The 196,901-nt window shown below is 72.5% G+C and carries 162 protein-coding genes and 1 pseudogene (1 of these 163 running past the window's edge); 68 read left to right on the plus strand and 95 right to left on the minus strand.

Annotation, left to right across the window (positions count from 1 at the left end; all coding sequences use genetic code 11):
• The 3 genes in view from ACIA8L_RS09170 to ACIA8L_RS09180 are tightly spaced (at most 3 nt apart) and all read right to left on the minus strand, a layout consistent with a single transcriptional unit that may run on beyond the window.
• Nucleotides 1-494 carry the 5' portion of an NUDIX hydrolase gene (locus ACIA8L_RS09170; protein ID WP_395902194.1) on the minus strand. The gene continues 16 nt to the left of window position 1, outside the view, so only the first 494 of its 510 coding nucleotides appear in the window; its start codon is at nt 492-494; the stop codon falls past the left edge of the window.
• A 3-nt stretch (nt 495-497) separates the two neighbouring features.
• Nucleotides 498-863 carry a pyridoxamine 5'-phosphate oxidase family protein gene (locus tag ACIA8L_RS09175; protein WP_395902196.1) on the minus strand — a complete coding sequence of 122 codons (366 nt, stop codon included), beginning with the start codon at nt 861-863 and terminating at the stop codon, nt 498-500.
• Nucleotides 860-2,497 carry an ABC-F family ATP-binding cassette domain-containing protein gene (locus ACIA8L_RS09180; RefSeq protein WP_395902198.1) on the minus strand — a complete coding sequence of 546 codons (1,638 nt, stop codon included), beginning with the start codon at nt 2,495-2,497 and terminating at the stop codon, nt 860-862. Before ACIA8L_RS09180 ends, ACIA8L_RS09175 begins: the two co-directional genes overlap by 4 nt.
• Nucleotides 2,498-2,646: 149 nt before the next feature.
• On the opposite strand from ACIA8L_RS09180, the gene ACIA8L_RS09185 reads away from it, so the two are divergent.
• A complete protein-coding gene (locus tag ACIA8L_RS09185) occupies nt 2,647-4,677 on the plus strand; it encodes an MDR family MFS transporter (RefSeq protein WP_395902200.1) in 2,031 nt (676 codons plus the stop codon).
• Between the two features lie 509 nt (nt 4,678-5,186).
• Here the strand turns inward: ACIA8L_RS09185 and ACIA8L_RS09190 are convergent.
• A complete protein-coding gene (locus ACIA8L_RS09190) occupies nt 5,187-5,537 on the minus strand; it encodes a hypothetical protein (protein ID WP_395902202.1) in 351 nt (116 codons plus the stop codon).
• A 190-nt stretch (nt 5,538-5,727) separates the two neighbouring features.
• Here ACIA8L_RS09190 and ACIA8L_RS09195 point away from each other — a divergent pair, with 190 nt between their 5' ends.
• Entirely contained in the window at nt 5,728-7,032 is a 1,305-nt protein-coding gene (locus ACIA8L_RS09195; protein WP_395902204.1) for a hypothetical protein, read from the plus strand.
• Between the two features lie 47 nt (nt 7,033-7,079).
• Here ACIA8L_RS09195 and ACIA8L_RS09200 read toward each other — a convergent pair whose 3' ends face one another.
• The 3 genes from ACIA8L_RS09200 to ACIA8L_RS09210 all read right to left on the minus strand — a co-directional run bounded on the left by ACIA8L_RS09200 (nt 7,080) and on the right by ACIA8L_RS09210 (nt 9,969).
• On the minus strand, nt 7,080-8,213 hold the full coding sequence (locus tag ACIA8L_RS09200) for a 4-hydroxybenzoate 3-monooxygenase (protein ID WP_395902206.1): 1,134 nt from the start codon (nt 8,211-8,213) through the stop codon (nt 7,080-7,082).
• A 75-nt stretch (nt 8,214-8,288) separates the two neighbouring features.
• Nucleotides 8,289-9,074: a helix-turn-helix domain-containing protein gene (locus ACIA8L_RS09205; RefSeq protein ID WP_395902208.1), complete on the minus strand. Its 786-nt coding sequence runs from the start codon at nt 9,072-9,074 to the stop codon at nt 8,289-8,291.
• Between the two features lie 76 nt (nt 9,075-9,150).
• A complete protein-coding gene (locus tag ACIA8L_RS09210; protein ID WP_395902210.1) occupies nt 9,151-9,969 on the minus strand; it encodes an NAD-dependent epimerase/dehydratase family protein in 819 nt (272 codons plus the stop codon).
• Nucleotides 9,970-10,044: 75 nt separating this feature from the next.
• On the opposite strand from ACIA8L_RS09210, the gene ACIA8L_RS09215 reads away from it, so the two are divergent.
• Complete coding sequence (locus ACIA8L_RS09215; RefSeq protein WP_395902212.1) at nt 10,045-10,473, plus strand: MarR family winged helix-turn-helix transcriptional regulator; 429 nt, start codon at nt 10,045-10,047, stop codon at nt 10,471-10,473.
• Nucleotides 10,474-10,476: 3 nt separating this feature from the next.
• On the opposite strand, the gene ACIA8L_RS09220 is transcribed toward ACIA8L_RS09215, so the two are convergent.
• Complete coding sequence (locus ACIA8L_RS09220) at nt 10,477-11,019, minus strand: general stress protein (RefSeq protein WP_395902214.1); 543 nt, start codon at nt 11,017-11,019, stop codon at nt 10,477-10,479.
• 82 nt (nt 11,020-11,101) lie between these two features.
• On the opposite strand from ACIA8L_RS09220, the gene ACIA8L_RS09225 reads away from it, so the two are divergent.
• The 4 genes from ACIA8L_RS09225 (at nt 11,102) to ACIA8L_RS09240 (ending at nt 13,601) form a co-directional block, all read left to right on the plus strand.
• On the plus strand, nt 11,102-11,344 hold the full coding sequence (locus tag ACIA8L_RS09225) for a PspC domain-containing protein (RefSeq protein WP_395902216.1): 243 nt from the start codon (nt 11,102-11,104) through the stop codon (nt 11,342-11,344).
• Nucleotides 11,345-11,959: an enterochelin esterase gene (locus ACIA8L_RS09230; protein ID WP_395902218.1), complete on the plus strand. Its 615-nt coding sequence runs from the start codon at nt 11,345-11,347 to the stop codon at nt 11,957-11,959. It begins immediately after the preceding gene.
• The gene (locus ACIA8L_RS09235) at nt 11,952-13,184 is read left to right on the plus strand and encodes a RimK family alpha-L-glutamate ligase (protein WP_395902220.1); all 1,233 of its coding nucleotides are present in this window, start codon (nt 11,952-11,954) and stop codon (nt 13,182-13,184) included. Before ACIA8L_RS09230 ends, ACIA8L_RS09235 begins: the two co-directional genes overlap by 8 nt.
• A 135-nt stretch (nt 13,185-13,319) precedes the next feature.
• The gene (locus tag ACIA8L_RS09240) at nt 13,320-13,601 is read left to right on the plus strand and encodes a hypothetical protein (RefSeq protein ID WP_395902222.1); all 282 of its coding nucleotides are present in this window, start codon (nt 13,320-13,322) and stop codon (nt 13,599-13,601) included.
• Here the strand turns inward: ACIA8L_RS09240 and ACIA8L_RS09245 are convergent.
• Genes ACIA8L_RS09245 through ACIA8L_RS09255 form a run of 3 tightly spaced genes read right to left on the minus strand, consistent with a single transcriptional unit; the run spans nt 13,555 to nt 15,735 of the window.
• Nucleotides 13,555-14,196 carry a nucleotidyl transferase AbiEii/AbiGii toxin family protein gene (locus ACIA8L_RS09245; protein ID WP_395902224.1) on the minus strand — a complete coding sequence of 214 codons (642 nt, stop codon included), beginning with the start codon at nt 14,194-14,196 and terminating at the stop codon, nt 13,555-13,557. The genes ACIA8L_RS09240 and ACIA8L_RS09245 overlap by 47 nt on opposite strands.
• Complete coding sequence (locus tag ACIA8L_RS09250; protein ID WP_395902226.1) at nt 14,193-14,525, minus strand: hypothetical protein; 333 nt, start codon at nt 14,523-14,525, stop codon at nt 14,193-14,195. Before ACIA8L_RS09250 ends, ACIA8L_RS09245 begins: the two co-directional genes overlap by 4 nt.
• Before the next feature lie 31 nt (nt 14,526-14,556).
• A complete protein-coding gene (locus ACIA8L_RS09255; protein WP_395902228.1) occupies nt 14,557-15,735 on the minus strand; it encodes an AI-2E family transporter in 1,179 nt (392 codons plus the stop codon).
• A gap of 78 nt (nt 15,736-15,813) precedes the next feature.
• Here ACIA8L_RS09255 and ACIA8L_RS09260 point away from each other — a divergent pair, with 78 nt between their 5' ends.
• The 4 genes from ACIA8L_RS09260 (at nt 15,814) to ACIA8L_RS09275 (ending at nt 18,890) form a co-directional block, all read left to right on the plus strand.
• The gene (locus tag ACIA8L_RS09260; protein WP_395902229.1) at nt 15,814-16,539 is read left to right on the plus strand and encodes a lysophospholipid acyltransferase family protein; all 726 of its coding nucleotides are present in this window, start codon (nt 15,814-15,816) and stop codon (nt 16,537-16,539) included.
• Complete coding sequence (locus ACIA8L_RS09265) at nt 16,536-17,483, plus strand: acyl-ACP desaturase (protein ID WP_395902231.1); 948 nt, start codon at nt 16,536-16,538, stop codon at nt 17,481-17,483. The genes ACIA8L_RS09260 and ACIA8L_RS09265 overlap by 4 nt, the downstream gene beginning before the upstream one ends.
• Before the next feature lie 410 nt (nt 17,484-17,893).
• A complete protein-coding gene (locus tag ACIA8L_RS09270; protein WP_395902233.1) occupies nt 17,894-18,253 on the plus strand; it encodes an Lsr2 family protein in 360 nt (119 codons plus the stop codon).
• Between the two features lie 256 nt (nt 18,254-18,509).
• Nucleotides 18,510-18,890, plus strand: a complete 381-nt coding sequence (locus ACIA8L_RS09275) for a hypothetical protein (RefSeq protein WP_395902235.1) — start codon at nt 18,510-18,512, stop codon at nt 18,888-18,890.
• A 37-nt stretch (nt 18,891-18,927) separates the two neighbouring features.
• Here ACIA8L_RS09275 and ACIA8L_RS09280 read toward each other — a convergent pair whose 3' ends face one another.
• Complete coding sequence (locus ACIA8L_RS09280) at nt 18,928-22,227, minus strand: fibronectin type III domain-containing protein (RefSeq protein WP_395902237.1); 3,300 nt, start codon at nt 22,225-22,227, stop codon at nt 18,928-18,930.
• Nucleotides 22,228-22,628: 401 nt separating this feature from the next.
• Between ACIA8L_RS09280 and ACIA8L_RS09285 the strand changes: the two genes are divergently transcribed.
• From ACIA8L_RS09285 to ACIA8L_RS09295, 3 genes are all read left to right on the plus strand, one after another.
• Nucleotides 22,629-25,379 carry a putative bifunctional diguanylate cyclase/phosphodiesterase gene (locus ACIA8L_RS09285; protein ID WP_395902239.1) on the plus strand — a complete coding sequence of 917 codons (2,751 nt, stop codon included), beginning with the start codon at nt 22,629-22,631 and terminating at the stop codon, nt 25,377-25,379.
• Nucleotides 25,380-25,725: 346 nt separating this feature from the next.
• Nucleotides 25,726-27,006 (plus strand): type III PLP-dependent enzyme, encoded by a 1,281-nt coding sequence (locus ACIA8L_RS09290; protein WP_395902241.1) that lies wholly within the window; start codon nt 25,726-25,728, stop codon nt 27,004-27,006.
• Entirely contained in the window at nt 27,003-28,274 is a 1,272-nt protein-coding gene (locus ACIA8L_RS09295; RefSeq protein ID WP_395902243.1) for a hypothetical protein, read from the plus strand. The genes ACIA8L_RS09290 and ACIA8L_RS09295 overlap by 4 nt, the downstream gene beginning before the upstream one ends.
• Nucleotides 28,275-28,403: 129 nt before the next feature.
• Here the strand turns inward: ACIA8L_RS09295 and ACIA8L_RS09300 are convergent, their stop codons facing one another.
• The 8 genes from ACIA8L_RS09300 to ACIA8L_RS09335 form a co-directional block, all read right to left on the minus strand.
• Nucleotides 28,404-28,835, minus strand: a complete 432-nt coding sequence (locus ACIA8L_RS09300; RefSeq protein ID WP_395902245.1) for an SRPBCC domain-containing protein — start codon at nt 28,833-28,835, stop codon at nt 28,404-28,406.
• On the minus strand, nt 28,825-29,157 hold the full coding sequence (locus ACIA8L_RS09305) for an ArsR/SmtB family transcription factor (protein WP_395902248.1): 333 nt from the start codon (nt 29,155-29,157) through the stop codon (nt 28,825-28,827). The genes ACIA8L_RS09300 and ACIA8L_RS09305 overlap by 11 nt, the downstream gene beginning before the upstream one ends.
• 31 nt (nt 29,158-29,188) lie before the next feature.
• Entirely contained in the window at nt 29,189-30,391 is a 1,203-nt protein-coding gene (locus ACIA8L_RS09310; protein WP_395902250.1) for an ROK family protein, read from the minus strand.
• Nucleotides 30,392-30,460: 69 nt separating this feature from the next.
• Nucleotides 30,461-31,720 carry a sugar ABC transporter permease gene (locus ACIA8L_RS09315; RefSeq protein WP_395902253.1) on the minus strand — a complete coding sequence of 420 codons (1,260 nt, stop codon included), beginning with the start codon at nt 31,718-31,720 and terminating at the stop codon, nt 30,461-30,463.
• Entirely contained in the window at nt 31,717-32,481 is a 765-nt protein-coding gene (locus ACIA8L_RS09320; protein WP_395902256.1) for an ATP-binding cassette domain-containing protein, read from the minus strand. The genes ACIA8L_RS09315 and ACIA8L_RS09320 overlap by 4 nt, the downstream gene beginning before the upstream one ends.
• Before the next feature lie 24 nt (nt 32,482-32,505).
• Entirely contained in the window at nt 32,506-33,585 is a 1,080-nt protein-coding gene (locus ACIA8L_RS09325) for a sugar ABC transporter substrate-binding protein (protein WP_395902259.1), read from the minus strand.
• Between the two features lie 116 nt (nt 33,586-33,701).
• A complete protein-coding gene (locus ACIA8L_RS09330) occupies nt 33,702-35,234 on the minus strand; it encodes a PQQ-binding-like beta-propeller repeat protein (RefSeq protein ID WP_395902262.1) in 1,533 nt (510 codons plus the stop codon).
• A gap of 56 nt (nt 35,235-35,290) precedes the next feature.
• Nucleotides 35,291-36,046, minus strand: a complete 756-nt coding sequence (locus ACIA8L_RS09335; protein WP_395902264.1) for a M15 family metallopeptidase — start codon at nt 36,044-36,046, stop codon at nt 35,291-35,293.
• A gap of 76 nt (nt 36,047-36,122) precedes the next feature.
• On the opposite strand from ACIA8L_RS09335, the gene ACIA8L_RS09340 reads away from it, so the two are divergent.
• The 3 genes from ACIA8L_RS09340 (at nt 36,123) to ACIA8L_RS09350 (ending at nt 38,642) form a co-directional block, all read left to right on the plus strand.
• Nucleotides 36,123-36,983, plus strand: a complete 861-nt coding sequence (locus ACIA8L_RS09340) for a L,D-transpeptidase (protein WP_395902266.1) — start codon at nt 36,123-36,125, stop codon at nt 36,981-36,983.
• Between the two features lies 1 nt (nt 36,984).
• A complete protein-coding gene (locus tag ACIA8L_RS09345) occupies nt 36,985-37,548 on the plus strand; it encodes a TetR/AcrR family transcriptional regulator (RefSeq protein WP_395902268.1) in 564 nt (187 codons plus the stop codon).
• Between the two features lie 77 nt (nt 37,549-37,625).
• A complete protein-coding gene (locus ACIA8L_RS09350; RefSeq protein ID WP_395902270.1) occupies nt 37,626-38,642 on the plus strand; it encodes an NAD(P)-dependent alcohol dehydrogenase in 1,017 nt (338 codons plus the stop codon).
• 57 nt (nt 38,643-38,699) lie between these two features.
• Here ACIA8L_RS09350 and ACIA8L_RS09355 read toward each other — a convergent pair whose 3' ends face one another.
• The 3 genes from ACIA8L_RS09355 to ACIA8L_RS09365 form a co-directional block, all read right to left on the minus strand.
• Nucleotides 38,700-39,770: a DUF4037 domain-containing protein gene (locus tag ACIA8L_RS09355; protein WP_395902272.1), complete on the minus strand. Its 1,071-nt coding sequence runs from the start codon at nt 39,768-39,770 to the stop codon at nt 38,700-38,702.
• Entirely contained in the window at nt 39,767-45,259 is a 5,493-nt protein-coding gene (locus tag ACIA8L_RS09360; protein ID WP_395902275.1) for a carboxyl transferase domain-containing protein, read from the minus strand. The genes ACIA8L_RS09355 and ACIA8L_RS09360 overlap by 4 nt, the downstream gene beginning before the upstream one ends.
• Nucleotides 45,260-45,499: 240 nt before the next feature.
• Nucleotides 45,500-45,931 carry an ATP-binding protein gene (locus ACIA8L_RS09365; RefSeq protein ID WP_395902277.1) on the minus strand — a complete coding sequence of 144 codons (432 nt, stop codon included), beginning with the start codon at nt 45,929-45,931 and terminating at the stop codon, nt 45,500-45,502.
• A 52-nt stretch (nt 45,932-45,983) separates the two neighbouring features.
• On the opposite strand from ACIA8L_RS09365, the gene ACIA8L_RS09370 reads away from it, so the two are divergent.
• Together ACIA8L_RS09370 and ACIA8L_RS09375 are read left to right on the plus strand one after the other, a co-directional pair.
• Nucleotides 45,984-46,559: a DUF1275 family protein gene (locus ACIA8L_RS09370; protein ID WP_395902279.1), complete on the plus strand. Its 576-nt coding sequence runs from the start codon at nt 45,984-45,986 to the stop codon at nt 46,557-46,559.
• The gene (locus tag ACIA8L_RS09375; protein ID WP_395902281.1) at nt 46,513-47,382 is read left to right on the plus strand and encodes an NAD(+)/NADH kinase; all 870 of its coding nucleotides are present in this window, start codon (nt 46,513-46,515) and stop codon (nt 47,380-47,382) included. The genes ACIA8L_RS09370 and ACIA8L_RS09375 overlap by 47 nt, the downstream gene beginning before the upstream one ends.
• Here the strand turns inward: ACIA8L_RS09375 and ACIA8L_RS09380 are convergent.
• Entirely contained in the window at nt 47,379-47,669 is a 291-nt protein-coding gene (locus ACIA8L_RS09380) for a ubiquitin carboxyl-terminal hydrolase 14 (protein WP_395902283.1), read from the minus strand. The genes ACIA8L_RS09375 and ACIA8L_RS09380 overlap by 4 nt on opposite strands.
• A 61-nt stretch (nt 47,670-47,730) precedes the next feature.
• Here ACIA8L_RS09380 and ACIA8L_RS09385 point away from each other — a divergent pair, with 61 nt between their 5' ends.
• Both ACIA8L_RS09385 and ACIA8L_RS09390 read left to right on the plus strand, forming a co-directional pair.
• Entirely contained in the window at nt 47,731-49,392 is a 1,662-nt protein-coding gene (locus ACIA8L_RS09385; protein ID WP_395902285.1) for an FAD-dependent oxidoreductase, read from the plus strand.
• Nucleotides 49,389-50,837 carry an ATP-binding protein gene (locus ACIA8L_RS09390; RefSeq protein ID WP_395902289.1) on the plus strand — a complete coding sequence of 483 codons (1,449 nt, stop codon included), beginning with the start codon at nt 49,389-49,391 and terminating at the stop codon, nt 50,835-50,837. The genes ACIA8L_RS09385 and ACIA8L_RS09390 overlap by 4 nt, the downstream gene beginning before the upstream one ends.
• A 39-nt stretch (nt 50,838-50,876) precedes the next feature.
• On the opposite strand, the gene ahcY is transcribed toward ACIA8L_RS09390, so the two are convergent.
• The 4 genes from ahcY to ACIA8L_RS09410 all read right to left on the minus strand — a co-directional run bounded on the left by ahcY (nt 50,877) and on the right by ACIA8L_RS09410 (nt 58,218).
• Complete coding sequence (gene ahcY / locus ACIA8L_RS09395) at nt 50,877-52,394, minus strand: adenosylhomocysteinase (RefSeq protein ID WP_395902291.1); 1,518 nt, start codon at nt 52,392-52,394, stop codon at nt 50,877-50,879.
• A gap of 77 nt (nt 52,395-52,471) precedes the next feature.
• Nucleotides 52,472-53,335, minus strand: a complete 864-nt coding sequence (locus tag ACIA8L_RS09400; RefSeq protein WP_395902294.1) for a hypothetical protein — start codon at nt 53,333-53,335, stop codon at nt 52,472-52,474.
• Complete coding sequence (locus tag ACIA8L_RS09405; protein WP_395902296.1) at nt 53,328-56,969, minus strand: SNF2-related protein; 3,642 nt, start codon at nt 56,967-56,969, stop codon at nt 53,328-53,330. The genes ACIA8L_RS09400 and ACIA8L_RS09405 overlap by 8 nt, the downstream gene beginning before the upstream one ends.
• A gap of 37 nt (nt 56,970-57,006) precedes the next feature.
• Nucleotides 57,007-58,218: a ferric iron reductase gene (locus tag ACIA8L_RS09410; RefSeq protein ID WP_395902298.1), complete on the minus strand. Its 1,212-nt coding sequence runs from the start codon at nt 58,216-58,218 to the stop codon at nt 57,007-57,009.
• Between the two features lie 47 nt (nt 58,219-58,265).
• On the opposite strand from ACIA8L_RS09410, the gene ACIA8L_RS09415 reads away from it, so the two are divergent.
• Nucleotides 58,266-59,378 (plus strand): type III PLP-dependent enzyme, encoded by a 1,113-nt coding sequence (locus tag ACIA8L_RS09415; protein ID WP_395902300.1) that lies wholly within the window; start codon nt 58,266-58,268, stop codon nt 59,376-59,378.
• On the opposite strand, the gene ACIA8L_RS09420 is transcribed toward ACIA8L_RS09415, so the two are convergent.
• Nucleotides 59,350-59,847, minus strand: coding sequence for a peptide deformylase (locus tag ACIA8L_RS09420; RefSeq protein WP_395902301.1), 498 nt, complete (start codon nt 59,845-59,847; stop codon nt 59,350-59,352). The genes ACIA8L_RS09415 and ACIA8L_RS09420 overlap by 29 nt on opposite strands.
• A 113-nt stretch (nt 59,848-59,960) precedes the next feature.
• Here ACIA8L_RS09420 and ACIA8L_RS09425 point away from each other — a divergent pair, with 113 nt between their 5' ends.
• The gene (locus ACIA8L_RS09425; RefSeq protein ID WP_395902304.1) at nt 59,961-61,724 is read left to right on the plus strand and encodes a substrate-binding and VWA domain-containing protein; all 1,764 of its coding nucleotides are present in this window, start codon (nt 59,961-59,963) and stop codon (nt 61,722-61,724) included.
• Here the strand turns inward: ACIA8L_RS09425 and ACIA8L_RS09430 are convergent.
• Nucleotides 61,721-63,145 (minus strand): IucA/IucC family protein, encoded by a 1,425-nt coding sequence (locus ACIA8L_RS09430; protein WP_395902306.1) that lies wholly within the window; start codon nt 63,143-63,145, stop codon nt 61,721-61,723. The genes ACIA8L_RS09425 and ACIA8L_RS09430 overlap by 4 nt on opposite strands.
• A 156-nt stretch (nt 63,146-63,301) precedes the next feature.
• On the opposite strand from ACIA8L_RS09430, the gene ACIA8L_RS09435 reads away from it, so the two are divergent.
• The 7 genes from ACIA8L_RS09435 to ACIA8L_RS09465 all read left to right on the plus strand — a co-directional run bounded on the left by ACIA8L_RS09435 (nt 63,302) and on the right by ACIA8L_RS09465 (nt 70,012).
• Nucleotides 63,302-63,664 carry a hypothetical protein gene (locus ACIA8L_RS09435; RefSeq protein ID WP_395902309.1) on the plus strand — a complete coding sequence of 121 codons (363 nt, stop codon included), beginning with the start codon at nt 63,302-63,304 and terminating at the stop codon, nt 63,662-63,664.
• 168 nt (nt 63,665-63,832) lie between these two features.
• The gene (locus ACIA8L_RS09440) at nt 63,833-64,198 is read left to right on the plus strand and encodes a nuclear transport factor 2 family protein (protein ID WP_395902312.1); all 366 of its coding nucleotides are present in this window, start codon (nt 63,833-63,835) and stop codon (nt 64,196-64,198) included.
• A gap of 453 nt (nt 64,199-64,651) precedes the next feature.
• Entirely contained in the window at nt 64,652-64,915 is a 264-nt protein-coding gene (locus ACIA8L_RS09445; RefSeq protein WP_395902314.1) for a ribbon-helix-helix domain-containing protein, read from the plus strand.
• Nucleotides 64,912-65,313 carry a hypothetical protein gene (locus tag ACIA8L_RS09450; protein WP_395902317.1) on the plus strand — a complete coding sequence of 134 codons (402 nt, stop codon included), beginning with the start codon at nt 64,912-64,914 and terminating at the stop codon, nt 65,311-65,313. Before ACIA8L_RS09445 ends, ACIA8L_RS09450 begins: the two co-directional genes overlap by 4 nt.
• A gap of 203 nt (nt 65,314-65,516) precedes the next feature.
• Entirely contained in the window at nt 65,517-66,359 is an 843-nt protein-coding gene (locus ACIA8L_RS09455; RefSeq protein WP_395902320.1) for a hypothetical protein, read from the plus strand.
• A 920-nt stretch (nt 66,360-67,279) separates the two neighbouring features.
• Nucleotides 67,280-68,020 (plus strand): lysophospholipid acyltransferase family protein, encoded by a 741-nt coding sequence (locus ACIA8L_RS09460; RefSeq protein WP_395904164.1) that lies wholly within the window; start codon nt 67,280-67,282, stop codon nt 68,018-68,020.
• Between the two features lie 162 nt (nt 68,021-68,182).
• Entirely contained in the window at nt 68,183-70,012 is a 1,830-nt protein-coding gene (locus ACIA8L_RS09465) for an ABC transporter ATP-binding protein (RefSeq protein WP_395902321.1), read from the plus strand.
• Nucleotides 70,013-70,097: 85 nt separating this feature from the next.
• On the opposite strand, the gene ACIA8L_RS09470 is transcribed toward ACIA8L_RS09465, so the two are convergent.
• Both ACIA8L_RS09470 and ACIA8L_RS09475 read right to left on the minus strand, forming a co-directional pair.
• Complete coding sequence (locus tag ACIA8L_RS09470; protein WP_395902324.1) at nt 70,098-70,649, minus strand: LuxR family transcriptional regulator; 552 nt, start codon at nt 70,647-70,649, stop codon at nt 70,098-70,100.
• Nucleotides 70,650-70,793: 144 nt separating this feature from the next.
• A complete protein-coding gene (locus tag ACIA8L_RS09475) occupies nt 70,794-73,331 on the minus strand; it encodes a LuxR C-terminal-related transcriptional regulator (RefSeq protein WP_395902327.1) in 2,538 nt (845 codons plus the stop codon).
• A 254-nt stretch (nt 73,332-73,585) separates the two neighbouring features.
• Between ACIA8L_RS09475 and ACIA8L_RS09480 the strand changes: the two genes are divergently transcribed.
• The 4 genes from ACIA8L_RS09480 to ACIA8L_RS09495 all read left to right on the plus strand — a co-directional run bounded on the left by ACIA8L_RS09480 (nt 73,586) and on the right by ACIA8L_RS09495 (nt 78,973).
• The gene (locus tag ACIA8L_RS09480) at nt 73,586-75,073 is read left to right on the plus strand and encodes a dynamin family protein (protein WP_395902329.1); all 1,488 of its coding nucleotides are present in this window, start codon (nt 73,586-73,588) and stop codon (nt 75,071-75,073) included.
• A 170-nt stretch (nt 75,074-75,243) separates the two neighbouring features.
• Nucleotides 75,244-76,149, plus strand: coding sequence for a nucleotide exchange factor GrpE (grpE, locus tag ACIA8L_RS09485; protein WP_395902331.1), 906 nt, complete (start codon nt 75,244-75,246; stop codon nt 76,147-76,149).
• Nucleotides 76,146-78,065, plus strand: coding sequence for a dynamin family protein (locus ACIA8L_RS09490; RefSeq protein ID WP_395902334.1), 1,920 nt, complete (start codon nt 76,146-76,148; stop codon nt 78,063-78,065). The genes grpE and ACIA8L_RS09490 overlap by 4 nt, the downstream gene beginning before the upstream one ends.
• 11 nt (nt 78,066-78,076) lie before the next feature.
• On the plus strand, nt 78,077-78,973 hold the full coding sequence (locus ACIA8L_RS09495) for a hypothetical protein (RefSeq protein ID WP_395902336.1): 897 nt from the start codon (nt 78,077-78,079) through the stop codon (nt 78,971-78,973).
• A 258-nt stretch (nt 78,974-79,231) separates the two neighbouring features.
• On the opposite strand, the gene ACIA8L_RS09500 is transcribed toward ACIA8L_RS09495, so the two are convergent.
• Nucleotides 79,232-80,758, minus strand: coding sequence for an Hsp70 family protein (locus ACIA8L_RS09500; RefSeq protein ID WP_395902339.1), 1,527 nt, complete (start codon nt 80,756-80,758; stop codon nt 79,232-79,234).
• 105 nt (nt 80,759-80,863) lie between these two features.
• Here ACIA8L_RS09500 and ACIA8L_RS09505 point away from each other — a divergent pair, with 105 nt between their 5' ends.
• Genes ACIA8L_RS09505 through ACIA8L_RS09525 form a run of 5 tightly spaced genes read left to right on the plus strand, consistent with a single transcriptional unit; the run spans nt 80,864 to nt 92,242 of the window.
• Complete coding sequence (locus tag ACIA8L_RS09505; protein WP_395902341.1) at nt 80,864-81,625, plus strand: glycerophosphodiester phosphodiesterase family protein; 762 nt, start codon at nt 80,864-80,866, stop codon at nt 81,623-81,625.
• A gap of 12 nt (nt 81,626-81,637) precedes the next feature.
• Complete coding sequence (locus tag ACIA8L_RS09510) at nt 81,638-82,987, plus strand: MFS transporter (RefSeq protein ID WP_395902344.1); 1,350 nt, start codon at nt 81,638-81,640, stop codon at nt 82,985-82,987.
• 56 nt (nt 82,988-83,043) lie between these two features.
• Nucleotides 83,044-85,989 carry a BTAD domain-containing putative transcriptional regulator gene (locus ACIA8L_RS09515; RefSeq protein WP_395902345.1) on the plus strand — a complete coding sequence of 982 codons (2,946 nt, stop codon included), beginning with the start codon at nt 83,044-83,046 and terminating at the stop codon, nt 85,987-85,989.
• A 34-nt stretch (nt 85,990-86,023) separates the two neighbouring features.
• Entirely contained in the window at nt 86,024-91,510 is a 5,487-nt protein-coding gene (locus tag ACIA8L_RS09520; RefSeq protein WP_395902347.1) for a hypothetical protein, read from the plus strand.
• Nucleotides 91,511-91,528: 18 nt separating this feature from the next.
• Nucleotides 91,529-92,242, plus strand: coding sequence for a thymidine kinase (locus ACIA8L_RS09525; protein ID WP_395902348.1), 714 nt, complete (start codon nt 91,529-91,531; stop codon nt 92,240-92,242).
• Nucleotides 92,243-92,284: 42 nt separating this feature from the next.
• On the opposite strand, the gene ACIA8L_RS09530 is transcribed toward ACIA8L_RS09525, so the two are convergent.
• Genes ACIA8L_RS09530 through ACIA8L_RS09540 form a run of 3 tightly spaced genes read right to left on the minus strand, consistent with a single transcriptional unit; the run spans nt 92,285 to nt 94,793 of the window.
• On the minus strand, nt 92,285-93,229 hold the full coding sequence (locus tag ACIA8L_RS09530; RefSeq protein ID WP_395902350.1) for an endonuclease/exonuclease/phosphatase family protein: 945 nt from the start codon (nt 93,227-93,229) through the stop codon (nt 92,285-92,287).
• A complete protein-coding gene (locus ACIA8L_RS09535; protein WP_395902352.1) occupies nt 93,226-93,612 on the minus strand; it encodes a VOC family protein in 387 nt (128 codons plus the stop codon). The genes ACIA8L_RS09530 and ACIA8L_RS09535 overlap by 4 nt, the downstream gene beginning before the upstream one ends.
• Complete coding sequence (locus ACIA8L_RS09540) at nt 93,609-94,793, minus strand: winged helix DNA-binding domain-containing protein (RefSeq protein WP_395902354.1); 1,185 nt, start codon at nt 94,791-94,793, stop codon at nt 93,609-93,611. Before ACIA8L_RS09540 ends, ACIA8L_RS09535 begins: the two co-directional genes overlap by 4 nt.
• Before the next feature lie 23 nt (nt 94,794-94,816).
• Here ACIA8L_RS09540 and ACIA8L_RS09545 point away from each other — a divergent pair, with 23 nt between their 5' ends.
• A complete protein-coding gene (locus ACIA8L_RS09545) occupies nt 94,817-96,526 on the plus strand; it encodes an acyl-CoA dehydrogenase family protein (protein WP_395902356.1) in 1,710 nt (569 codons plus the stop codon).
• 260 nt (nt 96,527-96,786) lie between these two features.
• Here ACIA8L_RS09545 and ACIA8L_RS09550 read toward each other — a convergent pair whose 3' ends face one another.
• Nucleotides 96,787-97,755, minus strand: coding sequence for a tyrosine-type recombinase/integrase (locus tag ACIA8L_RS09550; protein ID WP_395902358.1), 969 nt, complete (start codon nt 97,753-97,755; stop codon nt 96,787-96,789).
• A complete protein-coding gene (locus tag ACIA8L_RS09555; RefSeq protein WP_395902359.1) occupies nt 97,756-98,391 on the minus strand; it encodes a class I SAM-dependent methyltransferase in 636 nt (211 codons plus the stop codon). It abuts the gene before it with no gap.
• 262 nt (nt 98,392-98,653) lie between these two features.
• On the opposite strand from ACIA8L_RS09555, the gene ACIA8L_RS09560 reads away from it, so the two are divergent.
• A complete protein-coding gene (locus tag ACIA8L_RS09560) occupies nt 98,654-98,905 on the plus strand; it encodes a hypothetical protein (RefSeq protein WP_395902361.1) in 252 nt (83 codons plus the stop codon).
• 50 nt (nt 98,906-98,955) lie between these two features.
• On the opposite strand, the gene ACIA8L_RS09565 is transcribed toward ACIA8L_RS09560, so the two are convergent.
• From ACIA8L_RS09565 to ACIA8L_RS09575, 3 genes are all read right to left on the minus strand, one after another.
• A complete protein-coding gene (locus tag ACIA8L_RS09565) occupies nt 98,956-101,295 on the minus strand; it encodes a HelD family protein (protein ID WP_395902362.1) in 2,340 nt (779 codons plus the stop codon).
• Nucleotides 101,296-101,366: 71 nt separating this feature from the next.
• Entirely contained in the window at nt 101,367-102,365 is a 999-nt protein-coding gene (locus tag ACIA8L_RS09570; protein ID WP_395902364.1) for a nucleoside hydrolase, read from the minus strand.
• Between the two features lie 175 nt (nt 102,366-102,540).
• The gene (locus ACIA8L_RS09575; protein WP_395902367.1) at nt 102,541-104,511 is read right to left on the minus strand and encodes an Hsp70 family protein; all 1,971 of its coding nucleotides are present in this window, start codon (nt 104,509-104,511) and stop codon (nt 102,541-102,543) included.
• A 153-nt stretch (nt 104,512-104,664) separates the two neighbouring features.
• On the opposite strand from ACIA8L_RS09575, the gene ACIA8L_RS09580 reads away from it, so the two are divergent.
• Together ACIA8L_RS09580 and ACIA8L_RS09585 are read left to right on the plus strand one after the other, a co-directional pair.
• On the plus strand, nt 104,665-105,129 hold the full coding sequence (locus ACIA8L_RS09580; RefSeq protein ID WP_395902369.1) for a MarR family winged helix-turn-helix transcriptional regulator: 465 nt from the start codon (nt 104,665-104,667) through the stop codon (nt 105,127-105,129).
• Nucleotides 105,130-105,190: 61 nt separating this feature from the next.
• Entirely contained in the window at nt 105,191-106,789 is a 1,599-nt protein-coding gene (locus ACIA8L_RS09585; RefSeq protein ID WP_395902372.1) for an MFS transporter, read from the plus strand.
• A 109-nt stretch (nt 106,790-106,898) separates the two neighbouring features.
• Here ACIA8L_RS09585 and ACIA8L_RS09590 read toward each other — a convergent pair whose 3' ends face one another.
• From ACIA8L_RS09590 to ACIA8L_RS09610, 5 genes are all read right to left on the minus strand, one after another.
• Complete coding sequence (locus tag ACIA8L_RS09590; RefSeq protein ID WP_395902375.1) at nt 106,899-107,222, minus strand: DMT family transporter; 324 nt, start codon at nt 107,220-107,222, stop codon at nt 106,899-106,901.
• Nucleotides 107,223-107,329: 107 nt separating this feature from the next.
• Nucleotides 107,330-109,330 carry a hypothetical protein gene (locus ACIA8L_RS09595; protein ID WP_395902378.1) on the minus strand — a complete coding sequence of 667 codons (2,001 nt, stop codon included), beginning with the start codon at nt 109,328-109,330 and terminating at the stop codon, nt 107,330-107,332.
• A gap of 544 nt (nt 109,331-109,874) precedes the next feature.
• On the minus strand, nt 109,875-111,995 hold the full coding sequence (locus ACIA8L_RS09600; RefSeq protein ID WP_395904166.1) for a 3-hydroxyacyl-CoA dehydrogenase NAD-binding domain-containing protein: 2,121 nt from the start codon (nt 111,993-111,995) through the stop codon (nt 109,875-109,877).
• Between the two features lie 65 nt (nt 111,996-112,060).
• A complete protein-coding gene (locus ACIA8L_RS09605; RefSeq protein ID WP_395902380.1) occupies nt 112,061-113,272 on the minus strand; it encodes an acetyl-CoA C-acetyltransferase in 1,212 nt (403 codons plus the stop codon).
• Nucleotides 113,273-113,709: 437 nt separating this feature from the next.
• Nucleotides 113,710-114,519 (minus strand): class I SAM-dependent methyltransferase, encoded by an 810-nt coding sequence (locus tag ACIA8L_RS09610; RefSeq protein ID WP_395902382.1) that lies wholly within the window; start codon nt 114,517-114,519, stop codon nt 113,710-113,712.
• 87 nt (nt 114,520-114,606) lie between these two features.
• On the opposite strand from ACIA8L_RS09610, the gene ACIA8L_RS09615 reads away from it, so the two are divergent.
• A complete protein-coding gene (locus tag ACIA8L_RS09615; RefSeq protein WP_395902384.1) occupies nt 114,607-115,272 on the plus strand; it encodes a winged helix-turn-helix transcriptional regulator in 666 nt (221 codons plus the stop codon).
• Nucleotides 115,273-115,604: 332 nt separating this feature from the next.
• Here ACIA8L_RS09615 and ACIA8L_RS09620 read toward each other — a convergent pair whose 3' ends face one another.
• A complete protein-coding gene (locus ACIA8L_RS09620; RefSeq protein WP_395902387.1) occupies nt 115,605-117,299 on the minus strand; it encodes an acyltransferase in 1,695 nt (564 codons plus the stop codon).
• 101 nt (nt 117,300-117,400) lie between these two features.
• Between ACIA8L_RS09620 and ACIA8L_RS09625 the strand changes: the two genes are divergently transcribed.
• Genes ACIA8L_RS09625 through ACIA8L_RS09645 form a run of 5 tightly spaced genes read left to right on the plus strand, consistent with a single transcriptional unit; the run spans nt 117,401 to nt 123,019 of the window.
• Complete coding sequence (locus ACIA8L_RS09625) at nt 117,401-118,285, plus strand: SDR family oxidoreductase (RefSeq protein ID WP_395902390.1); 885 nt, start codon at nt 117,401-117,403, stop codon at nt 118,283-118,285.
• Between the two features lie 25 nt (nt 118,286-118,310).
• Entirely contained in the window at nt 118,311-119,951 is a 1,641-nt protein-coding gene (locus ACIA8L_RS09630) for a cation:proton antiporter (protein ID WP_395902392.1), read from the plus strand.
• 48 nt (nt 119,952-119,999) lie between these two features.
• The gene (locus ACIA8L_RS09635; protein ID WP_395902394.1) at nt 120,000-121,106 is read left to right on the plus strand and encodes a methyltransferase domain-containing protein; all 1,107 of its coding nucleotides are present in this window, start codon (nt 120,000-120,002) and stop codon (nt 121,104-121,106) included.
• 30 nt (nt 121,107-121,136) lie between these two features.
• Nucleotides 121,137-122,249 (plus strand): CaiB/BaiF CoA transferase family protein, encoded by a 1,113-nt coding sequence (locus ACIA8L_RS09640; RefSeq protein ID WP_395902397.1) that lies wholly within the window; start codon nt 121,137-121,139, stop codon nt 122,247-122,249.
• The gene (locus ACIA8L_RS09645) at nt 122,246-123,019 is read left to right on the plus strand and encodes a hypothetical protein (protein WP_395902400.1); all 774 of its coding nucleotides are present in this window, start codon (nt 122,246-122,248) and stop codon (nt 123,017-123,019) included. Before ACIA8L_RS09640 ends, ACIA8L_RS09645 begins: the two co-directional genes overlap by 4 nt.
• A 187-nt stretch (nt 123,020-123,206) precedes the next feature.
• Here ACIA8L_RS09645 and ACIA8L_RS09650 read toward each other — a convergent pair whose 3' ends face one another.
• Entirely contained in the window at nt 123,207-123,731 is a 525-nt protein-coding gene (locus tag ACIA8L_RS09650; RefSeq protein ID WP_395902402.1) for a hypothetical protein, read from the minus strand.
• A gap of 175 nt (nt 123,732-123,906) precedes the next feature.
• Between ACIA8L_RS09650 and ACIA8L_RS09655 the strand changes: the two genes are divergently transcribed.
• Complete coding sequence (locus ACIA8L_RS09655) at nt 123,907-125,094, plus strand: hypothetical protein (protein ID WP_395902405.1); 1,188 nt, start codon at nt 123,907-123,909, stop codon at nt 125,092-125,094.
• Nucleotides 125,095-125,300: 206 nt separating this feature from the next.
• Here the strand turns inward: ACIA8L_RS09655 and ACIA8L_RS09660 are convergent, their stop codons facing one another.
• The gene (locus ACIA8L_RS09660; RefSeq protein ID WP_395902407.1) at nt 125,301-126,209 is read right to left on the minus strand and encodes a LysR family transcriptional regulator; all 909 of its coding nucleotides are present in this window, start codon (nt 126,207-126,209) and stop codon (nt 125,301-125,303) included.
• Nucleotides 126,206-126,502 carry a PadR family transcriptional regulator gene (locus tag ACIA8L_RS09665; protein WP_395902410.1) on the minus strand — a complete coding sequence of 99 codons (297 nt, stop codon included), beginning with the start codon at nt 126,500-126,502 and terminating at the stop codon, nt 126,206-126,208. The genes ACIA8L_RS09660 and ACIA8L_RS09665 overlap by 4 nt, the downstream gene beginning before the upstream one ends.
• A gap of 305 nt (nt 126,503-126,807) precedes the next feature.
• Between ACIA8L_RS09665 and ACIA8L_RS09670 the strand changes: the two genes are divergently transcribed.
• Complete coding sequence (locus ACIA8L_RS09670; protein ID WP_395902412.1) at nt 126,808-128,478, plus strand: MFS transporter; 1,671 nt, start codon at nt 126,808-126,810, stop codon at nt 128,476-128,478.
• Between the two features lie 147 nt (nt 128,479-128,625).
• Here the strand turns inward: ACIA8L_RS09670 and ACIA8L_RS09675 are convergent, their stop codons facing one another.
• Complete coding sequence (locus tag ACIA8L_RS09675; protein WP_395902414.1) at nt 128,626-129,075, minus strand: endonuclease domain-containing protein; 450 nt, start codon at nt 129,073-129,075, stop codon at nt 128,626-128,628.
• A gap of 193 nt (nt 129,076-129,268) precedes the next feature.
• Here ACIA8L_RS09675 and ACIA8L_RS09680 point away from each other — a divergent pair, with 193 nt between their 5' ends.
• The 3 genes from ACIA8L_RS09680 (at nt 129,269) to ACIA8L_RS09690 (ending at nt 132,347) form a co-directional block, all read left to right on the plus strand.
• On the plus strand, nt 129,269-130,483 hold the full coding sequence (locus ACIA8L_RS09680; RefSeq protein WP_395902416.1) for a serine/threonine protein kinase: 1,215 nt from the start codon (nt 129,269-129,271) through the stop codon (nt 130,481-130,483).
• 236 nt (nt 130,484-130,719) lie between these two features.
• Nucleotides 130,720-131,064, plus strand: coding sequence for an RNA polymerase-binding protein RbpA (locus ACIA8L_RS09685; RefSeq protein ID WP_223092257.1), 345 nt, complete (start codon nt 130,720-130,722; stop codon nt 131,062-131,064).
• A 296-nt stretch (nt 131,065-131,360) separates the two neighbouring features.
• On the plus strand, nt 131,361-132,347 hold the full coding sequence (locus ACIA8L_RS09690; RefSeq protein WP_395902418.1) for a pentapeptide repeat-containing protein: 987 nt from the start codon (nt 131,361-131,363) through the stop codon (nt 132,345-132,347).
• Nucleotides 132,348-132,387: 40 nt separating this feature from the next.
• Here the strand turns inward: ACIA8L_RS09690 and ACIA8L_RS09695 are convergent, their stop codons facing one another.
• Nucleotides 132,388-132,735: an STAS domain-containing protein gene (locus ACIA8L_RS09695; RefSeq protein WP_395902420.1), complete on the minus strand. Its 348-nt coding sequence runs from the start codon at nt 132,733-132,735 to the stop codon at nt 132,388-132,390.
• A gap of 65 nt (nt 132,736-132,800) precedes the next feature.
• Here ACIA8L_RS09695 and ACIA8L_RS09700 point away from each other — a divergent pair, with 65 nt between their 5' ends.
• A complete protein-coding gene (locus tag ACIA8L_RS09700; RefSeq protein WP_395902422.1) occupies nt 132,801-134,180 on the plus strand; it encodes an MFS transporter in 1,380 nt (459 codons plus the stop codon).
• An 82-nt stretch (nt 134,181-134,262) separates the two neighbouring features.
• On the opposite strand, the gene ACIA8L_RS09705 is transcribed toward ACIA8L_RS09700, so the two are convergent.
• From ACIA8L_RS09705 to ACIA8L_RS09780, 16 genes are all read right to left on the minus strand, one after another.
• Entirely contained in the window at nt 134,263-134,907 is a 645-nt protein-coding gene (locus tag ACIA8L_RS09705; RefSeq protein ID WP_395904168.1) for a response regulator, read from the minus strand.
• Nucleotides 134,898-136,136 (minus strand): sensor domain-containing protein, encoded by a 1,239-nt coding sequence (locus tag ACIA8L_RS09710; protein WP_395902425.1) that lies wholly within the window; start codon nt 136,134-136,136, stop codon nt 134,898-134,900. The genes ACIA8L_RS09705 and ACIA8L_RS09710 overlap by 10 nt, the downstream gene beginning before the upstream one ends.
• A 45-nt stretch (nt 136,137-136,181) precedes the next feature.
• Nucleotides 136,182-136,955 (minus strand): hypothetical protein, encoded by a 774-nt coding sequence (locus tag ACIA8L_RS09715; RefSeq protein ID WP_395904170.1) that lies wholly within the window; start codon nt 136,953-136,955, stop codon nt 136,182-136,184.
• Nucleotides 136,956-137,327: 372 nt separating this feature from the next.
• A complete protein-coding gene (locus ACIA8L_RS09720) occupies nt 137,328-137,705 on the minus strand; it encodes a hypothetical protein (RefSeq protein WP_395902427.1) in 378 nt (125 codons plus the stop codon).
• A gap of 465 nt (nt 137,706-138,170) precedes the next feature.
• Nucleotides 138,171-138,668 (minus strand): GNAT family N-acetyltransferase, encoded by a 498-nt coding sequence (locus tag ACIA8L_RS09725; RefSeq protein ID WP_395902429.1) that lies wholly within the window; start codon nt 138,666-138,668, stop codon nt 138,171-138,173.
• A 502-nt stretch (nt 138,669-139,170) separates the two neighbouring features.
• Nucleotides 139,171-139,728 carry a hypothetical protein gene (locus tag ACIA8L_RS09730; protein WP_395902431.1) on the minus strand — a complete coding sequence of 186 codons (558 nt, stop codon included), beginning with the start codon at nt 139,726-139,728 and terminating at the stop codon, nt 139,171-139,173.
• A 65-nt stretch (nt 139,729-139,793) separates the two neighbouring features.
• Complete coding sequence (locus ACIA8L_RS09735; protein ID WP_395902433.1) at nt 139,794-140,423, minus strand: uridine kinase; 630 nt, start codon at nt 140,421-140,423, stop codon at nt 139,794-139,796.
• The gene (locus ACIA8L_RS09740) at nt 140,420-140,914 is read right to left on the minus strand and encodes an FxsA family protein (protein WP_395902435.1); all 495 of its coding nucleotides are present in this window, start codon (nt 140,912-140,914) and stop codon (nt 140,420-140,422) included. The genes ACIA8L_RS09735 and ACIA8L_RS09740 overlap by 4 nt, the downstream gene beginning before the upstream one ends.
• A 16-nt stretch (nt 140,915-140,930) precedes the next feature.
• On the minus strand, nt 140,931-141,734 hold the full coding sequence (locus ACIA8L_RS09745; protein WP_395902438.1) for a polyprenol monophosphomannose synthase: 804 nt from the start codon (nt 141,732-141,734) through the stop codon (nt 140,931-140,933).
• The gene (gene lnt, locus ACIA8L_RS09750) at nt 141,731-143,443 is read right to left on the minus strand and encodes an apolipoprotein N-acyltransferase (protein WP_395902441.1); all 1,713 of its coding nucleotides are present in this window, start codon (nt 143,441-143,443) and stop codon (nt 141,731-141,733) included. The genes ACIA8L_RS09745 and lnt overlap by 4 nt, the downstream gene beginning before the upstream one ends.
• Nucleotides 143,444-144,407: 964 nt before the next feature.
• On the minus strand, nt 144,408-145,703 hold the full coding sequence (locus ACIA8L_RS09755; RefSeq protein WP_395902444.1) for a glutamate mutase L: 1,296 nt from the start codon (nt 145,701-145,703) through the stop codon (nt 144,408-144,410).
• Nucleotides 145,700-146,077 (minus strand): hotdog domain-containing protein, encoded by a 378-nt coding sequence (locus ACIA8L_RS09760; protein WP_395902446.1) that lies wholly within the window; start codon nt 146,075-146,077, stop codon nt 145,700-145,702. The genes ACIA8L_RS09755 and ACIA8L_RS09760 overlap by 4 nt, the downstream gene beginning before the upstream one ends.
• On the minus strand, nt 146,074-146,820 hold the full coding sequence (locus ACIA8L_RS09765; protein WP_395902448.1) for an OAM dimerization domain-containing protein: 747 nt from the start codon (nt 146,818-146,820) through the stop codon (nt 146,074-146,076). The genes ACIA8L_RS09760 and ACIA8L_RS09765 overlap by 4 nt, the downstream gene beginning before the upstream one ends.
• A complete protein-coding gene (locus ACIA8L_RS09770) occupies nt 146,810-148,354 on the minus strand; it encodes a lysine 5,6-aminomutase subunit alpha TIM-barrel domain-containing protein (protein ID WP_395902451.1) in 1,545 nt (514 codons plus the stop codon). Before ACIA8L_RS09770 ends, ACIA8L_RS09765 begins: the two co-directional genes overlap by 11 nt.
• Before the next feature lie 17 nt (nt 148,355-148,371).
• Nucleotides 148,372-149,883, minus strand: coding sequence for an amidohydrolase (locus ACIA8L_RS09775; RefSeq protein ID WP_395904172.1), 1,512 nt, complete (start codon nt 149,881-149,883; stop codon nt 148,372-148,374).
• On the minus strand, nt 149,871-150,893 hold the full coding sequence (locus tag ACIA8L_RS09780) for an L-erythro-3,5-diaminohexanoate dehydrogenase (protein WP_395902453.1): 1,023 nt from the start codon (nt 150,891-150,893) through the stop codon (nt 149,871-149,873). Before ACIA8L_RS09780 ends, ACIA8L_RS09775 begins: the two co-directional genes overlap by 13 nt.
• A 56-nt stretch (nt 150,894-150,949) precedes the next feature.
• Here ACIA8L_RS09780 and ACIA8L_RS09785 point away from each other — a divergent pair, with 56 nt between their 5' ends.
• Both ACIA8L_RS09785 and ACIA8L_RS09790 read left to right on the plus strand, forming a co-directional pair.
• Nucleotides 150,950-152,338 carry a KamA family radical SAM protein gene (locus ACIA8L_RS09785; protein ID WP_395904174.1) on the plus strand — a complete coding sequence of 463 codons (1,389 nt, stop codon included), beginning with the start codon at nt 150,950-150,952 and terminating at the stop codon, nt 152,336-152,338.
• Nucleotides 152,339-152,758 (plus strand): hypothetical protein, encoded by a 420-nt coding sequence (locus tag ACIA8L_RS09790; RefSeq protein WP_395902455.1) that lies wholly within the window; start codon nt 152,339-152,341, stop codon nt 152,756-152,758. It abuts the gene before it with no gap.
• A gap of 126 nt (nt 152,759-152,884) precedes the next feature.
• Here the strand turns inward: ACIA8L_RS09790 and ACIA8L_RS09795 are convergent, their stop codons facing one another.
• Together ACIA8L_RS09795 and ACIA8L_RS09800 are read right to left on the minus strand one after the other, a co-directional pair.
• Entirely contained in the window at nt 152,885-153,370 is a 486-nt protein-coding gene (locus ACIA8L_RS09795; RefSeq protein WP_395902457.1) for a DUF2269 domain-containing protein, read from the minus strand.
• Nucleotides 153,370-153,495, minus strand: a complete 126-nt coding sequence (locus ACIA8L_RS09800) for a hypothetical protein (protein WP_395902459.1) — start codon at nt 153,493-153,495, stop codon at nt 153,370-153,372. The genes ACIA8L_RS09795 and ACIA8L_RS09800 overlap by 1 nt, the downstream gene beginning before the upstream one ends.
• A gap of 100 nt (nt 153,496-153,595) precedes the next feature.
• On the opposite strand from ACIA8L_RS09800, the gene ACIA8L_RS09805 reads away from it, so the two are divergent.
• The gene (locus ACIA8L_RS09805) at nt 153,596-154,183 is read left to right on the plus strand and encodes a TetR/AcrR family transcriptional regulator (RefSeq protein WP_395902461.1); all 588 of its coding nucleotides are present in this window, start codon (nt 153,596-153,598) and stop codon (nt 154,181-154,183) included.
• A gap of 41 nt (nt 154,184-154,224) precedes the next feature.
• Here the strand turns inward: ACIA8L_RS09805 and dinB are convergent, their stop codons facing one another.
• From dinB to ACIA8L_RS09895, 18 genes are all read right to left on the minus strand, one after another.
• Nucleotides 154,225-155,415 carry a DNA polymerase IV gene (gene dinB, locus ACIA8L_RS09810; RefSeq protein ID WP_395902464.1) on the minus strand — a complete coding sequence of 397 codons (1,191 nt, stop codon included), beginning with the start codon at nt 155,413-155,415 and terminating at the stop codon, nt 154,225-154,227.
• A 39-nt stretch (nt 155,416-155,454) separates the two neighbouring features.
• Nucleotides 155,455-156,849, minus strand: coding sequence for a GH1 family beta-glucosidase (locus ACIA8L_RS09815; RefSeq protein ID WP_395902467.1), 1,395 nt, complete (start codon nt 156,847-156,849; stop codon nt 155,455-155,457).
• A gap of 46 nt (nt 156,850-156,895) precedes the next feature.
• Entirely contained in the window at nt 156,896-157,909 is a 1,014-nt protein-coding gene (locus ACIA8L_RS09820) for an ABC transporter ATP-binding protein (RefSeq protein WP_395902468.1), read from the minus strand.
• Nucleotides 157,906-158,949 (minus strand): ABC transporter permease, encoded by a 1,044-nt coding sequence (locus ACIA8L_RS09825; RefSeq protein ID WP_395902470.1) that lies wholly within the window; start codon nt 158,947-158,949, stop codon nt 157,906-157,908. Before ACIA8L_RS09825 ends, ACIA8L_RS09820 begins: the two co-directional genes overlap by 4 nt.
• Nucleotide 158,950: 1 nt before the next feature.
• Complete coding sequence (locus tag ACIA8L_RS09830; RefSeq protein ID WP_395902472.1) at nt 158,951-159,931, minus strand: ABC transporter permease; 981 nt, start codon at nt 159,929-159,931, stop codon at nt 158,951-158,953.
• The gene (locus tag ACIA8L_RS09835; protein ID WP_395902475.1) at nt 159,928-161,055 is read right to left on the minus strand and encodes an ABC transporter ATP-binding protein; all 1,128 of its coding nucleotides are present in this window, start codon (nt 161,053-161,055) and stop codon (nt 159,928-159,930) included. Before ACIA8L_RS09835 ends, ACIA8L_RS09830 begins: the two co-directional genes overlap by 4 nt.
• Before the next feature lie 109 nt (nt 161,056-161,164).
• Entirely contained in the window at nt 161,165-162,820 is a 1,656-nt protein-coding gene (locus ACIA8L_RS09840; RefSeq protein ID WP_395904176.1) for an ABC transporter substrate-binding protein, read from the minus strand.
• A gap of 99 nt (nt 162,821-162,919) precedes the next feature.
• The gene (locus tag ACIA8L_RS09845; protein ID WP_395902478.1) at nt 162,920-163,939 is read right to left on the minus strand and encodes a LacI family DNA-binding transcriptional regulator; all 1,020 of its coding nucleotides are present in this window, start codon (nt 163,937-163,939) and stop codon (nt 162,920-162,922) included.
• Between the two features lie 472 nt (nt 163,940-164,411).
• Nucleotides 164,412-165,968, minus strand: coding sequence for a protein kinase (locus ACIA8L_RS09850; RefSeq protein WP_395902481.1), 1,557 nt, complete (start codon nt 165,966-165,968; stop codon nt 164,412-164,414).
• A gap of 49 nt (nt 165,969-166,017) precedes the next feature.
• A complete protein-coding gene (ppgK, locus tag ACIA8L_RS09855; RefSeq protein WP_395902483.1) occupies nt 166,018-166,779 on the minus strand; it encodes a polyphosphate--glucose phosphotransferase in 762 nt (253 codons plus the stop codon).
• A 94-nt stretch (nt 166,780-166,873) separates the two neighbouring features.
• Nucleotides 166,874-167,134 carry a Prokaryotic metallothionein gene (locus ACIA8L_RS09860; protein WP_395902485.1) on the minus strand — a complete coding sequence of 87 codons (261 nt, stop codon included), beginning with the start codon at nt 167,132-167,134 and terminating at the stop codon, nt 166,874-166,876.
• A gap of 40 nt (nt 167,135-167,174) precedes the next feature.
• Nucleotides 167,175-168,752, minus strand: a complete 1,578-nt coding sequence (locus ACIA8L_RS09865) for a SpoIIE family protein phosphatase (RefSeq protein ID WP_395902487.1) — start codon at nt 168,750-168,752, stop codon at nt 167,175-167,177.
• 28 nt (nt 168,753-168,780) lie between these two features.
• Nucleotides 168,781-170,451 (minus strand): ATP-binding protein, encoded by a 1,671-nt coding sequence (locus ACIA8L_RS09870; protein ID WP_395902490.1) that lies wholly within the window; start codon nt 170,449-170,451, stop codon nt 168,781-168,783.
• Nucleotides 170,452-170,480: 29 nt separating this feature from the next.
• Nucleotides 170,481-171,509, minus strand: a complete 1,029-nt coding sequence (locus ACIA8L_RS09875) for an ATP-binding protein (protein WP_395902492.1) — start codon at nt 171,507-171,509, stop codon at nt 170,481-170,483.
• Nucleotides 171,506-171,922: an ATP-binding protein gene (locus ACIA8L_RS09880; protein ID WP_395902495.1), complete on the minus strand. Its 417-nt coding sequence runs from the start codon at nt 171,920-171,922 to the stop codon at nt 171,506-171,508. The genes ACIA8L_RS09875 and ACIA8L_RS09880 overlap by 4 nt, the downstream gene beginning before the upstream one ends.
• On the minus strand, nt 171,915-172,316 hold the full coding sequence (locus tag ACIA8L_RS09885; protein ID WP_395902498.1) for an STAS domain-containing protein: 402 nt from the start codon (nt 172,314-172,316) through the stop codon (nt 171,915-171,917). Before ACIA8L_RS09885 ends, ACIA8L_RS09880 begins: the two co-directional genes overlap by 8 nt.
• Nucleotides 172,316-173,185: an STAS domain-containing protein gene (locus ACIA8L_RS09890; protein WP_395902500.1), complete on the minus strand. Its 870-nt coding sequence runs from the start codon at nt 173,183-173,185 to the stop codon at nt 172,316-172,318. The genes ACIA8L_RS09885 and ACIA8L_RS09890 overlap by 1 nt, the downstream gene beginning before the upstream one ends.
• A gap of 337 nt (nt 173,186-173,522) precedes the next feature.
• The gene (locus tag ACIA8L_RS09895) at nt 173,523-173,768 is read right to left on the minus strand and encodes a hypothetical protein (RefSeq protein WP_395902502.1); all 246 of its coding nucleotides are present in this window, start codon (nt 173,766-173,768) and stop codon (nt 173,523-173,525) included.
• Nucleotides 173,769-173,803: 35 nt separating this feature from the next.
• Here ACIA8L_RS09895 and ACIA8L_RS09900 point away from each other — a divergent pair.
• From ACIA8L_RS09900 to nth, 3 genes and pseudogenes are all read left to right on the plus strand, one after another.
• A pseudogene (locus ACIA8L_RS09900) lies at nt 173,804-174,037 on the plus strand (hypothetical protein); the annotation flags it as partial.
• Between the two features lie 904 nt (nt 174,038-174,941).
• Complete coding sequence (locus tag ACIA8L_RS09905; RefSeq protein ID WP_395902504.1) at nt 174,942-175,931, plus strand: malate dehydrogenase; 990 nt, start codon at nt 174,942-174,944, stop codon at nt 175,929-175,931.
• Between the two features lie 217 nt (nt 175,932-176,148).
• The gene (gene nth / locus ACIA8L_RS09910; RefSeq protein ID WP_395902506.1) at nt 176,149-176,868 is read left to right on the plus strand and encodes an endonuclease III; all 720 of its coding nucleotides are present in this window, start codon (nt 176,149-176,151) and stop codon (nt 176,866-176,868) included.
• Here the strand turns inward: nth and ACIA8L_RS09915 are convergent.
• The 3 genes from ACIA8L_RS09915 to ACIA8L_RS09925 all read right to left on the minus strand — a co-directional run bounded on the left by ACIA8L_RS09915 (nt 176,840) and on the right by ACIA8L_RS09925 (nt 181,723).
• Complete coding sequence (locus ACIA8L_RS09915; RefSeq protein ID WP_395902508.1) at nt 176,840-177,880, minus strand: DNA glycosylase AlkZ-like family protein; 1,041 nt, start codon at nt 177,878-177,880, stop codon at nt 176,840-176,842. The genes nth and ACIA8L_RS09915 overlap by 29 nt on opposite strands.
• Before the next feature lie 120 nt (nt 177,881-178,000).
• A complete protein-coding gene (lon, locus tag ACIA8L_RS09920) occupies nt 178,001-180,331 on the minus strand; it encodes an endopeptidase La (RefSeq protein ID WP_395902509.1) in 2,331 nt (776 codons plus the stop codon).
• Nucleotides 180,332-180,538: 207 nt separating this feature from the next.
• Nucleotides 180,539-181,723 carry an FAD-dependent monooxygenase gene (locus ACIA8L_RS09925; RefSeq protein WP_395902511.1) on the minus strand — a complete coding sequence of 395 codons (1,185 nt, stop codon included), beginning with the start codon at nt 181,721-181,723 and terminating at the stop codon, nt 180,539-180,541.
• Nucleotides 181,724-181,813: 90 nt separating this feature from the next.
• Here ACIA8L_RS09925 and ACIA8L_RS09930 point away from each other — a divergent pair, with 90 nt between their 5' ends.
• Nucleotides 181,814-182,401 carry a TetR/AcrR family transcriptional regulator gene (locus tag ACIA8L_RS09930; protein WP_395902513.1) on the plus strand — a complete coding sequence of 196 codons (588 nt, stop codon included), beginning with the start codon at nt 181,814-181,816 and terminating at the stop codon, nt 182,399-182,401.
• A gap of 6 nt (nt 182,402-182,407) precedes the next feature.
• Here ACIA8L_RS09930 and ACIA8L_RS09935 read toward each other — a convergent pair whose 3' ends face one another.
• Both ACIA8L_RS09935 and ACIA8L_RS09940 read right to left on the minus strand, forming a co-directional pair.
• A complete protein-coding gene (locus ACIA8L_RS09935; RefSeq protein ID WP_395902515.1) occupies nt 182,408-183,163 on the minus strand; it encodes a PP2C family protein-serine/threonine phosphatase in 756 nt (251 codons plus the stop codon).
• A gap of 67 nt (nt 183,164-183,230) precedes the next feature.
• On the minus strand, nt 183,231-183,539 hold the full coding sequence (locus ACIA8L_RS09940; protein ID WP_395902518.1) for a hypothetical protein: 309 nt from the start codon (nt 183,537-183,539) through the stop codon (nt 183,231-183,233).
• 69 nt (nt 183,540-183,608) lie between these two features.
• Between ACIA8L_RS09940 and ACIA8L_RS09945 the strand changes: the two genes are divergently transcribed.
• From ACIA8L_RS09945 to ACIA8L_RS09955, 3 genes are all read left to right on the plus strand, one after another.
• Nucleotides 183,609-185,729, plus strand: coding sequence for an ATP-binding protein (locus ACIA8L_RS09945; RefSeq protein WP_395902519.1), 2,121 nt, complete (start codon nt 183,609-183,611; stop codon nt 185,727-185,729).
• A gap of 1,012 nt (nt 185,730-186,741) precedes the next feature.
• Entirely contained in the window at nt 186,742-188,007 is a 1,266-nt protein-coding gene (locus ACIA8L_RS09950; RefSeq protein WP_395902520.1) for a hypothetical protein, read from the plus strand.
• Nucleotides 188,008-188,192: 185 nt separating this feature from the next.
• Complete coding sequence (locus ACIA8L_RS09955) at nt 188,193-188,672, plus strand: CAP domain-containing protein (protein WP_395902521.1); 480 nt, start codon at nt 188,193-188,195, stop codon at nt 188,670-188,672.
• Between the two features lie 260 nt (nt 188,673-188,932).
• Here the strand turns inward: ACIA8L_RS09955 and ACIA8L_RS09960 are convergent, their stop codons facing one another.
• Nucleotides 188,933-189,058 carry a hypothetical protein gene (locus ACIA8L_RS09960; RefSeq protein ID WP_395902522.1) on the minus strand — a complete coding sequence of 42 codons (126 nt, stop codon included), beginning with the start codon at nt 189,056-189,058 and terminating at the stop codon, nt 188,933-188,935.
• A 433-nt stretch (nt 189,059-189,491) separates the two neighbouring features.
• Here ACIA8L_RS09960 and ACIA8L_RS09965 point away from each other — a divergent pair, with 433 nt between their 5' ends.
• The 3 genes from ACIA8L_RS09965 (at nt 189,492) to ACIA8L_RS09975 (ending at nt 195,703) form a co-directional block, all read left to right on the plus strand.
• Entirely contained in the window at nt 189,492-190,784 is a 1,293-nt protein-coding gene (locus ACIA8L_RS09965; RefSeq protein WP_395902523.1) for a glutamate-cysteine ligase family protein, read from the plus strand.
• Between the two features lie 172 nt (nt 190,785-190,956).
• Nucleotides 190,957-191,895 carry a ribose-phosphate diphosphokinase gene (locus ACIA8L_RS09970; RefSeq protein WP_395904178.1) on the plus strand — a complete coding sequence of 313 codons (939 nt, stop codon included), beginning with the start codon at nt 190,957-190,959 and terminating at the stop codon, nt 191,893-191,895.
• A 133-nt stretch (nt 191,896-192,028) separates the two neighbouring features.
• Nucleotides 192,029-195,703 carry a BTAD domain-containing putative transcriptional regulator gene (locus tag ACIA8L_RS09975; protein WP_395902524.1) on the plus strand — a complete coding sequence of 1,225 codons (3,675 nt, stop codon included), beginning with the start codon at nt 192,029-192,031 and terminating at the stop codon, nt 195,701-195,703.
• A 184-nt stretch (nt 195,704-195,887) separates the two neighbouring features.
• Here the strand turns inward: ACIA8L_RS09975 and ACIA8L_RS09980 are convergent, their stop codons facing one another.
• Nucleotides 195,888-196,535: a hemerythrin domain-containing protein gene (locus ACIA8L_RS09980; RefSeq protein ID WP_395902526.1), complete on the minus strand. Its 648-nt coding sequence runs from the start codon at nt 196,533-196,535 to the stop codon at nt 195,888-195,890.
• Nucleotides 196,536-196,901 lie beyond the last annotated feature (366 nt).

The following is a 196,901-nucleotide window of genomic DNA, read 5'->3' on the forward strand; positions in this document are numbered from 1 at the left end:
CCGGTGAGCAGCGGATGCGTTTCGCCCGGAGCGGTGAACCAGGCCTCGGGGGCGTCGCGCAGCGTCGAGTCGATCCGCAGGCGGGCGAAGTCCTCCATCTCCGGCAGCTCGTCAGGGGCGAACCAGCGCATGTCGAGGGACTCCTCGTCGTTGACGACCGCCTCGCCCGACACGTGCCGGCAGCGGAACCACACGCTGAGGTAGTCGCAGCGGTCGCCGTTCGGGTAGGTCACGGGGTGTAGTGCGACGCCCACGAGGCGTTCGACGGCGATCTCGATGCCGGACTCCTCGCGCACCTCACGGACCAGCGCGTCCGCCGGCTGCTCGCCGGGGTCGACCATGCCCGCCAGGAGCGACCAGCCGCCGGTGTCGGACCGGCGGCCCAGGAGCAGCTCGCCGGCGTCGTTGAAGATCACCCCCGAGACCGCGGGCAGCAGCACCAGGTCGTGACCGACGTGCTTGCGCAGATTCTGGAGGTACTCGCTCATCGCCATGCGTTATTTATATGTGCCCAGGATCCTCGTCACGGTGACCAGGATGACGACGCGGTCCGGGTTGGCTCTCGGGACCTTGTACCGGCGGGCGTAACGCTCCTCCGCGTCGCGGACCGTCACCGGGTCGCGCTCGACCCTGGCGATGCCCTCCAGGGTGCTCCAGCGGCGGCCGTCGATCTGGCAGATCGCGATGTTCGGGTTGTGGAGCAGGTTGCGGACCTTCTGCGAGCGGCCGCTGGTGATGATCCGCGCCAGGCCCGTCGCCGGGTCGTACGTCGCGCCGACGGGGACACTGTGCGGAGTGCTGTCGACACGGATGGTGGTGACCGTGCACAGGTGCCGTTCGGTCCAGAACTCCGGCAGCGTCACCGCGTCGTCACCCGGCCGTCCTCGACGCTGATGTGCCGGTTGGTGTGGACCGCCTCGAGCATCTGCCGGTCGTGGGTCACCAGCAGCAACGTCCCCGCATAGCCGTCCAGGGCCTGCTCCAGTTGCTCGATCGCGGCAAGGTCGAGGTGGTTCGACGGCTCGTCGAGGACCAGCAGGTTGACCCCCTTGCCCTGCAGCAGCGCCAGCGCGGCCCGGGTCCGTTCGCCCGGCGACAGACTCGCCGCCGGCCGCAGCACATGCCCCGCCCGCAGCCCGAACTTCGCCAGCAGCGTCCGCACATCGGCCGGATTCTGCTCCGGTACCGCCTGCCGGAACGCTTCGAGCAGCGCGTCCCCGCCCTCGAACATCCGCCGCGCCTGGTCGACCTCGCCGACCACGACCCCGTTGCCGAGATGGGCGCGGCCCTCGTCGAGGGGGATGCGGCCCAGCAGCGCACCGAGCAGCGTGGTCTTGCCGGAGCCGTTCGCGCCGGTGATCGCGACCCGGTCGGCCCAGTCGATCTGCAGGTCGACGGGGCCGAGGGTGAACGAGCCGCGCCGCACCACCGCCTGGGACAGCGTCGCGACGACCGCACCGGCCCGCGGCGCGGCGGCGATCTCCATCCGCAGCTGCCACTCCTTGCGCGGCTCCTCCACGACGTCGAGGCGCTCGATGAGCTTCTCCGTCTGGCGGGCCTTCGCCGCCTGCTTCTCCGTCGACTCGATCCGCTTCGACTTGCCGATCTTGTCGTTGTCGGGCTGTTTGCGGCGGGCGTTCTTGACGCCTTTCTCCATCCACGCGCGCTGCATCCGGGCCCGGGCCTCGAGGTCGGACTTCTTGTCGTCGTACTCCTCGAAGCGCTCCCGGGCGTGGCGGCGCGCGATCTCCCGCTCCTCCAGGTAGGCCGCGTAGCCGCCGCCGTAGTAGCGCACCTGCTGCTGGTGCAGGTCGAGCTCGAGGATCGCGGTGGCGGTCCGGGTCAGGAACTCCCGGTCGTGGCTGACCACGACGACGCTCTTGTTCTTCTGCGACCGCATGAACGCCTCGAGCCGGGCCAGGCCGTCCAGGTCCAGATCGTTGGTCGGCTCGTCGCACAGCAGCACGTCATAGCGGGACAGCAGCAGGCTGGCGAGGTTGGCCCGGGCCGCCTGCCCGCCCGACAGCGCCGTCATCTCGAGGTCCAGATCGACGGCGAGACCCAGGTCGGCCGCCGTCTCCGCGGCCCGTTCGTCCAGGTCGGCCCCGCCGAGGGCGAGCCAGCGTTCCAGCGCGACACTGTACTCGTCCGCCGTGGCCGGATCGTCGCTGAGCGCTTCGGCGGCGGCGTCCATCCGCTCCTGCGCCTCGGCCACACCGGTGCGCCGGGCCAGGAACGCCCGCAGCGTCTCACCGGGGCGGCGGTCCGGCTCCTGCGGGAGGTAGCCGATCGTCGCCTCGGGCGGGCTGAGCTGGACGACACCGTGCTCCCGCGGCAGCAGGCCGGCGACGGTGCGCAGCAGCGTGGACTTGCCGGCCCCGTTGACGCCGACCAGGCCGATCACGTCGCCGGGCGCCACGACCAGGTCCAGGCCGCTGAACAGCGCCTTGTCCCCGTGCCCGGCCGCGAGATCCTTCACCACGAGCGTCGCTGCCACGCGTCCGATCCTCCAATTTCTGTCGTACCCCATCATTAGTGTCCCTGGTGTGTTCACGGTGCTCCCCGCGCCCCGGCAGCGATCGAGGAGTAGCGTGAATTCTGAAACGCGATCGGATCGAAACGGCTTGCTCTAACGGGAGAGACGCCTTGAGCACAACAGCACCGCCGGCCGCAGGGGAGAGCACCGCCCTGACGCACCGCCAGATCCTCACGATCCTGGGCGGGCTCATGATGGCGATGTTCCTGGCCGCGCTGGACCAGACCATCGTGTCGACGGCGATGCGCACGATCGCCGACGACCTCGGCGGCTTCTCGCTGCAGGCGTGGGCGACGACGGCGTTCCTGATCACCTCGACGATCTCCACGCCGCTCTACGGCAAGCTCTCCGACATCTACGGGCGCAAGCCGTTCATCCTGTTCTCGATCGGCATCTTCATCGTCGGCTCGGTGCTGTGCGGGATCGCCACGTCGATCTACGAGCTGGCGTCGTTCCGGGCGGTCCAGGGCATCGGCGCCGGCGGCCTGTTCTCCCTGGCCTTCGCGATCATCGGCGACGTCGTCCCACCCCGGGAACGAGCCAAATATCAGGGGTACTTCCTGGCGGTGTTCGGCACCTCCAGCGTCCTCGGCCCCGTCCTCGGCGGCTTCTTCGCCGGCGCCGACAGCATCCTCGGGATCACCGGCTGGCGCTGGATCTTCTACATCAACGTGCCGATCGCCCTGGCCGCGTTCATCGTCGTCATGCGCGTCCTGCACATCCCGCACCGCCGCCAGGACCACCGCATCGACTGGCCCGGCGCCGTCGCGCTGATCGTCTGCCTGGTGCCGCTGCTGACCGTCGCCGAGCAGGGCCGCGAGTGGGGCTGGGGCGACGCGAAGTCCCTCGCGTGCTACGGCATCGGGTTCGTCGGCCTGGTGCTGTTCCTGGTCGCGGAGGCCGCCTACAAGGACGAGGCGCTGCTGCCGATGCGGCTGTTCCGCGGGCGCACGTTCTCGGTGGCGTCGATCGGCAGCTTCATCCTGGGCATGGCGATGTTCGGCGGGCTGCTGACGCTGCCGCTGTACCTGCAGATCGTGAAGGGCGCCACCCCGACCGAGGCCGGCCTGATGCTGCTGCCGCTGGTCCTGGGCATCATGACCGGCTCGATCGTGTCCGGCCAGACGATCGCCCGCACGGGCCGCTACCGGATCTTCCCGATCATCGGCTCGGTCCTGATGCTGGCCGCGCTCTTCCTGCTCTCCCGCATCGGCGCCGACACCCCGCTCTGGCGCACCATGCTCATCATGGCGCTGATGGGCCTCGGCCTCGGCGGCAACATGCAGCCGGTCATCACCGCCGTGCAGAACGCCGCCAACCCCCGCGAGATCGGCGTCGCCACCTCCACGGTGACGTTCTTCCGCTCGATGGGCGGCACCCTGGGCGCGGCCGTCTTCCTGTCGGTCCTGTTCAGCCTCCTGCCCGACCGGATCAAGTCCGCGTACACGGCCGCCGGCGCCACCCCCGACTTCCAGCAGGCCGCCCGCGCCCACCCCGACCAGCTCCAGGCCATCCAGGCCGCGTCGGCGGGCGGCTCGTCGGGCGGCCTGAGCGACACGTCGTTCCTGGAGAAGCTCGACACCGCCCTCTCACACCCGTTCAAGGTCGGCTTCTCCGACTCGATGAGCCACGTCTTCCTGGTCGCCGCCGGCATCATGGTCGTCGGCCTGATCGTCATCCTGTTCCTGCCGGAGGTGCCGCTCCGCTCGATGTCGGCCGCCGACGCCCGCGCCGCGGAAGACGCCGCCGCGGCCGGCTCCGCCGCCCCGGGGTCCGCTTCGCCCGGCTCCGCCTCGAGCCCTTCGGGCTCCGCTGAGGGCTCCGCCCTGCCAGCCGGCTCCGCCGGAGGCGCGGTCGCCGCTCCTTCGAACGGCAACGGCTCGACGGCGTTCTCGACCGCGGCCGCGGCCGCGGCCACCGGCCCGGACGGCGACGGCCGGCCGTCGCCGAACGGCGGCTCGACGTCGATGGTCGCGACCCCGGACCTCGGCGCGGCGTCCTCGAGCGGCGGTGGGGCTCACGAGGCCGACGGCATCGCCGCCCCGGTCGACCACACCCCGGCCCACGCGGTGGACGAGGGCGCCCACGAGGCCGACGGCGAGGCCACCTCGAGCGACACCCCGCCCCGCCACGCCCGCTGAGCGGCGGTGACCAGCGTCAACCTTGGTCACCCGGCGGCCGCGACACCCATCGCGGCCGCCGGAGCCCCGCCCTGACCCCTCTCGGCGGCTGAGCCGCAGCGACCGGCGGTCGAACGCTTCTCGACGCGCGCGATACCCGTCCCGGCGCCATCGCATCGTGCGTCTGTCTGCGCCAGAATCACGAACGCCGCGCGATGCATCGCCTCCGAATGAGCGCGCCCGCCGTCGTTCCCGACCCAGGTCGTGGCCGGCCGTCCGCGAACAGCAGCTCGCCCCGAGTGGCGCATCGCCGTGTGAGGGCTCGTCGCCGGCGTTCACATCAGGACTCTCCCGACGTCCCCATGACGCCGAAAGACCGAGGTCTCCCCGGATTCCGCGGTTGCTGCTGGTTGCCGCCGCGAGGTCCGCGTCGCCTGGCTCGGCGCGACAGTGACGGAGGTTCGATGCAGTCTGACGGCCGGTGAAACGTGTCGAGCAGCGTCCGGCACGGGCCAACTTCCGGGCTGGCATTAGCTCGATGAGCAAGTCCGGAAGTGCACGTGAACGGTGACCGCGTAGCGACCGTGCTCCAGAGCTATTTCGGCGGCAGGTGTGCCCGTGAACATGCCGATCGCTTCCTTTCCGCCCAAGTGGACGGTGCCCTGCGATTGCGGGAGGTAGGGCGGCTGGGAGGTCGCGGCTCGGTGCCGATGGTCGCGATCGTCGAGCAGGTCGCCCTGGTCGTGGCCGATCTGCGCAACGACTCGAAACGGTCCATCAGCGTTGATGTTGATGGGCGCGAACCTGAAGGCATCCGGCTGCCACGGGTCGAACATGCCGGCGGCCGTTGTCAGCGTGCATGCCATTGCCCGCACGACCATGACTGTCCGGAGCTCCTTCCTGGGTGGTCGTGGCCGTGCTGATCGTCGCGCCGGTGGCGCCGTGGGCGGGTCAGCCGACTGGCAGATGTGGGCCAACGTCGGACAGTCGGTTTCCGGACAGGTCGGTGGGCGGGGCGGTGCGACGCTGGGCGGCACCGTGATCGGGGGGGTGTGGATGAGGTCCACTGTTGTGCGTGAAGTTGCCGGGCTGGTGGTCGGGGTGGCCGGGATCGGGCTGGCGGGGGTGGGGCTGCATGGGGTGCTCGACATCGGCGGTTGTGTGTCTGGCGGGTCGTACGAGGTGGCGCGGGCCTGTCCGGTGGGGGCGGATTCGCTGTTCTGGATGGCCTTCGGTGGGGTGATCCTGTGGGTGGCGGGGATGCTGGTGAGCGCGCGGGCGTTCTTCGTGCCGGGGGTCGGGCAGCTGTTGTGGGTGCTCGGGTTCGCCGGTGGTGGGGTGGCGCTGCTGGTCATGGTGCACCAGGAGGAGGAGATGCCGCCGGACGCGCGGCTCGGGGCGGTGATCGTGGCGTGGACGTTCCTGCCGATGGGGCTGGCGGTCGGGGTCGTAGGGGTCGCGCAGCTCGTGCGGCGGCGGCTCGGTGGTGGTGGGGGCGGCGATCGGTGGTCGCGGGGGCCGGTGGCGAGCGACGGGCGGAGCGTCGCGGCGCGGGCCGGTGGGCCTGCGCGGCCTGCGCGGCCCGGTTCCTCGGCGGGTCCCGCCCGGGCTGGATCGTCGGTCCGTCCTCCGCGGCCCGGTTCGTCGGCCCGTCCGCCGGTGGAGGCAACGTCGGGCGGATCGGCCGTGGAAGGCGCGTCGGACCAACCGGCGGTGGGCGGTACGTCGGCCGGTCCTGCGGTGGAAGCAACGTCGGCCCGTTCGGTGGTGGAAGCGACGCTGGCCCGTCCCGCGGTGGAAGCCGCGCCGGAGTCGGTGGTGGGCCGGGTGGACGTGACCGGCGATGTGGTGCCGGAGCGGGCCGGGCACGAGGGGCGCAGTGGTGCGGGCGGTGGCGACCGGGGGTCTCGGGCTAAGGCGTTGAAGGACCTGCGGAACATCGGGGCGCTGAGCCGGGCGGAGTTCGAGGTGTTGCGCGGCGAGCTGGTCCGGGCCGAGGCGGATGGTGTCGCGGAGGTGGTGGCCGAACGGGTCGCGGCGGTCCGGGAGTTGGCGCGGCGGCGGCAGTCGGGGGCGATGAGCGGGGCGGAGTTCAAGTTTCGCAAGCGGGAGGTGCTGCGGGCCGCGCGGCGCCCGGGGAGTGGCAATCCGTGGTCGCGGTTGAAGGCGTTGCACGAGCTGCGCAGCGTCGGGGCGCTGAGCCGGGCGGAGTTCGAGGTGTTGCGGGCCGACCTGGTCCGCTCGGAGGCGGACGGTACGCCGGAGGCGGTGGCTGAGCGGGTCGCCGCCATCCGGGATCTGGCCCGGCGGCGGGACTCGGGGCGGTTGAGCGGGGCCGAGTTCGAGGACCGCAAGCGTGGCGTCCTCAGTGCCTAGCGGCGAACCGGCCCGCACCGGGAGGCGGTGCGGGCCGGGTCGGGGGCTCAGTTGGTGCCGGCGGTCAGTTCGGCGAAGAGCTTGGCGGCCGTGGGGGAGGCGAACTGGCGTTGGAGTTCGGCCCGGGCCAGGTGTTTGCGGAACTCGCCGGCATACGTGGGGTCGCCCGCGTTGTGCATCGTCTCCGTGATCCACGCGGCGAAGGCCTGGTAGTTCCAGATGTGGGGCAGGCACGTGTCGGAGTACGCGGCCAGGCTCGCGCTGTCGCCGGAGAGGACCGCCCGGGCGAAGACCTCCGTGTCGTACAGGGCCAGGTGGATGCCCTTCGCGCTCATCGGGGGGACGATGTGGGCGGCGTCGCCCAGCAGGTACAGGCGGCCGTACTGCATCGGGGCGTGCACGACGCTGCGGAGCGGGATCAGCCTCGACTCCAGCAGCGGGCCCCGCGCCACCGGGCGGGCGAAGCGGGCCTCCAGTTCGGTCCAGATCCGGGATTCGGGCCAGTCGCGGGTGGTGTCGGCCGGGGCGGTCTGCAGGTAGATGCGGGTGTGCCGCGGGCCTCTCGGGATCAGGCCGGCCAGGCCGCGCTCGTGGATGGCCATGCCGGACGGGGCCGTGGGGGTGGCGGCCAGGGCGCTGAGCCAGGAGTAGCCGTACTCGTGCTCGTAGCGCCGCAGCACGCCGGGCGGGATGGCGGTGCGGGAGACGCCGCGGTCGCCGTCGCAGCCAGCCACGAAGTCGGCGGTGAGGGTGTGGTGGCCGTACGTCACCCGCGGGGCGTCGGTGGTCAGGCCGGACAGCGCCACGTCGCCGCACTCGTAGCGCAGGTCGCCGCCCTCGCGGAGGAACACGTTCGTCAGGTTGCGGACCAGGACCTGCTGCGGGCAGAAGACCGCGGCATCGTCGCCGGGGTCGTCGCCGAAGTCGAGGGCGAGCTCCTGTCCGTCGATCCAGAAGCCGCCCTCCGCGTCCGGGATCGGGTCGCCCTCGATCACCTCACCGAGGCCCCACTCGCGGTACATGCGCACGCCGAGGCTGTCGATCGTGCCGGCCCGTTGGCGCTGCTCGCAGTACCCCCGGCTGCGTTTCTCGAGGATTGTGCAGGCGACGCCGCCGCGCTGCAGGAAGTTGCCGAGCGTCAGGCCGGCCACCCCGGCTCCGATGATCACCACAGAGGTCATGGGAGTCACTGTGATGGGCCGGCGGGGGTATTCCCCACCGGTGAACGCCGCCGCGATGCCGGAAAGCCGCCAACTTCAGGAGTGCAGGCCGGCCCGGTAGCGGCCCGGGGTCTGGCCGACCACCTCCGTGAACGCGTCGATGAAGCTCGACGGGTTGGACCAGCCGCACGCCGCCGCGGTCTCCGTCACCGAGCGGCCGGCGGTGAGGTGGACCAGGGCGTGGTGGATGCGCAGGATCGTGCGCCAGCGGTGGAAGCTCATCCCGAGCTCGGTGTGGAACAGCCGGCTCAGCGTGCGCTCGCTCGCACCGGCGGCCCGGCCGAGCTCGGCCAGGGTCGTGTTCCGGGCCGGGTCGTCGTGCAGGATCGCGGTGACGGCGTGGAGGCGGTCGTCGTCGGGCTCCGGCAGGTGCAGCGACTGCTCGGGGGTGTCGGCGAGCTCGTCGATGACGACGGCGCGGAGCCGTGCCCGGGCGCCGGGGCGGGGTGCGCGGCCGTCTGTCGCGGCGTCGCGGCCGTCGGTCAGGGCGAGGAGGGCCTCGCGGAGCAGCGGGGTGACGGCGAAGACGCTCGGGTGGGCGACGAGCGCGGCGCACTCGGCGGCCGGGACGGTGACGAGGCGGACGTCGGTGCGGCCGTAGAAGCGGTGGCCGTGCGCGAACCCGGGCGGGGTCCAGGTGACGCGGTTGGCGGGCGCGACCCAGGTGCCGCGGGCCGTCGTCGTCGCGAGGGCGCCGGCGGCGGCGTAGACGAGCTGGCCGTGGCGGTGGGCGTGGGAGTCGAGGTGGTAGCCGTGCGGGACCCACCCGCTGCGTGGACTCGTCACCACGAGCGGGACGGCAGGAAGGCGGGTTTTCGGCATCGCCGCCTAGCCTACCGGCGCCCGGACTCATGACCTAGTATCCTAGGACGCGCTACGGGGTGTGGCGTGGGTGGCGCTAGCGAACGTTGCCGGCGGCGAGCCAGGACCGGTAGTCGGCGACGGCCCGGGGGAGGGTCCATCGGGGTTGCCAGCCCTCGGATCGCAGTCTCGTGGTGTCCAGGTAGGGAATGGGGCCCGACGAGCCGGGGATCAGGGGCGGGCGGGGGCCGTCCAGGGCGGCGGCGAACTCGGCGTTCGTGGTCGGCCGGCCGGTGCTGACGTTGTACACGCGGTGCCGCAAGGCCGGGGCGGTCGCCAGGAACGCCAGGGCGGCGCCGCAGTCGGGGGCGTAGAGCAGGTCGGCGCCGTCGCCGGCGTGTACCGGGGCGCTGGTGCCGCGGATCAGCGCGGGGGCGGCGATGAAGGGGCTGGTCTCGCGGGCGCCGGGGCCCCAGATGGCGCCGATGCGGGCCACGACGACGTTCAGGCCGCTCGCGAGGGCCAGGATCTCGGCGATCTTCTTGCTCGCCGGGATCGGGTGCGGTGAGGCCAGGGGGAGCGGGGCGTCCTCGCGCCAGGGGTACTCCTCGACGCCCGCGTACACGCCGATGGTGCTGGCCAGGACGATCCGCTCGGTGTGCCATCCGGCGGCGGCTCGCAGTACCAGCGAAACCGCGGTTGTGTTCTGGGCCAGAGCGGTGAGGGGCTCGGCGGTGGCGAGTGGGGCGGCGGCCAGGTGGACGATCGTGGTGATGGGGTGCTCGCGGCCGATCGCGGCCAGGGACGCCGGGTCGGTGCAGTCGAGGGTGGGGCGGGAGGCGGCCAGGACGTCGGCGCCCTGGTCGCGCAGGGCGTTGGTGGTGTGGGTGCCGATGAAGCCACGGCCGCCGGTCACGAGGATCATGGTGCGGGCCCTCCAGTCGATAGCGTGCTAACGAACAATAGGGCGACACCTCGTTAGCATGCAAGCGTGGCTGATGTGATCCGGCTGCTGACCCGTGCGCAGAAGCTGCTGCGGGCCGCGGCCGACGAGGCGATGAGCGCGCACGGGGTCCGGATCGGGCAGAACCTGGTCCTCGAGGTGCTGTGGGAGCGCGACGGGCTCGCGCCGGGGGAGCTGGCGGCGCGGCTGGGGGTGTCGACGCCGACGGTGGTAAACACGGCGACGCGGATGGCGAACGACGGGCTGATCGAGCGGCGGCCGGACCCGGCCGACCGGCGCCTGGTGCGGCTGTATCTGACCGCGAAGGCGCGGGCCGCGCGGGCGCCGATCGAGGCCGCGCGCCGGGCCCTCGCGGAGCACGCCCTGGCCGATCTGAGCGGGGCGGAGCTGGAGGTGCTGGAGGCGGCGCTGCAGAAGATCATCGATCGGATGCAGGCGCCGCCGCCGGTGGTGTGAGGGTCAGCTGTTCGGGTTCGCGGCGCGCCAGTTCTGCCGGGTGATCAGGACGCGGGCCTCCTCGGCGGCCTCGGCCTGGACCGTGACCGCGTACTGGCCGGCCTGCAGGGAGCTGCGGGACGAGAAGTCGCGGCGGCCGCCGGTGAGGGCGTGGCCGGCGGCGCCGAAGATCGCGCCCCAGACGGCGCCGATGAGGATCGTGCTGAGCAGGATGCCGACCCAGTTCGCGTCGCTGAACAGGGTGAACAGGATGCCGATGAACAGGCCGAACCAGGCGCCGCTGGCGACGCCGGCGAGGGCCGCGCGGCCGATGGTGAGGCGGCCGAGGACGTTCTCGACCAGGCGCAGGTCGGTGCCGATGATGGCGGTCTTCTCGACCGGGAAGCCGTTGTCGGAGAGGTAGTCGACGGCCTGCTGGGCGCCGGCGTAGTCGGCGAAGCGGGCGACGGTGACGGAGGCGCGTTCGAGCTCGACGAGCTCGCCGACGCCGGGGTCGGGCTGCGGGGCGGGCTGTGGGGGCGTCGTCTCGGGTTCGGGGGTCGTCATGCCGGTCAGGGTAGAGGTCTCAGGGGTGATTCGGGGCGTCACCCGAGGTCGTCGGGGGACCGCGGCGGGCAACCTGGCAGGTATGACCGACATCAAGCGGCTGCGCCGCTCCCGCACCGACCGCACGGTCGCCGGTGTGCTGGGTGGCCTCGCCGAATACCTGGGCGCCGACCCGACCATGGTCCGGGCCGTGTGCCTGCTGTCCATCCTGCTCAGCGGCGGGGTCGCCGTGCTCGCCTACCCGATCCTGTGGCTGGTGATGCCGGAGGCGCCGCCGGCGCCGGTGAGCCCTGCGCCGAACGATCATCTGCCCTATGGTGCGTAAGTGGCCCGTGACGCGCGCGTGACGATTGAGGCGCGCAGCGTGCCGCCGTCGGCGGCGCCGTCGAGCGGGGTGGTCCTGCTCGCGCACGACGGGCCCGAGTACGAGCGGGCCTGCGGCCTCACCGGCCTGTTCCCGCACGCGCACGTGGCCCTGCTGGCACCGGGCCGCCGCAACGAGTGGTATTCCGCCAACCCCGCCTACGCCAAGGCCCTCGTCCACGATGTGCTGCCGCAGCTGCCGCCCGGGCCCGTGGTCGGGCTCGGGGCGAGCCTCGGCGCGCTGGCCCTGCTGCACGCCGAGACCCGGTATCCGGGCCGGTTCGCGGGGCTGTTCCTGCAGTCGGGGAGCTACTTCACGGCGGAGCTCGACCCGCAGGAGTCGGGGTTCCCGTATTTCCGCCGCATCCTCGCGTTCGTCCGGCGGGCCCGGCCGGTCAAGGCCCGGGTCGTCTTGACGTGCGGGCGTGACGAGGAGAACCTGCTCAACAACCGGGCGATGGCGGGCCGGCTCGGCGTGCCGCTGCTCGAAGTGCCGGGCGGTCACGCGATGACTTCGTGGCGTGACGCGCTCGACCCCCACCTGCACCGCCTCATGCGGGAGGTCAACGATGCGTGAACACCTCATCGGTTTGCTGCTCGGCACGGAGCAGGACTGGCCGCGGGCCTTCGAGACGCTGGTCGGGAAGGTCGGGACGATCACCGCGGCGGACGGGAGCCGGCACCGGCTCACGACGCAGCGGGTGACGATCGAGCCGTTCGGGCTGCGCGACAAGCCGGACCATCAGCTGGTCATCGACCGGCTCGCCTACTGGTACTACCACCCCCGCGAGTGGCTGAAGAAGATCGCGCTGATGGACGACGTGTACCTGCTCAACAGCCCGTTCACGTTCCAGTCCATGGAGAAGCACGCGGCGTACTGCGCGATGATGCGTCTCGGGCTGCACGTGCCGGAGACGGTGCTGGTGCCGTACAAGAACCCGGTCGACCATGCGAAGTGGGCGTCCACGGCGCAGCGGTACAACGAGCCGTTCGATCTGGACGCGGTGGCCGAGCGGCTCGGGTATCCGCTGTTCATGAAGCCGTACGACGGCGGGGCGTGGGTCGGGGTGTCACGGATCGCTGACAGTGCGCAGCTGCACGCGGCCTACGACCAGTCCGGTGAGCGGCTGATGCATCTGCAGCAGTCGATCGAGGACTATGAGGTGTTCACCCGGTCGCTGTCGGTGGGGCCGGAGACGATGGTGATGAAGTTCCGGCCGTCGCTGCCGATGCACGACCGGTATGAGGTCGCGCACGGCTTCCTCACCGACACCGTCGGTGACGAGGTGGTGACCATCTCCCGCCTGGTCAACGCGTTCTTCCGGTGGGAGTTCAACTCCTGTGAGTGCCTGGTCCGTGACGGCGTGGTGTATCCGATCGACTACGCCAACGCGTGCCCGGACGTGGCCCTGACCAGCCTGCACTACTACTTCCCGTGGGCGATGACGGCGCTGCTGCGGTGGAGCGCGTTCTGCGTGGTGACCGACCGCCCGGCCCGGCTCGACATGGACACGGCCCGCTACTTCGCGATCGGCGACGCCGACACCGACTACGCCGCGAAGCTGGCCGGTTACCGCGCCCTCGCCGACGAGTACTTCGACACCGAGCGTTACCAGGAGTTCTGCGACACCGCGCTGGCCCACGTGCCGGAGCTGGTGGCGGCGTGGGTCGCGTCGGCGGACTTCGACGACCTGATCGTGAGTACCGTCCGCGGCACCTATCCGCCGGCCGAGCACGACCGGTTCATCGCCCACTTCCGTGGCCTCATAGCGCAGTGGCGGCACGAGAGCGGCGTGGGGTGAGCGGGGTCACGAGGATCCTTCACCCGGACCGGTGACGCTGCGGTAGCGCACGTCACAAACCGTAGTTTCGGCTGGTAGCGACGCCTAACGTCGATGGTGTCAGAGCGATTGCTATCAGTTGAAGGACGGTATTGCATGGGCCCGTACAACCACCCCGGCTGGTGCGCCCGCGGTCATCGCTGCAACCTCGGTGAGCACCGCGCCACCCCGGCCGTCATGCAGATCGACGGGGTGGGCAAGGTCCTGGTCACGCGGGTCCTCGGCGCCAACGGCCGGGAGCGCCTCGAGGTGACCGGGTCGGCGTATCTGCACGCCACCGGTCAGGCGGCGAACAAGCAGGTCGACCGGACCCTGCGCGGGCTCGCGCACGTCATGGCGGACGCGGCCAGTCCCGCAGGCGCCGGCGCAGGGCGCTGATCCGCTCGGCGTCCAGGCCGTAGAACGCGAACCGGCCGTCGTCGAGGCGGTCCAGGTAGCGCCCGGCCGCGAGGACGTCGTCGAACTCGAGGGCCGGGTCCTGGCGGCGGCCGAGCTCGAGGAGCTCACCGACGCTGTAGTGCTCCATCGCCGCCGCGACGTCGATGTAGTCGCGGACCTCGCGCCGGTTGACCAGGGCCGCGACCTTCGTGGCGATGAGGTCGTCGAGGTGCATGACCGGGCCGACGTCCATCATGACCGGGCTGTGCCGGCGGTCGAGGCGGGACAGGGTCAGCCGGACCGTCTGGGTGCCGTCGCCGACGGTGAACTCGCGCTGGTCGAAGCCGGCGAAGAGCTCGAGGAGGTCGTCGGCCTCCTCCTCGTGGACGCTGTAGCCGGCCTCGCGCAGGGCGGCGCAGACCGCGTCGGCGGCGGCCCCGGCCGCGCCGTCGGTGTCGGTGAACAGGTCGACGTCCTCGGTCGGGCGTTCGACGAGGCCGTTCATCAGCCAGGCGAAGCCGCCGCCGAGGACGAAGCCGTGCTTGTCGGCGACGGCGAGGGCGACCCGGGCGACGTCGGTGTAGAACCCGATCATCGCAGGGCCGGGTGGCGGGCCTCCCACGCGCGGCGGACCCCGTGCGGCAGGTTGAGCTCCGGCCAGACCCGCACCAGGATCTTCTTGTTGAGGAACCGGCGCAGCTCGTCGGTGCGGATCGCCTCGCGCAGCACGTTCTCGTACATCCACAGGAGCAGGTCGTGGTTGTCGAGGTCGAACGCGCGCTGCGGATTCCACATCAGCCGCTGCGGCAGCTCGACGACACCGCGGACCGGGCCGCGCAGCTCCTCGAGGGTCTTCGCGACGAGCGCGGGGCGGTGCGGGCGGGCCAGATAGGCCACATCCCCGCGGGCCGGCTCGTCGTGCATGGCCCGAAGTGTACCTGTTTCCGGGAAAATATCAGCGCGTGTTCTGCCGCGGCAGGACGACCTCCCGGAAGATGAGCTGAATCGCGGCGATGACGGGAATGGCGATGAGTGCGCCGACGACGCCCATGAGTGCGACGCCGACGAGGACGGAAATGATGGCGGCGAGGTCGGACACCTTCACCGCGCGGCGCATCACCGTCGGGTAGATGAGGTAATTCTCGACCTGCTGATAGATGACGAAGAAGATGACGCAGGCGATCCCGGCCTGGATCGACGTCGCGAAGCCGACAATGGACACGACGACCGCGCCGAGGGTCGCGCCGATCTGCGGGATGAGGTCGGTGATGGCGACGAGCACGGCCAGGGCGTACGGGTAGGCGATGCCGAGGATCAGCAGGAACACGAACGAGGACAGCCCGGCGATGACGGCGATGGCCAGGGCACCGCCGAGGTAGGCGCCGACCTTCGACAGGATCTCGTCGCCGAGCAGCCGCACCCGGTCGCGGCGGGAGGCGGGAACGAGTTTGTATCCGCCGGCTTTGAGGCGGTCGAACGCGGCCATGAAGTACAGCGTGAGAATGATGACGGTCACGATGTTGAAGATGGCCGAGAACGCGACCTGCACACCGCCCCACACACCGCCGAGGGCTTTGGTGACGTTCGCGGCGGTGGCGACGTTCTTGAGCTGATCGAGCAGTTTGTAGTCGTTGTTGAGCTGGTTGAGCTGGTCGTTGCGCTGCAGATTGTCGATGTATCCGGGCAGGTTGGTGATCAGCTCGTTGCTCTGCTGGACCAGCGGCGGGATGAGCGCGACGATGCCGCCGCAGAGCACGAGCATCGCGCCCAGTCCGACGGTAGCGACCGCGAGGCCGCGGGGCAGGCCCCACTTCGTGAGCCGTACCACCGCCGGGTTCAGACCGATGGCGAGGAACATCGCGATGAAGATCAGCAGGAGGATCGAGTAGACGTTCTGCACGGCCTGGTAGGCGGTGTAGGCCAGCAGCAGGCCGAGGCCGGCCAGGAAGCCGATGATCAGCGGGGAACGGCGCATCGGCGGGCCGGGCCGGCCGAACCGCGACTCCTCGACCACCACGACCTCGACCTCGACGTCCGGGGCGTCCCCGGCCTTCGCCTCGGCCTCGGCTTCGGTTGCGGCCTGAGCCTTGGGTCGGGCGGCGGCCGGGGCCGGCTCCAGCACCTCGTCCTGCACTGTGAACTCCCTGGGAAGTCTGACGGTCTGGAGGCAGGGTACCGGGTGGACGCACAGGAACACCGCTAGCGTTGTGGCATGGCAGATCTGGTGTACCCGCCGGTCATCGCGTTCGCGAAGACCATGTTCCGCGCTCTGAACATGAAGATCACGATTTTGGGCGAGGAGCACGTGCCGGCGAGCGGGGGAGCCGTCATCGCCTGCAACCACATCTCGTATCTTGATTTCATCTTCTGCGGTCTCGGTGCCCGGCGATCCCGGCGCCTGGTGCGGTTCATGGCCAAGGAGGAGATCTTCCGCAACCGCGTCGGCGGTCCGCTGATGCGTGGCATGCACCACATCCCCGTCGACCGCGACGCCGGCATGGCCTCCTACAAGGCCGCCCTCGCCGCGCTGAAGGCCGGGGAGGTGGTCGGGGTCTTCCCGGAGGCGACGATCGACCAGTCGTTTACGATCAAGGACTTCAAGAGCGGGGCGGTCCGGCTCGCCGCGGCCACCGGCACACCGCTGGTCCCGATGGTGCTGTGGGGCACCCAGCGGTTCTGGACCAAAGGCCGCCCCCGTGACCTGACACAACGAGGTGTCGCCATCACCATCAGCATGGGTGAGCCGCTGCACCCCACGCGGCGGGACAACGGGGACACCGTGTCCGCGGAGCTGCGGAGCCGGATGAAGACCATGCTGTCGGAGGCGCAGCGGGGGTATCCCCAGCAGCCCGCCGGCCCCGATGATCGCTGGTGGCTGCCGGCGCATCTCGGCGGCACCGCACCCGAACCGGAAGTACTTGAAGCGGAGGCCCAGTGACCACGGTCGAACCGACCGATCTGCACATACTGCTGCGCGAGCTCGAGCCCGTCGTCGAGAGCAACCTCAACCGGCACCTGGCCACGGCCAAGGAGTGGTTCCCGCACGAGTACGTGCCGTGGAGCGAGGGCCGGACCTTCGACGGCGTCCTCGGCGGCGAGGCGTGGGAGCCCGGGCAGTCGAAGCTGTCCGAGGTCGCCCGGATCTCCCTCATCGTCAATCTCCTCACCGAGGACAACCTGCCCAGCTACCACCATGAGATCGCCACGGTCATGGGCCGCGACGGCGCGTGGGGGACCTGGGTGCACCGGTGGACGGCCGAGGAGGGCCGGCACGGCATCGCCATCCGCGACTACCTCCTGGCGACCCGGGCCGTCGACCCGATCGAGCTCGAGCGGGCCCGGATGACGCACATGGAGGGCGGCTTCGCCAACGCCTACGAGGGGCTCATCGAGTCCGTCGCCTACGTCGCGTTCCAGGAGCTGGCGACCCGAGTGTCGCACCGCAACACCGGCGCGATCTCCGGCGACCCCGTCTGCGAGCAGCTGCTCGCCCGGGTCGCGGCCGACGAGAACCTGCACATGATCTTCTACCGCAACCTGCTCGGCGCCATGTTCGACGTCGCGCCCAACCAGTCGATGCGGGCCGTGACCAAGGTCGCGACGTCGTTCCAGATGCCCGGGCACACGATCGAGAACTTCGGCCGCAAGTCGGTGCAGATCGCCAAGGCCGGGATCTACGACCTGCGGCTGCACCACGACGATGTCCTCACACCGGTGCTGCGGCAGGTCAAGGCGTTCGACCGGGACCTGTCCGGCGACGGCGACAAGGCGCGCTCGGAACTGGCGGCGTTCATGACCGACCTCGACACGCAGGCGTCGCGCTTCGTCGAGCGCCGCGACGCCCAGCGCGCCCGGGCCAGGACGCCGTCCCCGACCGTGTAGACAGACCAGACAACACAAGCTTCAGCGGATTCCGGGCCGCTTCGCTCCCGCCCGGTGCGGGGGCTCCGCCCCCCGCGCCCCCGGCACGGTTACCGCGTCCCCGGGTTCGCCCCCGTTTTTGTGGCCGTCGTCACGTTCTGTCGATGGCGGCCACCGGTCTCCGGCGGCCCGGACCTGTGGCCGTACGCTGCGGAAACCGTGTGCTCAGCGTGTGGAAGCCATCGCCGGGCGTGGCTGTCAAGCGCATGTTGACGCCGAGGCCGCCCGTTGCCTTCCGTGAGCGTTGCAGTAGGCTGCGACGACCGTTCCGTGCCTCTCACTGCCCGTCTGACCGATTTCGCCACGTCTGACGGCGGCCCGTGGAGCTGCGGAACGTCACTCCCCGTATTTCATTGGAGGGCAGCATCGTCATGGCCAGACGCGTGATCCATGAGCTGATCGACGACCTCGACGGCGGCCTCGCCGACGAGAGCCTCAGCTTCGGCCTCGACGGCGTGCAGTACACCATCGATCTGTCGGCGAAGAACGCCGGCGAACTGCGCGACGTTCTCGCGCCCTTCGTCGGCGCCGCGTCGAAGCTCGGCCGCACCCCGGCGCTGACCCCGCCGGCCCGCGGCGGCCGGACCCGGCCGGTCCTGTCGGCCCGCGCGGAGCGGGAACAGAACCGGGCGATCCGAGAGTGGGCGCAGGGCAAGGGGCTCGAGGTCTCCGACCGCGGCCGGATCCGAGCCGACATCGTCGAACGATTCCACGCCGAGGCGGGCAACTGAACGGGGGCGCCCTCCGCGGGCGCCCCCAATCCGTCTCCTTGCTGTTCTCGGCGCTCCCGGCCAGCCTCGCCGAGGCCGACGGGGGCCTGCCCGCCCCAGCCCGGGCCCGGCTCGCCGCTCGTCGACGGGCTGCGCACTTCACCGCCCGCTTCGCGCTTCCCGGTTTCCCGGTTTCCCGGCTTGGCGTTTTCCGGCTTGGCGTTTCCCGGTTTCCCGGTTTCCCGGCTTGGCGTTTCCCGGTTTCCCGCTTCCCGGCTTGGCGTTTTCCGGCCTGGCGCTTTCCGGTTTCGCGCTTCCCGGCTTCGCGCTTCCCGGCTTGGCGTTTTCCGGCTTCGCGCTTCCCGGCTTGGCGTTTTCCGGCCTGGCGCTTTCCGGTTTCGCGCTTCCCGGCTTCGCGCTTCCCGGCTTCGCGCTTCCCGGCTTCGCGCTTCCCGGCTTGGCGTTTTCCGGCCTGGCGCTTTCCGGTTTCGCGCTTCCCGGCTTCGCGCTTCCCGGCTTCCCGGCTTCCCGGCTTCGCGCTTCCCGGCTTCGCGCTTCCCGGCTTCCCGGCTTCCCGGCTTCGCGCTTCCCGGCTTCGCGCTTCCGCGCTTCCCGGCTTCCCGGCTTCGCGCTTCCCGGCTTTCTGCGCTCCCGGTAGCTCGCTCGCGGCGGACCGATCGGTTTTCCGCGTGCGACTATGCGGACCGATCGGTTTCCGCGGCCGCGAACCGCAGCCGCGACAGCGTCATGAACGCGAACCCGGCCAGGAGCATGCACAGGCCGAACAGCGCGATGCCGCTGATCGGGTCCCCGGTCACCGCGAGTGAGCCGGACATCTCGCCGCTGCCGCTGACGTCACCGGTCGTGACGTCGCCGCCGCCGCCGCCGCCGCCGCTGCCACCCCCGCCGCCGGCCGGCGGCTCGGCCGCGTGGGCCGTCTCGACGTCGACCCCGAGCGTCAGGAACCGCGGTGTGCCGTTGCTGTCGACACCCGACGCGACGAGCGTGTGCGTCCCCGTGTACCCGGCCGGGACCGTCACCGCGATGCTGAACGCGCCGCTGCCGTCGGTCGTCGTCGTGGCCAGCGTCTGCGGCGCCGAGTAGATCACCACGGTGATCGTCGTGTGCGGCGCGTAGCCGGTGCCGCTGAGCGTGATCTGCTCGCCCGGCGACACATCGGTACCGCTGGAACTGTCGACATGCCCGGCGCTCGGCGGCACCTCCGCCGGCACCGTCATCGCCACCGGCGTCGCGGTGACCGTCGGCGACCAGTCCGAGTCGCGGCCGTACTTGCCAAGCGCCTGGACCGCCACGGTGTACTCCGTGCCGGCCGTCAGCCCGATGATCGCGCAGCCGGTCGCGGCCGCCTCCGCCTCGCACGTCTTCGACGAGTCGTGCGCGTTCGCGGTCGCCCGGAACTTCAGCACCCCCGAACCCGGGTCGCCGGCCGTCCAGCTGACCCAGACCGCCTCGGTCCGCGCCTGCGCCGTCACCCCGTGCGGGGCGTCCGGGGCCTTGCTCGGCGTCGCCGCGGGCGCGCTCACCCACGCCGAGTCACCGGAGTCGCCGGTGCCCAGCGCGCTGACCTGCACCGTGTAGGCGGTGCCGTTGCTCAGCCCGGTGATCGTGCAGTGATCCGCCGTGCCCGGGACGACCCCGCAGGTCAGCGCGTGGTCCCCGGCCGTCCACACGGTGTAGCCGTCGATGCCCGCACCGTGGTTCGCCGGTGCCGTCCAGTGCACGACGAGCGCGCCGTCGTCCGGGGTGACGGTCACCCCGGTCGGCGCGTCCGGCGGACCCGACACCACGGCCGGGCTCGACGCCGCCGACCAGTCCGAGTCGCCGCTGGTGTTCACGCCCTTGGCCTGGACCCGGAACGTGTACCCGGCCCCGCCCGCGACGAGGTGGTCGATCTCGCAGAACGTGCTGCCGCCGTCCGACGTCTCGCACGTCTTGTTCGGGTCCTCGACCGCCTTGACGACGAACTTCGCGACCCCGCCCCGCGGCGCGGCCGGCGCCGTCCAGCTGATCCGCAGCGTGTTCGCCCCGGCCGGGACCGCCATCACCCCGGTCGGCGCGTCCGGCGCACCCGGCGTCACAGGGTCCGACGAGCCGCTCGGGCTCGAGTCACCGACCTGGCCGGCCCCGATCGCCTGGACCGTGAACGTGTACGCGGTGCCGGCGTCGAGCGAGCCCGCCACGCAGTGCAGGGTGTCCGCGTCGCCGGTGGCGCAGCCCTTCGACGCGTCCTGGTCCGCCACCACCACGTAGTGATCGATACCGGAGCGCGGAGTACTCGGCGCCGACCACGACACCAGCAGCGACGTCGCGGTCTGCCCGGCCGCGTGGACACCCGTCGGGGCGGCCGGCGGCCCCGGCACCACCGACCCGGACGTCGCCGCGGCGGACGGCTCGCTGTCGTCGGCGGAGCCGTAGGCGACGACCTTCACCGTGTACGCCGTGCCCATGCTCAGCCCGTTGACGATGTCGCAGGTCATGGCCGAGGCGTCACCGCCGAGGCAGATCCCGGCCGTGTTGCCGCCCGAGTCCTGCGCCATCGCCGCGTAGTGGTCGACGTCGGTGCCGGAGTGCTGCCAGGAGACCCGGATCCCGGACGCGAGGCCCTGCACGGACACGTGCGACGGCGCCGCGGGGATGGCCTCGGCCCGCGCCGACGCCGGCGGCACGGACACCCCGGGCACATACACGCCCGTCCCGGCCGCGTCGCCGGTGCCCGCCGGGCCCGTCGCGTCCTGACCCGCGCCGCCGTCGGCCTGATTGCCGCCGTCGCCGTCACCGTTGGTCCGCGCCGTCATCGCGTCGCCGCCGGCGGTCGTGGCGAGCAGGCCCGCGATGATGCTCGGGATGGCGCGCTGGGCGTCGGTGTCCCGGCCCGCGCCGCGCTTGTCGGTGCCGAGGATGTCGGTGCCCACGTTCGCGTACGGCCGCCCGCTCGCGTTCGCCCGCCCCTGCGCCTGCGCCCACGACCGCATCCGCGCGGCGTTCCCAGCGTTCGCCCCGTTGCCTGTACCTGCGCCGTTGCCTGCGTTCGCCGCGTTACCCGTGCCTGCGCCGTTGCCCGCGTTCGCGCCGTTTCCCGCGTTCGGGCCGTTGCCTGTGCCTGCGCCGTTGCCCGTGTTTCCGGCCTTGCCCGTGTCCGCGGTGTTGCCGGTGCCCGCAACGATGCCGCTGGCCGCGGCTTGGTCATCGGAGTTCGCCGGGGCGGTGTCCGGAACGTAGTCCATGTACGCGCCGTGACCGGCGGTCCCGTTTCCGTTCGCGTTCGCGTTTCCGTTCGCGTTCGAGGTCGCGTTGGCGTCGGCGCTCGGCTGGTGGCCCGTCGGCGGCTGGGCGGCGTGCGACTGGCCGTTCGTCGCCCCGGCCGCCCCGGTGCTCGTGCCAGCGCCGGTGTTTATCGAATTGCCGGTATTACCCGTGGCATTGCCGGTATTGCTGACCGTATTGCCGGTCTGGCTGCTCGAATTACTGGCATTACTGGCATTACCGGAGTTGCTGCTATTGCCGGTGCCGGTGGCCGGTGCGGTCGTCGCTGCGCCCCGGTGGGCGGCGGAACCCGCGGTTGTCGCCGACGGGGTGGGGCTCGAGCTCGCACCCGGCCGCACGTTCGCCGGGTCGCGCTTCGGCTGCGTCTGCGGCTGACCGCCCCAGCCGCCGTTGGAGTCGGACTCGGTGTTCTGCCGGCCCCAGCCGTTGGTCTCGGCGCCCGGCTTCCCGTCGGACCGGGCGCCGGTCTTGGCGTCGGCCCCGGTCTTGGCGTCGGCCCCGGTCTTGGCGTCGGTCCTGGCGCCGGTCTTCGTGCCGGACTTCGCGGCGGACGTCGGCGCCGACTCCGTGGACGGGCTGCCGGCCGGACTGGCCGTACCGGGGCCGGCGGCACCGGGGCCGGCGCCGTTGGCCATCGCCGCGAACGCCGGACCGGCCGCGCTGCCGAAGACCATGACGCTCGCCGACAGCGCGGCCAGACCGGCCTTCACCGACCGGCGCGTGACCCGCGGCCGGCGTCTGGGCCTCGGCTTCAACCTCGATTGGGCTGGCATCCCGTCCCCCGTCTCACTGCACTCGCGCGCTCAAACTCGCACGCGAACATCGAATGCGAACACGTCTCGCAATCTAGTCATCACGTACAGTGAGGATCACCGGAATGCCGATTCCGCGCCCAACCAACCAGGCGGGCGCCGACCCGCCGGGACGTCCCGGACGGGCCGTGAGCCACCGAATGGTGCCTGAAGGCGCCGGGCATCGCGGAACGGGCCGAACCGGGCGAGGGCGGCGAAACACAGCAAACCGCCAACCGGACCAGGTGCGGGACGGTTGCCTGCCGGGTTCGCGGCTCAGTTCGACCGCCGCGCGCCCGATCAGTGCGGCACACGACCGCGTGAGAACGATCGGGGGCACGATGGCGAGCTGGCCGGGCAGCCTGCTGCGGGCTGCCGTGCCCACCCGCGGATTCGCGCTGCAGTGCGCGGGCGCGGCCGCGGTCACCGCCGTGCTCTGCACCGTCTTCGTGACCGGCGCCGGCGGGAGCCTCGTCGGGCAGAACGTGTCCAACATCGTGCTGTTCCTGGCCGCGCTCACCGCCGGCACCGCCTGTGTCGTGCGGGCCTGGCGGGAGCGGGTGAGCCGGCGCGTGCGGTGGGCCTGGGCACTCGTCGGGGCCGGGTCCCTGTCGTGGGGCATCGGCCAGGCGTTCTGCATCTGGTACGAGACGGTCCTGGGCCAGGAGGTGCCGTTCCCGTCCCTCGCCGACGCCGGCTACTTCTGGATGATGCCGTTCACCGCGGCCGGCCTGCTGCTGCTCCCGGTGTCGCGGCAGAACCTCGCCCAGCAGGCCCGCAGCATCCTCGACGGGCTCATGATCGCCGTGTCGCTGCTGCTCATCACCTGGGTGCTGATCCTCGGGCCGCTGGTCCAGCAAGGCGCGGACAGCCGCCTCGGGCTGCTCATCACCCTGTGGTACCCGGGCGGCGACGTCGTCGTGCTCACGATCGTGCTGTTCATGGTGGCCCGGCTGCGCCGCGGCGGGCGGCGGCCGCTGTCCCTGCCCCTCGCGGGGGCCGGGCTGGCCGCCTTCACCGTCTCCGACTCCGGCTACGCGTACCTGACGCTGCTGGACACCTACGGGTCCGGCAACGTCCTGGACCTCGGCTGGTTCACCGGCTTCACCCTCATCTTCCTCGCCGCCCGCCGCCCCGAACGCGCCTACGCCGAGCAGGACCGGCACGACCTCACCCAGCCCCTCGGCGTGATGCTGCCCTACCTGGCCGTCCTCGGCGCCCTCGTCACCAGCACGTTCGAGGTCCTGCGGCACGGCGCCCACGACATGTTCGTGTCCTGGAGCCGCTCCGCGATCATCCTGCTCATCGTCGGCCGGCAGCTGCTGACCCTGCTGGAGAACCGGTCCCTGACCCGCGGCCTCGAGGCCCGTGTCGACGCCCGCACCGCCGAGCTGCGCGCGAGCGAGCAGCGGTTCCAGGCGCTCGTGCAGCACAGCTCCGACGTCGTCACGGTCATCGACGCCGAGGGCCTGGTGACGTACCAGAGCGAGAGCATCAGCCGCGTGTTCGGCTACGACCCCGCGTACTTCGCCGGGCTCAAGCTCACCGAGCGCCTGCTGGCCGAGTCCGTCCCGGTGCTGGCCGCCGCGATCGAGGCCGTGTCCGGCACCGCCTACGCGACCCGGGTCATCGAGCTGCCGATGCTGCACGCCGACGGGCACCGCTGCCTGGCCGAGGTGACGGTCACGAACCTCCTCGAGGACCCCAGCGTCCGCGGTATCGTGCTCAACTCCCGCGACATCAGCGAGCGCAAGGAGCTCGAGGACCAGCTCGTCCACGAGGCCTTCCACGACGGCCTGACCAAGCTCGCGAACCGGGCCCTGTTCAAGGACCGGCTCGAGGTCGCCCTGCGCCGCCGCTCAGACGTGGCGATCCTGTTCCTCGACCTCGACGGGTTCAAGGAGGTCAACGACAGCCTCGGGCACGCCGCCGGCGACCTGCTGCTCATGCAGGTCGCGATGCGCCTGGGCGAGGCCGTGCGCGACGGCGACACCGTGGCCCGCTTCGGCGGCGACGAGTTCGCCGTGCTCATCGACGCCGTCGCCGCCCCCGGCGACGCCGACGACCTCGCCACCCGGATCATCGCGGCCCTCGACGAGCAGTTCGTCATCGAGAACCAGGAGATCCACGTCCAGGGCTCCATCGGCATCGCCCTGACCGGCCCCGACGCCCGCGACGCCGACCAGCTCATGCGCAACGCCGACCTGGCCATGTACCGGGCCAAGTCCGCCGGGTCCGGGCAGTTCGCCCGCTACGACCCGCAGATGCACACCGGCCTCGTCGAACGCCTCCAGCTCGCCGCCGACCTGCGCCGCGCCCTGGAGACCGGCGGCGAACTGGAGATGCACTACCAGCCCACGATCGAGCTGCGCACCGGGCAGATCGTCGGCTTCGAGGCCCTCGTGCGCTGGCGCCACCCGGTCCGCGGCATGATCAGCCCGATCGACTTCATCCCCCTCGCGGAGTCCACCGGCCTGATCCGCCCCCTCGGCCAGTGGGTCCTCGCCGAGTCCTGCCGCCAGGCCGTCGAGTGGGGCATGGCCGAGCCGGACCGGGCCATGACGATGGCCGTCAACGTCTCCGGCCGCCAGTTCGACCAGCCCGACCTGCCCGCCATCGTCGCCACCGTCCTGGCCCAGACCGGCCTGCCCGCGCAACGGCTGTGCCTGGAGATGACCGAGAGCGTCCTGATGACCGACACCGAGGAGAACCTCGCGGTCCTGCTCAGCCTCAAGGACATCGGCGTGCGCCTGGCCATCGACGACTTCGGCACCGGCTACTCGTCCCTGGCCTACCTGCGCCGCTTCCCGGTCGACACCCTGAAGATCGACCGGTCCTTCGTCGAACGCCTCGGCGGCTCCACCCCGGACGCGGCCCTGGCCCGCACGATCGTCCAGCTCGGCCAGAGCCTCGGCATGGCCACGGTCGCCGAGGGCATCGAGCAGTACGCCCAGTTCCTGGCCCTGCGCCGGATGGGCTGCGACCTGGCCCAGGGCTACTACTTCTCCCGCCCGCTGCCCGCCGCCGAGGCCGGCCTCCTGCTGCAGGACCAGGCCGCCCTCGCCGCCTGACCCACCCGCCCCCCGGTGCCGCGGACCCCGCCACCGGCCCCGCCGCCGGACGCCGCGGACGCCGCCGCCGGACGCCGCGGACGCCGCCGCCGGACGACGTGCACGCCGCCATCGGGCGACGTGGACCCCGCCGCCGGACGCCGCCGAGTGACGTGGACCCGCCACCGAGCGACGTGGACCCCGCCACCGAGCGACGTGGACCCCGCCACCGAGCGACGTGGACCCCGTCGCCGGGCGACGTGGACCCTGCCACCGGACGGCAACCGGCGAGGCAACGGCGGTGCTCCCGGCAGTCCGCAGGCTGGTTGTCGACCACGTCCGCAGACCGCGTTAGGAGACCGCTTCGATGACGGCCGCCCTCGCCGACCAGGCCCGCCTCGACCTGCCCGGGCACTGGCCCGCCGCGCTGAGCCCCAGCGCCCTGGCCGGGCTCGACGCGCCGGCGCCGTTCCTGGCGGTGGACCTGTCGACGGTCGCCGACCGGTACGCGGCCTTCACCGCCGCCATCCCCGGCGTCAGCCCGTTCTACGCGATGAAGTGCAACTCCGCCGACGAGGTGCTGGGCACCCTGGCCGCGCTCGGGTCCAGCTTCGAGGTGGCGTCGATCGGCGAGCTGCGGATGCTGCGCGAGCTCGGCATCGACCCGGCCGAGGTGCTGTACAGCAACCCGATCAAGGCGCCGCAGGCGATCGCCGAGGCGCACCGGGCCGGCCTGTGGCGGTTCAGCTTCGACGGCGAGGGGGAGCTGCGCAAGCTCGCCCAGCACGCCCCGGGCGCGGCCGTGTACATCCGGCTGCGGGTCGACGACTCGACCAGCCTGTTCCCGCTGTCGCGGAAGTTCGGCGCCGAGGCCCACGAGGCCCGGGCGCTGATGCTGCTGGCCCGGGAGCTCGGGCTGCGGCCGTACGGCGTGACCTTCCACGTCGGCTCGCAGTGTGGCACCACCAGCGCGTGGCGCCAGGCGATCGCCGCGGCCGGGGCACTCATGGCGTCGTTGCGGGAAGACGGAGTACACCTGGAAATGCTTGATCTTGGTGGTGGGTTCCCGTCGCGCTATGTCGAGCGCGTCCCGCCCCTGGAGCGGATCGCGGAGACGATCAACACGGCGCTCGAGGAGCTGCTGCCGTACCGGCCGGCGCTGCTCGCGGCCGAGCCCGGCCGGCACCTCGTCGCCGAGAGTGCCGTCATGGTGACGACCGTGCTGGGGCGTGAGGTCCGGGCCGGGGAGCAGTGGCTGTACGTCGACATCGGCGCCTACAACGGCATGATGGAGACGCTGCAGACCATGCAGCAGTGGCGGTTCCCGCTGTGGACGTCGCGGACCGACCACGCGGTCGTCCCGCACGTGCCGTTCACGGTGACCGGCCCGTCGTGCGACAGCTCCGACACCATGTTCTACGGCGTCGACCTGCCCGCGACGATCGAGGTCGGCGACCGCCTGTACATCGGCTCCGCCGGCGCGTACACGCTGAGCTACGCCAGCCACTTCAACGGCTTCGCCCCGCCGGAGCCGGTCTTCGTCGGCGGCCCGACCGGCACGAACGCCACCGTCCAGCGCATCCCGCACCAGCCCGAGACGCACGCGGCGGCACCGACCGGTGCCGCGAAGGCCGGGGACCGGCGTTGACGGCCGCGACCGATGCGCCGGCCCCGCACCGGTCGCGGCACCGCACCGACCTGACGGGCGGCCGCCGCCGCGCCGGCCGCCTGCGCGAACTGCTGGTCTCCGGCGTCGTGGACTCGTTCGGCCTGTACCTGGGCTGGACCCTGTTCAACCTCGTCGCCGTCGACCGCGGCGGCCTCGCCATGGCCGCGCTGTTCAACTCGGCGATGCTGCTCGGCGTGGTCCTGTCGGCCCCGGTCGTCGGCCGCCTGGCCCGCCTCCTGCCCGGCCGCACGCTGCTGCTCCTGGCCGGCTGCACGGAGGCCGTCCTGCGTGTCTCCACCCTCGCCGGGCTGCTCGCGGGCGTCGACGCCACCGTCGTGGCCGCGGGGGTCACGCTGATGCACATCGCCGCGTTCACCGGCTTCGCCGCGATGCGGGCCGAGGTCGCCGCCGTCGACGCGCGCCCCCGGTCGATGACCCGCTACGCCCTGTCGATCGCCGCCGTCGAGGCCCTCGGCGCCGGCGTCGCCGCCCTCCTGCCGATGCACACGGCCGCCCTGACCGTGGTCTTCCTCGTGTACGGCCTGAGCCTCATCCCCAGCATGCTCACGGCCCGCCGCGCGCGGACCGCCCGCAACGTCCCCCCGCCGCTCCCGGACACGTTCCCGACTCGGGTCGAACGCCGCCGCGCCGAGACGCGGACCCGGGGCGTGCGCGTCCCGCTGCCCGTCCTCGCCGCCGGCAGCGCCATCATGCTGCTGTCCGCCGGCCCGACCCTGCTGTCCGTGGCCCTCGCCACCGAACTGTACGGCCACCGCGCCGTCGCGGGCGCGGCCGCCGCGTTCAGCGCCGGCTGCCTGCTGTCGTCGTGGGCCGTGGACCGCGTCGGCCGCCTGCGCCTGCCGCCGGCGGTGGTGTGGCCGCTGTGGGGCGTCGGGATGCTCGCCGGCTGGCTCCTCGCCCCGGCGCACGTGGCCGGCCTGTTCCTGGCCCAGTTCCTGTCCGGCCTGTGCATGACCGCGTTCGAGGGCGGCATGGACGCGAAACTGGCCCAGGCCGCCCGCCCGGGCACGGTGACGACGGTCCTGGCCTGGAGCGCGTCGACGCGGGCCCTGGGCAGCGCGGTCGCGGTCCGGACCCTCCCGCTGCTGATCGCCGCCCCGCAGGTGGGCACCGTCGCCGGCACCGCCGCGGTCATCCTGTCCGTGGCGTCGCTGACCGCCCTGGCCCGCCGGCGAGCGGCCGATGCCGCCCGTCGCGAAAGCGCCTTTTCCGGGGGTACCGCCTGAGCCCACCCTGCAACGCTTGGACGCCGACACCGCCCAGGCCACCCTCACCGCACGGTCAGCCACGGGTACCGCCTCACCGGCGGCCTGGTCGCCGAGACGCGGATCCGGGACTGACCGCCCGCCGCCCGCTCACCGCGCGGCGGGCCGCGACCCGAGGTGCCCGCCGAGCCGCCGCCGGGCCATGCGCTGCCAGCCGGAGCGGTGCATCAGGGCGGAGATGACCCCGGTGGGGCCGTCGAACCCGGCGTGGTCGATCCGGAACCGGGTCCCGCCGTCGGTCGCGGTGAGCGTCCAGGTGAGGGTGGTCGGGGTCCGCATCCGGCTGCCCTGCCAGCGGATGACGAGCCGGTGCGGGGCGTCGACGGCGAGCACCTCACAGTTGATGACGCCGTCCCAGCCGGGCATGGGCTTGGCCAGGAACCGGAACCGCTGCCCGGCCACGGCCGCGAACCCCTCGACCGGCATGACCCATTCGGCGAGCTCGGCGGGGTCGGTCAGCGCCTGCCAGACGGCGTCGATCGGGTGGGGCAGGACGGTCTCGACGGCGATGTCACGTCTCATGCTTGCGCTCCAGATGTTGGTGCAGCTTGGTGACGCGTTCATTCCAGAACCCGGTGAACAGCCCGGCCCAGTCGTAGAGCTGCCGCAGCGGCGCGGGGTTGAGCCGGTAGAACCGATGCCGCCCGGCGGGCCGTTCCTCGACGACCCCGGCCGCCCGCAGCACCGCGAGATGCCGCGACACCATGGCGACCGACTGCCCGACCCCCTCGGCCAGGTCGCCCACGGTGACTTCCGCACCGTCCCCGAGCGCCTCGATGAGGGCGCGGCGGGTCGGATCGGCCACTGCCCGGAACACGTCCTCGGTGACAACCGGTCTCGGCACGCTCAAAACTTATGGTTAACGTTGAGCGTTGTCAAGCGGAGTCGAGCGGGTCGGCGAAGAGGGGTTCGAAGGCGAGCTCGGCCGCGCCGATGAGGGCGGCGTCCTGGCCGAGCTGGGGGGTGCGGAGGCGGACGTGTTCGCGGCAGGCGGGCAGGCCGTTGCGGTTCAGGCGGGAGCGGACCTGGGCGGCGGAGGCGAGGTAGACCTCGCGGAGGGTGCCGCCGAAGATGACCATCTCGGGGTTGAAGATGTTGACCAGGTTGGCGACGCCGAAGCCGAGCCAGTCGCCGACCTGGCGCATCGCGGCCTGGGCGGTGTTGTCGCCGCGGGACGCCGCGTCGACGACGGCGAGGATGCCGTCGCGGCCGGCGGTGGCGTTGCGGCCGGCCGCGGCGAGCAGGGCGTGTTCGCCGATCTCGGTCTCCCAGCAGCCGTGGGAGCCGCAGCTGCACGCTTTGCCGTTGGGGTTGACGACCATGTGGCCGACCTCGCCGCCGTAGCCGCCGTGGCCCGTCACCGGGCGGCCGGCGGCGATGATGCCGCCGCCGATGCCGGCGTCGCCGTAGAGGTAGACGAGGTTGTCGCAGCCGGCGGCGGCGCCGCGGGTGTGCTCGGCCAGGGCGGCCAGGTCGGCGTTGTTGCGGACCGCTACCGGGCGGCCGTCGCCGACCAGGACGCCGAGCGCCTCGCCCAGGGGCTGGTCGGCCCAGCCGAGCTGCGGGCCGAGGCGGACGTAGCCGTCGTCGCGGCGGACCATGGCGGACACGGCGGCGCCGCTGCCGATGAGCCGGGCCCCGGCGCCTTTCACCCGGTCCAGGGCGGTGAGCTGCATCTTGTGGACGAACTCGGCGATCGGGGCGACGACCGTGGCGGCGTCGTGCTCGCCGCGGGGGCGGGCCGCCTCGAAGCGGTCGAGCAGGACGCCGCCGAGGCCGACGCGGGCGGCGACGATCCGGTCGACCTCGACGGCGAAGGCGTACACGAAGACCTTCTCCGACTCCGGGCGCACGACGAGGGACGGTCGCCCGGCGCGGCCCCGCTGCTCCCGGGGGACGCCCTCGGAGACCAGGCCGGCGGCGGCGAGGTCGGCGGTCAGCGCGCCGATGGTGCTGCGGTTGAGGCCCAGGCTCGTCGTGAGATCGGCACGCGACATCGCGCCGTGGAGGTGCACGGAGCGCAGGAGCGCTCCGAGGTTGCTCCGCCGGATCTCCTCCTGGCTGGGGCCAACGCGCATGCTCGGCTTTCTTCGAGGTCCCGACAACACCGCGGCGACACGTGCCGCGACGAACAGCGAAACTGCAGACTAGTGCAGCGCGACGCCGCCGCGGGCCGCGCGGCGCCGGGTAAGGGCGTCGATGCCCGCGGCGAGCAGCAGCACGACGCCGGTGACGATGTACTTGGTGCCGGGGCTGTACTCCATGAGGCCCATCCCGTTCTCGATGACGGCCACGACGGCCCCGCCGAGGACCGCGTTGAGGACCCGGCCCTTGCCGCCGAAGAGGCTGGTCCCGCCGATGACGGCGGCGCCGACGGCGTAGAGCAGCACGTTGCTGCCGCCGGTGTTGGGGTTGACGGACGCGTCCCGGGACGCGGCGACGATCCCGCCGACGGCGGCCATGGTCGAGCAGATGACGAACGCGGCGATGCGGATGGCGTCGACGTGGATGCCGGCCCGCCGGGACGCCTCCCGGTTGCCGCCGACGGCGTAGACGTGCCGGCCGAACGCGGTCCGGTTGAGCACGAACGTGCACAGCCACAGCAGCAGCCCGAGGATCGCCACGATCATCGGCACGCCCCGCTGGGAGATGGCGTCGTTCTTGGAGCGCTCCAGGTTGAGCGTCCACACGGCGGTGCCGAGCAGGACGGCGACGGTGACGACCCGCAGCGCCACGACCGAGATCGGGTCGGCGGTCAGGCCGTGGCGGACCCGGCTGGAGCGCTTCCACAGGTGCAGCGCGAGCATCCCGGCGATCGTGACGCCGTAGAGGACCCAGCCCTGCAGCGGCGTGAACCGCCCGTCAAAGTTGATCTTCTTGATCGTCGGGTCGTCGACGGCGACGATCGTGCCGCCCTTCATGAGCAGCAGCACCGCTCCCTGGAACGCCAGGAACGCGGCCAGGGTCACCACGAACGACGGAATCCCCAGTTTGGCGACGAGCAGCCCGATCACGAGCCCGATCGCCGCTCCCGTCGCGATGGCGCCGAGCACAGCGAAGTACCACGGAAATCCGAAGTTTGTCAGTAACACGGCCAGGACCGAGGCGCAGACGCCGCTGGCGAACCCGGCGGACAGGTCGATCTCGCCCAGCAGGAGCACGAAGACCAGCCCCATGGCGATGACCGTGACCGCCGCGCCCTGGTGCAGCAGGTTGGCCAGGTTGCCGGCGGTGACGAACTCCGGGCGGGCGACCGAGAACGCGACCACCAGCGTCAGCAGCCCGAGCACGGCCGGGAGCGCGCCCATGTTGCCGCCGCGGACCCGGGCCAGGTAGTCGCGGGTGTAGGGGCCCAGCCCGGCCGACGGACGGTCCGTCGTGCGGTCTTCCAGCAGGGAGAGGCTCATAGGGTCGCTCCCAGCCCGATCTGGCCGCTGCGGCCGGTGGTGATGAGCTCGACGACCTGCGAGTGGGTGACGTCGGTGGCCCGGACCTCGGCCGCCATCTGGCCGAGGTACAGCGCGGCGATGCGGTCGGCGACGGCGAACACGTCGTTCATGTTGTGCGAGATCAGCACCACGGCGAGGCCCTTGTCGGCCAGCCGCCGGACCAGCTCGAGGACCTGGGCCGTCTGCGCGACGCCGAGTGCGGCGTTGGGCTCGTCGAGGATGACGATGCGATTGTTCCACAGCACGGCCTTGGCGATGGCGACCGTCTGGCGCTGCCCGCCGGAGAGGCTGGAGACCGGCTGGCGGACCGAGGCCACCGTGCGCACGGCCAGGCCGGCGAGGGTGTCGGCGGCCTTCTGCTCCATGGTGATGTCGTCGAGGACGAGGCCGCGGCGGATCTCCCGGCCGAGGAACATGTTCTGGACGATGTCGAGGTTGTCGCAGAGCGCCAGGTCCTGGTAGACGATCTCGACGCCGAGGGCGGCGGCGTCGCGGGGGCCGTGCACGGAGACCGCCCGGCCCTCGAACAAGTATTCCCCGGAGTCGATCGAGTAGATCCCGCCGACGCACTTGACCAGCGTCGACTTGCCGGCCCCGTTGTCGCCGACGAGCGCGGTGACCTGCCCGGCGTAGACCGAGAAGTCGACGTCGCGCAGCACCTGGACCGGTCCGAAGCTCTTGCTGAGCCCCCGAATCTCCAGCAAGGGTCTTTCGGTCACAACTCTCCTTTGAACGCCGGTACCTTACTTGATACCCGCTGCCGCGCACCTCGCGGTGAAGTCGGCGGTGCAGACCTCGGACGCCGCCACGTAGCCGTCGTCGATGACGTCGCGGACGTTGTCCCTGGTGATCGCCTTGGGGTCGAGCAGGATCGCATCGACGTCGCGGTTGCCGACCCGGTCGTGGACCGTGGTCGTGGTGACGCCCGTCTCACCCCTCGCCAGGGCGATCGCGAGTTTCGCGGCCGCGGCGGCCTCCCGGCGCACATCCTTGTAGACGGTCATGCACTGGTCGCCGGCGAGGATGTTCTGCAGGCCCTGTGCGGTGGCGTCCTGGCCGGTGACGGGGATGTGGCCGTTGAGGCCCTGCTTCTTGAGCACGTTGATGGCGGCGTTGGCGAGGCCGTCGTTGGCCGCGATGACCCCGCCGATGTTCGGCTGGGCGGTCATCATCTGCTCGAACGCCGTCCCCGCGCGGGTGTTGTCCCACTCCTCGATCCACTGGTCGGGGCCTTTCTGGTACTCCCCGGAGGCGAACTTCGGCCCGAGGACCCCGTCGTAGCCCTCCTTGAACAGCGTCGAGTTGTTGTCGGTCTGGGAGCCGTTGAGCTCGGCGATGACCGGCCGGGCGGCCTGGGTGTCGGTGAGGCACTTGACCAGGCCCTGGCCCTGCAGCGTGCCGACCTTCGCGTTGTCGAACGACACGTAGTAGCGGGCCGACCCGCCGAGGGTGAGCCGGTCGTAGTCGATGGTGGCGACGCCGGCGTTGCGGGCCTTGTCCAGGACGGCCTTGCCGGTCCCGGAGTCCAGGTTGACGATCATGAGCACGTCGACGCCCTGGGTGATCATCTGCTCGGCCAGGGTCGTGAACGCGCTCTTGTCGTTCTGCGCGTTCTGGATCTCGTAGTCGACGCCGGCCGCCTTGAACGCGGCCGCCAGGTACTTGCGGTCGGCGGTCTCCCACCGGGCCGAGGACTTGCTGTCGGGCAGGATGACGCCGATGCGCGGTTTGGCGCCGGTGCCGGACACGTTCGCGGTGCACGCCGCGGTCCCGCTCACGGCGAGGGTGCCGATGGCCAGGAGGGAGAGGATCCCTCTGCGCATTGCTCGGATCCTTTCGGGTGTCGACCGGGTGTGTCGGGCAACGTATGGTGTGCCGTCGCACCGGGCCAAGGCGCGGCCCGTAACAATTGCGCAATACATTGTCCGCCCCGTGCCCGCTACCCGGCGCTCAGCGCGTGTACCGCTCCCGCCCGCGTCCCGAAATACAGTGATCCTTTCCAGACCGCGGGCGTCGACTCGATACACCCGCCGATCTTGTAGTCCCACAGCGGCTTCGGTTCGGCGTGGGTGTCGGACACGTCGTAGGCGTGCATCACGCCGGTGCAGTCGCCCATGAACAGCGTATCGTCGACGATCACCGGTGACTGCCAGGTCTCGGCCCCGGGCAGGTGGAAGCGCCACCGCACGGCCCCGGTGGCCCGGTCCAGGCCGAGCACGTCGCCGCCGGCCGTGTCGTAGACGGCGAGGTCGCGGTACAGCGCCGGCGTGCCCCAGATCCCGCCCGGCTTCTGCCCGGTGTCCTTGACCGCCCACACGACCGGGTTGTCGGGCCTGGCCGGGTCGAGCTTCAGCATCTGCCCGACCTCCTTGGACCGGGCGTTGCCCTTCTCGTACTCCGAGCCCACGTACAGGAACCCGTCGGCGTCCACGACGATCGAGGCGTCGGTGTCGTCGCCGGTCCAGAACCGCAGTGTGCGCGTCGGTGCCTTCCCGGCCTTGAGCCCGGAGAGGTCCCAGCCCTGCACGAGGCCGCCGGAGTTGGCGAAGTACACGGTGTCCTTGTAGACGGCGACCGAGTTCTCGATCGACACGTTGCTGTCCCCGGCGTCCTTGAGCAGCTGCTCGTCCCAGCCGGGGGTGTTGAACACCAGCTGCGGCGCGACGGTGACCTTGCCGTCGGGCCCGTAGCCGCGGTTGAGCTTCACGATGTGGAACTGGCTGTTCTCGCCGCCTTCCAGGAGGTAGTCGTCGATGATGAGCCCGGAGCCGTCCCAGTCGTCGTTCCACATCGTGGGCTTCACCGCGTCCGCCGAGAGTTTCCACAGCTCGGCCGGTGCGGCCCGGTCGGTGGCGATGACCCGGTAGAAGCCGTCGCGGGAGCCGGAGTAGACGAGCGGGAAGCCGTCCGGGTCGACGGTGACGCTGCCCTTGATGATGTCGCCGGTCCTGAAGTCCGGCAGGATGCGTTCGCCGGTGGCGGCGTCGAGGAAGTGGATGCTGCGGTCGTAGGCGCCGAACACGACCCAGGTGCGGCCCTCGCGCTCGAACACGGCCGGCTGCCCGGTCCAGCCGGTGCCGCACCATTCGCGGGTCTCGCCCTTGTCGGCCGACATCGCGCACATCCCGCCGGAGCGCGGGAACTGCCACCGCGGCACCGGGGTGGTGCGCGGCACGGGGCCCTGGCCGTAGTAGGTGCGGGTCGGGTTGCCGCGGAACGTCAGCAGGCCCTGGACCTTGGCGCCGTAGGGCTGCCCGACCCCGGCCGGGTCGGACCAGCCGGTGAACGGCGGCGGGGCCGGCGAGGTGGACGGTCCGGCGGAGGCGGCGGTGGCGGGAGTGCCGGGCCCGGAGCCGGTGTCGGCGCGCGTCTCGGCCCGGCGCAGCCCCCACGCGGTGGTCGCGACGCCGCCGACGATCAGCACCAGCATCCCGGCGATCAGCAGCCGGAACACACCAACCCGGGATTCCATGTCGGACAGTATGGTGACGGTGATCATGCCGCGCCGCAATGTGACGTGGATCAGATTCACGCCTTTTCGAAATGTTGGTAATCGGTACCGTTTTTCCAGGCCCCGCCCCAGGAGAATCCCTCGGCCCGGAACGCCCGCACCGTCGCGTCACCGGCGATGATCATGCCTTTTCGCACGTTGCCGCGGTCCAGGAACTGGTTCCCGGCCGGGGGCATCACCTGGCCTCGTGGCAGGTACGGGTTCTCGACGGTGTTCACGTCGATCGCGCGGCCGTAGGCGTGGTTGGACCAATGTTCGGTATTGGGCACATTGCGGCAGTTGAACCCCGAGGTGTTGTCGGCCGCCATGGACTCGTCGTCGCTGCCGCCGTACCGCTCGATGAGGTTCATGCTGCGGATCGGGAACCGCGCGTCGCGCAGCCGCTGGAAGACCCGCAGCGTCGCGTCGGCGATCGCCTGGTGGACGACGAGCTGCCCCGGCTGCGGTACCCCGTCGAAGTCCACATAGGACACGTGCACCAGGCGGAGATCGTCGAGGCCGACCGGGCACCCGGGCCGCCAGGAGACCCCGGTCATCGACTCGCGCAGCGCGGCCGGCAGAGGCTCGATCGAGTCCTCCGGGATCCGTTCGACGGCTGCGGGGGTACTGCCGGTGCCGGCACCTGTCGGGGCGGCCGGGCTCGACACGCCCGCCGGGGCCGGCGCCACCCGCGGCGTGGGAGCGCACCCGGCGGCGAGGAGCACCAGGCCGGCCGCCGCGATGCCGAGAGCCGCGCGGCGCGCTGCCGGATTTGTCGGAAACGCTCGGCGCATGTGTCCGATACTATGTGGCGTGCCGGTTGACCAGCGAGGACGCGCGCGATGGCGGTTCGCCACAATTCCGTTGCTCTTGGTCACGGCCCTCGCCGGCTGTGCCGCCGCCTCCGACGGGGAAGCCGCCGTGTCGGCGGCCGCGTCCGGTGTCGCCGCGCCCCCGCCCGGCGGTGCGGCCGGGGTGCGCGCCGGGGAGCCGGGCCCGTCCACGGCCCGCCCGGCGCCGACGACCGGGCCGCCGACCCGCACGCCGGCCCCGTCGGCCACGACCGAGGCGTCCGGCCCGGGCCAGCACGCGCAGATCGTCGCCTCCTCGCCGGTGGTGGCGCCGACCAACGACGCCGCGAAGCTGCGGACCCTCCCGGCGAACACGACCCAGGTCGTCATCGTGCAGTCGGCGTCGCCGTCGGCGACCACGGCGACGCTGCAGGCCTACACCCGGGCCGGCGGGCTGTGGCGGCCGGTCCTCGGCGCGATGACCGCCCGGCTGGGCTCGAAGGGCATCAGCGACGACAAGCACGAGGGCGACAAGACGACCCCGGCCGGCGTGTACGGGATCGACGCCACCATGTACGGCATCAACGCGAACCCGGGTGTCAAGTACCCCTATCACCAGATCGTGACCGATGACTGGTGGAATGAGAACAGCGACTCGCCCGGCTACAACACCTTCGCGCACGGCCCCAACCCGGGCGGCCCGAGCGAGGCGCTGTGGACCTACAACCCGCAGTACCTGTACATGGCGGTGATCCGCTACAACATGCCGGCCACCCCCGGGCGGGGCAGCGGCATCTTCCTGCACCAGGCCGGCGCCGGCAGCACCGCCGGGTGCGTGAGCCTGGCCCAGGCCGACCTGCTCAACGTCCTGCGCTGGCTGGACCCGGCGGCCAACCCGCAGATCGTGATGGCCCCGACCGCCTGGCTCGGCCGGTACTGAGGTGCCCGCCCCGCAGGCGATGCGCCGCCGGATCCTCGAGGCGGCGGTGGCCACGCTCGCCGCGGAGGGGGTGAGCGCGTCGACGGCGGCGATGGCCAAACGGGCCGGGATCGCGCAGGGCTCCATCTTCCACCACTTCGAGTCCAAGGCCGGCCTGCTCAACGCGCTGTACCTGGAGCTGGCCGAGGAGGTCCGGGCCGCGGTCCTGGCGGACATCCCGGCCGCCGGGCTGCGTGAGCAGCTGCTGGTCGTGTGGGGCCGCTGGCTCGACTGGGCGGCCGAGCACCCGGCCCGGCGCCGGTCGCTGATGCTGCTGAGCCTGTCCGACGTCATCACGGCAGAGTCCCGGGCCGGTTCGGCCCGCAACCAGGCGGCCGGGGTCGAGCTGTTCCAGCGGGCCGCGGCCGGGGGACCCTTGGACGGGCAGCCGATCGCGTTCCTCGGCGCCGTCGTGGAAGGGGTCGCCTATGCGGCCATGGACGCGATCCAGCGCGACCCGGAGCGAGCCGGGCAGTACCACGCGGCCGGCTTCGCGGCGCTGTGGAACCTGTTGCGCCCCGCCTGACCTCCTCGCGTTCCCGCAGCGGTGGCGGGCCCGCTCCGTCTCTGATTGAGTAATCAATCAAGGAGAGGGGATCGGGCATGCGAGTCACCGCGTACGCGGCCCACCGCGCGTCGGCGCCGCTGGAGGAGTACACCTACGAGGCCGGGCCACTGGGCGACCGGCAGGTCGACATCCGCGTCACGCACTGCGGGGTCTGCCACACCGACCTCGGCATGATCGACAACGAGTTCGGCAACGCCCGGTTCCCGGTCGTGGCCGGCCACGAGGTGGTCGGGGAGGTGGCGGCGATCGGCGCGGCCGTCGACCCCGACCGGCTGCCGGTCGGGGTCCGGGTCGGCCTGGGCGCCATCGCCGGCTCCTGCTTCCGGTGCGAGTGGTGCGTCGGCGGGCGGCAGCAGCACTGCCCGGACCGCGACGACCTGGTGCTGCGCGGTGACCGGGGCGGCTTCGCCCGGCACGTGCGGGCCGGTGACTGGCGGCACGTCCACCCGATCCCCGAGGCGATCCCGTCGGCGGCGGCGGGGCCGCTGCTGTGCGCGGGCACCACCGTGTTCGCGCCGCTGCTGCGCCACGGCGTCCGGCCCACGGACCGGGTCGGCGTCGTCGGCATCGGCGGCCTGGGGCACCTGGCCGTGCAGTTCTTCGCCGCGTGGGGGTGTGCGGTGACCGCGATCTCCTCGTCGCCCGGCAAGGAGGACGACGCCCGCCGGTTCGGCGCGACCGGCTACCTCGTCGGGCGGGACGAGGCGGCGATGGGCGCGGCCGCGGGCTCGTTCGACTTCCTCCTGTCGACGGTCGCGGCCGACCTGCCGTGGGACGCCTACCTCGCGTTGCTGCGCCCGGCCGGCACGCTGTCGGTCGTCGGTGTGCCGCCGGCCCCGCTCACGGTCGGCCCGATGGCGCTGCTGCCGTCGGCGAAGACGATCAGCGGTGGCATCCCGGGGTCGATCGGCGACACCCGGGCGATGCTGGACTTCGCGGCCCGGCACGGTGTGCGGCCGGAGGTCGAGGTGTTCCCGGTCGCGGACAACGCCGCCGCCCTGGACCGGGTCCGTTCCGGCCGGGCCCGCTATCGCGCTGTTCTGGAGCTGTAACCTAGCGTCCTAGGATGCCCTAGCCAGCGTGGCTGAGGCCACGCCTTTTTCTTGCCGCTACGCGGCAGGGTTCCGTCCGGGTGCGGGTTCGACGGCCTCGAACAGGCCGCGGGTGAGCGCCGGATCGCCGAGGACGTCGGTGCTGTCGAGGAATTGGTCGATGGCGCCGGTGCGGGTGGCGCCGGGGGCGAGGGCGTCGGCGAACCGGGTCGCGTCGATGACCGGGAAGGGGCGGTCGAAGTACGGGCGGCGGGTGGCGTCGACGGGTTCGGTGAGGCCGAGGCGGTTCTGCCAGGCTCCGGCGAGTTCGTAGGCGTCGGCGAGGGCGGCCTGCCGTTCGTCCGCGTCGTCGGCTTGGAGGGCGCGGGTGAGGGCGGTACCGATCGGGGCGGCGTCGGGGAGGGCGGCGAAGGCGGTGCCGAGCCATTTGCTGTACGGCGGGTAGCGGCGGGCCAGGAGCAGGCACAGGCGCATGACGTCGCGGGCGAGGCGGGCGGTGACGATGCGGGAGCCGAGGTCGTCGCCGAGCTCCGCGGCCCGCCCGGGGAACGCCTCCTCCTGGCTGATCCGCGCCCACTGCGCGGCCAGGATCCGCTTCCAGACGGGGTCCGGGTACCAGGTGAGGTTGGTCCGCAGGCGGGTGAGGTCGCCGGTGTCGTCGTGGTAGACGGCGCCGGCGGTGGCCTCGGCGAGCAGTTGTGTGGGGGTGGCGAGCCAGTCGGCGGTGCTGACGCCGGTGGTGGCGTCGAAGCCGAGGTGGTCGCGGGACCAGGTGGTGACGTCGGTGATGTCGACGCGGTGGTGGACGGGTCCGGTGGTGGGGGTCATGGCCTGGACACGTTCGCCGGGTGGGGCGTAGTTGGTCGGCCAGCCGTGGATGTCCTTGGGCAGGTGGTCGCTGAGGGTGCGGCTGAGGGCGCCGGCGTCGACGGTGGCGAGGTCGACGAAGAGTTGCAGGCGGGGGCCCCAGTCGTGGTCGGTGGAGCGGGGCGTGTCGAGGCCGAGGACTTCGGAGCCGGCGCCGATGCGGGCCGCGGCGTGCGCCACCCCGTCCAGGAGTGGCCGCACGCCGAGCTCGTAGAGGTCGCGGCAGAGCCGCAGCCCGGGGATGAAGGCGGGCGTGGTCACCGTTTCAGGCCGTGCTCGATGGCCTCGATGATGCGGGGCCGCAGTTCGCGGGCGCTGATGATGGCGTCGACGGAGCCGACGTCGACGGCGCGCTGGATGGAGTGGACGCGGTCGAACTCGGCGGCGACGGCGGCGAGGTGTTCGGCCCGGACCGACGCCTGGACCTCGGCGAGGCGGGCGTTGCGGGCGGCGCGTTCGGCGCCGCTGGCCGCGGCGACCTGGGCTTGCAGGTCGGTGACGCGGGGGTCGGTGCTGGTGCGGGTGTTGACCTCGCCGGCGAAGACGACGGCGGCGGCGGGGGCGCCGCCGAGGACGGAGGCGAAGGAGCCTTCGAGGGCCAGGACGGTCATGTTGGGGTTGAGGGCTTTGGAGAAGACGACGAACGCGCCGCCGTGGTAGCGGGAGATGACGGTGAAGACGATCGGGCCTTCGAAGTTGACGATGGCCCGGCCGATCTCGGCGCCGTATTCGAGCTGGAGTTTGCGCATCGACTCGGGGGAGCCGTCGAAGCCGGAGAGGTTGGCCAGGACGACGAGGGGCCGGTTGCCGGAGGCGGCGTTGATGGCCCGGGCGACCTTCTTCGACGACTGGGGGAACAGGGTGCCGGCGGTGTAGGTGTCGGGGCCGTCGGTGGGAGGGAAGCCGGTGCGGGGCACGGAGCGGGACTCGATGCCGATGAGGCAGACGGGCCGGCCGCCGAGGTGGGCGTCGGTGACGACGGCGGTGTCGGCGTCGGCCATGCCGGTCCACCGTTCCAGGGCCGGGTGGTCCTGGTCGGTGAGGGCTTTCATGACGGTGCGGATGTCGAAGGGTTTCTTGCGGTCGGGGTTGTGCTGGGCGGAGAAGATCTGCCCGACGGTGGTGAAGTCGCTGCCGTCGATGGTGTGCGGGTATCCGGTGACGTCGCGGTCGGTGGGGTCGCCGGTGGTGGCGCGGCGGGGGCCGGGTTCGCCGGGGACGACGTAGGTGTGCTGGTAGTGGGCCATGAGGACGTCGCGGGCGGCGGCGAGGTTGGGGGCCCAGTACTGGGCCTGGCCGTTGGGGCCCATGACGCGGTCGTAGCCGCCGATGCCGTAGTTGTCCTCGGCGGAGATGCCGCCGGAGAAGTCGAGGGCCTGTTTGCCGGTGAGGACCATGGCCGAGTCGGGGGTCATGACGAGGATGCCCTTGGTGTGCATGAGCATGGTCGCCTCGGCGTTCCAGTAGGGCTGGGCGCCGACGTTGATCCCGGTGACGATGATGTTGATCTCGCCGCCGGCCTGGGTGAAGGTGACGATGCGTTTGAGGGCGGCGGCGACCCAGTCCATGTTCTCGGTGCCGGAGGACATGGAGATGCGGGCGCCGGCGGACAGGGCGAACCATTCGACCGGGACCTGGAGGCGTTCGGCGAGGTCGAGGGCGGCGATGACGCGGCTGCACTCGGGTTCGGAGAGGGCGCCGAGGGCTTTGGTGGGGTCGCCGAGGAGGGCGACGCGGGTGACGCCTTCGGGGTGGCGGGTGGTGGGGGTGGTGACGACGCCGGTGATGATCGCGGCGGTGTTCCTGCCCTTGGGCCGCTGGACTGCGACGAGGGTGCCGGTCTCGTCGAGGTCGTGTTCGGTGAAGGTGCCGCCGGTGCCGGCGAGCAGGCCGGTGAGTTCGTAGGGGTAGACGTTGCCGCGGCGGGCGGCGCGCAGGACCTTCTGGCGATAGTCGTCGATGGGCTGGACGGGTTCGGTGGAGGGTTTGTCGACGGTGAGGCTGGCGCCGTGGCCGGGGTCGAGGGTGATGCGGACGGCGACTTCGGCGAGGTCGCCGGCGGCGTTGCGCTGGCGGGCGAGGAACTGGACCTCTTCGAGGCCGGCGCCGGCGGTGGTGGGCAGGAGCCGCTGGACGAGGGTTTCGATCTCGTCCTGGGTGAGTTCGGTGGCGGGCCAGACGTACATCATGATGCGGTTGGTGTCGAAGCGTTTGTTCTGGGGGCGCTGGGCCTGGATGTTGCGGATGGCGTCGAGGCAGCCGGTGGTGATGTCCTCGAGGGCCGGGAGGGCGACGAGGCGGCCGTCGGCTTCGCGTAGGGCGGTGAGGTCGCGGACCTGGCCCATGGCGATGAGGCGTTCGTCGGCGGGGTTGGTCTTGGCGACGGCTTTGAAGAGGTAGATCTCCTCGTCGGCGGAGGGCAGGCGGGTGAGGTCGAACTCGCGGAGCCGGTAGAGCTGCAGGCGGTTGGCGATCTGGGGGTGCAGGCCGCGGATGAGCCGGTCTTCGGCGAAGCCGTCCTGGTCGGGGCGGAACGTGAAGTGGTGGTGCATGACGGCGTGGCTGGTGCCGGCGACGGTGATGGTGATGCGGCGCACACCGTCGGGTTGGGGGTGTTCGGTGAGCAGCTTGCCGAGGGCGTCGGCGATGGCGGTGGCGTCGGGCTGGTCGTCCCAGGCGACATAGACATCGGCGACGGTACCGCCGGCGGCCGGGTCTTGGGCCAGTTGCGCGATGGTGTCGAGGGCGGCCGCGAGGGCGTCGATGCCGACGGCGGTGGTGACGACTCTGGTCAGGCCCGATCGACCGGTGTGGTGGGCGGTGACGAACCGGCCGGCGGGGGTGTCGGTGGCGGTGACGTCGGTGAGGCCGCGGTTGCCGTAGTAGCGGCGGGTGAGGACCTCGAGGAGCGGGGCGTGGTCGGCGCCGGTGCGGGTGATGCGCTGGCCGATGAGCCGGACGAGGGGTTCGGCGGAGGCGACCATGGACTGGATGCGTTCGGCCCGGTCGGGGGCGTCGGGGTGGTGGTCGAGGTAGGCGAGGTCGGAGCGGACGGCGACGTAGACCTTGGCCCGGTTGCGGCGCAGGAGGGGCTGGGCGAACCAGCGGAAGACGATGCCGCGGGCGAGGTCGGCGACGGCGGGGAAGCGGACCTGGGTGGCTTCGATGAGGTGTTCGAGGGTGAGGCCGGCCCGTTCGGCGAGGGCTTCGACGGGGGGCGGGCCGGCGAGCCAGTGGCGCAGGAGTTCGGTGACGACGGCGACATCGGTGGCGGTGCGCTGCTGGGCGAGGAAGATCCGGAAGACGGCGGCTTCGAGGGCGGGGGTGCGTTCGAGGCTGTCGACGCCGTAGTGGGCGAGGACCTTGGTGAGGCGGGTCTGGAAGCCGGTGGGGACGCCGGCCCGGTCGACGTCGAGGCTGCCGAGGTAGCGGTGGAAGTATTCGCGGGGGGAGTGCACGGCGCTGCCGGGTTCGCCGCCGAGCTCGCCGCCGGCGGTGTTGCGGGTGAGTTCGGCGAGGTCGGCGAAGACGGTGAGGAGTTCGACCTCGCCGGGCAGGGGCCGGTCGCCGGCGGCGGCGCGGGCGGTGAGGTAGCGGGTGAGGACGCGGCTGCGGTCGGCGGGGTCGACGTCGAAGCCGAGCAGGAGGCTGTAGAGGTCCTGGCGGCTGCGGTCGAGGCCGGTTTCTTCTTCAGCGGGCGGCAGGTCGATGTCGACAGCGGTTGCCGTTTCCGGCGTGGCTTCGTCGGTGCTGTCGGCGAGGGGTTCGAGGCGCATGAGCGGGGCGCCGGTCTCGACCTGGCTGCCGACGGAGACGGGGAGTTCTTTGACGCGGGCCCGGAACGGGGCGCGCAGCGCGGTCTCCATCTTCATGGACTCGAGGACGAGGACGGTGGCGCCGGCGTCGACCTCGTCACCGACGGTGACGGGGGTGGCGACGACGAGGGCGGGGGCGGGGGATCGTACGACGCCGCCTTCGTCGCGGCTGATGCGGTGGGTGATGCCGTCGACCTCGACGAGGTGGATGGGGCCGTGGGTGGCGGAGACGAGGCGGAACCGGCGGCCGTTGACGGTGATCTGGCCGCGGTGGGTGTCGAACGCTTCGATCTCGACGTCGGCGGCGACGGGGTCGGGGTTGGTCGCGGAGCGGCCACCCCCGGCGGCGATGAGGGTGCGGTAGCGGGTCTGGCCGATGCGGGCGACGGTGACGCGGTAGGTGCTGCCGCGGAGTTTGAGGTCGAGGGGGCGGCCGGCTTCGTGCTGGACCTGGGGGCGGCCGCCGTGGGCGGTGGTGAGGAGGCGGGCGCGGGCGATCTCCTCGTCGTCGGAGTAGGCCTCGATGGCGGCGGCGGCGAGGGCGATCGCGGAGTGGCGGTGGTTGACGAGTCGGCCCTGGGCGCGGACGCGGTCGATCCAGCCGGTGTCGGCGCTGGCGTCGATGACTTCGGGCTGGTCGAGCAGGTCGATGACGAAGCTTTTGTTCGTGGCGCCGCCGTCGATGATGACGGTGGTTTCGGCCATGGCGCGGCGCAGGCGGGCGAGGGCTTCGTCGCGGTCCCGGCCGTAGGCGATGATCTTGGCGATCATGGAGTCGAAGTCCGAGGGGATGCTGTCGCCTTCGCTGACGCCGGAGTCGACGCGGATGCCGGGCCCGGCGGGCAGGACGAGGCGGGAGATCCGGCCGGGGGCGGGGGCGAAGTCGCGGTCGGGGTCTTCGGCGTTGAGGCGGGCTTCGACGGCGTGGCCGAGCTCGGCGGGGCGTTCGCCGTCGAGTTTGCCGCCGGCGGCGACGTGGATCTGGAGTTTGACGAGGTCGGTGCCGGTGGTGATCTCGGTGATCGGGTGTTCGACCTGCAGGCGGGTGTTGACCTCGAGGAACGCGAAGAGGTTGTCGGCGGGTTTGTAGAGGAACTCGACGGTGCCGGCGCCGCGGTAGCCAACGGCGAGGGCGAGGCGTTCGGCGGCGGCCTTGAGTTCGGTGGTCTGTGCGGGGCCGAGGACGGGTGAGGAGGACTCCTCGATGATCTTCTGGTTGCGGCGCTGGACGGAGCAGTCGCGCACGCCGAGGGCCCAGGCGGTGCCGTGGCCGTCGGCGATGACCTGGACCTCGACGTGGCGGGCGCCGGTGACGAGGCGTTCGAGGAAGACGATCCCGGACCCGAACGCGCGGAGGGCTTCGGCGCTGGTGCGTTCGTAGGCGTCGGTGAGCTCGTCGGCGGAGGCGACCATGCGGATGCCGCGGCCGCCGCCGCCGGCGGTGGCCTTGAGCATGAGGGGGTAGCCGATGCGGTCGCCGGCGGTGAGGGCGTCGGCGAGGGTGGCGACCTCGCCGCGGCTCCAGGGGGCGACGGGGACGCCGACCTCCTCGGCGATGAGTTTCGCGCCGATCTTGTCGCCGAGTTTGCGCATGGCGTCGGCGGACGGGCCGATGAAGGTGATCCCGATGCGGTCGCAGAGTTCGGCGAACGCGGGGTCTTCGGCGACGAAGCCCCAGCCGACCCAGGCGGCGTCGGCGCCGCTGGCGCGCAGGGCCTGCTCGAGGAGGGCGTGGTTGAGGTAGGGGCGGGCGGCGGCGGGGCCGAGGGGGTAGGCGTGGTCGGCCTCGCGGACGAAGGTCGCGGTCCGGTCGACGTCGGTGTAGAGGGCGACGGTCTCGATGCGGGTGCCGGTCTCGGCGGACAGGTCGCGGACGGCGTGGATGAGCCGCATGGCGGCCTCGCCGCGGTTGACGATGGCGATACGACTGAACACCGGTTGCGCCTCCTGAGATTTCCCCGCTTGATGCCGCGACGGTCTACACCCTGCTTGATTACCGCCGAGTACACCAATGCGGTGGTAAACCGAACCTAGGGCCACCCCGTTGTGGGGTTTCTACAACATTTCTTGCCCGTATCCGAGCTTACGTCATAGCATCCTAGGACGCCTTACATGGTGTGCCTCCGGCACACGCCCACAAACCAGTACGATCGGCGCTCCGCGCCGACCTGCGACTCATCGAAAAGCAGGGGCTCCCGCGGTCCAGCGCAGGGTGGTGACGGCCTGCAGGACGAGCCCGCCGGACAGGGCCGGGGTGAGGTACAGCTCGTCGGCGAGGGACCGGATGATCTGCAGGCCCCGGCCGTGCTCGTCGAGGCTCGCGACACCGTCGCCGGTGAGGTCGGCCGGGTCGACGGCGGCGCCGGCGTTGACGACGTGGATGACGCAGCGGGCCCCGGTGACGTCGATGGTGATCTCGTAGTCGTCGGTGTCCAGGGCGTGCTCGATGACGTTGGCGCAGGCCTCGGTGAGGATCAGGCTGATGTCGTCGCGGCAGCCGTCCTCGACGCCGAGGGTGCCGAGGGCCTGGCCGAGGAGCCGGCGGGCCACGGGTACCGTCGCGGCGTCGCGGGGCAGGTGCAGCACCAGCCGGAACGCGATCGACACGTTAGCCAACGTACCCGGGTTATTTCGCCGGTGGCAGGGAAGGGCCTGCGCCGTGCGCCGAACGATTCTTGCTCTGGCCGCCGGGTACCTCGACGGGCTGGCGCTGCTGTATCTCGGTGGGGTGTTCGCGTCGGTGCCGGCGGGGAACCTGGTCCTGGTCGGGGTGGCGGCGGCGACGGAGCCGGAGCATCTGGCCGGTGCCGCGGGCCGGGCGGTCCTGGCGGCGGGGGTGTATGCGGCGACGGTGGTGCTGTCGCGGCGGGTGCCGCCGGCGCGGTGCCTGGTCGCGGCGTTGGCGGCGTTGTGTGCGCTGACGGGTGGGTGGGCGGTGGCGCATCACGATCCGCGGGGGCCGGTGCAGGTGCCGTTGCTGGCGCTGGCGGCGATCGGGTGTGGGCTGCTGGCGTCGCGGCGGGTGGATTGGCGGCCGTTGCTGGCGGTGCCGGTCGGGGCGGCGGGGGCGGTGCTGCTGCTGGATCGGGTGGCGTGGGTGGGTCCGTTGCCGGCGGTGGTGCTGGTCGCGGTGGCGGTGGTCGCGCCTGGAGGCCCGGAGGCGGGTTGGACCCCGTACAGTGACGGCAATGGGGATGGTGCACACCGTCGGAGTCGTCCTGCATCCACGCCGTGACTCGAAGCCGGCGATCGACGCGGTCATCGACTGGGCGCGGAGCCGGGACACGACGGTGCTGGGGTTGCCGGACGAGGTCGACCGGATCGACTGCACGGCGGTGGCGGTGTCCGCCGACGAGCTGGTCGGGCGGGCGTCGCTGGTCGTGTCGCTGGGTGGGGACGGGACGATGCTGCGGTCGATGCGGCTGCTGTCGGGGAAGCCGACGCCGGTGTTGGGGGTGAATCTGGGGCGGTTGGGGTTTTTGGCGGAGGTGTCGGTGGAGGAGTTGCCGGAGGCGTTGTCGGCGATCGACTCGCACCGGTTCACGGTGGAGCCGCGGATGGCGGTGCGCACGACGTTGCCGGACGGGACGGCGGTGACGGCGTTCAACGACATCGCGTTGGTGCGTACGCCGGGGCATGGGTTGGCGGCGGTGGCGATTTCGATGCAGGGGTATCCGTTTGTGCGGTATTCGGCGGATGCGTTGATCGTGGCGACGTCGACGGGGTCGACGGCGTATTCGTTCTCGGCGGGCGGGCCGATCGTGTCGCCGAATGTGGAGGGGATTCTGGTGGTGCCGGCGGCGGCGCATTCGGCGTTCAACCGGGCGCTTGTCCTGTCGCCGGATGAGGATCTGGATCTGGAGTTGCTCCCGTCGAGTGGTCGGCTCGTGGTGGAGGTCGATGGTGAGGTGGTGGGTGCGGTGAGTCCGGGGGATACGTTGACGGTGTCGGCGGCGCCGGCGGCGGCGAAGGTGGTGCGGCTGGGCTACACCACCTTCTACGAGCGGGCGCGCCGGAAGTTGCAGGTGAATGGCAGTCTTGAGGTGGAGTTGCCCTAGCTGTGGGCTCGGGTGGGCAGGCCGGGGATGGGGACGATGGTGTCGTCGGCGTAGCACCAGACCCATTCTTCGCCCGGTTCGTAGGACTGGACGAGGGGGTGGTCGGTGGTGTGGAAGTGGGCGGTGGCGTGTTTGGCGGGTGATGAGTCGCAGCAGCCGACGTGGCCGCAGGTGAGGCAGAGGCGGAGGTGGACCCAGCGGCCGCCGGTTTTGAGGCAGTCTTCGCAGCCGTCGGCTGACGGTGTGACGTCGGTGACCTGGTCGGCGTGTGTGCATCCGGTTGGCATCGGACAACGGTAGCGCTGCCGGTATTCGTCGGTTGGCGGGTTGCGTGGTTGGATTGGGTGCATGGCCAAGCCTGCGATCTTGACCGTCGATGACGATCCTGCGGTGTCTCGTGCGGTGGCCCGTGACCTGCGGCGGCAGTATGGGGAGGAGTACCGGGTCGTCCGGGCGGATTCGGGCCGGGAGGCTCTGGATGCGTTGAAGGAGTTGAAGCTGCGCGGCGAGCAGGTGGCGGTGCTGCTGGCGGATTATCGGATGCCGGAGATGAACGGGTTGCAGTTCCTCGAGGCGGCGATGGATTTGTTTCCGCGGGCGCGGCGGGTGCTGCTGACGGCGTATGCGGATACGGATGCGGCGATCCAGGCGATCAACATCGTGGATCTGGATCATTATTTGTTGAAGCCGTGGCATCCGCCGGAGGAGAAGTTGTATCCGGTGATCGATGCGATGCTGGAGGCGTGGTTGGCGGCGCCGGACCGGCCGGTGGCGGATGTGAAGATCATTGGGCATCGGTGGTCGGCGCCGTCGTTCCGGGTGCGGGATTTTCTGGCCCGCAACATGATCAGTTACCGGTGGTATACGACTGATGACGCTGAGGGGCAGCGGTTGCTGACGGCGGCCGGTGTGTCGCCGGACGATGTCCCTCTGGTGATCACCACCGAGGGGAAGGCGTTGGTGAATCCGAGTGAGGCGGAGCTCGCGGCGCAGGTGGGGTTGACGACGACGCCGGCGACGGACTTCTACGATCTCGTGGTCGTCGGTGGCGGCCCGGCGGGGCTCGGCGCGGCTGTGTACGGGGCGAGTGAGGGTCTGCGGACGGTGCTGCTGGAGGAGCGGGCGACGGGTGGGCAGGCGGGGCAGTCGTCGCGGATCGAGAATTATCTCGGGTTCCCGGATGGGGTGTCGGGGGCGCAGCTGACGGACCGGGCCCGCCGGCAGGCGGTGAAGTTCGGGGCGGAGCTGCTCACGGCGTGCCGGGTGACGCGTCTGGAGACGCACGGGAACACGCGGGTGCTGCATTTCGAGGACGGGACGAGTATCGCGTCGCATGCGGTGATTCTGGCGACGGGGGTGTCGTATCGGCGGTTGACGGCGCCGGGGCTGGCGGATCTGCACGGGCGGGGCGTGTATTACGGCAGTGCGTCGACGGAGGCGCCGTCGTGCGCCGATCAGGATGTGTACATCGTCGGTGGTGCGAACAGTGCCGGGCAGGCGGCGATGTTCTTCTCCCGGTATGCCAGCCGGGTGCATCTGCTGATCCGGGGTGCGAATCTACAGTCGTCGATGTCGCAGTATCTGATCGACCAGATCGACGCGGTGCCGCACATTCAGGTCCATCCGTGCACGGAGGTGGCGGCGGCGCACGGTGATGAGCATCTGGAGCGGCTGGAGTTGCGGGCGGTCGACGGGGGGCCGGGCCGGACGGTCGACGCGTCGTGGTTGTTCATTTTCATCGGGGCGGAGCCGCGCACGGACTGGCTGGGCGGGGCGGTGCAGCGGGACCCGCGGGGGTTTGTCCTGACGGGGCCGGATCTGCTGACCGGTGGGGGGCCGCCGGCGGGGTGGCGGCTGGGCCGTGACCCGTATCACCTGGAGTCGTCGATCCCCGGGGTGTTCGCGGCCGGGGATGTCCGGGCGGACTCCGTCAAACGTGTCGCCTCCGCCGTGGGTGAGGGGGCGATGGCCGTGTCGCTGGTCCACCGGTATCTTCTGGAGTCGCAATGAGCATCACCGCTTCCTCGCCGGCGGGTCGCCGGTTGTCCGCGGCGGAGCTGCGGTCGTTGTTTCTGTTCGAGGCGCTCGACGATGCGAAGATCGGGTGGCTGGCGGAGCGCGGCTGGGCGGTGACCCACCCGGCCGGTGAGGCGATCTACACCGAGGGTGAGCCGGCGACGTGTTTCGTGGTGTTGTTGTCGGGGACGGTGTCGTTGTCGCGCAATGTCCGCGGTGATGATGTGGAGCTGTCGCGGACGGACCAGGCCGGTGTGTATGGGGGTGCGACGCAGGCGTATCTGGGGGACCAGGTGGCGCAGGTGTACAACAACACGATGCACGCGATCACCGGTGTCGAGGTGCTCGAGGTGCCGGCGGTGGAGTTCGGGCCGGTGGTGCGGGAGTGGTTCCCGATGGCGATGCATCTGCTCGAGGGTTTGTTCTTCGGGATGCGTAACAGCAACAATGCGGTCGCGGAGCGGGAGCGGCTCCTGGCGTTGGGGAGTTTGTCGGCGGGGTTGACGCATGAGTTGAACAATCCGGCGGCGGCGGCGGTGCGGGCGACGGCGGTCCTGCGGGACAAGGTCGCGGGGATGCGGCACAAGCTCGCGATGATCGCCGACGGGCGGATCGACGGGGAGCGGCTGCATGGTCTGGTGGAGTTGCAGGAGACGGCGGTGAAGAAGGCGCAGAACGCGCCGAAGCGGACGGCGTTGGAGGCCTCGGACGCGGAGGATGCGATCGGGGACTGGCTCGACGGGCACGATGTCAGCGGCGCCTGGGATCTCGCGCCGACGTTGGTGGCGGGTGGGGTGGAGGTGGCGTGGCTGGAGGATGTCGCGTCGTGGATCGGGGAGCTGGATCTGGAGCCGGCGGTGCGGTGGTTGTCGTACACGATCGAGACTGAGTTGCTGATGGGGGAGATCGACGACGCGGTCGCGCGGATCTCGGGTCTGGTCGGGGCGGCGAAGCAGTATTCGCAGCTGGACCGGGGACCGTTCCAGGTCGTCGACGTCCATGAGCTCCTCGACGCGACGTTGATCATGTTGAACGCGAAGATCCCGGCGGGGGTCCGGGTCGTGACCAGGTATGACCGGACGGTGCCGAAGATCCCGGCGTATGCGGCGGAGCTGAATCAGGTGTGGACGAACCTGATCGACAACGGGGTGTCGGCGATGCACGGCTCCGGGGTTCTGACGATCACGACCGGGCTGGACGCGACCGGCGACTGTCTGTCCGTGGACATCCACGACACCGGGTCCGGGATTCCGGCGGAGGTGCGGCCGCGGATCTTCGAGCCGTTCTTCACGACGAAACCGGTCGGTGAGGGCACCGGCCTCGGCCTGGACATCTCCTACCGGATCGTGGTCAAGAAACACCACGGCGACATCCGGGTCACGTCCGAGCCCGGTGACACGCATTTCACGGTGACGCTGCCGCTGAAGGAGACCAGGTAGTCCGGGGGCGGCAACCGGTGGTGCCGCCCCCGGCCCCAGTCAGTACCGGTAATGCTCAGGCTTGTAGGGTCCGGCGACGTCGACGCCGATGTACTCCGCCTGGTCCTTCGACAGTTCGGTGAGGCGGACGCCGAGGGCGTCGAGGTGCAGGGCGGCGACCTTCTCGTCGAGGTGTTTCGGCAGCCGGTACACCTGCCGCTCGTAGGCGTCGGGCTTGGTGAACAGTTCGATCTGCGCGATCGTCTGGTTGGTGAACGAGTTCGACATGACGAAACTCGGGTGGCCGGTGGCGTTGCCGAGGTTGAGCAGCCGCCCCTCGGACAGGACGATGACGGCCCGCCCGTCGGGGTGGGTCCAGGCGTGGACCTGCGGTTTGATCTCCGTTTTGACGATGCCGGGGAGTTCGGCGAGGCCGGCCATGTCGATCTCGTTGTCGAAGTGCCCGACGTTGCCGACGATCGCGTTGTGTTTGAGGCGGGCCAGCTGCGCGGCGGTGATGATGGCCTTGTTCCCGGTCGCGGTGATGATGACGTCGGCGGTGTCGATGACGTCGTCGAGGCGGACCACCGGCAGGCCGTGCATCGCGGCCTGCAGGGCGCAGATCGGGTCGATCTCGGTGACGACGACCCGGGCGCCCTGCCCGCGCAGTGCTTCGGCGGCGCCTTTGCCGACGTCGCCGTAGCCGCAGACGACGGCGAGTTTCCCGGCGAGCATCACGTCGGTGGCCCGGTTGAGGCCGTCGAGGAGGGAGTGGCGGATGCCGTAGGTGTTGTCGAACTTCGACTTCGTCACCGAGTCGTTGACGTTGATCGCCGGGAACAGCAGGGAGCCGTCGGCGGCGAGTTTGTAGAGGCGTTTGACGCCGTTGGTGGTCTCCTCGGTGACGCCGCGGACGGCGGCGGCGATCCGGGTGAAGCGTTGCGGGTCCCGGGTGAGGCTCGCGGTGAGGGTTTCGAGGATGATCCGGTACTCGGGGTCGTCGCCGGTGGCGGGCTGGGGGACGGCGCCGCGGGTCTCGTACTCGGCGCCCTTGTGGATGAGCAGGGTCGCGTCGCCGCCGTCGTCGACGATCATGTTCGGGCCGGTGGGTTCGCCGTCGGGGCCGGTGAACGCGAACAGCTGGTCGGTGCACCACCAGTACTCGGCGAGGGTCTCGCCTTTCCACGCGTAGACGGGGGTCCCGGCCGGGTGGTCGGCGGTGCCGGTGGGGCCGACGACGACGGCGGCGGCGGCCTCGTCCTGGGTGGAGAAGATGTTGCACGACACCCACCGGACCTGCGCGCCGAGCGCGACGAGGGTTTCGATGAGGACCGCCGTCTGGACGGTCATGTGCAGGGACCCGGCGATCCGGGCGCCGCGCAGCGGCTGGGTGGCGGCGTATTCGGCGCGGGTCGCCATGAGGCCGGGCATCTCGTGCTCGGCGAGGCGGATCTGGGTCCGGCCGGCCGGGGCGAGGGTGAGGTCGGCGACGGCGAAGTCGAGGCCGGCGCGGGTCTGCTGATACGGGTGCCCGTCTGTGACGAGCTGCTGCAGGGTCCGGGTTTCGTGCTGGGACATACCTGAGGTCACCTCCCGGTGACAGGAGGCGCCCTTGGGTCAAGGGAGGTCAGGTGGTCGCCGAGCGTGGCGAACCCTCAGCCGGGGTCCGTCGCAGCGCCTCTCGGCCCTGACGGCGGCGCATCGTCGTGTGCCGCTGACCGTTGACGGTACCGGGGGTCGTGGCGGTCCGGCAACCCCGCCTCGCTGTCGGTGACGGTGTGATAGGCGGCACGGAGCAGGTCGGTGACGTCGAACCGGCCGGCGGTGAGCGGCAGGTTCTCCAGCTGGTCGAGGATGGCGTCGCTGCGGCGCTGCGCGCCCGGGACCGGCGGCTGCGGCCGGGGCAGTCGTGGGCCGGCGTCCCAGAAGCCGGTTGTGGTACGGCCCGCGGGCCGGTCGTGGGCGGTGGCCGGCCGGGCTGCGATGTGGCCGAGGGCGGAGACGCGGTGGGCGCGGAGGCTGTCGAGGATCTCGTCGCGGCCGCGGCCCCGCCACCGCAGGATCGCGAACGGGTCGGCGTCGAACTCCTCGGCGAGGACGTAGCAGGCGGCGGTCAGGTGCCGGCACGGTTTCTGCCAGCCCGGGCACGAGCAGTCCAGGACGATCTCGGACAGCGACTGCGGGAACAGCGACAGCCCGAACCCGGCCAGGACCTGGTCGAGGCCGTCGGGGAGGTGCCCGGCGAGGAGTTTCGCGGCGTAGATGGCGTTGCCGGCGAGGACCCGGTCGATGCGGGCCCAGTCCGCGGCCGTCCACGCCTGGACCCCGATCCGGGCCCGGTACGTCTCCCCGTCCTCGTCGACGACCAGGGCGGTCACGATACTGGTGGAGATGGTGACGGAGCGTACCTGCCCGGCGCGGGCGTAGCGGCGGCCCGCGGAAAATGTCGTACCCATCCGCAACGATTCCAGCATGAGCAGGAACTGGGCGGACCAGGCGCGGGGGTCGGGGTCAGGCATCGGCGACCGCCTCCGGGGCGAGGGTCATCAGGTCGAGGAGGTCGTCGGTCGACAGGCCGGTCAGCCACCCCTCACCGGAGCCGACGGCGACGCCGGCCAGGCCCCGTTTGCTCGCCATGATCTCCTCGACGCGTTCCTCGATCGTGCCGAGGCACACGAACGTGTGGACCTGCACGTCGCGGCGCTGCCCGATCCGGAACGCCCGGTCCGTCGCCTGCGCCTCCGCCGCCGGGTTCCACCACCGGTCGACGTGCACGACATGGTTCGCCGCCGTCAGGTTCAGCCCCGTCCCGCCCGCTTTCAACGACACGAGCAGGACCGCGGGTCCCGTCCCGGACTGGAACCGTTCGACCATCCGGTCCCGGGCGCCGTTCGGGGTGCCCCCGTGCAGAAACTCGACGCCAGCGCCGAGGACGGACGCGAGGTGCGGGACGAGGAGGTGCCCGAACTTCGTGAACTGGGTGAAGACCAGGGCCCGGTCCCCGGCGCCGACGGCCGCGGTCAGGATCTCCTCGAGGCGGGTCAGCTTCCCCGACCGGCCCGGCAGCGGCGTCGCGTCGCCCATCAGGTGCGCCGGATGGTTGCACACCTGCTTCAGCTTCGTCATCGCCGACAACACCAGACCCTTGCGCTGCGAGCCAGCCCGGCCCTCCCGCAGCTTCACGAACAGCTCGTCGACGACCGCCTTGTACAGGGTCGCCTGTTCCAGGGTCAGGTTGCACCACTGGCGGCGTTCGAACTTCTCCGGCAGGTCCGCGATCACCGCCCGGTCCGTCTTCACCCGCCGCAGCAGAAACGGGCGGGTCACCCGCCGCAGCCGCGCCGCCGCGTCCGGGTCCGCCCACCGCTCCACCGGCACCGAATACCGGGCCCGGAAGATCGACGCCTCACCGAGCAGGCCCGGGTTGAGGAAGTCGGCGATCGACCACAGCTCCGTCAGCCGGTTCTCGACCGGGGTCCCGGTCAGCGCCACCCGGTGCCGGGCCGGGAACCGGCGCACCGCCCGGGCCGTCACCCCGGCCGCGTTCTTCACCTGCTGCGCCTCGTCGAGCACGACCCGGTCCCACACGGTCGCGGCGAGGGTGTCGGCGTCGCGGGTCGCGACCTGATACGTCGTCAGGACCAGATCCGCGTCCGCGGCACCGTCCGGGGCGGCCCGGTTCGCGCCGTGGTGGACGCGGACGGTCAGCCCGGGCGTGAACCGGGCGATCTCCCGCCGCCAGTTCCCCAGCACCGACAGCGGGCACACGATCAGCGTCGGCGGCCGCCGGCCCGCCGCCCGCGCATGCGCCTCCAGGGCCAGGACCTGGACGGTCTTGCCCAGACCCATGTCGTCGGCGAGGAGCGCACCGACCCCGACCGCGTCGAGGAACGCCAGCCACGACAGGCCCCGCCGCTGATACGGGCGCAAGACCGCCGTCAGCCCCGGCGGCGCGTCGAGGAGCTCGAGACGCTCCGGGGCCCGGCCGGTGAGCAGATCCGCGAGCCAGCCGTGCCCGTCGACGCCGGTCACCGGCAGCGGCAGGTCCCCGTCCGGGACGAGCCGGGTCAGGCGCATCGCCTCCCCGGCCGTCATCTCCCCGCGCCCGCCCCGGCGCAGGAACGCCAGCCCGGCGCGGAGCCGTTCCCGGTCCAGGTGCACCCACCGGCCCCGCAGCCGCACCAGGGGGACCTTCGCCCGGGCGAGTTCGGCGAGGTCGGCCTCGGACAGGAACTCGTCACCGATCGCCAGACCCCACCGGTAGTCGACGATCGCGGCCCGGTTCGTCGTGGTGTCGCGCAGCACCGGCGCCGCCGGCTGCTTCGCCCGGACCGTCAGCGTCAGCCCGAGATCCTGCCGCCGCTGCCACTGCGCCGGCAGCAGCACCCCGAACCCGGCGTCGTGCAACAACCCGGCGAACGTCAGGAACCGATACGCGCCGACCGTGTCCAGGCGCAGCGACTCCGGATGCCGCTGCCACAACGCCACGTCGAGGTCCGGCCACAGCCGGCTCGCCCGGCCCAGATCAGCCAGGAGGACGTCCTGCGGATAGTCGACCCACAGGAACAACGGCGACGCCGCGTCCCGCCACACGTCACCCGCCGGGACGAGCAGCCCCGGCTCCGCCGCCGGCTGGAGCAGAAACTCGACGAGCCAATACCCGCCGTCCTCGTCGACCGGGCCCACCGGCGGGGACGCGGGCCGGTCCGGGCCGCCCCGGCCGGGGCCCGCCGGGTCGGTGACACCCCCGCCGGTCCCGGGCCGGTCCGGGCCGCCCGGGTCGGTGCCGCCCGGGCCGGGGGCGAGGAGGTCGGCGAGGTCGGCGTCGCCCGGGTCGTCGACGTAGGCGAGGCGGAAACACAGGCGGACAGCCGCGGGCCGCCCGCTGTCCGCCCACCGGTCGAGAAGCTCCCGCAGCCGGGCCACCTCCGGCCCGTCGGCGAGCAGCGCCCCGGGACCGGTCCCCGTCACGGCGTCCTGCTCGCCTGCGGCGCCGGTCCCGGCGGCGGCGGTGCCCGGCTCGACCCACCCGGCCGGCTCGGCGCGCCCGGCCGGCGACGCTGTGCGCCGCGGTTCGCCGATCGGGGGGCGTGCCGGCCGGGCCGCGGCCGTCGGCCCGGGGAACTCGGCGGCGTCGTGGCTGAGCGCGGACGGCGGTGGCGGTGGCGGTGGCAGGTAGCGGGCGGACGCGGCTCGGGCGGCGATGGCACGGGCTTCGGCCCGGGCGCGGGCCGCGGCCGGACGCAGATCGGCCGGCGTGGGCGTGCCATCCGCGTCCCGCTCCGGGTCCGGGTCCGGGTCCGGGTCCGGAGCGGTGCCGGTGACTTCGGCTGTGGTGGCCGGGGCCGGGGCGGGCGCGGTCCGGGCGGGGGCGGCGCGCAGGCGGGGGTCGGGGGTGGTGAGGGCGGTCAGCCAGGCCCGGACCGCGGTGTCGTGGCGGACCTGACCGTCGGTGAGGAGGGGGTGATCGGCCAGCAGGGTCCGGACCCGGTGGTCGACGGCGGCTTCGAGAGCTGTGCGGGTGGCGTCCTCGGGGGACCACGCCGGTCCCGGACGGCTCGGCCCGGGCCGGCCGGGTGGCGTCGTCGACGGGCCCACGGCCGCGGCCGCGGCGGCCGGCATGGCCCGGGTCAGGGCTTCGAACGTGGCGGCGTCGGGGCCCCACAGCGCCGGGCGCCAGCGCGACGCCGGGCCACGACCGGACGCGAACGGTTCCGTGGTGAGGGCCGGGAGGTAGCGGCCCCGGGTCACCAGGTCGGCGGCGAAGGCGTGCAGGTCGGACAGGGCACCGATCGACGGGGCGGCGACGGTGTCCTCGGCGGCGGCGAGGAGCAGTTCCGGGTCGGCGCCTTGCGGGAGGATGACGATCGGGACGGTCCACGTCGCCTCGTGGCGGGCGGCGGGGCGGCGGGGTGCGGGCGGGAGGTGCGGGGACAGGGCCGGGGACGGGGCCGGGGACGGGGCGGGGGCGGTGCGGGTCGACGGGAGCAGGACGTCGGCGGTGGCGACCGTGCCCTCGAGGGGCGGCAGGACAGCGAACGGGTGCGTCGGGGCCGGGGTCGGGGGCGCCGGTGGGGCGGGTGGCGGGGCGGACGTCTCGGCCCAGCAGGACAGGGAGCCGTCCGGCAGGACCAGGCCGTGCACGACGATCACCCTGGGAACCCTAGCCCGTCGGCGGGGGAGTGGCCGGTCAGCGCCACCGCGGGGGGCGGCCGGTGTCGACGAGTTTCCAGTCGCCGTTGTCGTACAGGACGTTGTCGTAGGAGAACGTCGACGCCGGCAGCAGGTCCGGGGCGGTGAACGCGGCCCGGGCCGCGTCGTGCAGGACGGTCTCGTCGACGCCCCACACGTCGGCGGCGACGGCGGCGACGTAGTCGAGGGCGTGGTGGGCCATGAAACTGTCGTACGTGAGGCTGAACACCTCGTCCGCGGCGAGGGGGACGTCGCGGGGGATGACGTTCGCCGGGGGCAGACCGCCGGGGAGGTCCGCGTCGGCGCGCAGGCGGCTGTCGACGTAGACCGCGCAGTCGCGGTACAGCACCTTCGTCTGCCGCGTGGCGACGTCGAACGCGAACAGCGTGTTCTGCCCGTGGGTCTCCAGGGGGCAGCCGGTGGCCAGGGCGGTCTCGCACCACAGGCGGACCATCGGGGCGACGATCCGGGCGGCGACGAACGCCGCCGGCGGCTCCTCGAAGCGTTCGACGAGCTGCTGCAGGAGGGTCGGGTCGGCGGGGGCGTTGCGGTCCCGGCCGTACAGGGCGAACAGCGGGACCGTCCACGCCGGGGCCGGCACGGCGGGGCGGGCGGCGCGGACGAGGAACCCCCACGCCTGCGCGCCGAGGTCCGGGTCGAACCAGCCGCCGGCGACGTCGGGCAGGATCGGGGTCCCGGCCCGGTGCAGCTCGGCGGAGACCCACAGCTGCAGCTCGATGACGGGGCGGCGCAGCCGGCGGGTGAACCGGGACAGCCGCCGCGGATAGTGCAGCTTCACGAAGTGCGGTTCGACGGGCCGGCCGGCGGCTTCGGTGACGAAGACGGTGCGGGCGTTCGCCGACGGCACCGCGGTCAGCGGCGGGCCCGGTTCCAGGCTTTGGAGGGTGTCGTGGCCGGGCAGGCCGGGGCTGTCGAGGGTGTTCGGGTGCACGGGCAGGAGCATGGTGGCGCCGTCGGTGTAGAGGGCGGCGGCGTCGTCGGCCGGTCCGGCGGGGTGGCGGTAGGTGCCGAGGTCCGCGGGGACGCGGAACGTCGGCAGGGTGAACGTGGGGGTGCCGGTCTGCGGGTGGTAGCGCCCGGCGATGTCGAGGTCCCCGGCGTAGGGGCTGTAGGTGCGGGTCCCGGCGCCAAGATACCGTTCCGCGTACTGCCACAACGCGAGCGGGTCGCGGACGTCGATGAGGTGCATCGGCGTGAGCCTACTGGCCGGCCCCACGACCGGCGGAACGGAGTGCGGTGTCACCCAGCCCACGTGTGATCCGGGCCGCCCTGGCCGGTCCGCTGCCCGCCTACGTCTACGACCCGGCCGTCGTCCGGGAACGGATCGGGGCGCTGCGGGCCGCGCTGCCCGCCGGGACGGTGATCGCCTACGCGATGAAGGCCAACGGGCACCCCGCCGTCGTCGCCGCCGCCGCGGCCGCCGCCGACGCCGTCGAGGTCGCCTCCGCCGGGGAGCTCGACGCCGCCGCCGGGCTGGGGGTGCCGCTGATCCTGTCCGGGCCGGCGAAACCCGACCCGCTGCTGCGCCGGGCCGTCGACACCGGCGCGGTCATCAACGTGGAAAGCGTCCACGAGCTGCGCCGCATCCCCGGCCGGGCCCGGATCTGCCTGCGCGTCAACCGCAGCCACCCGGCCCTGCCGGGCACGCACCGCATGTCCGGGGTCGCGACCCAGTTCGGGATCGGCGAGGACGACCTCCGCGAAGCCCTCGCCGTCGCGGCCCGGCATGAGCTGCTCGGGTTTCACCTGCACGCCGTGTCGAACAACCTCGACGCGGCCGCGCACGCCGCGTACCTGCGCGACTGCATCGCCTGGGCCGCGGCCCGCGGCGGCGGCTGGGTCAACTGCGGCGGCGGGTTCGGCGTCGACGTCACCGGCCGGGAAACGTTCGACCTGGACCTGGTCGGGCGGGACGTCGTCGTCCCGGCGGGGATGACCCTGGTCGTGGAGCCGGGGCGGTTCGTCGCGGCACCGGCCGGCTGGTACGCGGCCGCGGTCGTCGACGTCAAACGCTCCCACGGGACGTGGTTCGCGCTCGTCAAGGGCGGCACGCATCACTTCCGGCTGCCGGCGTCGTGGGGGTACAGCCACCCGTTCACGGTCGTGGCCGTCGACGACTGGCAGTACCCCTGGAAACGCCCTGCGGTCACCGGCGCGGCGATCACGGTGGCGGGGGAGCAGTGCAACCCCCGTGACGTCCTCGCCCGCGACGCGGCGGTGACCCGGGTCCGGGCCGGGGATGTGCTGCTGTTCGCGAACACCGGCGCCTACGGGTGGGAGGTCGCCCACCACGACTTCCTGCGCCTCGACCCTCCCCGGTTCACGACACTGGCCGAAACGCCGCCCTGACCGCGCGCAGGGCCTGGCGGCGGGTGTCGCCGGTGAGGGTGTCGACGTAGAGGACACCGTCGCAGTGGCCGGTCTCGTGCTGCAGGACCCGGGCCAGGAACCCGCTCCCGGTCACCGTCAGCGGCTCGCCGTGCTCGTCGGCGCCCCGCACGGTGACGCTCAGCGCGCGGGGGGTGGGGAACGCGAGGCCGGGGATCGACAGGCACGCCTCGTCGCCGGACTGGGTGCCGGCCGCGGCGGTGATCCGCGGGTTCACGACATGCCCGGACCCGGCGGTCGTGCGGTAGACGAAGACCCGCGCGGCGACGCCGAGCTGGGGTGCGGCAAGCCCGGCCCGGCCCGGCCGCGCATCGACGGCCGCGAACAGGTCCGCGACGAGGGCCCGTAACGCGGCATCGAACACCGTCACCGGTGCCGCCGGGGTGCGCAGGACAGGGTCGCCGTATCGGCGGATCACATGCGGGCTCACCTGCGCGATCGTACGTCCACACCGACACGGACCCGACTTGACGAGGGCCTACACTATGCCGACTTCGAACCCCCGGAGGCACCACCATGGCCCACCCGGCCGACCGGGCAGACGTGCGGTCACACCGCGCCGGCCCAGCTCAGGACCGCATCCGACCCTTACCGTGGATCGTCGGCGGGGTCGTCGCCGCGCTCGTCGCCGCCGGCGGCTGGATCACCTACGACCGGCTCACCGGCACCGGCTGCACCGGCTCGGTCACCGCCGTCGTCGTCGCGTCCCCGGCCACCGCGACCCTCCTGGAAGGCCTCGCGACGCGATGGTCGGCGACCGACCCGACCGTCGCCGGGCAGTGCGCCCACGTCGCCGTCTCCGCCCGCGACACCGCCGGCACCGCCCAGGCGTTGGGCACCGAATGGGACGCGAAGGCCGGGACCGCCCCCGACGTGTGGGTCCCCGACTCCTCCGCCTGGGTCCGGCGGGCCTCGACCGCCGCGATCGCCGAACGGATGATGCCGGACCTGCAGCCGAGCCTCGCCCGCAGCCCGTCGGTCCTGGCGATGCCGCAGCCGATGGCCGAAGCGCTCGGCTGGCCCGGGAAGGACCTCACCTGGCAAGACATGATCAACAAGGTGGCCGCGGACCCGCAGGGGTGGGCGAAGTACGGCAAAGCGGACTGGGGGCAGTTCAAGTTCGGGATGTCGGACCCGCTGCAGTCCACCGCCGGGCTCCTCGCCCTCATGGCCATGCTCGACGGCAACGACGACGGCGAGGTCACCCCCGACGAACAGGCGACCCTCGCCAAACTCAAACAGGAACGGGCCGTGTACACCGCCACGACCGGTGAGCTCCTCGACGGGCTGTCGCGGGCCGACCGGCAGGGCAGCGCCGAGGGGCTGCGGTACGTGTCGGCGTTCCCCGCCCTCGAACAGGACGTCCTGACCTACAACAAGGCCAACCCGCACACGCCGCTCGTCGCCGTGTACCCGGCCAACGGCAGCGCCGACGCCGACAACCCGTACCTGATCCTCGAAGCGCCGTGGGCGACGAAGGACAAGCAGGAAGCGGCGAAGGCGTTCCTCGCCTACGCCCGCGGCCCCGAAGGCCGCAAGGTGTTCCTCGACGCCGGGTTCCGCGACCCCAACCGGCAGCCCGGCCCGGTCCTGTCCGGGTCGACGTTCGCGGCCCGCCTCACCACCGTCCCCCGGGCGGTGCTGCTGCCGGAGTCGGTGAAACAGTCGATGGACACGTGGACGGCACTGACCCGGCCCACGAACGTCCTGCTCGTCCTGGACGTGTCCGGGTCGATGAACGAGCCGGTCCCCGGGACCGGCAAGACCCGCATGCAGCTGGCGAAGGACGCCGCGCACGGCGCCGTCACCCTCTTCGACGGCGACGTCGACGCCGGGCTGTGGGTGTTCTCCACCCGGCAGAACGGCACCACCGACTACAAACAGCTCGTCCCGATCGGCCGGGTCGGTGACACCGTCGCCGGGAAACCCCGCCGTGACCTGCTCACCGGCGCCGTCGACAAGCTCGCCGCGACCGGTGACACCGGCCTGTACGACACCGCCGCCGCCGCGCAGCAGGCCGTCGCCGACGCGTTCCAGCCCGGTGCGACGAACCTGGTCGTGCTCATGACCGACGGCAAGAACGACGACTCCACCGGCGGGCTCAGCCTCGAGCAGCTGCGGGAGAAGCTCCAGGCGAACGCGGCCGGCGACCGGAAAGTCCCGATCGTCACCGTCGGCTACGGCAACGACGCCGACTTCGCGTCGCTGCAGGAGATCTCCCGGGTCTCCGGCGGGACTCTGTACACGTCGAAGACCGCGTTCGACATCAACGAGGTCCTCCTCACCGCCATCTTCGGCAAAGTCTAGGGTGTGGTGTCGGCGCGCAGCGGGTTCGCGACGGTGCACCACCGGTCGTCGAGGGGGTCGGCGGCGAGCCGCATCGCCGTCGTCGCCTTCACCGGCCAGTCCTGCCGCAGGATGACGGCCCGGTCGGCGGGGGCGGCGCCGGCCCGGACGGCGTCGGCGACGGTGGCCCACAGGCCGGGGTCGGCGAGGGCCGCGACGAGACTCGACAGGACCGTGCTGAACGCCGCCGCGAGGAGTTTCGTGCGCAGGGCGGTCTCGTCGCCGGTGGGCACGGCCCCGATGAGCGGCGGCATCGGGTGCCCGGCCCGGCCGAGACGGCCCGGGTGGACGTGGATACCGCCCAGGTCGCGGTAGTACACCCGGACGGGGCGGTTGCCGGGGCCGACCTCGACGAGGGTGTTCTGGCCGTGCGCCTCCAGCGCCACACCCTTCGCGAGCAGTTCCAGCAGCGGCGGGACCAGCAGGGCGACGAGGTCCCGGAAGAACCCGGGGGTGAGCACGTCGGGGCGGTGGGGGAGCAGCGCCAGGGGCAGCACGTCCGCGCCCGGCGGTGGGGCCTGCCGCCAGACCGCACCCAGGGCCCGCTGGGGTGTGCCGGTGGCGTCGAGGACCGTCCCCGCTGACATTTCCGACAAAACGCTGATGCCGGGGGTACTGGCGGTCAGTGCCTCGAGGAGCCTCGAGGCGAGGGGGCCGTTGTGGATCGCCGGCGCCGACAAGGTCCGCACAGCGCTCGTCATCTGCACCTCCACCGCCGTCTTCACGTGCCCGCCGGGGACCTCCAGGGTCCGCAGCGACATGAGCGGCTTCGCGGGGATGTCGACGCCGGTGTCGGTGACGAGGCCGCTGGCGAGGGCGCGGGGCAGCTGCCACGGGTGGACCGGGAACCGGGGCGGGACCGGGGTCCCGGCGGTGCGCCAGCGGGCCGGGTCCGTCTCCACCACCCGCAGCCGGACGTCCGGATGGTGCTCCGGGGCGTAGGCGAGGACGTCGAGGGTCGACATGCCGATCCTGGTGCGGCAGCACGGATGCAGCGGGTGACCGTCCACAATCGACTGTTCGGCCCCGGCCAGGCCGCCGAACGGGCTCGGCGGGGCGGTCAGCGCCAGGGCCAGGTTCGCGACACTGTTGTCGAGCTCCGTGCGGAACCCCGCCGGCATCCCGAGGGCCTCGGCGAGCCGGCCCGGGTCGGCGTACGGGCGGCCGTCGACGACGACCCGGGGGAGCGGCGGGCCGAACAGCGGCGGGGGAGCACCGTCCAACCGGCGCGGGTCGAGCAGGTCCTCACGCCACAGCGCACCCCACAGACGCGTGAGGACCGCGGCCCGCGCGTGCGGTACCCCCGCCGAAAAATCGGGCAGCAGCGCCGGACGGTGCTCGGCCAGCGCGGCCGCGGTCCGCGCGACGTCGGGGGCATCCACCCGGCGAGTCTAGAGAAACCGCCGCGACGCCTGGGATCCGCGTCGTCCGTTCGGCCCTAAATGTCCGCGCCGACCGCCCGGCTGCCCGTTCACCTGCGCAAATGCTGTGATGTACGCGAGGATCAGCTTGGAGCACGGACGCTTCGGGAGGCCAATATGGAGATTCGACAGCTGACGGCCGGTGCAACGGCCGCCGCCCCACCGCCGGCACCACCGAAACCGGTGCCCGGCGCGGCGACCAACGCGGCCGTGGAAGCGCCCGCACCCCCGCCGAAAGGTGGCCTGCCCGCATCGCAACAGGTGCTGAGCAAGCTCACCCCCGGCGACCGGGCCGCCATCGCCGGCGCCACCGGCTACCACCTGTCCCCGACGGGCGCCGTCACGAACGTCTCCGGCGCGGTACCGCCCTGGTCGTTCATCATGGCGTTCGCCGCCTCCCGCACCGCCGCCGAGCCCGCCGACGCGGCCCCCAGGACCGGCCCGGCCGACGACGCCGGCCAGATCGACGTCACCGTCTGACCCCGCTGCCGCGGTCCTGACGGACGATGCGCCGGCACGCCGACGGCCGGCGCATCCGCACCCCGATCGGGCCGCACGGCCCGCCCCCGGTTACGGTCCCGTTTCCGGGTGTAAACATCGACCGGCCGGGCGTTGACCACCCGCACCGGCAGGCGGTGTCATGCACATATGACCACCGACGTGCAGCACAGCGGCGTGCAGTACTCCACCCTCCTGACGACCATCGACGCCCGCGACTGGACCAGCCTGGCCGCGCTCGTCACCGACGACGTCGTCTACCACCGCCCCGGCTGCCCCCCGATCGAAGGCGCCGAGCAGTTCATCGCGTTCTACCGCCGCCGCTGCATCGTCGCCGCCGGCCGCCACCAGCTCGACCGGTGCGTGAGCACCGGCGACCAGGGCTTCTGCTGGGGCCGCTTCGACGGCCGGTCCCACGCCGGCGTCCCCCTGAACGAGATCTTCGCCGACTGGTTCGAACTGCGCGACGGCCAGATCGCCCGCCGCCGCACCTTCTATTACCGCCCCGCCATCTGAGGCAGCGGCTCCCGGTCCGGAGCCGGGCTGCGGCCCTCGGCGGGCCCGGCGCAGCAGCTTCGCGACGGTCGGCTGTGTTCGCACGCGGGGGCAAGCTCGTCCTGGTCGATACCGGGGCGGTCGAGGTTTGCAGCGGGTCTCTCCGCACCCCCGGCCCGTACTGGTTGACATAATGTACATTATCGAACATCCGCCGGTCATCGCTTCGAGCCGATATGTCGGGCGCTTCGCGCCGCGCTGCGCTCGACATCCGATTTTTCGCCCGACGGGGTATTCGCGGGCTTTGGCGGGATGTGCCGGGCGGTGGCGGTACGGGTGCGCAGTGGCGCCGGTCACGGACGGTTGCCGAGTTCCGGATGTTCGGGGCCGTTCGGCGCAGGTCGGTACGAACGTCGACCCGTCCGGGTGACGGCACGCTAGGTGATCGGCGTATGCGGGCGATACCCTGTGCGTATGCGTGAAGTGCGCAAGGAGCGGGTCACGGTGACGATGCCCGCCGATGACGCCGCGGCGGTACGGCGGTTCGTGGACTCCGGCGGCGCGGAGTCGGTGTCGGCATACGTCGCGGAGGCGGTGCGTGGCCGGCTCGCCCGGGACCGGGCCCTGCTGACGCTCAACGAGTTGTACGCGCAGCGGGGCGTGCGGCTGGACCCGGAGCACCACGCGTGGGCGCGGGCGGTGCTGGGGGTGGCACCCGCGACCGGGACGGTGTCGTGACCGCGGTCGGTGGGCGGATCCTGGACAGTTCCGCGATCCTGGGGTTCGTGGCGGGCAAGCCGTACAGTTCGGCGATCGTGTGGCACGCCGTTGATCAGGGTGTCGTCCTGGCGGTCCCGGCCGCGGCCCTGGCCGAGGCGTGGGCGCAGACATCGCCGAAGGACTACGACGTGTTGAAGGTACTGCTGAGTCTGCCGGTCGTCGTCGTGGACGACCTGACCGCGGCGGACGCGGTGGACAGCGGGGCGCTGTTCGCCGGTGACGGCGGGCCGGCGACGGTCGCGGCGGCGCACGTGGTGCGGCGCGCGCAGGCGCGTCCCGGGTGGGCGATCGTCACCGACCGGGCCGAGCTACTCCTGGAGCTCGACCCGCAGGCGGAGATCGACGAGCTGCCGTAGCCGTTTTCCGCAATTTCGCGGGGTGGCGGCGGCTGGGCTGCTCCGGGGTCCGGGGCCTGGCCAGGACGTGTGGTGTTCGCGGAGAATTGCCGCTGCGGGGGTCGGGCGGGTCTGTCGTACGGTGTGTCGCGCTCGGAAAATGTCGTAGGTGGCTGGTATGACTGTTCCGACACATGTTCGATAGTTGGGTTGGGGAGGATGCGATGGTTGCCGCGCGGACCGCGGCCAAGGGCTTGTCGACGGTGGATCTGGAGCAGATCCGGGACACCCTCGCGGCCGGCCGGAAACCGAAGGTCGTGTTCACCGAGCAGGCCGGGCAGATCGCCGGGCAGCTGGGCCAGGTCGTCGCGCTGACGGACCCGGAGCTGTCCGACGAGTTCGTCGTGGTCCGCTTCGGCCGCGACGAACTGCCGTTCTCCCCCGCCGATCTGGCGATCGCACCGAAGACCACGGCGGCGAAGCGTGGAGCCGCCGCCGTGCCCGCACCTCGTGAGGAGAGCCCCGTGCCAGCCCCTTCCGTTGCCGACTCCCCCGCCGCCGTGACCGAGACCCCGGCGCCGGACTCCCCCGCCACCCCGGCCGCCGACGCCGGCGCGGACGGTGCCGGCGCCTCGTCGCCGTCGTCGCCCGCCGCGCCGGGCTCGAGTGCCGGGCCGGGCTCCTCCGCCGGCGCCTCGGCGCCGGACACCGCCGGTGGCGATTCGTCGGGTCCGGCGGAGTCGAAGGCTTCGCCGAGCAAGCCCCCGGCGAAGAAGGCCGCGCCGAAGGCGAAGCCGCCGGCCGGGCTGACGGTGACCCTCGCCTACGCCGACGGCGAGTGGACGGTCGCGGCCAACCAGGGTGCGAAAGCCCTCGCGAAGCCCTACGTGATCAAGGCCGGTGAGGCGCTGAAGATGGTCGCGATGCTCGACGTCCCCGGCGTGCACGAGGCCGTGGAGGAGATCGTGTCGGCCGCGCGGGCCGAGGCGGAGAACCAGGCCGAGCGGCTCCGGGCCGAGCTCGCCGAGATCGAGGCCCGCCTGGCCGAGCTCCGCGAAGCCGAGTAGCGGACAGGGGCGAAGCCGGGTAGCGGACGCCCGCGACAGGCGGTGTAGCGCAGGCCCGCGACAGGCGGCGGCCGGTCGATGCCCGGCTGTTCCCGGGCGGCTGACCGGCTGGTACGCATCGCGCTTCGGCGGCGGTTTCGCTTCCGGCACGGGTCCTGTTCGCCGGTCGCTTCGCTCGGCGGGCCCTTCGACTCCGTCGGGCCGGGCCGGGCCGGGCCGGCGCCGGTCGAGCGGACCGGGGCTGGTGCGTGCTCTCGCCTGCCCGGGCCGCTGCCACAGCTGGCGGGCGGGACTGAGCGGCACCTGGCGCTATGTGACCGCCCGCAGGCGGCAGCAGCGGTCGCGGCGTCACGGCCGGGTGCGCCGAGCCGATCGGGCCCCGGCGCGGTGCCGACACGCCGGGAACCGTCGCGCTGCGGCAGCGGATGCCCGTGCAGCGGACGCCGCCGCCGAGCCGGTCCCGGTGCCGGTTACGGGCGGCATCCCAGGGCGTGACGGTCCGGCCATGCCACGGATCCGCGGTCGTGGCCTCGCAGTGCCGACGGGGACAGTTCGCGGGGCGGTGCTGGTGGCGGCCGTGAGCGGTGTCGGGCCGGTGCGGTGAGGATTGGCCGACGGGATGGTTCGCCTGGTCCGGTGTGGCGCTACCGTTCTCGGGATCGGGACCAGTGCGAGAACGGAATGCTGACGTGAACGACGGGGAGCCAGGCCGGGCATCCGAGGACGGGACGATCACCGCTTCCCGGACGGTCACTCCCCCGCCGGTGCGGGCGCCGCTCGACGACACCGGCATCGAAATCGGCGCGGCAACCTCCGGCCCGGTGTCGCCCGGCCCGGTGTCGCCCGGCGCGGTGTCGCCGGAGCCGGTGGCGCGGTCCGGGGCCGGGACGGGCGCTGTCGAGCGGTGGCGGACGCCGTGGATGTGGCGGGTGCTGCTGCGGGTGGCCCGGGTCGTGGTGCTGCCCGTGGCGCGGCTGCGGGTCACCGGAGGGCTGCCGGAGCAGGTGCGGGGCGGGCCCGTCGTGCTCGCCGTCAACCACATCGGGCCGTTCGACCCGGTCGCCGTCACCGCGGCGTGCCACGTGGCCGGGGTCGCGCCGCGGCTCATGGCCACCGGCGGGCTGTTCCGGGCGCCGGTCGTCGGGGCGGTGATGCGCGCTTGCGGGCACATCCGGATCAACCGGCGGCAGGCGAACGTCGCCGACGCCGTCGACGACGTGACCCGGGCGCTCGCGGCCGGGTCGCACGTGCTCGGGTACCCGGAAGGGCGGATCACCCTCGACCCCGGGATGTGGCCGGAGCGTGGCAAGACGGGGCTGGCCCGGGTCGCGCTGGCCACCGGGGCGCCCGTCGTGGCCGTCGCGCAGTGGGGGGCGCACGAGGTCGCCGCGTGGGGCGGGTTCGGGCCGACGGTGCGGACCCTCGCCCGGGCGCTGGTGCGGCGGCCGGTGGTGCGGGTGCACTTCGGGGCGGTCGTCGACCTCGGCGGCATCGACCCGGCGGTGCCGGGGGCGGCGCAGCGGGCCACGGACCGGATCATCGACGCGATCACCGGTGAGCTGCGGGCGCTGCGGGTGGATGAGCCGCGGCTGCCGGCGTACGTGGACCCGGTCCGGCCGTTGACGGTGCAGCGGCGGCACCGGCCGGGGCCGCGGCGATGAGCGGCGATCCGTGACGGGCGGCGATAAATAGGGCGCGCCGGTGGGTGCGGGTCGTCTAGCGTGCCCAGAGCACGGTGGCGGCGCGGCGAAGGAGATGTGGCATGAGGACGTCCGGCGGTATCCCCGGTCCCCTGCCGTACCCCGCCGGAAAGGCCCTTCGCCGTGCTCGGACTGTTCGAGAACGCTGCTGACCCGTTCCCCACGCATGCACCACGGCCGCCGGCGCGTTCGGCCGGGCGGTTCCTGCTCGAGGAGTTCCGGCCGCTGCGGTGGGTGGCCGCCGCGGCCGTGGCCACCACCGTCGCCGCGGCCGGTTTGGAAGTCTGGCTGATCGGCTACGCGGGGCGGCTCGTCGACACCCTCGCCGCCGGTCGGCCCGGGGCGCTGTGGCGGGACCACGGCGCCGAACTGCTCGCCGTGGCCGTCGTCATCCTGCTCGTCCGGCCCGTCGTCGGGATCGTCGGGGAGGCCGTCGACGACATCGCGTTGCGTGGCAACGCCCGGCCGATCGCGCGGTGGCGGGCGCACCGGTACGTGTCGCGGCAGTCCGTCGGCTGGTTCCGTGACGACCTCGCGGGGCGGATCGCGACGTGGGTCCGGGACGGCGGGGACGCCGCGGCGACCGCGGCCTACTGTGTCGTGCACACGCTGGTGTTCGTCGTGGCCTACATCGGCGGGTCCGTGTGGGTGATGTCCGCGATCGATGTGCGGCTGCTGGTACCGCTCGGAGCCTGGATCGCCGCCTACGCGGGGCTGCTGTGGTGGGTGGTGCCGCGGTTCCGGCGGGCGTCGGAGCGGCTGCAGGACGCCGAGTCGGCGCTGACCGGGCTGCTCGTCGACGCGTACGCCAACGCCGACACCCTCGCCATGCTCGGCGGGGACGCCGAGCGCACGGAGCACGACCGGCGGGTGTTCGCGGCGGCCCGGCGGGCGCATCTGGACCTGCAGCGGGTCGAGGTGACGATCAACAGCACGATGCTGACCCTCGGCAGTGCGCTGCTGGTCGGGCTGGTCGGCTACGGGCTCGTCCTATGGCAGCGGGGCGACGCGCCGGTCGGGCTGGTCGCCGCCGCGCTCGCGCTGAGTTTCCGGATCACGGCGATGGGTGAGTGGCTCCTCGATGCCGTCTCGGCGTTGTTCGGGGCGGTGGGCGTACTGCGGCGGGCTCTGGAAACGGTTGCGCAGCCGCTGGCGGTGGCCGATCGGGCCGGGGCCGGACCGTTGCGGGTCAGTGCCGGGGCGGTCCGGTTCGACGGGGTCAGTCACCACTACGGGCGCGGGCGGGGCGGTCTCGACCGGGTCGGGCTGGACGTGGCCGCCGGGGAGCGGGTCGGGATCGTCGGGCGGTCCGGGGCCGGGAAGTCGACCCTCGTGGGGCTGCTGCTGCGCTACCACGACGCCGAGGCCGGGACCATCTCCGTCGACGGCACCGACATCCGGGACGTCACGCAGGACAGTCTGCGGTCCCGGATCGCGGTGGTGACGCAGGAGGCGACGCTGCTGCACCGGTCGGTCCGGGAGAACATCGCCGGGCCCGGTGCCACCGACCCGGCCCGGCTCGAGCGGGCGCTGCGGCGGGCGGCCGCCGGCGGGTTCGTCGCGCGGCTCACCGACCACGCCGGGCGGGCCGGGCTCGACGCGCACGTCGGTGAGCGGGGGGTGCGGCTCTCCGGTGGGCAGCGGCAGCGGATCGCGCTGGCCCGGGCGTTCTACCGCGACGCGCCGATCCTCGTGCTCGACGAGGCCACGTCGGCGCTGGACTCCGAGGCGGAGGCCGCGATCCACGAGACCTTGGAGGAGGTGATGGCCGGGCGGACCGTCCTGGCGATCGCGCACCGGCTCTCCACGATCGCCCGGATGGACCGCATCGTCGTGCTCGACGCCGGCCGGGTCGTGGAGCAGGGCACCCACCGGCAGCTGCTCGCGCACGGCGGGCTCTACGCGGCGCTGTGGCAACGACAATCAGGCGGTTTCCTGGGTACTGCCTCGTAGCGCGCCCGGGCCGGGCCGGCGACGACGCGCGGGCCCGCCCGGCGCACGGCCGGTGCACACGCGGACGCTCGGTGGCGAGCCCGGTCTAGGCGCCTTCGCGGCGCATCCGCAGGTAGGCCAGGACGGCTTCGCGGGTGGTGCGGACGCCGAGGACCTCGCGGGCCTCGGCGATGCGGCGGTTCGCGGTGCGCAGGGACAGGAACTCGGCCGCGGCGGCGGCCGCGATCGTCTCCCCGGCGGCGAGGCGTTCCAGCAGGGCGCGCTGCTCCGGAACGAGGACGGGGCCGCCGTTGTCCTCGGCGGTGTCGGTGCCGAGCTCGGCATCGGGGTCGGTGGTGACGGGACCGATCCGGCCCAGGTCGGCGAGCAGGGCCCGGCCGATGTCGGCGCCCGGGTCACTGATCGCGACGATCCCGGCGCCGCGGGCGGCGGCGTAGAGGGCCAGCTCGGCGGTGTCGCTGTCGGCGACCCGGCCGTAGAGGGCGAGCCGGGCGTCGGTGACGTCCCAGGTCTGGTCGGTCAGGGCGAACCCCTCGCGGGTGGTCCAGCCCGCCCGGGCGAGCCTGCGCAGCACGGCGGTCGCGTCGGCGCCGGACGCGACGACGTACCGGGGTGCGAGTGCCGGATCGCCCGCCATCAGCGGCCCACAGGTGAGAACATGCGCCCACCATGCGATGAAGTGGCCGCCGCGCACAAGACCACACCGCTACTCATCCACGCCCCTCAATGGCCGGTGAATCCGCCACCAATGCCCGGGACGCGGCCGGCTCAAACATCACGATCACTGGCCGAGCTCCTCGAGCGCGAGGGCGGCGGCCTCGGTACGGGTCTTCGCGCCGAGCTTGCGCATCCCGGAGCGGATGTGGGTCTCGACGGTCTCCCGGGAGATGCCGAGCTGCCCGGCGATGCGGCGGGTCGGCTCGCCGTTGGCGACCAGGCGCAGCACGTCACGTTCGCGGTCGGTGAGCTCGTCACCGGCCCGGCGGCCGCGGGTGTCGCGGCGGATCGAGTGCCGGCGCAGGGCCCGGCGGGCCCGGCCGAGCAGCACCACGAGGCCGGCCTCCTCGGCGAGACGTTCCGCTTCGAGCAGTGGGGGTACTGCCGCCTCGGCGCCGTCCTCGAGCAGCCCCTGGGCGAGCAGGCAGCGGACCTCCTCCCGGCGGGCGAGCTCGTGCCAGGCGGCGGCGGCCTCGGCGAAGCGGTCCGGGGCCTTCCACGCCTCCAGGGTCGCCTGGACCGGCGGGAGGGGCACCGCGTCGTCGCCGGCGCTGAACGAGGTGCCGGCGTCGTAGGCGGCCCAGCGGGCGGTGATGCTGCGCAGCCCGTCGACGAGCGGCGTCGACCCGGCCGTCGCGGCCGGGGCGAACGCCTGGTCGGGGCGGCCGTCGAGCCACGCCGCCTCCCGGGTCACCCAGTCCAGGACCGGGGCCGCGGACGCGGGCCGGTTCTGCAGGGCCTCGAGCCGGGCCCGGGCCGGGGCGAGCAGGCCCCCGTCGGCCTCGGCGAGGCTGGCCGCGGCGACGGCGTAGCCGCGGGCCAGCGCGGGCAGGGTCCGGTCGGCGAGGTCACCGGCGCGGCGCACGACCTCGTCGATCTCGGCGCCGCGCAGGGCGTCGCACCACAGCTGCGCGGCCAGGAACCGGGTCTGCCAGCTGTAGGCGAGGTCCCCGGCGCAGGCGGCCGCGGCCGCGGTGGCGGCCTGGGACGCCTCGGCGAGGCGGGCGTCGGCGGTCAGGGTCTCCACCAGCAGCCACGCCGACCAGCGGGCGGCGAGGACGTCACCGGCCTGCCCGGCCGCCGACGCGGCCGAGGCGAGTCCGTACTCCCAGCCGGGCTGGCGGGTCCCGGCCCGCACGGCGGCGATCGCGGCGCGCAGGCCCGGGTGGGCCGGGGCGTCGCCGTGGACCCGCAGGAGCTCCTCGGCGCGGCCCAGGGCGCCGCCCGGGTCGGTGGTCAGCATCGACAGCAGCCGGATGCGGTCGCGGCCGCCGAGGACCTCGGCCGGGGCGTCGTCGGTGACGGCGTCGACCGCGGCCGCCGCCGGGACCGGGCTGCCCTGCTGCAGCAGGGCCTCGCCGCGCAGCACGGCGGCGACCGGGTCGGTGGTGGCCGGGTCGATGACCCGCAGGCACGAGCCGGGCCGGCCGGCGGCCAGGGCGGCCCGGGCGGCGGCGATGCGGACCTGCGGCTCGGCCTCGACGCCGGGCAGGTCACAGGCGAGCAGGAGCAGCTCGGCGCGGTCACCGGACGACTCGGCGGCCGCGGCGGCGGTGACGGCGACCTGGTAGGCCTCCGCGCCGGCGCCGGCCGCGGCGAGGTGCCGCGCCGCCTCCCGGGGCGGGACCAGGGTCGCGAGGCGGCGGTGCAGGGCGGCGCGTTCGGTGCTGTCGAGCAGCCCGGCGGCGACCTCGGCCGTGTATGGGGAGACGGGGGCGGCGACGCCGTCGGTGAGCTCGACCAGGCCGGTCTCGACGAGCTCGGTGAGGCCCTCGCCGAGGACGGTCGCGGTGACGGGCCGGCCGAGCAGGCCCAGCGCGGCCATGGCGGTGCGGGCGGGGCGGGTGAGGTCGGCCAGGGCCCCGGCGACGGTGTAGGCGAGGCCCTTGTCCAGGCCGTCGCCGGTGTCGCGGGGGGTGCCGCCCTGCGCGACGTGCTTGGCCAGGGCGACGACGGCCAGTGGGACCCCACCGGCCCGGCGGACCAGGTCGGCGACGACGGCCGGGGACGCGGACGGGGCGAGCTGGCGCACGAGCGCGGCGGCGGCGTCGGCGGGCATCGGCGGCATCGACAGCCACGCCCCGGACGTGGCGGCGGCGGTGCGCAGGGCCCGTTCGGCGTCGCCGGGGAGGCGGTGCGGCGTGCGCAAGGTGACAACTATCCGACAGTGCTCGGCGATGGCCGGGAGGGCGGCGATCGTCAGCGGATCCGCCCACTGGAGGTCGTCGAGGAGTAGCAGGCCGTGACGGACGCGGGAGCGGACGGCCTCGGCGAGCAGCGGCGCCTCGTGTGACGGGAGTCGCACCCGGACCGCCCGGGACAGCGGCAGAGCCGGGACGCCGCGCAGCATCGCCAGGGCACCGCCGCTGAACACGGGGCCACGGAAGGACTCCCCGAGGCGCTTGAGCACGCCCGAGCGGCCCGTCCCGGGGGCGCCGGCGATGACGACGAGACCCGGGTTGTGCAGGGCTTCCACCGCCGCGGCGATCAGCTCGGCGGGCGGCCACACGGCAGGAACGCTCGCCCGGCCCACGACCGCGGACACCACCGCCGGCCCGGCCGCCGGGTCGGCGACGGGCTCTTCAGTCGGTGCCTCAGGCACGGGAAGCCTCCATTCCTGGCACGAACATGGGATCCTGCGCGCGCAGGATATTCGTAATGTGTGTGCCGTACGTGCGTGACATGACGGTACTGATTGCACCCAGGAGCGAATAATGAGCGAGGTCCACCCCTTGGACACCCGAGGGTACGTCGGCATTGTGGCTGAAACGACCGGCCTCGCGCAGTCGGTGATCAGTCTGTGCCCGGCGTCGAAGCGGAGCTGACCCCGTGGCTCCAGGACCACTCAGCTCCCGCGTGGGCGATCTCTGCGGCGAGGTCGGCAACCGGCTCGGCGGCGCCGCGCAGGCTCAGGTCGTCGACGTGCGCCGCCGCCTCGGCGAGCCGCTGCGGGTCGCGATCGCCGGCCGGCTCAAGTCCGGCAAGTCGACCCTCGTCAACGCGCTGATCGGGCGGCGGGTCGCGCCGACCGAGGTCGGCGAGTGCACCCGGATCGTCACCCAGTTCCGCTACGGCACCTCCGACCGCGTCGACGTCGTCAAACGCAACGGCGCCCGGGTCAGCCTCCCCCTCGACGAGGCCGGGATGATCCCGCAGCGCCTCGGCGTCGCCCGGCACGAGGTCGCCTACGTCGACGTCACCCTCACCAGCGACCACCTGCGCGACCTGACCGTCGTCGACACGCCCGGGCTGTCCAGCGCCAACACGTCCGTGTCCGACCAGGCCCGCCGGTTCCTGTTCTCCGAGGCCCCGATCGACGACGACCTCGACTCCGACTCCGCCGGGGCACTGTCCGGCGCCGAGGCGATCATCTACGTGTTCACGCAGTCGGTCCGCGACGACGACGTGCAGGCCCTGGAGGCGTTCCGGTCGATCTCGGCCCGGCTGTCCAGCAACCCGATCAACTCCCTCGGCCTGTTCAACAAGGTCGACAAACTCGCCAGCGGCGGGCAGGACCCGTGGCCGATCGTCGCGCCGCTGGCGAACGACCAGTCGAAGGTGCTGCGGCGGGTCGTCTCCGACGTCGTGCCCGTCGTCGGGCTGCTCGCCGAGACCACCGAGGCCGGCCGGCTCACCGCCGCCGACTGCGAGGCCCTGCGCCAGCTCGCCGCGCTCCCCCAGGGCGAACGGACCGTGCTGCTGGCCTCCGTCGACCTGTTCACCAGCCGGGAATGCCCCGTCACCCGCGAGTCCCGGGAGCGGCTGCTGCGGCTGCTGGACCTCTACGGCATCAGCTTCGCCATCGCCCAGCTGGTCGCGAAGCCGACCCTGGCCACCGGCGAGCTCGTGCGGATGCTGTTCCAGGCGTCCGGGTTCCCGCGGCTGCGCCAGACCCTCGACCACGCGTTCCGGTGGCGCACCGACGCCATCAAGGCCGGCTGGGCCCTGTCCAGCCTGGAGAAGATCGCCAGCCACGCCGAGCGGCCCCACGACCGGGAACTGCTCCGCGACGCCATCGAACGGGTCCTGCAGCAGCCCGAGTCGCACCGGCTGCGCCTGCTCGAGGTGGCGCAGCTGGTCACCACCGGCGCCGTCGACCTGCCCGACCAGATGGAGGGCGAACTGACCCGCCTGGCGCTGTCCAACGACCCCGGCTGGATCCTCAACCTGCCCAGCGCCGACCGGGACTCGATGGTCCGCGCCGCCCTGGACGCCGCCACCCGCTGGCGCGCCTACGCCGTGGCCGGGGCCAGCCCGTCGCAGTCGCGGGTCGCGCTCGTCGCGCACCGTGGCTTCTACCTGCTGTCGCAGCGCATCCGCGGCGGAGGAGCCAATGTCCGGTAACGGCGAGCAGTCGTCCAGCCACGTTGCGTCGACATTGTCGCAGTGCGTCCGCGGCGGTGGAGCAAATGTCCGATAATCACAGCAGCAACCGGTCGGCACGTCGGCCGGGCACAGCCCGAAACCTGTCCAGCACAGCCAATAACCGAGGCCCCCACCCCCAGGAGCCGAAGATGTCCTCCAACAGCCTGCGCCTGTTCGCGGTCGCCGTCGCGCTCGTCATCGCGGTGCTCACCGGCGTGGCGACCGGCCTGCTCGGCGGTGCCCCGAACTGCCCCGCCCAGACCGTCACCGCGTCCGCGCCGGCCGTCGACGGCCCGGCCGCGGTCGGGTCGGTCAACCCGGGCGAGAACAACAACGGCACCCCGATCCAGCCCGAGAACAACACCGCGACGAAGACGCTGCAGGCCAAGACCCAGGCGTGCACCGCGCAGGAGTCGTTCGGGGTCAAACCGGCCCTGGTCGCGTTCGTCGGCACCCTGTTCGTCGGGGCCGCGCTGCTGCTGTTGCTGCTGCTGTCGACCCGCGGGCGCGGCGGCGCCGCCCCGGTGTCCGCACCGCCCGGCGGTGGCGGGCAGTCCGACGCCGACCGGCGCGCCCTCGTCCAGGCCACGATCTACGTCCGGGACCGGGTCACCAGCAAGGCCCTCGGCGACCGGCTCGGCACCGCCCTGCACGAGGCCGGGGTGAGCACCCTCGAGCCGACCGGGGTCCGGTTCGACCCGGCCCACCACGAGGCCGGCGGCACCACCCCGACCAACGACCCGGGCCTCAACGGGCAGATCTCCGGCGTCGAGGTCCCCGGCTACGTCGACCGCGACGGGCGGGTCCTGCGGGCCCCGATCGTCACCGTGTTCCAGGCCGGGCGCAACGCCGGCGGCGCCACCGGCGCCCACCCGACCGTGCAGCAGCCGGCCACCGGGCGCCGCCCGGCCCAGCCCGGCACCGCGACCGGCCAGCACCCGATCGTGCCGCAGAGCACCCCGCCGCACACTGCGCCGCCGACCCACCCGAACCAGACTGCGCCACAGACCCACCCGAACCAGACCACGCAGCCGCGCAGAGAGCAGCCACGATGACCTCGACCTCCAACGCACCCGCCGGGCCGGCGGCGAAGAAGCCCGCCGACCAGACCGCGGCGCTGGGCAAGCTGCTCAAGGCCGGCGTCGAGGGCAGCCTCGCCTACCTGCGCAAGATCGACCCGGACGCGGCCGCGGACATCGACACCGAGCGGCGCCGCGACGTGCAGCGCCCGAAGATCGTCGTCGTCGGCGAGACGAAACGCGGGAAGAGCTCGCTGACCAACATGCTCATCGGCGTGCCCAACCTCTCCCCCGTCGACGCGGCCGTGGCCACCGCCTCCTACCTGGAGTTCATGCACAGCCAGCAGCACGGCGCCCGCGCCTACATCCCCGGCCGGGAGGACCCGGTCCCGATCGGGCTGGGCGACCTGCGCGACTGGGGTACCGTCCTGGGCCGGATGCCCGACGGGATGCGCCCGCCCCGGCGGATCGAGATCATGCACTCGGCGCCGCTGCTGCAATACCTGTCGCTGATCGACACGCCCGGCACCGGCGGCCTCGACTCGATGCACGCCGAGGTCGCGATGGACGCCGTGGAGAAGGCCACGGCGCTGCTGTTCGTCGTCGACTCCTCCAGCCCGTTCTCCAAGCCGGAGATGAACTTCCTCATCGAGGCCAGCAAGAAGGTCAACTTCGTGCTGTTCGCGCTGACGAAGGTCGACGCCTACCCGGGCTGGCGCAAGATCCTCGACGACAACAAGGGCCAGCTGCAGACCCACGCGCCCCGGTTCGCGTCCGCGCCCTGGTTCCCGGTGTCGGCCCGGCTGGCCGAGCTGGCGATGCAGATGCCGAAGGACGCCGCCGGGGAGCTGATCCGCGAGTCCCGCATCGCCGAGCTGCAGCACGCCCTGATCGACCTGGCGTCCAAGGGCCACCTGCTGCAGCAGGCCAACGTGCTGCGCTCGGTGCGCTCCGAATACATCCGGTTCGACCAGGAGCTCGGCGACCGGATGAAGGCCACCGACCCCGACCCGGCCGACGCCGAACGGGCCAAGGAGGAGCGCACGCAGGTCGCGACCCGCAAGCGCACCGAGTCGCGGCAGTGGTCCCTGGCCCTGTCGACGGAGACCCAGCGGGCCCGGGTCGAGGCCACCTCCCGGCTGCGTAACTACGTCACGCAGCTGCAGGAACAGTTCATGGAGAAGATCGACAAGGGTGGCCGCGGGGACATCTCCGAGCTCCCCGCCGAGCTGGACAAGGCCCTCTACGCCCTGTCCGTGCGGCTGTCGCACGACCTCGAGTTCCGGTTCCGCAAGGTCGGCGAGCGGGTCCTGGCCCAGGTGTTCCACCCCCACGAGCTCCAGCACGTCCTGCGCGGCCTCAACGCCCGGCTGCGCCACGCCCTGGGCACCAAGCCGCGGCGGGAGCAGTCCGGCGACGGCGCGATGGTCGTCATGTCCTCCGCCGGCATGGCGATGATGGCCGCCCGCGTCCCCGGCATGATCGGCGGGGCCAGCGCCCTCGGCGCGATCGGCCTGGCCGGGGCCGGGCTCGTCCTGCCCGTCGTCGGCGTCGGCCTCGGCCTCGCCGCCGGCGCCTACATGATCTTCAAGCGCAAGAGCATGGCCGACAAGCAGCAGGCCCGCCAGTGGCTGCGCGAAGTCCTCGGCGAGGCCCGGGCCGCGCTGTCCGACGAGATCATGCACCGGTTCACCGACCTGCAATACGCGCTGACCCTGGCCCTGGACGAGGCCATCGAACGGCGGGTCAAGCAGCTCGACGCGCACATCGCCAACATCGACAAGTCCCTGGGTGAGGACAAGGCGGAGCGGGCCAAGCGCAAGGCCGCGCTCAACACCGAACGGGAAGGTCTCCGGTCCCGCATCAAGCAGGTCGACGAGGTGCTCGTGCGCATCCGCGCGCTCACCCCGGCCGCACCGGCCGATGCGGGCGCCGAGGCCGCCGAGGCGTAGGGGGTCTGACGATGGACGGGCACTGGGAGTGGACGGAGGGCGGCGACGACGCCGACACCGCCGACCTGGGCGGCGACGCCGGGCATGACCTGCACGGCGGCTTCGACGGCGACGACTTCGGCGCCGGCTTCGACGACGGCCACACCGGGTTCGGCGGGGACGAGCACGACCTCGGCGGCCACCTCGACAACGGCCACCCCGGCGACGACCTCGAAGAACCCCTCGGCACCGAGCACGCCACCGCCGAATACGACGAGTCCCTCCACGGCCACGCCGACCTGGGCGGCCACACCGACCACCCCGGCGCATCCGGCAACGACGGCGGCGGGAACGACGGCGACGGCGACCAGGATGCGCAGAACCACGACGGGACCGGCAGCCACGACGGGACCGGCGGCGACGGCGACAGCGACCGGGGCGCGCAGATCCACGACGATCACCTCGGCGGCGACCAGCAGACCGGGGAACACGCGGACCAGCACGACGCCGGAGACGCCGACCAGCAGCACGGCGGGGACCTGGGGCAGCACAGCGCCGAGGACCTCGGGCAGCACGAGGACTCCGGCGAGCAGCACGAGGCCGGGTTCGGGACCGACCCCGACGTCGACGCGTCCGCCGACGACCCGGGCTGGCACGAGGTGCAGTTCCCCGAGGAGCTGCACCTGCAGGACCCGCCCGCACCCGTCGACGGGTTCCCGTGGACCGACGCCGACGTCCTCGGCGGGCCCGACCACAGCCTGTCCGCGGCGTTCGACCCGGCCGTCGCCGGCACCGGGGCCGCGGAGCCGGCCGGGCTCGCCGACTACGAGCACCTGGAGGTGCCGGCCGGCTCCGACGCGTGGAGCCTCCTGCTCGGCTCCGACGACCCGGCCACGAGCAGCCTCGCGACCTACTGGGCGCCGCAATAGCACGACCGCGACAGCAGCACCGAAGGCACGAACACACGAGCGGCGGCACCGGAGTACCCGCGGAGGGGTACCGATGCCGCCGCTGTGTGCACTGCAGCGGCTTGACCGGCTGCTGGGCGCCGCCGCAGGGAAAGCGGAAGCCTCAAGCGGCGGCCAGCGGTGCTGGTGGGGCGCGGTGGCGGCCAGGGAGCACAGCACTGGCGGCGGCATCGGGGGCTGTGACAGTACCGATGCCGCCGCTTTGGCTTGTCGAGCTGCTCAGGACAGGGCCGTCCACAGGAGGATCACGAACAGGATCGCCACCAGGACCAGGACGACCACGATCACGGCGATCCAGTTGCGCTCCGCGGCCTCGCCCTGCTGGGCCGGGGCCTGGCGGGCGGCCTGGGGCGGGAACGGGCCCGGGCGGGCCGGGACGACCGGTTGCTGCACGACCGGCTGCGGTGCCGGCTGGGGGCGGAACACCGGCTGCGGGGCCACGGGCTGCTGGACGACCGGCGGGCGCTGGACCACCGGCTGCTGGACCGGGGGACGCTGCACGGGCTGCGGCATGACCGGCTGGCGGACGGCCGGGGAGACCGGGACGCCGGACATCGGGGCGGCCGACACCGGCGAGTGCTGCAGCGGGGGGCGCTGGACGACCGGCTGCTGGACCGGGGGGCGCTGCATCGGCGGGGGCTGCGTCACCGTCCGCGGCGTGCCCGACGCCAACGCCGGGGGTGCCGCCGCGCCGATGCACAGGGCGCCCTCGACGACGACCGTCTCCGGCTGTTCGAGGGTCGTCGGGGCCACGCCCAGCTCGGTGTGGATCAGGTGCGCGGCGAGGGGGATCCGGGACGAGCCGCCGACCAGGAAGATCCCGACGAGGTCCTTCGGCTGCAGCCGGGCCGTGTCGATCGCCCGGCGCAGGCACGCCACCGTGCGCTCCAGGTAGGGCCGGACGAGGGTTTCGAGCTCCTCGCGGGTCAGGTGCGCGTCGATCTCCATCGACGGGAGGTGGATGTCCGTCGACGCGGTCCGCGACAGCATCTCCTTCGCGCCGCGGACGTCCTCGTAGAGCATCCGCCGCAGCCGCCGGTCCGAGGCGTCGGTCGGGTTGGCCAGGGCCGCCCACTTCTCGGCGTGGCTGTCCTGGTAGGTCTTGCCGAGGTGCTCGACGATCGCGTGGTCGAAGTCGAGACCGCCGACGTCGGCCAGGCCGTCCTCGGCGAGGACCTCGAAACCGGACTGGGTGCGGCGGACCACGGTCGCGTCGAACGTGCCGCCGCCGAGGTCGTAGATCGCCAGGCTGCGCCCGACCGGGACCGCGGAGCCCAGCACGGCGGTGAAGTAGGACGCCGCGCCGACCGGCTCGGCGATCAGCCGCGGGTTGCCCAGCCCGGAGATCCGGCAGGCCTCCATCAGCAGCGACCGGCGCCGCTCACCCCACCGCGCCGGGTGCGTGAGGCGGACCTCCTCCGGCTGGCCGCCCAGCTGCCGCCGCGCCTCGGTGTTCACCTGCGACAACACGTGCGCGAACAGCCGCGGCACCGGCATCGACGTGTCGGCGATGAACACCTCGCCGTCGTCGATGCGCCGCTTCGGGTTGGGCTCGAACCGGGCCGGGTCCAGCCGCGCGTTGCGCTCGGCGTCCCGCCCGACCAGAACCTTCCCGTCGGTGTTGAAGTACAGGGCAGAGGGCAGCAAAGGAGAACCGTCGAACAGCAGCGGTCGCATCCTCGTGTCCGCCGTGCGGACCATCGCAACCGTGTTCGACGTGCCGAAGTCGATGCCGAGCACGCGCATGTGCGTCACCCTACCTGTGCCGTTCCACGCGCTGCGTCGGCCGTCAAGCCTGCCGTTCACCCGCCGCACGCGTGGAGTTGACCAAAGATCCCGGATACTGGCCGCGTGAAGCAGGTCCCTTACCTCGACGCGCCCGGACCGCTGGGCTTCGCCCACCGTGGCGGGGCGGCCGCCGGTGACGAGAACACGACAGCGGCGTTCGCCCGTGCCGCCGATCTCGGCTACCGCTACATCGAGACCGACACGCACGCCACCGCCGACGGGGTCGCGGTCGTGTTCCACGATGACACGCTCGAGCGGCTCCTGGGGCGCCCGGGTCGGATGATCGACTTACGGTGGGCCGACCTGGCGACGGAGCGGGTCGGCGGGGCCGCCGCCGTGCCCCGCCTCGACGAGGTCCTCGACGCCCACCCGGACATCCGGTTCAACATCGACACGAAAACGGAGCACGCGGTCGCGCCGACCGTCGCCGTCGTCGAACAGCTCAAGGCCCACGACCGGGTCCTGCTCGCGTCGTTCTCCTCGGCCCGGCTGCGCCGCATCCGCCGCCTCGCCGGCCCCGACGTCGCCACGTCGATGGGGATGCGGGAGGTCGCCGCCCTGTTCGGTTCCTACCAGGTCGGTCGCCGGTTCACGCCCCTGGACTCGGTCGTCGCCGTGCAGATCCCGCCACGGTACGGCCGGATCGCCCTGGCCACCGCGAAGTTCGTGGACTACTGCCACCGCATGGGGCTGCGGGTGCACCTGTGGACGATCGACGATCCCGCCGAAATCGCCCACTTCCTCGACATCGGCGTTGATGGCATCATGACCGATCAAATCTCGGTGCTGCGCGAGGTGTACCTCGAGCGCGGAATCTGGCCATAGAAGGGTCGTTGCGTGGAGGAGCTCAGCTCGCGTCGGGAGCGCACCGGCTGGTACTTCTATGACTGGGCCAACTCCGCGTTCCAGACCACGGTCGTCACCGTCTTCCTCGGGCCATACCTGACGTCGATCGCGAAGACGGCCGCCGGTTGCGACGGCGACACCTGCCCCGACGGCGCCGCGATCCACCCGCTCGGCATCGCCATCGCCCCCGGGTCACTGTTTCCCTACACGGTGTCGCTGTCGGTGTTCCTGACCGTGTTCGTCCTGCCCGTCGTCGGCGCGATCGCGGACCGGTCCCCGCGCAAGAAGCAGCTCCTGGCCCTGTTCGCCTACATCGGCGCCGCCGCCACCGCCGCGATGCTGTTCCTGACCGGCGACCGATACCTGCTCGGCGCCGGGCTGTTCCTGCTGGCGAACATCGCGTTCGGGGCGTCCGTCGTCGTGTACAACTCGTTCCTGCCGCAGATCGCCGACGAGCACGACCGGGATCGCGTCTCAAGTTTCGGGTGGGCGTGGGGGTACCTCGGCGGCGGCACGTTGCTGTTGCTCAACGTGGTCGCCGTGCTCATGAAGGACAGCCTCGGCCTGAGCACCGGCGAGGTCGCCCGGTACAGCATCGTGTCGGCCGGGCTGTGGTGGGCCGGGTTCACCACCATCCCGCTCCTGGCGCTGCACAACCGGCCCGTCGCCTCGGCGGAGCAGGCCCGCGGCAACGTGGTCACCGGTGGTTTCATCCAGCTCTGGGCGACCTTGAAGGGGCTCAAGGCGTACCCCCTGACGCTGTTCTTCCTGGTCGCTTATCTCATCTACAACGACGGCATCCAGACCGTCATCTCCCTGGCCAGTGTCTACGGCACCGAGGAGCTCAAGCTCTCCGACGACGTGCTCGTCCCGACGATCCTGATGGTGCAGTTCCTGGCGTTCGCCGGGGCGCTGCTGCTGGGCCGGCTGGCCAAGGCCATCGGCGCGTGGAAGACGGTCCTGCTCAGCCTGGTCCTGTGGACGGTCGTCATCCTCGTCGCGTTCGTCCTGCCGGCCCACCAGGCCGTCCCGTTCGTCGTCCTCGGCGGCGGGATCGGTCTCGTCCTCGGCGGCAGCCAGGCCCTGTCCCGGTCGCTGTTCTCGCAGCTGATCCCCAAGGGTAAGGAAGGCGAGTACTTCGGCATCTACGAGATCTCCGACAAGGGCACCAGCTGGCTCGGGCCGCTCGCGTTCGGCCTCGCCTACGACCTGACGAACAGCTACCGGGTCGCGATCATCGCCCTCATCGTGTTCTTCGTCGCCGGGTTCGTCGTCCTGGCCATGGTCCCGATCCGGCGGGCCATCGAACAGGCCGGCAACACCCCGCCCGCGAAGCTCTGACGGTTCGCTGACTGGTGGGTGTCTTGTACGTGACACCCTGGGTTACTGTTCGGGTCGTGCGTTACCGGCTGCTCGGTCCGCTGGAGGTCGACGTCGCCGGCCGGCGGCTGGAGATCTCGGCGACCCGCGACCGGGTCCTGCTGGTGATGCTGCTGTTACAGCCCAACCGGGTCGTCACCCTGCCCCGGCTCGTCGACGCCGTCTGGGGCGACAACGCCCCCGCGACCGCCCGCGCCCAGCTGCACACCTGCGTGTCGCGGCTGCGCCGGCACCTGCCCGGCGCGATCCAGACCGACACCGCCGGCTACCGCGCCGCCGTCGCCCCCGACGAGCTCGACACGCTCGTCTTCGCCCAGCTCGTCGCCGACGGGCGGGCCGCGATGGCGGCCGGGGAGCTGCACACCGCCCGCAAGCACCTCCGCGACGCCCTCGACCTGTGGCGCGGGTCGGCGCTGGCCGGGGTCGACAGCCCCAGCGTCCAGGCCGCCGCCGTCGCCCTCGAGGAGCGGCACAACAGCGCCCTGGAGGACTGCCTCGACGTCGAGCTGCAGCTCGGCCTGCAGTCGGAGCTGATCAGCCAGCTCACCGGCCTGGCCGAGCAGCACCCGCTCCGCGAACGCCTCCACGGCCAGCTCATGACCGCCCTGGCCCGGGTCGGGCGGACCGCCGACGCGATCGCCGTCTACCTGCGCCTCACCGAGGCCCTCGACGAGCAGCTCGGCCTCGCCCCGAGCGCCGCGCTGCAGGAGCTGTACCGCTCGCTGCTGCAGCCGCCGCTGGTGCTGGGGTCCAGTGCTCCCGCGCCGGCGCCGCGCACGGTGCCCATCCCGACCCCGTGGACGCTGCCCCGGGACATCGCCGACTTCGCCGGCCGCGACGAGGTCGTCACGAAACTCGTGGGGGCCGCGCAGCCCGGCCACGACGGCGTCCCCGTCGTGTTGACCGTCGACGGGATGGCCGGGGTCGGCAAGACCAGCCTCGCCGTGCACGTCGCGCACCTCGTCGCCGACCGGTACCCCGACGGCCGGCTCTTCGTCGACCTGCGCGCCCACGGCGAACGCCCGCCCCTGCCACCCCACGACGCCGTCGGGCTGCTGCTGCGGCATCTGGGCGTCGACCCGGAACGCGTCCCCGCCGACCCCGACGAGCGCGTCGCCCGCTGGCGCAGCGAACTCGCCGCCCGCCGCCTCCTCGTCGTCCTCGACAACGCCGCCGACCCCGACCAGGTCACCCCGCTGCTGCCGGGCGCGTCGGCCAGCCTCGTGCTCATCACCAGCCGCCGCCGCCTCGGCGGGCTCGACGGGGCCCGCAGCGTCTCCCTCGACGTCCTCGACGACGGCGACGCGGTCCGGTTCGTCACCACCGTCGTCGGGGCCCGGGCCGAGGCCGACCCGCGGGCCGTCGCCGACGTCGTGCGCCTCTGCGGCGGCCTGCCCCTGGCGCTGCGGCTGTCCGCGGCCCGCCTCGCGCACCGCCCGTCGTGGTCCGTCGCCGACCTCGCCGACCGGCTCCGCCAGGCCAACCCGGCCCCCGTCGACCTGACCGTCGACGGGCGCTCCCCGCACGCCGCGTTCGAACTGTCCTACCGGGCCCTGGACGAACCGGCCCGGCGGCTGTTCCGGCTCACCGGCCTGCACCCGTCCGGGGAGTTCTCCGTCCACGCCGCCGCCGCCCTCGCCGACCTGCCGCTGCGCGACACCGACGACGTCCTCGGCCGGCTCGTCGACGCCCACCTGCTCATCGAACCCGCCGCCGGCCGGTTCCGGCTGCACGACCTGCTGCGCGAGTACGCCGCGCAGCTCGCCGAGCCCGACCCCGAACGGCCCGCCGCGACCGAGCGGATGCTGGAGCTCTACCTGCAGGCCGCGGCGGCCGCGACCCGCCCCTGGGAGAACGGCCGGCGCCGCGGCGCCATCGACACCGGCGAGGACTCCCCCTGGGTGCCGCGGTTCACCGACCTCGCCGGGACGCGCCGCTGGCTCGACGTGGAGATCGGCAACCTCATCGCCGTGGCCGGGCTCGCCGACCGGATCGGCAGCCACCGCCACACGTGCCTGTTGCCGCGGGCGATGTGGGGCTACCTCTTCCGCAACTCCATGAACGACGTCTCCACCGACCTGCACCGCCGTGCCCTGAGCGCCGCCGAGGCCCTCGCCGACGACGACCTCATCGCGATGACCCACAACTACCTGGCCTCCGCCTACGCCCGCGCCGGCAACCAGGACGAGGCGGCCCGGCACCTGCACGTCATCGCCGCCGACCCGGTGTGGGGCGCGCGGGCCCGCAGCAACCTGGCCGCCGTCTACCAGTACGCCGGCCGGCTCACCGAAGCCCTCAACCTCCTCGAACACTCCCTGCAGGCCATCTACCCGGCCGAGGCGATCGTCTACGGCGGGCAGTGGACGTGCCTCACCACGATCCTGCGGCTGCTCGGGCGCACCGACGAGGCCCTCGCCTCGGCCCGGCACGCTTTGGCGGTCGGGCGAAGCGGCGGTACCCAACTGGCCATCAACGGCGCGATCGAGCTCGCCGTCATCCGCCAGCGCCTCGGCCAGCACCGCCTCGCCGAACTGCTGCTGCGCTGGACGGTCAGCCACGTCGCCCCCGAGGCCGGCATGGCCGTCATCTGCGAGGCCCGCTCCTACCTGGGCATCACCCTGGTCGCGCGCGGCCGCACCGGCGAAGGCCTGGCCCTGCTCGCCCTCGCCGCCCGCGACTCCGAACACCTCGACCCGCACATCGCCTGCCTCGCCGGCAACAACTACGGCGCCGGGCTGCACGCGGTCGGCCGCCGCGACGAGGCCAAAACCGAATACGCCCGCGCCCTGGAACGCGCAATGCGGGCCGGGTACCGCTACGAACAGGCCCGCGCCTACCACGGCCTCGGCCTGTGCACCGTCGACCCGCGCCTGTCCCGCCTCCGCCTGCAGACCGCCGCCGACCTGTACCAGGCGATGGGCGTCACGGAGCACGTCCCCGGAACCGATCACACGACCGGTTGATGCGGCCGTTGCGCGCAGCCACGAAGATGGATACGTGGCCGGCCCGACACGTCGACGCATCGCCCTGGCTGCCATCGTCCTGGGCACCTCGGCCGCCCTGGCCACCGTCGCCGTCTTCCTGATCACCGGCGGCCTCGGCGCCGCCGATCAGGTCTCCAGCATCATCGCCGGCACCGTCGCCCTGCTCGGCCTGTCCGTCTCGGCCGCCGGCGTCCTGTCCCGCCTCGCACCCCGCACCGCCCAGGTTCCCGCCCGTACCGTCTGGGGCGTCCTGCGCACCCCACCCGAACTGCCGCGGTTCGTCGCGGACCAGGTCCGGGCGGCGCGTTCGGTGCCGTACCACGTCGCCGGCTTCGGCCCGGTCCGGATGGCCGAGCTCTACGTCCAGCAGGACCTCGAGGCCCGGACCCCGGCGGCCGCCACGACCCGCGCGACCGCCTTCGCCCTGGCCGACCCCGGTTCGACGGAACGCCTGGAGGCCCGCGCCACCGGCCAGGTCCAGGTCCGGATGCTACCCCTGGCCGAACGCGTCGAGCACGTCCTGGACCGCCACCGCCACCTGCTCGTCGAAGGCGGCCCGGGCCTGGGCAAGTCCAGTCTGGCCCGCTCGCTGACCGACCGGATCGGCCGCCAATGGCAGCCGGTGGACGCCGACCGGGTCACCGCCACGCCGGTGATCCCGGTCCTGGTCACGGCCCGGGCGCTGGCCCGCCGCCGCGACGAGCCGTGGACGACGGCCCTGGCCGGTGCCAGCGCCGAACACATCGGCCAGCACGCCGATGCCCGGCCCACGGCCGAGCTGTTCACGGCCCATCCGGCCGGCGCCGAGTGGCTGATCCTGGTGGACGCCCTCGACGAGGTGACCGAACCGCACCGGCTGGAGTTGCTGGAGGTCCTCGCCGAGCGGATGGCCGACGCGTCCTCGCCGTACCGGATCGTCCTGCTGACCCGCCCGCTGGACGGCCCGGCCCGCGACCGCCTGCGCCGCCTCGGCGCCGGCCTCTACTCGCTGCTGCCGTTCAGCCAAACCGCCCTGGAGGACTTCGTCGCCGGCGTCTTCGGCGGCGACACCCGGGCCGATCGCTTCCTGGATCAGCTCCGGACGGCCGACCTGGACGAGGTTGCCGCGACTCCGCTACTGGCGACGATCGCGGTGACCGTCTTCGCCTCCCACCCGGGCCGAGGCCTGCCCGGCAGCCGCTACGAGCTCTATACGCAGTACCTCGCCCACCTCCGCGAGGTCAACACCGACCGCCGTCGGGCGCTGCGCGCGAAACGTCGCCAGCGCTCCCCGGACGCCGCCCGGGACCTGGAGGTGGTGTTCGACCGCACGCAAGACCTGGTGGAACACCTGGCGGTCACGCAGGTCGAGACGAACGAGCCGCTCCTGCGCGCGGCCGGAAGCTGGTGCGAGCGGCACCTCCCGTCGGGCCTGCGGATGGTCCCGGACCGCGAATCGCTGATCGCCGATCTCCTGACGACGACCGGCCTGCTGGTCCGACGCGACGCGGATCTGTCGTTCATCCACCACACTTTCGCCGAGCACTTCACCGCCGACGGCCACGCCGCCGCGCTGCCACCGGCCTTCGACCCGGCCGGCGAGACGTGGCGGCACTGGATCGCCCGCGCCACGTTCGGCGACACGGCCGCGCTGTCGGTGCTGGTCCGCTGGTCCCACCGGGGCGACGGCGACCGGCTGCTCGACTGGCTGCTGAACGGCTCACGCAACGACCAGTACACGGCCTGCCGGCTGATCGGCGACGGCGCCGCGGCCGCCGACCGGCACGTCGCGGCGTGCCTGCGGCACCTCGAACTGGTTTGCACATACTGGCCCGACGAGCAGGTCGTCCGCGCGGTCGGGCGCCTGCCCGCCGGTCCGGTCCGGTCCCAGTGGGCCCGGGCCCGGCTGTGCGACGATGCCGCCGACCTGAGCATCGTCGCGTCCGCCGCCCGAGCTCTGGGCGCCGATCCGGGCGCTGCCGCCAGCATCCGTTCGCGCCTCGCCGGTGCGCTCCTGCCGGACCAGCGCACCACCCTGGCCGGGGCGCTGGCCGCGGCGGCGGCGGACGGACCCGGTGCGGCGCTCGACGAGCTGGGCCGGGCGCTGCGCGACGACCTTGCCACGGTCGGTGAGGTCAGCCGGGCTGCCCGTGGGATGGCGGCGCTCGGCCCGCCGCTGCGGCCGCGGGTCCGCGCGGCGCTCATCGCTGCCGTCCACGACCGTGCACTGGTCGATGGCGGGGCACAGGCGGCGCGGGTCCTCGCGGAGCTCGACAACGGCCGGCGGGAGGAAGCGACAGCGACGATCCACGCCGCGCTGGACGACCCGTACACCCACCCTGGTGACCGCGCCCACTTCGGCCGGCTCCTCGCAGAGCTCGGCACTGACCCGGCCGGGGCGGGCCGGTTGCTGCTGGATCTGGCCCGGGACGTCTACGTCGAGCCGTTCGAGCGGATCTTCGCCGCCCGGGTCGCCGCCGACCTCGGCCCCGAGCATCGCCGATCCGCGGCCGCGGTCCTGGCCGCGCTCGCCGTCGACCGGCAGGTCAACGGCTGGCACCAGCGCGACGTCGCCGGGACGCTGGCGGACCTCGGCGTCGAGTACCACCCGGTTGCGGCGACCGCGATCGACAGCATCTTCACCGGACGCCGCACCGCGAATGCCTGGCAGTTCCGGATGGCGGCCCAGATCGCTGTGCGGATGTCACCCGAGCGACGGGCCGGGTGGATCGAGCTGCTCGGCCGGATGCCGCCGGACCCGCCGGACGAGCAGGCGGTCAGATTCGCGACGGCCCGGGCGATCCTCGATCCGAGCAGCCCGATCGGCGCCGCCGCGCTCCAGGCGCTGGCCGGCGATCGGTTCGTCCGCCCCTCGACGCGCAACACGGCGGCGACGATGCTGGCCCTGCTCGGACCCGAGACGGCATCGGCCGGCATCCAGATCCTCGAGGACGCCTCGGCAACGGATCGTTCGGCCCAGCGGCGGGCCTATGGCGCGTATGTGCTGGCGTCCGAGTTTCCGGGGCATCAGGGCCGGTGCGAGGCCGAGCTGCGCCGGTCGCTGGCCGATCCCCGCCCCGGCCCCGAGGACTCGATGTGGATCGCCTTCTACATGTTCGAGACGATGCCCGCGGCCCGCGCGGCCGCAGCGGCGCGGCTGCGGCGGGCCGTGAGCATTGACGCTCCTGACGATGTAGACCGGCCTTACGTCCTACGGCAGCTCACGCGGTACAGCCGGGACGAACGGACCCGCCAGCTCGAACGCTGGCACGAGACCGGCGCCGACGCCACGGCCCCGGTCCCCGTCCGCAGCGGCGCCGGCGAGGACCTGCTGAACTGGCGCCCCGCGGACCGGCATACCGCCATTGAACTCCTCGCCGCCATGTGCCGTGACCCGCACGTACTACCGGCCGACCGGGCCGTGGCCGCCGAGCGGCTCGGCCTGCTGTCGGCCGGGCGGGACCGGGCCGTCGCCGTGCTCACGCTGCTGTGCGACGACCCGCACACGCCAGGTGAGACGTGGGTGGCGGCGAACGCCGCGCTCGACCGTTTCCGGCCCGGGGCGCGAGCCGACCGGGTCCGCCAGGCGCGCGCCGTCCCCGCCGAACCACTCGCCCGGACAGGCGCCGTGGCCTGGCTGGCCAAGGTGGCCGCCGACGGGCCGCTGGACGCCGCCCGGCTGCGGGCCGTCGCGGTGGCCTCGCCCGGGCCGGCCGTCCTCGAAGCCGTGGCCGAGGTCGCGGTCCGACTGCCGGACCTGGAGATCCCGAGGTTCGCCGACACGTTCCGGTCGCTGTTCGACGACGACGCGCCGACGCTGGCCGCCGCCGCCTGCGCACTCGCCGAACTCGGGCCCGAGTTCGAGTCCGACGCCCATGCGGCGCTCGTCGCGCGTCTCGCCGACGGCCCGGGCCCGGCCGACGTCGTCGTCCTCACCGGCGCGCTGACCCGGCTGTCGGCGCGGAGCCGCCGCGCCGCGGCCGATGCGGCCGAGGGGCTGCTCGACCGGGCCGATGCCGACCTCCGGCACCTGGTTGCGGCGGTCGAGCAGCTCGGATCGATCGCCGCCACGGTGCCCGGCGCCCTCCGCCACGCCCGGCGCCTGCTCGGCGATCCGCGGCTACGGCCGGATCAGGCCGTCCGGCTGGCCGAACTCGTCGCCGACCTGGAACCCGGCGACGTGGCCGCCCGCGACACATTGCGCCGGCTCGCCGCGGACCCGGACCACGGGCGGGCCGCGGCCTTCGCCCTCGCGGCGGCCGAGCCCGAGACATTCACCGGGCTCGGCGTCCCCGCCGCGGTGGCCATGCTCGGCAACGCTGTCGTGGCGGCCGCGCTCATGGCCCGGCTCGACGAACGCCACGCGCCGGCGGCGATCGCCGTCCTGGAGGGCGCCGGGAACGGATGGGCCGAGCGGTGGCCGGCGGTCAACGAGCTGATCGACGTGTATCGCGGACGGCCCGTCGCGCTTCGGCTACTCGCTGGCATAGTCGACGACGCGCAGCTCACCGTGCGGGATCGGTGCCGGGTCGCGGCACTGCTCGGCACGCTCGGGGCGACGGGGCGCGATCTGGCCGCGGCGCGGCTTGTCGGCCTGCTCGAGCAGCCCCGGCTGTCCGGGCGGACGCGGCGGCACATCGCGATCGCCCTCGCCGGGCTCGGGCCCGTCTGCCGGGACATCGCCGCCACGTATCTCGCGCACTCCGACGATCCGATCGAGGCCGCGGCCGCGCTGGCGCCGCTGAGCCCGCAGTACCGGCGGCAGGCCGCGGCCATGCTCCGGGAGCAGCTCGACGGACCCCGGCGGCTCGCCGCGGCGGCAAGGCTCGCACTGGTTTCGCCGGCGGATCGGCAAGACGCCGCTCTGGTACTGCTCGAAGCCGCCCGCGGCCGGGACGCCCCCGGCATCAGGGCAGCCGCCGCGCTTGTCCGGCACCGGCATCCGGGCTGGCCCGAAGCCGCAGAGCTGCTCCTGGCGCGCCGCGGCGACCCCGGCTACCTGCGGCGGGCCGCGGCGGAAGCGCTGCTGCACGGCGGGCCCGCGCTGGAAGGTCAGGCCCTGCGGCTCCTCGGCGGCATGTGCGCGGATCAGGCCGTACACCCGCATGATCGGCTTGAAGGGGCTTTGCTGCTGCTCGCCCGGTCGGCCGACCCGGCCGCGGCCGTCGCCGCCCTCGCCGACCTGGCCGCGGATGGGCCGCCGACCGTGCGGCGCCGGGCCGCGGCCGCCCTGCCGGCCCGGGCTCCGGAGCGGCTCGACGAGGCGGCGACGGTCCTACGGGCCCTGCGTGACGACGCGGGCGTGCCACGGGAGGTGCGCGCCAACGCCGCCGCCGACCTGGCGCGGCTCGGGCCGGCCTATCGCGGGGAGGGGATCGCGGGCCTCGATCCGACGACCCGGGCCGGCGGGCGCCACCTGGGCACGCTCGGTGCGCGGCTGCGGGACCGGGTCGGCCCGGCGGCGCGGGTCGATCGGATCCACACCGGACTGGAGGCCGTGCCCGGATCGGCCTTCGCATAGCCAGTAGGCTGCGACGTCGTGACACCAACCGAGGACGACGACCCCACCGCCTGCGTGGCCGCCGGTGACAGCCGCTTACGGCGCGGCGGGCGGCTGAAGTTCTTCTACGGCCCGATGGACTGCGGCAAGTCCACCCTCGCGCTGCAGATGGACTACAACCACGCTCGGCAGGGCCGGCACGGGCTGGTGCTGACCACCATCGACCGGGCCGGGCCCGGGCGGCTGTCGACCCGGATCGGGCTGGGCAAGGACGCCGTCGACGTGGCCGGGCTGGACCTGCGGGCCCTTGTGCGGGAACGGTGGGCCAGAGGCATCCGGGTCGACTACCTCATCTGCGACGAGGCCAGCTTCTACACCGTCGAGCAGATCGAGCAGCTGGCCGACCTCGTCGACACCTCCGACGTCGACGTCTACGCGTTCGGCCTGGCCACGGACTTCCGCACGGCCCTGTTCCCGGCCGCGCGGCGGCTGTTCGAGCTCGCCGACGAGGTGACGAAGGTGCAGGTCGAGGTGCTGTGCTGGTGCGGGCGGTCGGGCCTGCTCAACGCCCGCGTCGTCGACGGCGTCATCGCCCGCGAGGGCGACCAGGTCGTGATCGGCGACACGGCCGCCGACGGGGCCGCGGCCCCGCAGCCGCCGGACGTGCACTACCAGGTGCTGTGCCGGCGTCATCACCGTACCGGCAACCTGGGCCCGGCCGCCCGCGCGGAAGGCCAGCTCCGGCTGGTCTGATGTCACCCGCGCGAAGGCCTGCCGCTCGGGCCCGACCGCGGCTCACGCCGGGGGGAGGACGAGCTCGGCGACGACGATGGTGTGGTCGCTCTCGCCCGGGTGGCGGGTGCCGAACTCGCGGACGCCGATCCGGGCGTCGGCCAGGACGTGGTCGAGGGTGATCGGCGGGGTCCAGAACGGCAGGGTCTCGGTGCGGCACGGCCAGGTCGGGAGCAGGCCGCGGCCGCGTTCGGCGGCGGCGTCGCGGTAGCCGGCCCGTAGGAGGCTGCGCAGGACGGCGTGGTCGAGGGTGGCGTTGAAGTCGCCGAGGAGGATGCGCGGCGGGCCGTCGGGGGCCGGGAGCGGCTGGGTGCGGATGTTCTGTGACCAGACGCCGACGTGGCCCTTGCGGGGCGGGTATGGGTGGGCGGACTCGACCAGGACCGGGCCCGCGCCCGGCACGAGCACCGTGGCGCCGGTCTGGTTGAGCGGGATCGGGGTGTGGGTGCGGCTCGTCGGTTCGGCGATCGGGTGGCGGCTGAACAGGCCCGACCCGCCGCCGCCGGGCGCCGGGGCGACCACCCGATATGGGAGCAGGGCGTCGATCCCGGCCTCGTCGAGGGCGGCCAGGCCCTCGCCGGTCAGCTCCTGCACGGCCAGGACGTCCACGTCATCGATCTTCAGCTGCTCGACGAACCGCGGTGTCGCGCCGCGGCCGTAGAGCAGGTTGGCGCACATCACCCGCAGCCGCACCCCCTCGCCCGGCCGCGGCCCCGGGATCAGGCGGGGCCCGACCAGGCCGGCCAGGACGAGACCGCAGGCGGTGAGCAGCAGGCCGGGGCCGGGCGCGACCAGGAGCGCGGGGGCACCGGCCAGCAGCGCCAGGGCCGCGGCGTAGGGCGTGTAGGTGACCAGCTGCACCAGCGGTGTCCCCCGTTCCAGGCCCAGCGCCCGGATCACGGTGAAGACCGCGGCCAGCCCGGCGATGGTCCAGCCGACCGCCGTCACCGGGCCGGCTCCGGGTCGGCGGCGAGGCAGAACGGGTGGCCGGCCGGGTCCAGGAACACCGTCCAGCGGCCGGCGCCCGGCTGGGCCGCGGGGCGGGTCGCGCCCAGCTCCTCGAGCCGGGCCGCGGCCCGCGCCGGGTCGGTGGCGTAGAGGTCGAGGTGGAACTGCTGGGGCGCGGCCGGGTCGGGCCAGCGCGGCGGGCGGTAGTCGGCGACGCGCTGGAAGCACAGGTTGATGCCGCCCGGGGTGACCGGCTCCAGGGCGACCTGGTCGGCGTCGTCGTAGGCGCGGGCGGCGCCGGTCACCGCCTGGTAGAAGTCGGCCAGGGCCCCGGGGTCGGCGCAGTCCAGGGTGACTGAGCCGACACGTGCAACCACGGTCATGCGCTGACCGTACCGGCCGGGTCTGACAATTTTCGCTCCAACGGGGCCCGGAACCTGGGAGTCACCCGCACGCCGGCCAGCCACCCGGTGAGCTCGTCCGCGGCCCGCGCGACGGCCCGGGTCTCGGCCGCCGAGACCGGTTCGAGCAGCTCGGTGACGACCCGGCCGGAGGGCTGCTGGGCCCAGCCGCCGACGATGCGGCCGGACGACCAGATCGTCGGGCCGGCGTTGCCGGTGCGGTCGAAGAGGGACTCCGCGTGCTGCCCGAGGTACCAATGCCGGCTCTGAAACCCCATGACCGTCGGGTCCAGACTCGGGAGCAGCGCCACCCACGGGCCGGGGTCGTCGACCGGTCCGGTGTCGTCGGGAAGCACGTAGCCGGTTTCGCCGCCGTCGAGGGCGACCTCCACGGCCTCGAGGGCGCGCAGGGCGGCCCTGGTGTGGGTCATGCTCCAGCCGGACCACCACTTCAGGTCGGCGGCGGTGCCCGGGCCGAACCGGGCCAGCCACGCCCGCGCGAGTTCGGTGCGGGCGGCCGCCGGGTCGAGGTCCTCGAGGGGTTCGGGGAGCCAGTCGGTCACGCACGACCAGGCGTACTGGCTGCTGATCCACGACCCGGCCGGGCGGCCGCGCACGATCCGGCCGTCGGCGGCGAGCAGGAACAGCACGCGGCTGGTCACGTACTGCTCGCCCTGCGGGAACACCATGCGTGAGCGCAGCCGTGGTTCGTCGGCGGCGAGCTGGGCGGCGGTCGCGGAGCGGCGCCGGCGCAGGGCCTCGTAGGTGGACTCGGAGACGTCCTCGAGCCACGCCGCGTCGCCGACACCGGTCTCGGTCAGGTGTTTCACGAGGAGGCGGCGCTGCTCGGCGGCGACCGCCCGAGTGGCGCCGGCCTGCACGACGGCGGCGAAACCGGACGGGACGACGAACATCGTGCGGCGCATCCCGAGCATCCGCAGCAGGGTCCGCCGCTCGTACAGCGCCTCCTCGACGGTCGCGACCAGGGGCCGGTGCAGGCGGGCGGCGACCGACAGGTGGACGGTGGCCGGGTCGGTGGCGTGGAGCGCGACGAGCTCGGCGGTGACTGCTTCAGCGGTTTTCTGCGGGGGTACCGCCTGGCCGAGCCCGTGCCGCAACCCCAGCCGGGCCCGCCGCTGCGCGGTGTCGATGTGCGCCGTCACCGCATCAAAGTAGCCTTGCCGGCATGACGCGACCTCCAGCCGGGGCTTCGGGCTCGGCCGTACGATTCGTGCAGACCGGGCCGGGGCTGCGAGACCCGTACACCGCCGACCCGCAGCTGCGCGGCTGGCTCGACCGGCTCCTCGGCGAGGACGGGCACGCGGCCGCCGAGCAGCGCCTGTCCGACCTGGCCGCCGAGGTCCTGGGGCCGCTGCGCGACGCACACCACGACGCCGAGAACCACCCGCCGACCCTGACCCGGTTCGACGGCTGGGGGCAGCGCATCGAGCGCGTCGACACCTCCGCGGGCTGGCAGGCGCAGCGGGCCGCGGCCGCCCGGCACGCGGTCGTCGCCTTGCCCTACCTCCCCGCCGCCCGCGACGCGTGGGGCCCGGGCGCCCGCGTCGTCCAGCACGCGCTGCTGCACCTGTGGGGCCCGGAGTCGGCGACGTTCTCCTGCCCGGTCGCGATGGCCGACGGCGCCGCCGCCCTGCTCAGCCAGACCGGTGAGCAGGGCGAGTGGCTGGCCCGGCTGATCGACACCGACCCGGCCACCGCGGTCACGTCGGGGCAGTGGATGACCGAGTCGCAGGGCGGCTCCGACATCGCCCGCTCCACCACCACCGCGAGCCCCGACGGCCAGGGCGGCTGGACGCTGACCGGCGACAAGTGGTTCTGCTCGGCGATCGACTCGGCGATGGCGGTGGCCCTGGCCCGGCCCGAGGGCGCGGGCCCCGGCAGCCGGAATCTGGTGCCGTTTCTGGTACCGCGCTATGCCGGCGACGGCCGCAGCCCCGCACCCGGCCTGCAGGTGCTGCGGCTCAAGGACAAGCTGGGGACGAGGGCGGTACCCACCGGCGAGGTCCGCCTCGACGCCGTCCCCGCGTTCCCGCTGACCGACCCGGCCCAGCCCGGCCTGGCCGCGATGATGACGCTCGTCGTCGTCACCCGCCTGCACAACGCGGCCGCGGCCGCCGGGGGGATGCGTCGCGGCCTCGAGTACGCCCTCGCCTACGCCGCCGAACGCACCGTCGCCGGCGGCGTCCTGGCCGACAACCCGCTGCACCGCGCCACCCTGGGCGGGCTCGCCGTCGACGCGGCCGGCGCGTTCGCCCTCGCCGCGCACGGGTTCGCGCTGCTGGGCCGGGCCGAGCACGGCGACACCGACGCGGCCGCCGAGCTGCGCCTGGCCGCGCCGCTGGCGAAGCTGACGACGGGCCGGCTCGCGGTCGCGTCGGCCAGCGAATACCTCGAGTGTTTCGGCGGCGCCGGGTATGTCGAGGACACCGGCATCCCGCGGCTGCTCCGCGACGCGCAGGTCCTGCCGATCTGGGAGGGCACCACGAACGTCCTGTCCATCGACGTGCTCCGCGCCCTCGCCACCGGCGACGGGGCGAAGCCGCTGCTCAACCGGCTCACCATGGCCGCCGACGCGGCGACGCACCGGCTGCCCGGGGTCGCCGAGGCCCTCGCCGCCGCGACCGGGCGGCTCGCCGCGGACATCGCGACGGCGGCCTCCGACCCGCGGGACCCGCGGGTGCAGGCCGGGGCGCGGGAGCTGGCGCTGCGGCTCGGGCACGCGCTGACGGCGGCGCTGCTGCTGGAGCACGCGGCGTGGGCGGCGGAGCGGGGCGAGGAGCGGCCGGCGCTGCTGGCGTCGCTGTGGATCCTGCGCCGGCTCGGCCACGCGGACATTTCGGCGGACCTGCACGCGGGCTTCGACCAGCTCGTGTGATTCGCGCGGGGCTCGATATGTCGGGCGCTGCGCGCCTCGACATATCGGACTTATCAGCATATTTCCGGGCGGGCGGCGACGGCGGTTGATCTTCGCGCGGCGCAAGGCGTTGTCCCGCCGTCGCCGTCGCCGTCGCCGTCGCCGTCGCCGTCGCCGTCGCAAGGCGCGCTTCGCGCGAAGGCTCGGAACCGGCCGCGCCACGCCGGGCGGCAAGCCACGCCGGGCGGCTCAAGCGCGCCGGGCGGCTCAGGCGCGCCGGCTCAGGTTCGGCTTCGTCGGGCCCGGGCGGCGGCGAGGGTGTAGGCGGGGTCGCGGTCGAGGTTGTGGCGGTCCCGGTCGTAGCGGCGGGTCGTCCTCGGGTCCGCGTGACCCATGGCGTCCTGCACGTCCTCGAGGGGTACCCCCTCATCCCGGGCGGCGGTCGCGAACGCATGCCGCAGCGAGTGCGGGCTCAGCCGCTCCCACTCGGGGACTCCGGCGTCCCGGGCCAACCGGCGGACCAGGCGAAACACGGCGTGCCGGTCGACGCGGCCACCGGTCGCGGTCGCGAACAGCGGCCCGGGCGCGTCCCCGCGCAGCGGCAGGTAGTCGCCGAGGGCCCGCAGCACACCCGGGGTCAGGGCGCGGCGGCGGGGCTTGCCGCCCTTGCCGGTGAACCGGACCGTCTGGTGGCCGCGCTCCGTGCCGAGGTCCTCGACGTCGAGGGCGACGACCTCACCGACCCGCAGCCCGAGGTCGGCCAGGAGGGCCAGGATCGCGCGGTCGCGGGGCGCGGTCGGGCCGCCGAGCCGGTCGGCGGCGGCGAGCATCGCGTCGACCTCGGCCGCGGCCAGGCCGACGGTCGCGGACACGTCCCGGTCGACGCGGGGCCGGTCCGCGCCGCCGACCGGGTTGGCCGGGAGGGCCTCGAGCCGGACCAGGAACGCGTACCAGCTCGACAGCGCCGACAGTTTCCGGGCCACGCTGGCCGGGGCGAGGACCTTGCCGGTGCGGCCGTCGACGGTCGCCTCCAGGTCCCGGGCGTAGGCGTTGACGTGCAGGAACGACGCGTGCAGCGGGTCCAGGTCGCGGCCGGTGCACCACTGCAGGTACTGGTGGACGTCCCGGCGGTACGCGGCCCGGCTGTTCGCGGACAGCCGCCGGTTGGCCAGCCAGGCCTCGGTGAAGTCCGCGGAACCGGCGGCGACCGCGGGCAGGGCGGGCGGCGGGAGGCGCTCGGGGGAAGCCATCTACGGGTTGACCGACCACACGGTCGTGCGCTTGACCGGGGCGTCTTCCAGCGTCTGCGGTACTGGCACGTCGTACTCGGCGAGCAGCGTCAGATGCTCCCGGGGCAGGTAGGCCCGTCCGGGGTCGCCGACGAGGACGGTCGCGCCGGCGCGGGCGGCCCGGCGCAGGTAGTCCAGCATCCGGCGGGTCATCTCCCGGCTGTAGAACACGTCCCCGGCCAGGACGACCTCGGCGTCCGGCTCCCGCTCCAGGACATCGGCCAGCAGCGGTGTGACGGTCACGCCGTTGGCCTCGGCGTTGATCGCGATCGCGGCCACCGCCAGCTCGTCGATCTCCACGGCCGTGACCCGGGCCGCGCCGGCCTTCATGGCGGCGATCGCGACCAGCCCGGACCCGGCGGCCAGATCGAGGACGGATCGGCCGTCGATCAAAGCTTTTCGGTCCAGGGTGTACCGCGCCAAGGCCTGACCGCCCGCCCACGCGAACGCCCAGAACGGCGGCGGCATCGTGGCGCCCTGATCAGTTTCGGTCCGTTCCCACAGCTCGATGGCCTCGTCGGCGAGGTGCAGCCGCACCTCGGGGACGAGCGGTACCGGGGTCAGGTGGGTGTTGGAGAGTACGAATTGCGCCGTCATCGCAGCGGACCGTACCAAGGCCGCTTGTCACTCCTGCGTGCGACGCCCCGTCACGGGTCGCTTGGGTACCGTCGCTGCATGGCCGCAAGTGCCGTATTCGTCTGGATCATCCTCGGCCTCGCGGTGGCCGTGCTGATCGTCATCGCGCTGTACGTCGACTCGTGGCGGCGCAAGGACGACGCCTGAACCACGCCCGCTCGAGTTATCCACAGGCCGGATCAGGTACTTCCGGGGCGCCGGACGGGCATGGTGTCGTTGACGCATGGCTCCTTCGCCCGCACCGCAGACCATCGTCGCCGCGCTCGACGCCTGCGAGGAGTTCCTCGCCCTCACGCCGGCCCCGGCGCAGCGCCCTGGACCGGCTCACCGACCGGCCGTCCAGCAGGGCGGGCACCGGCCGCCGACCGCCGCCGAGAGCGTCACCGGCGCGAGCCTCAGTGACGGTGACCCTCTCGGCTGGTCCCTGCGATGGCGACCGCCACGGCGGTTGCTACAGTCACCCTCGGTCCGGTGAGCGTGCTGGAGTCCGACCCATCACGCTCCCGGCTAATCCCTGGTCAGCCCTCAGATCCCGACGACCGCGAGCAGCGCGTCGGGGAGGGTTCCCGGGTGCAGGATGCCGAGGCGCTGCGTCGCCCGAGTCAGCGCCACATATAGATCGTTGGCGCCGCGCGGCGACTCCTCGACGATCCGGTCCGGGTCGACGACGACCACCCCGTCGAACTCCAGACCCTTGGCCTGCTTGACGGTCAGCACCACGACCCGGGCCGTCAGGTCCGGCTCCTCACCGATCGCCGCGTCCGGGGCCGCCTTCAGCACGTGCGGCACCAGCTCCTCGAAGATACCGCCGGGCAGGATCACACCGAGCCGGCCCGCGCCGGCCGCCTCCGCCTCCTGCTCCACCGCCTCCGCGAGCGCGTCGCCGAGCTTCGCCGGCGCCACCCCGCGCACCCACGGGTCCACCCCGGCCTGCCGCACCGACCGCGGCGGCTGGAGGTCCGGGTCGATCCCGGCCAGCACACCGGCGGCGACCGCCATGATCTCGGCGGGCGTGCGGTAGTTGACGGTCAGCTCCCGCAGCCGCCAGCGGTCCCCGACATACGGTGTCAGGGCGTCACCCCACGCCGACGCGCCGCCGAGGTCGCCGGTCTGGGCCACATCGCCGACGACGGTCATCGAGCGGCTCGGGCAGCGGCGCATCAGCAGCCGCCACGCCATCGCCGACAGCTCCTGGGCCTCGTCGACGATCACGTGCCCGAACGCCCACTTCCGGTCGGCGGCGGCCCGCTCGGCCGGGGTCAGGGCCTCACCCTCGTCCTGCCGCTCGGCCAGCCGGTCCGCCTCGAGCAGGTCGGTGACCGACAGCAGCTCCGGGTCGTCCTCGTCCTCGACGTCGATCGACCGGGACCCGAACGCGATCTCCAGGGCCCCCTCGGCGTAGGCGACCTGCTGACGGCGGCGCCGCTCGGCCAGGATCTCCAGGACCGTCTCGTCCTCGCCGAGCAGCTCCGCGGCCTCGTCCAGCAGCGGCACGTCGGCCGGCGACCAGCCCTCCCGCGGGGCCCGCTTCAGCCGCGGGTCAGCGCCGGCCGCGGCGAGGCGCTTGTCGGAGGCGAAGAGCGCGGCGAGGAGCTGCTGCGGGGTGAGGATCGGCCACAGCCAGTCCAGCGCGCCGAGGACCTCGGCCTCGCCGCGCAGCTCGCGGCGGATCTCGGCGAGGTCGGCCTCCTCCAGCAGCTGCGCGTCGCCGGGGGCGTCGTCGCCGCCGAGCGGGTCGTCGGCGTAGGGGTCCAGGCCGATCGTGTCGGCGATCAGCAGCGACAACGCGTGGATGATCTCCGTGTCGAACGTCGGGCGGGCCAGGTTGTGCAGCTTCCCGGTCCGGCGGGCCCGGTCGCGGGCGTCCTCGATCACCGACGGTTCGAGCACGACCTCACCGCCGTCGAGCAGGTCCAGGCGCAGCCGCACCGGCTCGGCCGGCACCCGCTGCCGGTCGCGGACCGCGGCCGCGAGCACGTCGGCCATCTCGGCGCGGCCCTTGATCTCGGCGACCTCGGCCGGCTCCTCCCGGTGCGCGACGACCCCTGGGAACAGGTCCCCCATCGTGCCCAGCAGCACCCCGGTCTCGGCCAGGGACGGCAGCACCTGGGAGATGTAGCGCAGGAACGTCAGGTTGGGCCCGACGATCAGCACCACCCGCGACGACAGCATCTGCCGGTGCGTGTAGAGCAGATACGCGGCCCGGTGCAGCGCCACCGCCGTCTTGCCGGTGCCCGGCCCGCCCTGCACGACCAGCACCCCGCCGAGGTCGGCCCGGATGACATGGTCCTGCTCGGCCTGGATCGTCTCGACGATGTCGCGCATCCGCCCGGTCCGCGACGCGTTCAGCGCCGACAGCAGCGCCGCCTCACCCGTCACGCCGTCATGCGCGCCCCGGCCCGTCTCGTGGGCCTCGTTCAGGTCGAGGATCTCGTCGTCGAGGCCGGTCACCTGCCGCCGCTCGGTGCGGATGTGCCGGCGTCGGCGCACCCCGTCCGGCTTCGCCGCCGTCGCCAGGTAGAACGGGCGGCTCGCCGGGGCCCGCCAGTCGATCAGCAGCGGCTCGTAGTCGTTCTCCTCGTCGAAGATCCCGATCCGGCCGATGTAGCGCACCTCGTCCGCGGCAAAGTCGAGCCGGCCGAAGCACAGGCCGTTCTCGACCGCGCTGTACTGGGCGATCCTGTCCGTATACAGCGCCGCCTGCGAATCCCGGTGCGACCGGTCCGCGGGCGTGCCACCGCCTTCGAGCAGGGTCTTCGTCAGCTGCCCCGACGCCTCCTCCCGCAGGGCGTCCAGGTGCTCGTAGAGCGTGTCGAGGTGCCCCTGCTCCTCGACCAGGTCGGCTGTGTCGGATGGGTTTGACAATCCGCTCTCCAGTCGGCTAACATTGCAACCGCCGGACGCCTTTTTGGCGTCTTTTTTGTTGCCCGAACGCTCTACGATACTACTTCCCGCCCGGACCCCGGGGCCCCGTCCGGCTCGGCATCGGGCGCTTCTTCCCGCTCGACATCGGCCGTTCCCTGCCGCTCGACGTCGGCCGTTCCTTGCCGCTCGGCCGGCGGCCGGGTCGCTTGCCGCTCGGCCAGCAGCGTCGTGAGGAAGCGTTCGTGGTCGTAGCCCACGATGATCCGCGTTCCCGACCCGGGCCGCGGCCGCGCACCCCACTCGCCGCGCTCCCGATACAGCTCGACCTCCGCCCACTCGGCGATCCCCGGGTCGAGGGCGCAGCACGCCGCGAGCGGGTCGTGGAACAGCTTCCCGCCGGGGCGGTCCCGCAGATTGTCGCCCATCAGCCGCCGGATCAGACGCAGACCGGGCGCGGTCGCCGGCGCGAACCGGGCGTGCATCGCCTCGTCGTACGCCACCCCGTGGCACACGTTCTTCGACACGAACCAGCGCTCCCCGATGCCGGGGCTGGCCAGGGCCGCGAACACGGCCTTCGGGGCGCCGTTGAGGTTGAAGCTCGGGCAGGTGGTGCGGCCCTTGAACTTGTCCAGCTGCCGCTCCTCGGGGACCACGCCGGTGCCGGCGAAACCGCCCTGGACAACCAGCCTCCCCAGCGTGAACCCGTCGACCTGCAGCGCCCGGCCGAGGTTCTTCAGCGGGGCGCCGCAGATCAGGGTCGTGTCGCCGTCGCAGACCGCGGCCAGCAGCGGCGCGGCCGCCTCGGCGGCGCGGCTCGGCTCGATCGGGCCGAGGGCCTGGTAATGCCAGGGGGAGACGGCGTCCTTCGGATGGTCGAGCTGGCCGGCACCGACCCGGACGTCGTCACGGCCCAGGAGTTCCAGGCCGTGGCGGACGATCCCGACCTGGGCCGCGGTCCCGGGCGTGACCGTGACCGCCCGCAGGTCGACGCCGGGGTGGCCGGCGAGCAGGAGCAGGGTGATGAAGTCGTCGGGGTCACCGGTTTCCATGTCCCAGACCACACGTCGCATGGCCTTTGCTTTACGTGATCCCGACCGCCGACCGCAACGCGGTTCCCGCGGTTCCGCTTTATGCGCTCCCGTTTATGCGCTCCCGCTTTTGGTATCCCGGCTGCCAACCGCGACGCCGTTCCCGCGGTTCTTGCTTTACGCGATCGCGGCCGCCAACCGCGACGCGGTTCTTGCTTTACGTCATGCCGGCTGCCAGCCGCAACGCCGTTCCGGCCGCGCCGAGGATCAGCAGCAGGGCCGCGGTCCTGGGCAGCCACCGCCGCGCCCCCGGCTCCCGGGCCACCACGTACCGGCCCAGGGCCGCGCCGGCTCCGACGAACGCGATCACGGCCGCGCCGCCGGCCAGGACGATCCCGGTCGTGATCCTCGCGGTGTAGTCGGGGACGTGCCCGGCCCCGAACCCGGCCAGGGCGAGGGCGAGCCCGGCCGCGTCCGGCCGGCCGAACACCGGATGGTCACGCCGGTCGCGCCAGAGCACGCCGCCGACCGCGCCGGCGGTGACGACCGCGCCGAGCAGCCACAGCAGCGGCGTCGGGCCCCACCGGTGCGCGATCGCCGCCGCCCCCGCATACGCGCCGACGCCGCCGGCCACAAGGGATACAACGTAGATCGCGAGGCGCCACTGGGTCCGGCTCCCGTTCGCCGCGAACGTATACGCCAGCCACAGTGCGTAGCCGGGGTAGAGCAGCGCGTCACCGAGCCAGAAGTGCCACTCGGGCCGGCGGGTGCGGGCCAGGCCGGTCATCGCGATCAGGCCGAGCAGCAGGAGTACCCCCAGGAAAAGGGCCCATCCCCCACGGCCGCCCGGCTGCTGCGGTGTGGTCAGCACCGCCGTTGTCCCGTCGGGCTCCCGCGGGCCGGGCGGGCCGAGCACGTCGGTGGTCCCTTCGGGCTCCGCCGGTGGGGGCGGGGGCTCCTGCCGCTGTGCCGGCACCCGCGGCGAGAGCGGCTTGATCTGATGGGCGATGATCGCGACCGTGTCCTCCGACACCGAGTCGGCGCCCGGCACGGGGACCCGTTCGCGCACCTCGGACCGGGGCCGCACCGTCCGGGCGGGGGTGTCGAAGGCCATGACGCTGCCCTGCGCCACCGCCAGCTCCGGCTGCTCCATCACCGTCGGCGCCACCCCGGTCACGCGGTGCAGGCAGGTGGCAACGAGCGGGATGCGGCTGGACCCGCCGACCAGGAACAACCCGGCGAGGCGGCCGGTGGGCACGGCGGCCGCGATCACGGACCTGGTCAGCGCCACCGTGCGGTCGACGACGGGGGCGGCGAGCCGCTCGAGCTGCTCCCGGCCGAGGGGTGCGTCCTGGTCGAGGATCGGCACGTGGACGTAGGTGGAGGCGGAGCGGGACAGGATCTCCTTCGCGGTGCGGACGTCCTCCCAGAGGTTGCGGCGGGCCCGGCGGTCGCCGGTGGACTCCGGGTGTTCGAGCCGTCGCATCTCGTCGCGGTGCGTGGCGGAGTACACCGCGCCCAGGTATGCCACCAGCGCCGCGTCGACGTCGAGGCCTCCGGTGTCGGGCAGCCCGTCACTGGCGGCCACCTCCCAGCCACGTTCGGTGCGACGGACGACTGACGCGTCGAACGTCCCGGCGCCGAAGTCGTAGACGACGACGCAGGACCCGGCGGGCACCTCGGCTCCGGTGCTCTGCGCGAAGTACGACGCGGCCGCGACCGGCTCCGGGACCAGCTGCGCCGGGGCCGACGGGCCCGCGAGTTCGGCGAGGCGGGCGGCCTCGACGAGCACCGCCCGGCGCCGCGCCGCCCACGCCGCCGGGTAGGTCAGCGCCACCCCCGCCGGCGGGCCGCCCATCGTGCGGACCGCCTCGGCCCGGACGTGGGCCAGGACCGCGGCGATGAGCTGCGGCACCGGGTACTCCCCCGCGCCGAGCAGCACCGTGCCGTCGTCGATGCGGCGCTTCGGGTGCGGCTCGAACCGCTCCGGGCGGACCCGGGCCGCGTGGATCGCCTCGCGGCCGACGAGGAGCTCGGCGCCGCCGTCCGCGCCGGCGCACACGGCGGACGGCAGCTGCGGGAAGCCGTCGAAGAGCAGCGGCCGGGTCCGCCCGCCGGGCTCGTGGATCACCGCGGCGGTGTTCGACGTGCCGTAGTCGACGCCGAGGCAGTACCCGACCGTGATCATGCGCGCACCCTACGATGCCGGCGCGGCAACGGTCATCGACCGGAAGAGGTAACCGGCCGCGCACAACTACACCGAGTGACCCCGGCCGCGAAATGTATTGCCCGGGAAACGCACGCCGGACCGTCGCGGCGGCGGGTATCTATTCTGGGTGGTATGGCCGCACCGCTGACGCCGGATCTGTCGTTCCTGCTGGACCACACCAGTCACGTGCTGCGCACGCAGATGACGGCGGCGCTGGCGGAGGTCGGCCTGACCCCGCGGATGCACTGCGTGCTCACGCACGCGCTGGGTGAGGAGCGCACCCAGGTCCAGCTGGCGGAGATCGGCGGCATGGACAAGACCACGATGGTGGTCACGGTCGATGCGCTCGAGAAGGCCGGATACGCGCACCGCCGCCTGTCCAGCACCGATCGCCGGGCCCGGATCATCGCGGTCACGCCCGAAGGCGCGACCATGGCGGCCCGTAGCCAGGAGATCGCCGACAGTGTGCACGCTGCGGTTCTCGACGCGCTGCCCGAGGACGAGCGGGAAGTCCTGATCCGCGCCCTGACCCGCCTGGCGCAGGGCCACCTGGGCACCCCGGCCGAGGCGGCGGGGGTGCGCCGCGCCCGGCAGTGAGTGACCGCGATCGCTTTTTGGTAGATAGTTCCGTAGAAGACGATCTGCTACGGTCGTTTCTATGAGGCAGAACCGATGGCTCGCCCTGACCGTCCTCGCGACCGGCATGCTCATGGTCATCCTCGACGGCAGCATCGTCACCGTCGCCATGCCCGTCATGCAGCGTGACCTCGGGTTCACGCCGGAGGGGCTCACGTGGGTGGTCAACGCGTACCTGATCGCGTTCGGCAGTTTCCTGCTGCTCGCCGGCCGCCTCGGTGACCTGCTCGGCCGCAAACGGGTCCTGCTCGCCGGGACGGCCGTGTTCGTGGCCGCGTCGGTGCTCGCCGGCCTGGCCACCGGCCCCGCGATGCTGCTCGTGGCCCGGTTCCTGCAGGGCGTCGGCGGTGCCATGTTCAGCGCCGTCAGCCTCGGCATCCTCGTCACGCTGTTCCCCGAGCAGCGCGAACGGGCCCGCGCGATCGGCGTGTTCTCCTTCACCGGCGCGGCCGGCGCCTCCCTCGGCCAGGTCCTCGGCGGCGTCCTCACCGACACCCTGAGCTGGCACTGGATCTTCCTGATCAACGTGCCGATCGGGGTGCTGGCCCTGGCCCTCGCCGTCCCGTACCTGCCGGCCGACCGCGGCCTGGGCCTGCGCGCCGGAGCCGACATCCTGGGTGCGCTCTTCGTGACGGCCGGCCTCATGACCGGCATCTACGCCGTCGTGCAGACGAGCGGTGACCGTCTCATCACAAGCACTGCTGCGGTGGTACTGCTAGTCGCGTTCGTCCTGCGCCAGGCGTACGCCCGGACCCCGCTGATGCCGCTGCGCGTCCTGCGTTCACGGCAGGTCGCCGCGGCCAACGCCCTGCAGATCCTCCTGATCGGCGCGATGTTCTCGTTCCAGATCCTCGTCGCCCTGTACATGCAGCGAGTCCTGCACTACACCGCGTTGCAGACCGGCCTGGCGATGCTTCCGGCCGCTCTGGCGATCGCGGTGGTGTCACTGGGCGTGTCGGCGCGGCTCATCCACCGCTTCGGCGAGCGCACGATCCTGATCGCCGGCCTGGTGCTGCTGACCGGTGCCCTGGCGTGGCTGACGCGGCTGCCGGCCGACGCGCGATACACGACGGACCTCCTGCCGGTGATGCTGCTCATCGCCGGCGGCGGCCTGGTCCTGCCGGCGATCACGGGCCTGGGCATGTCCGGCGCCCGCCCCGACGACGCGGGCCTGGCCTCGGGCTTGTTCAACACGACACAGCAGCTCGGCATGGCCCTCGGCGTGGCCGCGCTGTCCACCGTGGCCGCCGCCCGCACCGACGCCCGCCTACGCTCGGGCGTAGCCGACGCGGTGGCGCTCACCGACGGGTACCGCCTGGCCTTCACCATCGGCGCGGCCCTCCTGGCGCTGTCCATCGTGGGCGCGGCGCTGCTGCTACGTCCGGTCTCCGCACTCGTGTCACCCACCCCGTCCCCCGCCACCGCCGACACCCCTGACACCCCCGCTCGCGATGCCACCGTCGCCGCGAGTTCCGCCGCTCCTGGTTCCGCCGCCGGTGCTCCTGCCGCCGTGGGTAATGCCTCCGCCCGCAATTCAGCCGCCACCAATGCCACTGACGCCGCCCGTGATGCCGCCGACGGCGCTCACGCCGCCGCGGGTGATGCCGCCACCCGTGACTGAGCCGCTACCGATGCCACTGACGTCGCCGATGCCACCGCGGGTGATGCCGCCACCCGTGGCTCCGCCGCCAGTGGTTCCGACGCCAGTTATTCCGACGCCGGCGCTTAGGTCAGTGCGCGGCCCCACCGAGGTTCAGCACGACGACACCGGCGATGACCAGCCCGACGCCGATCACCTTGACCAAACTCAGCGGCTCACCAAGGAACACCGCCCCGATCGCGACAATGGCGGCGGTCCCCAGCCCCGACCACATGGCATACGCGACCCCGACCGGCACCACCTTCACCGCCTGGGCCATGAACAGGAACGCCAGCGCGTACGCGACGAGCACTCCCACCGTCGGCCAAAGCTTCGTGAAGCCCTCGGTCGCCTTCAGCAAACTCGTGCCGACGACCTCGACCGCGATGGCCAAGCCGAGCAGGACGTACGCCACGGAACCCTCCCCAGAGCACCAATTACCGATTACCGGATTGCGGAAACGGTAATCGCTAATTATTTCCGCAGGCCAAGCGGCACGGAGGCGCCATTACCGCCCGATTATCACGACGAGCCGGAATCCTCCGAGGTGCCAGTCGAACGGGGGCGCTTCGGAGCCCGGGACGACCTCGCAGCCTTCGTAGCTTTGGCCGGGCGGGAGACATTCGTGGCGTTCGTCGCGTTCGCCTCTTGGGCCGCACCGGCGGTTGGCGCGGCGGACCGCTCCTTGGTCGCGGAGTCACCGGCGGGGCCCGAAGCGTCGGTGCCCTTGCCGTTGCCCGCGCCCTGCGCCGGCACCGCAGCGGCCGGCACCGCAGCGGCCGGAGCGGAGCAGCCGGCGTCGGTCACGGCCGCGGCCGCCGGGACGGACGCGTCGGCGTCGGCGTCGGTGTCGGCGTCGGTGTCGGTGTCGGTGTCGGTGTCGGTCGAGCTTGCCGGAGCGGGGGAGTTGGCGTCGCTCACGGCTGCCGGAGCAGACATTCTTCCGGTCGCGGCAGCACTCGCCGTCGCGCTACGCGTCGCCGCGGCACTCGCACCGGTGGTCTCGCCTGCATTACTGGATTGCGGAATTGCCGGCGGCGCATCCGCTCCCAGCCCCGAGCCCGGCTTCGACTCCGCCGCAGCGCCCAAACCTGACTCCCGCGCGGCGTCCGCAATCAAGTCCGGCTCCCCGCCCCGGCCTGCGGCCGCCGCCGAGGCCGGCGCAGCGCCCGAACCCAAGCGCGTCGTTCCGTCCGAACCCAAGCCCGGCTCGCCGTCCACGTCCACGTCCACGTCCACGTCCGTGCCCGACGCCAAGGCAGGCTCGCGCGAAGTGCCAGGGCCAGCGCCAGAGCCGGTGCCGGTGCCGGTGTCGGCGGCACCGGAAGCGGAGGTGGAGGTGGAGGCGGAAGACGCCGCCAGCAGCGCACGGCGACGACGGCGGGAACGGACCACCGCGAACACCCCCACCGCGATCATCAACAGCCCGAACACGCCAATTCCCATGACGATCCGCGTCAAGTCCCGCAGCGACAAACTGTCCAGAAACGAGCGGTCCGCAGCCTTCGGCGCCTGCGCCTGAACCACGGGCGCCGCGGACGCCGGGGCCGGGGGCGCGAACGGCGTGTACTTCTGGATCGGCGTCGCCTTCGGCTGGTCCGACGTGGTGAGGAACTCGGTCCCGTCACGGCTGTAGGCGATGCTCTCGCCCTGCGGCTCGCTCGGCAGCGGCGTGATCCGCGGCTTCGACCCGCCGGTGATCGCCGCGGCGACATCACCGTCGGTGACGTCGAACTCGTACGCGTCCGACATCGTGCGCACCACCGCCCGCTTGCCGTCCGGGCTCAGCGCGGCGCCGGTGACGACTGCGGTGCCGACGATGCCGTACGGGTTCGCGGTGCCCGTCGCCTGCGGCCGGAACGTCCCCGCCCTCGTCAGCGGGGCCGGGTTGGCGTTGTTGGCCGGCAGGGGCTGCGCCGTCGTGTACACCTCGCCGACCGGGTCCTTCGTGATCAGGACCGGCCGCCCGTCGGCGTCGATGATGAGCGCCTCCGCGTCGCGGGCCTTGCCGTCCGGGTACGCCAGCCGGTGGATCACCGGCGTGTTCGCGCCCGGCGCGAGGCTCCACAGCGCGATCGACGACCGGCGGTTGCCGGAACCCCCGGTCAGCGTGGTGTTGTCACCGACGTCGGCGACCCACAGCGTCCCGTCCTTCCCGACGGCGAGATCTTCAGGATCAAAGGCGCTGCTGGGGTACTGCACGCTACGCGTCACGCCGCATTCGCCATTGAGGAAGAAGATCTTCTCCCGGCTCCGCTCGATGTTGCTGTCGTTGATGACCGCGTATCCGTCCGCGGTCACCACCAGACCGGAGATCTCCGTCAGCTGCGGATCGTTCATCGTGCACATGGTCGTACCGCTGATCGCCGGTCCGAGGTTCGGATTCGCCGGCGCGGACGAACCCGCCGACGGGCTGGGCGCCTCCCGCGGGATCGGCGCGGCGAAGCCCGGTCCCCCGAGCGCGGCCACCGCCACCAAAGACAACACGGACGCCCCGAACACGCCCCCGACCCGCTGCAGCATGCGCGACAGTGTTGCAGACACCCCTGAGAAACCGGCCACAGCCCGCCCCGAATCCGATCATGCCCACCCCGGCCCGTCACCCCCGCGCCGAACACGTTCGCCGACATCTCCCGGAAGCCAAGGCCCCATTCCCCACAGAGACGGCCCGGCGCGACCAAACGTTGCAGCGCCCCCAAAACCAACCGTCGCAACCGCGGAAGTTTCCGGATTACCAGTAGCCGATTGCCAGTAATCCGTAATCCATTACCAGCAACCAGCGTCGCGACGCTCACCACCCAGCTCCAGCAACGCGACCACCGGCGACCCCCACCCCAAGAGGGTCCGCACCCCAAGAGGATCCGCACCCCAAGAGGGTCCGCACCCCAAGAGTGTCCGCACCCCAAGACGATCCTCAGCCCGAAACGGTCCGCACCCCAAAACGGTCCTCAGCCCGAAACGGTCCGCACCCCAAAACGGTCCTCAGCCCGAAACGGTCCGCGGCCGCCTGATCACAGCGTGCCGCGGACCGTCTCGGACTGGGCCTGTCCAGCGCCCGGAGCTGCGGTTACTCGAAGGTCGACCCCTCGGCGGCCTTGGCCCGCAGCAGTGCCGGCGGGGTGAAACGGTCGCCGTAGCGGGCGGCGAGCTCCTCGGCACGGGCGATGAACCCGGGCAGGCCCCCCTGGTACTGGTTGATGTATTGCAGGACCCCACCGGTCCAGGCCGGGAACCCGATGCCGAGGATCGAGCCGACGTTGGCGTCCGCGACCGAGGTCAGGACGCCCTCGTCCAGGCACTTCACGCTTTCCAGGGCCTCGGCGAACAGCATGCGTTCCTGCATGTCGGCGAACGGTACGTCCGCGGACGGGTCGGCGAAGTGCTCGCGCAGACCCGTCCACAGTCGGGTGCGTTTGCCGTCCTGATATTCGTAGAAGCCCGCGCCGCCCGAACGGCCGGGCCGGTCGAAGTCGTCAACCATGCGGTCGAGGAGTTCGTCGGCGGCGCTCGGGGTCCAGGTGCCGCCGCCGGCGACGATCGCGGCCGCCGTGGCGTTGCGGATCTTCTGCGGCAGGGTGAGGGTGAGCTCGTCGAGCAGCTGCAGTACCGGTGCGGGGTAGCCGGCCTGGAGACTCGCCTGCTCGATCGACGGGGCCGGCACGCCCTCGGCCAGCATGCGCAGGCCTTCCATCGTGAACGTGCCGATGACGCGGCTGGTGAAGAATCCGCGGCTGTCGTTGACGACGATGGGTGTCTTCTTCAGCCGCCGTACCACCGCCAGCGCTTGATCGAGTGCGGCGTCGGACGTCTCGGCGCCTTTGATCACCTCGACGAGCGGCATCTTGTCGACCGGGGAGAAGAAGTGCAGGCCGATGAAGTCGGCGCGGCGGCGGACGCCCTCGGCGAGCATCGAGATCGGCAGGGTGGAGGTGTTGGAGCACAGCAGCGCGCCGGGCGCGACGGCGTCCTCGATCTCCGCGAACACCTTGTGCTTCAGGCCCGGGTCCTCGAACACCGCCTCGATGACGAGGTCGGCCCCGGCGAGGTCGGCGACGTCCGCGGTCGGGGTGATCCGGTCGAGGAGCGCCTGGTCGTGGCGGCGGGTCTCGGCGTACGCCTTGCCCTTCTGCGCCGCCTCGAGCGTCACGTCCTTGAGCACGACGTCGAGGCCGGCCTTCGCGCACACGTATGCGATGGCGGCGCCCATCATGCCCGCGCCGAGGACCGCGACCTTGGTGAACGTGGCGTTCGCGGCGCCGCGGGAGTTGGCGGCCTGCAGGTCGAAGAAGAACGCCTTGATCATGTTCTTGGCGGTCTGGCTCGTGGCGAGCTCGACGAAGTAGCGGCCTTCGATGACGAACGCGGTGTCGAGGTCGACCTGGGCGCCTTCGACGGCGGCGCAGAGGATGTTGCGCGGCGCCGGGTACGGGGCGCCCTTGAGCTCCTTGCGCAGTGTCGCCGGGAACGCGGGCAGATTGGCGGCGAATGCCGGGTGGCTCGGGGTACCGCCGGGAATTTTGTAGCCTTTGCCGTCCCACGGCTGGATTGCGTCCGGATTATCGGCAATCCAGTCACGCGCCCGGCTGATCAGGTCACCCGCTGCGACGATCTCGTGGACGAGGCCGACCTGCAGCGCCTTCTCGGGACGGTGCCGCTGGCCTTTGAGCAGGACCTGCATGAGGGCTTCGGCGATCCCGAGCATCCGGACCGTGCGGACCACGCCACCGGCGCCGGGCAGCAGGCCGAGGGTGACCTCGGGGAAGCCGATCTCGATGCGGCTGTCGTCGGCGACGATGCGGTGGTGGCAGGCGAGGGCCAGCTCGAGGCCGCCGCCGAGCGCGGAACCGTTGATCGCGGCGACGACCGGCCGGCCGAGCGTTTCGAGGCGCCGGAGCAGGCCTTTGAGGAACGTCGTCGAGGCCATGGCGTCGGCCGCCTGGTCGGGGCCGATGTTGGCGAGCAGGTCCAGGTCGCCGCCGGCGAACCAGGTCTTCTTCGCCGAGGCCAGGATGACGCCGGTGATGTCGTCCCGCTCGGCGTACAGCCGGTCGATCACGGCGGCCAGCGCCTGGGTGAACGCGGCGTTCATGGTGTTGGCGGAGCGGGCCGGGTCGTCCATGGTGAGCAGGACGACGCCGTCCGCGCCGCGCTCATAGCGGATGATCTCGCCGCCGGCCGGGCTCTGCATGTTGCTGTCCACGCTCTCCACGCCGGTTCCGTTACCCTCGGTGTCTGCCACGTCGCTCCCCCGGTTCACAGTCGCTCGACGATCGTCGCGATGCCCATGCCGCCACCGACACACATCGTGGCCAGTCCGTAACGATCGCCGCGGCGCTCGAGCTCGTCGACGAGCGTGCCGAGGAGCATGCCGCCGGTCGCGCCGAGCGGGTGGCCCATGGCGATGGCACCGCCGTTGACGTTGACCTGGTCGAGCGCGAAGCCCATGTCCTTGGCGAAGTGCAGCACGACGGCGGCGAACGCCTCGTTCATCTCGACCAGGGCGATATCGTCGACCGTGAGTCCGGCCTTGGCGAGGGCTTTGCGGCTGGCCGGGGCCGGGCCGGTGAGCATGATGAGCGGGTCGGCGCCGCTGACCGCGGCCGCGACGATCCGGGCCCGCGGGGTGAGCCCGAACTCCCGCCCCGCCGCCTCGCTGCCGACCAGCACCAGTGACGCTCCGTCCACGATCCCGGACGAGTTACCGGCCGTGTGCACGTGGTCGATGCGCTCCACCCAGTGGTACTTCTGCAGCGCCACGGCGTCGAACCCGCCGAGCTCGCCGATGGGCGCGAACGACGCGGGCAGCGCCCCGAGACCCTCCATCGTCGACGCCCGAACATGTTCGTCACGATCGAGTACGACCAGCCCGTTGCGGTCGCGTACCGGGATCACGGACCGTGCGAAGTGCCCGCCGGCCCAGGCCTTCGCGGCGCGGGTCTGCGATTCGAGGGCGTAGGCGTCGACGTCCTCGCGGCTGTATCCGTCCATGGTCGCGATGAGATCCGCGCCAATGCCCTGCGGCACGAACCCGGTCGCGAGATTGGTTTCCGGGTCCATGGCCCAGGCGCCGCCGTCGGAGCCCATGGCCACGCGGGACATCGATTCGACACCGCCGGCGAGCACCATGTCCTCCCACCCGGCCCGGACTTTCTGCGCCGCGATATTGACGGCTTCCAGGCCGGAGGCGCAGAACCGGTTCAGCTGGACCCCGGCCGCGGTCTCCCCCAGCCCAGCCGCGATGGCGGCGATGCGGGCAATGTCGGAGCCTTGGTCACCGATGGGCGAGACCACGCCGAGGACGACGTCGTCGATGCGTTCGGGGTCGAGCCCGGGATTGCGGGCGCGCATTTCGTCGATCAGCCCGACGACGAGGGAGATGGGTTTGACACCGTGCAGCGAGCCGTTCTTCTTACCGCGGCCGCGAGGTGTGCGAATGGCATCGAAAACGAAAGCCTCAGTGCTCACCTACTCAAGAGTAACCACGGCCCGCCCCGCACACCAGACCACCCCGGAACCACCGGTCATCGCACTTTGTCACAGCCGGATCTGGTTTCCGAGGCCGCTTCGCTCCCGCCCCGGGCAGGGGGCTCCGCGCCCCCACACCCCCAGCCACCGCTGACCGCAAGCAGCGGCGCGAGCGACTCTCCGCCACCTCCAAGTTCCGGGCTCCGCGCCTACCCCACCGCCGCTCCACGGGCGGTGGACGGTTCACGATCGCGTCACCCGGAGTTACAGCCGCCCTACTCGCGGGCAGCCCACGGCTTCGGAGCTCCCCGCATCCAGCGCACGACCTCGAGGTTCAGCATTCGAGGCCCAGTCACCGTTCTCCCGGCCCGCCGGCAGCTTCGGACCCGACTCCCGCCTCCCGGCACTGCCGGCCACCGCTCCCACGGGCGCGAACCTCACCCGGCGGCGCGCGTCGCCGTCAGCAGCAGGTACTCCCACTCCATCGACCCGTCCGCGGCCCGGAACCGGCCGGCGAGCTCATCGAGGGCCGCGTCCAGCTCGGCGGTGCGTGTGGGGTCGTCGCGCAACGCCTCGTACACGGCGAGCGTCGGTCCGTAGTTGCGCTTGAAGTACTCCCGGAATCCATCCGCCGCCCCGAACACCTCGACACGCACGCTCTGCGTCCGCGCCGTCACGCCGGTGACGCGGTCGCCGAGGAGCTGCCGGACGTGGGTCTCGTCGCCCCACAGCGGCGGCGGCTGCGCCCCGGGTGGCGGCGGGGGCGCGAACGGCTTCATCACGCCGAACAACTGCCCGACGAACCCGTTCGGTGTCCAGCTGATCAGCCCGACCGCCCCGCCCGGCCGGCAGACCCGGACGAGTTCATCAGCGGCGGCCTGGTGGAACGGCGCGAACATGACCCCCACGCACGACATCACGCAGTCGTACTCCCCGTCACCGAACGGCAACGCCTCCGCGTCGGCTTCGGCCCAGGCCAGCTTGGCGCCCTGCTCCTCCGCGAGCCGCTCGCCGGCCTCGAGCAGCGCCGGCGTGAGGTCACTGGCGGTGACATCGGCGCCGGTGAGCGCGGCCGGAATGGCGGCGTTGCCGGTGCCGGCGGCGACGTCGAGCACCCGCTGCCCGGGTCTGACGCCGCAGGCCTCGACGAGTAACGGCCCGAGGCTCGCAATGATGTCGGCGGCGACGGCCGCGTAGTTGCCGGAGGTCCAGATCGCGCGGTGCTTGTCCTTCAACGGTGTGGTCATGGCAGCACGCTAGGTGGCCGTGAGTGTCGGGAACTAGTACACGATCTGTACTGGAGCGCACCGTGGCGGCGGCCCTACGCTGCGGGCATGGGCGCCAGTTACCACCAGTTCTGCCCGGTCGCGAAGGCCATGGAGTTGCTCGACGAACGCTGGACGATGCTGGTCCTGCGGGAGCTGATGGCGGGCAGCGGCCGGTTCAACGACCTGCGCCGCGGCCTGCCGCGGATGTCCCCGGCGCTGCTGTCGAAGCGGCTGCAGCACCTCACGGCCGTGGGTTTGATCCGCAACGACGACGGCCGTTACGTCCTGACCGAGGCCGGATTCGAGCTGGCCCCGATCGTCGAGGCGATCGCGGTGTGGGGGGTGCGCTGGATCGGCGAGATCGGCGACGCCGACCTGGACCCGAAGCTGCTGCTGTGGGACATGCACCGCCGCGTCGACCACGGCGCCGTCCCGCCGGGTCGTTCGGTGGTCCATTTCGACTTCACCGACGTCAGCGGCGCCGCCCGCTACTGGTGGCTGATCATCACCGCCGGCGAGGCCGACGTGTGCGACGCCGACCCGGGTTTCGACGTCACGGTGACGGTCAACGGCACCCTCCGCCGCCTGACCGAAGTCTGGCGCGGCGACGTGAGCTGGCAACACGCCCAACGCGACGGAGCCCTACGCGTCTACGGCCCCGAACATGTCCGGCGCACCCTGCCCAGCTGGTTCACCCTGGCCCCGTGGGCATCAACCACTCGCCCTGCGTAACCGGCACCCAACTCAACGCCGCCGCGCCGCCCGGCCACGGCGGCGAACGCGTTCGCCACACCCTGCATACGCCGGGAAGGTGATCGCCGACCCGCTCGTGCGCAACTTGGTTCCCCGGCCCCGTGGGCAGTAACCGCTCGCCCTGCGTGACCCGCGCCCGAAGCAGCGACGGCGTGCTGCGCGTGTAAAGCCCGAACACGTTCGTCGCCCTCGGCCGCCGGGTTCACCCTGACCCGCCGGGCGACAATCGCTCGCCCTGCGCAACGGCGTCATCACCAAGAACTACCGCACCAGCATCGAAGACGACGCCACCCAGCAACTCCAGCACGACATCATGGGCTACCTCCCGGAACGTCAACAACCTCGAGCTGTCCAACTTCCTTCGCTCGCCCAGCTCCGCGCGATCGCTCGAACCGCCGGAACACCGCCCACAATCCGGCCAGGACGACGGCGAACACCGGCACCCACAACATCCGAGCCAAAAGCCAAGACCCATCCGTGGGTACGGTCTGCAACCCCACCATCACCCCCGGCACGACGAGGGACACAGTCAGCAACGCCGTCTGATGCCACAAGAAGATCGTCATAGCCGACCGGTTCACCAGGCCCACCGCCCGCCAGGCCCGCGCCCACTCCATCACCCTGCGCAACCCGGGCAGCACCAACAGCGCCAGCCCACACTGCCCGACACCGAACGTGACAGCCGCGAGCGTAGGCGGATTCAGGTTCGAAATTCCCTGCCCGGGCACGCCGACCATCGACACCGGGTACCCGAGCCATCGCGTCAGCACCACCGTCGCCACGACCCCGCCGACGAACATGCCCCAAGCCGCACCGACCGACCGGAACCACCCCCGGGCCCAGGCCGCACCCAGGCAGAACGGCACCAGCCACCCGGCGCCGAGGTTGATCCACCCGATCCAGCCGGGCGCCCCGAACGCGAACCGCCCGAGGTCGACAACCACCACCACAGCGAGTGGCCAGGCCGGATGGAGTCGCCCGACGAGCGGTTTCATGACGGTCAACGCGGCGTACACAAGCAGAAACCACAGCGGCGAAGCGACCAGCTTAAGCACCGTGCGTGACCGCACCGCCGCCATGAACTCGTCGACCCCCGTCGACCAACCCGACGTGTACTGCCAGAGCGTCGCCACGATCAGCAACCCGCTCCAGACGGCGACCAACACCAACACCGGCCGGAACAACCGCTCAAGCCGCCCCGCCAACCAGGTGCGGTGACCACTCAGTGACTTCCCGCGACCCGCCGCCCCGGTCGAGACAAGCCCACGATCGTTCCGAGCCGCGCCGACACGGCTACCGTAGCCATCCCCACCACGGACCGCGACGTGCCCGCAACTGCGACGGACCGCGTCGACACGACCACTACGAGCTGTGACGAGCCCGCCGACGAAGAAGAACAGCGCCAGCGTCTGGAACAGCCACGACGCGGGCGCTAGCCCAGGAATCGCCCGCAGCGGACTGGCGACGTGCACCGGCCCGCCATCCACAACGAGCGCGGTGACCAACCAGTGACCGAGCACCACCCCGAGGATCGCGACCACCCGCAGCGCGTCAATCCCGCGGTCACGATGAGCGCCAGCCGGCTCACTGAGGTGTTCACGCGTGCCGCGGCCACCGGCTCCACGGTCACGCAGAGCACCGTCCCGCTCACCACGATGCTGACGCTCGCAGTGCTCGCACGTTCCGCGCTCCCCTGCGCCGCGCTCCCCTGCGCCGCGGCCACGCACAGCACCGGCCCACTCACTGGCGGTCTGCCACGTGCCGTGCTGGCACTCGGCGTGCTCATGCCCAGTGCGCTCAGGTTGCCCATGCCCACGCCCACGCCCACGCCCACGGGCGCTGTGGCCACGCTCAGCGCACTCGCGCCCGACGTGCCCACGTTCGACCCGCTCGCCGCCGTGTTCAATTCCGGCGTCCGCGCTCGCGGCCCGTGCACCCACTGCGGGCTGACGATCGATGTGCCCAAGCGCGGCGCCTCGATCGGCTCGGACACGTTCGGTTGTCATGGGCGGACGTTACGAACACGGCGCCGTCCGGAGCGTCACCCCGCAGAGCGATCCGTGGGTAGCTCTCCAGTACTACGCCCCGTCCGGTACTACTAATGCCCATGGCGCGAATCCTCATCACCGGCGCGACCGGCTCGCTCGGCCGCCGGGTGGCGACCCTTGCCGTCGCCGCCGGGCACACCGTCCTCGGCACGCACGTGCGGCCCTGGATCGAGGCGGTCCGCGGCCCGGCTGACGGGCGGCCGGGGCGTGGCCGTGGCGTGACCGAGGGTAAGGCCGACGCGGTCATCAGCCCGGTCCGGCTCGACATCCGGGACCGGGACGCGGTGCGCGACGTCGTCGACGCCGTCCGGCCCGACCTGGTGATCCACACCGCGGCCGGCCGGGACCGCAACGACTGGGTCGCGAACGCCGACGGGGCTGCGAACGTGGCCCTTGCGTGCGGCGAACGCGTTCGTCTCGTACATGTTTCGACGGACGCGATCTTCTCCGGCCGGGCCGGCCGTGAGTACACGGAGCGGGATTTGCCGGACCCGATCTACCAGTACGGTGCGGCGAAAGCGGCGGCCGAGACCGCGGTGCGGGCCATCGCCCCGGCGGCCGCGATCGTGCGGACATCGCTGATCATGGCCGACGGCGGCGGCGGGCACGAGCAGCTCACCTACGACCTCCTCGAAGGGCGGGCCGACGGCGCCCTGTTCACCGACGAGATCCGCAAGCCCGTCCACGTCGACGACCTCGCCGACGCGCTGCTCGAGATCGGCGGCGGCGACTACCGCGGTGTCCTGAACGTCGCCGGGCCGGACGCGGTGAGCCGGTACGACCTCGGCGTCCTCGTCGCCGAACGCGACGGCCTCGACCCGGGGAAGCTACGCTCCGCGACCGGATCGGGACGCCCCGGCGACGTCCGGCTCGACACCGGGCTCGCGGCGGGGCTGCTACGGACCCGGCTGCGTGGCGCCTACGAGTTCATGCGCGCTGGGTGATGCCACCCGATTAGGGTGATCTTCCGTGAACGGTGTGCAGCTGCTACTGATCATCTTCGGTGGCATCGCGGTGTCGGTGGTCGCGCACCGGCGGGGTGTGCAGCCGGGACTCATCGTCGTCGTGCTGGCCGCGGCAGCGTCGTTTCTGCCGGCTGTACCACGGCTGGAACTGGATCCTGAACTCATCCTCGCCGTTGTCGTGCCGCCCCTGCTGTATTCGGCGACGCGAGCCGCGTCGTTCTCCGGGTTCTCGCAGAACCTGCGGCCGATCCTGACCCTCGGCGTGACCTTGGTGGTGCTGACCACAGGCGCCGCCGGCCTGGTCAGCAGCTGGCTGATGCCGGCGATCGGGCTCCCGGCGGCGCTGCTGCTCGGTGCGGTCCTCGCCCCGCCGGACACCATCACCACCGTCTCGCACGGCGACGAGCTTGGTATACCGCGTAGAGTAACTGCGATCCTGACCGGCGAGAGTCTCGTCAACGACGCCACCGCGCTGACCCTGTTCGGGATCGCCGCGGCCGCGGCCGGGTCCGAGGAGACGCTGTTCGACAACCCGTTCGCGCTGTTCGCCTACACCGCCGTCGTCGGTGTCCTGATCGGGATGGTGTTCGCGACGGCCGCGCTGCTGCTGCGTCCGCGGCTGCGCACGCCGGTACTGGAGACGTCTCTGGCGCTGCTGCTGCCGTTCACCGCGTTCCTCACCGCCGAGCAGGTCCACGCCTCGGGCATCCTCGCGGTCGTCGCCTGCGCGTATCTCTTCAGCATCAACACGACGCTGGACCCGAAGTTCCAGTACCCGAGCGCCTACCGCACGCGACTGCAGGAGGACGCAGTGTGGCCGGTCCTCGACTTCCTGCTCGAGACGTTCGTCTTCGCCTACATCGGCCTGCAGCTGCGCTTCGTCATCGCGGATCTGCGGCACGCGTCCGCGGAGCCGGGCCTGGCAATCACTTTGATTGCAGCGGGGGTACTGCTCGTCACGGTGATCCTTTTCCGCCTGTTCGCGGTCTGGATGATCTTCGCGTGGTGGGACATGCGCCGCCGCGCGCTCGAACGCCGCCTCCGCGACGACCCGGCGTTCCGCGCGCGGATGCACCGGCGGGCCGGTGACCGCGTCGAACGCCGCCGGCGCCGCCGGGCCCGCGGCACCGGGGAGTGGCAGGCGTCGGGTGACTGGCAGGCGGCCGGCGAGTGGCAGGGCCCGCTCGGCGCGCCGACCCGCCGCGAGTCGCTGATCGTCGGCTGGACCGGTATGCGCGGCATCCTGACCCTGGCCGCTGCGGCCGCGATCCCACCGACGCTGCACAACGGCGCGGAGTTCCCGGGCCGGGACGCGATCCAGGCGATCGCCCTCTTCGTCACGCTCGGTACGCTGCTCATCCAGGGCACGACCATCAGTCCCCTGGTCCGCCGCCTGAAGATCGACACGCACGGTGAACGCGAGCGGGCCCGGCAGCTCCTCGACCGCGGCCAGGCCATCGCCGCGGATGCGATCAGCCACGACGGCCCGCCGAACCCGGCCGGGTTCGACGCCCAGCGCACCGCCGTGGTCACTGCCGTCATGCGCGGCGAGCTCGACGACGACACCGCCCGCATCCTCGTCCACGACATCGACCTGCGTCAGGCCGCCGAAACCCACCTGACCCGCGAGGAACACGCCGAATAGCCGCGAATGGTCTGGACATCGGTGCCGGGCGCTGCCACGGTCACCGGCATGGATGTCCTGAGCATGCACGAGATCGCCGAGTCCGGGCACCGGCTCCTCAACCCGCTCACCGACGAGAAGCTGATGCTCCTCGGTGACCTCTGCCGCCTGCGCCCCGGGCAGCGGATGCTGGACCTGGCCAGCGGCAAGGGCGAGATGCTGTGCCGGTGGGCGGACGCGTACGGGATCGAGGGCCTCGGCGTCGACATCAGCACCGTGTTCGTCCCGGCGGCCCGGGCGCGGGCGGTGGAGCTGGGCGTCGCCGACCGGGTCGCGTTCGAGCTCGGCGACGCCGCGCAGGCCGTCCCGCCGGCCGATGGCGAAGGCGATGCCGCGAAGGCGGGCCGGGCATCGATCGGCGGCGAAGGCGACGCCGCGCAGGCCGTCCCGTCGGCCAGCCGCGAAGGTAACGCAGCGGAAGTAGTCCCACCGCCGGTCACCAGCGACGGCAACGCAGCGGATGCCGTTCCAGCTGTTGGTGGCGGAGGCGACACCGCGAAGGCGGCCCCGGCGGCCGGCGGCGAAGGTAACGCGGCGAAGTCGAGTTCGGCATCCGGTGACGCAGGCGATGCCGCGAAGGCCGGCCGGGCACCGATCGGCGAAGGGGAGCCACCGCCCCGCGACGCCGACCGGCCGAGCGGAGAGGGCTCCGGTGACGCGGACGGGCGGCGGTGGGAGTACGACGTCGTCGCGTGCATCGGCGCGACCTGGATCGGCGGCGGCCTGGCCGGGACCGCGGCACTGCTGCGCCGGGCGGTCCGCGCCGACGGCCTGGTCCTCATCGGCGAGCCGTACTGGGCCGACGACACACCGGACGCCGCGTACGAAGCCTTGCACACGACCCGTGACGTGTTCACCACGCTCGGCGGCACCCTGGAGCGGCTCGAGTCGGCGGGGTTGGAGTTGCTGGAGATGGTCCTCGCTGACGGTGACAGCTGGGACCGGTATGTAGCGCCGCAGTGGTGGACCGTGTCGGACTGGCTCCGCGCGCATCCGGACTCGCCCGACGCGCCGGCGATGCGCGAGTACCTCCGGGATGCCAGACGCACGCACATGCAGTACCAGCGAAGGTATTTGGGTTGGGGCGTTTTCGTCTGTCGCGTGCCGCGAGAGTGAGGGCCGGGAGGGGCCCGGTACCTTGCTGGCATGAGCGAAGGACCGCTGCGGGATCTGCGTGTCGTGGAGCTGGCCGGGATCGGGCCGGGGCCGTTCGCGGCGATGTTGCTGGCTGACCTGGGCGCGGATGTGGTGCGGGTCGACCGGCCGGGTCCGGGTTCGCCGATCGCGCCGCCGGCCGCCGGGGACCTGACGAACCGGGGCAAGCGGTCCGTGGCCGCGGATCTGAAGACTCCGGAGGGTGTCGACCTGGTGCTGGCTTTGGCGGAGCGTGCTCAGGTGCTGATCGAAGGCTTCCGGCCCGGTGTGGCGGAGCGGCTCGGGGTCGGCCCGGAGGCGGTCCTGGCCCGCAATCCGGCACTGGTATACGGCCGTATGACCGGCTGGGGCCAGGACGGCCCCCTCGCCAGCTCCGCCGGGCATGACATCACGTATCTGGCCCGTACCGGTGCGTTACACGCGATCGGCCGCGCGGACGGGCCGCCGCAGATCCCGGTGAACCTCCTCGGCGATTACGGCGGCGGCGCGCTGTACCTGGTCGTCGGGGTGCTCGCAGCGGTGCACGCGGCGAAGGCCACCGGCCGGGGGCAGGTCGTCGACGCGGCGATCGTCGACGGCGCCGCCCACCTGAGCATGATCGTGCACAGCCTGCTCGCGGCCGGTCTGTGGCGTGACGCGCGGGGCGTGAACCTCCTCGACTCCGGTGCGCCGTTCTACGACGTATACAAAACCGCCGACGACCGGTACGTGGCAGTCGGGGCGCTGGAGCCGCAGTTCTTCGCGGACCTGGTGGCCCGGCTGGGGTTGACGGATCTGCCGGAGCAGTTCGACGTGGCCCGCTGGCCGGAGCTGCGGGCCCGGCTGGCCGCGGCGTTCCTGTCGAAGCGTCGCGACGAGTGGGCGGCGGTGTTCGACGGGACGGACGCCTGCGTCGCGCCCGTGTTGTCGTTGGCGGAAGCGCCGTCCGATCCGCATTTGGCGGCCCGGAACACGTTCGTCACGAACGGCGGCATCACCCAGCCGGCCCCGGCGCCGCGCTTCATCGCCGCGTCGGCTCCCCCGTCCGCGCCGGCTCCGCCCGGTGCGCCGCCGCTGCCGGGTCAGGACACCGCCGCGGTGCTCGCCGACTGGGGCATCGGGTGACGGCGCCCGGCCCGGCGCTCACGGAGATCGCGTACCGGCTGCCGCATGCCGACGCGTCGGTACTCATGGATCTGCGGACGTTGCTGGCCCGGGTGCCGCAGCTGTCGGTGGCGCCGGGGCGGCTCACACTGATCCCGGCCGCTCCGGTGGGCGCGTTGCCACTGACGGTGTTCGAGACGGCGGCGGTCGATGTCCCGCAGGTGCGGTTCACGACGTCGGACGGCGGCTCCCATGTGCTCGAGTCGGCGTCTGCTTCGTCCGGCGGTGTCTTGCCCGGCGAGCTCGCGGGCCGTCTCGGACCGCATGTTTACGCCGTAGATCACACCGGGGTGAATCTGCCGGCCTCGACATCGGCGGACCTGTGGTCGCGAACGGTGGAGCGGATCGCCGGGTCGTCGGCGATGTACCGCTACCCGACGGGTGAGCCGTGGCCGTTCGTGCTCCCGTCGACTACTGCGGAGCGTGACGCCGAGATCACCGCGTTCGTCGCCGGGCGGGAGCCGCGGTTCGAGCTGGTCCTCGATGAGTGGCTGAGCGTGCCGCTGTGGCAGTTCGCGCTGCGTACCGACCTGACCCGGGCCGCGCTGGAGGCGATGTTCCCGGAGCCGGACGGTGTCGCGTTTCCTGGGCTGGGTGAAGTGTTCCGGGCGGTCACGGTCCGTGGGCGGCCGCTGATCCGGTTCGACCTGTACTACCGCGGTGACGATGCGCTGAACGACTGGGAGACCGGTAAGTGGTTGGTCACGGCGGGTGGGCGGATGCGCGGATGAGGCGGCTTCGGTGGGCGTTGCGGGCGGCTGTGGGGGTCGCGGCGGTCGTCGGACTGTTCTTGGCGTATCTGCGGATGGCGCGGGCAGTGACGGTCAACAGTGATGGGGCCAGTAATGCTTTGCAGGCGTGGGATCTGTTCCACGGCAATGTGCTGCTGCGCGGGTGGACGCTCTCCGATGTGTCGTTCTACCCGACGGAGCTGGTGCAGTACGGGCTGATCCAGCTCGTCACCGGCGTCACCACCGACCAGATCCACATCGCGGCGGCGCTGTCATGGACGCTCGTCGTCTGTTTCGCCGCGTGGCTCGCGTATTCGATCGCCCCCTCGTCGCGTTCGGTGACCGGCTCGTTGCGTTCGGGCTCGTCAGTTACTGGTTCGCCAGCCTCGGACTTGCCAATTTCGGACTCGTCGGGCTCGCGCTTGTCGACGTCCGGCCCGTCGGCTTCGCATCCGCCGGCTTCGGACTTGTCAGTTTCGGACCCGTCGGCTTTGCGCTTGTCGACGTGCGGCTCGCCGACCTCGGACCCGTCGTCCTCGGACCCGTCGTCCTCGGACCCGTCGGCCTGGGACCCGTCGGCCTGGGACTTGTCAGCTTCCGATCCGTCGGCTTTGCGCTTGTCGGGTTCCGGCCCGTCGGCCTCGGACCCGTCGGCTTCCGACTTGTCAGCTTCGGACCTGTCGGCTTCGGTCGGGGGCGCGGAGTCGGCCACCGGGGCGGAGTCGGCCACCGGCGGAAAGGCGGCCGGCGGGGCGGAGTCGGCGGTCGGCGGGCGGATCGGAATCGGGTGGGTCGCGGCTGGGATCGCTGTCGCGGTGTTGCTGGTGCCGGCGCCCGGGGTCGGGTACCAAACCCTGTTGTCGTCTCCGAATCACACCGGTTCGGCGGTGCCGTTGCTGATCGAGTGGCTGCTCATCGACCGGGCCCGGGACCGCCGGTGGCTGCCCTTTGCCGTCGCGGCGGTCCTGGCGTGGGGGGCGATGGGTGATCCGCTGATCACGTTCGTCGGGGCGGCGCCGCTGATCGCTGTCGGCGCGTACCGGGCGGCGCGGGCTCGGGAGCGGCGGGGCCTCGACGCCCGGCTCGCCCTGGCCGGGGTGGTGTCGGTGATCGTGTCGCACGCCGCGCTGTGGCTGATCGAGCGGGCCGGTGGGTTCCGGGCGCCGCGGCCGCCGATCGAACTGTCGCCGGTGGACGTGTGGCCGGACCGGGCGGTGACGGTGTCGCGGATGATCGGCATCCTGTTCGGCACGGTCCGCCCGCACATCCAGCCGTCCTTTGTGGAGACGACGCTGCAGCTGGCGCGGGTCCCGGGCCTCGTGCTGGCCGTCGTCGCGGTCCTGGTCACGGTGGTCGCTGTGGTCCGCGGCCGCGCCGACCGGGTCGACGCGATCCTGGCCGCGGCGATCGTCTGCGACCTGGGCGCCGAGATCGTCTCAACGCTCCCGATCGATCTTCTCGCCACGCGGGAAGTCGCGCCGGTACTGCCGATGGCCGCCGTCCTCGCCGCCCGCCTGACCGCCCGCAGCCTCCACCACGTCCACCACCGTCCGTTCTGGCGGCACCACGTTCCGTTCCTGATCCGCCGCCTTCCGGTCTCGCCCCTTCGCCCAAGCGTGACCGCTCGACTACGCGGCGCCGTGTTCGTATCACTGCCGGCGATCCTGGCCGCCCAGTTCATTGCGCTCGTCGCCTACGCGCCGCCTCGGGCCGCGCCGGTCGAGGGCCAGGAAGCCGCGGCGTGGCTGCAGGGTCACGGACTGCGATACGGCCTCGGCTCTTACTGGGTGTCGAACAACATCACCGTCGGAACGTCACGGCAGGTCACGGTTGTGCCGACGCTCAGCGACTACGGCCGGCTCGTCGGCATGTGCTGGCAGACGCACACCGACATGTACGACCCGGCCAAGCACGACGCCCGGTTCGTCCTGCTGGAGAAGCACCGCCCGATGTACGGAACGGAGTCGGACGTGGCCACGCAGTACGGCCCGCCGGTGACCCGCCAGGACTTCCCCGACTACGTGATCTTCGTCTACGACCGGAACCTGCTCAAGGGCTTCGCCACCACCTGCTGACACCCCGAGCCGCGGCCGACGTGGCGTCCATGACAAGCGGCAGCGGACCGAACGCCAGGGCCGAACTCGGCCTGTTGACGCCCCGAGTTGCGGCCGAGGTGGCGTCCATGGCGAGCGGCAGCGGACCGTTGCCGCCAAGGCTGAAGTCGGCCGGCGTCAGGTCGTAGGCGAGGCGGCCGTGTCGGACATCGGCCGGTTGTCGCCGGTCAGGGCCGGGCGGCCGCGTACAGGATGTCCCGCATCCCGGCCCGCGCCTCCCGATCCTCCCGCCACACCAGCCGCAACGCCAGGTCGGGCACGTCCATCGGCAGCCGCACCAGCCGCCCACCGGCCAGGCTCTCCGCGACCGCGAATTCCGGCAACAGCGTGACCCCGAGACCTTGTTCAGCCCAAGCCCGCATCACTGGTACTCCCCCAGCTTTGACCCGCCGCGGGCCGTCCCCGAGCAGCCGCTGCCCAGCGAGCCAGAATGAGCACTCCGGTACGTTGACGAGCAGCCGCTCACCCCGCAGCTCGTCGGCCACGACCCGGTCACGCTGCGCGAACGGGCTGCCGGGCGCGGCGACGAGCACCAGCGGGACCGGCTCCAGGTCCAGGTGCGTCAGTCCTCCGGCCGGCGCGACGAACCCGAGCCCGCCGATCCCGTCGCCCGCGTCGAACAGCAGCGCCGCGTCGAGCCGCCCGTCGGCGACGCCGCGCAGGAGGCCGTCGCGGGCCTGGTCGGCGTGCACGTCAACGTCGACGTCGGGTCGGCGCTGCGCGAAGCGGGTGAGGATTTGCGGCACGTACACGCCGGCGATCGTCTCCAGGGCCCCGAGCCGCAGCACGGGCCGCTCGTCCCGGACGTCGCGGACAGCGGCGTCGGCCTGCTCGAGCAGCGTCCGCGCCCACCCCGCAAGCCGCCGCCCGGCCGCGGTCAGCTCCATCCCTTTGCCGCCACGCACGAACAACGCCACCCCGAGGCCCGCCTCCAGGGTCCGGATCTGCTGCGACACCGACGAGGGTGCCAGCTCAAGGGCGACGGCCGCGTCGGTAACCGTCCGGTGCCGCACGACCGCCTCGAACGTCCGCAACTGCCGCAGCTCCACCCCGCCCGGCCGCCCGCCGCCGCTCACGGGTGGCAGCGCGCGTTGCGGGCGGCCGCGGCGACCGGTAGCGCCACGAGGTGCGCGCGCCCGTCCCCGGTGCGCCGGTACAGATGTTGGCGCGGCCGCCTTTCGGGCCCGGGTCCCCATGCCGCTTCGAGAAGGCTCCGGTCGGCGAGGCGGACGAGGTTCGGATACAGCGATGCGGACCTCAGCCGTACCTCGGTCGCCAGGGCATAGCCGTGACGCCACCGCGACGGATCAGCCGCGAGCGCCCGCTGGACGCTGGTCGCCTGCGCGGACAGGGCCCGGTTACGCTGCACGCCCGCTGACTCTACTCAAGTAGCGCTGACGGCAGGCCCTCAACCGTCCCGCTGGACATGGCGTGACGCCGACATGGAGTGGCACCGACCGCGACCAGCCCAACCGAGGCCTGCTCGGCCGCGAGCACATGGCCCGTGCCCATGCTGGTCGGCGGCTCACGCAGCGGCGAGTCGGTGGCCGAGCGCGGCCCGCAACGAGCACGGCTCCGGTGTACCCGCCACTGCGCGCATTCGGTTTTTCCGAACGCCGGCTGCGGCTGTGCCGGTGGAGGCGAAGGTCCCGAAGCCCGCACCGTGGTCGCATCATGACCATTTCGCAGACCCAGCCGCTCACCGCCCCACCCGCCCCGCCGGCCCGCCGTTCCCTGACCGGTATCTCCCTCGGCTATTTCATGGTCCTGCTCGACATGACCGTCCTCGCCGTCGCCGAACCGGACCTGGCCACGTCCCTGCACGCGTCGACGGCGGGTCTGCAGTGGACCACCACCGCGTACACCGTCACCTTCGCCGCCCTCCTCCTAGCCGCCGGCGCCGCCACGGACCGATACGGCGCCCCCCGCCTGTTCCGCGCCGGCATCGTCACGTTCACGGCAGCGTCACTGCTCAGCACCATCGCCCCAGCGCTCTCGGCACTGATCACACTCCGCACCGTGATGGGCGCGGCGGCCGCCGTCTGTGTCCCAGCGTCGATGGCGATGATCGCCCGCCTCTACCCATCCCCGCCCGCCCGCGCGAAAGCCATCGCCACCTGGGCCGCAACGAGCGGCGCCGCCGTAGCCGCGGGCCCGATCGCCGGCGGTGCGCTGGTCGGCGCCGCGGGCTGGCGGGCAGTGTTCCTCATCAACGTCCCGATCGGCCTGGCCGTCCTGGCCCTGACCCGAACCGCCACCACCCGAACCGCCATCGCCCGGATCGCCACCGAAGTTCCCATCGCACTTCGCACAGCACCAGCCGCACCACCTGCGGCCGCACCATCCGTTGTCTCTCCCGCACGACCTGCTGCCGCAGCGGCCGCACTACCTTCCGCACCGCCTCCCACCGGACCGGCCGAACCGCCTTCCGCAGTACCGGCCGAACCGCCTTCCGCAGCATCTCTGGCAGCACCTCCCGCCGGACCGGTCGCAGCACCTTCCGCAGCGGCGAGCCAGCGAGTCCGGATCGATTGGCCGGCGCACCTGGCCGCCGCCGCAGTACTCGCCGCCGCCACCGACACCCTGATCGCCGCCGGCGCCCACCAATGGCCGCACACGGTCGTCGCAGCACTGCTCACCGTCACGACCGCAGTGGTGTACGCGACCTTCGAGCGCCGAAGCCCCGCCCCGGTCCTCAACCGCCGGCTTCTACGCGAACCGGCAATCCGTCCCGCACTCCTGGCCGCCGCCACCGTGAACTTCACGCTGTCCGGCATCCTGTTCGTCCTGCCGCTGCTCCTGCAGCGCGACCACCACCTGTCCGCGCTGCAGACGGGCCTGGCGTTCCTGCCCCTGACCGTCCCGTTCGCCGCGAACCCGCCACTGACGGGCCGCATCGTCGCCCGGACCGGCCCGTACCGCCCGATCGTCGCCGGCCTGACCCTGCTGACCGTCGGCGCCGCAGGGTCGGCCGTCGCGCTGTATTGCGGGGCCGGTTATCCATGGCTGGCCGGCGCGCTCCTCGTCACCGGCTTCGGTGTCTCGTCAGCCCTCCCGGCCCTCGCCACGGCGGTGGTCACCGCGGCGTCGCCCAGCACGACCGGCGCCGCATCAGGCCTGCTGAACGCGGTCCGGCAAACCGGCGCCACAGCCGGCGTCGCAGTCATGGGCGCCGCGCTGTCCGCCGGCCCGGCCTGGTCCTTGCTGCTGGCAGCCGCCGCACCCTGCACAGCCCTGGCCGTCTACGCACTGCCGGCCCGCAAGCGCACCCGATCCCATCCGACCGCCCCGGATGCCCGGTCGAGCGCAGCCGAGCCCGTCCAGTGCGCGGCTCCTTCCGCATGACGGACCAGGCCGCGCACGGCCGCTCGTCCGGCCACACCTTATGCATGACCGGGTGCAGGTCCGTGACCCGGTCCTCGCCTTTTTTCACGGCGGCCGGGACACCTGATGCTCACAACGTCGCCGCCGGTCGCGGTGGACGAGCCGCGTTTACCCGTCGCCGAGCCGTCGGTGCCGCTCGAGATATTTGCGGACCTCGTCAAGCAGGCCCGGGCTTTCCTCCACGGCCCAGGTGACGGAGTTGCAGCGACCGCAGAGCAGTTGCCGGACCGCGCCGGTGCGGTGGTCGTGGTCGACCGACAGCCGGCGCGGTTCGCCGCCGCTGCCGACCCGGGTCTCAGGCTGGCCGCAGATGGCGCAGAGCCCGTGCTGGTCCTGCAGCATCCGGTCGTACTGCTCCGGCGTGAGCCCGTACTTGTCGCGGAGCACTTGCGCGTGGGACACCCGGCTGCCGCCGGAGGCGATGTACTCCGCCCGACGCGCGACGGACCGGCACTGCTTGCACGGCTGCCGCGGCAGCGACGAATGGCCCTGATTGTTGAACGCGGATCGTGCTTTCGTCTCGCCGCAGCGCCTGCACAGTATGAGCTCCCCGGTCACGTCTCAAGCTTAAAGCACATACAACTTGTATAGGGATACAACTTAACTGTCATTATGGTGTATGCCCTAACCGGCCCTTCCAAGCCTGTTCCAGGCCTCTGCGGCGATGATTATCGGATTACTGGTATTAGCAATTCGATAATGCGGCGTGTCGGGCGCCGGGGAACGTTCCGCTGGTCCTACGCTGTCCCCCGTGACTGAGTCTCGGATCGACGTGCGCCTCGACGGCGACGGTACTGCGGCCCGCGAGTGGGTGGTCGACGACCGCGGCGGCGAGGAGCGGCCCTGCGCGCACTGCGGCCGGCCCGTCCCGCAGCGCAGCGCCGCCGGGCGGCCGTTCCGGTACTGCCGCGACAACGACGGCGAATGCCAGCGCAACGCCCGCAACGCCCGGATGCGGCAGCGGACGTCGCCGGGGCTGTCCGGGCAGGTCGCCCGCGCGTTCGAGATCGCCGAACGGCTCGACCAGTCCCTCACCGACCTTGTCGACGCCCTGCACGCCGAGGTGTCCACGAGCGGCATCGAACGGCAGGTCGCCGAGGCCCGCGCGGAGGCGGCGGCCGGGCTCGTGGCCGCGCACGCCGAACGCGACGACGCCCGCGACGAGACCCGCCGGGCCCGGGCCGCGCTCGAGCAGCTGCGCGCCGACGCGGCCCGGGAACGCGCCGAAGCGACCGCGGCCGCCGAGGCGCGGATCGCCGCCGAGCGGGAGCAGAGCCGGCGGCAGCTTGACGAGGTCCGCGCGGCCGCCGGCACCGCGATCGCCGAGATGCAGGCGGCCGCCGACGACGCCGTCCGCGAGGCGCGGGAGGAGGCGGCGGTGACCGTCGCCGAGGCGAAGGCGGCCGCGGAGCAGCGCATCGCCGACATCCGCGCCACCGCCGAACGCTCCGTCGCCGAAGCCGTCGCGGACGGTGACCGACGGGTCCGGCAGGTCCAGGAGGCGGCCGGGCAGGCGGTCGCTGCGGCGCGGGAATCGGCGGAGGAGTCGATCGCGCAGTACCGTGAGGCCGCCGACGACATCGCCGTCCAGCGGGACAAGGCCCGGCGGGAGGCGGCGACGGAGGCAGCACTGCGCGCGGAGGCGTACCGGGAACGGGACGCGGCCCGCGACCTGGCCGGCAATGCACTGCGTGAGCGTGACGTCGCGCACACGGCGGTGGAGCGAGCGTTGCGTGAGGGGGCGGAGACGGAGAGCCGACTGCAGCGGCGCCTCGACGCGGAGGGTGCCCGGGCCGCCGGGGCCGAAGCGGCCCTGATCACGGCGCGGGAGGAGCTGGTCCGTCTGCGGTCCGAGGCCGACCGCGCGCACGCCTGGGCGGACGATCTCCGCGATCAGGTGACACAGCTCACGGCGGCACTCACCCGGCTCACAGTGTCGGGAAGTATGCCACCCGCGGGTGGGTGAGAACCGTCAACCACCCGGGTGACCTGCCGAAACTACCTTGGGTGAGCCGCGCCACGAAACGTGCGGTGTGGTCGATCATTGAAACCCAACGTAAAATAACGGTACCTACCTGGCGACGAACCTACCGCAGCGCCTGGTCGGTCGTGTAATCTGCCCGCCCGCAGTGGGAATCGTCAGACCACGTGGCGTCGTTGGTTACAGCGAAGCGCAACACGATTCGAAGGGGAAGACCAACCATGGGCGAGCGCATGCTGCGCGGCAGCCGTCTCGGAGCCGTCAGCTACGAGTCCGACCGCAACACCGAACTGGCTCCGCGTCAGACCCGTGAGTACCTGTGCGCGAAGGGGCACCAGTTCGAGGTACCGTTCGCCGTCGATGCCGAGGTCCCCATGACCTGGGAGTGCAAGTTCGACGGCAGCGTGGCGCGGCTGGTCGACGGCAGCGAGCCCGAGCAGAAGAAGGCGAAGCCGCCGCGCACCCACTGGGACATGCTCCTGGAGCGCCGCACGATCGCCGAGCTCGAGGACATCCTCAACGAGCGCCTCGAAGAGGTCCGCCTGCGCCGCGGGCGCAGCGCGTAACAACCCGCACGACGCACGAAAAGCCCCGGTCAACCCGCCGGGGCTTTTCGCCGTCCCCGCCCACCCTCGGCCCGACGCCGGCGCGTCGCGGCGAGCGGCATCAAGGTCGGCGGCACCATCCCGCGGTCGCCGCGACCGGAACCGGCCGACGCTGACGCTGACGCTGGTGCACTCATCCGCCGCCCCGTCCTGGGCTGTCGATGCTCACGCCGACGCGGCCTGGCCGAGGTGGTGGGCAGCTGAATCCAGCCGGCTCGACTAACCGGGGTACCGTCAGGGCCGACCGGAGAGGAACCATGAGCGCAGAGTTACGAGCCGACTGCGGCCGCTGCTCCGGCCTGTGCTGCGTCGCCCCGGCGTTCGCCCGCTCGTCGGACTTCGCGATCGACAAACCCGCCGGCCACGCCTGCCCGAACCTCGCCGCCGACTTCCGCTGCGGCATCCACACCCAGCTGCGTGACCGTGGCTTCACCGGCTGTACCGTCTACGACTGTTTCGGCGCCGGCCAGCACGTCACCCAGATCGTGGCGCGGGGCCGGGACTGGCGCAGCGACCCGGCGTCCGCTCCCCGGACGTTCGAGGTCTTCACCGCCGTCCGCATTTTGCATGAGCTCCTGTGGTACCTCTCTGAGGCCCGTTCCCTCCCCCGCACAACCCCCGTCCACGCGGCCCTGGACGACGCGCTCGAGGCGACAAGAGCCCTCCGGGACACCCCCGAAGACCTGACCCCCGACATCGCCGAGCGTCACCGCGCCCGGGTAGCCCCGCTCCTGCGCGACGCGAGCCGCCTGGCCCGAACCACCCCCGCCGCCCCAACCCGGAAGGCGGGCAACCGACGCGGCGTCACCGACGAACGCGCGGCCGTCGAGTCGGGCGGAGGACGCGAGCGCACGGCTAGCGGACGCGAGCGCACGGCTGGCGGACGCGGCGGGCGGACGGTGCCGCCGGGCGGCGGGCGGGTGCCGGTGATGCTGGGGCGGCAGCTGATCGGTGCGAAGCTCCGGGGTGCGGATCTGCGCGACGCCGACCTGCGCGGGGCGCTGCTCATCGGCGCGGACCTGCGCGGGGCGGACCTCGGGAACGCTGATGTCATCGGTGCGGATCTGCGGGGTGCGAACCTGGCCGGTGCCGATTTGAGCGGCACGCTGTTCCTGATCCAGTCCCAGCTCGACGCGGCCGTCGGCGATGCGTCGACCCGGCTGCCGGGGCGCCTCAGCCGCCCGGCGCACTGGTCGGCCGGCGGCGGTGAGGCCCCGGTCGGTCGGCGTGAGTCTCGGCAGTGATCGCGTTCGTGGCTCGGGGCTGTACACGCGGGTGTGGGCGTCAGGCGGCGGAGGTGTCGGGGTGGAGGGCCTCGGTGACGGTGGCGTGGACGGGGATCGGGCCGGCGAGGCCGACCGTGCGTAATAAGCGGGCCATGAACGGGGTGGGGGCGGCCAAGCGTACGAATCCGCCGGCGGCTTGGCAGTGGTTGCGGGTGTACGCGAACGTGCCCAGGCCGATCGAGTCGCAGAACGTGACGCCGGCGAGGTCGATGACGATGCGGGTGCGGCCTTCGTCGAGGAGCTGGTGCATCGTGTCGCGGAGGGCGGGGGCGGTGTTGATGTCGATGGTCCCGGCGAGACCGACGAGGGTGATCCCGTCATCACGGTTCGTCACTGCAATGTGCATGAACAAATCCTGCCCGTGATGCTCACGTTCCGCATCGTCGCCGCCACCCGTTCGGGTGACGCGGTGTGAGCGGGGTGCGGCTGCTGCTGGCCGCGGTCCTGGCCCGGACCGCGGACTCGAGCGCCGGTGTGGTGCTGATCCTGGCGTCGCTGCACCGGTTCGGCGGGCCGGCGCAGGGTTCGCTGGTACTGGCGGTCGTCCTCGTCCCGCATCTGCTCGCCGGTCCGCTCGTCGGTCTGGTCACGGACCGTGCCCGCAGTCCGCGCCTGGTCCATGCGGCGTTCGTCGCCGGGTTCGGCCTGGCGCTGGGCGGCATCCTGGCCCTGCTCGGCCACGCCGCGCCGCCGCTCGTCTGGGGTCTCGCGCTGGTCGCGGGCGGCTGCGGATCGATGATCTTCGGCGGGTTGTCGGGCCGGCTCGACGACGTGGTCGCCGCGGAGCACCGGACGCGGTTCCGGGGGCTGGACGCGGCCACCTACAACGTCGCGGACATCTTCGGCCCGGCGGCGGGTGCGGCGCTCGTGGTGACGGTCGGCGTACCGGTCGCGGCGGCGGTGATCACGGCGACGTGCCTGTGCGCCGCGGTCCTGCTGCTGACCGTGCATCCGCTGCCCGCCCCGGCGGAACCCGGAACGCCGCCCGAGCGCGTGGCGGCCGGGGCGGAGCAGCGCGAATCGCGGTCCGTGGAGGTGGTGGCCGGGGCGGAGCCCGAGGAGCGCCCCGTCGACATCGCGGCCGGGGCGGGAGTGAAGACGCGCCCCGTGGACGTGGAGCTGGAAGAGCGATCCGTGGACGCGGCGGCCGAGGTGGAGCCCGAAGTGCGGTCTGTGAGCGTGGCGACCGGGGCGGCCGGGGAGCCGCGGGGGTCGTTCGGGCAGGATCTGCGGGCCGGGTTCCGGGCGATCGTGGTGTCGCGGCCGCTGCTGGCGGTGACGGTGGCGACGTGTCTGGCGACGTTCGGCAATGGGATGCTGCCGTCGATCGCGGTGCTGCTCGGTGAAGCGCACGGGCATCCGGCCGGTGGTGGCCTGCTCGTCACGGCGATCGGCGTCGGGGCGCTCGCGGGTTCTCTGGCGATGGCTCGCTGGCCGCTGCCGGTGCGCCCGCACAAGGTGGTGTTCGGCTGTCTCGTCGTGATCGGGGTCGGCTTGTCGGCAGTACCACTGCTGCAGCATTGGGCCCTTGTCGTCGCGCTGTTCGCGGTCGTGGGCGTCTTCGACGGTCCGTTGTTCACGTCGGTGCTGCAGGTCCGGGCGGAGGAGGCTCCGGCGCGGGTGCGTACGCAGGTGTTCACGCTCGGTGCCGGGGTGAAGTTGACGGCGGCCGCGGCCGGTGCGGCGGTGGCCGCTGGTGTAGTCGGGTGGCCGCTGGGGGTGATTGTTCTGGGGTTGGCCGGGACGCAGCTGGTGGCGGCCGCGGCCGGGGTGCTGCTGGCCCGCGACTGAAAAGGTCCACGGGAACGGCGCGGGATGCACGCACAGTCAGCGCTCGCGTGCGCTGTGTGCGCGGCCGCCGGCTCGGGTGCGGTCAGCTTCGCAGGTAGGTCAGGACGGCGAGTACGCGGCGGTGACCGTCGGTCTCGGGGAGGTCGAGTTTGGTGAAGATGTTGCCGATGTGTTTGGCGACCGCGGCGTCGCTGATGCCGAGCGTCCGGGCGATGGACGGGTTGTTGTGGCCTTCGGCCATCTGCCCGAGCACCTGCCGTTCCCGTGTGGTCAGCCGGTCGAGCGGGTTGGTCGCGCGTGGGCGGTTCAGCAACTGCCGGACCACGTCGGGATCGATGACGGTCTCGCCGGCCGCGACCCGCGACACCGCGTCGGAGAAGTCGGCGACCTCGCCGACGCGGTCCTTGAGCAGGTAGCCGACTCCGGCCCGTCCGGACGGGCCGAGCAGTTCAGCGGCGTAGGCGGTGGCCGCGTACTGCGACAGCACGAGGACCGCCGCGCTCGGGTCGCCGGCGCGCAGTGCCACCGCGGCGCGCAGCCCTTCGTCGGTGAAACTGGGCGGCATGCGGACATCGGTGATGACCAGGTCGGGTCGGTGCTGCCGGGCCGCGGCCAGCATCGAGTCACCGTCGCCGACCGCGGCCACCACGGTGTGCTCCAGTCCTTCGAGGAGGCTGACGAGTCCGGCCCGCATGAGCGCGGCGTCTTCGGCGAGCACTATTCGCAGCGGCACGGCAGGTCGATCCGCACGGTGGTGGGTCCTCCTTGTGGGCTGCTGATCTCCAGGGTGCCGGCCACGACGGCCACCCGGTCGGCCAGGCCCCGCAGGCCCGTGCCCCGTGACGGGTCGGCGCCGCCGCTGCCGTCGTCGGCGATGCTCAGCGCCAGCCGTTGCCCGGCGAGTCGGCCACGGATCCGGATGCGGGTGGCGGCGGCGTGTCGCACGGCGTTGGTCAGGGCCTCCGAGATCACGAAGTAGGCGGTGGATTCGATCTCGGGTGGCAGCCGGCCGGGCAGGTCGACGTCGGCCTCGACCGGGATCGGGCACCGTTCGGCGAGTTCGCGTACCGCCTCGGCCAGCCCGAAGTCGGTGAGGATCTGCGGGTGGATGCCGCGGATCTGGTCCCGGAGGGTCGTGAGTGCCAGCCGGGCCTGTTCGTGGGCCTCGCCGACGAGTGCGCCGGCGCGTCCGTCGGCGTCGGCGAGATGCCGCTCGGCCAGGCCCAGCTTCATCGTCAGGAGCACCAGGTGTTGCTGCGCGCCGTCGTGCAGGTCCCGTTCGATCCGGCGGCGTTCGGCCTCGAACGAGTTGACCAGCCGGCTGCGTGACCGGGCCAGCTCCTCGACCTGCCGGTTCGTTTCGGTGCCGGTGGGCGCGAGCAGCCACTTGGCGAACGCGGCCTGGGCTCCGCCGAGCACGCTGATGCCGTAGAGGGTGACGACGGTCGCGGGTACCCCGGCCAGGCCGGCGACGGCGCACGCCCGCCCGATGGTCTCGAACGTCCAGGTGCCCGCCGCGAAGTGGACGTCCGCGCCCGACCCGACCAGCAGCGGCAGGGTCAGCAGCAGCAGGCACATGCACAGGACGAGCATCGCGGCGAGGTCGAGGAGGGCCAGTACCGACAGCAGGCATGCGCAGTAGCCCAGTTCGCGCCAGGTGGCGGCCTCGGTCAACCGCCGCCGCACCCACGCCCAGCCGCCCGGGGGCGCGGGTGCGTGCGGGTCGCGGACCGCCTCCGGCTCCATGAAGCCGAGCCGGAGGCGTTCCAATGCCCCGATCGGTATGCCGACGAACAGCAGCAGCGGCGGGAACAGCAGCAGCGGCAGCACGGCCAGCCAGACGATCGCGGTGACCGCCACGCTGCTGAACACATAGGCCAGGCTGCGCCACGGCCATCGCGACCGGAGGAATCGGACGGGGTTGCCGGCCATCGCCCGCCACACGCTCGTCGGCACGGTCACGACCTTACGACGCCGCAGCGCCGCAGCGCCGCAGCGGTGTCAGCCCGCACCGAGGACGCCGAGCAGCGAGGCGGCGGGTTCCCGCGCCGAGAGTGCACTGGCCACGGCGATGAGCAGCAGCAGACATGCGGTCAGGGCCGTGATGACGCCGAGTGTGCTGTGCATGAATCTGACGCGGGTGGCACCGCGGTCGCCGGCGAAACGCCGCTTCCAGCAGTAGGCGCTCGCCAGGCCGGCCGCCACCGTCAGCGCGGCGGAGATCGCCGCCGTGACCCAGTAGTATCGCTCGACCTCGCCGAGCAGCACCGTCAGCGCGGGAGAACCGGCGTGCGGGCCGGCCGAATTCGTCAGCCCTTCGCGCATCTCACGCACGACCTGTGCAAGGTTTCCGTCGGCGGTTCCACCGGGCAGCACCCCCAACAACGGGATCTGCGGCCGGGCCGTCACCTGGACGTTCACCGACAGCACCCACATGACGAACACCGTCGACATCGTGGCGGCCGTGGCGACCGCCGCGTACCAGCGCCGGCCTCGCAGGTATCGCTGCCACAGCGCGGTGCTGAGCAGGGCCAGGACAAGGGCCAACAAGGCGCTGATCACGACCTTGACCGCATGCCACTGGTACCAGTAGTCGACCAGTGCCGTCAGGCCGGCGGGGAACGCCTGGGTTCCGCTTCGCCAGTACTCGACGAGAGCACGCCCGAGGGCGTCGTGCAGTTTCGCGTCGCTGTACGCCCCGAAGGGTGGCCTCAGCAGGACCCTGGGGGCGAGCTCGAACGCTGCCCCCAACGCTGCGCCGGCCACCAGCAGCATCCCGATCACGGACCTCGAATGCAGGTGCACGGTTCCGCGGCCGGCACCTGGTGTCGATTCGGCGGCACCGGTTGTCGTGATCGGTCGAAATCGCATGGGGACGACGGTAGGGAAGGGCCGCTCGGAGCGCGATGGCGTATGCGCTAGGACCGCCGGGTGGGGCTGCGCTACCCGTGCGGTAGAGCTGTCGCTACCTCGGGCCGGGTTCGCCGGTGGTGGAACGGCCGCGCGGGCGGCCTCCCTGGCTGGGAGACCGCCCGCGTGGTGCGAAGCTGATCCTTGAGTACGGTCGGCAGCAGGCTGTTGGGCCTTGAGCTTGCACCGCCGTGGCGGCGCCGCGGAGGCCGGATCGTGGCCTACCGCCGGTCGTGCTCAGCGACGGCCGTGGTGGCGGCCGTAGTCGTAGCCGATGAGCAGCCACCCGCCGCGGCGGCCGTTGAACGCCGGGACGCACTTGCCCTCGTCGAAGCGGCCCTGGTGCTCGCCGACCCACGCGAAGAAGTTGCAGGTCTTGCGGCTGTTGTAGCGGCCGGCGATCCAGGTCCGGACGCGGTGGTCGTCGCGGCCGTTGAAGTTGCCGTGCCGGTCGCCGTTGCCGTCGTGGTCGTGGTCGTGCGGCCCGGGCTGCACGGCGGCCGGCTGGCTGCCCTGCTCGGTGGCGGCGGACGCGGCCGTGGCGCTCATGCCGAGGACCGCACCGGCGGTCAGCGTCATGGCACCCAGGGCCAGGATTCGCTGTGCGTTTCGCATCTTGACTCCCCCTTGTGTCGTGATGACGCGATTACACTATGTAGCGAAAGGCCATAAATCTCGCAAAACGCCTCATCCTTTCAGCCAAAGGCTGACGGACATGTGGCCACCCCGAACCGCCAACCGGCGCGGCTCGTTATAGGCGAATGTCCAAGTCAGCGGCTGTCGGCGTTCGCGACGAACGCGTTCGCGCCGCTCCGCACACCGCCTGCGCGACGAACAAACAGGTTCGTGCGCCCGGCCGGACAACGTTCGTGACGAACGTGTTCGCGCCGCTTGCTGAACGACATCCGGGAGGAACGGGTTTGGGCTCGGGCGGGGCTGCGGTTCGCGGCCTTGGTCTTCGCCGGACACGTTCGTGACGAACCGGTTCGCGCTGGAGCGGTGGAAGGGGTTCGTCGCGAAGGCGTTCGTGACGAGCGCGTTCGGCGCACGCGGTCAGCGGTCGGTGGAGAGCGGGAACGGTCAGTGTTCGACGGGGCGTATGAGGACGGTGCCGCCGGTGGTGAACGGTGCGCGGGTGGTGGGGGTGAAGCCGCAGCGGAGGTAGGCGTTGAGGGCGGCCGTGTTGCCGCAGGCCAGTTCGAGTTCGACGGTGCGGTGGCCGCGGGTGCGGGCCCAGGCGGTGACGGCGTCGGCGAGTGCGGCGGCGATGCCGTTGCCGCGGGCGGCGGGGATGACCCACATGCTGATCAGGTGGGTGGTGCCGGGTTCGGCGGCGGCTGTCCAGGCGCCGGCGATTCCCAGTGGCAGGTCGCACCGCGGGCGGGTTCGCAGGCCGGGGAGCGGGCCGAACGCGGTGAAGAACGCGCCGCCGGCGGGCCAGGTGCGCCAGTCGGTTTCGGTGCGTCTCGCCTCGCGGGCGTAGGTGCTGGCGAACGCGGCGGGGCTGTCTTTGAGCGCGGCGAGGCGCAGGTCGCGTTTGAGTTGCCAGTCGTTGGCGGCGAGTGGGCGTACCTCCACGGGACGACCCTCCCAATTCGCCCGGCGGAGGGCAAGAGGGATCCGGTCACGTCCTGGCCCGGCCCGCCCGTGCTCCTCCGGACGTGCCACGGACGAGGCCGTTGCGACCCGCGGGCCGTCCGGCGCGGTGCCCGGTTTCGAGCGGCCGGGCAGATCGTGGCGCAATCCGGCCTGAATTGCCGCTGGACGGTCACGGACTGCGCGGCGGACGCGCGACGGCGGTGCGGCAGCACGCGGCGAGATACGGCGCGGCGCTACGAGATGGGCGCGTGACGAGATGCGGCGTGACGTGGCGCGGCGTGACGTGGCCAAATGCGGCGAGATGCCGTCAGACGCCGGTCCGGCCCGTGCTGAGAGCTGCTGCGGGACGGTCCGACCAAACGGGGCAGATCACAGACGAGCGCGGTCACGCACGAGCGGGGTCACGGATGAGGGCACCCGGGCGGGGGCGCGCGGACGGGACGGTCAAAGACGCAGCGGCGGGCGCGTGGCGGGGACGTGGTCAGGTGCTCGCGCGGTCGGTGTCGAGCTGTTGCAGGACGGGACCGACCAGGTCGGACAGGTCGCGGACGAGGACGGTGACGGCCCGGGCGGCGGCTGCGGCGACGTCGGCGGGCGGGGTGTCCGGTTCGGGGGCTTCGGGCAGGCCGTCCAGGGGTAGGGGCGCCTCGATGAGCAGGGTGGTCCGCAGGTGCGGGTATCTGCTCAGGTCACGGTCGGTGGGCTGGACGAACTGGCCGAACAGTTCGGGCCAGCCGCGCCAGCCGCGGTCGCGCCACCAGGCCCGGGTGGTGGTCAGTTCGGCGGGCAGTGGTGAGACGAGTTCGACCTTGGCGATGAGGCTGCCGTCGAACGGGTTGCGGGTGCAGCGGGCGGACAGGACCCGGCGGTGCCAGCGGACCCAGCCGGGGTCGAGGATCGGGGGTGTCGCGAACGTCCAGGCGGTGCACGCGAACGCGACGGGGGCGATGTCGCCGAGGGTGTAGGCGAAGCCGTTCGGGTGGGACTCGACGAGCGTCTCGTACCGGTCGTGGTCGCGGTCGACCCAGAACGTCTTCACACCCCCGACGGTAGCCGGTGATCACCGTGTTGCCCGCCCCGTCCGCGCAGAGCCGAACCCGCAGCTCAGAGCGCTGTGACGACCGCGGGGTGGCGGGGGTCGTCGGCGCGCACGACGATGTCGGCCTGCCATTGCGGCATGACCTCGTCGCGGTAGCGCCCATACGCGGGCACGGTCCAGGCGAGCCCTTCGGGGAGGCGGCGGGTGAGCGCGGCGTCACTCTGCGCGAGGTGTACGGTGACGTCGAAGTCGAGGCCGGCGCCGAGGAGGAACACTCCGGAGACGACGACGACGCCGTGCGGTGGCAGGTGCACGTATCCGGCGCGGGTCGCCCGGTCGGTGCCCGGGTCGCGCAAGGTCGGCAGGACGCGTCCGGTCCCGCCCGGGCCGGCCGGGCCGAGGACCTCCCGGGTCAGCGCGTTCAGGTCGAGCCAGTCCTCGTAGTAGGCGTCGGGGTTCGTGCGGCCCCGTTCGAGGCGCAGCGACGCGGCCCGCAGGAACATGCCGGCCTCGATGGACAGGACGGGGATGCCGGCATCACGCAGTACCCCCGAAATCGCATGGGCGAGGTCGGCTGTGCCGGCGGTGGGTGCCCCGTCCACCGCGACCCGGGCCGGGTGCGCGCCGGCGGCGTCCCGGGCGAGGGCGGCGACCTGCGCGGCGAGCGCGGCGGTGGTGACGGGTGACGCCTTCACCGGTCGACGATCTCCCCTTCGACGATCTCGGCGGGGCTGTCCCCGGCGGCCGGCGGTGGGGTGGCCGGGCCGCGTTCGGCGCGCACGACGCGGGGGCCGAAGAGGTCACCGGCGGCGGCCGGGGAGATGCGGCGTTCGGCGACGCGGCGGACCTGCCGGTCGGCGAGGTGCCGCACGGGCGGGGCGAGCAGCAGCAGCCCGGCGGCGTCGGTGAGGTATCCGGGGATGATCAGCAGCAGCGCGCCGAGGAGGCCGGTGACGCCGTCGGAGACCTCACCGCCGGCGGGGCGGCCCTCGCCGAGCGCGGCCCGGAACCGCCGCCACGCCCGGACCCCTTCGCGTTTGACGAGCATGAACCCGACGATCGTCGTGGCGAGCCCGATGAGGATCGCCCACAGCCAGCCGATGGCCTGCGCGACCAGTACGAACACGGTGATCTCGGCGATCACGAGCAGGAACGCGCCGACCGCCGCCCAGCCGAGCCCTCGCATGCTCTCCGCCTCTCCCTCAGCGCCCCTGGCCGGCCCTGGCCGGGCCGTTTCCGGCGACGGCCCGTTTCAGGGCGGTCCAGCGGGCGGCGGTGCCCCACACTGTCACCTTCCACAGTGCCTCACGAACGATCGAAGAGCTCATCTTCGACTGGCCCCGTTCGCGTTCGGTGAACGTGATCGGCACCTCAGCGACCCGGAACCCGTCCTTGTGGGAGCGCCACGCGAGGTCGACCTGGAAGCAGTACCCGTGCGACGCGATCGAGTCGAGTTCGATCTTGCCGAGGACGGGGGTGCGGTAGGCGCGGTACCCGCCGGTCGCGTCCCGCAGCGGCATCCCGAGAGCGAGCCGCACGTACACGTTGCCGATGCGGGAGATCGCCTGGCGGTGCGCGGGCCAGTTGACGGTCTTGCCGCCCTTCACGTACCGCGACCCGAGGACCACGTCGGCGTCGGCGAGCGCGTCGAGGAGCTTCGGCAGCTCCTCCGGGGCGTGGGACCCGTCGGCGTCCATCTCGACGCAGGCGTCGTACCCGCGCTCGGTGCCCCACCCGAACCCGGCGATGTAGGCGGCGCCGAGGCCCTGCTTCCCGGCCCGGTGCATGACCCGCACCGCCGGGTCGTCGGCGGCGAGCTCGTCGGCGATCGCCCCGGTGCCGTCGGGGCTGTTGTCGTCGGCGATGAGGATGTCGACCTCCGGCGTCGCCGCGCGGACCCGCCCGACGATGATCCGGATGTTGTCGGCCTCGTTGTACGTGGGGATGATGACGAGGACCCTGCCGACCCCGGGGTATTCGTTCACGCCTCGGTCGGGTGTGCTCACAGGTCCTCCTGAACGGGTGCGGCGCGGTCGGTGTCGGTGTCGGTGTCGTGCACGGGTTCGGGTTCGCGGCGGCGCCGGGTCCGGGCCGCGATCAGACCGGCCAGAGCAACGACGACGAGGGTGTACTCCGGGATCGCGCCGAGCCGTGTCGCGAGTGTGCGGTGCGCACCGAGACGCAGCTCGGCGACGATCACGGCGGGCTGGTCGAACGCGGTCTCGTCGCTGGTGGCGCCGGTCGCGTCGGCGAACGCGGAGATCCCGACGGTCGAGGCCATGAGCGCGTCCCGGCCGTGTTCGACGGCCCGGAGCCGTACCATCGCCAGCTGTTGTCTCGCTTCGGCCTCGTTGAACGTGGCGTTGTTCGTCTGCACGGCGATGAGCTGCCCGCCGCCGACGACGGTGTCCCGGACGAGCCCGTCGTAGGCGACCTCGAAGCAGATCACGTCCCCGACGGTCGCCGGCCCGACCCGCAGCACCCCCGGGTCGTGCCCGGCGGTCATGTCGGTGACCCGGTCGACCTCGCCGGACACCAGCCGCGCGATCGACCGCAGCGGCATCGTCTCGGCGAACGGCACCGGATGCCGTTTCACGTACTCGGCGACCGGGTCGCCGGGGTTGCGGCCGGGGTTGAACACCAGCCCGGCGTTCTCGACCCCGGTCTCGGGGCTGTAGAGGACGGCACCGACGAGGATCGGCGCGCCGACGGCGTTCGCGGCCTGGTCGATGAGCAGCCCCGCGTCGGCGTTGCGCAGCGGGTCGATGTCGCTGGAGTTCTCCGGCCACACGACCAGGTCGGGCCGCCGCGCCCCGGCCTTGACCCGCTCGCCGAGCGCGATCGTGGCCTTGACGTGGTTGTCGAGGACCGCGCGCCGCTGCGCGTTGAAGTCCAGCCCGAGCCGGGGCACATTGCCCTGCACCACGGCGACGTAGACGGCTTCACCACCGGGTTTCGTCAGCGGCACCGCCTGGGCCGCCCCGACGATCGCGCACCCGGCCGCGACCGCCGCGAGGGGTGCCACCGCCCGCCGCGCGTCCGTGCCCGCCCCGATGCCGCGCAGGACGGCGAACGCGGCGAGCCCGCCGACGAGCGCGACCGCGAGCGTCACGAGGGGCGCCCCACCGGCGGCGGCGAGGCGCAGCAGCGGCGACGTGTCCTGCGAGAACGCGAGCCGCCCCCACGGGAACCCGCCGAACGGGGTGCGGTCGCGCAGCGCCTCCTGCGCCACCCACAGCGTCCCGACGGCGGCGGGCCACGCCCAGCCGCCCCGGTTCCAGGCCGGCCGCCCGCCGAGCAGGGGACTGATCCACGCCCCGGCGAGCCCGACGAGCCCGAAGTACAGCGCCTCGAGGACGGACAGCAGCAGCCAGGGAACCATCCCGGTGTGCAGGTTCGTCCAGGCCAGCAGCGGCGTGAAGAACAGCGCCCCGGCGACGCAGCCGAGCCAGAACCCGGCCCGCAGCCGCCGCCCGTGCACCGCGATCGCGAGGAGCGCGACGGCGGCGGGCGCCGCCCACCACTGCCCGTACGGCGGGAACGCGACCAGCATCGCCCCGCCGGCGACGGCGCTGGCCAGCAGCGCGGCCCACAGCGGCAGGACCGGCTCGGTGGCCGGCTCCGACGCCGCGGGCGCGGCGGGCTGTTGCACGACCAACGTCACCTGCGCCATCCCCGTGGTTGTCCGAGCGTGGTTACGCCTTGCGGCGCCCATTATGCGGGGTCGTCCGCCCGATCGTGGAATCGTGCCCGCCACCGCCCCCGGATCCGCACCGCACCGCCACGTTCGTTGAGCACAGCGTGACGCGCCGACTCTCCTACGCCGTCCCCACAGCCCCACCGCATACCCGCGGCGAGGCCCCCACCAGCCCCCGAACCCACCCGATGCGCACGCCGCCCCCGCCGCATTCCCCCAACCACGCCAACCGCCGAGCCCCGTTCGTCACGAACACGGTCGACCGAAGTGCCCGGGAAACGCGTCCGTGACGAACGTGTTCGCCGAGCGTCACAAGTCTCCTGCTCGGTGACCTTGCGGATCAGCGGGGCGGGGTACGTGGGAGCTGCCCGTGTGAACGTCGCGCTGGTACGGGACGTGCTCGTGACGAACGTGGTTGCCCGTGGGTAGCTGATTGGTCGTGCGGCGCGTCCCTGAATCCCTGCCGACGGGGCGCCGTGGTCCTCCGCTGGAGTTCGCGCGGTGGGGTGTGGCCGGTGTCGGGCTGGCCGGGGCTGGGGCTGAAATGGGGGCGCGACCGTAGTCGCGCCCCGCGCTCCCAGGCCCTGTGTCCGGCCGGTGCGGCAGTGACGTTCGTGCGCGGCCTTCGTTCCGGCTCGGCGCGGACTGGGTGCCCGGGCTCGTGCCGTTGTCTACTGGTCGCGTGATCCCCCCTGCCCTGACACCGGTGGATGCCCGTTCGTTGCCCCCGCCGACCCCCGCCCGCGTTGCCCGGGGTCGTCTCGTCGGTTGACGTGGACGTCCGGTCAGCCGGGCGTTGGGGAGTAGCGAACCGCGGTCATCCTTCCCGAAGTAGGACGCAAAGACGGTACGCGGCCCGTCGGGGGCAATGTCAACCGCCTCACGGGATGTAATTCGCCGCCACGGCGTGTCGGGCGGGCGTGTCGGGCGTGGTTCACCCTGTCGCTGACTGCCTGTGCCTGCGCGACGACCGGCTGTGCCGTCACTGTGCGTGGGCGAGCGCCCGGCAGAGGGCGGCGGCAGCGTCCGGATGGTCGGCGGCGAGGAGACCGGCGGCGGCGAGGATGTAGTCCCGGTCGACGGTGATCGCCGGGTCGCGGGGCAGGGCCCAGCCGCCGGCGTGGTCGTCCAGCGCGGCCCGCACGGCGGCGCGGGCGGCGGCCGGTTCAGCGTGCCGGAAGACGCCGCCGGACGCGATCACCGACACGACGTCGCGCAGGTCGCGGCCGGTCCTCGCGTGCCGCCGCAGCGCCACCGTGACCGCCGCCGTCGCCAGGTCCAGACCGCCGCCTCCGCCAGCACCGTCCGACGACACGAGACCGCCGGATGCGAAACCTGGCGACGCGAGGCCCGGCGACTCGAGACCCGCGAAGCCGGCACCGACCGGGACGCGTTCCCGGGCGGCGGCTTCGACGATCCCGGCCCGGTTCCACCGCACGCCCAGATCCCCCTCCACGGTCCTCGCCTGCCACAGCACCCCCGCCACCGCGTCAGCGGCCGTCTCACCGGGCCGCAACGCCGAGTACACGTCCGTGGTCGCCCCGCCCACGTCGACGACCAGGAGGTCCCCGCCGGCGACCCGCGCCAGCACCCCGACCCCCGTGAGGACCGCGTCGGGGGTGGCCGCGGACACGAGCCGCCCGAACCTCGGGCCCCGTGACAGCCGCTTCCCGCCGATGACGTGACGCAGGAACAGCTCCCGGATCGCCGCCCGCGCCGGCCCGGGCTCGATCACCCCGATCCGGGGCAGCACGTTCCCGGCCGCCGCGACCGGCAGCCCCCGCCCGCCCAGCAGCGCCACGATCTCGTCGCGGGCGTCGCGGTTGCCGGCCACGACGACGGGGACCTTCCACCGGGCCGTGGCCAGCCGCGCGGCGTTGTGCCGGATCGTGTCGCCGTCCCCGCCGTCCGTGCCGCCGGCGAGCAGTACCACATCCGGTTTCGTATCACGAAGAGCCCGGACGGCGGGCCCGTCGAGGCGTCCGGCGAAGCGTCCCACCACCCGCGCCCCGGCGGTCAACGCGACCCGCGCGGCCGCGTCGGCGGAGACGAGGGCCTCGAACCCGACGACGGCGAGGCGCAGCCCACCCCCGGCCGACGAGCAGCAGTACACGCCGCCGACCGGGCCGGCCGCGGCGAGGAGCGCGTCGACGCCGGCCAGGACGTCGGTGCCGAGGGTCGTCGGCCCGGACAGGGTCGCGACCAGGGCACCGGTGGCGGTGTCGACGACCGCGCATTTCGTGTCCGTCGACCCCACGTCCACGCACGCGACCCTCATGGCACGACGACGGTCCCCGTCGCCGACACCGCCAGGAGCGGCGGGTCGAGGACGGCGGCCGCGGACGGGCCCCGGCCGGGGTCGGCGCGGCACGTCACATGGCAGGTGAACTCGACCGTCCGGGACCGGTTGCCATGCCGTGACACGACCGCGGTCACCTCGACGACGTCACCGGCGTGGACCGGCGCGTGGAACGTGACCGCCGCGTAGCCGGCGAACAGGCCCTCGTCGCCGTCGGTGCGGATGCACAGCTCCGTCGCCGCGTCACCGAACAGCGCCAGACTGTAGGCGCCGTCGACGAGGTTCCCGCCGTAGTGGGCGTGCGCGTACGGCACATACCGGCGGTGCACGACCGTCGTCCCGACCGCGCTCATCCCCGCACCCTCCCGATCGTCGACGCCAGATACGAGGCGACCTCCCGCGGTGTCGTGCCCCGCCCGAAGATCCGGTCGACGCCGAGCTCGGCCGCCATCAGCTCGTCGAACCGCGGCCCGCCCGCCACCAGCAGCGGCCGGCGCGCCGCCGGGAACGCCTCCCGGAACGCCGCCGACATCGCCCGCACATTGTGCAGATGCGCGTCGCGCTGGGTGACGACCTGCGACACGAGGACCGCGTCGGCCCGCTCCACCGCCGCCGCCTCGACCAGCTCCGGGACCGTCACCTGCGCACCCAGGTTCACGACCCGCAGCTCCCGGTAGTACTCCAGGCCCTTCTCCCCCGCGATCCCCTTCACGTTCAGGATCGCGTCGATCCCGACCGTGTGCGCGTCGGTGCCGATACACGCCCCGACGACGACGAGTTTGCGGCGCAGCCGGCCCCGCACGGCGGCGTTGACGTCCTTCGCCGACAGCAGCGGAAAGTCCCGCTCGGCGACGACGACCTTCCCCGGTTCGACGAGGTGCCCGACGCGGCCGTAGACGACGAAGAACGTGTGCCCGGCCCCGATCGGCCGGGCGTGCACGACCATCGCCGGGTCGATACCCATCTTCCCGGCCAGCTGCACCGCCGCACCCTCGGCCCGTTTCGACGCGGGCAGCGGCAGCGTGAACGACACCTGCACCATCCCGTCGCCGGTCGTGTCCCCGTAGGGCCGCACCACCGCAGGTTCAGTGTCCACCGGTCAGCAGCTCCTCGGCCGGGTTCCAGTAGTCCTCCGCCCGCCGGGCCACCCCGTCCAGACCCTTCCCGCGGTCGGCGGGGCGGCGCATGATCCCGAACGTGCCCGCGCCGATCGCCGTCAACAACCCCTGGCCCCGGATCGTCTGCAACAACTCGACGGCTTCACGCAGTACCCCCGAAGCCCGCTGTTGAATGAAAGGCCCGGGAACGAAATCCTCGTGCAGGTTGCCCGCGGCCCGCAGCACGTAGTGCACGTTCTGCAACGCGATGTCCCGGTCGGACAGCCACGGCGTCACGACCGCCTCCGTCATCATCCCCACCAGCAGAATCCCCTGGCCGGTCAGCGCACCGGCGAGGTTGAAGAACCCGTCGAGGAGGTTCCCCCGGAACACGTCACCGCTCATGTGCCGCGTCGGCGGCATCCACTTCAGCGGCGCCCCCGGGAACAGCTCCCGCGCCAGCAACGCGTGCGCGAGCTCGAGCCGGAACGACTCCGGCACCTCCGGGTTGATCTCGAACGCGTGCCCGAGCCCCAGCTGCCACGTCGCCAGCCCCGCCTCTTTCGCGAAGTACTCGTTGAGCAGCTGCGACACCGTCACCGTGTGCGCCGCCTCGACCGCGTCCGCGGTCGTCAGATAATTGTCCTCACCGGTGTTGATGATGATCCCGGCCCGGGCGTGGATCTGCCGCGAAAACCGTTGGTCGACGAACGTGCGGATCGGGTTGATGTCCCGGAACAGAATCCCGTACATCGAGTCGTTGAGCATCATGTCGAGCCGTTCCAGCCCCGCGAGGGCCGCGATCTCCGGCATGCACAGCCCCGACGCGTAGTTCGTCAGCCGCACATACCGCCCGACCTCCTTCGACGTCACATCCAACGCGGCCCGCATCAACCGGAAGTTCTCCTGCGTCGCGTACGTCCCGGCGAACCCCTCCCGCGTCGCCCCCTCCGGCACATAGTCCAGCAGCGACTGCCCCGTCGACCGGATCACGGCGATGACATCCGCACCGGCCCGCGCCGCCGCCTGCGCCTGCGGAATGTCCTCAAAAATGTCACCGGTCGCGACGATCAGGTAGATCCACGGCCGCCGGGGCGGGTCACCGTGCCGGGCGACGAGCCGCTCACGTTCCCGCCGCCGCCGGTCGATCTCGGCAACCCCCCGGGCGACCGCCGCCGAAGCCCGCCTTCGCACATTGTGCTTCGTGGGTACAGCGAATCGGACGCTCCCCGCGGCCGCCTTCTGCGCCAGCAACGTCAGATCGGCGTGCCCGTCCCGGATCAGCGCGTCGAACACCGGCCCCAGCACCCCATGTTCGAGGCCGACATCGGCGACGACGGCATCCACCAGGCGGTTCACCCACGGAATCCCGTCCGGGTCGGCACCGCGGACCCCGGCCAGGCGCAGCGTCGCCCGCTCCACCGACACCGTCGTATGGGTCCGCGCCAGCTCGACGACGGGCCGCCCGGCCTGCGCCGCGAGCCGCCGCGCCCGCGCCACCACCTTCGGGTCCAGCCCGAGTTTCCCGGTCACCGCCGCCTCCTCACCGCTCAGCCCGCCCACACGTCCACGCCACCGACGACCGTCGCCCGCGCCGCCGGGCTCACCGCACCCGACAACACCCCGGTCAGCGTCTGCGTCGTGTCCCACACCACGAACGTCGCCGGCCCGCCCGGGTCGAGGACCCCCTCGTCGTCGACGCCGGCGGCCCGCCACCCGCCCCGGGTGTGCGCGGCGAACGCGGCCTTCGCCCCGATCCGCTGCACCGGATTGTGATGGCGCATCGCCGCCCGGCACGACCCCCACGGATCCAGGGGCGTCACCGGACTGTCGGACCCGAACGCCACATGCACCCCCACCCCCAGCAGCGACCCGATCGGGTTCGCGGCCAAGGCCCGGTCCGGGCCGAGACGCTGCGCGTACATGCCGGTCTCGCCACCCCACAGCCGGTCGAACGCCGGCTGGACCGACGCGACGATCCCGTACTCGACGAACTTCGCAATCGCCGCCTTGTCCAGCAGCTCCGCGTGCTCGATGCGGTGCCGGCCCGCCCGGAGCCGATCCACACCCACCGTCGCCGCCGCGCGACCGAAACCCTCCAGGACAGTACCGATGGCAGCATCACCGATGGCATGGAAACCACCCTGCACACCGTGGCGCGCACACCCGGCCAGATGCTCACCGACCTGCTCCGCGCTCAGATACCCGTGCCCGCACGACCCGCTGTCGTCGCTGTAGTCGTGCCGCAGGTGCGCCGTCCGCGCGCCGAGCGCCCCGTCCGCGTACAGGTCACCGCCGGCGCCGACCGCACCCAGCTCCCGGGCCTTCGCCGCCGCCCCGGCCTCGCCCCAGAACCCGAACACCCGCGGCAGCCCCGGCCCGTGACCCAGCGCCGCCGTGAAGTCCGCCTCCCCGGACGTGCCCGGCCCGCCGCACTCGTGCACCGCCCCGATCCCCAGCGACGCCGCGTGCCGCAACGCCGCCACCTGCGCCGCCCGGGCCTGCTCGACACTGATCGACGCGTACGCGGCCGCCCGCACCACGTGGTGCGCGTCGCGGCGCAGCCACCCACCGTCGTCATACCCGGCCGCGGCCCTCGCCTCCGCCGTCAGCAGCGCCGAGGACACCAGCGCCGCGTGGATGCACGCCCGCGACAGGTACACGGCCCGCCCGCCCGCCGCCCGGTCCAGCTCCGCCGCGCTCGGCGTGCTCTGGTCCACCCACCCGGACTCGTCCCAGCCGTGCCCGATGACGACCGCGTCCGCCGGCAGCCCCGCCGCGTGCCCCGCCACCGCGTCGAGCACATCCCGGGCCGACGCCGCACCGGACACGTCCAGACCCCGCAACGCCAGGCCCGTCGCCGTCGTGTGGACGTGCGCGTCGACGAACGCCGGCGTCACCAGCGCCCCGGCCAGGTCCACGACACGGTCGGCGCCGCCCGGGGCATCACCGTCGGCGCCGAGCCACACGAGACGGTCACCGTCGACGAACAACGCGGTCGCGGAGGGGACGGCCGGGGTGTGGACGCGGCCACCGCGGTACAGGGTCTTCATGCCGCCCAGTCTGCCAACCGCAGCCCCAGCCGCGCTTCGAACAAACCCCGCAGCGCGGTGTCGGATCGCAGCAGGCCGATGGCGTACTCGGCGTGGCCGGGCACGTAACCGTTGCCGATGAGCATCGTCACATCCGCGGCGAGCCCCTCCGCCCCCAGCGCCGCCGCCGCGAACGACGTCGCCATCGAGAAGAAGATGACGGTACCGCCGGGCCTCGTCGCCAGGATCGCCGCGTGCTCACACCCCGGCACGTCGACACACACGACGGTCACGTCCGCGGGCTCCCCGACGGCCGCGGCCAGCCCGACCGCGTCCCGGGCGTCCGCCACGAGCACCTCCGTCGCCAACCTCGTCCCCTCCAGCAGCCGCTGCTCCGCCGTGTCCCGCACGACCCCGACGGTGTAGTGCCCGCGGGCGGCGGCCAGGCACAGGCTCCCCGACTTCCCGGCCGCGCCGAGGACGAGGACCTTCCCGGTCTTGTGCCGCCGCACCAGGGCCGGCGCCCCGCACACGTCCAGGACCGCCAGGGCCAGCTCCGGCTCCAGGTCGGCGGGGAGTTTCGCGGCGATCGACCGGGCGAACAGGATCGCGTGCCCGTCGCACGGCACCTGCTCGCTCAGCCCGTCCCAGTCCCGCAGCCCGTCGTGGACGGCGAGGGGGGTCAGGGTCAGCGAGACGAGGGTCGCGACCCGGTCCCCGCGCTCGAGGCCGAGGGGCGAGCCGGGGCCGGCCTCCTCGACGGTGCCGATCAGCATCCCGCCGGAGCCCGTCACCGGGTTCTGCATCTTCCCCCGGGCCGTGACGATGGCCAGGACCGCGGCCCGGATGCGGTCACCGTCACCGCCGCACGCCTCGGACAGCTGCCGGTAGGACGCCGCGTCGAGGTTGAGCCGCTCCACCCGCACCCGCACCTCGTCGGCGCCGATCGCCGGGGACGCGTCGAGGCGCTCCGCCGCCTGCGGCAACACCCCCGCCGGAGCCAGGACCCGATGCAACCCGATCGGCGAACCCACGTCCATGCACCACCTTTTCCCGCCATCGCCAACATTGACCGAAAATCTTCCGGCAGATTAACCTGAACGCAGGATATCTTTCAAGCTTCCGCATCCGTCGACGAAGGGGTAGCACCGTGCAGCCGTACGCCTACCAGCGCCACGCCCTCACCGAACCCGACTGGCGCCGCTACCCCGGCTGGGCCGACGTCACCCGCGACCAATGGCACGACGCCCAATGGCAACGCGCCCACTGCGTCAAAACCATCCCCCAGCTCCGCGCCGTCCTCGGCGACACCGTCACCGACACCTTCTACGACGACCTCGCCGCCGACCAGGCCACCCAGGCCACCATGTCCATGCTCATCCCACCCCAAATGATCAACACCATGGCCCCCGCCGACGTCCCCACCGACGACCTCCTGCGCGCCGACCCCATCCGCCGCTACATGCTCCCCATCGCCACCGACCGCCACCCCGACTTCCCCTCACACCCCTACGCCACCCGCGACTCCCTCCACGAACACGACATGTGGGTCGCCGAAGGCCTCACCCACCGCTACCCCACCAAAGTCCTCGCCGAACTCCTCGCCACCTGCCCCCAGTACTGCGGCCACTGCACCCGCATGGACCTCGTCGGCAACAACACCCCCGCCGTCACCAAACTCAAACTCGCCACCAGACCCGCCGACCGCCACACCGCCATCCTCGACTACCTGCGCACCCACCCCGGCGTCCGCGACATCGTCGTCTCCGGCGGCGACGTCGCCAACACACCCTGGCACCAGCTCGAAACCTTCCTCATGGCCCTGCTCGCCATCGACACCATCCGCGACATCCGCCTCGCCACCAAAGCCCTCGCCGGACTCCCCCAGCACTGGCTGCAACCCACCGTCGTCGAAGGCCTCGAACGCGTCGCCCGCACCGCCGCCCGCCGCGGCGTCAACCTCGCCATCCACACCCACGTCAACCACGCACAGACCCTCACACCACTCGTCGCCGAAGCCGCACACACCGCCCTCGAAGTCGGCGTCCGCGACGTGCGCAACCAAGGCGTCCTCCTCCGCGGCGTCAACGCCACCGCCGAAGACCTCCTCGACCTCTGCTTCGCCCTGCAAGGCGAAGCCGGCATCCTCCCCTACTACTTCTACATGTGCGACATGATCCCCAACGCCGAACACTGGCGCGTCGCCGTCTGGCAGGCCCAGCAACTCCAGCACGACATCATGGGCTACCTCCCCGGCTACGCCACCCCCCGCATCGTCTGCGACGTCCCCTACGTCGGCAAACGCTGGGTCCACATGGTCACCGAATACGACCGCGAACGCGGCATCAGCTACTGGACCAAGAACTACCGCACCAGCATCGAGGACGACGCCACCCAGCTCGACCGCACCTACCCCTACTACGACCCGATCGACACGCTGCCCGAAACCGGCGCCGACTGGTGGCGAAAAGAGCACGCTGAGTAGGTGCGCCGCACCATCCTCCGCCTCCTCGGCCTCGCCATCGCCGCCACGGCGCTCATCACCTACATCAACTGGGCCGGCAACCGCGACGAAGCCCGCTTCAACCCCGCCGGGCAGCTCCAGTGCACCCAAGGCGCTCAGATCGCCGGCGCCCAGGCCACCACCGCTCCCACCGCCCGCGAATCCCGCAGCCCCGACCAGCTCGCCGACGCCTGGGCCAAAGCCCGCAACCCCGAACTCGTCGCCGGCAAGCACCGCCTCTTCGCCAGCGACGACCGCGTCGACATCGGCTTCGACCGCAAGGCCCACACCGTCGCCGTGCTCACCTTCCGCACCGACGGCCGCCTGGGCTGGCACCTCGACGCCGTCGTCGCCTGCCAGACCCAGGCCGTGAACCGCAGCCCCGCCCCCGACGCTTCCTGACTACCGGGCCGGGCACCCCTATCGGGCCGCTTCCTGCCGTCGGGCCGGAAGCAAAAACGTAAGTCAGCCGCGCAGCGGCCAGGAATGGTTCTGCAGACGTGGCGTAGCCACGTCATGTACGGCGTCCTAGGATGCTAGGATTAGGATTCGGCCACGGGGCTTGTACACCGACAGGGCGAGGGCCACCACGAGCAGGACCAGCGCACCGGCGGCGTGCACGACCGGTGACGGCGTCCGCAGGTCGTCCAGGCTCGTCGCCGGGTCGCCCGCCATGGCCGCGACGGCGCTCAGGGTCCGCATGTACAGCAGCAGGACCCCGGTCGCGACCAGGTTGATCAGCAGCTTGAACAGCACCCAGTAGTGCCGCAGCAGCCCCCACCGGGTGCCCAGGGACAGCACGAGGCCGGTCGCCAGGCCGGCCACGCTGAGCGGCACGAGCAGCGCCCACCCGACCGGTTCGAGGAGCAGATACGCCCCGCGGACCACCCCCGGCCCGGTCGCGACCAGGCCGGTGACACCGAGCGCCAGGGACGCCGCGACCGCGCCCAGCCAGCCCACCGACACGCCGACGTGCAGTACCAGGACCAGCCGCCGCAGCGCCGGCCGCAGCATCAGTGCCCCCCGTGGTGCATCCCGGGGCCGTGCCCGGCCAGCAGCATCACCACGACCAGCGCCACGAACGCCACCGCGGCGGCGGCGAACACCTTCACCCACCGCGGCGTCGACATCTGCGTCATCGCAACCTCCTCGAATCCAGCACCTCCCCACACTTTGCAAGACACTCTGTATTTTTGCAAGACACCGTGTCTAATAGATGGCACCGTGTATGGTGGTGGGGTGCCGAGGCTGTGGAACGCGACGATCGACGAGCACCGCCGCACCGTGCACGCCGCGATCCTGGACACCGCGGCCGCCCTCATCGCCGAGCACGGCCTGGCCGGGGTGACGATGTCGCAGATCGCCGCGCAGGCCGGGATCGGCCGGGCCACCCTCTACAAGTACTTCCCCGACGTGGAGGCGATCGTCGTCGCCTGGCACGAGCGGCAGGTCACCGAGCACCTCGCCCAGCTCACCGCGGCCGCCGCCGCACCCGCCGAGCCCGCGGCCCGGCTCCGCACCGTCCTGCACACCCTGGCCGAGCTGACCGGCGGCCGCCACGAGCCCGCCGCCCACGGACCCGGCCCGGCGGTCTCCCTCCACCGGGCGGAGCACCTCCACCACGCCCGCCGGCAGCTGCACGCGATGCTGACCGACGTCATCGCGGCCGCCGCCGCGGCCGGGGACGTGCGCACCGACATGCCCGCCGCCGACCTCGCCACGTTCGCCCTGCACGCCCTCGGCGCCGCCGCCGCCGCCGGCGGCCCGGCCGCGGGGCCGGTGGAGCTGACCCTGGCCGCCCTGCGCGTCAGCCCGCCGTCCGGCTGAGACGGTCGTCGACGCAGCGGGCCGCGGTGGCCGTCGCCGGGTCACTCCGGTAGCAGCGGCACCGTCGGGCCCTGCCGCCGCCCGAGCAGCGACGCCCGGGTCAGGGCGGCCGAGCCGAACCGGTCGCGGACCTTGTCCAGGGCGGTGTCGAGGTCGTCGCCGGACGTCACGTCGAACGGCAGCTCGAGCTGCGCGGCCCCGTCGCCGTCGAGGTTCGTCACGGCCAGGCCGACGAGGGTCAGGCCGCGGTTGGCGATGTCGGACTCGGCGGCGGCGTGCAGGCGCAGGACGGCGTCGAGGACCGTCTGCGTGTGCGACGTCGGGCGGGGCAGGGTCCGGGACCGGGTGACGCGGGTGAAGTCGGCGAAGCGCAGCCGCAGCACGACGGTCCGACCGGCCCGGTTCGCGGCCCGCAGGCGGCGGGTGACCCGGTCGGTGAGTTCGGCCAGGACGGCCTCCTGGAACGGGCGCGGGTGCGGACCGCGGCCGAGGGCCCGCTGGGCGCCGACGGAGCGGCGCCGCCCGCCGGTGACGACCGGGCGGGGGTCGTGGTTGTGGGCGAGGGCGTGCAGGTGGCGGCCCTGGCCTTCGCCGAGCATCGACACGAGGGTGGCCTCGCCGAGGCGGGCGACCTGCCCGACGGTCGTGACGTGATGGGCGTGGAGTTTCGCGGCGGTGACGGTCCCGACGCCCCACAGCCGCTCCACCGGGAGCCGGTGCAGGAACGTCAGCTCCCCGTCGGGCGGCACGACGAGGAGCCCGTCGGGTTTGGCGACGCCGCTGGCGACCTTGGCCAGGAACTTGGTGCGGGCCACGCCGACGGTGATGGCCAGGCCGGCCTCGGCCCGGACCCGCTCGCGCAGCCGCTGCGCGATGCCCAGCGGCGCGCCCCGCAGCCGGTAGAGGCCGGTGACGTCGAGGAACGCCTCGTCGATGGAGAGGCCCTCGACCATCGGTGTGGTGTCCCGGAAGATCGCGAAGACGGCCTTCGACGCCGCCGAGTAGGCGTGCATCCGTGGCGGGACGACGACCGCGTCGGGGCACAGGACCTTCGCCTGCCGGCCGCCCATCGCGGTCCGCACGCCGCGGCGTTTCGCCTCGTAGGAGCAGGCCAGCACGACGCCGCCGCCGACGATGACCGGCCGGCCGCGCAGGCGGGGGTCGTCACGCTGCTCGACGGAGGCGTAGAACGCGTCGAGGTCGGCGTGGAGGATGGAGGCCCCGTCCGGCACGAACACATGTTCGCATGGGACGGGGCCACCAGGGAATACTTACGCGCGGAGGGCCTTGATCGTGTCGCGGTACCAGTGCGCGGACCGCTTCGGGGTGCGCTCCTGCGTGTCGTAGTCGACGCGGACGATCCCGAACCGCTTGTCGTAGCCGTAGGCCCACTCGAAGTTGTCCATCAGCGACCACGCGAAGTACCCGCGGATGTCGGCGCCCTGCTGCCGGGCCAGGGCCACCGCGCCGATGTGCGAGTCGAAGTAGGCGACCCGGTCCTCGTCCTGGACGTAGCCGGTGTCGTCGGGCACGTCGTCGAACGCGGCCCCGTTCTCCGTCACGTAGATCGGCAGCCGGTAGTCGGTGTACAACCGGACCAGCAGTTGCGTGAAGCCCTCCGGGACGATCTCCCAGCCCATCGCCGTGATCGGCCGGCCGGTCGGGATGACCCGGGACACGGGCAGCCCGGCGGCGTCGGTGTCGTTGCCGTCCTCGTCGACCCCGGACAGGGTCTCGGAGAAGTAGTAGTTGACGCCGAGGACGTCGAGCGGGGTCTTGATCGCCTCCAGGTCGCCGTCCTGCACGGGCAGGGTGATGCCGCGCTTGGCGAGGTCGTCGACGAGGTCGGCCGGGTAGCGGCCGTGCACGAGCGGGTCGAGGTAGATCCGGGTCGACAGGGCGTCGGAGCGCCGGGCCGCCTCCCGGTCCGCCTCGGAGTCGGTCTGCGGGGTCGGGACACCCATGTTAAGGGTGATCCCGAACGTGTGCCGACCGTCGGACGCCTCCCGCATCCGCTGGGTGGCCAGGCCGTGGCCCAGCAGCAGGTGGTGCACGGCGTGCATGCTGGCGGCGAAGTCGCGCCGGCCGGGGGCGTGGGCGCCGTAGGCGTAGCCGAGCATCGCCGAGCACCACGGCTCGTTCAGCGTCGTCCAGGTCGTGATCCGGTCCCGCAGCGCGTCGAAGACGAGCATCGAGTAGTCGGCGAAGCGGTAGGCGGTGTCGCGGTGCGGCCAGCCGCCGGCGTCCTCGAGCTCCTGCGGCAGGTCCCAGTGGTAGAGGGTGATCCACGGTTCGACGCCGTTGGCGAGCAGTTCGTCGGTGAGCCGGTCGTAGAAGCCGAGGCCCTCGGGGTTGACCGGGCCGCGGCCGCGCGGCTGCACGCGCGGCCAGGCCACGGAGAAGCGGTACAGGTCGACGCCGAGGTCGCGGATCAGGGCGACGTCCTGCGGCATGCGGTGGTAGTGGTCGCAGGCGACCTCACCGGTGTCGCCCTTGGCGATCGCGTCGGGCACCTCGCAGAACGTGTCCCAGATGGACCGGGTGCGCCCGCCCTCGTCGACCGCGCCCTCGATCTGGTAGGCCGAGGTCGCCACGCCCCAGCGGAACGAGGGCGGCAGCGTGGCGATCGGGTTGCTCAGATCGAGGGGCGTTGCGGTCGTGTCCATGGTTCTCCCGGGTTGTTCAGCGACGATGATGTGTGGCGGCGGCCCGCTACCCGGCGGTGACCGGGTGCAGGTGGCAGGCCACCGTGCGGGCGCGGCCGACGTGGTCGTCGGGCTTGCCCAGGACGGGGATGATCTGGTCGCACGGCTCGAACCGTTTCGGGCAGCGCGGGTGGAACGAGCACCCGGACGGCATGCCCCGCAGGTCGGGCGGGGAGCCGGGGATGCCGGCCAGTTCGCGCCGCTCACCGCGCAGGGCGGGGAACGAGCGCAGCAGGCCGCCCGAGTACGGGTGCAGCGGTTCGCGGTAGATGTCGGCGGACGGCGCCTCCTCGACGATCCGGCCGCCGTACATGATCGCGATCCGGTCGCTGAACTCGACGAGCAGCGACAGGTCGTGGGTGATGAACAGGACCGAGAAGCCGAGCCGTTCCCGCAGCTCGACGAGCTGGCCGAGGATCTGCCGCTGCATGACGACGTCGAGGGCGGTGGTCGGCTCGTCCATGATGACCAGCTGCGGCTGCAGGGCCAGGGCCATGCCGATCATGACCCGCTGGCGCATGCCGCCGGAGAGCTGGTGCGGGTAGGCGTCGAGGCGGTCCTCGGCGATGCCGACGAGGCGCAGCATCTCCTTGGCCCGGCTGAGGCGGGCCGCCTTCGACAGGCCCGGCTCGTGGGCCTTGATCGCGTCCATCATCTGCACGTCGATCTTGTGGACGGGGTTGAGCGAGTTCATCGCGCCCTGGAACACGATCGACGTCTCGGCCCACCGGAACTTGCGCAGCTCGGCGTGGCTGAGGGAGAGGATGTCGTACGGTTCGCCGTCGGCCGGGTGGTAGGTGACGGACCCGCCGGCGACGACCCCGGGCGGCGGCAGGAGCCGGGTCACGCCGTAGGCGAGGGTCGACTTGCCGCTGCCGGACTCCCCGGCGAGGCCGACGACCTCACCGCGGTGGATGGTCAGGTTGACGTCGCGGACGGCGCGGACCGCGCCGTCGCCGAGGCCGTAGTCGACGTCGAGGTTCTTGATCTCCAGCAGCGGCCGGGTGAGGACCTGGGTCATCGCTTGGCACCGTCCATCTTGATGTTCGCCGGCGGGTCGACGGCCCGCACGACCGGGGTGAACCCGACCTGCATGCGGACCTTCTTGCCGTCCGGGCCCTTGTCGGAGCCGGCGCCGGACGTGCGCAGCCGCGGGCTGACGAACTCGTCGATGCCGAAGTTGACCAGGCTCAGCGCGGTGCCGAGGATCGCGATGGCCAGCCCGGCGGGGACGAACCACCACCAGGCGCCCTGGGCGAGGGCCTGCTGCCCCTGGGCCCAGAACAGGATCGTGCCCCAGTTCCACGACGACACCGACGAAATCCCGATGAACGCCAGGGTGATCTCCGACAGGACCGCGAAGATGACGGTCCCGACGAACCCGGACGCGATGATCGCGGTCAGGTTGGGCAGGATCTCGAAGAAGATGATCCGCCACGTCTTCTCACCGGTGGCCCGGGCCGCGTCGACGTAGTCGCGCCGGCGCAGCGACAGCGTCTGCGCCCGCAGCACCCGCGACCCCCACGACCAGCTGGTCAGGCCGATCACCAGGGCGACGGTGAGGTCGTTGACCCGCGGCAGCGACGTGCAGATGATGATGATCAGCAGCAGGCCGGGGATGACCAGGAACACGTTGGACAGCACCGACAGGATCTCGTCGACGACGCCGCCGAGGTAGCCGGCGGTGACCCCGACGAGGACCGACAGGACCGTGGCGACGATCCCGGCGACCGCGCCGACGAACACGACGCTGCGGGTCCCGGCCAGGATCTGGCTGAAGATGTCCTGCCCGAGGTGGGTGGTGCCGAACCAGTGCTCGGCCGACGGCGGCTGGATCCCGACCGGGGTGATCGCGTCGGGGTCGTAGGGGGCGACCCACGGGCCGATGATCGCGAACAGTATGTAGATGCCGAGGATGACCAGGCCGGTCGCGGCCTTGCCGTTGCTGATGAACCGGAACCGCCGGCGTCTGGCCTTCTTCCCGGCCGGGGCGGCGTCGGGCTGGGCCATCGCGCCCTGCCCGGGGATGACCTGCTCGAGGCTCGAGGGGGTGACGGTCATCTCAGCCTGCCTTTCGGGTGCGCGGGTCGAGCATCGTGTAGGCGACGTCCGCGAGCAGGTTCGCGACCAGCACCGAGATGGTGATGACCAGGAAGATGCCCTGCATCAGCGGGTAGTCGTGCGCGCCGACGGCCTGGAACAGCTGGAACCCGACCCCCGGGTAGGAGAACACGATCTCGACGAGCAGGGTGCCGCCGACGATGAACCCCAGCGACAGCGCGAACGCGGAGATGTTGGGCAGCAGCGCGTTGCGGGCGGCGTAGCTGAACGCGACCCGCCGCTCCGAGAGGCCCTTGGCGTGGGCGACGGTGATGTAGTCCTCGGCGGACACGGTCACCATCATGTTGCGCATGCCGAGGATCCAGCCGGACATCGACGACAGCAGGATCGTGCACGCCGGCAGGACGCTGTGGTTGATCGCCGAGCCGATGAACGTCCCGTCGAAGTACGGCACCAGGCCGGGGGTGTAGCCGCCGGAGGACGGGAAGAAGCTGTCGGAGCCGGTGAACAGGGCGATGAAGACCAGCCCGAGCCAGAAGTACGGCACCGACGACAGGAACGTCGTGGCCGGCAGGAGCCCGTCGATCCACGTGCCGCGCCGCCACCCGGCGCCGACGCCGAGGCCGGTGCCGATGAGGAAGCTCAGGATCGTGGTGATGCCGACCAGGCCGATCGTCCACGGCAGGCTCTGCGAGATGACCTCGGACACCGTCGAGGGGAAGAACGTGAACGACAGGCCCAGGTCGCCGTGGAACAGCTGCACCCAGTAGTCGAGGTACTGCTGCCACAGGCTCTGCTGCTCGTCGAGGCCGAACAGCACCCGCAGCGACTGGATCGAGTCCGACGAGATCGCGCCCTGGTTGCGGGCCAGGAACGAGCTGATCGGGTCACCGGGGATCATCCGCGGGATGAAGAAGTTGATGGTGATCGCGGCCCACGCGGTGAACAGGTAGAACGCGATGCGCTGCAGCAGGAATCTCATCGGGCCTCCTCCGGCGACTGATGGGCCGGCGGCGTGGGGATCGACGGGTCGGCGACACTCCCGATGCCTTCTTTGGCGACGGTGTCGGCGTCGTACAGCCAGCACGCGGCCCAGTGCCCGGGCTGCCCGGTCTCCAGGCGGGGCGGCAGGTCGACGGTGCAGCGGCGCATCGCGTGGGGGCAGCGCGGGTGGAACCGGCAGCCGGCCGGGGGCCGGATCAGGCTCGGCGGCTCGCCGTTGCCGCGGTCCTCGGTGCCGGCGTCGACGACACCGGCGATGCGGTCCGGGTCGGGGGCCGAGTCGATCAGCAGCCGCGTGTAGGGGTGTGCGGGGGTCTGCGTGACCGTCTCGCTGTCGCCGCCCTCGACCATCCGGCCCGCGTACATCACCATCGTCTCGTCGGCGAAGTACCGCGCCGAGGCGATGTCGTGGGTGATGTACAGGATGGCGAGGTTGAGCCGCTCCTTGAGGTCGCGCAGCAGGTTGAGGATGCCGAGGCGGATCGACACGTCGAGCATCGACACGGGCTCGTCGGCCAGGAGGGCCTCGGGGTCGGCGCCGAGGGCCCGGGCGATCGCGACGCGCTGGCGCTGCCCGCCGGACAGCTCGTGCGGGAACTTGTCGATGTAGCGCTCGGGCGGGGTCAGCGCGACCCGGGTGAGGAGGTTGGCCAGGGCGGCCTCGAGCTCCTCGGCGTTGCTCCCGGCGTTGCCGTGGATCTTCAACGCCCGGGTGAGGTGGTAACGCACCGTGTGCACGGGGTTGAGCGAGCCGAACGGGTCCTGGAAGATCAGCTGCACGCGGCTGACGTACTGCCGGAACCGCCGCCCGCCCCGTACGTGCGTGGTCTCGCCGTGCAGCCGCAGGTCGCCGCCGGTGCGCGGGTAGAGCTGGGCGAGGAGCCGGGCGACGGTGGACTTGCCGGAGCCGGACTCGCCGACCAGGGCCGTGACCCGGCCGCGGCGCAGGGTGAAGGACACGTCGTCCACGGCGTGCACGACGGCCCGTTTGCCGGTGAAGATGTCGGCGAGCCGGCGGCGTACGGGGAAGTGCTTGGTCAGCCCGACGGCCTCCAGCACCACCTCATCGGCCGGGGCCTTCGCCGGGCTTTCGCTCAACGTCATGCCGATTGGTCCTGTCTCGGGGTGTATCGCAGGGTGTCGTCACGGGGTACCGCTCCCCGGGTGGCCAGTATCGCGCCACCCGGGGAGCGGTGTCAGTACGAACCGGGCGTCAGGAGCCGGCCGGCTTGAGGTGCAGGATGACGTCCAGCGCGTTGGCCTGGGTCGGCTGCCCGGCACTGTACGGGTTGGCGTCGTCCGGCCACCCCGTCCAGTTCTTCTGGCTGTACGCCATACCGATGTTGTCGGCGCCGACCGGGATCATCGGGGCCTGCTCGACGAAGATCTTCTGCAGCGTGGCGAGCGCGGTCTTGCGGGCCGCGTCGTCGGTGGCGGCGGCGTAGGCGCGCAGCGCGGCCGTGGCCTCCTTGTTGTCGAACCGGCCGAAGTTCGCGGCCGGGGACGGGGTGCCGATCGGCTTGAGCTGGTCGCCGTCCATGATCGTGCGGTAGATGTCGTACGGGGTCGACCCGCCGTCGGTCCAGCGGAACGCGGCGTCGAACTGGCCGGCCTCGATGTTCTTGAACCAGGCGTCCTGGTTGGCCTTGTCGACCGTGGCCGCGATACCGATCGTGGCCAGGTTGGCCTTCACGATCTCCAGCGACGTCTGGTAGTCCGACCAGCCGGCCGGGTCGGTCAGCGTCAGGGTGACCGGCTTGCCGGACGGGTCCTTCAGCACGTTGCCCTCGAGCTTGTAGCCGGCCCCGGTGAGCAGCGCCTTGGCGCCCTCGGGGTCGACCTTGTAGTCCTTGCCCTTGTACGCGTCGGCGATGTAGACGTCACCGGCGGGCGACGGCAGACCCGTCACGCTCTTGACCAGGGGGTGGAAGTAGCCGGCCTCGGCCGTGTTGAAGATGTCGTCACGGTTGATGACCATGCCCATGGCGACGCGCAGCTTCGGGTCGTTGAACGGCGCCTTGGTGGTGTTGATGTACAGGCCGTGGATGCCCAGGACCGGCGGGGCCCAGATCTTGTGGCTGGCCGCGTCCTTGTCGATGAAGACCGTCTTCACGTTGGGGATGAAGACGAAGCTCCACTCGCTCTCACCGTTGGCCAGGGCCGTGGTCTGCGCGTTGTTGTCGGTGTAGGACGTGTAGCGCAGCTCCTTGACCTGCGGCAGCGCCTGCCAGTAGCCCTTGTCGCGGGCCACGAGGGTCGTGGTCTGCGGGGTGAAGGACTTCTTGGTGTACGGCCCGGAGCCGATCGGGTTCTTGTTCGCCTCGGTCTTGGGGTCGGCGAACTTCTCCCAGACGTGCTTGGGCACGATCGGGATCTGCGCGATCGCCTTCTGCTGGCTGACGAACTGCGACGACTTGAACGTGATCGTCACGTCGGAGCCGCTGACGGTCGCGTCGGCGATCGGCACACCGCCGGAGTTGAGGGCCTCGTTGTCACGCACCAGCTTGTAGGTGTAGGCGACGTCCTCGGCGGTGAGCTTCTGGTCGTCGGACCAGGTGGCGTTGTCGCGGATGGACACGACGACCGAGGTGTAGTCGGTGTTCCACTTCGCGGCGGTGGCCAGCCACGGCTTCATCGGGTCGGCCGGCTTGACCGGGTTCCACATCATCAGCGGCTCGTACAGCACCCAGCGGTAGCCGTCCTTGGCGCCGGCCGACGTGGTGAGGAACGGGTTCTCGTTCTCGGTCAGCGGCCCGTTGGGCATGCCGACGTTGAGCACGGTGGTCTTGGCGCCGTTGTTCTTGTTCGGGTCGTTCGGCGAGGAGCCGCACGCCGCCAACGCGGTGCTCGTGGCCAGCAGACCGGCCATCCCGAGCAGTACGGAGCGTCTGGTCAACACGGGGGTGTCTCCTTTGGGACCTGGATCGACAGGTGGGGCGGACAGGAACATTGCCTGGTACGTGAGGTGTCAGGTGGAGCGCTCGGGCTGCGCCGCGACGGTGGACCCGCGCACGACGAGCGTGGTGGACAGGATGTTCGGCTCCGCCGTGAGCGGCGTGCCGTCGAAATGCGCGATGAGCCGCCGGGCCGCCATCTCGCCCATCTGGCGCATGGGCTGGCGGACGGTGGTCAGCGGCGGTTCGGTGTGGGCCGCGTGCAGGATGTCGTCGAACCCGACGAGGGCGACGTCCTGCGGGACGGCCTTCCCGGCCAGCCGCAGCGCCTGCAGGGCGCCGGAGGCCGACAGGTCGTTGTGCGCGAACACCGCGTCGAACTCGACGCCCTCGGCGAGGGCCCGCTGGATCGAGGTGATGCCGCACTCGTAGGTGAAGTCCCCCTCGACGACGAGGCGGGGGTCGATGGGCGCGCCGGCCGCGGCGAACACGTCGGCGAACCCGCCGAGGCGGTCCTGGGTGCAGCCGAACTTCTCCGAGCCGGTGATGACCAGGGGCCGGCGCCGGCCGATCTCCACGAGGTGCCGGGCGGCGAGGGACCCGCCGGCCCGGTTGGTGGTGGCCACCGACGGCATCAGCGGCTTGTCGCCGCGGTCGTCGATGAGCACGACCGGCAGCCCGCCGGTGTAGAGGTCGGCGAGGTAGTCCAGGGTCCCCTCGGGCTCGATCGCGAGGAGGCCGTCGAAGGACTTGCCGGAGACCTGGGCGGCGAACTGGCGCATGGACTCGGCGCCGCGGTTGCACGTGAACAGCAGCAACCCGTACCCCTCCGACTCCACGACGTCGACCGCTCCCTGCACGACCTCACCCATCCACGGCCACGTCAGCGACGGGACGAGCATCCCGATGACCCGGGTGTGCCCCCGGGCCAGGTTGACCGCCCGCGCGCTGGGCACGTAGCCCAGCTGCTCGATGACCGTCCGTACCCGTGCCGCGGTCGCCTCGTCGACCTCCCCTTTGCCGTTGAGCACCCGCGAGACGGTGGTCTTGCTGACCCCTGCCCGCGCCGCGACATCGGCGATGGTGATCGGCACGCCGCGATCCTTCCGGTGAGAGCGCTTTCTGGCAAGAGAGCGTGTTCTGGAACCGGTTCCGCAACCGGTTCCGGCACACTAAATCCGATCGCGGACAGTGGTGTCAATAACACGGTGGTAACGAAACTTAACGTTGCGGCAACCCTTGCCAACCGGCTGTCCATGGTGTTTGCTCGGGACCACCGTCGATGCGTCCGCGACCACACCGGCAATCCCGGCGGGTCGCCTCCGGAACCGCTCCCATGGAGCGCTCTCACGACCGGTAAAGATCTTTCCGAACGACCTTGGGCCGAGCTACCGCGGCGTCCGCGGTGCGTGCGGTCCGCTGCTCCCGCGGCCGCACCGGCCGGGGGTGGTGACGGCCCGTTCCCGCACGCGACCGGACGGCCGCCCACAGCCGGTCACCGACCGGGTGCCCGGACCGGAACGCAGGGCCCGGACCAAGGGCCGGCCCACCGGCCCGGACCGGCGTTCAGGGCAGTCTGATCGTGCTGGAGTCCCCGCCGACCAGGCCCGACTTGACCCGCAGCTCGGTGAACGTCAGCCCCGCCGGCACGTCGAACACGAGGGTCCCGGTGACCGCCGAACCCGGGCCGATCTCGTTGAACAGCGGCCGGGCGTCGGCGTACCAGACCCAGGCGAGCTCGTCCGGGCCGTACTCCTGGCCGCCGCTGTCACGCAACTTCTGGTAGCCGACCCAGATCCGGCCCTTGCTGTCGGCGGTGTTCTCGATCTTCAGCTGGGCCAGGCAGTACTGCCCGCCGGGCTTGCGGGTCAGCGGCCAGTCCCCGAGCTCCTGGTGGCCGCAGCTGAACCCGGCCAGGGTGAACCGCAGCTTCCCGTCCTCGGCGACCGGGCTGCGTTTCGGGGTCGGCGACGGTGTCGGCGACGCCCGCGTCGGCGACGGGCCCGGCGACCCGAGCTCGCCCCGGCCGGCCTTCTGGGCCAGGTTCAGCCCGACCAGCAGGCACGCGAGGAGCGCGACGAGCGCGATCCCGGTCGCGATCCCCCGCCCGGCCCGCCGCGGCCGCCGCCGGGGCGGAGGCGGTGGTGGCGGCAGCGGCGGCCGGAACGCCCGCGTCCCGGACCGGACCGGGCCCGGGCCGGGATACGCCGCGGCGAGCGGCCGGGTCGGCGGCGACACCGGCGCGGCCCCCTTCGCGAACGTCGCCGTGTCCCCGCGACCCCGGGACCGCGACGAGGGCCGCGGCGCGGACACGGCCGGCGCGGACCCGCGGACGGTCGCCGCGACCTGCGCCGCGGCCGGGTCGTCCTGCCCGACGAGGGCCAGGAGCACCTGCCGGGCCGTGGGCCGCCGCTCCGGGTCGGCCTCGACGGCCCGCCGGACCATCTGCGCCAGGGCCGGGTCGAGACCGGTCAGGTCACCGGGCGGCAGCTGCCCCGTCCCCGCCCACGCGACGAGCAGCCCCCACGCGTAGACGTCGCTGGCCTGGCTCGGCGGCCAGCCGCGGACCTGCTCCGGGGCCAGCCAGCCGGGGGTGCCGAAATTGGGCCCGTGCGCGGCGGTGTGCCCGAGCAGCCGCGCCACCCCGAAGTCGATGACCTTCGGCCCGAACGGCGACAGCAGCACGTTGCGGGGGCTCAGGTCGGCGTGGACGAGCCCGACGGCGTGGATCGCGGTCAGCGCCGCCGCGACCCCGACGGCGACGGCCTCGACCTGCCCCGCGAGGGGCCCGTTGGCGGTGGCGTAGTCGTGCAGCGACGGGCCCTGCACGTATTCGGTGACGATGTGCGGCACGTCGCCGTCGAGGGCGACGTCGAGGACCCGGGCCGTGCAGAACCCGGCGACCCGCGACGCCGCCGCGGCCTCGGCCGCGAACCGGTGCCGGAACATCGGGTCGCCGTAGAACGCCGGATTGATGACCTTCAGCGCCACCCGGCGGCTGCCGTCGCCGCTGTCGGCGAGGTACACCGTCCCCATCCCGCCGACGCCGAGCACGCCGAGCAGCCGGTACGACCCGACCGCGGCCGGGTCACCGGCGCGCAGCGGCGCGGGCGAAACCCCCATGGCGTCCATGGTGCCCCACCCGCGCACACCCGACGAACTTCCCGGCCTTTTACACCACCCCGGCGTTACGCGCCGCCAGCAGCGCCGCCCCGGCGATCCCGGCGTTGTTCTGCAGCGCCGCCGGGACGACCTTCGTCGGCACGTCCACGAGGTGCAGCCACTTCTCGGCCTTCTTGCTGACCCCGCCCCCGACGATGATCAGATCCGGCCACAGCAACGCGTGCAGGTGCCGCAGATACGTCTGGACCCGCTCCGCGAACTCCGGCCAGCCCAGGTCGTCGGCCTCCCGGACCCGGTCCGAGGCGTAGTCCTCGGCGTCACCGCCGTGCAGGTGCAGCCCGCTCATCTGCAGATGCCCGAACTCGGTGTTGGGCACCAGCGTCCCGTCGATGAACAGCGCCGTGCCGATCCCCGTCCCGAACGTGACCATGACGACCAGGCCCGGCACGCCCTTCCCGGCGCCGTACTCGACCTCGGCGACCCCGGCCGCGTCGGCGTCGTTCAGCACCGTCACCGGCTTGCCCAGCGCGGCCGAGAACAGCTGCTCGGCGGGGGCGTCGACCCACGACTTGTCGACGTTCGCGGCGGTCTTCGTCACCCCGTGCTGCACCACCGCCGGGAACGTGATCCCGATGCTGGCGGCGTCGTCGAACGCCCCGGCGACCTGCACGACCGTCTGCACGACGGCGGTCGTGTCGGCCGGCTGCGGCGTCTCGATCCGGACCCGGTCGCTGGTGAACAAGCCGGTCGCCAGGTCGACCGGCGCCCCCTTGATGCCAGATCCACCAATGTCGATTCCCAGGACGACCACAGCTGCTCCTTCACGCGCGAGGGGTGTCACCACAATGCCTGCGGATCACCCAATCATGGCGTGCGATCGCGAAGATCACCGGGGGAACGCCGTCTCACCCCGGATAGGCCCCGACGGCGTCGCGGACCTCCGACCCGGCCGCCGCGTCCGCGGTCCGGGCACAGTGCGCGCAGCAGTAGAACCGCCCCGACACCTCCGAACCGTGCCCGACGATCCGCGTCCCGCAGTGCTCACACACCGGCGCCAGCTTCTGGATCGCACACTCGAACGAGTCGAACGCGTACACACCCCCGCCGACCGTCCGCACCTCGAACGCCATGTAGTAGTCATTCCCGCAGGTCACACACACCGCCATGCACACAGCGTCACCGCCGCCGCGGCCCACCGCAACCGATTCACGCGGAAATCGCCCGCCGGATCACCAGCATCGCCTGATCGTCCTCGGACTCGTCACCGACACCGAGCAGCAGCGCGTCGCAGAACGCCTCCAGATCCCCGTCCCCGCCGTCCGCCGCCAGCCCCGCCACCAACGCCGCCTGCAGCCGCTCCAGACCCTCGTTGAACGACGACCCGCGCCGCTCGATCAACCCGTCTGTGACCAGCACCAGCGACTCACCCGCGGCCAGGGTGAACACCGTCTCCGCGTCGTGGACCGTCGGCACCCCCAGCAACGCCACCCGCCCCTCGACCGTCGTGGCCCGGCCCCGCCCGACCCGCAGCGGCGGCGGATGCCCGGCATTGGCCAGGCGGATCTCCCCCGTCGCCAGCTCGATACGCAGCAGGCACATCGTCACGATCTCCTCCGGCAGGAACCGCAGCATCATCCGGTTCAGCCGCTCCAGGGTCAGCCCCGGCGCGTGATCCTCGGCCAGATACGCCCGCAGCGCGTGCCGCACCTCCGCCATGATCGTCGCCGCCCGCAGCGAATGCCCGGCCACATCCCCGATCGCCGCGACGATATGCCCCTCCACCGCCACGATCTCGTAGAAGTCCCCGCCCACATACGCGTGGTCGCTCGCCGGGCGGTACCGCACCGCGATGTCATACCCCGGCACCGGCGGCAACGACGCCGGCAGCATGCTCTGCTGCAACGTCAACGCCGTCCGCCGCTCCTCGTCGTAGGAGCGCAGCGCCTCCACCGCCAGCGCGATCGCCTGACCCAGCTGCCGCAGCACATCCCGGTCGTCGTCGGTGAACCCGGCCGCCGGGACCGCGATGTGCAGCGGCTCCCGCCCGGCCTTGACCCGGGCCACGACCCGGAACACCGGCCCCGCCCACCACGGCCCGTCGTCCTGCCCGAACAGCTCCGCCCCGACCAGCCCCCCGAGCGGGTCGACCTCGAAATGCTCCCGATACGCCGGCCGCGCCACCGGCACCGCCCCCGCCGCGTCGACCTGCACCGCCAGCGCCCCGACCTCCGGCGACGCCGCCGCGACCGCCGCCGCCCCACCGAAGATCCGCGACGCCCCGACCGCCGCCAGCCGCAGCAGCTCCGGCAGCGTCGTCGCCGAGTTGATCGCCGCCGTCGTCTCCACCAACCGGGTCAGGCGGCCCGCGAGCCGCTCCGCCCGCTGCCGGGCCCGGGAGTACCGCAGCAACGCCCCGACCGTCGCCAGCAACTCATCCGGGTCGATCGGCTCGGCCAGATACGCGTCCGCACCCCGGATCAGCCCCTGCGTCCGGTCCACCGCGTGCACCGCGGTCGCCGAGATGTGAATGACCGGCGTCGCCGCCGTCCGCGGATCCGACTTGATCCGCTCCGCGACCTCGAACCCGTCGATGTCCGGCAGCCGCACATCCAGCACCACCAGCTCCGTCGACGCCGCCCCGCCGTGCAACATCGCCAGGGCGTCCTCACCGGTCGCCGCCTCCACGACCCGATGCCCCTCCCGCCGCAGCCACGACGTGATCACATACCGCTTCGACGGACTGTCGTCGACGACGAGAATGTCAGCGGCCGCCACCACGGTCACACCACCACCCCCGCCCGCCCCGGACCGCTCACGGCACGATCCCGGCGACGAGGTCGACCACCGCCCGGCGGGTCAGGTCCTCCTTCACCAGCACCGACCGGGCGTGCGCGAGCTCACCGGTCCCGAAGTCCGACAGATCCGCCGCGGTCACCACGAACACCGGAATCCCGGCGACGTCGTCCAACCCGGCCAGATCCGCCAGCAGCTGCGTCCCGTCCCCGCCCGGCATCCGCAGATCCAGGAAGATGACCGACGGGTGCTCCCGCACCGCGATCGCCAGCCCCGACCGGACATCCGCCGCCTCGGAAACCTGCCCCGCGATCCCCGCCAGCAACTGCCGCAACAGATGCCGCGCGGCCGGATCGTCATCGACCACCAACGCCCGCTCCACCTGCGGCAACGGCCCGTCCGCGTCCGGCTCCCCGGCCTGCGCCGGACGCTGCGGCAACGACAGCGTGAACGTCGAACCCTCCCCCGGCTCCGACACCATCGTCAACGCCCCACCCAGCAACGTCGCCAACCGCCGCGCATACGGCAGCCCGAGCCCCGTCCCGCCCGCCTGCCGCGCCCCCCGGACCTGATGGAACTCCTCGAACACCCGCGCCTGCTCCGCGAACGGAATCCCGATCCCCGTGTCCGCGACCGCGATGTACAGCCGGTCCCCGTCGACCCACGCCCCCATCCCGACCGTGCCCGTGTCGGTGAACTTCAACGCGTTCGTCAACAGGTTCCGCAAAATCTGGGTCAGCAGCAGCTCATCACTGACCAGCCCGGCCGCCGGCGGCTCGTCGACCACCAGGTCCACCTCCGGCCGGGCCAGCGGCCGCAGCGTCCCCCGCAGCTGCCCGAACACCGCACCCAGGTCGATCGGCCCCCAGTTCGGCTCGATCCGCCCCGACTCCGCCTTCGCCAGATCCAGCAGATCGTTCACCCGCGCCAGCAGGTCCGCCGCCGAACCCTGTACCAGATCCAGCTGATGCGTCTGCTCCGACGTCAACGGCTCCGACCGCGGGTCCAGCATCAGCCGCGTCAACCCGATGATCGCCGTCACCGGCGCCCGCAGCTCATGCGACACGTTCGCCAGGAACCGGCTCTTCGCCTCGTTCGCCTCCCGCAGCTGCGCCGAACGCTCATCCAGCTCCGCGTACAGCGCCACCACACCCTGGTTCGTCTGCTCGAGCTCCTCCGACAGCTGCGTGTACAGGGCCATGACGCCCTGGTTCGTCTCCTCCAGCTCCGCGTTGAGGTGCAGCAGCTCGTCCCGGTGCGCCTGCACCTCCTCCAGGGCGGACACCAGCTGCCGGTTCTGCACCGACAGCTCGTCGAGCACGGTCGTCGGCGACGACTTCGCCAGCTCCGCCCGCGCCCGCTCGACCCGCTCCGCGTCGGCCTGCGCCGGCAGCCGCCGCGTCAGCACGATCCGCTCGTCCTCCACCCGCACCTCATCCATCAGCCGCCCGGCCGCCCGGACTCCCTCAAGATTCTGGTTACCCACCGCCGCGGATGACACAACAATGACCAGGTGGGGACGGGGTTCACCGGCCGCCGCGAACGACACCACGGCCCCCGGCACCTCCCGGCCGATCTCACTCAACGCCGTCGCGACCCGGACCTGATCCTGATGCTCCATCCCCAGCAGCGCCGCCACCTCCCGGCCCCGCTGACGCAGCACGAACACGTCATGCTCAGTGTTGAGCACCAACGTCAGAATCGGCGCCGGATCCCGCATCACGCCGGAACACCGCAACCAGCGACCGCCACACCAGCATCATCGCGCCGGACCCCGCCATCGCGCAGCAACGTCGCCGCCACCAGCAACGGATCCTGGCGCGACAACCCCGGATAGTCCCGCAGATTCCACCGGTCCGACACACCATCGGAGTGCAGCACCACAACCCCCTCCGGCGGCAGCTCATACGTGAACTCCCGCACGCCCCGCGCCTGGTGACCGACGATCCCCGGCATGCTCACCATGCCCCGCCGCTCCCCGTCCGGAAACGCGATCGTCCCCGCCACATTCCCCAGCCCGGCGAACACCACCGAACCCCCCGCGATCCGCGCCACCGACGCCGCCGCCCCCCGCGTGTGCGACACCGACCGGTGCAGATGCTCCAGCAACGGCCCCGGCGCCTCCAGGGCACTGCCCAGAAACGCGTCCACGACCGCCGCCGACGCCGCCGCCGCCAGCGGCCCGTGCCCCAGCCCGTCCGCGACCAGCACCAGCAGCACATCCCCGGCCATGCGGGCCGCATACCGGTCCCCGCACACCCGCTCCCCCGTCATCGGCCGCGTCAACCCCGCCACCGCCGACGACACCGCCCGCCGCTTCTCCCCCGGCCACAACTGCGCCGTCAGCACCGTCCCCCGCCCCGGCAGCGAATACCCGCCGGCCGCGTCCGACAGCCGCCGCACCGCACCCAGACCGATCCCCAGCGTCCCCGCCGTCGAATGCCCGTCCACCGAACTGAACGGCAGATCCCGCATCCCCGGCCCCGAATCCACCGCCACCAGCTCGACCCCGCCGATCTCCCCCCGGCGCAGGCACCGCACCGACAACGACCCCCGCTCGGCGTGCCGGTGCAGGTTCGACGCCAGCTCCGCCGCGACGATCGCCACCTCACCGGCCCGCTGCTCACTGAACCCGAGCCGGTGGGCGCACTCGACCGCCAACCGGCGCGCGATCCCCGCCGCACCCGAGTCGTCGACCGCGACCCACCCCAGCTCCTCGACCGTCGGCACAACCCAGTCGGCGATCACCGGGCCCACTTCGTGACCGCGATCTTCGTACCCGCGCCGGGCGTCGTGTCGATCTCGAACTCATCCACGAGACGTCTGGACCCCGAAAGCCCCAAACCCAAACCACTGCCGGTCGTGTACCCGTCCGTGAACGCCAGCCCCAGGTCCACGATCCCCGGCCCGGTGTCGACGAACTCGGCCCGGACCCCGGCCCGCCGGCCGTTGTGGACCCCGGCGATCGTCGCGTAGCCACCACCACCGTGGATCAGCGTGTTGCGGGCCAGCTCACTCGCCGCCGTCACCAGCTTCGTCTGATCCACCAGCGGCAGCTTCGCCTCCACCGCCGCGACCCGCACCGCCTGCCGGACCCGCACGACGTCCTTGTCGTCGCCGATGTCCAGCCGCAGCACCTCCGAGCCGGCCCCGTCAGGCACCGCTGTCCTCGATGACGCTCAGCATCCCGACCCCGTGGATCTGCTTCGCCGCGGCCAGGATCTCCAGGGCCTTGTCGACGTTCAGCGCCGTGCGCACACCGTTGAGCGACAACCCCAGCTCCACCAGCGTGATCGCCACCGCCGGGCGCATCCCGACCACCACCGTCTCCGCGTCGAGGACCCGCGACACCGCCGCGATCGTCGACAGCATCCGGCCGATGAACGAGTCCACGATCTCCAGCGCCGAAATGTCGATCACGACCCCGTGCGCACCCGTCTCCACGATCCGGTCCGACAGGTCCTCCTGCAGCTGCAGCGCCGTCTGGTCATCGAGATCGATCTGGATCGACACCAGCAGGATGTCGCCGATCTTCAGCACCGGCACCCGGTCCATCAGAACCCCTGCCGGCCGGCACCGGGCCGCTTGACCAGCTCGACCCCGCTGGCTCGCAGCGCGTGCACGAGCGCGTCCGCGAGGGTCGCCTTCGTGACGATGTCCCCGAACTCGATCCCCAGCGCCACCACCGTCTGCGCGATCTGCGGCCGGATCCCGGAGATGATGCACTCCGCACCCATCAGCCGCGCCGCCACCACCGTCTTGAGGATGTGCTGCGCCACCTGCGTGTCCACGGCCGGCACACCCGTGATGTCCACGATCGCGTAGCCGGACCCGGTGTCGACCAGGGTCTGCAGCAGCTTCTCCATCACCACCTGCGCCCGCGCCGAGTCCAGGGTCCCGACCAGCGGCACCGCCACGACCCCGTCCCACAGCTTCACCACCGGCGTCGACAGCTCCAGCAGCTGCTCCGTCTGGTCGGCGATGATCGACTCGCGGGCCTTCGCGTAGGTGTCGAACGTGTGCAGCCCCATCTCGTCGACGAGCAGGGACAGCACCAGGAAGTCGGCCGGCACCTGGTCGGAGTCCCCGGACTCCGACAGCCCGAGCACGACCTCCTTGACCGTGAACACCAGGTTGGCCGTCTCCGTCGGCGTGAACCCCTTGCGGGCCCACTCCCGCGACAGCTCCCCGAGCGCCGCCCGCGACTCCCCGCCGTGCGACCCGTCGAGCTCCCCGTCGGCCCCGCCCTCGAGCATGCCCAGCAGCGCGGAGTACACCTCCCGCACCTGCCGCGTCAGCTCCGCGTCGGTGAGCCGCCCCCGCAGCGTCCGGGCGGAGACCTCCACCCAGCGCTTCTGGATGTCTTCCTCGTGCGTCCGCAGGAGCGCACTGAGCCGCTGCCTGGCCTCGGCGTTCACCTTCACCCGTCCACTCCCCCTACGCTGATACGCGATTCGAGACAGGACGGTACCGTCCGCCGCTCACCGGAGCGAACGCGGACACCTCTTTGTCACGAGACAATTTTCTCGCTTCCGTTTTGGTCACATTCCCGGAAGCTGGCGGGCGACTTGCCCAGCTCCGCCGCACGAACCACACAGGCAACGAACATCACCACTGCCCGCACCGCTGCCCCATGGACCGCAGGTGTCCCCGCCACCACGTCCCGCTTGCCGTCCTAGGAAGCTAGGTCATCTCGTCATGCCGCGAAAACGGGCAGCCCGGCACATCCCAGACCGCCCGCCGGCCCCGTAACGGCGCGATTTATAGCGTTGCGAGCCGCGACTCGCGCTGGGCAGACTCAATCGCCTCGCCACGGGTGTCACCGAGCCACACGACGGGCCCGACCGGGTGACCGATCCGGGTCAGCTGGCCGGTCTCGTCCGTCCACGCCACCATCGGCACGGGCTGCATCTGGTCCATCTGCCAGCCGATCACCCGGCCGGCCATGATCTCGTTGTCGGCGGCGGTGGCAAGCCACAGCGGCACGTTCTGCGCAATGATCGTCATGCCTGGGTGATGCCCCGGCAACGGAGGGTACAACCATGGACACGCTGGCCGACCTGCTCGCCGAGGCCGAAGCGGCACCCGTCGACGGCTGGGACTTCTCCTGGTTCGACGGCCGCGCCACCGAGGAGCGCCCGCCCTGGGGCTACGCCCGGCAACTCGGCGAACGGCTGCGCACCGCGGCCGCCGCCCTCGACATCCAGACCGGCGGCGGCGAGGTCTTCCGCACCGCGCTCACCGCGGCCCGCGACGCGGCCACTTCGGTGGCCCGGTTCTCGGAGGGCTCGCCGGGGTCTGGCGGCACGGCATCCGGAGGCGGCACGGCATCCGGAGGCGCGACGAACCTCGGGGCCGGCAACGCACCCGCGGGCAGCGGAGTAGCTGCCGGCGGCACGGCTCCTGCCAGCGGCACGGCACCTGCCGGTCGCAGCGCAGTCCTGGCCGGCCCGGCACCCGCTGGCGGCCGTGCGACTGCCGGCGGCCGTGCGACTGCCGACGGCGGGGCAACGGCCGGCGGCCGGGCAGCCGCGGGTGGCGGGGCTCCCGCGGTCGTGGCCGCCACCGAGTCGTGGCCGCCCAACATCGCGCTCGCCCGGGTCGCGCTCGCACCGTTCGGCGGCGTGGTCGAGGAGGTCGCCGACGATGCGCCGATCCCGTTCGCGACGAACGCGTTCGACCTCGTCAGCAGCCGGCATCCGACGGTCGCCGGGTGGGCGGAGATCGCGCGGGTGCTGGCGCCCGGCGGGACGTACTTCGCGCAGCACGTCGGCGTCGGCACCGCGGCCGAGGTCACCGACTTCATGATGGGGCCGCAGCCGGTCGGCGACGGGCGCAGCGTGGCCCGGGCCCGCCGCGGCGCCGAGGACGCCGGGCTCGAGGTCGTGGACGTGCGGGCGGCGACGCTGCGGATGGAGTTCTTCGACGTGGCGGCGGTCGCGGTGTACCTGCGCAAGGTGATCTGGATCGTGCCGGGTTTCACGATCGGGCGGTACCACCGCGAACTGGAGGCGATGCACGAGCTCATCGAGCGGGAGGGCGTGTTCCGGGCCTCGACGGCGCGGTACCTGATCGAGTGCCGTAAGCCACACGGAGTCACCGGAAGGTGAACGGCCGATCGGGCGGCGAGGATAGTTTGTCTGCAGAAGCACACCCGCCGTTGCTGCCAGGAGACTGCTTATGAGCGACTCGTCCGTCAATGTCACAGTGACCGGCGCGGCCGGCCAGATCGGCTACGCGCTGCTGTTCCGCATCGCCTCCGGGCAGCTGCTCGGCGCCGACACGCGGGTCAAGCTCCGGCTGCTGGAGATCCCGCAGGCCGTGCGGGCCGCCGAGGGCACCGCCCTGGAGCTCGAGGACGGGGCGTTCCCGCTGCTCGCCGGGGTCGACGTGTTCGACGACCCGAAGGCCGCCTTCTCCGGCGCCAACGTGGCGCTGCTCGTCGGGGCCCGGCCCCGGACCAAGGGCATGGAGCGCGGCGACCTCCTCGAGGCCAACGGCGGCATCTTCAAGCCGCAGGGCGAGGCGATCAACGCCGGTGCCGCCGACGACATCAAGGTCCTCGTCGTGGGCAACCCGGCCAACACCAACGCCCTCATCGCGCAGCGCCACGCCCCCGACGTCCCGGCCGACCGGTTCACCGCCATGACCCGCCTCGACCACAACCGGGCCCTGTCGCAGCTGGCCCGCAAGCTGTCGGTGCCGGTGGCGGAGATCCGCAAGCTGACGATCTGGGGCAACCACTCGGCGACGCAGTATCCGGACCTCTTCCACGCCGAGGTCGGCGGCCGCAACGCCGCGGAGGCCGTCGGCGACCAGCAGTGGCTGGCCGACGAGTTCATCCCCCGGGTCGCCAAGCGCGGCGCCGAGATCATCGAGGTCCGCGGCGCGTCGTCGGCCGCCTCCGCCGCGTCGGCCGCGATCGACCACGTCTACGACTGGGTCAACGGCACCCCCGAGGGCAACTGGACGTCGGCCGCGATCGTCTCCGACGGCTCCTACGGCGTCCCCGCCGGCCTCATCTCCTCCTTCCCGGTCACCTCGGCCGGCGGCCAGTGGCAGATCGTCCAGGGCCTTGACATCAACGAGTTCTCCCGGGCCCGCATCGACGCGTCGGTGGCGGAGCTCGAGGAGGAGCGCCAGGCCGTCGAGCGCCTCGGCCTCATCTGAACCGTCCGGCGGGAGGTCGCCGATCGCCGGTGACCTCCCGGCGAGGCGCTCGCACGGAGGGCGGGGAACGTCACCGGGTGAGGTGGCCCGGCCGAGCGCGGGTCCGCCGCCGGACACCGGGGCGTTCCAGCGGACCGTTTGGGCGCGTGAGCGACCCGCCCGGGTGGTCGCCATGGATGGGACGGCTTCGCCGGCGGGGCCGCAGTAGGCTTCCGCGGTGACTGCTGAGCCGGGCCCGGGCCTGCCCATCGCCGAGAAGCGGCGCGCCCGGCGCGTGCTGCGCCTGCTGCAGGCCCGCTACCCCGGCCACCGCCTCGAGCTCGACTTCGACTCGCCGCTGCAGCTGCTCGTCGCCGCGACCCTGGCCGCGCAGACCCTGGACGAGCGGGTCAACGCCGTGCGGCCGGCGCTGTTCGAGCGCTACCCGGCCGCGGCCGACCTCGCCGCCGCCGACCAGGAGGAGATGGAGCAGATCCTGGTCCCGGTCGGGTTCTACCGGCAGAAGACCCGCAACGTCATCAAGCTCGCGGCCGTCCTCGTCGAACGTCACGCCGGGGCGGTGCCGGAGACCCTCGATGAGCTCGTCGCGCTGCCGTGGGTCGGGCGCAAGACGGCGAACATGGTGCTGGGCAACGCGTTCGGGCAGCCGGCGATCTCCGTCGACACGCACACGGCCCGGGTCGCGCACCGGCTCGGGTGGGCGCCGGAGAAGGACGTCGACGCGGCCGAGGCGGCGATCGCGGCCCGCTACGACCGCAAGGACTGGATCGCCGTCAACCAGCTGCTGATCCTGCACGGCCGGCGGACCTGCCACGCCCGCAGACCCGCCTGCGGCGCCTGCCCCCTGGCCCCGGAGTGCCCGTCGTCGGCGCTCGGCGAGCAGGACCCGCAGAAGGCGCGGGCCCTGCTCAAGGAAGGCGCGCCCGCTCAGCCTTGATCGCCTTGGCCGGGACCTTCGCCCACAGCGTCTCCCCGGCCTCGTCCCAGACGCCCGCGACCCGGCCCTCGTGCACGACGACCGGTGAGATCCAGCCCGCGGCCCGGCTGACCTGCGGGCGTCGCTCCTTCGGGATGACGCGGGTGTCGGCGGTGCCGGGGCCGAGGACGAACTGGTCGAACGCGGGCAGGAGCCGTACCCCCGGGAAGCTTTGGGGTCTTTGCAGTGTCCGCAGGTCTTCCGTGCGGGCGTAGAGCCGCTCCCCCGCGACGTCGACCTCGGCCAGGACGCCGTCCTCGAGCAGCTCCGCGAACCACTGCCGGAGCGCGGCCTTCCTGGACTGGCCGCGGATCAGCCACTGGTCGAACGTCGCCGCCGACGCCGGACCGTAGGCGCCGAGATAGGCCGGGATCACGGTCCGGGCGGCCGTCGCGGGCTCCGGGAGGTCGCCCCAGGTGGGTCGCGTGAAGGCGACGCCGTCGGTGCCGTACACGAGCAGGCCCTGCCAGGCGACCGGCTTGAGGACCGTGCCCCAGCCGGACTTCAGGTGATCCTCCAGGGTCGGGTCCTTGGCGTGCTCGACGATCGCGGCGGTGAGCTCCTCGCGGGTCAGGACCCGGCCGTCGAGGACCTCGGCCGCCGCCTCGGTGATCCGGTCCATCTGCGCGGTGGTCACGAACGTCCTCTGCCAGGCGCCCTTCTCCCAGGTCCGGGCGGCCGCCAGCAGGGCCAGCTGGGCCTTGGCCAGGTCCGGTGGGAGCAGGTGCAGGGTGCCGCGGGCGGCCCACGTCTTGATCAGGTCTCCGCGGACCAGCGCCTGCTTGACCGCCCCGGGATCGGGCTGGTCCTGGCGGGCGGCCACGGCCTGTTCGGCGCACGACGCCACCTGGGCCTGCACGCCGGCCAACCGCGTCACGACCGCGACCGGGTCCTCGGCCTCGGCGGGGCGGTGGAGCCACTGCTGGTAGCACCGCCAGTGGAGTACGTCGTCCCAGGTCAGTACAAACGTCACGGCGCCACGGTATCCAGACCGTGGCGCCGTGTGCTTGTCGGCCGGCCGATATGTCGGGCGCTCCGCGCCGCGACATATCGGATTTTCGCCCGACGGGGTATCTGCCGGTTTTGCCGGGTGTTAGATGGTCGTCGGGACGAAGTCGGGGACGGCCGGGTCGTCGGCCGGGCGCAGGGCCAGGGCGAGGACGTCGGCGACGTCGGCGAGGGCGTGGACGGTCAGCTGCGACCGCACCTCCTCCGGCAGGTCGTCCAGGTCGGGCTCGTTGCGCTTCGGGATGATGACCTCGGTCAGGCCGGCCCGGTGCGCGGCGAGGAGCTTCTGCTTCACGCCGCCGATCGGCAGGACCCGCCCGGCCAGGGTGACCTCGCCGGTCATCCCGAACTCGGGGCGGACCGGGCGGCCGGTCGCCAGGGACGCCAGGGCCGTCACCATGGTGATGCCGGCGCTCGGGCCGTCCTTCGGGACCGCACCCGCCGGGACGTGCAGGTGGATGCGGCGCCCGGCGAGCTGGTTGGGGTCGATGCCGAGCCGGCGCCCGTTGGAGCGCAGGTACGACAGCGCGATGTGCGCCGACTCCTTCATCACGTCGCCGAGCTGCCCGGTCAGGGTCAGGCCGGGCTCGCCCTCCATCGAGATCGCCTCGATGAACAGCACGTCACCGCCGGCGCCGGTCACCGCCAGGCCGGTCGCCACGCCGGGGACGGCGGTGCGCTCGGCCGACTCGGGGGTGAACCGGGCCCGGCCCAGGTAGGTCGCGACCTCGTCGACCCCGACGTGCACCGGCGCCGGGTCGCCGGCCAGGGCCACCGCGACCTTGCGCAGGATCTTGGCCAGGGACCGCTCCAGCTGCCGCACCCCGGCCTCGCGGGTGTGCTCGCCGGCGATGCGGCCCAGGGCCTCGTCGGAGATGGTGAAGTCGGCGGCGTCCAGCCCGGCCCGCTCCAGCTGCCGGGGCAGCAGGTGGTCCCGGGCGATCGCGACCTTCTCCTGTTCGGTGTACCCGTCCAGGGCGACGAGCTCCATCCGGTCCAGCAGCGGCCCGGGGATGGTCTCGACCACGTTCGCGGTGGCCAGGAACAGCACGTCGGACAGGTCGAGGTCGACCTCGAGGTAGTGGTCGCGGAACGTGTGGTTCTGCGCCGGGTCGAGGACCTCCAGGAGGGCCGCGGCCGGGTCACCGGCGTAGCCGGCGGCGAGCTTGTCGACCTCGTCGAGGAGCACGACCGGGTTCATCGAATCCGCCTCGCGCAGGGCCCGCACGATCCGCCCGGGCAGCGCGCCGACGTAGGTGCGCCGGTGCCCGCGGATCTCGGCCTCGTCGCGGACGCCGCCGAGCGACACCCGGACGAACTTGCGCCCGAGCGCGCGGGCCACGGACTCGCCGAGGCTGGTCTTGCCGACCCCGGGCGGGCCGGCCAGGGCGAGCACGGCCCCGGAGCCGCGGCCGCCGACGACCTGCAGGTTCTTCTCCGCGCGGCGGTTGCGCACGGCGAGGTACTCCAGGATGCGGTCCTTCACGTCGGCCAGGCCGGCGTGGTCGGCGTCGAGCACGGCCCGGGCGGCGGCGAGGTCGGTGTTGTCCTCGGTCCGCTCGTTCCACGGCATCTCCAGGACCGTGTCGAGCCAGGTCCGGATCCAGCCGGCCTCGGGCGAGGCGTCGCTGGCCCGTTCGAGCCGGCCGACCTCGCGCAGCGCCGCCTCCTTGACCTTGTCGGGCAGCTCGGCCGCCTCGACCCGGGCCCGGTAGTCGGCGGACCCGTCGGGCTCGTCCTCGCCGAGCTCCTTGCGGATCGCGGCCAGCTGCTGGCGCAGGAGGAACTCGCGCTGGGTCTTCTCCAGGCCCTCCCGCACGTCGTGGTTGATCTTCTCGTTGACCTGCTGCTCGGCGGCGTGCCCGCGGGCCCACTCGACGAGCAGTTCGAGGCGCGCGGTGACGTCGGGCGCCTCGAGCAGTTCGATCTTCTGTTCCAGGGTGAGCCAGGGCGCGTATCCGGCGGAGTCGGCCAGCTCCGACAGGTCGGTCATCTTCTCGACGGTGTCGATGACCTGCCAGGCGCCGCGCTCCTGCAGCACGCCGATGACGAGGGCCTTGTATTCGCGGGCCAGCTCCCGCGCCTTGCCGGCCGGGGTGGGCTCGGTGACCTCCGTGGCCTCGACCCAGAGGGCCGCGCCGGGGCCGGGGACGCCGGCGCCGATCCGGGCCCGGGTGACGCCGCGGATGACGGCCGCGGGCTCGCCGCTGGGCAGCCGCCCGACCTTCTCGAGCACGGCGATGACACCGTGCGAACCGTATGCGCCGTCAACCCGCGGCACGGCGAGGACCCGCTTGTCGCCGGCGGCCCGGGCGGCGTCGACGGCGGCCTGCGTGGAGGCGTCGAGCGTCACGGGAATGACCATGCCGGGCAGCAGGACGTCATCGTTGAGCGGGAGAACAGGAAGCGTAGCCATCAGACACACCTGCCAGAAGTAGGTTGAGCGTGTCAGGCTTAAGTTACAAACCGTTCCCCTTGTTCCCGTCAGTTCCTGTTGTGTGACGGCCGCCACGGTGGTCGCCGCCCGGACCGGCCACCCCAGATCGGCCACGGCCAGATCGGCCGGGCTGGACGGGGCCGCGCCGGTCCATGCGGCGCGGGTCCGGGCGGGGCCGGTCCGGGGTCAGGTCAGGGCCGGGACCTCGTAGTCGGGGAGGTCGAAGGCGGTCGCGGTCTTCGTGGCGAAGTGCTTGAAGACGCGGCGCATCAGGGGGATGTAGCGGATCGACTTGAAGAAGCGGTTGCGCTGCGCGATCTTCTTCCACGTGGTCGGGACCAGGAAGTCGGGGCTGCCGCCGCTCTGCTTCTGGCAGGTCGCCACGTATGGGCGCATCAGCCGCTCGTAGCGGGCGAAGGCCAGCCGGTGGTCGCCTCGGGCCCGGTCCAGTTCGCCGGCGAGGACGTGGGCGCCGACCACGGCCAGGCCGGTGCCGTTGCCGCCCGGGCCGCCCGCGAAGCCGGCGTCGCCGAGCAGGACCACGCGGCCCTTCGACCAGCCGTCCAGGTGGATCTGCGTGGTCTCGTCGAACCAGAAGTCGTCGGCCTGGTGCATCGCGGCGAGGAGTTCCTCGGTGCGCCAGGCGGCTCCGGCGAAGCGGTCGGTGATGAGCCGGCGCTGCTGGGCGGTGTCGCGATAGTCGAACTGCAAGCCCGGCTCGTAGAAGCTCAGCGACACGATCTGGGGGCCGCCGTGCGGGGACATGACCGTCACCGAGCGGGCCGGTTCGCTGTACATGACGCCGGTGCGGTGCAGGCCCAGCGTTCCCGGCATCGTGAAGATCCCGCCGTACACCCCCAGCTGCTGCTTGTGTTCGTCGCTGTCGCCGAAGACCAGGCGGCGCACGCCCGAGTGGACGCCGTCGCAGCCGACGACCAGGTCGAAGCGCTCCCGGCCGCCGGAGGCGAAGGTGACGTCGACGCCGGCGTCGTCCTGGGTGATGGCGGTGAGCTGGTCGCCGAAGCGGTACCGGACCCGCTCCCGCGTCGCCGCGTAGAGGACCTCGGCCAGGTCGCCGCGCAGGATCTCCAGGTCGCCGCTGAAGATCGCCGACGGCAGGGCCGCGACCTGGGCGCCCGTGCTGTCGACGATGGCGATGTCGCCCATGTGCGTCGCGCGGGCCTCGAGGGCGGCGCGCAGGCCCATGCGGTCGAGCGTCTCCAGGTGTACGGCACCGCGGAAGTCGACCGCGTAGCCCCCGCCCCGCAGTGCCGGAGCCTTCTCCACAACGGTGACCTCGTGGCCGTATCGGCTGAGCCACAGGGCCAGGGCCGGGCCGGCGACGCTCGCCCCCGAAATCAGGATGTCCATGCGCGGAACTATACGGACGTGCTACACGTTTGTATAGAACGCTTGTGTAGCACGTTCGTCTGGCACGGCTGTCTCGTAAGATCGGGTGCCATGGGACATCGCGAGGACCTGCTCGACGGCGCGGTTCGGTGCATCTACGAGAAGGGGTACGCCCGCACCACGGCCCGCGACGTCGTCGAGGCGTCCGGGACCAACCTCGGTTCGATCGGCTACCACTACGGCGGCATGACCAACCTCATGGCCGCCGCCCTGGAGAAGGCCGTCGAGGCGTGGGGCCTGTCCCTCGCTCAGGCGATCATGTCGGCCGGCGCGGAGGAACTCAGCGGGGTCGAGCGGTTCGAGCGCTACTGGGAGCACATGATCAACAGTGTGCACACGCAGCGCCCGCTGCTCATGGCCACGTTCGACGCGTTCCTGGAGGCGGAGAAGTCCGAGGCCGTCAAGACGATGCTGATCGAGGGCATGCGCGACGCGCGGCGGCTGTGGGCGCAGGTGTTCCACGGCATCGACGCGGCCATCGAGCCGGCCAAGGCCGACCTCGTCGGCTCGTTCTACCAGGCGCTGGTCAGCGGCGTGCTGACCCAGGTGCTCCTCGACCCCGACGACGCCCCGACCGCGCAGGACCTCACCGCGGCCGTGAACATCGTGGCGGAGAGCTTCCGCGAGAAGATCAGGTGACGAAGATCAGGTGACCTTGACGACGACGGTCGTGGCGTTGTCGCGGCCGCCGGCCTCCAGGGACGCGGCGACGAGCTCGGCCGCCATCACGTCCGGCGGGGCGCCCGAGCTCAGCGTGCGCTCCATGAACTGATACGGGACCTGCTCGGCGATGCCGTCGGTGCACAGGCAGTACACGTCGCCGGGGAACATCGTCACGCTCAGCACGTCCGGCTCCGGCAGGCCCGGATGCCCGATGAACCGGTGCAGCTGGTAGCGGGCCGCCGCCGCCTGCGGGGAGTCGGCCGGATACCAGCCGTGGACGGCGCCGAGCCACGCCGCGGTGTGATCGACGGTGAGCAGCTCGAGCAGGCCGCCGCGCAGGCGGTAGACGCGGCTGTCGCCGATCTGCGTGACCCACGCCCCGGTCGCGTCGGCGACGAGCGCGGTCAGCGTGCAGCCGGTCAGCTCGCGCAGCTCCTGCCCGGCCGCGCGGACCCGGCGCTGGGCGTCGGCGATCGCGGCGAACAGCGGGGTCGGCTCGAACGGGCCGCGGTGCTGCTGGACGGCGGCGGTGAAGACGTCGACGGCCATCCGGCCCGCGGTGCGGCTGCCCTCGCCGGCGCCCATCCCGTCGGCGACGACCGCGCACAGCCCCGGCCGGCGGTGCAGCTCGGCGGCGTGCAGCACGTCGAAGTTGGCCGGGTAGCGCCGGCCGACCTCCGTGGCGGCCCCGACGCTGAGCTGCCGCCCGGCCCCGGAGACCTCGATCGTCATCGTCATCGTCGGTCAGGGTAACGGGTGCGGGGCTGCCCGGGTGGCCCCCTGTTCATCGTCCGTTCAGCGCGGATCAGTGACGTTCGTCGCTGCTCGGGCCGTAGGCGTGGATCTCCCACGCACCGTCGCCCCGCGGTGACCATCCGTCGACGTCGCCGCCGAGTTCGGCGAAGAGCACCACCCGGTCGTACAGCCAGTCGGCGAAGTCGTCCTGCTCGTCCTCGCTGAGCCCGGTCCGCACCGCCGCGCCGAAGGTGATGAGGCCGGTCCCCTCCAGCGGCGACGCCCCCAGCACCCCGACCGCCCCGACCGCCAGGCCGAGGTCGTCGCGCTCCTCGACCTCGAGGAACCCGCCGTCGGGCATCTCGACGAGAAACGCCATCAGCGGCCGCCGATCTTCATGCCGACAACGCTACCCGCGGCCCTGGCCGGTCGGCGGTACAGTACGCGGATGGACCCGGCGGCCGCGCTTCCGGCCCCGCTGACCTCCCTGGTCGGGCGGGACGCCGAGGTGCGCCTGGCCGCCGAGCGGCTCGGCGCGGGCCGGCTCGTCACGCTCGTCGGACCGGCCGGCAGCGGCAAGACCCGGGTCGCCGTCGCGGTCGCGGCGGGCGCCCCCGGCCCGGTCCGCTTCGTCGATCTGTCCACGATGGACACCGGCGATCCGGCCGGGTTCGTCCTCGACGCGCTGGGCGTGGCCCGCCGCCCCGATCTGAGCACGTTCGATGGGATGCTGTCCGCGCTCAGGGCAGTACACCTGCTGCTGCTCGACAACTGTGAGCACGCCGCACCGGCGGTCGCCGAATTCGCGGCGCGGCTGCTCGGGGCCGCACCGGATCTGCGGGTCCTCGCGACCAGCCGGCAGCCCCTCGGCCTGGCCGCGGAGGCGGTCCTCGGCATCCACCCGCTCGACCCGGCCACCGCGCTGCGGCTGTTCGAGACCCGCATGTTCGAGCGCACCGGCCACCCGCTGCCGCCCGCGCACCGCCCGGCCGCGGCCACGATCTGCGCCGCCCTCGACGGGCTCCCCCTCGCCGTCGAGCTGGCCGCGGCCCGGGCCGCGCTGCTGTCGGTGCCCGAGGTCAACCGGCTCCTCGCCGACCGGTTCCGGGTCCTGGCCGACGCGAAGGCCCCCGGCCCCGAGCACCACCGCACGCTGCGGGCCGCCCTCGACTGGAGTTATCAGCTCCTGTCGCCGGACAAGCAGGCGCTGCTGCGCCAGCTCGCCGTCTTCCAGGGCGGCTGGTCCGCGGCGGCCGTGGCGACCCTGCCCGCCTACCGCCCCGGCCTGCTCGCCGCCCTGGCCGAGCGTTCACTGCTCGCGCCGCCCGTGGCCGGTCGGGGCCGGCTGCTGCAGACGATCGCCGCCTACGCCGCGGCCCGCCTCGCCGAGCACCCCGCCGAGTCCGCCGCCGCCCACGCCGCGCACGCCGAGCACTACCTCGGCCTGGCCGAACAGGCCGCGGCCGGCATCCGCGGCCCCGAGCAGCGCACCTGGCTGCACACCCTGACCCTGGAGCAGGACAACCTCCGCGCCGCCCTCGCCGGCCTGGCCGCCCGACCGGGCCCTTCGTTCGACGCGGACCTGCGCATGGCCGCCGCGATGGCACCCTTCCAGCATTTCATCGGGGGGTACTCCCAGGGCCGCCAATGGCTCGCCGACGCCCTCGACCGCCGGCCGTCGGCGCCGCCCCCGGCCCGGGTCGCGGCCCTGTCCGCGGCCGCCACCCTCGCCATGCTGGCCTGCGACTACCCCGCCGCCGCGGCCCTCGCGCACCAGGCCCTCCCGCACACCTCCGGCCCCGCGCGCGGCCCGTTGCTCACCCTGCTGGGCAGCGTCGAGCGTGAGCGGGCCCGCTACGAGGTCTCGAGCCTGCATTTGGAAGAGGCGCGGCAGTGGTACCGCAAAGCCTCCGACGCGTGGGGAGAAGGCCGCGCCACCCAGCTCGCCGGGGCCACGGCCTGGCTGTCCGGCGACCTGGACGCGGCCGCCGAGCTCCTCGCCGCTTCCCTGACCGCGTTCCGCGACCTGGCCGACGCCGAGTCCGCCGCCTCATCGCTCACCCACCTCGGCGCGGTCGCCCACTACCGCGGCGACCAGCCGGCCGCCCGCCGCCACCTGGCCTCCGCCCTCGACGGGTTCACCGAGCTGGCCTTCCCCGAGGGCGTCGCCTGGGCCCAGGACCTGCTCGGGCGGGTCGACCTCGCCGACGACCGGCTCCCGTCCGCCGCCGAACGCCTCCGGGCCAGCCTGAGCATCCACCGGCGGGTCGGCGACCGGTGGCGGGCGGCCAGCGTCCTCGAGGCCCTCGCGGAGTGCAGGCGCCGGGCCGGCGACCCCGCCCACGGCGCCGCGCTGCTGGCCGCCGCCGACGTGGTCCGGCGCGAGATCGGCGCGCCGACACCGACCTGCGAGCAGCCCGCCCGGGCCGCGACCGACGCGGCGCTGCGCGAGGCGTTGCCGGCGGCGGACTACGCGCGGGCGTATCGGTTCGGTGCGCGTACCGCCCTCGACGACCTGCTAGCGGTGAGCGGGGCGGCCACGCTGTCGCCGGCTCGTACGTCTTCGTAGGGTTCCGGGGTCGCGGCGGGGCGGGCGGGCACAGACTCGAACGGTGACCACGATCGGACCCGCAGCCGGCCCGCCGGACCCGCCTCCGCTTCGTCCCGCCGCACCGTCTTCGGGCGCGGCTCCGCCCGTCTTGGGCTCCGGCTCCGCTATACCTGCCGGTGGCTTGGTCCCCGGCTCCGGCAAGGCGCTTCCTCCGGGCGACGGGCCTCGGCCGGGGGCTGCGACTTCGGCTGTCGCTCTGCAGCAGGTCTTGAGCACGCTGCTGGTACGGGCTGAGACCGCTATGGACGCCGCGCTCCTTCGCATTCTGTCGCGGCTGACGTCTCCGCCGCGCTCCCCTGGCCCGCCCGCGACGCCGTTTGGTCCTGGTCCTGGTCCTGGTTCTGGTCTTGGTCCTGGTCAGGGCGCACCGCCGTCTGCTCAACCCACGACGCCGAACGCCTCGCCGCGGGGTCCTTTGCCTCCAGGTCCTTTGTCGCGGGGTGCCTCGCCAGGGGGTCTCTTGCCGCAGAGTGCACTGCCGCAGGGTTCTTTGCCGCAGAGTGCCTTGCCACGGGATTCTTTACCGCACGGGTCTTTCACGCGGAGGCCGTCTGGGCTGGGGCCGTTGCTGCCGGGATCTGGACTGCCACGCGAGACGGGGCCTGGGGGTGTGCGATCGTCCGCGATGGCCTCGGGCTCAACGCCCTCTGCTGCGTCGGGTACGCCTCAGGGTCCTCGTCCTGGGAATCTTCCGCCTTGGGGTTCACCTCCGTCCCCGGCTCCGCCGCCGACCCGGTCGCCGTCGCCGTTTCCGGTGCCACTGGACCCTCGGCTGTCCCGGCTCGCTGCCCCATGGGTCGGCATCGGCGCCGATGGTCCGCCTTCTCCCGGCGGCTCACCTCCTTCCCCCAGCGGCTTACCGGCTTCTCGCAGTGGCTTGCCTTCTCCGCCCAGCGGCTTACCGGCTTCTCCCGGCGGAATTCCGAATCGGCTGGCGGGTCCCATCGGCGTCGGGGCGGGCATCACTGAGGTGCCGGTCCGGGCAGCACGCGCCTGGGAGGCCATCACCGGTCTCAGCGGTCTCGCCGCCCCCGCCGAACGGCATGCGGTCGACGACTTGCGCGCCCTCCTGCCGGCCGACCCGATCGTCCGCGGTGAGACGGTCCGCGAGGCTGTGACCTGGTTGGCCGCCAACCTCGGCGACCCCCGCGTCGTTGCCGCCCGCTGCGCCGACCTGGGCCCGGCGGTCGCGGCCCTCGGCGTACCCCCGCAGCGCCTCGAAGCCCTCGCGATCCTGCTGGTCGACGCCCTCCGGGCGAACCCGCCGGCTCCGCCGTTGCGTGCCGACGAGGAGGCCGCCCTCCGCGACGCCGGCCGGCTGATCTCCAGCTGGGTCGCCGCCGGCGCGGCCGCCGCCGTCCACGATCCGGTCCGCTGGAGCGCCATCGTCACCGGACGTGAGCGTCGGCGGGCGGATATGGCGGTGTTGCGGCTGCGGACGTACCTGCCGTATCCGTGCCCACCCGGCCTACGCGCGGCACTGGCCGTTCCCGCCGTGCCGGGCCGTCACCGAGAGTGCTGGGTCGCCAACTTGCCGGAGGTCGACCGGGCGGTGGAGCTTCACGTGGCGCTGCACCACGACGACCCGGTCGGCGCCGAACTGGTCGAGCGGACCACGGTGGGTGACCGGGTCGACCTGTACGTGCCCGTAGGGTCACCGGCGATCCTCGATGGTCACCGTCCGCTGCTGCTGATCGCCGACCGTGACGCTGTCGGCCCGATCCAGGCCGCCCTGCTGACGCTCCGCTTGGCTGCGGCTACGGCTACTGCTGCGGCTGCACTTGCGGCTACGGCTACTACTACTGCTGCGGCTGCGTCACCTGCTGCGGCTGCGGCTGGGACTCCGGGCTCCTCCGGCACCGGCACAAACACCGATACCGACCGCGACCGCAGCCCAGCAGCGGGCAGCGTCACTGGCGGTACCGACGCCGGCAGCGCTGGCTCTCACGCAGGCAGAGGTGTTGGTAACCGCGCTGACCTTGGTGTCGGCGTTGACACTGAGCGTGACGTGACCGTTTTCTGGCCGTCCGCCGCCCTGGGCGATGCCGATCGGCTGGCTGCGCTCGGCCCGGCCGGGGTCGTTGTCGTTCGGGATCGTTTCGTTGCGGACGGGCGGGACTGGTCCGAGCACTGTGCGTTCGCGGCCGGTAGTGCTGCGTTCGCGGAGTCCGTCGCTGTCCAGCTCGTGGCCGCCGGCGTGCCGGGCGAACGCACGGTGATCGCCAATATCGGCTGATACCCACTGCTACGCATTGTGATCCTCACGTCACTCTAGAGAGTGAATTGCCGAAGGTCGGCACGGGCGACGTGAGCGTGGCAATACCGCACGTTCGGTGCCAGCGGGGAGATTTGGTCAGATTCCGGACGATCGGCTGGCGGCTGCTTACTTTCAGGCCATCTGCCCTACTTCGTGGAGGTGAGATGGGATTCCGGAAGGGTATTGCCGTGACGCTCGTCGCGGGTGCGGTCGCGGCGGTGGCGGCGGTTCAGGCCGGGCCCGCGTTCGCGGCCGAGTCCGGCATGGTTCGCGGGGTTGTCGCCCTGACCAACAACATGCGGGCGCGGGCCGGATGCGGACCGGTGGCGTCCAGTTCGCGGCTCGGGTTCGCCGCCTGGCAGCACTCGCGGGACATGGCCGGGCGCGGCTACTTCTCGCACGGGTCACCCGGCGGGGGCTCCCCCGGCGGGCGGGTCCGGGCCGCCGGGTACCGCTGGTCCACCTACGGCGAGAACATCGCCTGGGGCCAGCCGGACGCGCGATCCGTCATGAACGCCTGGATGAACAGCCCCGGCCACCGGGCCAACATCCTCAACTGCCGGTTCCGCAACGTCGGGGTGGCCGTCGCGTACGACTACCGCGGCGTGCCCTACTGGACCCAGGACTTCGCGAGCCCTTGGTAGTCCCGAAGTCGCCCGGTCCTGCGCGTTCACCCGCCGAACTTCGGCGGGTGAGCGCGGGGCCGGGCGGCGGCATGATTTTCGTGTGACCCCGGATGTGTCAACGGACGTGGCCGGGGCAGAGGTCGTCCGGGAAACGCACCGGCCCGGCCGGGCGGCCCACACCTGACAACTATCAGTAGTTCATTGACTACTCCATGACTCGACGCCGGACGCGGTACGACCCAGCCGGCGAACGCGACTCCACACCGGACGTCGCACTGTCACGAGCCCGTCGCGGCCGGTTGCCGACGCTCGGCGGCGCGTCCGCGGCACAGCTGGTTGCCCTTGTCGATACGCTGCGCGATCGGCTTGGAATCGACATCGTGAAAGCGCTCGGCGGACTTCATCGGGGAATTGTCGGACACATATTTCCCGCGCGCTCGGGCGACCTGGGGCCCTACCGGCAGTACCAGAGAAAACGCTTTTTTGAGACCGGTGAAAATCACGCTAAAGCCACCGACAAACATCGATCTTTGCCGGTACTTTCGCGCAATCTGACATGTCAGGCAAGATCTCGGCGGGCGGCGGCCGACCACCGTGAACCCTGGGAGCATCCAGCGGGTTCCCATCGAGAGTTCACCGCCCGTTGTCCTCGCACTCTGGACAGAACGGCCGGATGACCGCCTAATTGAATGCACCTCGCCCGGCACCCCCGCCGCCGGTCGGGCCCGCCGCCACACCCCGCACGACCCGCCGCATCGCACTGCGCACCTGAACGATCACTTTTCCCATGCGTAACACCACTCTGGGTAGCACGCACCCTTCTTCCGGGAGGCCGCCGTGAACGACACGACATCCGCCATCCTCCTCACCGAAGCCACCGCCACCGCCTATGTCGCCGCCTCGGGGTTCCGGGTCGGGCCGGTCGGGCGCGTCGGCGTGGAGCTGGAGTACTGCGTGCGCGATCCGCAGCGGCCCTCGCATCGTCCGGCGCCGGCGGAGCTCCTGGACCTGCTGGCGCATTTGGGCAACCCGCTGCCGGGCGGCAGTGCGGTCACGATCGAGCCCGGCGGGCAGCTGGAGCTGTCGAGCTCGGTGGGGGCGTCGCTCACGGACTGTGCGAGCGCGCTCACCGGCGACCTGGCGCTGGTACGCGGGGTACTCGCCGGTCACGGCCTGTATCTCGACGGCACGGGGCTGGACATGGCGCGGCGGCCACGGCTGGTGACCGATCACCCGCGGTACGTGGCCCTGGCCGAGTATCACGATCGGTCGGGGGCGCGAGGACGCACGGTGATGACGAACTCGGCGTCGATCCAGGTGTGCCTCGACTCCGGCACCGACGGGGCCGACGCCGACGACTGGTCGCACTTCGCGCGGCGGTGGTGGCTGGCCGACGCGATCGGGCCGGTCATGATGGCCGCGTTCGCGAACTCGCCGCACGTCACCCGGGCCGGGCGGCGCTGGGTCTCCTACCGCCAGGCGCTGCGCTTCGGCACGGACGCCAGCCGCACCCGCGCGCCGCGGCGCACCGACGACCCGCGCCAGGCCTGGGCCCGCTACGCCCTCGCCGCGAAGGTGGCCATGGTCGCACCGGACGGCGACGACCCGGCGGCCGAGCCCGGCACCCGCTGGCACGTGCCGCACGGGCTCACCATGCGCGACTGGCTGCGCGGCCACGGTCCGCGGCCGGTGACGCTCAGCGACCTCGAGCGGCACCTCGGCACACTGGTCCCGCCGGTACGGCCGCGCGGCTACCTGGAGCTGCGGATGATCGACCAGCAGGCCGGCGACGACTGGGTGGTGCCGGCGGCCGTCGTCACCGCGCTGCTCGACGACCCGGAGGGTGCCGCGGCCGCCGCCGAGGCCACCGAGCACCTGCGCTCACCGCTGCGCCGGCATCGCGACTGGCTCGCCGCCGCCCGCGACGGCCTCGCCGACCCGGCCACGGCCGCCGCCGCGCTCGCCTGCTTCACCGCCGCCCAGGCCGTGCTCACCCGCCGTCACGCGCCACTGGCGATCCGCGACGCCGTCGCCCGGTTCGCCGACCGGTATGTGCTGCGCGGACGGTGCCCGGCCGACGACGCACCGCAGCGGAGAACCCGCCGGATCGGAGTGGTGTCAGCGGGATGACCGCGTGCCGGCCGCGGAGCGTCACCATCGTGCGCGATGCGGACACTGCGTTGGCCGGCCGTCACACCGCGCTCGGACGGTGGACGCGGGGTGATGTGCCGCAGCGGAGAACCCGCCGGATCGGTGTGGTATCAACGGCATGACCAGACCCCGGCTTCGAGGAGTCACGCTCGTGCGCGACATAGCCGTGTTCAGTGGCACCGCGCATCCGGCGCTCGCAGAGGAGATCTGCGCGCAGCTCGAGGTGCCGCTGCTGCCCGTCCGCGTGGATCGCTTCGCCAACGACTGCCTGGAGGTGCAGCTGCAGGCCAACTGCCGGGAGCGGGACGTGTTCCTGATCCAGCCGCTGGTGCCGCCGGTGCAGGAGCACCTCGTCGAACTCCTGCTCATGCTCGACGCCGCGCGGGGGGCGTCGGCCGCGCGGACCACCGTGGTCATGTCCCACTACGCCTACGCGCGCTCCGACAAGAAGGACGAGCCGCGCATCTCCATCGGCGGCCGCCTCGTCGCCGACCTGCTCTCCGCGGCCGGTGCCAGCCGCGTCCTCACGCTGACCCTGCACTCGCCGCAGGTGCACGGCTTTTTCTCAGTACCAGTGGATCATTTGCACGCTTTGCGAGAGCTGGCCGGGCACTTCCGCGGGCACGACCTCAGCAACGCCGTCGTGGTGTCGCCCGATCTCGGCAACGCCAAGCCGGCTTCGGCATTCGCGCGAATGCTGTCGGTACCGGTGGCGGCCGGGGCCAAGCAGCGCTTCTCCGACGACCGGGTCGTCATCAGCACCGTGATCGGCGACATCGAGGGGCGCGACGTGATCGTCCTCGACGACGAGATCGCTCGCGGCAGTACCGTGTTCGAGCTCATCGACAAGCTGCGGGAACGCAACGCCGCGAGCATCCGCGTGGCGTGCACGCACGGCCTGTTCACCGGCGACGCGCTCAAGCGCCTGCAGGAGCAGGAGGACGTGCTGGAGATCGTGTGCACGAACAGTGTGCCGCTGCCGAAGGACAAGTGGGTGCCGAAGCTGCGGGTGCTGTCGATCGCGCCGGCCATGGCGGAGGCGATGCGGCGGATCCACAACGGCGAGTCCGTGAGCTCGCTGTTTCACTGACGGGTGATTGTCGGTCACCGGGTCGCGGGAGACGTCACGCGGCCCGGTGACTTTCCGTGACGCCCGCTGTCCGATGTCCGAAGATCGGTTGTCGGCCGCGGTCGTCCATGATCGGATACCGGGAGTGAGCCCGATGTCCGTGACCATCGACGTGCTGGGGCCGCTGCGGACCGTGGTCGGCGGGTCACCGGCCGACACCGGTGGCCCTCGGCAGCGAGCGGTCCTGGCCCGGCTCGTCGCCGCCGGCGGCCACGTGGTGCCGACCGACCGGTTCATCGACGACCTGTGGCAGGGCGAGCCACCGCCGAAGGCCCTGGCCGCGCTGCAGGTGTACGTGTCCAACCTGCGCCGCATCCTGGAACCCGGCCGCGCCCCGCGCACCCCGGCCACGATCGTCGTGTCGGTGGCGCCCGGGTACGCGCTGCGGCTGGCCGAGGAGCAGGTCGACGCGTGGCGGTTCGAGACGATGCTGCGGCAGGGCAGCGACCTCGCCGAGGCTGACCCTCGCGCTGCCGACCGGCTGCTGCGGGCCGCGCTCGACGCGTGGGCCGGGCCCGCGTACGCCGAGTTCGCCGACGAGGCCTGGGCCACCCCGGAGGCGGCTCGCCTCGAGGAGCTGCGCCTCGCCGGCGTCGAGGCGGCCGGGCGGGTGGCGCTGCGGCTGGGGCGGGCGGCGCTGGTGGTACCCGAGCTCGACCGGCACGTGCGGGAGCATCCGCTGCGCGAGGCGGCCGTGCATGTCCTGGCGACCGCGCTGTACCGGGCCGGGCGGCAGGCCGACGCGCTCGCCGTGTTGCGGCAGGCCCGGGATCGGCTCGCCGAGGAGCTGGGGGTGGATCCGGGGCCGGCGCTGCGGGCGTTGGAGTCGGATGTGCTCGCACAGGCCGATCACCTGTCGGCGGATGCTCCGCTGCCACCGAGCGTGACGGGTTCCGTCGCACTGGGTCGTGATACCGCAGCGGCTGGCGAGTCCGCAGCGGCTGGCGAATTGACAGCGGGTGGCGAGTTGACAGCGGGTGGCGGTGCGATAGCAGGTCGTGATGCCGGAGCGAGTGATGTTGCGGCAGCGGGTAGTGAGGCGGCAGCGGGTGGGGCGGCATGGGGTGGTGGCTTGGCAGCGGGTGATGGCTCGGCAGCGGACGGTGATGCCGGAGCCGGTCCTGGTGTCGTACTGACTCTTGGTGCCGTACCGGCTCCGGTGGTGACTTTTGGTGCACTCTCGGTGACGGCTGGGGTTGCGGCGGTCGGGCGGGATCGTGAGCTTGCGGTGCTGGATTCGGCGGCACAGGCAGTACACCTGGAGGGGCTTCGGATCGTTTGGGTCGGGGGCGAGGCCGGCGCCGGGAAGTCGACGCTCGTGCGGGCGTTCTCGGCGGCGGTGGCCGGTCGGGGCTGGCCGGTCGCGTGGGGGCGCTGCCCGGAGGTCGACGGGGCGCCGCCGGCATGGGCATGGGCCGAGGTCTTGGCCGATGTGCTCGCCGGCGATTCGGCGCCGAGCGTGCATGCCGGCCTGGATCAGTTTCAGCTCGCACAGGCCGTTGGGGAGCGGCTCGGGTCGGGTGGATCGCTACTGGTGGTGCTGGACGATGTACACCGCGCTGATGGTGAGACCCTGCAGGTTTTGCGGCATGTCGCCGTCTCGCTGGCGTCACGTTCGGTGTTGATTGTCGCCACGTTCCGTACTGGGGAGGATCAGCCGCAGCTGCAGGCCGCTCGAGCCGCGCTTGCCGGGCCGCGCTCCAGTGAGCTGCTGCTCGGCGGACTCTCCGCGGATGCGGCGGCCCAGGTTCTGGCCGCGCATCTCGGGGCTCCCGTCGACGAGTCGGTCGCGGCCGTCGTGCACGCGCGGACCGGCGGGAATCCGCTGTTCCTGGCCGAGACGGCCCGGTTGATCTCCGCCGAGGGCACGGGCAGCGCGGTGCGGGCGATCCCGGCCGGGATCGGGCACGTCCTGCGGCGGCGGCTGGCCCGGCTGCCGGCTGCGGCCCAGACGGTACTGCGGCATGCGTCGATCCTGGGGCGTGACGTCGACATCGACGTGCTGTCATCGGCGTTCGCGGAGGATGAGGACGCGGTCCTCGACGGGCTCGAGGCCGGGGTGCTCGCCGGGCTGCTGGAAGAGCCCGCGCCAGGCCGGGTGCGGTTCGGTCACGCGCTGTTACGGGATGTGCTGTACGACGACATGCCCCAGCTGCGGCGGCGCCGACTGCATGAGCGCGTGCTGAACGTGTTGGAGCGGACCACTCCGGGTGATGTTGCCGCGCTCGGTCATCATGCTCTCGCGGCGGCCACTCCCGCTTCGGCGGTGCGGGCGGCCGGGCATGCCGGAGCGGCGGCACGGCAGGCGGCGGCGTTGTTCGCGCACCGGGAGGCGGGGCAGCTGTACGCGGCCGCGTTGGACGCCCTCGCTCTGCGGCGGCCCGCGTCGGCTGACCCCAATGATGCTTCGGCTGCGTTGCGGCTTGATCTGTTGTGCGGCCTTACGTCGGCGCGGGCCAACTCGGGTGACATGTTGGGGGCACGGGCTTCGCGGTGGGCGGCTGTGGAGGCCGCTTCCCTGGTGGACGTCGATTCTCTGACGGAGGCTGGCTTGCCGGTGGTGGCAAGCTCTTTGGTCGAGGCCGGCTCTTTGGTCGAGGCCGGCTCATTGGCAGAGGCCGGCTCATTGGCAGAGGCCGGGTCTTTGGTAAGGGCTGGTTCTTTGGCCGACGCGCTCACGGGCGGTTCTGGGTCGGCTTCGCTGGTTCGGGCCTTGGCGTCCTTTGATGCGCCGGTGGCGTGGTCGATCCGGGTCGCTCGGACCGTTGACCAGCCGCTGGTTGATCTCCTCGAGCAGGCGCTGGCGCAGCCCGGGGTCAGCGCTTCCATGCGGGCACGGATGCTCGTGGCGTTGGTATACGAGCTGGAAGGCGATGACCTCACACGGTGTGACGAAGCGAGCACGGAGGCCCTGGAGCTCGCGCGCGCCGACGGGGACGCGCTCGTGTTGTGTCAGGCGCTGAACGCCCGGTACTTCGCGGTCCTCAATCCCGAGGGACGCCACCAGCTGCCCGCCGTGGGCGCGGAGTTGCTCTCCGTGGCGGAGCGGAGCGGGCTGCTCGGGTTCCAGGCGCAGGCGCACCACGTGCTGTACCAGGCGGCGTTGGAGCGTAACGATCTGCGACTGGCCCAGGAGCATTTGGACCGGGCCTTGGAGCGGTCCACCACCGGGCAGCTCGGGGTGACACTCTCCGTGATGGCGATCCTGGGCGCGATCCGGGCCCTGTTCGCCGGTGACCACGCGACCGCGGAACGTATCTACACGGAGCTCGGAGAGCGGATCGAGGCGGCCGGGCAGCCCAACGCCAACCTGGTCAGTCTCGTTGGCGTGTTCTTCGTCCGGCTCACGCAGGGGCTCGGGCACACCTTGCTGCCCGTGCTGGAGCCGCTACGGACGCTGCCCACCGCCGAGGCGGAGGCGGGTGAGTTCATCACCCGCGCGCTCGTCGACGCCGGCCGGCTGGACGAGGCCCGCGCGGCGTGGAAGCCGGAGCTGCCTATCCGGGAGGACTACTACTGGCTGGCGATGATGGGGCTCCGCGGTGAGAACGCGGCCGCCATCGGGGACACCGCGGTCGCGGCGCGGTGCTACGAACAGCTGCGGCCGTGGGCCGGACAGTTCGTGGGGCTGGCCAGCGGGACGGTGCCGGGGCCGCCGGTCGACCTGGTGCTCGGCAAGCTGGCCGCCTTGCTCGGACGACCCGCCGACGGCCACCTCCAGGCGGCCAAGGAACTGGCCGCCCGGACCGGAGCCAAGCCCTGGATGTAGCACCGAACGCGTTCGTCAGCTGGCACCGAACGCGTTCGTTTCGGTTGCTGTCACGGCCTCGATGATGGCGGCGGCAAAGGCGGGCTGCACGATGGCGTCACCTGCACCGTGGCGCCAGCTTTCCGGTGCCGACGGCAACGAACGCGTTCGCTACGGAGACGGCGGTTGGCATTCGCGGTGGACGTCAGCCGAAGATGAGGCGTTCGCGGCGGAGGAAGGCGGGGCGGACGGCCGCGAGCATCAGGCGCAGGACCGGGCCGGCCAGGCGGTACAGCTCATCCAGCTCGGCCGGGGTCGCATAGCGTTCGATGCGCGGCAGCTCGAAGCCCATCTTGCCGCCCTTGCGGACCGCGGTCTCGACCTGCTGCCACTGGGCGCCGGAGACGTAACGGCGGATCACCGGGAACACGGTGCGCTCCTCGTCCTCGATGTGCTCGTCGAGGAGGTCACGCAGCGTGGCGAGGGAGTCGGCCAGCCGAGCGGCGGCGTCGCGGTCGGCGGGTGCTGCGGCGAGCGCGGCGGACTGCGTGCGGATGCGGTCGAGCAGCGGGTCGAGCTGGGCGTGATCGTCGGTGAGCTCGGCCAGGTCGACCTCGGCTCCGGCGGTGGCGTTGAGGATCGGCCACAGCACGTCGTCCTCGGCCTGGTGATGGTGGTGGATACCGTCGCAGAGCGTGAGAAGGTACCGGTGGATGGCCTTGGCCCGGGCCGGCGTGGCGGGGACGTGACCGTCCGCGATGGCCCGGGTGACGTCGGCGAAGCGGCGGGCGTCGCCGACCATCGAGCGGTGGTTGACGGTGATGCCGACAAGGTTCGGTTCGGAGTTCGTCATGGGAACAGCAGACGGCCGCGCGGTTGGCGACCACTTAACACCCGCTTGGCGCCGCCGCACGGCCAGCGACCCGCCCGCCGGACCAGACCACCCCGGCGCCGCCGCGGCCGCAGCGGCCAGCCCCATCACGTCAAACTGGCCTCAGCGGTCGCGTCAACACCGTGCCGACGCAGTGGCATTTGCTGCAGCCCGCGCCATCACGCCGAATCGGCCCGGCGGCCGTATCAGATGGGCTTTGCCTCACCTACCAACCAGCCGAGCGCCGTCGCGCCGCCGTGCCGCCGTGCCGCCGTGCCGCCGTGCCGCCGTGCCGCCGTGCCGCCGTGCCGCCGTGCCGCCGTGCCGCCGTGCCGCCGTGCCGCCGTG

Source organism: Dactylosporangium sp. NPDC051541, from assembly GCF_044454505.1.
Classification (GTDB): Bacteria; Actinomycetota; Actinomycetes; order Mycobacteriales; family Micromonosporaceae; genus Dactylosporangium.

Bases quoted from the DNA above. Each gene is read 5' to 3' on its own strand.
- ACIA8L_RS09190 (WP_395902202.1), bottom strand. From the start codon at position 5,537: ATGGTCGTGCGGGCAATGGCATGCACGCTGACAACGGCCGCCGGCATG.
- ACIA8L_RS09200 (WP_395902206.1), bottom strand. From the start codon at position 8,213: ATGACCTCTGTGGTGATCATCGGAGCCGGGGTGGCCGGCCTGACGCTC.
- ACIA8L_RS09205 (WP_395902208.1), bottom strand. From the start codon at position 9,074: ATGCCGAAAACCCGCCTTCCTGCCGTCCCGCTCGTGGTGACGAGTCCA.
- ACIA8L_RS09220 (WP_395902214.1), bottom strand. From the start codon at position 11,019: ATGACGACCCCCGAACCCGAGACGACGCCCCCACAGCCCGCCCCGCAG.
- ACIA8L_RS09225 (WP_395902216.1), top strand. From the start codon at position 11,102: ATGACCGACATCAAGCGGCTGCGCCGCTCCCGCACCGACCGCACGGTC.
- ACIA8L_RS09235 (WP_395902220.1), top strand. From the start codon at position 11,952: ATGCGTGAACACCTCATCGGTTTGCTGCTCGGCACGGAGCAGGACTGG.
- ACIA8L_RS09240 (WP_395902222.1), top strand. From the start codon at position 13,320: ATGGGCCCGTACAACCACCCCGGCTGGTGCGCCCGCGGTCATCGCTGC.
- ACIA8L_RS09245 (WP_395902224.1), bottom strand. From the start codon at position 14,196: ATGATCGGGTTCTACACCGACGTCGCCCGGGTCGCCCTCGCCGTCGCC.
- ACIA8L_RS09250 (WP_395902226.1), bottom strand. From the start codon at position 14,525: ATGCACGACGAGCCGGCCCGCGGGGATGTGGCCTATCTGGCCCGCCCG.
- ACIA8L_RS09260 (WP_395902229.1), top strand. From the start codon at position 15,814: ATGGCAGATCTGGTGTACCCGCCGGTCATCGCGTTCGCGAAGACCATG.
- ACIA8L_RS09270 (WP_395902233.1), top strand. From the start codon at position 17,894: ATGGCCAGACGCGTGATCCATGAGCTGATCGACGACCTCGACGGCGGC.
- ACIA8L_RS09290 (WP_395902241.1), top strand. From the start codon at position 25,726: ATGACGGCCGCCCTCGCCGACCAGGCCCGCCTCGACCTGCCCGGGCAC.
- ACIA8L_RS09300 (WP_395902245.1), bottom strand. From the start codon at position 28,835: ATGAGACGTGACATCGCCGTCGAGACCGTCCTGCCCCACCCGATCGAC.
- ACIA8L_RS09310 (WP_395902250.1), bottom strand. From the start codon at position 30,391: ATGCGCGTTGGCCCCAGCCAGGAGGAGATCCGGCGGAGCAACCTCGGA.
- ACIA8L_RS09315 (WP_395902253.1), bottom strand. From the start codon at position 31,720: ATGAGCCTCTCCCTGCTGGAAGACCGCACGACGGACCGTCCGTCGGCC.
- ACIA8L_RS09325 (WP_395902259.1), bottom strand. From the start codon at position 33,585: ATGCGCAGAGGGATCCTCTCCCTCCTGGCCATCGGCACCCTCGCCGTG.
- ACIA8L_RS09330 (WP_395902262.1), bottom strand. From the start codon at position 35,234: ATGGAATCCCGGGTTGGTGTGTTCCGGCTGCTGATCGCCGGGATGCTG.
- ACIA8L_RS09335 (WP_395902264.1), bottom strand. From the start codon at position 36,046: ATGCGCCGAGCGTTTCCGACAAATCCGGCAGCGCGCCGCGCGGCTCTC.
- ACIA8L_RS09350 (WP_395902270.1), top strand. From the start codon at position 37,626: ATGCGAGTCACCGCGTACGCGGCCCACCGCGCGTCGGCGCCGCTGGAG.
- ACIA8L_RS09375 (WP_395902281.1), top strand. From the start codon at position 46,513: ATGGGGATGGTGCACACCGTCGGAGTCGTCCTGCATCCACGCCGTGAC.
- ACIA8L_RS09380 (WP_395902283.1), bottom strand. From the start codon at position 47,669: ATGCCAACCGGATGCACACACGCCGACCAGGTCACCGACGTCACACCG.
- ACIA8L_RS09385 (WP_395902285.1), top strand. From the start codon at position 47,731: ATGGCCAAGCCTGCGATCTTGACCGTCGATGACGATCCTGCGGTGTCT.
- ACIA8L_RS09390 (WP_395902289.1), top strand. From the start codon at position 49,389: ATGAGCATCACCGCTTCCTCGCCGGCGGGTCGCCGGTTGTCCGCGGCG.
- ahcY (WP_395902291.1), bottom strand. From the start codon at position 52,394: ATGTCCCAGCACGAAACCCGGACCCTGCAGCAGCTCGTCACAGACGGG.
- ACIA8L_RS09400 (WP_395902294.1), bottom strand. From the start codon at position 53,335: ATGCCTGACCCCGACCCCCGCGCCTGGTCCGCCCAGTTCCTGCTCATG.
- ACIA8L_RS09410 (WP_395902298.1), bottom strand. From the start codon at position 58,218: ATGCACCTCATCGACGTCCGCGACCCGCTCGCGTTGTGGCAGTACGCG.
- ACIA8L_RS09435 (WP_395902309.1), top strand. From the start codon at position 63,302: ATGGAGATTCGACAGCTGACGGCCGGTGCAACGGCCGCCGCCCCACCG.
- ACIA8L_RS09440 (WP_395902312.1), top strand. From the start codon at position 63,833: ATGACCACCGACGTGCAGCACAGCGGCGTGCAGTACTCCACCCTCCTG.
- ACIA8L_RS09445 (WP_395902314.1), top strand. From the start codon at position 64,652: ATGCGTGAAGTGCGCAAGGAGCGGGTCACGGTGACGATGCCCGCCGAT.
- ACIA8L_RS09455 (WP_395902320.1), top strand. From the start codon at position 65,517: ATGGTTGCCGCGCGGACCGCGGCCAAGGGCTTGTCGACGGTGGATCTG.
- ACIA8L_RS09460 (WP_395904164.1), top strand. From the start codon at position 67,280: ATGTGGCGGGTGCTGCTGCGGGTGGCCCGGGTCGTGGTGCTGCCCGTG.
- ACIA8L_RS09470 (WP_395902324.1), bottom strand. From the start codon at position 70,649: ATGGCGGGCGATCCGGCACTCGCACCCCGGTACGTCGTCGCGTCCGGC.
- grpE (WP_395902331.1), top strand. From the start codon at position 75,244: ATGTCCTCCAACAGCCTGCGCCTGTTCGCGGTCGCCGTCGCGCTCGTC.
- ACIA8L_RS09490 (WP_395902334.1), top strand. From the start codon at position 76,146: ATGACCTCGACCTCCAACGCACCCGCCGGGCCGGCGGCGAAGAAGCCC.
- ACIA8L_RS09495 (WP_395902336.1), top strand. From the start codon at position 78,077: ATGGACGGGCACTGGGAGTGGACGGAGGGCGGCGACGACGCCGACACC.
- ACIA8L_RS09500 (WP_395902339.1), bottom strand. From the start codon at position 80,758: ATGCGCGTGCTCGGCATCGACTTCGGCACGTCGAACACGGTTGCGATG.
- ACIA8L_RS09535 (WP_395902352.1), bottom strand. From the start codon at position 93,612: ATGACCGTGGTTGCACGTGTCGGCTCAGTCACCCTGGACTGCGCCGAC.
- ACIA8L_RS09545 (WP_395902356.1), top strand. From the start codon at position 94,817: ATGACGCGACCTCCAGCCGGGGCTTCGGGCTCGGCCGTACGATTCGTG.
- ACIA8L_RS09550 (WP_395902358.1), bottom strand. From the start codon at position 97,755: ATGGCTTCCCCCGAGCGCCTCCCGCCGCCCGCCCTGCCCGCGGTCGCC.
- ACIA8L_RS09555 (WP_395902359.1), bottom strand. From the start codon at position 98,391: ATGACGGCGCAATTCGTACTCTCCAACACCCACCTGACCCCGGTACCG.
- ACIA8L_RS09560 (WP_395902361.1), top strand. From the start codon at position 98,654: ATGGCTCCTTCGCCCGCACCGCAGACCATCGTCGCCGCGCTCGACGCC.
- ACIA8L_RS09570 (WP_395902364.1), bottom strand. From the start codon at position 102,365: ATGCGACGTGTGGTCTGGGACATGGAAACCGGTGACCCCGACGACTTC.
- ACIA8L_RS09575 (WP_395902367.1), bottom strand. From the start codon at position 104,511: ATGATCACGGTCGGGTACTGCCTCGGCGTCGACTACGGCACGTCGAAC.
- ACIA8L_RS09580 (WP_395902369.1), top strand. From the start codon at position 104,665: ATGGCCGCACCGCTGACGCCGGATCTGTCGTTCCTGCTGGACCACACC.
- ACIA8L_RS09585 (WP_395902372.1), top strand. From the start codon at position 105,191: ATGAGGCAGAACCGATGGCTCGCCCTGACCGTCCTCGCGACCGGCATG.
- ACIA8L_RS09595 (WP_395902378.1), bottom strand. From the start codon at position 109,330: ATGCTGCAGCGGGTCGGGGGCGTGTTCGGGGCGTCCGTGTTGTCTTTG.
- ACIA8L_RS09600 (WP_395904166.1), bottom strand. From the start codon at position 111,995: ATGCAGAGCCCGGCCGGCGGCGAGATCATCCGCTATGAGCGCGGCGCG.
- ACIA8L_RS09610 (WP_395902382.1), bottom strand. From the start codon at position 114,519: ATGACCACACCGTTGAAGGACAAGCACCGCGCGATCTGGACCTCCGGC.
- ACIA8L_RS09615 (WP_395902384.1), top strand. From the start codon at position 114,607: ATGGGCGCCAGTTACCACCAGTTCTGCCCGGTCGCGAAGGCCATGGAG.
- ACIA8L_RS09620 (WP_395902387.1), bottom strand. From the start codon at position 117,299: ATGACAACCGAACGTGTCCGAGCCGATCGAGGCGCCGCGCTTGGGCAC.
- ACIA8L_RS09625 (WP_395902390.1), top strand. From the start codon at position 117,401: ATGGCGCGAATCCTCATCACCGGCGCGACCGGCTCGCTCGGCCGCCGG.
- ACIA8L_RS09635 (WP_395902394.1), top strand. From the start codon at position 120,000: ATGGATGTCCTGAGCATGCACGAGATCGCCGAGTCCGGGCACCGGCTC.
- ACIA8L_RS09640 (WP_395902397.1), top strand. From the start codon at position 121,137: ATGAGCGAAGGACCGCTGCGGGATCTGCGTGTCGTGGAGCTGGCCGGG.
- ACIA8L_RS09670 (WP_395902412.1), top strand. From the start codon at position 126,808: ATGACCATTTCGCAGACCCAGCCGCTCACCGCCCCACCCGCCCCGCCG.
- ACIA8L_RS09685 (WP_223092257.1), top strand. From the start codon at position 130,720: ATGGGCGAGCGCATGCTGCGCGGCAGCCGTCTCGGAGCCGTCAGCTAC.
- ACIA8L_RS09690 (WP_395902418.1), top strand. From the start codon at position 131,361: ATGAGCGCAGAGTTACGAGCCGACTGCGGCCGCTGCTCCGGCCTGTGC.
- ACIA8L_RS09695 (WP_395902420.1), bottom strand. From the start codon at position 132,735: ATGCACATTGCAGTGACGAACCGTGATGACGGGATCACCCTCGTCGGT.
- ACIA8L_RS09715 (WP_395904170.1), bottom strand. From the start codon at position 136,955: ATGCTGCTGGTGGCCGGCGCAGCGTTGGGGGCAGCGTTCGAGCTCGCC.
- ACIA8L_RS09720 (WP_395902427.1), bottom strand. From the start codon at position 137,705: ATGCGAAACGCACAGCGAATCCTGGCCCTGGGTGCCATGACGCTGACC.
- ACIA8L_RS09740 (WP_395902435.1), bottom strand. From the start codon at position 140,914: ATGCGAGGGCTCGGCTGGGCGGCGGTCGGCGCGTTCCTGCTCGTGATC.
- lnt (WP_395902441.1), bottom strand. From the start codon at position 143,443: ATGGGCGCCGCAAGGCGTAACCACGCTCGGACAACCACGGGGATGGCG.
- ACIA8L_RS09755 (WP_395902444.1), bottom strand. From the start codon at position 145,703: ATGAGGGTCGCGTGCGTGGACGTGGGGTCGACGGACACGAAATGCGCG.
- ACIA8L_RS09760 (WP_395902446.1), bottom strand. From the start codon at position 146,077: ATGAGCGCGGTCGGGACGACGGTCGTGCACCGCCGGTATGTGCCGTAC.
- ACIA8L_RS09780 (WP_395902453.1), bottom strand. From the start codon at position 150,893: ATGGACGTGGGTTCGCCGATCGGGTTGCATCGGGTCCTGGCTCCGGCG.
- ACIA8L_RS09795 (WP_395902457.1), bottom strand. From the start codon at position 153,370: ATGCTGCGGCCGGCGCTGCGGCGGCTGGTCCTGGTACTGCACGTCGGC.
- ACIA8L_RS09800 (WP_395902459.1), bottom strand. From the start codon at position 153,495: ATGACGCAGATGTCGACGCCGCGGTGGGTGAAGGTGTTCGCCGCCGCC.
- ACIA8L_RS09815 (WP_395902467.1), bottom strand. From the start codon at position 156,849: ATGGACACGACCGCAACGCCCCTCGATCTGAGCAACCCGATCGCCACG.
- ACIA8L_RS09820 (WP_395902468.1), bottom strand. From the start codon at position 157,909: ATGACCCAGGTCCTCACCCGGCCGCTGCTGGAGATCAAGAACCTCGAC.
- ACIA8L_RS09825 (WP_395902470.1), bottom strand. From the start codon at position 158,949: ATGACCGTCACCCCCTCGAGCCTCGAGCAGGTCATCCCCGGGCAGGGC.
- ACIA8L_RS09830 (WP_395902472.1), bottom strand. From the start codon at position 159,931: ATGAGATTCCTGCTGCAGCGCATCGCGTTCTACCTGTTCACCGCGTGG.
- ACIA8L_RS09835 (WP_395902475.1), bottom strand. From the start codon at position 161,055: ATGACGTTGAGCGAAAGCCCGGCGAAGGCCCCGGCCGATGAGGTGGTG.
- ACIA8L_RS09840 (WP_395904176.1), bottom strand. From the start codon at position 162,820: ATGGCCGGTCTGCTGGCCACGAGCACCGCGTTGGCGGCGTGCGGCTCC.
- ACIA8L_RS09850 (WP_395902481.1), bottom strand. From the start codon at position 165,968: ATGGGGGTTTCGCCCGCGCCGCTGCGCGCCGGTGACCCGGCCGCGGTC.
- ACIA8L_RS09860 (WP_395902485.1), bottom strand. From the start codon at position 167,134: ATGGCGGTGTGTGTGACCTGCGGGAATGACTACTACATGGCGTTCGAG.
- ACIA8L_RS09885 (WP_395902498.1), bottom strand. From the start codon at position 172,316: ATGGACCGGGTGCCGGTGCTGAAGATCGGCGACATCCTGCTGGTGTCG.
- ACIA8L_RS09895 (WP_395902502.1), bottom strand. From the start codon at position 173,768: ATGACGATCATTGCGCAGAACGTGCCGCTGTGGCTTGCCACCGCCGCC.
- ACIA8L_RS09905 (WP_395902504.1), top strand. From the start codon at position 174,942: ATGAGCGACTCGTCCGTCAATGTCACAGTGACCGGCGCGGCCGGCCAG.
- lon (WP_395902509.1), bottom strand. From the start codon at position 180,331: ATGGCTACGCTTCCTGTTCTCCCGCTCAACGATGACGTCCTGCTGCCC.
- ACIA8L_RS09925 (WP_395902511.1), bottom strand. From the start codon at position 181,723: ATGGACATCCTGATTTCGGGGGCGAGCGTCGCCGGCCCGGCCCTGGCC.
- ACIA8L_RS09930 (WP_395902513.1), top strand. From the start codon at position 181,814: ATGGGACATCGCGAGGACCTGCTCGACGGCGCGGTTCGGTGCATCTAC.
- ACIA8L_RS09935 (WP_395902515.1), bottom strand. From the start codon at position 183,163: ATGACGATGACGATCGAGGTCTCCGGGGCCGGGCGGCAGCTCAGCGTC.
- ACIA8L_RS09940 (WP_395902518.1), bottom strand. From the start codon at position 183,539: ATGGCGTTTCTCGTCGAGATGCCCGACGGCGGGTTCCTCGAGGTCGAG.
- ACIA8L_RS09945 (WP_395902519.1), top strand. From the start codon at position 183,609: ATGGACCCGGCGGCCGCGCTTCCGGCCCCGCTGACCTCCCTGGTCGGG.
- ACIA8L_RS09955 (WP_395902521.1), top strand. From the start codon at position 188,193: ATGGGATTCCGGAAGGGTATTGCCGTGACGCTCGTCGCGGGTGCGGTC.
- ACIA8L_RS09960 (WP_395902522.1), bottom strand. From the start codon at position 189,058: ATGAAGTCCGCCGAGCGCTTTCACGATGTCGATTCCAAGCCGATCGCG.
- ACIA8L_RS09975 (WP_395902524.1), top strand. From the start codon at position 192,029: ATGTCCGTGACCATCGACGTGCTGGGGCCGCTGCGGACCGTGGTCGGC.
- ACIA8L_RS09980 (WP_395902526.1), bottom strand. From the start codon at position 196,535: ATGACGAACTCCGAACCGAACCTTGTCGGCATCACCGTCAACCACCGC.